This window comes from Bradyrhizobium sp. LB14.3, from assembly GCF_040547985.1.
In the GTDB taxonomy this organism is placed as follows: domain Bacteria; phylum Pseudomonadota; class Alphaproteobacteria; order Rhizobiales; family Xanthobacteraceae; genus Bradyrhizobium.
In genome coordinates, this window is sequence record NZ_JBEPQT010000001.1 from 455,689 (window position 1) to 686,374 (window position 230,686).

Genomic DNA, 230,686 nt, shown 5'->3' on the forward strand with positions numbered 1-230,686 from the left:
TTCCTGCCGGCCCGAGCGCGGCTGCGGGTCGAAGCCCGGGCCGAGCGCGCGGTCGGCAAGTTCGGCGAGCGAGCGCTGGCCGCCAAGAATGGCGCGGCCCTCGGGCCCGGCCCATCCCTCGTAGCGTTTCGCAAGCGGCGCAGTGAGGGCGCCGGCGTCGAGCATGTCCGCGGCAGCGAGGAGGGCGCGCGCGCAGGCATCCATCGAGCCGACATGGGCATGGATCAAATCATCAGGGTCGATCGACTGGCGGCGGATCTTGGCGTCGAAATTCAGGCCCCCCGAGGTGAAGCCGCCACGGTTCAGCAGCTCGTGGAACACCAAAGCGAGCTCCGGCACGTTCATCGCGAACTGGTCAGTGTCCCAGCCGAGCAAATCGTCGCCACGGTTGATGTCGAGCGAGCCGAACACATCCAACGCCTCGGCAAGCGCAACCTCGTGATGGAAGGAGTGGCCGGCGAGGATCGCGTGGTTCTGCTCGATGTTGAGCTTGACGTCCTTCAGCAAATCGTAGCGCGCGAGGAAGCCGTAGCAGGTGGCGACGTCGAAATCATATTGATGCTTGGTCGGCTCCTTCGGCTTCGGCTCGATCAGGATCGGGCCCTTGAAACCGATCTTGTGCTTGTGCTCGACGACGAGGGAAACGAAGCGGCCGAGCTGGTCGAGCTCACGCTTGAGGTCGGTGTTGAGCAGCGTCTCATAGCCCTCGCGCCCGCCCCACAGCACGTAGTTCTGGCCGCCGAGCCGGTGCGTCACCTCCAGCGCGGCGCGGACCTGGCCGGCGGCATAGCTGAATATCTCCGGGTCCGGATTGGTCGCCGCGCCCGCCATGTAGCGGCGATGCGTGAACAAATTGGCGGTGCCCCAGAGCAGGCGCACTTTGCTTGAGGCCATCTTCGCTTCGAACAGGTCGGCGATCGCATTGAGGTTGGCGACGGACTCGCCGAGCGAAGCGCCTTCCGGCGCCGCATCGACGTCGTGGAAGGTGAAAAAGGGCACGTCGAGCAGGCGGAACAGCTCGAAAGCGACGTCGGCCTTGGCGCGCGCCTGCGCCATCGCATCGGTGCCCTGGTGCCAGGGCCGCAGGAACGTCTCGCCGCCAAAGGGATCGCCGCCCGGCCAGCACAACGAGTGCCAGTAGCAGACCGCAAAGCGCAGATGGTCCTCCATCCTGCGGCCATGGACGAGACGGTCCTTGTCGTACCAGCGGAAGGCGGGCGTGTTTCCCGCATCCTTGCCGGCGAAGGCGACAGGCGCGCTTGCATCGAAGAATTTCACTGACGCGTTCACTCAGGCACACTCCTTCAACGCAGGATAAAGCTCGCGCCAGCGGCGATAGGCCTCGTCATAGGCTGCGCTGACGGATGCGCGAGGCGTAAAGCTCGCAAGCCGCCGCGGACGGGTGCAAACCGCAGCAGCATCTTCGCCGGTGGCGGCGAGCCGGCCGAGCCGGGAGGCGCCGAGCGCCGCGCCGACCTCGCCTTCTTCGACGCGGTGGACGGGAATGCCGAGCACATCGGCGCAGATCTGCGCCCACAACGGCGAGCGCGAGCCGCCGCCGACGAGATCGACCTCGGAAAGCGGCCCGCTCGCCGCGCTCAGCGCCGCCAGATTGTCGCGCGCGGCGAAGGCGACGCCTTCGAGCACGGCCTGAACGATCTGGGAGCGGCCGGTCGCACCGCGCAGGCCGACGAAGGCGCCGCTGACGGCGGCATCGTTGTGCGGCGTGCGCTCGCCGTCGAGATAGGGCAGGAATTTGACCGGGCTCGGTCCATCGACGCGCTCGCCGAGCGGCGCCAGCAGCGCAGGCGCAGGCGTCTCCATCACGCCCGCGAGCCAGGCCAGCGACGCCGCAGCCGACAGCATCACGCCCATCTGATGCCAGCGGCCGGGCAGCGCATGACAGAACGCATGCACCGCCGAGGCCGGCGCCGGCGCGAACCGATCGGTAACGCGGAACACCACACCTGAGGTTCCCAGAGACAGAAACGCATCGCCCGGCGCGATTGCGCCGAGCCCGATCGCGCTCGCGGCGTTGTCGCCGGCTCCTCCGGCCACCGCGACATCCCGAGCCATGCCCCAGCGTTGCGCGTAGTCCGGCGCGAGCACCGCGCTGACCTCGCTGCCTTCGACGAGGCGCGGCATGTGGTGCAGATCGAGCCCCGTGGCATGCAGCAGCAGGGCCGACCAGCGGCGCAGACCGACGTCGAGCCACAGCGTGCCAGCCGCGTCCGACATGTCCTCGACCATCTCGCCGGTCAGGCGATAGCGCACATAGGCCTTCGGCAGCAGCACCTTTGCGATCCGCGCGAAGATTTTCGGCTCGTGCCTGGCGACCCAGAGCAGCTTCGGCGCGGTGAAGCCGGGCATGGCAAGATTGCCTGATATCGTGTGCAGCGACGGGCAGCGACGCTCCAGCGCGACGCATTCGGCGTGCGAGCGGCCATCGTTCCAGAGGATCGCGGGACGCAACGGCCGTCCATCCTCATCCAGCAGCGTCGCGCCGTGCATCTGGCCGGATAGCCCGATGCCGCGCACCTGCGCGACCTCACGCGGATGGCGGGCGGCAAGGTCGTCGACCGCGCCGATCGCCGCATCGACCCAGGCATCGGGATCCTGCTCGGACCACAGCGGCGCGGGATGCGACAGCGCCAGCTCGCGCGCCGCCGTCGCGAGAACCGCGCCGGCTTCGCTCACGAGCACCGCTTTCACACCGGATGTGCCGATGTCGATTCCGAGATCCACGCCATCCTCCCTGTCGTCTGTTGCGGTGCGCGAGCTCAGAGTCGCCTTGCCACAACGGGTCGTTTTGAATCCACTTGCCGCTAAGGCAGATTGTCCCGCATCACGATGTCGATCCTGATCTTCTCCTGTTCGCGCAAGATCGGCTCACCACGGGCGAGCGCGAGCAGCACGCGCACGGCGGCGCGCGCTTCGTGTCCGGGGTTTTGCGAGATCGCGGCATCCATCACGCCTTGCAGCAGCAGCCGGCGCGTCAGCGCGGTGACGTCGTGTCCGACGAATACCACCTGCCTGTCGCGACCGGCATCGCTCAGCGCCTTCTCGCTCAACGCGTTGGCCACGCCCTGCGTGCCGGCGCCGACGTTATAAAGGCCGACAATGTCAGCATGCCTGCCCAACAGTCGCGCCAAGACCTGTTCCGAACGCGCGTCCTCGTCGCGCCCTTCCAATACCGGCAGCACGCTGAGCCCGGGGAATTCCGACGCCATCACCTGGATGAAGCCAAAAATGCGCTCGGCATGGTCGCGCAGGCCCTGCGATCCCGCGATGATCGCGACCTTGCCCGACCTTTGTCCGACCAGCCGCCCGACCAGCGCGCCGGCGGTGCGCCCCGCGGCGATGTTGTCGATGCCGATATAATGGTGGCGGCGCGACGACGGCACGTCCGAGACCAGCGTCACGACCTTGGTCCCGGCATCAACGAGATCGTCGATCGCGGCGCGGACGCCGGGATGATCCAGCGCCACCACGGCGATGCCATCATAATCGTCCGAGAGCCCTTCCAGCGAAGCAGCGAGCACCGACGGATCGAACACGTCGGTTGCGACCATCTCGACGCTCAGCCGCCGGGATGAGAGCCAGGCCGACATCTCGCCGAGATAGGCCTCGATCTGCTGCATGAACGGGTTCGGTCCCGACGGAATCACGAAGGCGAAACGGCGGGCGCGGCCGCGGGCGAGCTCGGCCGCGGCGACATGCGGCTGAAAGGCGTTGCGCTCAATCGCTTCCTTGACGCGCCGGACCGTATCCGGCCGCACACCCGGACGATTGTGCAGAACGCGGTCGACCGTCGCGAGGCTGACGCCCGCCTGGCGGGCGATGTCCTTCAGCGTCAGCGCGGTCGTGGTGAGTGTCTCGGCCATGGCTGAAGGCTAGCAGAGGTTTTTTGAGGTACGCAACTCATTTTGAGGGGCAGCAGGCATTTTTCAGTCGCTGTTGCTAGGAACGGCCTCTTCGGTCGGCCGTTGCCGCCGCGTGCATAACGACATCACCCATGATCCCGGCGAGGGATTGAGCCCGACGCTCGAGCGCAACATCCAGGCGTTGGTCGAGCGCCGCCTCCGGGAGCGGCGCGCGGCCAGGGGGCAGGAAAAGCTTGCCGACGCCATCACGGCCTTCACCGGCAGCATGATTTTCGTCTACCTGCATCTCGCGGTGTTCGGCTTCTGGATCATCGCCAATCTGCATTGGCTGCCGGGGATCCCGGCCTGGGACGAGAGCTTCGTGATGCTGGCAATGATTGCTTCGGTCGAGGCGATCTTCCTGTCGACATTCGTGCTGATCTCGCAGAACCGCATGAGCGCAGTAGCGGACAAGCGCGCCGATCTCGATCTCCAGATCAGCCTGCTCGCCGAGCACGAGTTGACCAAGGTCGCCCGCCTCCTCACGCAAATCGCCGAGCGGCTCGATGTCCAGCCCGACTCGAAGCGCGATCTGGAGGAGGCAAGCCGGGACATCGCCCCCGAGCGCGTGCTCGACAGGATCGAGGAGACACGCTCCTGAGCTATCGGCCCGCCGACAGATCCAGGGTCAGGAACAGGCTGTTGGGATCCTCGACATAGCCCTGGAACGGGCCGCAGAGGACAAAGCCATGCGCCCGGTAGAGCGCGAGCGCCGGCTTGAAATAGTCCCACGAGCCGGTCTCGAGGCTGAGCCGCGCCATGCCGCGCGCGCGGGCTTTCGTGATGATGTGGCGAAGCATCTCACCGCCAAAGCCGCGCCGGCGCGTGGTCTGGAGCGTGTGCATCGACTTCACCTCGCCATGCTCGGCCGAGAGCGTCTTCAGCGCACCGACGGCGGCCAGCGTCTCGCCGTCCCAGCCGGTCCAGAACGCGACGTCGGACGCGCGGAGCCCGAAGAGATCGAGCGCATGGGCGCTGCCCGGCGCGGTCTGCGCCCGCGCGGCGGTGACGTGATGATCGAGCAGCGCGATGACGCGCGGATCAAAGGTGTCGCCGGTGCGGATCTGCATTGTCAGGTTCACTCCAGGATTTCATATCGCATCAGCACTTACATCTTCCCGTAGGAAGCGCCGCGGCGCGTGATGATGACGTAGCGATGTGCACGGCGATCGCGCCCTCCAGCATCAGGAGCTGCTGGGTGAAGGCATTGCGGCCCCACGGGCTGTACGGCACCCGCGTGCCGGCCGGCAGGTCGATGGCTGGCTGACGCCGGAGCGCGCCGCGAGTTCATTCAGCGTCATGCCGGCCTGCGTCCGAAGCGTCTTCAAGCGACGACCGATCGCGCGATCGCGCTTTTGCTGGTCCATTTTTTGTGGGTCCTGGCTTTCATCCGAACATGCCCCGGCGCGGTGACCGCAAGCCACCAGGCGAGAGAAGCTTAGCCGAGAGAGCAGCGGGTGCCGGTCACGATGGGCTAATATATTGGAAACTCACGCACTGCGCGATGTGCGCTTGCGCCTGTCAGGTCGATCGGAAGGAAAATCTCAATCGGAGAAGCCTGGAGCGGGCGAAGGGAATCGAACCCTCGTATGCAGCTTGGGAAGCTGCCGTTCTACCATTGAACTACGCCCGCGGACGCGCGGTAACCGACGCCCGCTCTGATTAGCCGAGACGGCGCTTCCCGCCAAGCGCTTTGGCGCGCCCGGCCGGACGCTTGTTAACGTCTCGGTAAGATTTTGGGTGCGCCGGATTGTGGCGGTGTTATGATCGCCTGTCTGGGGAGAGACGTGCACTGAGTGGGGCGTGTGCATGGTGGGGCGTGGCTACGCGATATTCGACACGACCATAGGGCGCTGCGCCATTATCTGGAGCAGCACCGGCGTGGTCGCTGTGCAATTGCCGGAGGCGCGGGAGATCGACACCCGCCGCCGGATTTTCCAGGTCCATCCCGAGGCGCGCGAACAGCGGCCGTCCGCGAACGCCGAGCTTGCGATCGAGGGCATGGTGGGCTTGCTGCAAGGCAACGATCCTGATTTTTCCGAGGTCAGCCTGGATGCGGGCGGCGTGCCCGACTTCAACCGGCGGGTCTACGAGTTCGCCTGCACGATTCCGCGCGGGGAGACGCGCACCTATCACGAGATCGCCAAGGCGCTGGGCGTCTCCGGCGCCGCGCATTCGGTGGCGCAGGCGATCGCGAAAAATCCCTACATGCTGATCGTGCCCTGCCACCGGGTGCTGGAGGCGGGCAATTACACCGACCGGCTCTCGCCCTATGGCGGGGTGATCTCCAAGCGGCGGCTGCTGTCGCTCGAGGGTGCTCATCCGGTCGCCAGCAAGACGCTATTCGAGGTGCTGCTGCCCGTTGCCCCGCCCCGTGCGCCCAGCTAAGGCGCGATTTTGATCGCACCTTAGCTTTGTTTTTGGTCATGATCCTGTCGAAAAACCGCTAACACTTTTCCGGATCATGCCTAGATAGGCGGGATGGATGCGACCACGCTGCTGACGACGCCCTCGATGACGGTCTCCGAGTTTCGCTGCGATGCGGGACCGGACGACGCGTCGTTTGCGGAGTGCCGCACCGGCCATTCCATCGCCTATGTCCGCGCGGGCAGCTTCGGCTGCCACTGCCGCGCCGGCTTCTTCGAGCTGGTGGCGGGCTCGATGCTGGTCGGCGCACCGGGCGAGGAATACACCTGCACGCATGAGCATGTCTCCGGCGACGTCTGCCTGTCCTTTTTCCTGGGCGAGGATCTGGTCGACGCCCTCGGGGGACGTCGCGACATCTGGCAGGTCGGCGCGACGCCGCCGCTGCCCGAGCTGATGGTGCTGGGCGAGCTCGCCCAGACGGCGGCAGATGGCAACAGCGATCTCGGTCTCGACGAGGTCGGTCAAATCCTCGCCGGCCGCTTCATTGACGTCGTCTCGGGCAAGGCGCGCAAGCCGACAACGCCCACTGCGCGCGACCGCCGCCGCGCCGTGGAAGCCGCGCTGTGGATCGACGCCAACTCGCATGCCGAGGTCGACCTCGAACAGGCCGCGCGGCAGGCAGGTCTCAGCCCGTTCCATTTCCTGCGGCTGTTTTCGAGCGTGCTCGGCGTCACCCCCCATCAATATCTGGTGCGCTCAAGGCTGCGGCATGCTGCGCGGCTGCTCGCTGACGACGACATCGCGGTCACCGACATCGCCTATGACGTCGGCTTCGGCGATCTCTCCAACTTCGTCCGCACTTTCCGCCGCGCCGCCGGCGTGTCGCCGACGAAGTTCCGTCAGGCTTCGAGGGGGAAGCGCAAGATTCTCCAAGAGCAGCTCGCCCTCAACTGACTAGGTTCGTCTCCGGCGCGCGCCAGTTGCGGCGCGCTTTGGAAATGGAGACGACCATGTACGATCACATCGGGTTGCGCGTTGCCGACCTCGACGCCGCCACGCGCTTCTACACCGCGGTGCTGGCGCCGCTCGGTTATGTCCTGTGTTCGAGCGGCGACGGTTATGCCGGCTTCGGGCCGAAAGGCGAGCCGGCGCTGTGGCTGCACCTGAACAAGGGACGGAAAGCCGATGGCGCGCATATCGCGTTTCGCGCCGGAGATCATGACGCGGTCAAGGCGTTCCACGGCGAAGGCCTGAAGAGCGGCGGCCGCGACAATGGCGGCGCCGGCCCGCGCAAGGATTACAGCCCGACTTACTACGCGGCATTTTTGATCGATCCCGATGGCAACAATGTCGAGGCGGTTTGCACGTGAGTTCTCTCCGTCGTTGCGAGGAGCTCTTGCGACGAAGCAATCCAGACCGTAGTCGCGGAAGCATTTCTGGATTGCTTCGCTTCCGCCTTCGCTCTGCGAGCTTCGGCGGACAAGCCGCTCGCAATGACGGTGTTTGTGGCGAACGCCTAACATAGTCAAGGACACTTTCATGGCCTCCATCCACAATGACATTCCCCTCCCCGCCTCGGCGCACGACGTCTGGGACGCGGTGCGCGATTTCGGCGCGCTGCATCAGCGGCTGGCGCCGGGCTTCGTCACCGCCTGCACGATCGACGGCGACGCGCGCGTCGTCACCTTTGCCAATGGCTCGGTCGCGCGCGAAGTGCTGGTCGATTGCGACGATGCGCGGCAACGGCTGGTCTACGCCATCAACAGCGAGCGGCTGAAGCATTACAGCGCCTCGGTGCAAGTGATTGCCGAGGGCGATGCGAGATGCCGCCTGGTCTGGATCATCGACATGCTGCCGAACGAGCTTGCAGCTTACGTACAGGGCCAAACCGGGGATGCCGTGATCGCCATCCACAAGGCGTTTCCGGCTTAGTTTACTTATTTGAGCATGATCCTTTCGGAAAACCGCTGCACACTTTTCCGGATCATGCCCGCAGCTGCGTGATCTTTTTCACAGACCCAGCCCTCGTCCGCCGTAACCATGGCGGCGTGCGTCCGGTTGGCTCCGCTCTCCCGGCGGCGCCACGCACGCGAGGAGCAGGCCATGAGAGGTGCGGACAAGGTGATCTGCCAGGCGGCCGCCGTGCTGCTGGTGTTGTCGATTTCGAGCGCCCCCGCGAAGGCGCAATTCCTCGGCGGCGGAGTTGCCGGCGGCGAGGACATGATGACCCGGATGGCGCCGATGCTGGAGATGATGAAGGCGAAGATGGGCAAGCGCCGCTTCGCCATGATGATGCAGACCATGGGCCCGATGATGAGCCGCATGATGGAGAATGGCGGCGGCGGGTTTAGCGGCCTCAACGCCGGTAATCTCGGCGGCGGTTTCGGTGCGCCCAATTACGGCGGCACCATGCCAACCGGAATGGGCGGCATTGGCGGCGGCGATATCATGGGCATGCTCGGTGGCGCTGGCGGCGGCGACATGATGGCGATGATCCCGCAACTGATGCGGCTCGCCAATGTCGGCGGCGGTGGCGGCCATCGCCGCCACAGACATCGCTAGTCCGCCGCGGCCGAAAGAGCGCGCCTGATCGCAGCCTTGCTCTCGCGCGGTCCCCAGCGGGTCAGCACCACGCTGGAGCACGAGAGCAGGCCGAGCACGACCATCGAGCTGGCGGCCAGCCAGAAGAAGTTCTGCGCGGTGGCATCGTGCGTCGACAGCCACCAGCCGACCGCCGCGATGTAGATCAGCCGCGCGGTCTGCGCCAGCACCGGGCCGATCACTTTCGCAGCCCCCTGCGACGAGAAATATATCGTCAAGGCCAGCCCGATCACGTCCAAAGTGTACAACCAAATTTGTGAGCTTGGGCCGCTGGCGAGCTTCAATTCATGCCGGAAAGCCGCCACACATTGTTGAACTATCTGCCTTCCTGTTACGCAGTATGGCAAGGCTTCGCCGATCGCGAGCCAAGCCCACAGGGGTTAGGGACACATGAGGAGCCGGGCGAGCTTTGGCGAGTGAGCCCGATTTTCTCATGAGGATGCGAATCTCTGCACGCCAATTTTTAATTTTCGGGCGCTGGCGCGCTGCGGGCGAGTCAAAAAACTGACTTATCCCACTTATCCAGCTGCGTTGCCCCTTGGATTTCGACTTGATCTGGCTCGAACTAGACTGATTAAGCTACCTTGGCACAACCCTGCCGACCAACGAACCTCACCTCAGCTTCCTCTGCGTCGGTAAGGATGGATAGGTGTATCGGCCGCGTGAGCTGGTCCACGTCTGTACATCGGCGAATTGCGTCTGCCATTTCATCCGTCGCGCACACCACCAGCAAATCAACATCTTCGGCGCTTGAAAACCGCTCCAATGCAGAGCCAAAGAGATACCAGCTCGCGTCGCCTACCTGAGCATTGGTCCTAACAGCGATTTCTTTTATAGCGGATACCAAATCGCTCATACTCATCGCTTGTTGAGCCTTCCCAAAAATTCACCGAATTTGAATGCTTCAGCACCCATTGCCTCTGCCGCTTGTACGGCTGCCGAAGTGACTGCACCATAGCTACTCATCTTCAACGCAGCATCGAAATGACCGTACAAATCACGCGCATTTCGCACGTCCTCGGCCGACATGTCGTAAGCATCAACGAGTACCACCGTGACGTCCGGCATCGCTCCGAAGCGACTGAGTGTGAAGACCTTATCGTATACTCTAGCTACCTCGCGAACTGCAGTGTGCTGATTGAATGCACGCTCGAAGAAGCTGTATTCTTTGTTTCGATATGAACTCACCGGTTCATCGCGGGACCCGCGCATCAACTCGCCAAACGTACCAAAGGCAGCAGGCGCACCATGAATAAAGTCAACTGCTGAACCCGTCCATATGGCCTTTGACGGCACATTCACAACAAACTCGGGTTGCCGGTCTGGACGCAGAAATAGCGGCTCGACGTGAGCTAGAGTTACTACGTCTGCAACGCCAATGGCTACGGCTGTAAATTTCGCGCCCCCTTTCCTCATAACAGAGAGAAAACCCGAACCAATCGGTACCGCGCTAAAATTCTCGTCGCTCTTACTGGCGATCCAACTCGCTATGCGTTCATCCCCACTCACGAATCAATCCTTCAATACAGTCGCCATTTCTGCGGGAAATTGAGCCGCGCCGTCTCTGCAATCCTCGATATGACGAGCCTCGAGATCATCAATATGCTGGCGAAATTTTTCTACAGTAACGTCTTCACCCGCACCTAAGAGGTGCCTGTTGGCATCGAGCTGAGCTAGCACTCTGCGATTGTTCGGAATTATCTTCTCCAGAACCTTGCGCTTCCATCTCTCCGCCGCCCCACTCTCCGGATTTTTTGCGGCATTGATATGAGGTCCATAGTCCTCGAAGATTTGCCGATTTTCCCGGAGCAGCGGTTGTATCGCAGCGAGCGCTTCGCCTCGACTGTTAAACCGCGTCACCCCAAAGAGTGCGCGCAGCCTTTCAGCATGACTTCGCTTCCACCGGAGAATAAGATCGTCAGGATATTCTTGTAGCGCCTTGTCGATGATCGTGTGGCACAACGAGCAAAGAAGGATGAGGTTGTCAAATGCTCCTCGCTCCGCTTTGCTTAGGCTTGCATTCGCCCTAGGACCATCATCGTTTGCGGCGAACACATGCGCCATTTCAGCGACGTGTATTTGCTCTTCTGGATACTCGATAAAGAGCTCTCGCGAGCACGCTGGATTTTGACAGTATCCGCCCGATGCCGCGAATAGCCGCCGCTGTGTGTGAGCGTTTGGGGATGCGGCCCCTCTAGAACAAGCCATTTTGCCACGTATACCGCACATTTGTTCAGGCCGCCAAGGTAGCAAGCAGCATCGACGCAATATAAAATTGTCTATGTTGACTGCCCGCCTAACGTCCCTTCAGCCTTGGTCGGCCTTCATTACTCATCCAGCATCAGGTTGCTCAAACCACAATGGCGGGCGAACGTTCAAACGCATAGTTTGGCCCCCAACGAGTCAAAACGACGCTCGCCAAGGAGAAGCTGGCCAGAACGACCATGGAACTTGCGGCAAGCCAGAAGAAACTTTGGGCGGTGGTGGCATGGATGGATAACCACCAGCCGCCCGCCGCGATAAAAACGAGCCGCACGGTCTGTGCCAGCACAGGGCCCAGTACTTTAGCGGCTCCCTGCGATGCAAAGTATAATACACTCGCGAGGCCAATGAACGCGTAGAACGGCGCCACCGTCGACAAATATTGATGGCTGGTGGCGCGCACGATCTCGCTGTCCGTGAAAATATTGACCCAGAGATCAGGGAAGAGCGCGACAAGGCAAGCAGGTGCGCCGACGGCGACGAAGGCGCTCGCGCCTGCGATCCAGGCGATGCGCCGGGCGCGGGCGATGCGGCCGGCGCCGACCGCCATGCCGATCATCGGCACCGAGGCGATGCCGAACGCGAACGCGATTGAGGTCAGCAAAAATTCCAGCCGCGCACCGATGCCGTAGCCGGCGAGAATCGCGGTGCCGAATTTCGCCAGCATGTGGGTGAAGATCGAGATCGTCAGCACCGATTGCAGCGGCGAGAAGCAGGCAATGGCGCCGACTTTGAGGATGTCGAAGAACATTACCCACTGAATGCGCAGGCCGCGCAGCTTCGGCGTAACGCGGGCGCGGCCGGAAAACAGGTACCAGCCCATCACGCAGATGTTCATGGAATAGGCGATCAGCGCGCCGGCCGCGACGCCGCGCATGCCGAGCTGTGGCACGGGGCCGAGGCCGAGGCCGAGCGTGCCGCCGAGCAATATCTGCCAGACCGCGGAATTGAGGATCAACAGCGACGGCAGCTTCATGTTGCCGGTGCCGCGCAGGACGCCCGCCATGGTGTTGAGCAGCCAGGGCAGCACGGCGCCCCCGAAAAACACCTGGGTGTAGGCAATCGCATGTGTCAGCACATCGCCGCGGCCGCCGAGCATTTCCAGAACGCGCGGCCCGAAGATCAGCATGCCCAGCATGAAGACGAGGCCGAAGCTGATGCCGATCAGCAGCGCATGCGCGGCGAGCGTGCCGGCGCGCTCGCGATCGCCGGCGCCGAGCGCACGCGCGATGGCGGAGGCCACCGCGCCGCCCATCGCGCCGCCCGACATCGTCATGGTCAGGATCACGGTCGGAAACACCAGCGCCATCGCGGCAAGCGCTTCCACACCGAGACGTCCGATATAGGAGGTCTCTGCAATCACGGTGCAGGTGCCGGCGGAGAGCGCGACCACGTTGGGCCAGGCCAGCCCGAGCAGCGTGCGCAGAATCGGGCCATCCAACAGCGCGCTCTTCACGGGGCGTGGAGACGGCGGCAGCGGACGCTCTTGTTCATCGACCGGGATTTCGGCGATGTCGGACATGTCCTCTCCGGGGCACGAGCGCCATTTGCGGCGCAGCAATGAGTAGGTGTGCCAATAAATTTATTCGCGCTCAGGGCGCAACGAGCGGCTTGTTAGCACACCACGCAGCGATTCCTCCTGCGTCAGATGCAGGCGTGCCCTGCGGCGTCGCGTTTCATGGTGGAATTACCCGATGCGCCAGAGCAACGGCGGGCGGCCGCCTGCGGGCGCGCGCAGGTGAACGCCGATGTGCCGCCCGCATCCTGCAGCGAGGCCCTCGAACAATCCCTCCAGCACCTTGGCGCAGGCGGGGTGACAGTCGGTGACGTCGTCCATCAACTTCCAGCTCTGCTGACGGATTTCGAAGGTGCCTTCGGATGGCGTTACCTCGGCCGCATCGCCCTGCGCGGCAAACAGCGCGTTGAGGAACGTCGCGAATTCGCTCGCCCCGCCACGGCCCATCGACAGCGCCGCAGCGACCTCATCGAAATATTGCATCCCTATCAGCTTACCCGCGAGATGCAGGAGATAGCCGGCATCCTCCGGACCGAACAGCTGCACCATCACGGGCGCGGCGGTGCGCACATATTCCATCGCATAGTTGCGGTAGGCTTTTTCGAGCCGCGGCTTTGGCCAACTCGCGACAGGAAGAGCCGGCGCGGACTTCGCATCGAACAATGGCGCTTCGAGATGCCGCGCGAATACGAGCCGCTGGTCGAGCTCGAGCGGTTGGTCGTATTGATGGTAATAGCCTTCGAGCCCATCCTGGCCATCGACGCTCTGCTTGGTGCAGACGAAGCCCAGGCGGAGATCACCGAGCGCGACACCGTTGTTGGCGTGCCAGCCGCGCAGCATCGCGCGCGAAACTTCGCCCGGCACGCCGCAGATCGCGGTGCCCTTCCAGATCCAGCGCGGCGGCGGATAGCGGATCCAGGCCTTGGTGTCGCTCTCATACATGTATTCGACGTGCACGCCGCCGATCCAGTTCGAGAGGTAGTGATATTGCGCAGCGGCGACGGCGGGCGGCAGATGGCTCAGCCCGAGCTTTTCCAGCCCCGGCAGGAAGCGCTCCTGCTGCTGGCGGCGGAACACGCGGAAGACGAACTCCGCCGCATCCGCCGTGCCGCGACGCGTGACGACGGTGAGGATCAGGCCGGTGAAGTAGGCGTGATAGAGATCGGCAACCGCGCGCCAGCGTTTCCATTGAGCTTCCTGCGCGGGGTCTGATGCGGCGGTCATGTTCGCTCCCGATCGTTATTTTGATCGAGTGTGTCACTGCATTGGGTGACGGACAACCTGAACCGCACGCAGGGCGCCCTGCACGGCGGCCCGCCAATTCCGCATCACGAATTTTGAGCGGGCTTAATTTTGCCCAGCCTTAATTCTGCCCAGCCTTGGCGGCGCGCTCGCGCTCGACGCGCTCGGTCACGTCGCGCGCCATGGCGACCGATCCCTGCACCGCGCCGCCGGCGTCCCGCACCAGCGCGAAAGTCATCTCGATGTAGAGCTTGCGGCCGCTCTTGTGCAGCGCGCGGGTCAGTGTCGGCTTGCCCGCAAGCTTCATCGCGCCGCTGGCAAACGCGGCCTCGAAGCCCTTCCAATGCGCGGCGCGCAGATGTTCGGGAATGATCAGGTCGAGATTCTGGCCCAGCGCCTCGTCGGCGGCGAAGCCGAACAGCGCGGCCGATGCACGATTCCAGCGCGTGATCGTGCCCGACGGATCGGAATAGATCAGCGCGTCGGCGACGTCGTTGACAATATGTGCGTCCAGTTGGGATGAATTGGTCATGTCAACACCTTGTGGCCCGGATGATCACTACACCCGAAAGTGCTTGCTCAGCTTCAGGCCCTGTGCCTGGTAGTTCGAGCCGATGCGCTGACCGTACATGGCGTCGGGGCGGGCCAGCATCTTCTCGTAGACGAGCCGGCCCACGATCTGGCCGTGCTCGAGGATGAAAGGCACTTCGCGCGAGCGGACCTCGAGCACGGCGCGCGATCCCAGCCCGCCCGCACCGGCATAGCCGAAGCCGGGATCGAAAAATCCGGCGTAATGCACGCGGAACTCGCCGACGAGCGGATCGAACGGCACCATCTCTGCGGCGTAATCGGGCGGCACCTGCACGGCCTCTTTCGACGCGAGGATGTAGAACTCGCCGGGATCGAGGATCAAATTGCCGTCGGGACGCGCCGCGATCGGCTCCCAGAAATCGTCAACCGCGTAGCCGGCGCGGCGATCGACGTCGATGACGCCGGTGTGGCGCTTGGCGCGGTAGCCGACAAAGCCGCCGCTCTTTTCGCCGGAGAGATCGACAGACACCGCGACGCCGCCGGTGAGATCGGCATCGTCGACGTCGACGAGACGCTCGGTCGCGTGCAGCGCCTCGAGCTCGTCGATGTTGAGGATGGCATCGCCGGTGCGGAAGCGTACTTGCGACAAGCGCGAGCCCTCGCTGACCAGCACCGGGAACGTCTTCGGGCTGATCTCGGCATAGAGCGGACCGTGGTAGCCGGCGCCGATCATGTCGAAGCGGCGGGTGCCGTCGGCGATCACGCGGGTGAAAACGTCGAGCCGGCCGGTCGAGCTCTTCGGGTTGGCGGCCGCGACGATTTCCGGCGGCAGCGCGAGGCTTTCGAGCAGCGGCACAATGTAGACGCAGTTGGTCTCCAGCACCGCGCCGTCGGCAAGGCTGAACTCGTGCAGCTTCAACTCGTCGATGCGCTCGGCGACGGTGGCGCCGGGGCCGGGCAGGAAGCTGGCGCGGACGCGATAGGCGATGTCGCCGAGGCGAAGGTCGAGGCTTGCCGGCTGGATCTGGCTTTCGACGAAGTCGTATGCGGGCAGGATGAGACCGCCCTCCGCCATCGCCGCGATCATGCGGTCGGGCAGGATACCATTGGCGTCGGCGGCAACCGTGAACGTCAACCGAGGGTCCTCATCAGGGGGGCAAATGCATCCCGACATGCGGGAAATACTAGCGTTTTACGGCTATCCGATGGACGTCTTGACGGAAAGGGCATTGCGGAATATGAGCATGACTTATCCCGTGGTGATTTGAGCCGGCCGGCTTGCAGCCACGTTAAACAAGTCGCTAAACAGGCCGGGGACCTCTGTGATCCCGGCCCGTGGAGATATTCCAGGCCGGTTTTTTTGTGACCATTTTCGATGGTCACGCAGAGGAGGTCCTATGTCGAAGTCCCCGGCGCCAACCGCACAATACCGTCCCGAAACCTGTCTGGTCCATTCCGGTACCCTGCGCTCGCAATATGGCGAGACGTCGGAGTCGCTGTTCCTGACCCAGGGCTACGTCTACAACAGCGCCGAGGAGTGCGAGGCGCGGTTCAAGGGCGAGGACCCCGGCTTCATCTATTCACGCTACTCCAATCCGACCATCCAGATGTTCGAGCGGCGCATGATCGAGCTCGAAGGCGCCGAAGCGGCGCGGTCGGCCGCGACCGGCATGGCCGCGGTGACGACCGCGATCCTGGCGCCGCTCAAGGCCGGCGATCACGTGGTGGCCTCGCGCGCGCTGTTCGGCTCGTGTCTCTACGTCGTGCAGGATTTGCTGCCGCGCTATGGCATCGAGACGACGCTGGTCGATGGGCTCGATCTCGACCAGTGGCAGCGCGCGGTGAAGCCGAACACCAAGACGTTCTTCCTGGAGAGCCCGACCAATCCGACGCTCGACGTGCTCGACATTCCCGGGATTGCCGAGATCGCGCACAAGGGCGGCGCGCGGCTCGTCGTCGACAACGTGTTCGCCACGCCGATCTGGCAGAGCCCGCTCGCGCTCGGCGCCGACGTCGTGGTCTATTCCGCGACCAAGCACATCGACGGCCAGGGCCGCTGTCTCGGCGGCATCATCCTGTCCTCGGAAGCGTTCATCGCCGAGCACATCCACAATTTCATGCGCCAGACCGGGCCGTCGATCTCGCCGTTCAACGCCTGGGTCCTGCTCAAGGGCCTGGAGACGCTGGGCGTGCGCGTGCGCGCGCAGACCGAGACGGCGGCGCGCATCGCGGACGTGCTGGCGAGCCATCCGAAGATTTCGCGGCTGGTGTTTCCCGGCCGCGCCGATCATCCGCAGGCGGCGCTGGTGAAGAAGCAGATGCGCGGCGGCTCGACGCTGGTCGGCTTCGAGGTCAAGGGCGGCAAGCAGGGTGCGTTCCGCGTGCTCAACGAGCTCAAGCTGGCGAAGATCTCGAACAATCTCGGCGACGCCAAGAGCCTCGTCACGCATCCCGCCACGACGACGCATCAGCGCCTGAAGCCGGAGGATCGTGCCGCCCTCGGCATCAGCGAGGGTTTTATCCGCTTCTCGGCGGGGCTCGAGCATCCGGATGATCTGATCGAAGATCTGACCGCGGCGCTGGAGAAGGCGTGAGGTGCTGGTCGTCCCGGCCCCCGTGCGCAATTGCGCACTAGGCCGGGACGACAATTACATCGGCCGGTACGTCCGCACGTCCGCCGGCACGTTCACACCGAGCTTGATCTGGCCGACGGAACGGATGATGTCGTCGCCGAGGAGCTGGGCGAAGCAGGCGTAGCCCCAATCGTTCATGTGCAGGCCGTCGGCGATCACAAAACTCTCGACCGGAAGCGATTGCTTTTCGTGCCAGTCGCGCATCACCTCGAAGCGCGGGAAGATGCCGACGTGACGGAGCTCGGCGACCTTGCCGAGCAGCTTCACCATCTTGCCGGCGCTCTCCGCGCGCTGGTTGACGGCGGGCGAATATTGCGGATCGACCAGCACGACGTCGGCATCGCCGGCGGCCTGGATGCGGCCGATGCCGTCCTCGACCATCTTCGCGGTCTCGCCGGGATCGAGATTGCGCAGCACGGCATTGGTGCCGACCTGCCAGATCACCAGATCCGGATGCACGTCGATCACCGCCTTCTGGAGCCGCTTCATCATCTCGGGCGCGTCCTCGCCGCCGACGCCGGCATTGACGACCGTGATGTCGGCGGTCGGATAATGCCGGTGCAGCTGCGCGGCAAGGCGATTGGGATAGTTGAACTCCGGCGAGCTCGCGCCGAATCCTGCGGTCGACGACGAGCCGAACGCGACGATGACGACGGGCTGGCCGGCGACGAGCTTGCCCGCGACATGCGGCAGCGTGCCCATCGCCTTCGCGCCGCCCTTCGGCGACAGGCAGGGGACGCGGCTGAAGATGTCGCCGGCGGATTTCGCGACCTGCTTCACCTTGTCGATGGCGCGCGCCGTGATGCCGCGCTGGTCGGGGGACGTCGCGGCGACGGTGGTCTGGGACGGTGAAGCGGAAGCGGGATTAGCCGATTGCTGCGGGGCCGGCGTTGCCTGCGCGGCCGGCTCCTGCGCGCGCGACTGCGATACAGGCGTTAGCAACAGCAACGCCGCCGCAGCGGGCGCAGCCAGCCATGCCGTCAGGCAAAAAGGGCGGAGAGAACTCATTAACGCTAGACCTCAATTTTGCTGCTGGGCCGGCTCCAGATGGGCAGCGTCGATGACGAACTGTGCCAACGCCCGGCCAAGGCAATCATGGACCTGTTTCGCCAGCTCAAGCCCGCGCGACGGGCTGAACAGGTCGAACTGCCCCTGATCATTCCACTGCCGCATGATCGCGAAACGATCGAACAGCGGGATATCGTGCTCCTGCGCCACCACCCGCATATTGTCGAGGTATGGTGGCACCGAGATCATGGTTTCGGTGCGCGGGCTGTACTGCAAATTCATCAAGACGACGTCAGCCCCTGCCTTTTGCAGCGCAGCAACCCCTTCGGTTACCGCGCCACGAAAATCATCGGGATCGATGGCTCGGATAGCATCGACAGTCCCGGTCTGCCAGATGACCAAAGTAGGCGTTTTTGCTTCCATCAGCTTAACGAAGCTGGCGGCCGCTTCCTCTGCCGTCTTCTTGCTCTGTATTTCTACGGAGACGTGCACGGTCTCGGACGGCGGCAGCTTGTCCTTCAGGATGGCCTGCATCCGCGCCGGATAGGAGGCGTCCTCGGAGGCTGGAATCGTGGTCGAGCGGCTGCCGATCACCAGGATTTCGAGCGGCTTGCCGGCCTTGACGGCATCGGCGACCTTGGGAAGCTGGCTTTCGCTGGTGAGCAGATAGGACGGCAATTCGCAGGCTGGAGGCGCGGCCGAAGCAGCAGGCGCAGCATCGCCCGCGCGCGCCTGAGGCGCGGCGAGACCACCGCACAGCAGGATCAGGCTCAGGAAAACCTTCGCCTTCATCAGCCCCCTCCCGCCATATCGGCGCTGCCGACGGCGCTTTTGGTTTTCGAACCGCTTTTGTCAGCCACGCGCTTGTACCACGAAATCACCCAGGCCATGGCCCACATGATCAGGATTCCCGAGAGACTAATCAGCGCATGCAGGGCTGGGCCGCCCGCGACCTCGGCCAGGATGAAATGGCCGGCAAAGGCAAGGAAGACGCCGAGACAGAATATCTCCAGGGAATGCGAGCCGCACAGGATCAGCGGCCGCAGCCAGCGCGATTTCAGGCCCGGCCAGTCCCGCGGCAGGACGCGCACGGTGATCGCGGCCAGCGCCAGGAAATGCGTGAAGCGCAGCACGTCGAGATCGGCCTTGTCGATCGGATACATCCACTGCTCGAGCAGCTTCGGCATGAATTGGGACAGCTGCGGCACATACCAGGTCAGCGTCACGTAGAATGCCGCGGCCAGATAGGCGATCGAGATCCACATCGTCACCCGCGAAGCCAGAATGCGCGACATGCGTCGCGCGCCCCCGAGCGCACACCAGGCACCGAACACGAACAGCAATTGCCAGGCGAAGGGATTGAACGCCCAGAAGCCGTTCGGATAGGCCGACAGATAGAGGTCGTATTCCCAGGTCACCGCGTAGAGCAGGACCGAGAGGCCGAGCGTCACGTCGGGGCGCCATTTCATCAGCCACAGGATCAACGGCAGCGCCAGCATCAGCACGATGTAGAGCGGCAGCACGTCCATGTTGACGGGACGAAAGCGCAGCAGCAGCGCCTGCACGATCGTGACGTCGGGCTGCTTGAGGAAATCCATGATGCCCATCTCTTCGGTGTAGAGCGGGTTCTCGAACCTGGTCGCGACGTAGGAGATTTCGGCAAGGAAGATCGTGAACAGGAAGACGTGGGCGACATAGATCTGCCAGACGCGCCGCAGGATGCGCGCGGTGGCGACGACGACGCCGGACTCCAGCATCGCCCGGCCGTAGACGAAGGCGGCGGTATAGCCTGAGATGAAGATGAAGATCTCGGTGGCGTCGCTGAAGCCGTAATTGCGGATCGTGAACCAGGTCAGAAGACTCGGCGGCAAATGGTCGATAAAAATCAGCCACAGCGCGAGGCCGCGGAACAGATCGAGTCGGAGCTCGCGCTCGCCGATGGCCGGCAGCGAAATAGCCGGCGAGGCCGTGCGCGGCCTGGCACCTGCAGGGTTGGCCTGCAGAGGCTTGGCGGTTCCCGCGACCGTCGATCCCGTTACTTGGTCGGCAATGGTCATCGGGGCCTAAAAACCCTTCCGCAAAATCGCGACTTGGTAAGGAGTGTACCGGTCCGGCCGTCATCTCGCAAAGCGACCGGATCACATGCAAGTACACTTGCAAATACACCTGGCAAATACACCTGGATGTGTACTTCCTTTCGAATTCTGGCGGGACGATGTCACCAAGGCCGCCTCCGGCGTTTGGTTCCCCGGCGGATTTCGGTATGATGGCAATCATGTACCGCGCCGTGACCCACCAGATCGAAGTGACCGTCGAGCCGAACTTTGTTCCGGAGCAGTCGTCGGCCGACCGCTCCCGCTATTTCTGGTCCTACACCATTGTCATCATCAATTCCGGCGACGAGACCGTGCAGCTCAAGACGCGACACTGGATCATCACCGATGCCACGGGCCGGCAGCAGGAAGTGAAGGGCGAGGGTGTCGTCGGCGAGCAGCCGACGCTCGCCCCCGGCGAACGCTTCGAATACACCTCCGGCGTGCCACTCACGACCGCCTCGGGCTTCATGACCGGCCGTTACCAGATGGTCAGCGCCAGCGGCGAACGCTTCGAGGTCGAGGTGCCGACATTCTCGCTGGACAGCCCGGACAACAAGCGGGTGTTGAACTGAGGTAGGCGGCGGCGCGGCCTTTTGGGGCGCGGCTTCGCCGATGGCGTCATGACTCTCGTGTCCCGGACGCGCTGCAACGCGCGAGCGTTGCTGCGCAGAGCCGGGACCCGGATGGCGACACGGTCCAATGCCTCAAGCGTCTTCCACGCCCGCCTCGGCCGGCGTGAAATCGTACACCGAACTGCAGAACTCGCAGGTCACGACGACCTTGTCGTCCTTGACCATGGCGGCGCGATCGTCGGACGAAAAGCTCTTCAGCATCGATGCGACCGCATCGCGCGAGCAGGAGCATTGTGCCTTCAGGACCAGCGGATTGAACACGCGCACGCCGCGTTCGTGGAACAGGCGGAACAAGAGCCGCTCGCCGGAGAGCTCGGGATCGATCAACTCGACGTCTTCGACGGTTTCGATCAGCGAGCGCGCCTCGACCCAGGCATCGTCTTCAGCGACGCTATGCACCTCGACGCCTTCGGGCGCATCGCCGGGATGCAGATCGGCCTGCCGCGCGCGCTCAGGCGCCTTCGGCAGGAACTGCATCAGCATGCCGCCGGCGCGCCAGCGATGCTTGCCGCCATCGTTCGAACGCCACTCCTCGCCGACGGCGAGACGCACGCGCGTCGGGATCTGCTCGGAGCGCAGGAAATATTCGTGAGCGGCGTCTTCCAGGCTGCCGCCGTCGAGCGCGACCAGGCCCTGGTAGCGGCTCATCTCGGGCCCCTGGTCGACGGTCATGGCGAGATGGCCGTGGCCCAGCAGCGCGCCGGAATCTTTGGCATCGCCGAGACGCGCGGCGTCGAAACGTGCGTAGGCTCGCAGGCGATCCGGCGCCATGTAATCGACGACCAAAAACGACACCGGACCGTCGGTCTGGGCCTGGAGGATGAAGCGGCCTTCAAACTTCAGCGCCGAGCCGAGCAGCGTGGTCAGCACGATGGCCTCGCCGAGCAGCTTGCCGACAGGCGCCGGATAATCGTGCCTGGTCAGGATATCGTCGAGCGCCGGACCAAGCCGCACCAGGCGACCGCGCACGTCGAGCGCGTCGACCTCGTAGGGCAGCACGGCGTCGTCGACCGGAACCGCGGATGGTGCGCGAACCGGGCCTTCGGGCCCGGTTTTCATGTCAGGGGATTGGGAAATCATGGCGCTCTATCTGGGGTCGGAGGGCGGAAATGTAAGGGGGCGCGGGCCGCGTGTTCCGGGCGCAGTTATGGTTACACGCGATACTGCAAGTTCGGTGTCGTCCTGGCGAAAGCCAGGACGGCGAAACAAACCGACTTCGCGTTCACCGCGCCCCGCGCCTACTTCACCGCGTCGAAGCACCAGGCCAGAATGCCCTTCTGCGCGTGCAGGCGGTTTTCGGCCTCGTCGAACACGACGGATTGCGGGCCGTCGATCACCTCGTCGGTGACCTCCTCGCCGCGATGGGCGGGCAGGCAGTGCATGAACAGCGCATCGGGCTTGGCCAGCGACATCAGCTGGGCGTTGACCTGATAAGGCTTGAGCACGTTGTGGCGATGCTCGCCTTCCTTGTCGCCCATCGACACCCAGGTGTCGGTGACGACACAATCGGCGCCGCGCACGGCGGCTTCGGCATCGCTGCCGAGCATGATCGGCGCGCCGGTCGCCTTGATGAAATCGCGCATCGCCTTTTTCGGCGCGAGCTCCGGGGGCGTCGCGACGTTGAGCTGGAACTTGAAGCGTTCGGCGGCGTGCGCCCAGGAGGCGAGCACGTTGTTGTCGTCGCCGGTCCAGGCCACAGTCCTGCCCTCGATCGGGCCGCGATGCTCCTCATAGGTCATGAGATCAGCCATCACCTGGCAGGGATGCGAACGCCGCGTCAGGCCGTTGATGACAGGAACGGTGGCGTTCGCCGCGAGCTCGAGCAGGGCATCGTGATTGAGAATGCGGATCATGATGGCGTCGACATAGCGCGACAGCACGCGCGCGGTGTCGGCGATGGTCTCGCCGCGGCCGAGCTGCATCTCCGCGCCGGTGAGCATGATGGGTTCGCCGCCGAGCTGGCGCATAGCGACATCGAACGACACCCGCGTCCTCGTCGAGGGGCGCTCGAAGATCATCGCCAGCGTCTTGCCTTCAAGCGGCCTGACCGGCTGATGCGCCTTCTGCTTCGCCTTCATCGCGGAGGACGCGGCCAGCATGCTCTTGAGCTCCGACAGCGGCAGCGCGTCGATATCAAGGAAGTGCTTCGGTGCTTTATTGGGCGACTTGCTCATCAGCTTGCCGCCCGCTTGTTGCCGGACAACGCGGTGCAGGCGCGTTCGAGCCGCCCAACGCTGTCCTCGATCTCGGCTTCGGTGACGATCAAAGGCGGCAGGAAACGTACGACATTGTCGCCGGCGCCGACGGTGAGCAGCTTTTCGTCGCGCAAGGCTACAACGAGATCGCCTGAAGGCACCACGGCCTTGATGCCGATCAGCAGGCCCTCGCCGCGCACTTCGCTGACGACATCGCTATGACGGTCGATCACGGAGGCGAGCTTCTGCTTGAGCAGCAGCGACATCCTCTGCACGTGGTCGAAGAAGCCGGGCTTGAGCATGACGTCGAGCACGGCATTCGCAGCCGAAATCGCGAGCGGATTGCCGCCGAAGGTCGAGCCGTGCGAGCCGGGCCCCATGCCGGCCGCCGCATCCGCGGTCGCCAGCACCGCGCCGATCGGAAAGCCGCCGCCGAGCGCCTTCGCCAGCGACATCACATCGGGCGTCACGCCGAGACGGCGGTGTGCGAACAGATCGCCGGTGCGGCCCATGCCGGTCTGCACCTCGTCGAACGCGAGCAGCAAGCCCTTGTCGTCGCAGAGCTGGCGCAGTGCCTTGAGGAAGGCCGGGGTTGCCGAGCGCACGCCGCCCTCGCCCTGGATCGGCTCGATCAGGATGCCGGCGGTCTGCGGACCGATCGCTTTCTTCACGGCCTCGATATCGCCATGCGGGATTTGGTCGAAGCCATCCATCGGCGGACCAAAACCTTCCAGATATTTTGCAGATCCCGTCGCGGCCAGCGTCGCCAGCGTGCGGCCGTGGAACGCGCCTTCGAAGGTGATGATGCGGTAACGTTCCGGATGCCCTTGGGAGAAGTGATGATGGCGGACCAGCTTGATCACGCCCTCCAGCGCCTCGGCGCCGGAATTGCAGAAGAACACGAAGTCCGCAAAACTCTCATGGCAGAGGCGGTTGGCGAGCTTCTCGCCATCCGGGCTCTGGAACAGGTTCGACATGTGCCAGAGCTTCGTGGCCTGCTCCTGCAACGCTTTGACCAGCGCGGGATGGGCATGGCCGAGCGCGTTCACCGCGACACCCGAGGTGAAATCGAGATAGCGCTCGCCATTGGTCGCAATCAGCCAGCAGCCTTCGCCGCGCTCGAAACCGAGGTCGGTTCTGGCGAAAACGGGGAGCAAATGCGGCGCTGCGCTGTTGGTCATGATGTCACTTGGATGTTGCGGACGGTGTGACGCGTGCATTGCGCAACGCACCATTGACCGGCCCGGAAAACGAAACGTGCCGCCTTTTCGGGGCGGCACGTTTCACTATCTTATGCTTGGGAAGACGGGTGTCAATGCCGCCCGGAAAGCCTCGCGAAACGCTGAATCCGTAGTCTTGCGGTGCTGATTTCGCGGATTTCACCACGGAACATGTGGAAGCGAGTCGGCGGACTCTTGCGCGGGAGTCACGCCATATTGTAGCGTTTGGATTGTCAGATACGACATCTCGTGCAGTGGTTCTGATCTCTAAGTCCTTATGTACCGGCGTAAACGTTCGGGCGTTCTAGTCACGCCCGGCGAGCCTTAAGGGATTCTGGCGGCACGGGTTTTTAAAGGCTTAGGCATTCGCTGCGAGGCGCCAGGATGGCAGGCCGGCAGCGAGGGAAAGGGTGCAATGACAGTTTTGACCTGGTCCGATGATCGCGTCGAGCAGCTTAAAAAGCTCTGGGAGGCCGGACTTTCGGCCAGCCAGATCGCGGCTGAGCTCGGTAATGTGACCCGCAATGCCGTGATCGGCAAAGTGCACAGGCTCGGCCTGTCGGGTCGCGCCAAGAGCCCTTCATCGGCAGCGCCCCGGCCGCGCAAGGCGCGCCCCGCGCAGCATATGATGCGGGTGACCCGCCCGATCTCGCGCGGCAACACCGCGCTGGCACAGGCCTTCGAGGTCGAAGTGGAGGCCGAACCGGTCACCTACGACAACGTGGTGCCGATGAGCCAGCGGCTGACGCTGCTCGAGCTGAACGAGGCGACCTGCCACTGGCCGGTCGGCGATCCCTCGACCCCGGACTTCTTCTTCTGCGGCGGCAAGGCGCTGTCCGGCCTGCCCTATTGCGCACAACACTCGCGCGTCGCGTATCAGCCGGCGTCGGATCGGCGCCGCGCACCGGTGAAGCCGAGCCCGCGCTGAGCTAGCGGATTTAGCTGACTGCAAGGGCGGCGCCGTCACACGATGACGCCTCGGCCCACTTGATGTCGTCCCGGACAAGCGTGCCAAAAGCGCGTGTCGATCCGGAACGACGGCGGAGCTTGAAGCGAGTTACGCCTGCTGCTCCGCCTTGGCAAAACGATCATCCAGCGCGTAGCCGGCGCCGCGGACGGTGCGGATCGGGTCCTGCTCGCGGCCGAGATTGAGCAGCTTGCGCAGGCGGCCGATATGCACGTCGACGGTACGCTCGTCGATGTAGATGTCGCGGCCCCAGACGCTGTCGAGCAGTTGCTCGCGCGAGAACACCCGCCCCGGATGCTCCAGGAAGAACTCCAGCAGGCGATATTCGGTCGGGCCGAGATCGATCGGCCGGCCCGAGCGCGCCACGCGGCGCTTGTCGCGGTCGAGCTCGATGTCGCCAAAGGCGAGCACGGTGGCGAGCCGCTCGGGGCTTGCGCGCCGCAGCAGGCCCTTCACGCGCGCCAGGAGCTCCGGCACCGAGAACGGCTTGACGATGTAATCGTCGGCGCCGGTCGCAAGACCCCGCACCCGCTCGCTTTCCTCGCCGCGCGCGGTGAGCATGATGATCGGGAGCTGCTTGGTCTCGGGACGGGTGCGAAGCCGCCGGCACAATTCGATGCCTGACAGGCCCGGCAGCATCCAGTCGAGCACGATCAAATCGGGAATGTGCTCCTTGAGACGGGTGTCGGCGTCGTCGCCGCGCATGACCGTCTCGACGTCATAGCCGTCGCCTTCGAGGTTGTAGCGGAGAAGCTCGGTCAGGGCTTCCTCGTCCTCAACCACCATAATGCGTGCGCCCATCTGGGTCGTTGCTCCCTAGGTGTTCGGTATCGAGGTGGCGAAGGTCGTCATATCGCCCTTCGGCCGCTTGTCGGTGATCGCCTGGCCCTCGATCATGTAGAAGACGGTCTCGGCGATGTTGGTGGCGTGATCGCCGATCCGCTCGATGTTCTTGGCGCAGAACATCAAATGGATGCAGAACGAGATGTTGCGCGGATCCTCCATCATGTAGGTGAGGAGCTCGCGGAACAGCGAAGTGCAGATGGCGTCGACTTCCTCGTCGCCCTTCCACACCGCCATCGCCGCCGGCAAATCATGTGCGGCATAAGCGTCCAGCACCGACTTGACCTGCTGCTGCACGAGGTCGGTCATGTGCTCCAGGCCGCGGAACAGCTTGAGCGGATGGAAATCCGTCTCCAGCGCCGCGACACGCTTGCCCATGTTCTTGGCGAGGTCGCCGATGCGCTCGAGATCGGTCGCGACGCGCATGGCGCCGACGATCTCGCGCAGATCGACCGCCATCGGCTGACGGCGGGCGATAGTGAGCACGGCGCGCTCCTCGATGCGCTTCTGCAGCGCGTCGAGCTCGGTGTCGATGGTGACGACGCGCTGGCCGAGCGGAACGTCACGGCGGATCAGCGCGTCGACGGAATCGACGATCATGCGCTCGGCGATGCCGCCCATCTCGGCAACCAGCCGGGTGAGTTCCTGGAGGTCGGTATCGAAGGCCTTTGCGGTATGTTCAGAACCCATGTCGCGTCTCCTCAGCCGAACCGGCCGGTGATGTAATCCTGCGTGCGCCGGTCGGTCGGCGACGTGAAGATCTTGTTGGTGTCGTCGAACTCGATCAGCTCGCCGAGATACATGAAGGCGGTCTTGTCGGAGACGCGCGCCGCCTGCTGCATGTTGTGGGTGACGATCGCGATCGTGTAATCCTCGGCGAGCTCCTGGATCAGCTCCTCGACCTTGGCGGTCGAGATCGGGTCGAGCGCCGAGCAGGGCTCGTCGAACAGGATCACTTCGGGCCGCACCGCGACGGTGCGGGCGATGCAGAGGCGCTGCTGCTGGCCGCCGGAGAGCGACAGGCCGGAGGCGTTGAGCTTGTCCTTGACCTCGTTCCACAGCGCGCCGCCGCGCAGCGCCTTCTCGACCCGGCCGTCCATCTCGGACTTTGATATCTTCTCGTAGAGACGGATGCCGAACGCGATGTTTTCGTAGATCGTCATCGGGAACGGCGTCGGCTTCTGGAACACCATGCCGACGCGGGCGCGCAGCAAATTGAGGTCCAGCCTGGGGTCGAGGATGTTGGTCTGGTCGAGCATCAGCTGACCGGTGGCGCGCTGGCCCGGATAGAGGTCGTACATCCGGTTGAAGATGCGCAGCAGGGTCGACTTGCCGCAGCCCGACGGGCCGATGAACGCCGTGACGCGGTTGGCGCCGAGCGTCAGGTTGATGTTCTTCAGCGCGTGGTGCTCGCCGTAATAGAAGTTCAGGTTGCGAACGGTCACCTTGGGGGGCGCCTCGGGCAGCACCGGCGCGTGGGACAGTCCGCCGGCCGCGCTCATCGACACGGAAAGATCACTCATTTTGCGGTCCTCTCGGCGCCAAGGATGCGCGCGCCAATATTCAGGGCAAGAACGGTCAGGGTGATGAGCAGCGCGCCGCTCCAGGCCAGCTGCTTCCAATAGGCGTAGGGGCTCTGCACGAAGTTGTTGATGGTGACCGGCAGGTTCGCCATCGTCTTGTTCAGGCCGAGGCTGAAGAACTGGTTCGACAGCGCGGTGAACAGCAGCGGCGCGGTCTCGCCGGCGACGCGGGCAGTCGCAAGCAGCACGCCGGTGATGAGACCCGATCGGGCAGCACGATAAGCGATGCGCTTGATCACCAGCGAGCGCGGCAGGCCAAGCGCCGAGGCCGCCTCGCGCAGCGCGTTCGGCACCAGCAGCAGCATGTCCTCCGTCGTGCGCAGCACCACCGGGATGACGATGACCGCGAGCGCGAGACTGCCGGCGATCGCCGAGAAGCCGCGCATCGGCACCACCACCGCGCCGTAGATGAACAGGCCGATGATGATCGAGGGCGCCGACAGCAGGATGTCGTTGATGAAGCGGATCACCGAGGTCAGCCGGTCGTTGCGGCCGTATTCGGCGAGATAGGTGCCGGCGAACATGCCGAGCGGCGCGCCGATGCCGACGCCGATCACGGTCATGATCAGCGAGCCGACGATTGCGTTGAGCAGGCCGCCCTCGTTCGATCCGGGTGGCGGCGTGTTCTCGGTGAACAGCTGGACATTGAGGCCAGCCAGGCCGTTGTAGAGCAGCGTGATCAGGATCAGCGCAAGCCAGGTGACGCCGAATGCGGTCGCGGCGATGCAGAGCCCGCGGATGACGAAGTCCTTGCGGCGGCGACGTGAATAGATCGGGTTCATGGCGTTAGTTTCCCGCCTTCTTTTCCAAACGCATCAGCATCAGCCGCGCGCCCGCGAGCACGAAGAACGTCAGCACGAACAGCAGCAGGCCGAGCAGGATCAGGCCGGACTGGTGCAGGCCGTCGCTCTCGGCGAACTCGGATGCGATCGCCGCCGAGATCGTGGTGCCCGGCGAAAAGATCGACGTCGAGATGCGGAACGAGTTGCCGATGATGAAGGTCACCGCCATGGTCTCGCCAAGCGCGCGGCCCAGCGCCAGCATGACGCCGCCGATGACGCCGACGCGGGTGTAGGGGATCACCACGCTGCGGACGACTTCCCAGGTGGTGCAGCCGACGCCGTAGGCGGCTTCCTTCAGGACCGGAGGCACCGTCTTGAACACGTCGACCGAGATCGAGGTGATGAAGGGCAGCACCATGATGGCGAGGATCAGCGCGGCATTGAATAGGCTGAGATAGGACGGGGGACCTGCGAAGATCCCGCCCAGCACCGGCACGCCGTCGAAGATCTTGATCATGAAGGGCTGGAACGTGTTGGCGAGGAACGGACCCAACACGAAGAAGCCCCACATGCCGTAGATGATCGAGGGGATGCCGGCGAGCAGCTCGATCGCCATGCCGATCGGGCGGCGCAGCCATTGCGGGCAGAGCTCGGTGAGGAAGATCGCAATGCCGAGACCGACCGGGATGGCGATCAGCATCGCGATGAAGGAGGTGACGAGCGTGCCGTACATCGGCCCGAGCGCGCCGAGCACCGGCGGATCGGCGGACGGCGCCCAGCGCTGCGTCCACAGGAAGGAGAGACCGTATTCCTTCATCGCCGGAAAGGCGCCGACGATCAGCGACAGGATGATGCCGCCGAGGATCAGAAGCACCGAGATCGCGGAGAGCCGCGTGATCCAGTAGAAGGTGACGTCCCCGACTTTGAACGCGCTCAAGGCCTTGGCGCGATCATACGGTCCGGCGTCGTCGATTATATCGCTCTGAACGGCCATCTCTGCCACGCCGATCCCCTGTACCAAATAGTATACGTTTTTTGTTGGTCCGTGCCCCGGATGCGATGCTGATCCGGGGCACAGTTGTGGGTCCCGGCTCTGCGCGGCAGCGTTTCACGCTGCAGGGCGTCCGGGACACGATCATCGCGAGCTTAGCTCTTGATCTCGGCAGCCCAGGTCTTCTCGACCAGGGTCACGACGCCCTCGGGCATCGGGATGTAGTCGAGCTCTTCAGCCGCCTTGCCCCCGTTCTTGAAGGCCCAGCGGAAGAACTTGATGGCTTCCTGCGAGGCCGCCTTGTCGGTGGCGTCCTTGTGCATGAGGATGAAGGTCGCCGCCGTGATCGGCCAGGACTTCTCGCCGGGCTGGTCGGTCAGGATGACGTAGTAGCCGGGAGCCTTGGCCCAGTCGGCGTTGGAGGCGGCCGCTTGGAAGGCTTCGACGGTCGGCTGCACCGGCTTGCCGGCCTTGTTGACGAGACCGGTGTAGGTCAGCTTGTTCTGCTTGGCATAGGCGTACTCGACGTAACCGATCGAGTTCTTGGTCTGGCTGATGTTGCCCGACACGCCTTCGTTGCCCTTGGCGCCGACGCCGACCGGCCACTCGACGGCGGTACCTTCACCGACCTTGCTCTTCCAGTCAGCGCTGGCCTTGGCGAGGTAGTTGGTGAAGTTGAAGGTGGTGCCCGAACCGTCCGAACGGCGGACCACGGTGATCGCCTCCGACGGCAGCTTCAGGTTCGGATTGAGCTTCTTGATCGCGGCGTCGTCCCACTTGGTGATCTTGCCGAGATAGATGCTGGCGAGGGTCTCGCCGTCGAACACCATCTCACCGGGCTTCACGCCCTCGATGTTGACGACGGGAACGATGGCACCCATCACCATCGGCCACTGGACGAGGCCGTCCTTTTCGAGCTGCTCGGCCTTGAGTGGTGCGTCGCTGGCGCCGAAGGTCACGGTCTTGGCCTGGATCTGCTTGATGCCGCCGCCGGAACCGATCGACTGGTAGTTCAGGCCGTTGCCGGTCTCCTTCTTGTAGGTGTCAGCCCATTTCGAATAGATCGGGAACGGGAATGTCGCACCGGCACCGGTGATATCGGCGGCAAAGGCCGCCGTCGTCGATGCGGCGACCAAGCCAGCAGCGACGATCGTTTTGAGGAAATTCATGTTGGTCTCCATGCAGGGGAGCGAAGCGCCATCCGCGCCCGATCGCGCTCCCCGTGCCGCTCCTTTAGGAGCGGACAGCTGAGCTTTTACGAAGCTTTCGTGACAGCTGGATGACGGAGACAAGCAATTGGAATCGCTTGTATTTCAGCTCTGGATCAAGGCCTTCACCTGGGGAAAACAGGCGGTAAAAGTGGCGCCCTGTTTGGGCACGCTTTCGATCAAAAGCCGGCCGCGATGGCGGTTAAGAATATGTTTCACCAGCGATAATCCGAGGCCGGTGCCGCCCTGCGAGCGGCTGTCACCGATATCGACCCGGTAGAAGCGCTCGGTCAGCCGCGGCAAATGCTCCGGCGCGATGCCGGGGCCGAAATCCCGGACCAGAACCCGGATTTCCTGAGTTCCATCAATGGCAGGACTGGACGTCAGCGACACGACGACACGACCACCGGAGGCGCCGTATTTGAGCGCGTTCTCGATCAAATTCTCGAACAGGCGGAGCAGCTCCTCGCGGTCGCCCGCGATCATCACCGGCGTCTCCGGCAGATGGGTCTCGACCTCGACCCGGCGTTCCCGCGCCAGCGGTTCGAGCCCGTCGGCGACCTGGAAGATGATCGGCAGCAGGTCGACCAAGGTGTCGGGCCGCACATGGGCCGACAGTTCCACCCGCGACAGCGACAGCAGATCGTCGATCAGGCGTGCCATACGGGTGGCTTGGTTGTGCATGATGCCGAGGAAGCGCTCGCGCGCCTTGGGATCGTCCTTGGCCTGGCCCTGGAGCGTGTCGATGAAGCCGGACAGTGCGGCCAGCGGCGTGCGCAACTCGTGGCTGGCATTGGCAACGAAATCGGCGCGCATTTCCTCGACCCTGCGCAGCGGCGTCTGGTCGTGGAAGGTCATCAGCATGCATTTGTCGGCGCCGCCGAAGGTGGTCGGCACCGGCACCGGCGTGATGGTCAGCTCCATCCAGCGATCGACCGGGACATGGTCGAGATAGGTCGCGCGCCGCGGCTCGGTAGTCGCGATCGACTCGCGCAGAGCGGTGATGATCTCCGGCGAGCGCAGTGCGAACTGGGCCAGCTCGTTCCGGCGCAGCGCCGGCGCGAGCTGGGCGGCTGCAGCGTTGAGATGGATGACGCGGCCGGCGCGGTCGAGCAGCACCGCAGGATCGGGCATGCCGGCAACGACCGCGGCCACCGCCGCGCTCTCGACGGGGTTGACGCGGCGGGTGTCTTCGCGCGAGGCGGCAGTATCGTGCAGGCGCCACGGGATCAGCGCTGCGGCCGCGATGCAGAGGAACACTGTCGCCGCCCGCATCACCGACAATTCGCCGAGCGAGACCACCACCGACAGCGCCAGCGCCGCGGCGATCAGGATGATGGTCGAGTGCCGCAGCCGGTCGGACCAGGGCCGGGCGGTGGGAGACGATGGGGCGTCGATCGCCATCGGGGCGGGCTTCTCCAAGGGGCTTGCGCCGGTCAGGCGCCGCTGTCGCTGCGCTTTCTCACATAAGCGGCTTCAGGCGCGGGGCCGGGGTCGAGCTTGAGCGCGGCCTGCTGCAAGCGTTTCGATCGTGCGCCGATGATAACCTCGCGAAACGTCAGCAAGACTACAGATATGACGAAGGGGGACAGATAATAGAGCACGCGGAACAGCAGCATGCCGCCCAGCAGTTCCTCGCGGTCCATCTGCCAGAGGCCGACCAGCATGGCGGCGTCGAACACGCCAAGGCCCCCGGGCGAATGGCTGGCAAAGCCGAGCAAGGTGGCCGAGACGAAGATCACCGCGACCACCACGAAGCCGAGATTGGGCTCGTCCGGAACCAGCACGTACATCGCGAGCGCGCAGAAGCCGAGATCGATGATGCCGATCGTGATCTGGAGCAGCGTCAGCGGGCCGCCCGGCAGCATCACGGTCCAGGGTCCGCGACCGACCATCCGCGGCTGGGTCCAGACCCAGACCACATAGGCGACCAGCCCGACGATGATCATCATCGCCAGCGTCCGGTTCAGCCAGGGCGGCAGCTGGTCGATCGCCGCGGCGGCCTCCGGATGATAGGAGATGCCGAGGCCCAGCACGGCGGCATTGCCAAGCCAGAAAGTCAGGCCGGCGAGGAAACAGATTTTTGCGACGTCGATCGCGTTCAGGCCGTAGGCCGAATAGATACGGTAGCGCACCGCGCCGCCGGTGAAGACGCTGGCGCCGACATTGTGGCCGATCGAATAGCTGGTGAAGGCGGCGAGCGCGTTGATGCGATAGGGCACGTGGGCGTGGCCGATCGCGCGCACGGCGAACAAATCGTAGAAAGTCAGGGTGAAATAGCCCGCAGCGACGAACAGCCCCGCCATCGCAATCTGGCTCGGCTCGGTGCTCTTGATCGCTTCAAGGACCTCGTTGACATCGATGCCGCGCAGCATGTGGTAGAGCACGTAGCAAGCGATGCCGATGACCGCGACGCTGATCACAACTCCAAGCTTATGCAGGATTTGCTTCTGGCGCAGAAACGACATCGCTCTGCGTATGGCTTCCAGCATCTAAACCTCGAACAACGCTTCAGCGGCCAGGGAGGCCGGCGAACAGGCGGACGACACGCAGGCGCTCAACGAATCTTCGCCGCCGGCTCCGGCATCGCGCAGGCCCCCTTCCTCTCCCCTAGCGCGTTTTCGGGCGGAGTGGAATTCGGCAATTCGAACAAAAACTCGTGCTTTCAGTATTTTAGGCAGGGTTACGGGCTCCTGGTGCACGGTTTGGCGCTTTCGGCGGTAAGACTGACGCGAATCTCCATGGCGATCCTGCGCAGTCGCCATGAAGTTTTGATGATTTCGACCGCACAATGTTCCGTCACGGCTTAAGCCGACGTCAATCTATGGGCCGCACCCACCTCTTGAAAGAGGGGTGACTTGAGCGCTTGATCGCGGTTTTCCGATGTGCCGAACGGCCGCGCAGCCCGACCCTGACTCCCGTGGTCAAGGGGGCACGGCAACATCACAGAGCGGCCGGCGGCGCGGTGCGCGAGACCACGCGGTCGCGCAGCCAGGCGCCGATGGTGCAGCCGACAAGGTAGCAGGCGAACATGATCAGGGCGAGGTCGAGCCAGTAGCCGAAACGGCCGGGGACCACATGCGCGAACGAGACGGCGACCAGGGCGGCCGCAAGCACGGCGAGCCAGCGCGCGGTCACTTTCGAGGTGCCGTTGCCGCGCTGGACCACCGAGATCCAGCCCATGCAAAAGCCGAGCAGTAGCGAGCCGATCAACCAGCCGAGATGAAACGAGACGAGATAGGGCATCGTTACCTCACCAGAAATTCGATGCGGCGGTTCTGCGCCTTGGCGTCTTCGGTGGCGTTACCGGCGACGGGCTGCGTGCTGCCATAGCCGACCGCGGTGAAGCGGCTGGCGGGCAGCCCGGCCTTGACCAGATAATCGATCACCGCCTGCGCGCGCTTCTGCGAGAGAGCCTGGTTGAAGGCGTCCTCACCGTCGGCATCGGTATGCCCGGCGACCTCGATATTGGTGGTGGGGCATCGCAGCGCCGTCTCGATCAGATGATCGAGAATGCCGGCGGAATCCGGATCGATGTCGGCGCGCTTCGCCCCGAAGCGGATCTTGGCCTTGGCCAGCAGCTCCGAGAACAATTGCTGGCACACGGTGCCGTCGACCGGGCCGGCCGCAGGTTTCACCGTGATTTCCGGCTTGTACTGCCAGTTTTTCGGGAAATCCTTGCCGAGGCCTGCCCGGATGTCGTTGGCGGCCCCTTCATAGAGCGCATCGCCCGACAGCTTTACCTCGCGGTCGGATACGACAAGCGTGCCGGTCGACAGTCGCGACAGCGCGCCGAGCGCTGCGACCACGGCGGAGTTGAAGGCGCCGGGCGCGCCGAGGCTGGCCTTGAGATTGTCGACGACCTTTTCGTTGAAGAATTTCCGCGACGCGCTGGTGACGATTGCCGTGTGGACATTGTTGTCGGGAACATAACCGGTCAGCGTCACCGTCGCGGCCACCGGATCCTTGTAGGCCTGGAAGACGTAGGGCGGCGCCTTGACGTCGTTGGCAGCAATCGAGAAGCCCTCGGGCAGGTTCTTGAGCGCGGCTGCGACCGCTTCGCGGCCGCCGAGGTCGCGCGCCATGCCCGACAGATTGACCTTGGTGTCCGTTATCGTGATCTTGCCGTCCTTGAGCTTGCCGATCTGGTCGAGCAGCAGCGTCGCAGCCGCCTCGAACCGCGGCGGCGCGCCGCGCGCCAGCCCCATTTGATCGGCCACCTCGACGCCGCCGAGCTCCTTGCGGGCCGCCTCGGTCAGACGGCCCTTGATCGACGGCAAGGGCGCGGAGCCTGACAGCGTCACCCGCACCACGTCGCGTTCGGCGTTCCAGACGAAGGGTTTGGCCTCGGGAACGAGGCGGGTCCGGTCGTCGACCAGGCGCACGCCGGGGACTGTCTCGACCGCCACCACGGCGTCGCGCCGCCCCTCCTCGGAAAACGCGTCCGCGGCCAGGCTGACGTCGCGGCCGTCCACCGCGATCCGGGTCTTGTCCAGAACGGTGTCCTTGAGGGCGGCCGAACTCCGGGCGGAAAGGTCCGCCTCGACCGGCAAGGTATTATTCCAGGCCGCAAATCCCCACATGACGGCCAGCGGGATTAACCCCGGCCACCATTTGCTGGCCCACCTGAAAAGCTTCTGCATTCGACGACCCGAACTCTGGAACCGGAGACAAAACAAACCCTTGGCAGGCTGTCAAACCGGAAATGACGCCCTTCCAAAGGCCCTGCATGGACAATTGGAATAACTTTTTCTTCAAGGGTTCTTCCGTAAGTTGAATCCGGAATGCCAGAGTCCGCCCGCCGGTCATGAAACAACTCCGAAACAACGTCATCCGCGCCGGGCTGGGAGCACTCTATTTCAGCGGGGCGCACCATCTGTTGCGCCCGCTTTTATCGGGCGTCGGCGCTATTTTCATGCTGCACCACGTGCGGCCGGGCCGCGACGCCGCCTTCCAGCCGAACCGGCATCTCGAAGTCACCCCCGAATTCCTGCGCGCCACGCTCAGCCATTTGCGCTCGCACGAGATCGACATCGTCAGCATGGACGAGCTGCATGAGCGGCTGGTGCGGGGCCGGTTCGACCGCCGCTTCGCCGCCTTCACGCTCGACGACGGCTATCGCGACAATCTCGACTATGCGCTGCCGGTTCTGCGCGAATTTGACGCGCCTCTGGCGGTCTATGTCGCCAGCGATTTCGCCGAGGGCACGGGGCGGCTGTGGTGGGAGGCGCTGGAAGCCGTGATCGCCAAGACCGAGCAGATCGAGGTCAAAATCGGCAATGCCGCGCTGCGGCTCGATGCGACGACGCCGGCCGCCAAGCAGGCGGCGTTCGACCGCGTGCACGACTGGCTCCGCGCATTGCCGGGCGAGCACGATCTCAAGCGCGAGATCGAAGCGCTCTGCACCAGGTACGGCGTCGATATGACCGCGTTGTGCCGCGGCCTCTGCCTGTCCTGGAACGAGGTGAAGCGATTTGCCGCCGACCCCCTGGTCACGATCGGTGCCCACACCATCAGCCATTGCAATCTCGCCAAGCAAAGCGAAGAGATCGCCACGCAAGAGATAGCCGTGAGCCGCGCGCGGATCGAGCAGGCGCTCGGCCGCAATGTCCAGCATCTTGCCTATCCCTATGGCGACCGCCAAGCCGCAGGCGAGCGTGAATTCGCCCTTGCGGCGACCGCCGGTTTCAAGACCGCGGTGACGACGCGGCCCGGTATGCTGTTCGCCGAGAACGCCGGCCACATGACCGCGCTGCCACGCGTCTCGCTCAACGGCAATTACCAGGACACGCGAATTTTGCCGGTGCTGACCTCAGGCGCCGCGACCGCGATGTGGAATGGCTTTCGAAGGATCGCGGCGGCTTGATCCAACCGCACACTCAGACCTCATCCTGAGGAGCGCTCCGAAGGAGCGCGTCTCGAAGGATGGGCCGCCCGCATCCTTCGAGACGCGCTGGCGCGCTCCTCAGGATGAGGGCGGAGCTGACGACGAGCTGAGTTGACTCCCCTCCCCACCCCGCTCACAACCAGCGCAAACCAAGGGAGGCATCATGTTCAACGATCTGTTCTCGCTCAAAGGCCGCGTCGCGCTGGTGACCGGCGGCTCGCGCGGCATCGGCAAGATGATCGCGGCGGGATTTCTCAGCGCCGGTGCGGCGAAGGTCTACATCACCGCGCGCAAGGCCGGGCCTTGCGAAGCGACCGCGAACGAGCTCACCGCGCAGTATGGCGGCGAGTGCATCGCGCTGCCGATCGACATCTCGACGCTCGCTGGCGCCGAGCTGCTCGCGAGTGAATTTGGGAAGCGCGAGCCAAAACTCGACATCCTCGTCAACAATGCGGGCGCCGCCTGGGGCGCGGAGTTCGACGAGTTTCCCGAGAGCGGCTGGGACAAGGTGATGAACCTCAACCTCAAGGCGCCGTTCTTCCTGACCAAGGCGCTGGCGCCGATGCTGCGCGCGGCGGCCTCGGCAGAGCGGCCAGCAAAGGTGATCAACATCGCCTCGATCGACGGCATTTTCGTTAATCCGGGCGAGACCTATTCCTACGCGGCGAGCAAGGCCGGGCTGATCCATTTGACGCGGCGCATGGCCGTGAAGCTGATCTCCGACCATGTCGTGGTCACCGCGATCGCGCCGGGCCCGTTCAAATCCGACATGAACCGCGCCGCGCGCGACCACAGCGACGAGGTCTCGACCCGCGTGCCCGCGGGGCGCATCGGCACCGACGAGGACATGGCGGGTGCCGCGATCTATCTCGCCTCGCGCGCGGGCGACTATGTGGTGGGCGCAACCATCGCGGTGGATGGTGGAATTGTTTACGCAAACCCGGGGATCAAGGGGAGCGGGTGGGATAGCTGAGGGTTGCCGCGAGGGCGGCATCCCCTCGCCTCATACTCGGTGTCGTGCCCCGCGAAGGCGGGGCATCCAGTACGCTGCGGCCTATCGGTTCTAGCCTCGCTGCCTCTGGAATACTGGATCACCCGCTTTCGCGGGTGATGACACCATTTGTATTGCGAGAGCGACAGACCCTGACCCCTACGACTCGATCTTCACGTACTCGAAATCGCCCGGCTTGTTGTCGATGCCGACCTTCGGCGGCGAGATCCAGGATGCGAACACGCCGGTCTCGGTGACGGGCTGCATCAGCGAGGTAATGAAGTCGCCGTCCGCGGTCGAGGGCAGCCAATCATCCTTGCGCTTGGCCCAATTGGCGTCGTCGATCAGGAGTCCGTCGGGCGTCGCGTGGATGGCCTTGAACTCGCCGATATGGCGGTGGAAAGCGACGTTGGGCAGCTTGAGCTCAAACTGATAGCCCGCGGTCGAGATCACCTTGTTCCAGCGCAGCATGCCCTTGACACAATCCTGGCTGTAATCGTCGCGCAGGCGCATGTTGAGCGCGGTCAGCGCCGGCTCGTCGACCACCTTGATCTCGCCGTCGATGAACTTCAGCACCGGATAGGTCGCGTTCTTAAGCTGGTGATCGTCGTCGATCTGGGTCTCGTGATAGCGACCCTTGATGCCGGTGTTGAAGGCGTTGGCCGCGTTGGTCGAGACTTCCGAGCCGAACAGATCAAGCGATAGCGTATAGTGCAGGTTCAGCTTCTTCTGGATGGTCGGCAGGTCGATCACGCCGAGCGCGCGGACTTTTGCGATGTCGGACGGATCAGTGATGCCGGCTTCGCGCATCGCATCGCAGGTGCGCTGCACGACGCGGGTGATGCCGGTCTCGCCGACGAACATGTGGTGCGCTTCCTCGGTCAGCATGAAGCGGCAGGTGCGCGACAGCGGATCGAAGCCGGACTGCGCCAGCGAGTGCAGCTGCATCTTGCCGTCGCGGTCGGTGAAGTAGGTGAACATGAAGAAGGACAGCCAGTCCGGCGTCGCCTCGTTGAAGGCGCCCAGCATGCGCGGCGAGTCGGCGTCACCCGAGCGGCGGCGCAACAAATCGTCAGCCTCCTCACGTCCGTCGCGACCAAAGTACTTTTGCAGCAGATAGACCATCGCCCAGAGGTGACGGCCTTCCTCGACATTGACCTGGAACAGATTGCGCATGTCGTACAGCGAGGGCGCGGTCTTGCCGAGGTGGCGCTGCTGCTCGACCGAGGCAGGCTCGGTGTCGCCCTGGATCACTATCAGACGGCGCAGCATGGCGCGATACTCGCCCGGGACTTCCTGCCAGGCCGGCTCGCCGAAATGCTCGCCGAACGGCACGACACGGTTCTCTTCCTGGGGCGCCAAAAGAATGCCCCAGCGATAGTCGGGCATCCGCACATAGTCGAACTTGGCCCAGCCCCGCGGATCGACCGAATAAGCAGTACGCAAATACACCAGCGACTCCTGGAAACCTTCCGGCCCCATGTCGCTCCACCAATCCATGTAGCCGGGATGCCAGCCTTCCAGCGCCTTCAGCACCTGGCGGTCTTCGGCGAGATTGACGTTGTTCGGAATCTTGGTCGAGTAGTCGACGTTCATGATGTTCATGCTCATGGCCGTGCTCCTTGCGATCTCTTGTCCCGGATGCAAGTGCGGCGCGAAGTGCTGCACTGCTGAGCCGGGACCTATTGTCCGGTCCGTAATGGGTCCCGGTTCTGCGCAGCGTCACTTCGTGCCGCAGCGCGCCCGGGACACGAAAGTCGTCACACCCGCGTCATATCGAATTTCGGCTTTTGGCCGCTCCCGTAGCGGCGCAGCGCGCCTTCCTCGCCGACCGCGTTCGGGCGCTGGAAGATCCAGTTCTGCCAGGCGGTCAGGCGCGAAAAGATCTTCGACTCCATCGTCTCGGGGCCGACGAAGCGGAGGCTCGCTTCCATGCCGGTGAGACTGTCCGGCGAAAAACTGGCGCGCTCCTCGAGGAACACGCGGACCTCGTCGTCCCAGTCGATGTCGTCGAGCGCGAAGGTGACGAGACCGAGCTCTTCGGCCTGCTCGGCGTCCAGAGCCGTGCCCATCGTGGCTTCCGCGCGTTCCACATCGGACGGATCGGCCTGGAAGCGCGACTGAAGCCGCGTCAGGCCATGGCTCATCGGATACGGGCCAAAATTCATCGCTGACAGTTCGATCGACGGCGGCGGGCGGTTGTCACCCTGGCGCGTGCCGATCAGCATGTAGGAGCGGTCGGCGGCGAAGACGAGCTCGGCGAGCGTGCCGGCAAAGCAGGAGCCGGGCTCGACCAGCGTCACCAGCGTGCGCGAGGTGACGTCGATGCGCTTCAAGACGCGCTTCCAGTAATGCCTGATCTCGTTGACCAGCCAATGCGCCTTGTTGGCTTCGAGGAAGGCATCGCAGGCGAGCACATGGGCGCGATCGCCGTGACTCTTGAACACCAGCATGGCGATCTCGAGCTCATTGATGCGCAGATGCAGGATCGCGTCGTCGATCTCGCGCGCGACCTGGAGCGGCCAGAACGCGACACCCTGCTCCATCATGCCGTCGATGTCGGCGGGCGGCGCGGCTTCAGGCGCCTTGATCGAGATCGTGGCGATGCGCGCGGCGCGGTCGATATCGACGGTGACAAAGCCATAGCGCAGGCTGGTCTCGTCGATGACGCGCTTGAGCGGGGAAAGAGCAATGCCCTTGCCGCTTCCGTTGCGCTTCGACGCAGCCGCAAACTCCCTGGCACGCTCGATGACCCTGCCTTCGAGCTTGCTGTTCGGCGCGATCTCGTCGACCAGCCGCCATTGCACGGCGCGCTTGCCCTTCACGCCTTCTTCGATGGTGCAGAAGAAATCGGCGTGGTCGCGGCGCACCTTGCGCTTGTCGACCACGCGCGTGAGGCCGCCGGTCCCGGGCAGCACCGCGAGCAGCGGCACTTCAGGCAAGGCAACGGCAGACGCGCCGTCATCGGCGAGCATGATGTAGTCGGTGGCGAGCGCAAGCTCATAGCCGCCGCCGGCGGCCGAGCCGTTCACCACGGTGATGAAGCGCTGGCCGGAATTCTCCGACGAGTCTTCCATGCCGTTGCGGGTCTCGTTGGTGAACTTGCAGAAGTTGACCTTGTGAGCGTGAGTCGAGCCCGCGAGCATGCGGATGTTGGCGCCGGCGCAGAACACGCGGTTCTTGGCCGAGCGCATCACCACGACTTTCACCTCGGGATGCTCGAACCGCAGCCGCTGGACCACGTCGGCAAGCTCGATGTCGACGCCGAGATCGTAGGAATTGAGCTTGAGCAGATAGCCCTCGAACAGGCCGCCGTTCTCGTCGACGTCCATGGTCAGGGTGGCGACGTCACCATCGACCGCGAGCTTCCAGTGCCGGTAGCGGAACGGTTCGGTCTGGAAATCGATGAATGTCGCGCCGCCTGCGAGGCGCCGATCTTCCCCGGCCATGGGCCACCCTTGAGCTTGTTTATGCGTTTTGGCTGTCGCGTTAGATGCACAATAATGCATCTTTTAGAGCGCGCCTAGCCCTTAACGGACCAGGCATGCACTTTGTTTCATGACACCCGCTGGGATCACGCGCCGGCGCTGAGCGCGATCCAGTCGGCTTTGGACAGCTGCGGCCTGCCGAGCTTGGCTAGAAGCAGGCAGTCAGCGCCAGGACCGGAAAGCGCTGCGCGAGTTCAGCGCGCGCATTGGATCACTCGCGTTCGAAGGCACATTCATCGATGTGCCTCCGCAACGTCATGCGGCGCGTACCTGGAGTCCCTGATCGTCGCGCAGGGCGGCTTTTGCAAATTGCTCAATAGCGTCAAGCGTCGCCCCCGGCGCTTCACGATGCGGGGAATGTCCCGCGTCTGAAATGACTTTCAAATCTACCGGACAATAACACTCTTCCTGCGCGATTTCGAGCTGACGCAATGTCCCATATTGATCATCCCGGCCTTGCAGGATCAGCAAAGGGACGCGGATGTAGGCGAGAGACTCGGAAATATCCCAGTCGCGGAATTTCGGATCGAGCCAGGCGCCGTTCCAGCCCTGGAAGGCGTTGTGGACGTCCTTGTGCCAGCGCGCGAGTTTTGCCTTCAGGTCGGTGGTCTCAAATGCCGTCTTGATGTCCGCAATCGACTTCACCGAGATGTCCTCAACGATGAAATGCGGCGCGATCAGCACGAGCCCGCTCAGGCGATGATCCTGATGCGCGCCGGCATAGATCGTCGCGATCGAGGCGCCGTCGGAATGGCCGAGCAGGAGGCCACGCTTGAAGCCGATCGCATCGAGCACCTTCGGCAGCACGTCCAGCGCCTCGCGATCCATATAGTCGAGCGGCCGCGGCAGCGCGACCTTGCTCGACTGGCCGTAGCCCGCACGCGAATAGACGAAGATGCCGGCGGAGGTGGCCTGCTGCAGCTTTTCCGGGAAGTCGCCCCAGAGCCCGACCGAGCCGAGGCCTTCATGCAGCATGACGATGGTCGGTGCGTCGGCGGTTTGCGGCGCGAGCCATTTGTATTCGAGGCTGGCGTTGCCGATGCTGAGGAAGCCGGTGGGGGTGAGGTTGGTCATGCGCATTTTCTTCCAGCAATGAGAACGAGACGTCTCCGCGCGCTCAGCTCGCCCCGTCCCGCAGCTTGAACCGCTGGATCTTTCCCGTCGCCGTCTTCGGCAAGGAATCCACCACGTCGATCCAGCGCGGGTATTTCCACGGGCCGATCTTCTGCTTGACGTGGTCCTTGAGCATCTCCTGCAAGTCCGTCGTCGTCGCGCCGGGACGCAGCACGACGAAGGCCTTCGGCTTCAGCAGCCCTTCCGGATCGGCTTCGGGCACGACGGCGGCTTCCAGCACGGCGGGATGCGTGATCAGCGCGCTCTCGACCTCGAACGGCGAGACCCAGATGCCGGAGACCTTGAACATGTCGTCGGCGCGGCCGCAGAAAGTGTAGCGGCCATCAGTGTCGCGAACGTATTTGTCGCCGGTGCGGGTCCAAGGGCCTTCAAATGTGCGGCGGCTCTTGTGGCGCTGGTTCCAGTAGCCCTCGCCGGCGGAGGGGGCATCGACCAGCAGCTCGCCGACCTCGCCGTCGGCGACATCCTGGCCGGCCTCGTTGACGAGCCGCACCGCATAGCCCGGCACCGGCTTGCCGGAGGAGCCGTATTTGATGTCGCCGGGCTCATTCGACAGGAAGATGTGCAACAGCTCGGTCGAGCCGACGCCGTCGAGAATGTCGACGTTGAAGCGCGCCTTCCAGCTGTTGCCGACGGATTCAGGCAGCGCCTCGCCGGCCGAGGTGCAGATGCGCAAAGACTTGCCGCCACGCTCGCTCTTCATCGCCTCGTCGTTGAGCATCGCCGCAAACAATGTCGGCACGCCGTAGAAGATCGAAGGATTGTAGCGGTTCATCAGGTCGAACATGCGCGCCGGCGTCGGCCGTTCGCTGTTGAGCACCACGGTGGCACCGACCGACATCGGAAAGGTCAGCGCATTGCCGAGGCCGTAGGCGAAGAACAGCTTTGCCGCGGAAAGACAAACATCGTTCTCGCGGATGCCAAGCACCTGGTTCGCGTAAGTATCGGCGGTCGCCTGCAGGTTCGAATGGATGTGGCGCACGCCCTTGGGCATGCCGGTCGAACCTGAGGAATAGAGCCAGAACGCCGGCTCGTCGGGATGGGTCGCGGCGGTCGTGAACCGGTCGCTCTCGCCCGCGAGCTCTTCCGCGAGCTGCTTGTGGCCGTTCGTCTTGGCGCCGGACACCACGACATGCTCGAGATCGGGCATGCGGCCGACGACATCCTTGATGACGGGATAGAGGGCCTCGGAGACAAACAGCACGCGCGCGCGGCAGTCGGCGAGGATGTAGGCGTATTGATCTGATGTCAGCAGCGTGTTGAGCGGCACCGGCACGATGCCGGCGCGGATCGCACCCAGAAACACGACGGGGAAATCGACCGTATCCAGCATGATCATGGCCACGCGCTCTTCGCGGCGGACGCCGAGCCGGCGCAGCATGTTGGCGGTGCGGCGGGTCTGGTGCTGGAGCTCGCCATAGGTGAGCCGGGAGACGGTGTCGTCGAACACGGTCTTGTTGCCGCGCCCCTCCTCGACGTTCCGGTCGAGCAGCCAGGTCACCGCGTTATAGGATCCCTCGCTCACGGACTTCTCCCCCGAATTTAGAATTATAATTCATAGAAAGACACTGTGGCGGCTTGCTGTCAATGCCAGCAGGCACTATGTTTCATTAATATGCGCCGCAGGACACCCGCTCAAGAAGGCCCATGATCCGTAGTCCATGACCGACAGTCCCGACGCCGAATCCCGATTTCTCGAACAGCTCGGCCAGCGCGTGCGCACCATGCGCGCGCTGCGCGGCATGTCGCGCAAAGTGCTCGCCAAGGTATCAGGAATTTCGGAGCGCTACATCGCGCAGCTCGAGAGCGGCAAGGGCAACGTCTCCATCGTGCTGCTGCGCCGCGTCTCCGACGCGATGGGCGCGCATCTGGAAGATCTGCTTCCCTCGGCCGATCCGACCCCGGACTGGCAGATGTTTCGCGATCTCTTGCGCAAGGCGACGCCTGCGCAGATCGCGCAAGCCAAGGATTTGCTCGCCGGCGGCAGCGCATCGGCGCCGCGGCGCGCGCCGTTCTGCGGCATCGCGCTGATCGGCCTGCGCGGCGCCGGCAAATCTACGCTCGGCAGGATGCTGGCGAAGAAGGTCGGCTGGAGCTTTGTCGAGCTCAACAAGGAGGTCGAGCAGCAGAACGGCCTCTCGGTGGCCGAGATCATCGCGCTCTACGGCCAGGAAGGTTTTCGTCGCATGGAGCAGGCGGCGCTGCAACAGCTGCTCGCGCGCAACGAGCTGATGGTGCTGGCGACCGGCGGCGGCATCGTCTCGGAGCCTTTGACCTTCGACCAGATCCTGTCGTCGTTCTACACGATCTGGCTGAAGGCCGAGCCCGAGGAGCACATGGCCCGCGTCCGCCGCCAGGGCGATTTGCGGCCGATGGCGGACGACCGCTCCGCCATGGCGGAGCTGCGCAACATCCTCTTGAGCCGCGAGCCGCTGTATGCGCGCGCGACGGCGGTGGTGGACACGGCGGGACTTTCCGTCGATGCCGCCGCGGCCCGTCTGATCGATGCGGTGCGGCCGGTGCTGCAAAACGAAGCGCGCAGCTTTGGGCTGCGCAGCGTGGCGCTGTAGGTCCGAACTCCCATGGCCGAGAGCGACGTCGCAATCTCGATGTTCGAGCGGATCGGCGGCAGCGCCACGATCGAGCGGCTGGTCGATCGCTTCTACGATCGCATGGACACACTGCCGGAGGCGCAGGTCATCCGCGCGATGCACGCCGCCGATCTCGGCGCGATCAGGGACGTGCTGAAGCGCTATCTCGCCGAATGGACCGGCGGCCCAAAACTTTACTCGATCGAGAAGGGCCATCCCCGGCTGCGCCAGCGCCACATCGGCTTCGCCATCGGCGATGCCGAGCGTGATGCGTGGATGCTCTGCATGCGCGGCGCGCTGGAGGAGACGGTCGTCGATGCTGCCGCGCAGCAAGACCTCGACAAGGCGCTGTCCGGCCTCGCCGACTGGATGCGCAACCAGCCGTAAAAGCGTCGATCAAGGCCGACGTGCGGCGTTCCGGGTACCGCTTCGCTGACCCGGACTATGAGACTTGCGACGCGACTAGATCGACCAGTAATTCGGATGCGGGTAAGGCCGCGAGCGGTCACCCCAGTCGAATTCATCGCCATCGACCTCGCAGGGGCCGCTGCTCAGTTGCTCCGGCGTCAGCTCGACCTGGAAGACCTGACGTCCTGGATCATATCTCAGTGCGCTCCACTGCAGAGGATAATGATGGTGGGTGCCGAGCAGCCCGCCGGTCTTGATCACGGCGTAGGCGACCGTTCCACTCACCTTGTCGAGCATCAACCGCTCGATCGTGCCGAGCTTGGTGCCGTCGCGCCCGTAGACAGCGACATGCTCCACGCGATCACTGGGAACCATGGTATGGTGCATGGCGTCCTCCCTGTTCTCTTTTTTGCCGCGCGCATTATAGCCTGCCAGTCAGGACGAGCGAAACCCACCTCTTTGCTCTCTGGGCTTTTTGCTCTCCTGGCCTCAGCTACAACAGCTGCGAACGCACCGACTCCGCACCGTCCCGCAACAGCGGCAGGAAGCGGCCGACCAATTCCTGCGCCGGCACGCGGTCGACATGAGCGCCCATGTTGATGGCAGCGACAATCACGCCGTCATAACGACGCACCGGGACCGAGATCGATCGGAAATGCGGCTCGGCCTCGCGATCGACCAGCGAATAGCCCTGCGCCCGGTCAGCAACGATGCGCGCGAGCAATCCCTTGGGATCGGTCTCCGTCTGCGGCGTCAGCGTCTCGCACTTCATCGCTTTCAGGCGCGCAACAAGCTCGGCATCATCGAGCTGGCCGAGCATGGCGCGGCCGACCGAGGTGCAGAAGGCCGGCAGGCGGTAGCCGATTTCGAGCCCGCCTGAGAACATGCGCGCCGGGCTGCTGCGCGCGATGAACACGACCTCATCGCCGTCGAGCACCGCGAGCGAGCAGATCTCGTTGGCCGCTGTCGCAACGCGGTCGAGCACCGGTTGCAGGACCGTGACGAGCTGGCTGGACCGCAGATACGATGCGGCCAGTGTCAGCACGTGTGGTGTCAGTGAAAACAGCTTGCCGTCGCCGGCGACGAAGCCGCCGCGCTGGAGCGTGAACAGCATGCGCCGCGCGGTGGCGCGCGGCAGATCGGCGGCGCGGGCGAGATCGCTCAGCGTCATCGGGCCGGCCGCGGTGCCAAAGCATTGCAGCAGGCGCAGGCCGCGATCGAGACTCTCGACGAAATCCGTCGCGCGTTCGTCGCTCTCGCTTCGCTTCAGCTTGGGCATGGCGTCGGGACATTCCTGCAAAATAGTGCTTGCTGCCGATCCAAGGCATGTCATAATTCGCCCATTCGTTCAATAGGCGAACAAACGCCACTCCACAAGGATGCACTCGCCATGATGAGCCAGGAGCAGAACGACCTGATCACCCGCACCGGTCCGAAGGACCCTTGCGGAAAGCTGATGCGGAGCTACTGGCAGCCGGCGGCACTGGTGGACGAGCTCGAAGGCCATCGTCCGATCCGTCCCGTCAAGCTGCTCGGCGAAAACCTGGTGCTGTTTCGCGACGAGACCGGACGCTACGGCCTGATCGATCGCCACTGCGCGCATCGCGGCGCCGATCTCGCCTTCGGACGGCTCGAACATGGCGGCCTGCGCTGCGCCTTCCACGGCTGGCTGTTCGACGCCACCGGGCAATGCATCGAGACGCCGGCTGAGCCGAAGGACTCAAAGCTTTGCCAGAACATTCGCCAGCGCTCCTATCCCGTGGTGGAGAAGAGCGGCATCCTCTGGGCCTGGCTCGGCGAAGGTGAGCCGCCGGCCTTTCCCGAACTCGATTGCTTTGTCGCGCCCGGCACGCACACCTTTGCGTTCAAAGGCCATATGGCCTGCAACTGGCTCCAGGCACTCGAAGTCGGCATCGATCCCGCGCACGCGTCCTACCTGCATCGCTTCTTCGAGGACGAGGACACGTCCACGGCGTACGGCAAGCAGTTCCGCGGCGCCTCCGCAGGCAGCGAGTTGCCGATGACCAAGATCCTGCGCGAGTACGACCGCCCGATCATCAATGTCGAGCACACCGAATACGGCCTGCGGCTGATCGCGCTACGCGAGATCGACGAGGAGCGGACGCATGTGCGCGTCACCAACCAGCTCTTCCCGCACGGCTTCGTCATCCCCATGAGCACGGAGATGACGATCACGCAGTGGCACGTGCCGGTCGACGACGAGAACTGCTACTGGTACGCGATCTTCACCAGCTACGCGAACCCGGTCGACAAGCAGAAGATGCGCGACCAGCGGCTCGAGCTTTACGAGCTGCCGGACTACAAATCGCGCAAGAACAGCAACAACGATTACGGCTTCGATCCGCACGAGCAGCAGACGGCGACCTATACCGGCATGGGCACCGACATCAACGTTCACGACCAGTGGGCGGTGGAGTCGATGGGCACGATCCAGGACCGCACCAAGGAGCACCTCGGCACGAGCGACAAGGCGATCGTGCAATACCGCCGCCTGCTGCGGCAGGAGATCGAGAAGGTCGCGGGCGGCGAGAAGCCGATGCTGCATCTCGACGAGAGCACCGCACGCAGCATCCAGGGTCCGGCGACCATGGACGGCATCGGGCCGACACGTGGCTGGGAGACCTACTGGATGGAAGCCGACGTCAAGCGCCGCCGCGGCGCGCCGTGGACGGCACCGGTGCCGAAGGAGACCGCGGACAATGTGCATCGGCTGACGGCGGCGGAGTGAGGCCTGGTGCAGATGTCTCCTTCGTCATTGCGAGCGAAGCGAAGCAATCCAGACTGTCTCCGCGGACGCATTTCTGGATTGCTTCGCTGCGCTCGCAATGACGGAGAATGTGGCAGGCGTCTTGCACCCGTCGTGCATCGGTGACTGAAGGAGCAAACATAGTGAGTTTCGTCGCGCGTCATGCGCTGTGGTCGGATGAGCAGAAGGACGCGGCGACGCGCATGCGCCGTCTCGTCGAGGAGAAAAATCTCGAAGTCATCCGCCTCGCCTTTCCCGATCAGCACGGCATTCTGCGCGGCAAGACCATCATCGCCTCGGAGGCGATTGCCTCGCTGGAAAGCGGCTGTTCGATCACCACGACCATGCTCGCCAAGGACACCTCGCACCGCACGGTGTTTCCGGTGTTCACGTCAGGCGGCGGCTTCGGCATGAAGGAGATGGAGGGCGCGGCCGACGTGCTGATGGTCGCCGATCCCACCACGTTCCGCGTGCTGCCATGGGCGTCGGCGACGGGCTGGGTGCTTTGCGATCTTTATTTCAATGACGGCCGTCCCGTGCCGTTTGCGACGCGCGCGCTTTATCGCAAGGCGCTCGACGAGCTTGGACGCCGCGGCCACGATTTCGTGGCGGGCCTCGAGGTCGAATTCCACATCTTCAAGCTCGACGACGCGCATATGCGCCCGGAGGATGCGGGACAGCCAGGCACGCCGCCCTCGGTGAGCCTGCTCAGCCACGGCTATCAGTACCTCACCGAGCAGCGCTTCGATCAGATGGAGCCGGTGCTGGAGATTTTGCGGCGTGACATCGTCGCGCTCGGGCTGCCCTTGCGTTCGGTCGAGGTCGAGTTCGGGCCAAGTCAGTGCGAATTCACCTTCGCGCCGAAGAAAGGGCTGGAGCCCGCCGACAATATGGTGCTGTTCCGCTCTGCCGTGAAGCAGATCGCGCACCGCCACGGCTATCACGCCACCTTCATGTGCCGGCCGAAGCTGCCGAACCTGTTCGCGAGCGGCTGGCATCTCCACCAATCGGTCGTCTCCCGCACGAGCGGCGACAACCAGTTCATGGCCAAGGAAACGACCAAGGAGGGCGGCGAACCGCTCAGCGCGTTCGGCCGGGCCTGGCTCGCCGGCCTGCTCGACCACGCCCGCGCATCGACAGTGTTCACCACCCCGACCATCAACGGCTACAAGCGCTACCGCTCCTATTCGCTGGCGCCGGACCGCGCGATCTGGGGCCGCGACAATCGCGGCGTGATGATCCGCGTGCTCGGCGCGGCCGGCGATGCCGCCACGCGCCTGGAAAACCGCATCGGCGAGCCCGCCGCCAATCCCTATCTCTACATGGCCTCGCAGATTCTCTCAGGCCTCGACGGCGTCGACCGCAAGCTCGATCCCGGCCCGTCCGCCGATACGCCCTACGAGACCAAGGCGCCGCTCTTGCCGAAGTCCCTGCGCGATGCGGTCAGCGCGCTGAAGGACGATCCGTTCTTCCGCAAAAAACTCGGCGCCGAGTTCGTCAACTATTACACCCACATCAAGAACGCCGAGATCGACCGCTTCCTGTCTGAGGTGACCGACTGGGAGCATCGCGAGTATTTCGAGGTGTTTTGACCTCGGCTTTCTCCCCGTCATTGCTTCGCTACGCACGTAACGACGGGAGAGAGCGGAGGCTCAAATTCCCAGATATCTGTGCTGCAGATCCGGTTCCGCCATCAGCTCTTCGGAGGTGCCGCTCCACACCGTCTTGCCGCGCTCGATGATGGTGTGGCGGTCGCAGATGCGGGCGAGGTGGTCGACGTTCTTGTCGACGACCAGGATCGACTGTCCCCGGCTCTTGAGCAACGACAGGCAGTTCCAGATCTCTTCGCGGATCAGCGGCGCCAGGCCTTCGGTCGCTTCATCCAAAATGAGGAGCTTCGGGTTGGTCATCAGCGCGCGGCCGATGGCGAGCATCTGCTGCTCGCCGCCGGAGAGCTGGTTGCCCATGTTGGAGGCGCGCTCGGCGAGGCGCGGAAACATCACGTAGATCGACGCCAGCGTCCAGGGATTGGCGCTGCCAAAGCGATCGGCGGCGGCCGCGACCAGATTTTCACGCACGGTGAGGTTCGGGAATATCTGACGTCCCTCGGGGACGAGGCCCACACCGAGTTTTGCGATTCGGTAGGACGGTTGCGTTCGCACTTCCGAGCCCGCGAAGCGGATGCTGCCCGCGCGCGCCGGCGTCAGGCCCATGATGGAGCGGATGGTCGTGGTCTTGCCCATGCCGTTGCGGCCCATCAGCGAGACCATCTCGCCTGATTTGATCGACAGCGACAGGCCGAACAGCACCTGGGACAGGCCGTAGCAGGTCTCGATGCCGTCGACCTCGAGCAGCGTATCAGCCGCCACTTTTTCAGACATGGTGCGTCACCACATGCGCCTCGCCGAGATAGGCGCGCTTGACGTCCTCGTTCGCCCGGATCGCGGCCGGATCGCCGGAGGCAATGACGCGGCCATAGACCAGTACCGAGATACGGTCGGCGAGCACGAACACCGCGGGCATGTCGTGCTCGACCAGCACGATCGAGACTTCCTTCCGCAGCTCCTGGAGCAGCTGCACCATGCGCTGGGATTCAGTGACGCCGAGACCCGCCATCGGCTCGTCGAGCAGCAAAAGCTTCGGCTTGCTTGCCAGCGCAACCGCAAGCTCGATCTGGCGACGCTCGCCATGGCTGAGCCTGGACACCAGGACATCGGCACGATGGGCGAGACCGACGCGGTCGAGCGCGGCATGCGCGGCATCGCGCAGGCCTTTTTCCTTGCGCGCATCGGCGAAGAAGCGAAACGAGGTGCCGGCATGCGCTTGCGCCGCGAGCGCGACATTGTCGGCGGCGGTGAAATCGAGCAGCAGCGAGGTGATCTGGAACGAACGCGCCAGGCCCAGCGCGCAGCGGCGATAGGCCGGCAAGTAGGTGATGTCGCGACCGCCGAGCGAGATGCTGCCGGAATGCGGCTCCAGATGCCCGGTGAGCTGGCTGATCAACGTGGTCTTGCCAGCACCGTTCGGGCCGATGATGGCGTGCAGCTCACCTGCCGCGACGTCGAGCGAGACGTTGTCCGTGGCAATGATGCCGCCGAAGCGGCGCACCAGCTTGTCAACGCGGAGCAGCGGTTCAGCCACGGTTGAGCCTCCCGAGCAGGCCCATGATGCCGCCGCGGCCGAACAGCACGACCAGCAGCAACAGCGGGCCCATGATCAGCGCCCAGTATTCGGTGAGCTGCGACAAGAACTCTTCCAGCAGCAAATATACCACCGCGCCGACGACCGGACCGAACAGCGTGCCCATGCCCCCGAGGATCACCATCACCATGAGGTCGCCGGAACGCGTCCAGTACATCACGGCCGGGCTGACGAAATCGGTATTGTTGGCGAGCAGCGCGCCGGCGAGGCCGCACATCGTGCCCGAGATGACGAAGCAGACCAGCTGGTAGCGTTTCGAGGGAAAGCCGATCGCCTGCATGCGCTGCTCGTTGGAGCGCAGGCCCTGCAAGACGAGACCGAAGCGCGAATTGGCGATGCGCCAGATCAGGAAGACCACGCCGAACAGGCAGGCGAGGCAGAGATAGTAGAACTGCGTGCGGTTCGACAGATTGATCAGCCCGGAGAAGTCGCTACGCTTGTAAATGGTGAGGCCGTCATCGCCGCCGTAACGCGCCAGCCCCGAGGCGACGTAATAGGCCATCTGCGCGAAGGCGAGCGTGATCATGATGAAATAGACGCCGCGGGTGCGCAGGGAGAGCGCGCCGATCACCAGCGCGTAGATCGCGGAGGCCGCGATCGCGACTGGAAACTGGATGAAGCCGCTTCCGACGCCTTCCTGCGCCAGCATGCCGACCGCATAGCCGCCGATGCCGAGATAGGCGGCGTGGCCAAAACTCATCATGCCGCCAAAACCCATGATGAGGTTGAGGCTCGCGGCCGCCAGCGCCAGGATGACGATGCGCGTGAACAGCGTCAGGATGAAGATGTTGCCGGAGGCTTGCGAATAGAGCGGCAGCAGCACGAGGCCCGCCAGCATCAGGACCGTGACGGCCTTGCTCACAGTGAATGTCTTCATCGACGGTTGGCCGGAAACAGCCCCTCCGGCCGCACCACCAGCACGATCGCCATCAGCAGATAGATCAGCATGGACGACAGCGCGGGCGCGGCGGTGGAGGCCGCAGCGCCGCTCAGCACCTGCCGCAACAGATTGGGCAGGAAGGCGCGGCCGAGCGTGTCGATCATGCCGACGAAGATCGCGGCCAGGAAGGCGCCGCGGATCGAGCCGATGCCGCCGATCACGATGATGACGAAGGCGAGGATCAAAATGTTCTCGCCCATCCCGATCTGCACGGTGAGGATCGGGGCCTGCATCAATCCGGCAAGGCCGGCGAGCGCGGCACCGAGACCGAACACCAGGGTGTAGAGCAGCTTGATGTTGATGCCGAGCGCGCCGATCATCTCGCGATTGGAGGCGCCGGCACGGATCAGCATGCCGATGCGGGTGCGCATCACGCCGAGATAGAGCAGGAGCGCGACCAGCAGCGCCACCGCGATGATGGCGAGGCGATAGGCGGGATAGTGAATGCCGGGCAGGATCGGCACCGGCACGGTGAGCCAGGCCGGGAGCGGCAGCGCAAGGCCGGCCGGCCCCCAGATCAGCCGCACGGCTTCGTTGAAGAACAGGATCAGGCCGAAGGTCGCGAGCACGTGGTCGAGATGGTCACGTCCGTAGAGATGCCGCAGCGCGCTCATCTCGAGCACGATGCCGAGCACGAGCGTCGCGCCGAGCGCCAGCAGCGCGCCGAGCAGGAAGCTGCCGGTCCAGGCTGCGAAGGTGGCGGCGAAATAGGCGCCCATCATGTAGAGCGAGCCGTGCGCGAGGTTGACGAGATCCATGATCCCGAACACCAGCGTCAGGCCGGCGGCGAGCAGAAACAGCAGCAGGCCGAACTGCAATCCGTTCAAGAACTGTTCGACGACGAGCAGCATCAAAACTCTTTCAGGCGCACGCAGGTTCGCGCCGATGTTCGAACACGGTCGCCATCAGTGAAAGAGTTCCCCCTGCCTGTACAAGGCGGAAAAATGGGTAATGGCAGTATCGTTCCGAGGCAAGAGCGATTTGACACCAAACATGCACTTTGTTGCATGCCGATGCATGCGATCGAGCGCCGCCGTGCAAAGCGCTGTGCACGAAGGCTGCCGCGCGGGATGGGTCAACCTGCCGCACCCAAACGATCACCCTCCCCCGTTGCCGAAGGAAGGGTGTGAAATTCGTCGCAACGTCAGGAAGGATGGCGCCTAGTGCGACGTCATCTGCCGGGGAAGGTCATCCGGTTCAGCGAGCACGCTGTTGGCCGTCGAGGCTTCCAGCGCCGCCATCCGGAACAGATAGGCAAGCGTCCCCAATCCGGTGTCTTCCGCCATCTGCGCCAGTTCGAGCGCCATGTCGGACATGTAGCCGAGATTCTCGTCCTTGGTCTGCGCCATGATCTGGCTGTTCCGCATCATGTTCGACATCTCAGGCGCTCTTTTGTTGCGCGGCGAGGCCGCAGAGGTTGGCACGGGCGACGGCGTCCAGACGCGGGCCGTCCTGTTGCACGATCGAAGGCATGCCGATGCGATCATGCAGGGCATCCAGCGTCTCCCGACGGATGTCGATGGTCGCCGCCATGGTCCATGCGTTCTCCACCAGAGCCGGCAGACCGAGCGGGGTCACGACGAAGCCGGCCTCATGAAAGCGCGGCAACCACCAGGTTTCCATGATCGCGCTGACTTGCGCGATCCCCTGACCGAGGCAGAACTCCTGCACCGCCGTCATCAGTTGCAGGTTGAGCGCGCCGTCGCGGCGATCGCGCACGACAAAGTAGCGCGACCATTCCCAGACCAGCGGATCCGCCGGACAGCCGCGCACCGCCGCCAGATGCGGGAAGACTTCGCTCATCATTGAAGACTTGGTAGTCGGGTAGAGCCGGTGACCGCCGATGACGCGCCGCCCCTCCAGCGCGAGCAGATAGACGGTATCCTCGTCGTCATAGGAATCGATCTCGCGGCAATCAGGTTTGCGAAGTGCCTCCCGGTGGCGCTCTTCGACGAAGATGTCGTGCCGCAGCCGGAAATGCTGCTCGAGCACGTCTTCGTAAAGGTGACGATTTACCGCAGAAATGGCGTGAATCATGAAAGCCCCCATTCGTCCTCAATGGGGAGCAGCGTCTGCGAAAAGAGGCAGGCTCGATATTGGGAAATTTCCCAGTACGTCGGTTAGGGATTGATGATCTTGTTGCGAATCGCCAGTGCAACCGCATGCGTGCGGTTGACGGCACCGAGCTTGCGCGCGGCGGTTGCAAGATGCTCTTCGGCGGTACGCTGCGTGATGTGCAGGATCTCGCCGATTTCCCAGGCCGACTTGCCCTGCGAGGCCCAGGAGATCACTTCGCGCTCGCGCGGGGTGAGGCGTGTCGACGAATACGGCGCCGGATCGAGCAGACGGCGAATGTGGTCGAAGCCGTACATCGCCATCAGGTGCAATGCCGGCTTGCTGCGGGCGTTGAGATCGAGATGGATGCCCCCGAGCGACACGGCGGCCTCATAGCCGGTGAGCCCGTGGATCGGCACGATGAAGCCGCGCGACATGCGGAAATCGCCGGCGCGGTTCATTACCTCCGCCGCGCCCGGATCGAGTTCGGCATCATAGGGCGCTTCCGACCATTCGAACGGGTTGACCGATTGTCGGCACATCCGCACCACCGGGTCGACGCGGTCGTAGTTGTTCTGTGTGTAGAGACTGAACCATTCCGCGGGCCAGCGCTTGGCGAGCACCATCTGTGCGAACCGCTGGTCGGGATTCGGCAACCCTGTCACGATGATGGTTTCGAAGCCGAAGCGCCCGAACGCCCCTTCGAGCGCGTTCATCGCGTCCGGAACCCTACGATAGGCCGCCAAGCCTTCAATGAAGTCGAGCGCTTCCCGGCCATAATCCACGGCGGACATCGGTGCGTTTCCTGACCCTTGTGCTCCGGTATAGCACGTCTTCGCGGGCTGCCTCAATTCACCGTTTCCGTAGTTGTCCGGTATCTCATTGACCTCGAAGCTTTGATCTACTTGTGGAAGACGGGACGTCAAGTTACACCTATGAGGTCTGAAGCGGGAAAACCACGATGGAAGACGAGGACATCGCCCTCAACAGCGTTCTCGGCCTGGAACTCAACCGCGTGTTTTTCGCCGTCCGTGAAACGGCGAACAAGCAGAAGATCATCGAGTTCGCGTGCGAGGTGCTGCAAAGCGAGCGCCCGGAACGACCCGGCAGCGTGTCGCCCGAAGGACCGTCGAGCTAAACGCGGTCACGGCAGCGCGGGCGCGCGCCGCCAATTCACGTTGTCGAACATTTGCCGCTGGATGACCTCGCGGCTCTCGTGAGATGATCGCGACCACGATTATCTTTCGGATGCCCAGGACATGATGACGCTGCGCCAGGTTGAAGTGATCCGTGCCGTGATGGTGACGGGCACCATCGGCGGCGCGGCGAAGCTGCTCAACGTTTCGGCCCCGGGGATCAGCCGCCTCGTCAAATACACCGAACGCTCGCTCGGCATCCGCTTCTTCCAGCGCCAGAACGGCCGCTATTTCCCGACGCCGGAAGCCGAGAACATCTTCGAGCAGATCAACGGCGTCTACAAGAAGGTGGACGACCTCTCCGAGCTCATCTCCAAGATCGGCCGCGGTGGATTGTCGGAGCTGCGCATCGGCTCGGTACCGAGCATCTCGCAGGTGATGGTGCCGCGCGCGATCGAGCGCGTCCGCCGCCGCTATCCCGACCTCGGCATCGACATCAACATCCTCAAGCTCGAGGAAGCCATCGACTATCTCCTGCTCGGCCGCGGCGAGTGCGTCGCGATGAGCTATCGGCTCGACCATTCCGGGCTCGACTTCATGCCGCTCGCCTCCGGCGAGCTCTATTGCATCGTGCCATCAGGCCATGAGCTCGCCGGCCGCAAGCAGGTTTCCGCGGCCGAGATCACCCGCTATCCGCTGATCGGCATCGATCCCAACGACCCTTACGGCCGGATCATGGCCGAGATCTTTGCGCGCAACCGGCTCGACTACAACATCACCATCCGCGCGCGCTTCGGTACCACGGTCTGCGCGCTGGTGAAGGCGGGGCTCGGCATCGCCATCATCGACCAGTTCACGGTCGCCCATGGCGGCTATCCCGGCATCGAGCTCTTGAAGATCACCGAACCGACGCGTTTCGACACCTACATCGCGGTGAAGCGCGGCGCGCCGCTGTCGCTTCACGTCGAGTATTTCATCGAGTCCCTGCGCGCCGAGATGCGCGCGGTGGAGCCGTCCCGCATCAACGGCAAGGCCATCCCTTCGCGCGGGCGCAAGAAATAACATTATGTTAGGTTTGCTAGATAAATGGGTAATTGTGTTAGGCAGGGGAAAGGCTATCGTCGCACTTGGAAGCCCCCTTGGAATTGCGCGGATTTCCCCGCTAATGGCCGGGACCGAACACTCCCAACGAGACGATAGCGAACCATGTCCGAGCGCGGATACGCCGCCAGCAAAAAACTCCTCACCGGCCTGATCGGCGCGCCGATCGCGCATTCCGCATCCCCCGCCATGCATGAGAGCGCCGCCGAGGCTCTGGGCTTGCGCGGCCACTACCAGCTCATCGAGGTCGCCGGCGCCGATGCGGCCGGGCTTCGCATGATGCTCGAGGGCGTGCGGCGGCTCGGCTTTGCCGGCGTCAACGTCACCTACCCCTACAAGGAAGCGGTGGTCCCGCTGCTCGACGAACTGGCGCCGGGCGCTGCCGCGATGGGCGCGGTCAACACCGTCGTCGCCCGGGACGGCCGGCTGACCGGCCACAACACCGACACCACCGGCTTCGCGCGCGCGGTGGCGCCACTGCTGGCGCCGTCCGGCAACGCCGTCGCCGTGATCGGCGCCGGCGGCGTCGGCAAGGCGATCGCGTTTGCGCTGGCGAGCCTGGACGTGACCGACATCCGCATCTTCGACAGCGAGCCGGCGCGCGCCGAGACGCTCGTCTCCCTGCTCGCCGCACAGGGCGTCGCAAGGCTGGCGTCGAGCATCGAGGACGCGCTGCACGGCGCGACCGGCCTCGTCAACGGCACGCCGGTCGGGATGCTGCCGAACCGCGGCATGCCGGTCCCGGCCACGCTGCTGCATGAAAAATTGTGGGTTGCGGATGCCGTCTACTCGCCGCTGATCACGCCGCTGCTCGCGGCCGCCCAAGCCACGAGCGCGCGGATCATGACCGGGCGGGAGCTCGCGATCTACCAGGCCGCCGACGCTTTCGAACTGTTCACGGGCCTTGCCCCATCGACCGAGGTCATGGGAGAGGCATTTGACGAGGTGATGGCGGCACGAAGCTCGGCCTATCACGCAGCGTAACCAAAGCGGCCGGACACAAGGCCGCGAACAACATCAACGAAAAATGGGAGGATAGACCATGAAATCGGCCATTCTGGCGGGCGCCCTGCTTGCCTTCGCGACTGCAACCAGTGTTCACGCCCAGGCGATCAAGCTCGCCGACGTCGCCGAGCTTTCCGGCGGCGGCGCAACCGTCGGCACCAACTGGAAGAACGGCATCGATCTCGCGATCGAAGAGATCAACGCCAAGGGCGGCGTGCTCGGCCGCAAGTTAGAGGTCACCCATGCGGACTCGCAATCCAACCCCGGGGTTGCGCGCGCGCAGGTGCAGAAGGCGCTCGACGCCGAGCCCTATGTGCTGCTCGGGCCCGGCTATTCCGGCTCCGTGAAGGTCACCGCGCCGCTCGCGGCCGAAGCCGGCATCGCGCAGATCATGGGCGGTGAAGCCGCCGAGTTGACGCAGGCCGGAAACAAATTCCTGTTCCGCACCTCGTTCGGCCAGCAATCCTCGATGCCGAAGGTCGCCAAATACATTCACGACGACATGAAGGGGAAGTCGGTCGCGGTGGTCTGGGTCAACAATGATTTCGGCCGCGGCGGTCGCGACGTCGTGGTCAAGGAGCTCGACCGGCTGGGCTCCAAGGTGGTCGCCGATCTCTCCACCGAAGCGGGCCAGGCGGATTTCGCCGCCGACGTCGGCAAGATCAAGGCGGCCAATCCCGACGCCGTGTTCGTCTACCTGAACGAGGAAGAGAGCGCGCGCATCCTGAAGGAGCTGAAGCGCCAGGGCGTCACCGCGCCGCTGATGGGCGAGACCACGCTGATCGGCCAGAAGGTGATCGAGCTCGCGGGCGATGCCGCCAATGGCGCGCGCGGCCATGTCGGCCTGACCACCGACGCGCCGGTCGACCTGATCAAGGCGTTTCGCGACAAGTTCGCGAAGAAGTACAATTACGTGCCCGACCATAACGGCCTGAAGGGCTATCTTGCGGTCTACATGGTGAAAGCCACGACCGAGAAAATGGGCAAAGTCGATTCCAAAGCCTTCGCCGACACGCTGCATGGTCTGACCATCAAGGCCGCGGACGAGCCGGGCATCCTGATGGACGTCACCTTCAGCGACACCGGCGACATCGATCGCCAGAGCTTTCTGGTCGAGGTGGTCGAAGGCAAGCAGGTCGTGAAGCAGGTGCTGCCGAAGGTGAAGTGAGGGCTTCTTTCTTCTCCCTCGCCCCGCTCTTGCGGGGAGAGGGAGTGATAGACATGAACGCGCTTTCACTCGGGCTCTAACGATCAAAGAGAACCCATGTCAAATCTGTTCGATCTTCTGGTCGCGGGACTTGCCACCGGCGCGATCTATGCGCTGGTCGCGGTCGGCTTCACGCTGCTGTGGCAGACCTCGCAGACCATCAATTTCGCGCAAGGCGAGTTCGTGATGCTGCCGGCATTTTTGATGTTGGCAGCAATGCATGCCGGCGCGCCGTTCTGGCTCGCGATCATCCTCGGCATCCTGCTCTCGATGCTGCTGCTGGGCCTCGCCTTCAAGATGCTGCTGGTCGATCCGATGATGCGCCATGGCGTGCTGCCGCTTGCGATCGCGACGATGGCGCTCGCGATCGGCATCAAAGAGGCCGTGAAGCAGTTCTTCAGCGCCGAGGCCTCACCCTTCCCCTCGATCGTACCGACCGGCGACGTCTCCATCCTCGGCCACGCCGTCTCGCTGCAAAGCATCGGCGTCCTCGTCCTCGCCATCCTTGCTGTCTCCGGTCTGACCGCGCTCCTGAACCGAACTTCTCTCGGCCACCAGATGCAGGCGGCGGCGCAGAACCCGACGGTGGCGCGCATCATCGGCGTCCCGGTCGAGCGCATGATCCTCCTGACCTTCCTGATCAATGCGTTTCTGGTCGCGCTCGCCTCGCTGTTGATCACGCCGATCTACCTTGCGAAATTTACATCGGGCGAGGTGCTGGGCCAGGCCGCCTTCATCGCCGCGATCGTCGGCGGGTTCAACCAGGTGCGCGGCGCAATCGCGGGCGGGCTCCTGATCGGCGTGCTCGACAATCTCGCCGCCGCCTACGTCTCGACGCAGTACCGCGCCGCCGTGCCGATGATCATCCTGATTGCCGTCATCCTGTTCCGGCCGCAGGGCTTGCTCGGCCGTGCCGAGGAGCGCACCGTATGAGCGCCTTCGCCAAACCTCTGAAGATCGCGCTCGGCCTCCTCGTCATCGCCGCGCTGATCGTCATCCCCATGAACTTCAACCGCTATGGCCTGTTCATCCTGAGCCAGTGGGCGGTGATGGCGATCGCCGCCATGGGCCTCAACCTCACGCTCGGCTATGCCGGCCAGGTCTCGCTGGCGCAGGGCGCCTTCGTCGGCATCGGCGCTTACGCGGCAGCGATCATGACCACGCATGGCTGGCCGCTGCCGGCGGCGATCGTCGTCGCGATCGCGTTGAGCTTCGCGGTCGGCTGGGTGCTCGGCTACCCCGCGCTGCGGGTGCAGCACCACTACCTCGCCTTCGTCACGCTCGCCTTCTCCACGCTGGCCTTCCTGGTGTTTCGCAACGAGAGCTGGCTCACCGGCGGCATCTACGGCATCTCCAACATTCCGCGCCCGCACATCTTCGGCATCCCAACCAGCAAGCCGCTGCCGTTCTACTATGTCTGCCTCGGCTCGCTCGCGATCGTGTCGCTGGCGGTGTGGTGGCTGATCCGCTCACCCTGGGGCCGCGCGTTCATGGCGCTGCGCGAAAATCCGCTGCGCGCGCAATCGCTCGGCGTCGACACGCGCCGCTATACGCTGATGGCGTTCGCGATCGGCTCGGCGCTCGGCGGCGTGGCCGGCGCGCTCTATGCGCCGCTGACGCAATATATCGATCCCGTGCCGTTCAACCTGTCGCTCTCGCTCGACCTCTTGATGATGGTGATCGTCGGCGGCGCCGGCTTCTTCCTGGGTCCGTTCCTGGGCGCGATGATCGCCGTGCTGCTGCCGGAATGGCTGCGCTTCACCGAGGGCTATTATCTGATGCTCTACGCGATCGCGGTGATGGGGCTGCTGATCTGGTCGCCGACCGGCATTTTGGGAATCCTGGATCGCTATCTGGCCGAACGCCGCACCAAGGCGGCTTCCGCGCTACGCGCCGTCGCAAAATCCCGGCTGGAGACGGTGCAATGAGCGCAGTCCTCGAAGTCACCGACATCAAGAAGAACTTTGGCGGCATCAGTGCCGTCGGCGGCGTCTCTTTCGACGTGCGCGAAGGCGAGATCCTCGGCCTGATCGGCCCGAACGGCTGCGGCAAGTCCACCTTGTTCAACTGCATTCTCGGCCAGCTCACACCATCAGGCGGCGAGGTCAAGCTCGACGGCAAGGTGGTCACCGGCCTGCGCCCCGCCGAGCTCAACAAGCTCGGGGTCAGTCGCACCTTCCAGCTGTTGCAGGTGTTTCCAAAGCTCTCGGTGCGCGAGAACCTGATCCTCGCAGGCCAGGAGCACCAGGGCAGCATGGCCTCGCGCCTGGTCGGCCGCTCCGATGCCGGACTGACGGAGGCCGCCAACCAGATGATCGGCTTTTTCAAGCTCGATCATCTCGCCGACGAGCCGGCCGGCGGAGTCTCCTATGGCCAACAGAAACTACTCGACGCCGCCATGGCCTTCATGGGTGGACCGCGCCTGGTGCTGCTCGACGAGCCCGCCGGCGGCGTCAACCCGTCGATGCTGACGGATTTGAAGGAGCGGCTGGTCGCGATCAACCGCGAGAAGAACGCCACGTTCGTCGTGATCGAGCACAACATGGAATTCGTGATGTCGCTGTGCTCGCGCGTGATGGTGATGGCGGAAGGCAAGGTGCTGGCGATGGGACGACCTGACGAGGTCCGCAAGGATCCCGCCGTGATCGAAGCCTATCTCGGACATTAGGGAGAGCCATCATGAGCGATCCGATCCTCTCGGTTCACAATCTCGTCGGCGGCTACGGCAAGATGACGATTTTGAACGGCACGACCTTCGCCGTGCCGCAGGCCACCATCACCACCATCATCGGCCCGAACGGCGCCGGCAAGTCCACCGTGTTCAAGGCGATCTTCGGCCTGCTCAAGCTGCGCGAGGGCAAGATCAGTTTTGCCGGCCGCGACGTCACCAATTTGAGCCAGCGCGCGCTGCTCAATGCCGGGATCTGCTACGTGCCGCAGGGCCGCAACATCTTTCCCGAGCTATCGGTGCGCCACAACATCGAGCTCGGCGGCGTTTCCGCGGGCAAGGGCATCGACCTGCAGAGCCGGATCGAGGCCGCGCTCGACCTGTTCCCGGCGCTGCGGCGGAAATCGACGCAGCAGGCTTCCACATTGTCCGGCGGCGAGCAGAAGCAACTCGAAATCGCCCGCTCGCTGCTGCTCGAGCCAAAGCTGGTGCTGATCGACGAGCCCTCGATCGGCCTGTCACCGCTGATGGTGCAGCAGACCTTCGACATCCTGAAATCCCTGCGCGATCGCGGCGTCACCATCCTGATGATCGAGCAGAACGCACGCTCGGCGCTGGAGATCTCTGACATCGGCATCGTGCTCGAACTCGGCCAGACCCGCATGATCGACAAGGCCGAGCGCATTTTGAATGATCCCCGCATCGGACAATTATTCCTCGGCGGCGCGATGGAGGACAACGCAGCATGAGTAAACGCTCGATCGCAACGGTCTCCCTCTCCGGCAGCATCGACGAAAAGCTCCGCGCCATCGCATCCGCCGGCTTCGATATGGTCGAGATTTTCGAGAACGATCTGCTGTCGTTCGGCGCAAGCCCGCGCGACATCGCAAAGCTCTGCGGCGACCTCAATCTCGAGATTTGCGCATTTCAGCCGTTCCGCGATTTCGAGGGCATGCCGGAGCCGCAGCGTTCGCGCAACTTTGCCCGCGCCGAACGCAAGTTCGACCTGATGCAGGAGCTCGGTACCGACCTGCTGCTGATCTGCTCCAACGTGTCCCCCAGCTCGCTCGGCGGCATCGACCGCGCCGCGGATGATTTTCGCGAGCTCGGCGAGCGCGCGGCAAAACGGTCCTTGCGCGTCGGCTACGAGGCTTTGGCCTGGGGACGCCACGTCAACGACTACCGCGACGCCTGGGAGATCGTGCGGCGCGCCGATCACCCCGCGATCGGCGTCATCCTGGATAGCTTTCACGCGCTGGCCCCCGGCTTTCCGGTTCGCGCGATGGCCTCGATCCCCGGCGACAAGATCTTTCTGGTCCAGCTTGCGGATGCGCCGAAGCTCGAGCTCGACATCCTGTCGTGGAGCCGGCACTTCCGCTCCTTCCCCGGCCAGGGCGATCTGCCGGTCGGCGAGTTCATGGCGGCGATCGCGGCGACCGGCTATGCGGGGCCGCTGTCGCTGGAGATCTTCAACGACCAGTTCCGCGCCGGCTCGGCCATGCAGACCGCGGTCGACGGCCTGCGCTCGCTGATCCTGCTGGAGGACCAGCTTGCACCGGATTGGCCAAAGTTCATCAGCGAGCCCCTGGCGCCGAAGGCCAAAAGTCGCGGTACGGGATTCATCGAGTTTGCCGTCAACGAGACCAAGGCCGGCGAACTCGCCCACCTGCTTTCGCAGCTCGGCTTCCGCAAGACCGGCAAGCATCGCAGCAAGGCGGTGGAACGCTGGTCGCAAGGCAAGGTCGAGCTCGTCATCAACTCCGAGACCGACGGCTTTGCGCATTCGCACTATGTCACGCACGGTCCCGGCGTCTGCGCCATCGCGCTCGAGGTCGACAATGCGGGCCTTGCCATGCAACGCGCCGAGACACTGAAGGCGCGCACCTTCTACCAGCCGGTCGGGCCGGGCGAACTCGAGATTCCCGCGATCCATGGCGTCGGCGGCAGCCTGCTGTATTTCCTGGATCAGGCCGGCAAGAACTGGGACACGGATTTCGAACCGATTGCGAGCGACGCCGGCGCGGACGCGCTGCTGGCCGTCGATCACATCGCGCAGTCGATGCCCTATGACGAGATGCTGTCCTGGCTGTTGTTCTACACCGGGATCCTCGACCTGACGCGTCTGCCGCAGATGGAGATCGCCGATCCCAGAGGGCTCGTGCAGAGCCAGGCCGTCATCAATGGCGACCAGAGCCTGCGTTTCGTGCTCAACGGCTCATCCGCCAATCGTACACTGCCGGCGCGCTTCATCTCGGAGTTTTTCGGCTCGGGCGTGCAGCACGTCGCGTTCACGTGCCGGGACATTTTTGCGGCGGTCGCGGAAATGCGCAAGCGCGGCGCTGATTTCCTCGATATCCCTGATAATTACTACGACGACATCGAAGCCAAGTACGATCTGGCACCCGAGCTGATGGCGCAGCTGCGCGCCAACCACATCCTCTACGATCGCGAAGGCGACGGAGAATTCTTCCAGGTCTACACCCACATCTTCGACGAGCGGTTCTTTTTCGAGATCGTGGAGCGCCGGGATTATCAGGGCTTTGGCGCGGCCAATGCCGGCATCAGGCTTGCCGCGCAGGCGCGCGAGGTGCGGCCTGCGAGCATGCCGCGGGTGTAGACTCTCTCTACGCCGTCATTGCGAGGAGCCCTTGCGACGAAGCAATCCAGAATCCCTCAGCGGAAAGATTCTGGATTGCTTCGCTGCGCTCGCAATGACGGGGAGAGAGCTGAGAGCCCCTCTCCCCGCGAGCGGGGAGAGGGAAAGCAGAGACCTCACTTCATCGCGCATTTGTCGTGGAAGCGATCCTGGTCGTTCTCGACGATGGTCGCGACCGTCTTCAGCGAGAGCTGCCCTTCGCCGTCCTTGACCACGTCCTGGAGATAGAAGTTCTGCACCGGGATGTGGTTCTTGCCGTACTTGAAGGGGCCGCGCAGCGACTTGAAGTTGGCCTTCTCCATCTCGGCCTTCATCGCGTCCTTCTTGCTGGTGTCGCCCTTGACCGCGACCACCGCGCTGTTGATGAGCTGGGCGGCGTCATAGGCTTGCGCGCCGTAATAGGTCGGGCGCAGGCCGGTGTACTTCTTGCGGTAGTCGGCGACAAAGCGCTTGTTCTGCTCGTTGGGCAAATCATTCACCCATTCCTGCGCGCCGGGCACGCCGAGCGCGTTCTCCTTCTGCAGCGGCAGCGACAGCTCGTCGACGGTGAAAGCCGTATAGAGCGGCATCGTGCTCTTCAGCCCGGCCTGCGCATATTGGTTGAGGAACTGCACGCCGGCCGCACCGGGATAGAACACGAAGATCGACTCGGCGCCCGAGGCGCGCGCCTTGGAGAGCTCGGCAGAGAAGTCGAGCTGGCTCGGCCACACCGTGTATTCCTCGCCCTTGACCTCGCCCTTGAACGTGCTCTTCACGCCCGCGAGCATGTCCTTGCCGGCGGCGTAGTTCGGGCCGATCAGGAAGACGCTCTTGACGCCCTTCTGGTTCATGTAAAGGCCCATGGCGGCCGGCGTCTGGTCGTTCTGCCAGGAGGTCGAGAACACGTAGGGCGAACAAAGATCGCCCGCGAGCTGCGACGGGCCGGCATTGGCCGAGATCAGGAAGGTCTGCGAATCCACCGCGGTCTTGAGCGAGGCCAGCAGCACGTTCGACCAGATGTAGCCGACGATGAAATCGACCTTGTCGGACTGCACCAGCTTCTCGGTCTTCTGCTTGCCGACATCGGGCTTCTGCCCGTCGTCCTCGTAGATCACCTCGACCGGCTTGCCGTCCATCTTGCGGCCAATGTGATCCAGCGCGAGCTCGAAGGAGTTGCGCATGTCGTTGCCGATCACGGCGGTCGGGCCGCTGAAGGTCGAAACGAAGCCGATTTTGATGGTGTCGCCGGCGGATGCCGGGTTTGCCAGCACCAGCGCCGCTGCGCCCGCCAGCCAGAATGCCGTCCTCATAGCCTCTCCCCTCCTTATTATTGAAGCCCGCAAACGGGTGATCGCCGCCCCGGGTCAATCTCTATTGAACGCAAAATCTGTCGAGCCGCCAATGGCTCAGCGCCTGCCCTGCACCATAATTCGCCCTAATCGTGAATGGCAAGAAATATAGTTCTACTCACTTCGGCGAGGGCTGCGGCGCTTTTTCGCGGGATATCGGTACACTCGATACACTTGGCCTATCCGGCGATTGATGACAGCTATTGGACCGCGACGCCCAATTCGCACTTAAATGAAAGAACAGAGCAGCGAGATTCGAGGGCGCATCATGACCACGACACCGCATCGCGTCGTCATCGTCGGAGCCGGCTTCGGCGGACTGGAGACGACCCACCGGCTGGCCGGCAGCCCGGTCGAGATCACGCTGATCGACCGCCGCAACCATCACCTGTTCCAGCCGCTGCTCTATCAGGTCGCGACCGCCTCGCTCGCCACCAGCGAGATCGCCTGGCCGGTCCGGCACCTGATGCGCGACCGGCGCGACGTGACGACGCTGTTTGCGACCGTCAGCGGTGTCGATGCCGACAGGCGCTGCGTGCTGATCGACGACGGCAGCGAGGTGCCTTACGACACGCTGGTGCTCGCCACAGGCGCGCGGCATGCCTATTTCGGCCACGACGAATGGGAGCAGTTCGCGCCGGGTCTCAAAACACTGGAGGACGGGACCACGCTGCGCCGTCACATCCTGGTGGCGTTCGAGCGCGCCGAGCGCGAGACCGATCCGGAAAAGCGCGCGGCGCGGCTGACTTTCGTCATCGTCGGCGCCGGCCCCACCGGGGTCGAGCTTGCCGGCACCATTGCCGAAATGGCGCACCACACCTTGCCCGGCGATTTCCGCAACATCGACACGACGAAAGCGCGCGTGGTGCTGATCGAGGCGGGGCCGCGCGTGCTGGCAGGTTTTGCCGACGACCTCTCGGCCTATGCGCAGGCCTCGCTGGAAAAGATCGGCGTCGAGGTCGTACTTGGCAAGGCCGTCACCGAGATCGACCGCGAAGGCGTGGTTTTCGGCGGCACGCGGCTCGATGCCAAAACCAAGATCTGGGCCGCCGGCGTCCGCGCCTCGCCTGCGGCTGAGTGGCTGGGCGCGCCGGCCGATCGTGCCGGACGCGTGCAAGTGGAGGCCGATCTCACCATCCCCGGTCATCCCGAAATCTTTGCGATCGGCGACACCGTTGTGATCAACGCCTGGGACGGCAAGCCTGTGCCCGGCATCGCGCCGGCCGCCAAGCAGCAGGGCCGTCACGTCGCGGACAGCATCAAGGCCCGGCTGCGCGGAGAGCCGACAGGCCCGTTCCGCTACAAGCACTCCGGCAGCCTTGCGCAGATCGGCAAACGGCTCGCGGTGATCGACTTCGGCAAGGTGAAACTGCGCGGCACCGTCGCGTGGTGGATCTGGGGCATCGCCCACATCTACTTCCTGATCGGCTTGCGCCACCGCCTCAGCGTCGCGCTGAGCTGGCTTTGGATCTACGCCCGCGACCAGCGCGCCGCGCGGCTGATCACGCAGGGAAGCAGCAAGGTGGTGTAGGGATCATCCTCTCGTGTCCCGGACGCGGCGCGGCATGAAATGACGCGACGCAGAGCCGGGGCCCAGACCTGTGGGCCCCGGCTCTGCAGCGCAGCGCTACGCGCCGCACTGCGTCCGGGCACGAGACCCTACTTCACCAGCTCACACCCGCCCTCCGCCAGCGGCCGAAACGCCTGCTCCGCGGGAATCGTCGAGACCAGCTTGTAATAGTCGTACGGATATTTCGACTCCTCCGGCTTCTTCACCTCGAACAGATACATCGGATGCACGACGCGGCCGTCCTGGCGGATCGTGGTGTCGCCGAACAGCTTGTCCTTGCCCTTGAACTTCTTCATCTCGGGCACAGCGTCCTTGGCACTGTCGCTGCCGGTCGCGGCGACCGCATTGAGATAAGCGAGCGTGGACGCATAGACGCCGGCCTGGTTGCCGCTCGGCATCTTGCCGTTCATGCCCGGCCGGGCGGCGAACCGCTTGGCGAAGGCGCGGGTGTCGTCGTTCATGTCCCAATAGAAGGCTTCCATGAGCTGAAGGCCCTGCGCGACCTTGATACCCATGCCATGGACGTCGTTGATGAAGAGCAGGAAGGCGACCAGTTTTTGTCCGCCCTGCTGTATCCCGAACTCGGCGGCCTGCTTCACCGCGTTAATGGTGTCGCCGCCGGCATTGGCGAGCCCGATCACCTCCGCCTTCGAGCCCTGCGCCTGCAACAGGAAGGACGCGAAATCGGAGGTGCCGAGCGGATGCTTGCTGGAGCCCAACACCTTGCCGCCATGCGCCTCGATGTATTTCTGGGCTTCCGCTTCGATGCCCTTGCCAAGCGCGTAATCGACCGTGAGGAAATACCAGTTCTTGCCGCCGCGCGACATCATCGCGGCCGCTGTCGTATTGCCGGTGGCCCAGGCGTCGTTGACCCATTGGATGGTGTTGGGCGAGCAGGCCTTGCCGGTGAGATCGGAGCTCGCGGTGGACGACGCCAGGAACGTCATGCGGCTGTCGCGCAGCAGCGTGTTGATGGAGAGACCAACGGCCGAGTTCGGCACGTCGACGATGGCGTCGACACCCTCGACATCGAGCCATTTGCGCGCGATGGCGTTGCCGACATCGGCCTTGTTCTGGTGATCGGCATAGACGATCTCGACCTTGATGCCTTTGCCGCCGCCGTTGAAATCCTCGGCAGCCATGCGCGCGGCCTCGACCGAACCCATGCCGTTTGTGTCCTGGAAGATGCCGGAGATGTCGTTGAGCACGCCGACGCGCACGACATTGTCCGAGATCTCGGCATTTGCCGCGCCGCCGATCAAGCTCGCAGCCAGCGCAAGTGTCCACTTCAAGTTCTTCATTGTTCCCTCCCCTGTCGTATTTATTGTTTTCGATGCCAGCAGCGTCAGGCCGGCGTGATGGTCACAGGCAGGCTGTCGAGCCCGCGCAGCGTGTTGTTGAAGCGACGTTGTGGAGCGCCGGTGATCTCGATCTTTGCGATCCGGCGGGCCAACGCCGCGAGCATTGTCTCGCCTTCGAGCCGCGCGACCAGCTGGCCGACGCACATGTGAATACCTGAGCCATAACCAACATGGCCGGAGGTGCGGCGGGTGATGTCGTAGCTGTCGGGCTTGTCCCAGCGCCGCGGATCGCGATTGGCGGCAGCCAGGAACATCAACACCTTCTCGCCCTCATCGATGGTCGCGCCTGACAGTTCGACCTCGCGCGTTGTTGTGCGGAAGAAGGTCTGCACCGGGCTTTCAAAACGAATGGCCTCCTCGAAAGCGTTGCGCGCCAGCGTGAAATCGTTGCGCAGGCGCTGCCACTGCTCAGGGAAGCGCGCGAGACAGTAGACCGCTGCCCCGACGGCGTTGACGGTGGTGTCGAGGCCGGCCGACAGCAGCGAACGCACCAGCAGCGGCGCTTCGGTGGCGGTGATGGCACCTTCGTCGACATGGGCGTGGATGCAGGCGCCGATCCCGCCGGGCGTGAGATTGTCGCGCTGGCACTGCTCGGTGACGTAGGCCTGGTGCGGCGCCGAGCGCGCGATCGCCTCCTTGCGCAACTGGTTCGGCGGGCCGAAGGCGTTGAACACCAGGCTCGCATAGGGAATGAGATTCTCGCGGCCCTCAGGCTTCAGCCCGAGCGCATCCGGGAAGATCGACAGCGGATAGGCCTCGGCGAGGTCCGTTATGGCATCGAAGCTGCGCTTCTCCAGCAGCGCGTCCACACGCGCTTCCGCTGCCGCGGCAAAGCGGTCGCGGAGCCCCTTCATCACCGTCGGCGACAGCACCTTTGAGAGCACGGCACGGGTGCGGGTGTGCTCGGGAGGATCGGCCTCGAGGATCAGGCTGGGCGGCCGCCACGGCGTCTCCTTCTTGAAATCGGAGAGACCGACACCGCGGCTGGAGCAGAACGTCGCGGGGTCGTTCAGCACGGCATGAACCTCGGCATAGCGCGCTACGCCGTAGAGTTTCCATTTGTCGAGATAAACGACCGGACCTGTCTCTCGCAGCAATTCATGCGTCGGATAAGGATCGGCGAAAAAATCCATGTCGAAGGGATCGACGTCGAGATGCGGGACGGCCGATGCGGCAGAGCCGGGTGCACTCATTGAAGTCCTCCCTCATTTTGATCTTGTGAAAGGGCCGCGCTTACCTTTAGGTCTCCGGACACGCCGCGAGACAGAATCCCGATATGCCGCCGTCTTCGACCAGAGCCCGCCAAAAACCTGCGCCCGCGGAGACGGGGCCGACGCTCGATCTCGATCGCTACGTCCCGGCGTTCATCACCTTCATCGCCAACAAGCTCTCGAATAGCGCCACCGCGTTCTATCAGCGGCAGTTCGGCGTCAACGTCACGGAATGGCGGATCATGTCGTTGCTGGCGATCGAGCCCGGCATTCCCGCTTCGCGAATCTGCCACGTCATTGGTTTCGACAAGGGCCCGGTGAGCCGGACGCTGGCGGGCCTCGAAAAGCGGGGGCTGGTGTCGATCCGCACCGACCCCAACGACGGGCGCACCCATTCGATCTCGCTGACGGCGAAGGGCCGCGCCGCCCATGACAAGGTGATCGTCGCGGCATTCGAGCGCGAGCGACGCCTGTTGTCTTGTCTGGGCAAGGACGAGCGCGAGGTGCTGATCGACCTGTTGCGCCGCCTGCACGAGAATCTCGGCGCGGTCACCGGCGGCACCGAGACCTGACGCGCCGCGCAGCGGGCGCGGACCCCTGTCACGTCCAGGCATGCGCCGGCACTCGCCCGCGGCACCCTCTCTGCCGAGCATTGCTCCCTCCGAGATCAGACGCGGCGGTTGCTCCAGCCATCATCCTTGTCCGGAACGGTTCGCACAAGTTAGTTGCTTAGGCAACAAAAGAATTCGGCAAAGATATTGCGGCAGAATCGCTGGCGTAATTGGGCTTGCCCAACTCTCGTGTCCCGGACGCGCTGCAGCGTGAAACGCTGCTGCGCAGCGCCGGGATCCATGCGACCGCGCGCACTGAGCGAGATAGGCCCCCGCTCTGCAGCGCACCACTGCGTGCTGCGCTGCGTCCGGGGCACGGGCCCAAACAACCGCTACGGACCAATCCACTCCCCCGGCGCATCGTCGTTCAACCGCGCCAGCGCTTTGGCGCGCAGCGTCAGCACGGCGCGCTGATTGATGTAGCCCTTGTCCGTAATCTCCCCGCCGTCCACCGACGGCGGCTCGGCGAGCAGCAGTGCGCGCGTGGCGTGGCCGGAGGAATTGGCCCCCTGCTGCCTCAGTTTCGCGAGACCCCGCGCGATCGCCGCTCTGACCTTTTCATGCGCGAGCACGTCGTTCGCACCTGCCGTCTCGGGCAAACCCGCGTGAACGCGGCAGGCGGCGATGTTCGGGAACACCAGGAAGCGCACCTCGTCGCCGCCATGACCGGTGACGATGATGTCCTGCGCGAGCGGCGCCAGCGCGGCGATGCCGGCGACGCGCAGCGTGCCGACATTGACCCAGGTGCCGGAATTGAGCTTGAAGTCCTCCGCGACGCGGCCGTCGAAGAACAGGCCGCGCTCGGGCCGCCCGGCGTCGGCGAACTTCACGGCGTCACCGATGAGATAAAAACCCTCTTCGTCGAACGCCTGCCTGGTTAGCTCCGGCGCCTTCCAGTAACCCGGCGTGACGTTGGGGCCGCGCACGCGCACCTCCAGCTTGTCGCCGGAGATAACGAGCTTCAATTCGGTGCCGGGAATCGGCACGCCGATATTGCCCGAGCGCTCCGCGAGGAAATGGCAGTCGGTCGCCAGCGGCGAGGTCTCGGTTGAACCCCACGCCGAGACCATCGGTATCGCGCGGCCAACGGTCTTGACGGAGAGCTCCTCGATCGCGTCCCATAGATTTTGCGGCAGCGCGGCACCGGCGTAAAACGCGAACTTCACCTCGCCGAAGAAGCGGCGGCACAGCGCCTCGTCGCCGCGCAGCGCCGCGATCAGCATGTCGAAGCCGCGCGGCACGTTGAAATAGACCGTCGGCATCACGCTTTTCAAATTGGCGAGTGACGTCGCAAAGAGGCCCGGCGCAGGCTTGCCGCCGTCGATATAGAGCGAGCCGCCATTGCGCAGCACGAGATTGAAATTGTGGTTGGCGCCGAACGTGTGGCTCCAGGGCAGCCAGTCGAGAATGACGAGATCGCTGCCAGCTTGCTCGAGAAAGGTCCAGGTCTGCGCCTTGGCCTGCTGGCTGGAAGTCAGCATGCGCTGGGTGTTGATCACGGCTTTCGGCGCACCGGTCGAGCCCGAGGTGAACAGGAATTTTGCGATCGTATCGGGCGTCACCGCGGCGAAGGCCGTTGCGACCTCGGGGCTCTCGGGCGTTGCCGCGATGGTGCCGAAGGCCAGCGCATCGATATCGTCTGCATTGCCGCTGATGATCTGCGCACGATGCAGGGGCTTGATCGCGGCCATCGCCGCCGCAAACGGCTTCACTGCTGAGACATAGATCGCGGCGGGCTCAAGCAGAGTGATCATGCTCTTGAGCTTGTCAAAGTCCTTTGACATCAGCGAATAGGCTGGCGAGATCGCCGCCGAGGGCACGCCGACATGCTGGGCCGCAAGTGCCAGCAGCGCATGATCGATGCTGTTGTCGGAGAGGATCGCTAGCGGATGCTCTGCGCTGAGCCCCCGCGCCAAAATCCAGGACGCCGCCGCGCGCACCTGGCGCAGCGCCTGCGCATAGGTAACGGTGGTCCATGGCGCCTCGGTGCTGCTGCGCTCCGCGAGGAAAATCGCATCGGGCCTCTGCCGCGCCCATTGCTCCAGCCAGTCGCCGATGCAGCGTGCGCCATCGCGCAAGGGGTCGGGCGAGCGCAGCACGATGCTGCCGTCGGCGCGATGCTCGGCAACGGTTTTGGGCGTCGCGAACAGGCTCGAAGCATCACCGCGTGGGGCGGCTGTCATGGTTTCCTCCTCGCCCGGAAGCCGGGATCGGCCGCAGCCTCGTCGCGGGCCGCGTTGGCCATAATGTTGGGCGTGGCAATTGTTGTCGTCAACAACAATCTTCCGCTGGCACGGCGAAGACGCTACAACAATGGCCCGGCAGGAGACCCGACGTGACAACCACCGCAGCCCAGACTTTCCCACGCAAGCGTGCGGCCAACGGCGCAACGCCGCGGAACGACGCGGACGAAATCGGCCTCGACGCACTGGTCGGCCACGCCGGTTATGCGGTGCGGCGCTTCCAGATCTGGATTTTCCAGGACTTCGTCAAAACGCTCGGCAATGTCGACATCCGGCCGACGCAATATTCGGTGCTGACGGTGATCGGCGCCAATCCCGGCCTGTCGCAGATGGCGGTGGCCAAGCGCCTCGGCATCGAGCGCGCGCGGCTTGTGCATCTGCTCGACAGCCTCGAACAGCGCAGGCTCGTGAAGCGGGTCAGATCGAAGACCGACCGGCGCTCCCATGCCCTGCACCTCACCGCGCAAGGCGAGACGGCGCTCGCGAAATTCAAGCGCCTCGCCGCGGAGCACGAGCGGCATGTCGAGGACAGGATCGGCAAGGAGAACCGGGAACGGCTGCTGCGGATCCTCGCTGACTTCACCTGACCCAGACTGCCCACTATTTATGCAAATGCCCCCGGCAGGGCGCTGGCACGACGGCCACCCGACCCTCGAAATATCCCTCAAGCCACTGATCCCCCGACAATATCCGGAGCACTCGTCCTGCCCGGATCGTGTACACAATGGCACATCGCTTGCTTCGATCCGGGTGAAGAGCCGTAGCCGGAGTTTTGTCGCCATGAGGGCTGGAATGGGTGCTGAGCAGCCTGAAACGATCGCCGCGATTGTGGCTGCGCATCGCGCGGGCACGCTCACGCCGGCGCAGACGGTCGCGCGCACCTATCAGCGCATCCGCGATCACAACGATCCGGCCGTTTTCATCAGCCTGCGCGACGAAAAGGACGCGATCACGGAGGCCGGGAAGCTCGCCACGAAGGATGCCGCCAGCCTGCAGCTCTATGGCGTGCCGGTCGTGGTGAAGGACAATATCGACGCGCTGGGATTTCCGACCACCGCGGCCTGCCCGGCCTTCTCGTATACGCCGACGCATGATTCGACCGCGGTGCAACGGCTGCGCGCCGCCGGCGCCATCATCATCGGCAAGACCAATCTCGACCAGTTCGCGACCGGCCTCGTCGGCGTACGCTCCCCTCATGGCATTCCTCGCAATTCGATCCGCGATGATCTCATTCCCGGCGGATCGAGCTCGGGCTCGGCCACCGCCGTCGGCGCCGGGCTGGTGCCGCTGTCGCTGGGAACTGACACCGCCGGCAGCGGGCGCGTGCCGGCGATGCTCAACAACATCGTCGGGCTGAAGCCGAGCCTCGGCATGATCTCGACCGCTGGCCTGGTGCCGGCCTGCCGGACGCTCGACTGCATCTCGGTGTTCGCACTGACCGTGGACGACGCCGCGTTGGCGCTCTCCGTGATGACTGGCCCCGACCAGGCCGATCCGTTCTCGCGCGATCGGCGGCTGGGCGCGATCACGCCGCTCCCGGCAAACCTGCGTCTCGGCGTGCCGCGCAACGGACAGCTGATCTTTTTCGGCGACAAGAAGGCGGAAGCGGCCTTTAGCGATGCGCTGAAGCGCTGGACCGCGCTTGGCGCAACGCTCGTCGAGTTCGACCTCGAGCCGTTCTACGAGACAGCGCGGCTGCTCTACGAGGGACCGTGGGTTGCCGAGCGCTATCTCGTGATCCGCGACCTGCTGGCGTCCGCGCCGGATGCGATCCATCCGGTGACGCGCGAGATCACCGTGGCCGGCGCGCGGCTGACGGCGGCGGAGACCTTCTCCGCGCTCTACCGCTTGCAGGGCCTGCGCAAGATCGCCGAACGCACGTTTGCAAACGTCGACGCGCTGGTGCTGCCGACGGCACCGACGGTCTATACGACCGCTCAGGTGCTGGCCAATCCGGTCGAGCTCAACAGCCGGCTCGGCACCTACACCAATTTTGTCAATCTGCTCGACCTCTGCGGTCTCGCGGTGCCGGCAGCGATGCGGGACGACGGCATTCCATTCGGCATCACGCTGCTTGCGCCCGCCGGCCACGACGCGTTGCTCGCGAGCATCGGGCGCGTGTTTCATGCGGCTACGGAGCTGACGCTTGGCGCAAGGGGCGTGGCGCAGTCTCCGCTCGCGCCGCTTGCCGCGACCAGCGTCGATGAAATTCCGGTCGCCGTCGTCGGCGCGCATCTGTCAGGCATGGCGCTGAACGGCGAGCTGAAAGCGCTGAACGGCCACCTGATCGAGGCGACTAGGACCGCGGCTGACTACAAGCTCTACGCATTGAAGACCACGCCGCCGAAGCCGGGCATGCTGCGCGTCGAAGCAGGCAAGGGCGCGTCGATCGAGCTGGAGATATGGTCGCTGTCGTCGTCCGCTTTCGGCAAGTTCGTCAACGCGATCCCCGCGCCGATGGCGATCGGCACAGTGCGGCTGGCCGACGGCCGCACCGTGAAGGGGTTTCTCGTCGAGCCGGAAGTGCTGGGCGACGCCCGCGACATTACGGACTATGGCGGTTGGCGAAAGTATATGGCGGAGAAGGCGACGGGATAGGTGCATCTCCTCATGGTGAGGAGGCGCGCAGGCGCCGTCTCGAACCATGAAGGCCACGCGGCTGCATCTCGGCCTTTCATCCTTCGAGACGCGGCCTTCGGCCGCTCCTCAGGATGAGGAGATCACACCGACACCGCGTAGATCTCGTACTCCCCGCGCACCAGCTCGATATGCGCGCGCATCGCGGCGGCGGCGCCCTGCTTGTCGCCGCGCATGATGGCGACGACGACGCGGTCGTGCTCGGCTTGCGATTTGGCGAGACGTCCGAGGTTGCGGAACTGGGCGCGGCGGAACGGCTGAACGCGGGCGCGGGTCGCCAGCGTGATCTCGGCGATATAGCCGTTCTGCGATCCCGCATAGATCGCGTTATGGAAGCGCTCGTTGTCCTCGTGGAAACGATCGGGATTGCCGGTGTAGCTCAAGACCCGCAGCTCTTCGTGGATGGCCTCCAGGCCGTGGCGCTCGACGGCAGACATGCGCTCGGCCGCAAGACCTGCACAGAGCGCCTCCAGCTCCGCCATCGCCTCGAACATGCTTGTCAGCCGTTCGAATGAAGGCTGCGCCACGACCGCGCCGCGATGGGCGCGCGCTTCGACGAGGCCGCTTGCCACGAGCTGGCGCAGTGCTTCCCGCACCGGCGTGCGCGAAACGCTGAAGCGGCGCGCGATGTCGGTTTCGTCAAGCGGCGCGCCGGGGGCAAGGGCTCCGCGCACGATCTCGTCGGCGAGCTGCAGGCGCAGCTCCTCGGCGCGCGTGACCTTCTGCACCGAAGGCGACGCCCGATCGACGCGCGGCACCACCGGCTCGGCCGGCAGTGTTCCCTGCGGAAGGTCGTCAAGCGTCATACGATCAGGTCTCTTTCGACTCGTCGATGATGCTGACATGGGCGGCGACGACGCGCCAGCCCTCCGGGAATTTTACCCAGGTCTGCATCTGCCGGCCGACCTTACCCGGCACCGTGTCGCGATAGAACAGGGTGGAGGCGACCGCGGTGTCGCGGCCATAGCTTGTGATCACGGTTTTCGCAGTGCGGCGGTTGAGGCCGACCGGCGAGCGCCCGGCTCGAAAGCCGGAGATCGCCTCATAGCCGTAGAGGTTCTCGCCGATGCCATAGCGCAGCGTGCGGGGATCGTTGCGAAAGAGCTCGCCGAGCAAGGCGACGTCGTTGGTGATCAGCGCCTGCTCGTAGCGGTCGAACGCGGCTTTGACTTCCGCGATCACGTCGGGGAGATCGATCTCCATCTCAAAATCCTTTTGGGCTGGGCGCGGCGACGACGCCCATCTTCTCCAACGCGTACGCGACACGCAACGCGATGTCCTCGCGCCAGGGCGCGGCGATGATCTGCACGCCGATCGGCAGCGGCTCGAGCGGCACCGGCACGGCGACCACGGGCAGGCCGATAAAGGAGATCGGCTGGGTGTGGATACCGATGTTGGCGCGCACCGGCAGCTCAACGCCGCCAAGGCTGAAATTGACCTGGCCGAGCTTTGGCGCGGTGCAAGGCGTCGCGGGGGCGAGCAACACGTCGACGGACTTGAAGACCTCGGCGAGTTGCGCGCGATACCAGCGACGGAATTTCTGGGCGCGGTCGACCAGCGGCGCCGGCACCATGGCGCCCGCGATCAACCGGTCGCGCACGGCTGGATCGAAATCGTTCGGCCGCTTGCGCAGGCGATCGAGATGCAGCGAGGCGCCTTCGGTGGTGCTGATGACATAGGCCGCGGCACGGGCGCGCGCGGCTTCGGGCACGTCCACCACGCGCGTTGCGCCCAGCGCCTTGGCGACGCGGCCGATAGCCTCGACGGCTTCCGGAAACAGATTCTGCTGGAAGTACCCGCCGGCGATCGCAATGCGCAGGTCCGAAACCGGATTGGCGAGCAGCGGCAGCGTCGGCTCCAACCCGCGCGTCGTGCAGGCGGCATCGTCAGCATCCGGGCCCTGCATCGCGTCATAGGCCAGAGCGAGATCGGTGGCGGAGCGCGCGAACGGGCCGAGATGATCGAGGCTCGCGACGAACGGAAACGACCGCGCGCGCGACAGCCGGCCATAGGTCGGCTTCAAACCAAAGATGCCGCAGAACGAGGACGGCACGCGGATCGAACCGTTGGTATCAGAGCCGAGCGCGATCGGCACCAGCGCGCCGCCGACAGCGCTGCCCGAGCCGCCGGAGGAGCCGCCGCTCATTCGCGTGGTGTCATGCGGATTGCGCGAGGGACCGTCATGGACATTCTCGCCGGTGAAGTCATAGGCGTATTCGCCCATGTTGAGCGCACCGACCAGCACGGCGCCGGCGGCCTCCATGCGCTCGATCAGCGTGGCATCGCGCGTGGCGGGCACGCGGTCTCGGTTGATCTTCGAGCCTGCGCGTGTGGCGAGGCCCGCGACGTCGAACAGGTTCTTCACCGCGAAGGGCACGCCGGCGAGCGGGCCGACGGACTTGCCGGCGGCGATATCGGCGTCGATCGCGCGCGCTTTGGCACGGGCGCGATCGGCGGTGATGTCGGTGAACGCATTGAGGATGGTGTCGTGCTGCTTGATGCGCGCAAGCGCTGCTTCGGTCGCATCGAGCGCCGACATTTTGCGGCCCGCAACCGCGCTCGCGATATCGGAAGCTGTCATCTCTGGCTTTGTCGTCATGGCGGCGTCAGACCGTGAACACGGGCGCCGGCTCGGTCTCGTCCGGCAGCGCGAATTCGTCGACGAGGCGGCCGAGCCGCAACGAGACTTCGAGGTTGGCGCGAATGGCCGGTCGCCAAGCGTCCTCGACCGGCAATGCCAGCGCCTGCGATACGGCGTCGATGTAATCGTCCAGCGGTTCGGCCATCACGCTCCCAAACAATCAGTGCACCGGCGACGGCGGATGCGGGATCGCCGTCAGCAGCTCCTTGGTGTAGTCGTCCTGCGGATCGCTCAAAACTCTGTCGGAAGAGCCTTCCTCGACGATTCGACCCGACCGCATGACAATGACACGATCGCACAACAAGCGCACCACATTCAAATCATGCGAGACGAACAAATAGCTCATACCTAGCCGTGCCTTGAGGTCCTGAAGCAGATTGAGGACCACGGCTTGCACCGAGACGTCGAGCGCCGCGGTCGGCTCGTCCAGAATGACGAGTTTAGGGTGCAGGGCGATGGCGCGGGCAATACCGACACGGGCCTTCTGGCCGCCCGACAATTGATGCGGGAAGCGATCGAGCAGATTGAGCGGCAGGCCCACCATGGTGGCCAGTTCCTCGCAGCGGGTGCGCAGCGCATCGCGCCCCCTGACGTCGCCGAGCTGCATGATGGGGTCGATGATGGCGCGTGCGGCGGTAAAGCGCGAGTTGAGGCTGTCGGTCGGATCCTGGAACACCATCTGGATACGGCTGCGTTGCGGCAGCCGGGCAAATCCCGCCGGCGCAATGCCGCCGATGTCCTCGCCGTCGAACTGGATCAGGCCCGAGGTCTGGTCCAAGAGCCGCATCACCATCATCGACGTGGTCGATTTACCGCAGCCGGACTCGCCGACCAGGCCGACGCTCTCGCCATGACCAATCGAGAAGCTGATGCCGTCGACCGCGCGGAACACATCCGGCTCGACCGGCGGCTTGCGGCCGAACAATTTGCCGAGCGTGGCAGTGGCGCCCTGGCGGGGATATTCCTTGACCAGCTTGTCGATGAGCAGGAGGGGCTGGTCGCTCTTCCTGGCCTCGTCTTGCCACGCCTGGTGGATGGCCGGGTCAGGCGCGGCCAGAACAGCTGAGCCCTCCTCCTCCGGCAACAGATCCCGCAAGCTCACGCCGAGCCGAGGCGTCGCGCGCATCAGCTTCTTCGTGTAGGGGTGCTGCGGGTTGGCGAAGATGTCGGCGGCCTTTGCGGTCTCGACCACCCGGCCCTTCTCCATCACCACGACGCGGTCGCAATAGGCGGCGGCCAAGCCGAGATCGTGGGTGATCAGGATGGTGGACATCGCCTTGCGCTTGGTCAGCTCGACGATCAGGTCCATCACCGCCTTCTGCGTGGTGACGTCCAATCCAGTCGTCGGTTCGTCCGCGATCAAAAGCTGTGGATTGCAGGCGAGCGCGAGCGCGATGACGACGCGCTGGCACATCCCGCCGGACAGCTCGAATGGATAGGCGTGATAGCGCTCGCGCGGGCGGGCGATCTTGACCTGCTCCAGCGCCTCGATCGCCTTTTCTCCGCGGTCCGAAACCATGGCCTGTTGCACATGGGTGCGCAGCACGTCCTCGATCTGGTCGCCCACTTTCCGGATCGGATTGAGCGCGGCGCGCGGGTTCTGGAAGATCATCGAGACTTCGCGGCCGCGCAGGTCGCGCATCTGGTCTTCGGTCGCGGCCTTGACGTCGATCCCGGAGAACATCACCGAGCCCTCGGCGATTCGGCCCGCCCGGTCGAGGATGCGCATCACCGCATACGACGTCACCGATTTGCCGGAGCCGGACTCGCCGACGATGGCAAGCGTCTCGCCCTTGGCGACGGAGATGTTGACGTGCTGCACCGCCTTGACGATGCCGCGGCGGGTGTTGAATTCGACCGTGAGGTCCTGGACGTCGAGCAGGGGCCGGGCGGTCAAGGGTGCCTCCCAAACAAAAACGTCGAAAACAACCCCATGCACAGTAGAATTGGATTGATTTCATTGGAGAATTTTGAGCGGGAATTTGCGCGTACTCCAGCCATCACGTCCTCCGCTGCGGGTCGACGATGTCGCGCAGGCCGTCGCCGAGGAGGTTGAAGCAGAACACGGCGACCATCAGCGCGAGGCCGGGGAACAGCGCGATCCACCATTCGCCGGAGACCATGAAGCCCGCGCCTTCGGCGACCATGATGCCCCATTCCGCCGTCGGCGGACGGACGCCGAGGCCGATGAAGGACAGGCCGGCGGCATTGAGGATGGCGTAGCCCATGGTCAGCGACATCTGCACGATCATGATCGGCATGATGTTGGGCAGAATATGCACGAGAAGAATACGGAATTCGCCGTTGCCGGAGAGGCGCGCCGCCTGAACGAAGCCGGCATTGCGGCGCACATTGGCTTCGGCGCGCGCGACGCGGGCATAGAGCGGGAAGTTCACGATCGCTGTGGCCAGGATGATGTTCTGCACGGTGTTGCCGAGCGCTGCGACGATGCCCATGGCGAGCACGAACAGCGGGAACGCCATGATGGTGTCGGCGATGCGGCCGACAATGCGGTCGGTCCAGCCGCCGAAATGGCCGGCGGCGATGCCGGCGAGCCCGCCCATCAAAAACACCAGCACGACGGAGGCGACCGCGATGAACGCATCGAGCCGCGTCGCCACCACGACCCGGCTGAAGATGTCGCGGCCCAATTGGTCGGTGCCGAACCAGTGCGCGGCCGAGGGCGGCTTCAACGACGCGGCGGTATCGGACGCCAGCGGATCATACGGCACCACATAGGGACCGAAGATCGCAGCAATGAGGATCACGATCAGCAGCGCGAAGGCGAAGCCCGTGACCTTGTTCTCGCCGAGCACGTAGCGGGTCTGCTCGAGCAGCGCGACGAGCCCCGAGGTCCGCGCGGGACCGACGGGTTCAACAGCAGGCGCAACAGAACTCATGAATGCTCCCTACCCTTCCAGCCGCACGCGCGGATCGATCACGCCATAGAGAATGTCGATCACGAGATTGAGCAGCACGTACATGACCGCCATGGTCAGCACAAAACCCTGCACCGGCGCGAAGTCGGACGAGATCAGCGCCTCGACCGCGTAGGAGCCGATGCCGGGCCATGCGAACACTTTTTCGACCAGCACGTTGGCGCCGAGCAGGAACGAGAACACCATGCTGAGCGTGGTGATGACGGGAAGCATCGCGTTCCGAAACGCGTAGGTGACGATGACGGTCGCGGGCGACAGGCCGCTGGCGCGCGCGGTGCGCACGAACTCCGACGACAGCACCGCCAGCATCGAGGCACGCGTCATGCGCGCGATCGGCGCCAGCGAGAAGATCGCAAGCGTCGTCGCCGGCAGGATGAGCTGGCTGCATGCCGAACGGAACGCCTCGAGGTCGCGCGCGATCAGGGTGTCGATCAGGTAGAAGCCGGTTACCGTCGGCGGTGCGCTATAGAACACATCGAGCCGGCCGAGCGGCGCGGGCGACCAGCCGAGCCGGAAATAGAAGACATAGACCAGCACGAGGCCGGTGAAGAACACCGGCAGCGAGACGCCGGCCGTCGTCGTGACGCGACAGAGATGATCGACCCATGAGCCCGGCCGCGTCGCCGCCAGCACGCCGAGCGGGATGGCGATCACGATCGAGACGACGAGGCCGAGCAGCGTCAACTCGGCGGAGGCCGGCAGGCGGTTGCGGATCTCGGCCGCGACCGGCTGGCCCGTCGTGAGCGAATTGCCGAAATCGCCATGGGCGAGGTCGTTGGTGTAGCGGAAGAACTGCTCGATCAGCGGCTTGTCGAGGCCGAGCTTTTTGCGGATCTGCTCGACGGCTTCCTTGGTCGCGGCGGGACCGGCGAAATACGCGGCAGGGTCGCCGGGCAGCGCGCGCGTCAGCAGGAAGGTGACGATGACGACCCCGATCAGCGACGGGATCGCGAACATCAGGCGCTTGCCGATCATGATCAGCATGACCCCTCACTCCTTCGCCATCGCGCGGTAATCCAGACGGCGGTGAAACCAGTATTGGTAGCCGCTGATGTTCTTCTGCATCGCGACGTTGACGAAGGGCTGGTACAGCGGGATGCGCGGGATGTCGCTGTAGGCGAGCTCGACAAAGCCCTTCACGTCGGTGTCGTAGGTCGCCGTGTCGCCGATAGCTGCCGCATTGCGTGCGCCGTCGATGAGCTTGTCCATCTCCGCCGACTTGTAGCTCATGGTGTTGAAGACGGAATTGTTGCCGTGATAGCACCAGTAGAAGAAGTATTCGGGGTAATCGAGCCAGCCCGAGAACACGTTGGTGAAGAGCGGCATCTCCTTCTTGTTCAATTCGGTGCGCCAGTTGGCGCCGGGCACCTTGTTGATGGTGGTCTTGATGCCGATCTGGGCCAGGCTTTCCTGCACCAGCACGCAGAGCGGCTCGTTGACGCCGGCGAAATTCAAATCGAACGAGATCGTGGTCTCGAAGCCGTTGGCGTAGCCCGCCTCGGCCATCAGCGCCTTCGCCTTGTCCATGTCGGTGTTGTATTTGTGCGGCTGCGGCCAGGCGACTTCGGTCGGCTTGTCCTTGGCCGCGCCGAACATCGGGTTCGCGAGCCCGAACATCACCGCGTCCATGATCTTCTGATAGGGAATCGCGTAGGCGACCGCCTGACGTACCTTGGGATTGTCGAACGGCGGCTTGGTGACGTTCATGCCGATATACTGGATGCCGTTGGAGAACGGCAGCGACACCACGTTGAGCTTGCCGCTCGCCTTCATCTCCTGAAAGTCCTTGAACGGCAGCTCGTAGGAGATGTCGGCGTCGCCGCGCTCGAGCAACGCCCGGCGGTTGCCGGCCTGCGGCACCATGCGCCAGATCACGCGCTTGATCTTCGGCAAGGGGCCGCCGACCCAATCCTCGTTGCGCTCCATGACGACTTCGGTGCCGGCGGTCCACTTCGTCACCTTGTAGGCGCCCGAGCCCGCGGTCTGCTGTTTTGTGAATTCGAGACCCCAGGGATCTTTTTCGCTGGCGTTCTTCTTCACCAGTTCGGAATTGATGATGCACGGCACGATCACCGCGAGATCGGGGATCGTCAGCTTGTCCTTCTTCAGGAAGTCGACGCGCACCGTGTAGTCGTCGATCACGACGAACTGCTCGGGTTTCGTCAGCGAGCCCGCGCTCATCTGGAAGGTCGGAAAACCGCCGACGCTCACCGCGCGATCAAGTGACCATTTGACGTCCTTCGCCGTCACAGGCGCGCCGTCGTGGAATTTGGCGTGCTTCTTCAGCTTGAAGGTGACCGACATGTCGTCGATCTTGAAGTCCTCGGCGAGCTCACCCCTAAACTTGTCGCGGTCGTAATAGGGCACGCCGCCGGGGCCGCTCTTCATCTCGTGGCTGATCAGGCGGTCGTAGCAATTCCACGACACCTCATAGCCGGGCACGTTGGTGCCGACGCCGTGGATGTCGAGATTGTTGGGGCCGCCTTCCGAGACGATCAGCAGCGTCTCCGACCGCGCATCGGCCTGGGCGGACGAGATCACCGGCGGCATGGCCGGAAGCGCCGCACCAGCGGCCAATCCGGAAACGGACTTGAGGAAATCGCGGCGCTTCATGAAACGGCTCCAACTCAAAAGTTTTTGGTTGGAACTGGATTCGCAAGGTTCGTGCCAAGGCTTAGCGAGACGTTAATCGAGGAATAAGATATTGTTAGTACGTGATAATATAGCTTTTCGGCCAAGCAGCCGCTCTCAATCAAGGTGCCAAGTCATTGCATACAAAGAAGCGTATTTGCACATAAAATAGACTGCCGTACTCCGCGCTCAACTCGTGGGCGTCATCCCGGCCAGATCAGGTCCTGCAACTCGACAAGATCGTTCGCCTGCTCCTGCCAGCCCTCGATGCAGATGTGGCTGTTGAGGTCGCTGGCGCGGTGGAGGAGCATCAGCGCCATCAGCCGGCGCTTGAGCGCGAAATCGAGCTTTGCATAACCAAAGCCTTCGAGCAGGTTGCGCACCCTCCCCGGCCGGCCTGCCGCCATGAACGCACTGGGGCCGAGCAAATCGTAATCACGCCATCCCGTCAGCACGTCGCCAAAGTCGAACAGGCCGGCGAGCGACCATTGATCGTCGCGGCAAGCGAGCAAGAAGTTCTCTGGAATGTATTCGCCGATCAGGATCACCGGCGGCGCGTCCATCGGAATGAGTTTTGCCGCGTCGCGCAGGAGATCGTCGAGGCCGGCGAGGAATTTCGGCGCAAGGCCCAGACGCGTGTGCCGCGCCTTGCAGCCCAGCATCTGGGCGCGCATGAAGTGGTCCCAGCGCGGCTGGATTTGCGCGAGCGGGCCGAGCGACGCGCGCTGCACGGACGCAATGGTCTCGCCGATCTGACGCAGCACGCGCTCCTTCTGCGCTTCGGCTAATTGCGGCCAGACCTCCGAGCCGAGCCTGCCGACAAGGCGCGTGATGATCAGATAAGGCCAGCCGTCGCGCTCGCCTTCCGCGACGATCTCGGGGATCGGCAAGTCAAGGCGGCCGGCAAGCTGCGTCAGCGAGCCGCGCTCGGAGACGAATTGCGCGCGAAGCAGCGGCGGGAAGATTTTCAGGATCAGCCGGTCACTGAGGCCGACCACGAGATTGGTGCCGGTCGCAAACACCAGCGGCGAGCCACTGTCGAAGCCATGGCTGCGGGCGATGTCGAGCGCGATCGGCAGCCATTGCGAGGAAGTGGAGCGCCAGGCGCGAAAGCTTTCTGCGTCGGCGAAGTGAGGTAGTTGCTCCGATGGACCATTCGTCATCCGCATGCGCTCACGCAGAACAGGCTTGAGTTGATCCGGTGCAGGCGCAGGACGCGGTGCACCTCTCCCGCTTGCGGGAGAGGTCGACGCGCAGCGTCGGGTGAGGGCTTTCCCCTCTTGGGGGTTCTCGATCGCGGAAACACCCTCTCCCCAACCCTCTCCCGCAAGCGGGAGAGGGAGCGCGCCTCCTTCGCGGCTGCCGAAAGGTCCAATCTCAAGACTCTACCGGTCCGGGCTGGCGCGCTCGAACTGGCGCAGCAGCTTGTTGCCGCGTTCGACCGCGGAATCGAGCGCACCTTGCGCGCTCTTGTGGCCGGCAAAGGCCTGCTCCAGCTCGTCCTCGATCGCGCCGCGGATCAGCACGAAGGAGCCGAGCCGGATGCCCTTCGAATTCTCCGTCGGGGGATGCAGCGTGATCTCCTCGAACGAGATCGCCGAGCCCGGATTGCGCTCGTAAAAGCCCTGCGCGCGCGTCAGCTCGAAGGCGGCGCGGGTAACAGGCAGATAGCCGGTGTTCTGGTGCCAGGCGGCCTGAACGCCGGGCTGCGACAGATAGGCGAAGAACCGCGCCACACCCTTGTATTCCTCGCGCGGGCGATCGCGCAGCACCCACAGCGTAGCGCCGCCGATGATCGAGTTCTGCGGCGCGCCCTTCACGTCGGGCCAATACGGCATCATGCCGTAGCCGATGTCGAATTTCGAATTCGCCTTGATGTCGGCCCGCGTCGCCGAGGAGCCGATGAAGATGCCGCATTCGCCGTTCTGGAAGCGCGGCTCGGCCGATTGGCCGCGGCCGCTATAATCGAACAGTTTTGTCTTTTGCCATTCGACAAGTTGGGCAACGTGTTTGACGACGACCGGATTGTTGACGGTCAGCTCGGCATCCAGCGCGGCAAAGCCGTTGGCCCGGGTCGCGAGCGGCAGATTGTGAAACGCCGAAAAGTTCTCGACATGGATCCAGGACGGCCATGACGTCGTGAAGCCACACGCCGCGCCGCGATCGCGCAGGCGTTTTGCAGCAGCGCCGAGCTCCGGCCAGGTTTTCGGCGGCGTCTCCGGATCGAGGCCCGCGTCGCGGAACATGGTCTTGTTGTAATAGAGGATCGGCGTCGACGAATTGAACGGGAAGGACAACAGATTGCCGGCCGCATCGGTGTAGTAGCCGGAGACGGCGGGAAGGTAATCGCCCAGCGAGAACGGCTCGTTCATGTCCCGCATCAGGCTGAACACGGGATAGATCGCACCCTTGGCCGCGGTCATGGTGGCGGTGGCGACCTCGTTGACCTGAACGATCGCGGGCTGGCTGCGCGAGCGGAAGGCGAAGATCGCTGCCGTCACCGTCTCGGTGTAATTGCCCTTGTAAGTTGGCACGACGCGATAATCCGGCTGCGAGGCGTTGAAGTCGGAGGCGAGCTTCTCGAGCTGCCGGCCGAGCTCGCCGGACATGGCGTGCCACCACGCGACGTCGGTGGCGGCACGCACCGGCGCGGCCAATGAGAGAGCCGCAAAGGCGGCGGCGATCTGCAAAAGGCGCGATGCTGAAGTCACGATGGCTCTTCCCGTGCCGCACGACGAAAGGCGGCTGTCCCTGCTTAAGGCGCGGCATTTGCGGTTTCAACCGGGAATGCGCGCCGGCCGCGCCGCACAATCACGCCGCTGCGCCGGGCGGGATGGCCTTCCCCCGACCATCTGCTAGATTGCATTGAACCTTTTCCTCCCGCCATAGACTCCACCACTGAGGGGTTGAGTGTGCCAGTGTTGAACCGTGCCGAACGCTCGCGGACCGGGGTGGTTTTCGTCGCGCTTGTGGTCGCCATCTGCGCGACGAGCGCCGTTGCGCGTGAATTCCGCGCGGCCGACACCCAGACCGAGGATTATCCGACCGTGCAGGCGCTGCGCTACATGGGCGCCCTGATCGCCGAGCGCAGCGGCGGCCGGCACGATATCCTGATCCGGTCCATCGAGCACATGCGGAAGGTGCTGGACGGCCCTATCGGCAGCGAGACTCTCGGCGGTTTCGGGCCCTGCGGCTTGGTCGGCCTCGCCCTCTGCGATTCCGGCGCGCGGTCGATCTACAACGGCCTTCGCCCGGTGAAGAGCGTGGTCTACGCGAGGACCGTCGACGATCCCGCCGCGACCGCGCTGATCGAACGCATTCGCAAGGTGGAGTAAGGCCTCTTGCCTGGGCTTGGACACAGCGAGCACGCAGACAGGCCGCCCGGCCCGATCGGGCGGCTGCGCGCGCGGCTCCTCGGTGCGCTCCGGGCGGTGCCGATCCGCTGGCGCATCCTGTCGATCGCGGCGCTGAATTCCGCCGTGGTGGTGGTGCTGGTCGCGCTGATCTGGAACGGCTCGCAGGTGCTCGGCTCGGCCTGGGACGACGTGCGCCAGGTGCGCGAGTCCGACCGGATTCTGGCGCTGCTCGAAAGCGAGACAGGGCGGCTGCACAATCTGATCCACCGCTACATCAACCAGCCGAGCCCGGATCTGTTCGCCGAGATCCTGCTGCTGCGCGAGGCGGTGCTGGGTACGCTGACCAACCGCGCCGCCAACGACCCGATGCTGTCGGGCTCGGTCGAGGAACTGGAGCGTACCACCGACCGCTTTCTCAATGGCTTTGGCGAACTGCGCAGCGTGCAGGTCACCATCGCCAGGACCTACGAGGATCAGGTGCAGGGACCCGCCAGGGACATGGCGGGCCTCTACTCCATCATCGAAGGCGCGACCGGCCATCGCGACGCGCTGATCTGGCCTTCGCTCGGCAAGTCGCGCGAGGCCTTCACCGCGATGCTGGTCGCGGCCAATTCCTACTATCTGTCGCTGTCACCGGCCGCAGCCGACGAGGCGCGGCGCAACACCGAGACGATCGAGACAACCATCCCGGTCATGATCGATCTCGCCGAAAACGAGCTCCAGCGCATGGCGCTGCAAAAGCTCGGGACCCGCACCGCCGCGCTGCGCGAAGGCTTTGCAAAGCTCTCCGAGCAGCTCACAAGCCGCACCGAGCTGCTGCGCAACACCATCGACGCCAACCAGGCCGAGGCGATCGGCGCCATCGACGACCTCTCCACCAAGATGCGCCAGCGCGAGCAGAAGGCGCAGGAGACGTTCGACCGGACGCTCGCGGACATTTCGCGGCGTGTTCTTTCCATCGCCGTGATCTTCCTCGGCATCATCCTCACCGCCGGCGTGCTGATCGCGCTGTCGATCCGGCTGCCGCTGCAGCAGATCATGGCCGCGATGCGCGCGATTACGCTCGGCGACCTCGGCCGCGAGGTGCAGGGCACACGCGCGCGCGACGAAGTCGGCGCCATGGCGCGCGCGGTGGAAGTGTTCCGCGAAAACGCGATTGCCAAGCGCGAGACCGAGGACGAGTTGCGCGCGTCCAAGGAGAAGGCCGAGAGCGCGCTGCTCGAGCTCAACACCGCGCAGCAGAATCTGATCGATGCCGAGCGGCTCGCAGCCCTCGGCGGCCTCGTCGCCGGCGTCGCCCACGAGGTCAACAACCCCATCGGCATCAGCCTGACGGTCGCGTCCAGCTTTGCCCGGCGCACCGAGATCTTCGAGGCCCAGCTCAAGGGCGAAGGCGGCCTGCGCCGCTCGCAGCTCGAAGAATTCGTGCAGTCCTCGCGCGACGCCTCGCAGCAGCTCGTCGCCAACCTGCAGCGCGCCGGCGAACTGATCCAGTCGTTCAAGCAGGTCGCGGTCGATCGCTCCCATGCCGAGCGGCGGCAATTCTCCTTGAGCGAAGCCACCGACCAGATCATCGCGAGCCTGCGTCCGGTGCTGAAGCGGTCGCCGATCACGCTCCATGTCGACATGCCCGAGGGGCTGCTGCTCGACGGTTATCCCGGCTCCTACGGCCAGATCCTGACCAACCTCTTCCTCAACGCCGCCAACCACGCCTTTGCCGACGGCCGTGCCGGCACGATCACGATCTCGGCGCGGCCCCGTGGGGCCGACGACGTCGAGATCATCTTCACCGATGACGGGGCCGGCATGACCTCCGACGTGCAGCGCCAGGCCTTTGACCCATTTTTTACCACAAGGCGCAATGAAGGTGGCACGGGACTCGGCCTCCATATCGTCTATAACCTCGTCACCCAGCAGCTCGGCGGTCGCATGATGCTGGAATCCAAGCTGGGACAAGGCACTACATTTCGCATTATCATGCCCCGGGTCGCCAGGGGCGGCGCGCAAAGCACAGAGACTGACGGGACTTCTCAATGGCCGAACCGGACGATGTCCTCCACCTGATCGACGACACCGGTACCGCGTCGGAGGATGTTGACGCCCGGAAATGGAAGATCGCCGTCATCGACGACGATCAGGCCGTGCATGACGGCACCCGCTTCGCGCTGTCGGACTACAGTCTCAACGGCCAAGGCCTGGAGATCCTCTCTGCCCATTCCGCGGCGGAAGGTCGCAAGCTGATGGCCGCGCACAGCGACATCGCCGCCGTGCTGCTCGACGTCATCATGGAAACGGACGTCGCCGGCCTCGACCTGGTCGAGTACATCCGCAACGAGCTCAAGAACGAGACCGTGCGCATCATCCTGCGCACCGGGCAGCCCGGCCAGGCGCCCGAGCGGCGCGTGATCGTGCAGTACGACATCAACGACTACAAGGCCAAGACCGAGCTCACCGCCGACAAGCTGTTCACCTCGCTGACCGCGGCGCTGCGCTCCTACCAGCAGCTCGAGCGCATGCTGCAGACCCGGCGCGGGCTCGAGATCATCATCGACGCCGCCTCGACGCTGTACGATTTCAAGTCGATGCAGCGGCTCGCCGAGGGCGTGCTGACCCAGCTCGCCTCGCTGCTCAATGTCGATTGCGCCGGTATACTGGTTTTGCGCGACAATGGCGGCGTCGACCCCAAGCTCTCGGTGCTCGCCGGCAGCGGCTGCTACAGCCGCTTCATCGGCATGACAACGTCGAAGGCGCTCGACCCCGAGCTGCGCCAGATGGTGGAGGACGCGTTCCAGCGCCGCAAGAACGAGTTCGCCGACCACCGCAGCGTGATCTATTTGCGCACCGGAAGCGGCCGCGAGGTCGTTGTGCTGCTCCAGGCCGAGCGCGAACTGTCGGAGACCGACCGCTCGCTGGTCGAGATCTTCTCCAGCCGGCTCTCGATCGCCTTCGACAACGTCATCCTCTACCAGCAGCTCCAGGCCGCCAACACCCAGCTGGAAGACCGCGTCGCCCAGCGCACCCGCGCGCTGATGCAGGCCAACCGCCGCCTCTCGGCGCAATGGCTGCGGCTGCAGCGCGCCAACGGCTTCAAGAACGAGATTCTCGGCACCGTCGCGCATGATCTGAAGAACCCGCTCGGCGTCATCCTCGGCCGTACCGAGATGCTGAAGGAGCTGATCTCGACCGGCGCGTCGTCGAGCGGCGTGGTCGCCCAGGTCGATCACATCCGCGATGCGACGAAGCGCCTGACCACGATGGTCGACCATCTGATCTCGGACGCGATGGCCGATGCCTTCGACATCACCATCCGCCGCGAGCCGGTCGACGTCGCGGCCCTGGTCAAGGAGGTCGCCGAGGCCAACCAGCCGCTCGCGGTCAACAAGCAGCAGGCGATCAGCGTCATCGCGCCAGCCAACATCGTCACCATGTGCGACACCGACCGCATCCGCGAGGCGATCGACAATCTCATCAGCAACGCGATCAAATACTCACCGATCGGCGGCAAGATCGATGTCGCCGTCAGCCATGAGGGCGGCGACACCATCGTCCGCGTCAGCGACGAGGGCGCCGGCCTGTCGCCGGAGGATCTCGGCCGCCTGTTCGGCCGGTTCCAGCGGCTGTCCGCAAAACCGACCGCCGGCGAGAGCTCGACGGGGCTTGGGTTGTCCATCGTCAAGCGTATTATCGACATGCATGGCGGCGAAGTGACCGCCGAGAGCGAGGGCCCCGGCAAGGGCTCGACCTTCACCATCACCCTCCCCGCGACAGAAATCCCGTGATTTCAAGACCATGACCCAAAGCCAGCACATCATGATCGTCGATGACGAGGCCCCGGCCCGGGAGATGGTCGGCGATTACCTCAAGATGCACGGCTTCACCGTGACGCTGTGCGACGGCGGCAAGTCGTTGCGCACCGCGATCGACGGCAGCATGCCCGACCTCGTCGTGCTCGACCTCAACATGCCCGAGGAAGACGGGCTCTCTATCATCCGCGACCTCAAGAGCCGCATCAACGTGCCGGTGATCATGCTCACCGCGACGGCGAGCCCGATCGACCGCGTCGTCGGCCTCGAGCTCGGCGCCGACGATTACGTGGCAAAGCCGTGCGAGCTGCGTGAGCTGATGGCGCGCATCCGCTCGGTGCTGCGCCGGAGCACGCCGGTGAAAGCCGTGGCGGCGGAAGCGGCGGCTGCGAAATCGGACAAGGAGCAATTGGTACGGTTCGGGACAAAGTGGCTCGATCTCGAAGCGCAGGCCTTGCGCGACGACGAGGGCAACGAGCATCCGCTGACCGCATCCGAGTTCGGGCTGTTGAAGGTGTTCGCGGCCAACCCGAAGCGCGTGCTGTCGCGCGAGCGCCTGCTGGAATTGGCCAACGCGCGTGACGCCGAAGCCTTCGACCGCGCCGTCGATCTGCGCATCATGCGCATCCGTCGCAAGATCGAGCCCGATCCGACAAAACCCGCCGTGATCCGCACCATCCGCGGCGGCGGCTATTTGTTCTCGCCGGTCGGGGAGAAGGCTTGAGTGTCGTCCTCGCGAAAGCCAGGACGACATCGGGGTTGAGGCGACAGCGAACGCAAAAGCCCGAAATACGTTCCCGGCGCCGCCGACCCCCCACCCCCGTATTTTCCGTATATTGAAATTCCACGCTTTTTTGCCTCGAATGTTTCGTCGCACCATGCCCGACGAAACAATTTGGCTGCGCACGAAACCATTTTCCTCTTTTCGTGCAGACGTCCCGAAACGTTGGCTCATTAACACTTTGCTCGAAGGAAACGCCGCTCGGTTGCGGCGCTACGGGGAGCCAAGTCAATGCCGAACGTCATCGCTATCAACGCCCAAGCCAGCCAGAGCATCATCGCCGCTCAGGCGACCTCGGACGACATGCTTCTCGAAAGCATTGCCGACGGCAACCGTACGTCCATGCACATCCTTTATTGCCGTCACAGTGTGCGCGTCTACCGCTTCATCCTGCGGATCGTGCGGGACGCCACCACGGCGGAAGACCTCGTCAGCCAGGTGTTTCTGGATGTGTGGCGGACCGCCGGCCAATTCCAGGGCCGCTCGCAGGTCTCGACCTGGCTGCTCTCGATCGCCCGCTTCAAGGCGCTGACCGCGATGCGCCAGCGGCGCTTCGAGGACATCGACCAGGAAGACGTGCGCCAGATCGCCGATGGTTGCGACACGCCCGAGACCTCGCTCGACCGCAGCGATACCAGCGCCATCCTGCGCGCCTGCGTTCAGAAACTGTCACCCGCGCATCGCGAAATCATCAACCTCGTCTACTACCATGAGAAGTCGGTGGAGGAGGTCGGTCAGATCATCGGCATCCCGCAGAGCACGGTGAAGACCCGCATGTTCTACGCCCGCAAGCAACTGGCCGAGTTGCTTAAGGGCGCCGGCGTCGAGCGTTTCGCTGCCTAAAGATGAATTATTTCAAAGAGATAGGGCCTCGCCAATGGCCCTATCCCGGACACGGAAGTGTTACCGCGGACGAAACAATTGAAACAAAGCACAACATCAGGCGGAAAAACTTCCCTCCTATAAAGCTCGCATACGGTTTCGTTAAACCTCCCAAGACCTCTGACGACCCGGACGGGATGCCCCCCTCCGGGTCGTTTTGTATTTGGGGATGGGCTTTCGCCGCGCCCGGCGGGTGAGGGCTGCCTCCTCTTGGGAAGTCCCATTGCGGAAACACCCCCTCCCCAACCCTCCCCCGCAAGCGGGAGAGGGAGTGCACCGTGGTCGTGGCCAGGACCGCCCGTCACGAACGTGTGACGGCGCGTAACGTCTGACACATCCATCCCGAACAGCCCTCGTGACCTCCATCACGAGTGCCCCATGCTCGAACTCACCTTCGCTCTCCTTGCCGGCGTCCTCACCATCGCCGCGCCCTGCACGCTGCCGATGCTGCCGATCCTGCTCGGCGCCTCGATCGGGCGCGCGGGGCACTTGCGGCCGGCGATGATCGCGCTCGGCTTCGTCATCTCGTTCTCGGCGACCGCGCTGCTGCTCGGTGCAATCACGCGGCTGTTCGATTTCGATCCGAACGTGCTGCGCGAGGCGGCATCGATCCTGCTGCTCGGCTTCGGTCTGTTGATGCTGTGGCCGGCGCCGTTCGAATGGCTGTCGATCCGGCTCAATGGCTGGCTCGATCTCGGCAATTCCAGCGCTACGCAGCGCGAGGGCGCGCTCGGCGGGCTCTTGCTCGGCACCACGCTTGGCCTGGTCTGGACGCCCTGCGCGGGCCCGGTGCTCGGCTCGATCCTGACGCTGGTCGCGACCGCGAAGAATTTTGGCTGGGCCGGCACGTTGCTGGTGGCCTACGCGATCGGCGCGGCGATGCCGATGCTGGCGATCGCCTATGGCGGGCAGGCCGCGACCACGCGGGTGCGCAGCCTCGCCCGCATCTCGCCACGGCTTCAGCAGGGCTTTGGCGTCGTGGTGATCGGCTTCGCCCTCGCCGCCTATTTCCAATACGACACGCTGATCGTGGCGTGGCTCACCGGCTTTTATCCCACCGGCCAGATCGGCCTGTGATCATCGCGCATCGCAACCGAAGGACTCATCCATGACTTTCAAACTGCTCGCCGTCTCCGCCGCACTGATCGGCATCGCTGTGACCGGCGCCGTCATCCCCGGCATCTGCGACGAGGCCGCGCGCGCCGCGCCTGTCGTCACCGCTGCCGCCAGCCAGGAGGCCGCGCCCGACTTCGCCGGCATCAACAACTGGTTCAACTCCAAACCGCTGAACATTGCCGATCTCCGCGGCAAGGTCGTGCTGGTGGACTTCTGGACCTATGGCTGCGTCAACTGCGTCAACACGCTGCCGCACGTCACCGAGCTCTATGCGAAATACAAGGACAAGGGCCTCGTCGTGGTCGGCGTGCACACGCCGGAATTCCCGTTCGAGCGCTCGGCCTCGAACGTCCAGTCCGCACTGAAGCGCCACGGCATCACCTATCCGGTGGCGCAGGACAATGATTCCAAGACCTGGAACGCCTACCGCAACCGATATTGGCCGGCGCAGTACATCATCGACCAGAACGGCAAGATCGTGTTCCAGCACGAGGGCGAAGGCCGCTACGACGAGATTGATCGCACCGTGGCAAAGCTGCTGAACGCCAATAGCTGATGCCCGGGCTACGGCGGTCCCGCCCTTGTTGCTTGACTCCACGGACCCGTCCGTGGAGTTTCGCGGCAACGCAATCAGCCGCCCGCGATGGACGACGCCAGCACCAGCACCGACATTCGCCTTCGTGAAGGCGCCTCGATCGCGCAGCGGCTGGTCATGGCCGGCTTTGCGGCCGCCGTTGCGCTGTGCTTCACGCCGGGCCTGTTCACGCACGACACCCTGGAAGTGATCATCTCCGTGGTCGCGCTCCTCGTGGGAGCAGCGTTCGTCGGCGTCATCATGCTGGCGCCGGCGGTGGTGTGGATCATCACGGCGGACGAGATCTTGATCGGAGAACAGCGCCCGTTCGGAAAACTCCGGACGCGGGTCGTCGCCAAAGACGACATCAGGGGATTGCAGGTTCCCGGCAGCAAGAGGGCGAAAGCCCGCTTTCGGCTCGCCTTCACGCTGGCCTCCGGGGAGCGCCTGACATCCCCGCCGATCGCCGATGTCACCCACGTGCACGACACGGTGGCGCGGATCGCCGCACAATTCGACGTTCCCGATGTCGAGTCCCCCGTCAATCCGCTCGATGCCAGCAATCCCGAGATGCGTCTCGGCGACCCCCTCGAGCCGTTTTCCACGAGGGACATAAGGATCGTCGCACTGATCGTCGTCGCGCTATGTACCGTTCCCTACGCCTACAGGCTCTGGCGTGGCCTGTCGCCCGGGCCGGTCGACATGATGCTGCTGCCGGTTGGCGCGATTGCCGCTTTCGCCGTGCACAGATACGCCAATCTCGTGACCGGCGCTTTCTGGATCATCCGCCAAGGCGATATCCGCGTCGAACGCCTGTGGGGCGACGGCACGTTGCGCGCCGACCATATTGAAGGGCGCCAGGTGAAGACGATCACGGTCGAGCGCCGCGGCCGGTCGGAAGACGAGCACTGCATCGTTGTGATCCGGTTGCTCTCAGGACAACGGTTTCGCAGCCCGCGCATCGGTTCGCGGCCTGAGGCCCGGGCCGTAGGCGCCGAGATCGTCCGGCGCCTCGGGATCGCGGCTGAGAGCAATCAGATCCAGTGACAAGGTTGCCCTTCGGCTCACGTGATTTGGCCGCGTGCTCGCTCTAACCTCTCCCGCTTGCGGGAGAGGTCGGCGCAGAGCGCCGGGTGAGGGTTCTCTCCTCTGGGGGAGTCTTCCTGTGGAGACACCCTCTCCCCGACCCTCCCCCGCAAGCGGGGGAGGGAGCACATCGCGCCCAGCTCACTGCTTTTCGCGCCATGCCCCGTTTGTGGCATTGCCCGCGCTCCGTCAAAAAACCAAAGCATTCTCGTGACATACCAGCCGGGCGCAGCATCAACTTGCCATGAAGCTGCCCCTGGGTTCAGATGGTTTCTGATGATTTGCGCTGTGGCAGCGGGGAGAGCTTGAAATGACGGATATTCGTCGCCTGACCGGGATGTTTGTGGCTGCGATCGGCCTGGTCCTGGCCATCCCGCATGCCTACGCCCAGCAGCCCGACCGCGGCGACGAGCCGGGCCTGGTCGCCGACGATGCCTACCAGCTCGATCCGGAATGGCAGAAGCAGGTCGTCTACTTCCGCACCACCGAAGCGCCCGGCACCCTCATCATCTCGACCGCCGAACGGCATCTCTATCTGGTGCAGCCCGGCGGTCGCGCAATCCGCTACGGCATCGGCGTCGGCCGCGATGGTTTTCAGTGGCAGGGGCTAGTGAACATCACCAACAAGAAGGAGTGGCCGGACTGGACGCCACCGCCGGAGATGATCCAGCGCCAGCCCTATCTGCCGCGCTTCATGGCCGGCGGCCCCGGCAATCCGCTCGGTGCGCGCGCCATGTATCTCGGCACCACCGTCTACCGCATCCACGGCACCAATCGGCCCGACACGATCGGCACCAAAGTGTCCTCGGGCTGCTTCCGGCTCGTCAACCACGACGTCGCCGATCTCTACGATCGCGTCCCTGTCGGCACCAGGGTGGTGATCCGGCAGAAGCCCGAACTCTGATCTTCCCGCTTCGTCAAAATTCCTTTTCCCGATATTTTCGAGAGAGCAACATGATGCGCACTTTTCGAGGCGGCCTGCTGATCGGGCTCGCAGTCGCCGTGCTGGTCGCCGTCCTGGCCATCATCTATGAATTCTACGACACCCGCACGCTGAAGCGCACCGTGCGCCGCGGCGAAGTGCTGTGCGGCGTCAACAAGGGCCTGCCGGGGTTTTCGATCCCCGACGACAAGGGCAACTGGACCGGCTTCGACGTCGATTTCTGCCGCGCGGTGGCCTCCGCGATCTTCAACGATCCGAACAAGGCGAAATTCGTCGCGCTCGATGCCAGCGAGCGCTTCAAGGAATTGCAGAGCCGGAAAGTGGACATCCTCTCGCGCAACTCGACCTGGAGCATGGCACGCGAACTCGAATATGACCTCTATTTCCCGGCGGTCGCTTATTACGACGGCGCAGGCTTCATGCTGCCGCGCGCGCGCAACAAGGAGACCGCACTGGACCTGACCGGCAGCAAGGTGTGCGTCCAGACGGGGACCACCACGGCGCTCAACGTCGCGGATTACTTCCGTGCGAACAACATGAAGTACGAAGAGATGAAGTTCGACAAGCTGGACGACGTCGTGAAAGCCTACGATACCGGCAAATGCGACACGCTGAGCGCCGACGTCTCCCAGCTCTACGCGCTGCGGATCAACCTGTCGAAGCCCGGCGACCACATGATCCTGCCGGACATGATCTCCAAGGAGCCGCTCGCCCCCGTCGTGCGCCAGCGCGACGACGACTGGATGATGATCGTGAAGTGGACGCTGTACGCGATGATCAACGCCGAAGAGCTTGGCGTCTCCTCGGAGAACATCGACGAGGCCCTGAAGTCGAAGAAGCCGGAAGTGATGCGGCTGGTCGGCACCGAGGGCAATTACGGCGAGCAGCTCGGCCTCACCAAGGACTGGGTCGTCCGCATCATCCGCAACGTCGGCAATTACGGCGAGATGTACGAGCGCAATATCGGCGAGAAGTCCAAGCTGAAGATCCCGCGCGGGATGAACCAGCTGTGGAATGCCGGTGGCGTGCAGTACGCGCCGCCGGTGAGATAAGGAGCTCTATCCGCCGTCATTGCGAGCGGAGCGGGGCTCGCGCCACATCCTCATTCGTCATGCCCGGGCTTGTCCCGGGCATCTACGTTTGAGGCACATTAAGAACGTAGCTGGCCGGGACAAGCCCGGCCATGACGACCTACGTAACGGGTGGCGCTCTCTCCCCCTCATCCTGAGGAGCGCGGAACGCGCGTCTCGAAGGATGCAGGCCCTAGCCGGGCCTTCATGGTTCGAGACGCCGCGCAAGAGCGCGGCTCCTCACCATGAGGAGATGGAGTTCAATACCCTCTTGCCCTTGCCAACTGCTCGGTGTGGTAATTGGCGTCCCCGAACAATTCCTCGCACACACGCGCGCGCTTCATGAAGAAGCCGATGTCGAACTGGTCGGTCATGCCCATGCCGCCGTGCATCTGGACGCCTTCTTGCACCGCGCGCGCGGCGGTGGTGCCGGCGCGGGCTTTTGCCACTGCTACGGCTGAGGCGGCCTTGGCAACGTCCGTATCCAGCGCCTGAAGCGCCTTCATCGTCGCGGCGCGGGTGATCTCGATGTCGACATAGAGCTCGGCGGCGCGGTGCTGCAGCGCCTGAAATTCGCCGATCAGCTTGCCGAACTGCTTGCGGCTCTTCAGGTACTCGACGGTGCGGTTGAACACCTCTTCGCTCAAGCCCACCATTTCGGAGGCAACTGCGCCGCGGCCGATATCGAGCACGCCGTCGAGCAGCGCGGCACCCTGGTCAACTTCGCCGAGCACGCTGTCGGCATCGACTTCGACATTGGCAAGCTCGATGCGCGCCGCATTGTGCGCGTCGACCATGATGGTGCGCTCGATCGCAACGCCCTTGGCCTTGGGGTTGACCAGGAACAGCGTCAGCCCCTCGCGCTCGCCAGCGGCGCCCGCGGTGCGCGCGGCGACGATGAGGAGGTCGGCGACATGGCCGTCGACGACCAGCGCCTTGGCGCCGGAGAGCCTGAAACCGTTGCCGGCGCGCACCGCCTGCAAGCTGGTTTGAAGCGGGCGGTGCTTTGCGCCCTCGTCGACCGCGAGCGTCGCGAGCAGCGAGCCATTGGAAATCTTCGGCAAATATTCCGACTTCTGCGCGGCATTGCCGCCACGGTTCAGCGCCGAGGCCGCGACCACGCTGGTGGCGAGGAAGGGCGACGGCATCAGCGTGCGGCCGATCTCCTCCATCACCACGCCGGCCTCGACATAGCCGAGGCCGCTGCCGCCGAACTCTTCAGGCACCAGCAAGCCGGCAAAACCCATCTCGGCGAAGGAATGCCAAAACTCCCTGGAGAAGCCGGTGGGGTCTTTGCTGTCACGCAGATGGCGCAGATGCGACACCGGCGCCTTGTCGCTGATCAGCCCGCGCGCGCTGTCGCGGAGCATCGATTGTTCTTCGGTAAGGACGAGGGCCATGGCGGGCTCCAACAAAGTGCGGTTCGGCGGAATTCGGTGGTGACCCTCATGGTGAGGCGACGCGTCAGCGCCGTCTCGAACCGTGCAGGCCATCCTTCGAGACGCGGCCTGACGGCCGCTCCTCAGGATGAGGACTTCGCTTACGCCCCCGGCAGATCGAGGATGCGCTTGGCGACGATGCCGAGCATGACCTCCGTCGTGCCGCCCTCGATCGAGTTGGCCTTGGTACGCAGCCAGGCGCGTGGCCGGGCGCCTTGCTTCGAACGCTCGCTCTCCCATTCCAGCGCATCGACACCGCCGGCCGACATCAGAATTTCGTAACGGCGCTTGTTGAGCTCGGTGCCGTAATATTTCATCGCCGAAGAGAACGCCGGATGCGCCTGACCCGCCTTGGCGAGGTCGACCGCGCGCTCGGCGCAGGCCGCGAGCGCGGCCTCGTCGACGTCGAAGCTGGCGATCCGGCCACGCAGCATGGGATCGTCGAGCCGCCCCAGCGCATCGGTGCCGACGGAATCCGCCGCGATCTGGCCGAGCGGACGACCGACGCCGCGCTCGCCCATGCCTGATATCATCGCGCGCTCATGCTGAAGCAGATATTTTGCGACGTCCCAGCCGCGGTTGACGGTGCCGACCACATGCGATTTCGGCACGCGGACATTGTCGAAGAAGGTCTCGCAGAACGGCGAGTAGCCGGAGATCAGAAGGATGGGCTTGGTCGAGACACCCTTCGAGGTCATGTCGAACAGGATGAAGCTGATGCCGTCGTGTTTCTTTGCCGCGGAATCGGTGCGCACCAGGCAGAAGATCCAGTCGGCATAGTTGGCATAGGACGTCCAGATCTTCTGGCCGGTGATGACGAAATCATCGCCGTCGCTCTCGGCGCGGGTCTGGAGCGAAGCGAGATCGGAGCCGGCGTTCGGCTCGGAATAGCCCTGGCACCAGCGGATCAGGCCCGCGGCGATGTTGGGCAGATGCTCCTTCTTCTGGGCGTCGTTGCCGTATTTCAGAAGCGCCGGCCCGAGCATCCAGATGCCAAAACTCGACAGCGGCGGCCGCGCGCCCAGCTTGGCCATCTCCGCGCGCAGCACCTTGTGTTCGGCAGCGCTGAGGCCACCGCCGCCATATTCCTTCGGCCAGTCCGGCACGGTCCAGCCCTTGTCGCGCATGCGCTCGAACCAGATGCGCTGCGGCTCGGATGCAAACTTTGCGTTACGCCCGCCCCAGAAGACGTCGGTGTCGGAGGTCGCGGGCTTGCGCATTTCCGGCGGACAGTTGGCCTCGAGCCAGGCCCGTGTTTGCTTGCGGAATGTTTCGAGATCGGCGTTTTCAGCATCGCTCATGGGCGTTTCCATCAATCAAAAACGACTTGTTATCGGCGACTCTGGGCCATCGCCTCGTGGAATTCAACCACTTCCGCGTCCCGCATCGGCTATAGTCGCCGCGACGGCGAAGCTTGAAAAGAAAGAGGAAACAACAATGCGCCTGAAGCTTCTTTCGCCTGGCGAAATGAACGAGAGCCAGCGGCAGACCTATGACGAGTCGATTGCCGGCAAACGCGGCAAGCCGCCGGCACCGATGATGGCCTGGCTCAATAGCCCCGACATGGCCCGCCACGCCACGCGACTCGGCGAGGTCCTGCGCTACGACACGATCTTCCCCGCAAAACTTTCGGAGATCGCGATCCTGGTGACAGCGCGGCACTGGACAGCGCATTACGAGTGGTATGCGCACAAGCGCCTGGCGCTTGCAGGCGGCATGAAGCCCGAGATCATCGACGCCATTCGCGACCGCCGCACGCCCGTCTTCGACGATCCCAAGGGCAAGATGATCTACGACGTCGCGAAGTCATTGCACGAGGGCCACGGCGTCGAGAAGGGCCTCTATGACGAGGCGGTGAAGGTGCTCGGCGAGCGCGGCGTCGTCGAGGTCATCGGACTGTGCGGCTATTACACAATGGTGTCGATGACGCTGAACACGTTTGAGTTCGAGTTGCCGGAGGGCGAGGACCAGGAGCTGGCTTGATTGCCGATTCGGAAACGCTGGGTTTCGGGATAGCCCCGTAGCGCTGTGCCGAGGCTCGCCTTATGTGGAATTCACCAATGGAGCAGCCACATGTCGCAAAGCCCAGCCGTCCATGCCGGCACCAGGATCGGCCACGTTCACCTCAAGGTCGCCGATCTCGATCGCGCGCTCGGCTTCTATTGCGGCGTGCTCGGCTTCGAGCTGATGCAGCGGATGGGCTCCGGCGCGGCCTTCATCTCGGCCGGCGGCTATCACCACCACATCGGGCTCAATACCTGGGAGAGCAAGGGCGGCTCGCCGCCGCCTGCGGGCACGACCGGGCTCTATCACACCGCGATCCTCTATCCGACACGGCCCGCGCTGGCGGATGCGCTGCACCGCGTGCTCTCGGCCGGCATTGCGCTGGACGGCGCCAGCGACCATGGCGTCAGCGAGGCACTGTATTTGCGCGATCCCGACCAGAATGGCGTGGAGCTGTATCGGGACCGGCCCAGGGAGCAATGGCCGTTCGGGCCGGACGGAAAGCTTGCGATGGTCACGAAGCGGCTGGATGTCGAGGAGCTGCTGAAGCAGCGCGAGGCTTAAACTCCACTCTCTCCCCGTCATTGCGAGGAGCGAAGCGACGAAGCAATCCAGAATCTTTCGGCAGTGGCAGTCTGGATTGCTTCGCTTCGCTCGCAATGACGGAGTGTGTAGAGACGCTGTCGGGCCCTACGACGTCTTCACATGCGGCCTGCCTCGCACCATGATCAGCGCCGCCGCCACCACTTCCAACACGATGCAGAGATAGAACGGAAGCGCATAGCCGCCCGAAAAGTCGCGCAGGAAGCCGACCACGCCGGGGCCGAACGCATAGGTCACCTGGTTGATCGCGGTGTTGAGGCTGATCAGCACGCCGAACGAGGCGGAGTCGAATTCCTGCTGCACGATCAGCGACGGCAGCGTGATGAGATTGCCGACGGAGAAGCCGAACAATGCGCAGGCGGCGATCAGCACGTAATCATTGTGCAAATTGATAACGACGAGAAGCGCCACGGCCTGGCTCAGGAACGACAGCGCGGAGGCAAGCCGCTGGTTGAGGCGGTCGATCACCAGCGAGAACAGCACCCGGCCAATCACCGCCATCGCCGTCAGCACCGCGACGGCCACAGCGGCGCGCTCGCGTCCGATCACGGGATCGAGGAACGAGATCAGGTGCACGATGAAACCGACCTGCGCAAACAGCACCAAAGCAAAGGCAATGGTCACGGTGAGGAAGCCGACATCGCGCAACGCCCCGGCGCGGATCTGCGCCGAGGATTGCGGCTTTGCTTTCGTCGCGGCACGCCGACCATGGAGATCGGGCGGACGGCCGACGACAATCAGGATCACCGGCAGGAGCAGCGCCAGCATGGCGCCGGCGACGGTAAACATCGCGCTGGCGAAGCCGATATGGCCGATCAAGGTCACCAGCAGCGGCACGCCGACAATGCCGCCGAAGCTTGCGCCGTTCAGCGCCAGGCTGATCGCCATGCCGCGCTTCTGGTCGAACCACAGGCTGATCGTGTTGGTGATCATCGCCAGACTGGTTCCGGCCCAACCGAAGGCGAGCACGGCGTTCGCGAGATAAAGCTGCCACGGCTCGCGCACCGCGCCGATCGCGACCGCTGCGACCGACATCGCCAGCGTGCCCGCGATCAGGCCGAGACGCGGCCCGTACTTGTTGACGGCCTCGCCGACGAAAACGACGAGCAGCGCGCCGAACAGATAGAAGAACGTCGTGCCAGATGAGATCAGCGAGGCCGACCAGCCGTGCGCGCGCTGGAGCTCGGCGACATAGACGCTCTGGCCGTAGAAGCCGAGGCCCCAGCCGAAGGTCGCGAGGAGGAAACAGACCGCGACGATGCGCCAGCCTTCGTAACTGAGAGAGGATTCGTCGATGGATGCATCATGCCGGGGATTGTCGAGCATTTGCGCTTGTCCTTTGTTCCCCCGCGAGCGCCGTGCTTCACGCCCGCCTGTTCATGACGAGCATCATGTAACAACCCAAGCCCCGAAAATCACTTCGACCCGGGTCGAACTATCAACGCTGCTCACAGCCTCCTGCCACCTTAAATCGCATCCGGGAGCTCACCCATGGCCGCGTCCAGCCGCGCCTTGCGGCGGCGGGCAAAGGAGGCGAACGAAAGCACGGCGAGGCCGAGCAGCACCGGCGGAAACACCACCATGTTGACCGCGGACCAGCCGTAATTGGCGAGCAATTGGCCGGACGAGAACGAGCCGATCGCCATCATGCCGAACACCAGAAAATCGTTGAAGGCCTGCACCTTGTTGCGCTCCTGCGGCCGGTGCGTCTCCAGCACCAGCGCGGAGGCACCGATGAAGGAGAAATTCCAACCGATCCCGAGCACGATCAGCGTCGCCCAGAAATGCATTGCGGTGATGCCGGACAGGCCGATGCCGGCCGCACCGGCCTCCAGCAGCAAGCCGGCGGCAACGACCTTCGGCGCGCCGAAGCGCGCGATCAGCGCGCCCGTGAAGAAGCTCGGCCCGTACATGGCGACGATGTGCCATTGAATACCGAAATTGGAATCGGAAAGGCTCAGGCCGCACAACTTCATGGCGAGCGGCGCCGAGGTCATCACCAGATTCATCATGGGGTAGGAGATGACGCCGCACAGCGCTGCCGCGATGAAGCGTGGCTGGGTCACGATGTCGAGCAGCGGCCGCCCGCCGTGCAGATCGGCCGGCGCCGGCTTCGGCATGTCGACCCCGGCGACGATGCCCATCGCGACCAGCGCGACCGCGGCCTGAACCAGGAAGCTGAAGGCGAACAGATAAGGCTGCCAGACGTCCATGGTCCATTGCACGAGCTGCGGACCGAGCACGCCGGCGAACACGCCGCCCGCCATCACCCAGGACACCGCCTTGGGCCGGTACGCCGCGCTGGCGCCGTCGGCGGCGGCGAAGCGATAGGATTGCGCCACCGCGCCGTAGAGACCGCCGAGGAAGGTTGCGACACAGAACAGCGCGAACGAGGCGTGCAGGATCGCGAACGAGCCGAGCAGGCCGGTGAGCGTACCCAGACCCGTGCCGATGATGAACGCCCAGCGGCGACCGAAGCGGCGCGAGATCGCGCCGGTCGGCAAGGTGCCGGCCGCAAGCCCCAGCACATACATCGACAGTGGCACGGTCGCGAGCGACATGTCGGGTGCGAGCGTCGCACCGACGATCGAGCCGGTGGCGAAGATCACCGCCGAATTGGCGCCGGTCAGCGCCTGAGCGGCGGCAAGGCGCACCACATTGGCGCGCACGCGTGCGTCGGCGGCGATCTCATTGGCTGCAGTCACGTCTAACATCAGCATTTCCGCCCCAAGAGGCTTTCACGGGGCTTTCAGGGACCCTGTTGATTCCAGGCACTATGGCGGGGCGCGCGAGGGCGGGCAACCGGCGCAAACGGGCGCAGGCCATGCCTCTGACGCAATCGGGCCGATGATAATGGGCCGCGCTCTTGACGGCTTGCGCTCGATCAAATCCTATCCGCCGCGATCTCAGGAGTTTCGTTCATGTCCGTCGACGACAGGCCTACGCTCAGTGCTCCCGACGACGATCCGTGGCTGTGGCTGGAGGAGATCGAGGGCAAGCTGGCGCTCGATTTCGTCGCGCGGCAGAACAGCCTGACGCTCGACGCGTTTGGCGGAAAGGCTTTTGGGCGCGATCGCGACATCCTCGCGGCGATCTACGATCGTCCCGACAACATCCCCTATGTCAGCCGGCGCGGCGACGACCTGCACAATCTCTGGAAGGACGCGACAAACCCGCGCGGCCTGTGGCGGAAAACTTCGCTTGCGGAGTTTCGCAAACCGCATCCAGCGTGGGAGATCATGCTGGATGTCGACCAGCTCGCCGCGCGTGAAGGCGAGGACTGGCTGCTGAGCGGCATCACCACACAGCCGGGAAACTCGCGGGCGATTTTGAGCCTGTCGCGCGGTGGCAGCGACGCCGTCACCTTGCGCGAATTCGACATCGACACCAAGAGTTTCGTTGAGGACGGATTTGCGCTGCCGGAAGCCAAGGGCGGCGCCGATTGGCTCGATGCCGACACGCTGCTGCTGTCGAGCGCCCATGGCGAAGGCATGGCGACGAGTTCGGGATATTCACGGACGGTTCGCCTGTGGCGGCGCGGCCAGCCTGTCGATCAGGCGCAAATGATGATCGAGACCACGGCCGATCATATGGCCATGTCCGGCATGGCCGACGACACCGCCGCGGTCCCACGCAGCTGGTTCGTCGACCAGATCGACTTCTTCAATCATGCGATCTGGCTGCGCGATGCAGACGGCACGACGACGAAGCTCGACCTGCCGACCGGCATCTGGATGCAGGCACATGGCGACTGGTTCGCGATGAAGCTGCGCGAAGCCTGGTCGATCGAAGGGAGAACCTATGCCGCCGACACCGTGCTCGGCATGTCGCTCTCGGCATTCCTCGCCGGCAGCCGCGATTTCGCGGTCCTGTTCGAGCCGGAGCCACGCCGCGCCCTGCAAGGTCTGTTCTGGGCCGGGGGCAGACTGGTGCTGTCGATCCTCGACGAACTCCAGCCGCAATTCGAGATATGCACGCCGTCCGCCACGAGCTGGAGCCGCGAGTCACTCGGCGGCCTGCCGCAGATCGGCGTCGTCGACATCTGGCCACTGGACCGCCATCCCTCCGAGAGCAATGGCGACCTGCTCGCCAATGTGCAGGATCCGCTGACGCCGCCGTCGCTGCTGCTGATGGAGCGCGGCGCCGCGAGCCCGATTGTGTTGAAGCAGGCGCCGAAGATTTTCACTGCCGACGGCCTCGTGGTGACCCAGCACGAGGCGATCTCGATCGACGGCGAGCGCATTCCCTATGTCCTGACCGGCCCCGCTGGCGAGAGCGGCGATGCGCCGGTCTATATGAGCGCCTATGGCGGCTTCGCCCATTCGGTGAAGCCGTATTACAACGCATCGCTCGGCAAGCTGTGGCTGGAGCGCGGCGGCACGACGGTGCAGGCGAATTTGCGCGGCGGCGGCGAATTCGGCACACGCTGGCACGATGCCGGCCGGCTCGCCGGCAAGAAACTGTCGCACGACGATTTCGCCGCGGTCGCCGCCGATCTCGTCCGCCGTGGCGTGACCAAGGCGAAGCGCATCGCCGCGCAGGGCGGATCGAACGGCGGCATCCTCATCACCAACATGCTGGTGCGATACCCCGAACGTTTCGGCGCGCTGTTCTGCACGATCCCGCTGATCGACATGCGCCGCTACACAAAGCTGCTCGCCGGCGCGAGCTGGATCGCGGAATATGGCGATCCTGACAAGCCGGAGGAGTGGGACTGGCTGAAGACGTATTCCGCCTATCACAACGTCAAAGCCGACCAGCCTTATCCGCCGATCCTGATCGCCACCACGCGGCGCGACGACCGCGTCCATCCCGGGCATGCGCGCAAGATGGCGGCAAAGCTCCAGGCGATGGGTTATGAAGCCTGGTTCTACGAACCGGAAGCAGGCGGCCACGGTTACGGCAAGGACAACAAGGAGCGCGCCGGCTTCGAGGTGCTCGGCTTCCGGTTCTTGAAGAACAAGATCGGGTGGGAGGACGGCGAGGCGTGATCGCCTCTTGCCCGAGTTCAGCGCACGCCGCCCAGCAAGTGGTGCATCTCTCCCGGTTGCGGGAGAGGTCGGCGCGTCCCGGGCGATGCGAAGCATCGTCCCGCGCGCCTGGTGAGGGTTTTATCCTCTAGGAGGTACCCCGTTGCGGAAACACCCTTTCCCCAGCCCTCCCCCGCAGGCATAGGGGAATCGCATATTGCACCGCTGCTGCAGGCGAGGTGGAATAACGACTTCCTCCTCTCCGTCCTCGCCCATATGCGATAGCTCTACCCCGCGCGGCGAGCCGGAGCGGCGGAGAATTTAATTTGATTTGCATTAAAATTATGTGTTATATATTTAATTCAGCTATCTTATTTATTCTATGACATTAATTAATTCGATGAGTACCAAAACCATGCGACCAGGCCGATTAATCACGCCATTGTAGTTGTTATTGAAAGAGGCGTGATGCATGCGCCGCCCAATTGATATTGCGCCGAGGAACGGAGAAGACATCTGGGTGGAAGATGCGGCCGGGGCTGTTGAGGCCGCCCACTGGTCGTGCGAGGAGGGCAAATGGGTTTGGACGGACGGCTCTCCGATCGACATCGCGCCGACCCATTGGTATCCCGCAACCGAGGATGTCGATCCAGAGGATGAGCCGTCAGGCAGTTCGCTCGCGGCGGCTGTGATCTTGATCGTCGCAATCTTCGTGGGAGCAACCCTGCTCGGTGTGTTCGAGCCATTCAACGCGCGAACGGTTCAGGACGCGACGCGCATCGACAGCGAAAGTGTCGTCAGCCTCGGTCGGCAGGCGGAAATCGCGACCAATTCGCAAGCAGCATCTCAGCCAGAAACGATTGGAGCCCCGGTGTTGGCGGTGCCGGCAAGCACGGGCGGGCAGCAGCTCGTCGACGATTCTCCCCGCAGTGATCCACTCGCCAGCGAACTGGCCGGGGCGCGCAAGGAGCTTGACGAGGCGGCCCAGCGCACGCAGGCGGCTGAAATGGCCACGGAGCAGCTGCGGCAATCGCTTCAACAGGAGCAAGCTCACAGCGCCGCGCTCGTGGACGAACTCGCCGGAACCCGCAGCGAGATCGAGACGCGTAAACAACAATCGCGCGACGCGGAGGCTGTCGCTGCGCAGCAGAGAGATGCGGCGGCTCAGGACATCGCAGAACTGCGACGGTCACTGGAGAAGGAGCGGGACAGGAGCGCCGTGCTCGACAAGCAGGTGAACGCCGCGCAAGCAGCGACCGCGACCGCTGTGCAACAACGCCACGAGGCACAGTCACGCGCCGCGGCACTCGCGAGTGAACTTGCCGGAATACCTCGCGGACCGCTCACGCCGGATGGTGCGGCAGCTGAGCAAAGCGATCTAAAGGGACAGGAGATCGCGGAATTACGGCAGTCCCTGCAGCAGGAACGGGAAAGGAGCGCCGTCCTGATCGCAGAGGCCAAAGCGGCGCGAGCGGTAACGGCCGACGCCGAACAACAACGCCGCGCACTCGAAGAAGCCAGAGCGCACGCCGCTGCGCTGGCGAGTAAGCTTACCGAAATGCGCCGTGAAATCGAAAGCCGAAACGTGCATTTGCGTGAGGCGGCCGATGCGGCCTCGCAGCAGGAACAGGCAGCGGGCCGAGAGATCGCCGATTTGCGGCAGTCGCTGCAACAGGAGCGGAGCAGGGCTGACACCAGGGAGAGGGACCTCGCATCGGCGGGGCGCCCCGATGAGCGCGGCCCGGAGCAACCACCTGTAGGCTCAATCTTGCCGACGACGCAGAACGTGAAAGTGACCTCAGCGGAGCCGCTGATAGTTTCAGAGCAAAACGAGGTGGAGGCCAGATTGATCCCGCGCGCCAGGGAATTGCTCGATCAGGGAAATATTGGTGCAGCGCGAATTGTGCTTGAGCTCGCGGTTGAGAAGGACATTGCACGAGCAAGTTTCATGCTCGCGGAGACATATGATCCTGCGGTTTTGTCGGCCTGGGGTACCTATGGAACGCGCAGCGAAGCGATCAAGGCGCGAGAACTCTACGCTAGGGCACAGAGAGGCGGCATTCGCGAGGCCAAGGAGCGGCTGGATGCGTTGCATCCCTGAGTCTTGTTGCAGAACGAAAGGCTGCGATGGTGATCGAGAAAGGAACGACATGAACAAGGTGCCAAGATCACTCTCGCTGCTGCTGGTCACCGCGCTGGTGTCAATGGCCATTCTGCTTCAGCCGGCCTGCCTGAAAGCACAAACTGGGAAAAACTCCACGGGCGATGCACAATTCGTCCGACGGACACTCCCGCAAGTGAACGAAAAAGACCGAATGAACGCCTGGACGGTTGGCCTTGCCGGCGGCCTGCTCGAGGGCGCGCCGATCCGTCTCGCCGCAGAAATGGCCCGGGTCGTTGACGACGGTGCAGACCTGCATCTGCTCCCGATCGTCACCCGAGGCGCCACCGACAATCTTAATGCGCTGCTCTATTTGCGTGGTGTCGATACCGCCATCATCAATTCCGACGCGCTCGATGAATACAAGCTTCAGGTACCGCAGATCCAAAGTCGCATCACTTATCTGCTCAATCTTTTCCCGTCTGAGCTGCACATTTTCGTGCGACCGGAGATCACAAGCCTGCAGGATCTTGCCGGCAAGAAAGTGAACTTCAATACCCAGGGCACTGCAGCCGCCTATTCAGGACCGCTGATCTTTAGCCGTCTCGGCATCGAGATCGACAAGGCGTTCATTCCGCATCAAGTTGCCCTGGAGCAGATGCGCAAAGGAGAGATGTCGGCCGTCGTGTTCATCACATCGAAGCCCGTCGACGCCTTCGTGCGCGGCCGCTGGGAGGCGGGCTTCAAGTTTCTCCCTGTCCATTACGACAGGAAGTTCGAGGACTATTATCTGCCCGCGACCTTGGACGCAAATGAGTACCCCAATCTGATCAAGCAGGGTGAGCGGGTCTCGACCATCGCGGTGCCGACAGCACTTGTTGCGTTCAACTGGCCGCCGCGCTCGAACCGCTATCAACGCGTGGCCCGCCTTGTCGAGTACCTGTTCTCGCGCGTCGATCGCCTGCAGGCGCCGGGCTTTGACCCGAAATGGCGGTCGATCAATCTCGCGGCAACCGTCCCCGGTCTCACCCGCTTCCAAGCCGCGCAGGAATGGCTAGACCGCAAAGCGCGCAGCGCACAGGCGCCGCCATGAAGGCTGCTGCTCCTCCACTCGCCGTCGCCTTCAACATTGCCTGCGGAATCGCGTACGCGCAAAGCACGAGCGATTCCATGGAAACACTTGGGGCATGTTCGGCGACGAAGCGATCAGCGCAGCTGGAGTGTGTGCAAGATTTATCACCTAAGGGCCCACCGCTTGGCCGACGCGGGGCGGATGATAGCTGGCTGGTCAGCGAGACCACATCGCCGGTCGACTATTCACCGATCGTCACCGCCACCATCTCTTCTGTCAGCGGCCCGAACGGCGCCGCGATGCAACTCGCTATCCACTGCCGCAAAGGTCGCACGGAAGTCATGATCGCGGGACCGGCGCTCTCACGCGGCGCCAACGAATATGCTGTCTCTTATCGACTCAATGCGGATCCGCCAATTCAACTTGCGGCCGCCTCGCCGTCGTTCGGGTCTGGAATCGCTTTGGGAGGCGATGCCGTGCAATTGCTGAAGTCATTGCCCGATGACGGTAGCATCATTGTGCGTCTTTCCAGCCGCACCGGCGCAGTGCAAGAGGGACAGTTCCGGCTCGGCGGATTCAAGAACGTGCGTGAAAAAATGGCGGCTGCGTGCAAATGGCCACATAGCGTCGCCAGACCAGGAGGGTGATGGTCATGGAGCGGGGAGAAACAAGATGATCAGTCTGAAGTCGGCAATCGCAGTCATCAGCGGCTTGGCGATGATGTTGCTGGTCGGGCCAAACGTCCAGGCCGAGTCGGACAACCATATGATCCCGCAGGCGAGTGAGAGCGTAGCGAGCAATCAGAAACACCCGAGCGGACACAGGCAGGCGAGAAAGCCGGCGCAGAATCAAACAATTGACCGGGCCCCCGCGAGTGAGACGCGGCTGGCTCAAGCAACAAAACCCGAGATCGCCAATAAGTCGCATCGGCTGATCCTGCAAGTGAATTCCAACGAACCCGCGATGATGAACTTGGTACTCAACAATGCAACCAATGTCGCGCAATACTACCGCGAGCTCGGTGAGGCTGTGTCGATCGAGGTCGTCACCTTTGGCCCCGGCCTTCACATGCTGCGCGATGACACTTCGCCGGTAAAGCCGCGCATCGAGGTGCTCGCGATGAGCCATCCCGAAATTTCTTTCAAGGCCTGCGGAAACACCCAGGAAAATATGCGTAAGGCGGAGAACAAGGACATCAACCTGATTGCTCAGGCGACGGTTGTTAAATCCGGCGTCGTCCGCGTTATGGAGCTGCAGGAGCAGGGCTGGAGCTACATCAAACCGTGAGGTCACGCGAAAACACCAGCGTCAGATTATTCGCCGGCATGTCGATCGTATCGACGAGGCGAAGACCTGCGCCGCGTGCGAGGCTCTCGACGTCGCTGATGTCGCGCACGCCCCAGTCGGGATTGCCTTCACGCAAGGATGTGTCGAACACGGCATTGCTGAGCGCGGTGTGCTTGCCGTCGCGCTTGAAGGGGCCGTAGAGCAACAGCTTGCCGTCGGCCCGCAAATAGCGGCCGGCGCCGGCGAACAGGCCCTCGGCGACCTCCCATGGCGCTATGTGGATGACATTGGCGCAGAACACGGCGGCAAGATTTGTCGGCCCCTGCCCGCCCGTCATCTCCGGACACCAGTCGGGATCCGTGAGATCGATCCGCAAGGGCGAGCGGATGTTTTGCAGGCCGGCATGAACGCGCCAGGCCTCGATGCTCTTGAGGTGGCGCTGGTTGAGATCGCTGGGCCACCAGATCAGGCCGGGCGTGTGGCGCGCGAAGTGGACCACGTGCTGCCCGGTTCCGCTGCCGAGCTCGACCACGTCGCCGGTGCAGCCGGCAAGATGCTTTTCCAGTACCGCCCAGAGCGATTCGTGATTGCGATGAAACGCGGGTGCATCGAGGCGGCCATCCGACTCGACCCGCCCGCCGTCCCTGCCAAATTCGACGACATATTCAGCCAATTGAAGTCCCCGGAAAAGAAGAAGCAGACGAAAACGCGATCAGAGCCAAGCGCCCGAGAAAAAAAGACTGGCCCAAACAGGCCTTACGGACGAACTAGCTCCTTAAGTTGCAATGCAGAAGATATTAACTCCATTTTGCGGCCTGCATAGTCTTGATTGTCAGAACGAGCCGGGTGTGCTTTTGAGCACTATCTTTGGTACACCAGATCATGTTTCGGGACGACGCCTTGACCGCCTTTCCCTGCAAACCCGCCCTGCTCGTTGCGCTGACCGCCTTGGGGCTCTTGGCGGCCGCGACCCCGGTGCGGGCGCAATCCGCCGTGATCGAGGGCCAGAAACTCGCTTTCGACCGCGGCAAGGGCAATTGCCTGACCTGCCACGTCATCAAGGGTGGCGACCTGCCGGGAACGATCGGGCCGGAACTGAAGGACCTCAAGGCCAAGTACCCCGATCGCAACGAGCTGACCGCGATCATCTTCGACGAGACCAAGCGTAATCCGCAGACCATGATGCCGCCGTTCGGCCGGAACCGGATTTTGACCGAACAGGAGATCAGCGCGATCGTTGATTTCCTGCAAACCCTGTGACCGCCGGCACGCCAGGAGACCTGAGATGACCGCACTCACCGGCCCACGCGCGACGCGGCGCCTGATCCTCCAGGGCGCGGCCTCGGTCGCGCTGCTCGGCCTCGGCAATCTGCCGTTCGCTCCCGCGCGCGCCGCGGCCAACGACAAATATCCGGAAGAGGCCTTCAGGCAGAAGAGCGAAGCGGACGCCATCAAGGCGCTCTACGGCAGGACCGCCGAGCCGTCCGACAAGGTCAAGCTCGACGCCCCCGAGATCGCCGAGAACGGCGGCGTCGTGCCGATCTCGGTGACGACGACGCTCGACAAGGTCACCTCGATCTCGTTCTTCGTGGCCGAGAACCCGAGCGCGCTGGCCGCGAGCTACAAGATTCCCGAAGGCACGATCCCTGGTGTCGCCAACCGCCTGAAGATGGCCAAGACCACCAACGTCGTCGGAATCGTGGAGGCCGACGGCAAGCTCTACAGCGCGACCAAGGAAGTCAAAGTCACCGTCGGCGGCTGCGGCGGCTAAGCGAGGAATTTCGACATGGCATCCAGCATTCGCGTCCGCGCTACCGCCAACGGCGACATCACCGAGGTTCAGGCGCTGATCCAGCACCCCATGGATACCGGCTTCGTCAAGGATGCCAAGGGCGAGTTGATCCCCGCGCATTACATCCAGGAGCTGAAGTTCGAATGTAACGGCAAGGACGTCTTCGTCGCCGATTGGGGCACCGCCATTTCCAAGGACCCCTACGTCAAGTTCAGCTTCAAGGGCGCCAAGAAGGGCGACGATCTCAAGATCTCCTGGACCGACAACAAGGGTGGGTCGGACACCACCACCGCGAAGATCGCGTGATGAAGGCCCCCATCTCTCTCCTGCTTGGCTCGTTGAGTGCCGCGCTCGTCGCGTTCGCCCTCGCCTCTCCGCGTGTGGTCGCGGCCGACAAGGTCGATCCCGTTGCCGATGCGAAAACGTTCCAGAACTTCTTCTTCCAGAAGTTTCCGACCGTGAAGCACGAGGATTTCGTCAACGGTCCTTATTCCATGAACGAGGACATGAAGCGGCAGTGGCAGGAGAAGGAGGAATTCCCGCCTTACGAGTTCGCGCTCGACGCCGGCAAGGAAATGTTCGCGACCCCGTTCAAGAACGGCAAGACCTATGCCGATTGCTTCCCGAACGGCGGCATCGGCGTCCGCCAGAACTATCCTTACTTCGACGAGAAGGAAGGCAAGGTCGTCACGCTGGAGCTGGCGCTCAACCGCTGCCGCGAGGCCAATGGCGAGGCGCCCTATTCCTACGTCAAGGACGAGATGGCCTCGCTCACGGCGTACATGGCCTTCACCTCGCGCGGCAAGCCGATGGACATCAAGATTCCCGATGATCCCCGCGCGCTCGCGGCGTTCGAGAACGGCAAGCGGTATTTCTACACCCGCCGCGGCCAGATGAATTTCTCCTGCGCGAGCTGCCATGTGCAGAGCCCGGGCGAGCGCATCCGCGCCGAGATCCTGGCGCCGGCGCTGGGCATCTTGAACGCGATGCCGATCTACCGCTCCGAATGGAGCGGCATGGGCACGACCACCCGCCGCTTCGTCACCTGCAACAGCCAGACCCGCGCGGTTCCACTGGAGCCGCAGGCGGATGAATATCGCGACGTCGAGTATTTCCTGTCCTACGTCGCCAACGGCCTGCCGATATCAGGTCCGGGAGCGCGGCCATGAAGCGGTCACTTCCTCTCGCCATGCTGCTCGCCTTGGGCCTCGCGCCGGCGGCGCGCGCGGCAAATGAGGCGGATTACAAGACGGCCTATTCCGCCGCCGAAGCCGCATCGAAGGAGGCCGCCAGCTTGCGCCACCAATGGACCGTGACCGTCTCGGCGCTGGCCGCCGCGAAGAAAGCGGGCGATGGCGGCGATTTCGACCGCGCCGTCGCCGCAGCCAAGCAGGCCGAGGCGCTGGCGAAGGCGTCGATCTTCCAGGCCATTTCCGAAAAAGAAGCCTGGAAGGCGATGGAAATCCGCTAGACTGTTCGCTCGTGCAACAGCCTTGCGACCATTAGAGGGCGCGGAGAATTTCTGGATGGCGATCCGCCGCCGCGATTTCCTGAAGAATGCTGGCCTCGCCGCCGCATCGCTCAGCCTGCCGCGGCTTGCGCGCGGAGCCGAGGCCGCGAGCATTTACGACCTCGAACGGTTCGGCAATGCGCGCGTCCTTCACCTCACCGACACGCATGCGCAGCTCAATCCGGTCTATTTTCGCGAGCCCAGCGTCAATATCGGCATCGGCGAGATGGCGGGACGGCCGCCGCATCTGGTCGGCCGCGCCTTCCTCGACCATTTCGGCATCCGGCCCGACAGCGCGGATGCCTATGCCTTCAGCTGCTTCGAGTTCGAGAAGTCCGCAGGCCGCTTCGGCAAGCTCGGCGGCTTCGCCCATCTGAAGACGCTGATCGATCGCCTGCGCGGCGATGCCGGCGAAAAGCACTCCGTGCTCGTTGACGGCGGCGATCTCTGGCAAGGCACGGGGCTCACCAACATCATGCAGGGCCGCGACATGGTCGAGGTCGCAAACCTGCTCGGTATCGAGGCGATGACCGGGCATTGGGAATTCACCTATGGCGAGCAGGCGCTGCGCGACAATCTCGGGCGCTTCAAGGGCGAGTTCCTGGCGCAGAACGTTTTTCTCACCGAGGAAGCCGCATTCAACGACGCGCCCGCCTTCGACAAGGCGACGGGGCGCGTGTTCAAGCCCTCGGTGATCAAGGAGCTAGGCGGCCATCGCGTCGCGATCGTCGGCCAGGCCTTTCCATACGTGCCGATCGCGCATCCCAAACGGTTCGCGCCGGACTGGACCTTCGGCATCCGCGAGGAAGAGCTCCAGAAGCATGTCGATGGCTTGCGCGGCACCGACAGGGTCGACGCAGTCATCCTGCTGTCGCACAACGGCATGGACGTCGATCTCAAGCTCGCGAGCCGCGTCACCGGCATCGACGTCATTCTCGGCGGCCACACCCATGATGCGATCCCGCAGCCGATCGCGGTGAAGAACGCGAGCGGCACCACGCTCGTCACCAACGCCGGCTCCAACGGAAAATTTTTGGCCGTGCTCGACCTCGCGCTCGACAAGGGCAAGGTCAGCGATATCAAATATCATTTGCTGCCGGTCTATTCCGAGCTGTTGAAACCCGATCCCGGGATGGCCGAACTGATCGGCCGGTTGCGGGCGCCCTTCGTCACCGACTGGTCGGAGAAGATCGCAACGCCCGACCGCCTGCTGTATCGCCGCGACAATTTCGCCGGCCCGGTCGACGAGCTGATCTGCACCGCGCTGCGCAGCGAGCTCGATGCCGAGGTCGCGCTGTCGCCGGGCTTCCGCTGGGGCGTCACCGCGCTGTCCGGCCAGGCGCTGACCATGGAGGATTTGCTTGCGGAAACCGCGATCAGTTATCCCGAGACCTATGTGCAGGAGATGACCGGCACGCAGATCAAGGACGTGCTGGAAGACATCTGCGACAATCTCTTCAATGCCGATCCCTATTACCAGCAGGGCGGCGACATGGTGCGCGCCGGCGGGCTCAGCTACACCTGCACGCCGACGGCTGCGATCGGCAGCCGCATCTCCGAGCTGAAGCTCAATGGCGGCAAGGCGGTTTCCGCAAACCACCGCTACAAGGTCGCGGGCTGGGCCTCCGTCAACGGCCAGCAAGGCGCGCCGGTGTGGGAGGTCGTCGCCAAATATCTGCGCTCGGGCCGGATGTTACAGGAGCGGCTCGGCTCCGGCGTTACGCTGAAAGGCGTCGAGGGCAATCCAGGTATTGCAGGACAGGGATGATGCGATCGCAGATCTTATCCGCGATGCTGCTGGCGCTGCTCGCCTTCGCTGCCACGCCGCTCGCTTACGCACAGCAGGTGCCACTCCAGGACAAGCCGTTCGCGGAGCACAAGGTCGTGTTGCAGCTCTCCGATGGCGATGCCAAAAAGCAGGCGCTGGTGCTGAGCGTCGCCAACAATTTGCTGAAGGCCTACGACCCCGACAAAATTGCGATCGAGGTGGTGGCGTTCGGTCCCGGCATCGATCTGCTGTTGTCAGGCGGCGAGCGCCGCAAGCAGGTCGAGAGCCTGATCGCGCAAGGCGTACGCTTCGACATCTGCCTCAACACCGTCGACACGATCGAGCGGGAGACGGGCAAGCGGCCGGAGTTCATTCCCGCGGCGACACCGGTGCAAGTCGGGGTCGGGCAGATCCTGTTTCTCAGCGAGAACGGGTATACATTGGTGCGGCCCTGAGCCTTTTGTCGGGGCAAAACGCGCGGCACACTCGGTGTCATCGCCCGCGGTGGGCGATCCAGGACTCCGACACCGCGAGGGGTACGGAAAGGCCGCGGCGCCTTCGCGGGGAATGACAGCGGTGGCTGAGGTGACGCCCACCCGCCTATCGCGGGAATAAAAATCTTCTAAATTACCTTACTTAGACAGTCAATTACTTCTCCTTTTGGCCCGAAGTGTAGTAGAATTTCGAGGTAGTTCACGCCGGGTCTTGCCATGATCTTCCGCCAGCTCTTCGACAGTGTTTCGGGTACCTACAGCTATCTTCTGGCGAGCCGCCCCGGCGGCGAGGCGCTGATCCTCGATCCCGTGCTGGAGAAGGTCGACCGCTACTGCCAGCTGCTGCGCGAGCTCGACCTCAAGCTGGTCAAGGCGGTGGACACGCATCTGCACGCCGACCACGTCACCGGCCTCGGCGAGCTGCGCGACCGCACCCATTGCATGACCGTGATGGGCGACCAGACCAAGGCCGACGTGGTGGCGATGCGGGTTGCCGACGGCGACAAGGTGACGATCGAGGGCCTGTCGCTCGACGTGATGTACACGCCCGGCCACACCGACGATTCCTATTCCTATCTGATGGGCGACCGCGTCTTCACCGGCGACACGCTCCTGATCCGCGGCACCGGCCGCACCGATTTCCAGAACGGATCTTCGCGCGCACAATACGAGTCGATCTTCAATCGGCTGCTGAAGCTGCCGGACGAGACGATGGTGTTCCCGGCGCATGACTACAAGGGCGACACCGTCTCCACCATCGGCGAGGAGAAGCGCTACAATCCGCGGCTTCAGGTGCGCTCGGTCGACGACTATATCGAGCTGATGGCCAATCTGAAGCTGCCCAATCCGAAGATGATGGACGTCGCAGTGCCCGCCAACATGCATGTCGGCCTGCATCAGGAGGAGCTCGAGAAAGAGGGCCGCGCGCTCAGCGCCGTCGAGGCGATCCGCTCGCTCGGCCGGCCCGACATCCTGCTGGTCGATTTGCGCGAGACCAATGAGCGGATGAAGCACGGCATGCTCGAAGGCGCGCTGCATACGCCCTATCCATCCATTGAAGACAGCCTCAAGCCCGGCGGCATGCTGCGCGAGGTCGCGGCCGCCACCGGCCGCCGCGTCGTGTTCTTCTGCGCCTTCGGCGAACGCTCGGCGATGGCTGTGGCCGCCGCCAAGGAGACCGGGCTCACCAACACCGCGCATATCGCCGGGGGGATCGATGCCTGGAAGAAGGCCGGCGGGCCGGTGATGCACTGACGGCGGCCTCGCCGCCATTCTTGAGATAGATCAGGAACCGCCCATATAGTCGGGCTAGGACGGATGCAGCATCACCATCCGGGAGCAGCCATGGCCAAGATCGGCAAGCCGAGCGAGCCGCCAAAGACGAAGACCAAGACGGCCGAGAACAAGGCAAAGCAGCCTCCGCCCCCGCGCGAGATCGACGACGATTACGAAGACGGCGATTTTGCTACACCGAAGCGTGATCGCCATGGGAATGACGATGAGCCGTTGTGAGGGGGTGATGTTCGCCCTACGACCGCTGAATGATCGAGATCGCAGCCAGTCACCTCTGCTACCTGCCATGCGCCTGCGTTCATGGACAAATAACCGCTGTCCCCGATAGTTTGCGCGTCTCCAAGTGACGTGAAACGGAACTGCAATGGTTGACGTTCTTGCCGCACCGCAGCAAGGCAAGGCGGACAGCGCGCTACGCACGCTGACCGGAATTTCGATCGCGCATTGGGTCAGCCATTTCCATCTGCTGGTCCTGCCGATGCTGTTCCCGTTCCTGAAAAGCCAGCTCGGCGTCGGCTATGTCGAGCTCGGCTTCGCGCTTACCGTGTCCGCCGTGGTATCGGGGCTGACGCAGGCGCCGACCGGCTATCTCGTCGACCATTTTGGCGCGCGAAAGATCCTGCTCGGCGGCCTCACCCTCGGCGGGGCCGCGCTGATCCTGCTCGGCCTGCACCTGAGCTACACCTCGCTGATCGCCTGCGCCGTGCTGCTCGGGCTCGCCAACAGCGTCTACCATCCCGCCGATTACGCCATCCTCGCCGAGCACATGGACGAAGCGCGGATGGGCCGTGCGTTCTCGATCCACACTTTTGCCGGCTATTTTGGTGGCGCGGTCGCACCCGCAATCGTTGCTGCGCTCGTCACGGTGTCTGGCGGTGGCGGTGCGCTGATCGCATCGGGCGCGATCGGTGTTCTGGTCGCGCTGTTGCTGGTGACCATGAACATTCCCGATGCCGGCGCGCACAAGTCAAAGCCGGGCAACGAGAACGCACCGAAGCAGGCCGTCATCACGCCGGCGCTGATCACGTTGACGGCGCTGTTCATGCTGCTCAGCCTGTCGGTGGCCGGCATCAACAATTTCGGCGTGGTGGCGCTGATGAGTGGCTATGGCGCGACCTATTCCGCAGCCAATGTCGCGCTCACCGCGTTCCTCGGTGCAAGCGCCGTCGGCGTGCTCGCGGGCGGCTTCCTTGCCGACCACACCGAGCGCCACGGCTATGTCGCCGCCGCCTGCTTCGCTGCGAATGCGCTGATCGTGCTGCTGATCGCGCTGGTGACGCTGCCCGGCTGGATCCTGACGGCCGCGATGATGATGGCGGGCTTCCTCTCCGGCGTGATCGCACCCTCGCGCGATATGCTGGTGCGCAATGCAGCACCTCCCGGCGCGGCAGGCCGCGCCTTCGGCATCGTCTCCACCGGCTTCAATCTCGGCGGCATCGTCAGTCCGCTGTTGTTCGGCTGGATCATGGACCAGAGCGCGCCGCATTGGGTGTTCGGGGCGTCCGTGATCTTCATGCTGGCGACGGTGGTGCTGTCGCCGTTCACGGAGCGGAAGCGAGCCAAGACGTAGCTACAACGCCAGGACGACAAGAAACAACAACAACCGGGAAGAAACACCATGAGCAACCCTGATCTCGTGATCCGCGGCGGCACGGTCGCGGATGGAAGCGGCGGCGAGCTGTTCGAGGCTGACGTCGCCATCACCGGCGGCAGAATCAGCGAGATCGGAAAGGTCGCTTCAAAGGGACGGGACGAGATCGACGCGCGCGGCAAGCTCGTCACGCCGGGCTTCGTTGACGTTCACACCCATTACGACGGCCAGGTCACCTGGAGCCAGGACATGACGCCGTCCTCGCAGAACGGCGTCACCACCGCGATCATGGGCAATTGCGGCGTCGGCTTTGCGCCGTGCAAGCCCGCCGACCACACCCGCCTGATCCAGCTCATGGAAGGCGTCGAGGACATTCCCGAGCCTGTCCTGAGCGCCGGCATCCCCTGGGCATGGGAGAGCTTTCCGGATTACATGGAATGGCTCTCAAAGCGCGATTTCGACATCGATGTCGGCGCGCAGCTGCCGCATGCGGCGCTGCGGGTCTATGTCATGGGCCAGCGCGGGGCGCGCCGCGATCCTTCAACGGCGGAAGACAACGCGGCGATGGCAAAGCTCGCGGGCGAGGCGGTGCGCTCGGGCGCGCTGGGCTTCTCGACCTCTCGCACCCTCAACCACCGCACCTCGACCGGCGATTTCACGCCGACGCTGAAGGCCGGCGAGGACGAGCTCACAGCGATTGCGGGCGCGATGCATCGTGAGGGCCGCAGCGTTCTGCAATTCGTGCTCGATCTCTCCACCATCGACGAAGACTTGCCGATGATGCTGCGGGTGGCTGACACCACGAAGTGCCCGATCTCGTTCTCGATCACGCAGAACGACAAGGCGCCGCAGCGCTGGCGCCAGACGCTGGACGAGATCAATGCGGCAGCGAAGCGTGGCCTCTCGATCACCGCGCAGATCGCCGCGCGGCCCGTCGGCCTCCTGCTCGGGCTCGAGCTGTCGCGAAACCCGTTCCAGACCCATCCGAGCTACAAGGCAATCGCGCATCTGCCGCTGAAGCAGCGGCTGGCGCGGTTGCATCAAAGCGAGGTGCGCGAGGCAATTTTGAGCGAGACGGCGACCGCGACCGACGATCCGCTGTTCTTCCGTCCCAACTACGACAAGATGTTCTTGCTCGGCGATCCCCCCGATTACGAGCAGCCGCCGGAGAACGCGCTGGGCCCGCAGGCGCGCAAGCAGGGCCGGCAGCCGGAGGAGCTCGCCTATGAGGCGATGCTGTCGGACGACGGCCGCGGCATGCTTTACGTGCCGTTCCTCAATTATGCCGACGGCAATCTGGACGCGACGCGCGAGATGCTGATCGATCCGCAATCGGTGCCCGGCCTCTCCGATGGCGGTGCGCATTGCGGCATCATCTGCGACGCGAGCTTTCCGACCTATCTGCTGACGCACTGGACACGTGACCGCAAGCGCGGCGAGAAGCTGACGATCCCGTTCGTGGTCGCCGCGCAATCGCGCAAGACCGCGCTCTCGGTCGGCCTCACCGATCGCGGGCTGATCGCTCCCGGCTATAAAGCCGACGTCAATGTAATCGACTATGACCGGCTGCATTTGCATCCGCCGAAGGTGCATTACGATCTGCCGGTCGGCGGACGGCGGCTGTTGCAGGATGTCGATGGTTATGAGGCGACGATCGTGTCGGGCATGGTGACGCGACGGCAGGGCGAGGCCACGGGAAGACGGCCGGGGAAGTTGATTCGGGGTGCGCAGGGGATGCAGTAGCGCTAAGGCGCGGAGGCGCTGCCTCTATCTCCGGTGTCGTCCCGGCCTAGTGGGCAATTGCGCACGAGGCCGGGACGACAGTGTTGGTTGGAACGAGCAGCGCGCTCCTTACGTCGCCGACACCGCGCTCTTCAGCGGCGCAGCTTGCGGGGCTTCACTACCGGTCAGCCTGGCCCTTTCCGTGTTCGGCCAGAGCAGAAGCAGCCCGAGCAGACCGGAGCCGACCATGACCGCCGCGTTGATGGTGAAGCCGGTCATGTAGCCGTCGAGCATGCTGCCGGAGCGCTGGATCACGGCGCCCATGACGTTCGGCGCGATGATGCCGGAGAGCGTGTAGAGCGCGCCGTAGATCGCGAGGATCGCGCCGCGCTGCGACGTCGGCGTGAACTCGCCGAGCATCGGCGGGCAAACGACATAGATTGCGCCGCACAGGCCCGAGCCGACGACGAGTAGCGCGATCTGCAAGCCAGCGCCCTGCACATGCGGCATCGTCGCCAGGATCAGACCGCCGATGATCAGCGGCACCGAGCCGAGCACGCCGCGCGAAATGCGCGTGGTATAGCCGCGCGCATTCATCACCTGCGAGATCCAGCCCGTGAGAATAACGATTGTGGCGCCGAACACCCAAGGCAGGATCGAGACGAAGCCGGCCTGGCTCTGCGTGAACCCAAGACCCTTGACGATGAATGGCGTGAACCAGGTGAGGCCGAGCGACAGCGCCCAATAGGCGCCGAAGGTCGCGATCACGCAGCCGAGAAAGGTGCGTGAGGTCAGAAGGCGCAAGTAGGGGATTTTCGGTTGGGTCGCTGCCAGAGCCTGCGTATCCTCCAGCGGGCCTTCCTGGCCGAACGCGAGCCAGGCACAAACCCACATCAGGCCGACGACGCCGAGCGCGCCGAAAGCATAGTGCCAGGAATGGTTGACGATGATCCAGTTCAGCGCCGGCACCGCGAGGATTACACCGAAGGCCGAACCTTGCGACAGGATCGCGGTCGGCAGCGTCCGCTTCTCGTCGGGGAACCATTTGTAGATCGCGTGCGCGGCGACCGAGAAGGCGGGGCCTTCGCCGGCGCCCAGCACGATGCGGCAGATCAAGAACGTGGTGAACGAGACGGTGCCGACCATCGGAAACTGCGCCAGCGCCCAGACCACCGCCAGCGCGAGCAACACCCAGCGTGTCGGCACCTTGTTGACGATGAAGCCGACTACGATGGCGGAAATCGAGAACAGGAAGAAGAACGAGGAGCCGAGCAGACCAAACTGCTCCGGCTGGAGATTCAGGTCTGCCATGATCGGCACGCCGGCGAGGCCGACGACGATCTTGTCGGCGAAGTTTACCAGCATGAACAGAAACAGCAGAAAGGTGACCGTCCAGGCTCCCTTTGGCGTCCCCGTCGTCTTGCCCGCCACCGCTGCCGTTCCCTGAGCGCTCATGATTCTCCCCCCGTCGTCTTTTTGGCACTTTTTTGATTTGACCGTCGTGGGAGCTAACAACGGCTTCGAGACCAACGCAACCCGGCATTTCCGGAGCAAGTGTGCTACGCAGCAATTCCGCTAATTCCGTCCGGCGCCATTCATCGTGCTGAGCATTCGAAACCTCTCCAAGACGTTCTCTTCGGCCGGCGAGCCGGTCCATGTGCTGCGCGGCGTCGATCTCGACCTCAAGGCCGGCGAACGGGTCGCGCTGACCGGCGAATCCGGCAGCGGCAAGAGCACGCTGCTGCACCTGATCGCGGGGCTCGATGCCGCCGATGGCGGCACGATCCGGCTGGAAGGCACCGAGGTCACCAAGCTGTCTGATGCGGGGCGTGCAGGCCTGCGGCGCGATCGGATCGGCCTGGTGTTTCAGCAATTCAATCTGATCCCGTCGCTCTCGGTCGCGGACAATCTCGCCTTCCAGGCGCGGATCGCCGGCCGGCATGATGCAGCCTGGTCCAGGGAGCTGATCGAGCGGCTCGGGCTCGACAGCCTGCTCAAGCGTTATCCAGAACAATTATCAGGCGGACAGCAGCAACGGGTCGCGATCGGCCGGGCGCTGGCGACAAAGCCCTCGCTGCTGCTGGCGGACGAGCCGACCGGCAATCTCGACGAGGCCACCGCCGAGGATGTGCTGGCCCTGACGCGCGATCTCGTCACGCGCACCGGCTGTGGCTTCCTGATGGTGACGCACAGCCTGCATCTGGCTGCGACACTCGATCGCCAGGTCATCCTGCATGCAGGCCGGATCGCATGAGGCGCGCGCTCTGGATCCTCGCCGTGCTGCTCAGCCATTGGCGGCGCCACAAGATGCAGTTCGCGACGCTCCTGATCGGGCTGATTTCGGCAACCGCGCTGTGGAGCGGCGTGCAGGCGATCAACCAGCAGGCACGCAACGCCTATGACCGCGCCGCGGCGACCTTCGGCGGCGCGCGCACCGCGATGCTGGTCGCACCTGATGCCGCGACCTTTTCGCAGGAGCTGTTCGTCAAGCTCCGCCGCGCCGGCTGGCCGGTTTCGCCGATGCTGGAGGGACGGGTCCAGGTCAACGGACGCTCGGTGCGATTGCTCGGGATCGAGCCAGTGACGCTGCCGGCGGATGTCGGCAACGCGCCGCGCCTCGGTGCTTCGGATCTCGGCAGCTTCATCGCGCCGCCGGGCCAGACGCTGGTGGCGCGGGAGACGCTGAGCGATGTGCAGGAGCAGGAAGGCGCGGCACCACCGATCAGCAACGGCGCAAAACTGCCGCCGCTGCGCGTGCTGCCGCAGCTCGTGCCCGACGTGCTGGTGGTCGATATCGGCGTGGCGCAGCGGCTGCTGAACAAGCCGGACCAGATCTCGCGACTTCTGATCGGCAAGCCGAAGGGCAAGCCCGCGCCATTGGCGAGCGTCGTCGGCGACCAGTTGCAGCGGGTCGAGCCGAATGCGGAGACCGAGCTGGAGCGCCTCACCGACAGCTTTCATCTCAACCTCACCGCGTTCGGCCTGCTGTCGTTCTTCGTCGGTCTCTTCATCGTCAATTCGGCCGTCGGTCTCGCCTTCGAACAGCGGCTGCCGATGCTGCGCACGCTGCGGGCCTGCGGTGCCTCGGCGCGACTGGTCAACACCGTGCTGGTGGTCGAGCTGGTGGCACTGGCGCTGGTCGCCGGCCTGATCGGGCTGGTGTGCGGCTATTTCATTGCCGCCGCGCTGTTGCCCGACGTCGCGGCGTCGCTGCGCGGGCTCTATGGCGCGCAGATCCCGGGACAGCTCACGCTACGCTCCGAATGGTGGCTCGCGGGTATCGGCATCAGCATTGCCGGCGCGCTGGTCGCGGCCGCGACCAGCCTGATCAAGGCGGTCAGGATGCCGGTGCTGGCGACCGCGCAGCCGCGCGCCTGGCAACAGAGGCAGCGCCGCTGGCTGATCCTGCAGAGCGGGGCTGCGTGCGCCGCGTTCGCGGTCGCGCTGCTGCTGCTCCAGTACGGACAATCGCTGATCGCGGGCTTTGGCGTGCTAGCAGCACTGATGCTCGGCGCGGCGCTGATCCTGCCGGCCTTCCTCGAACTCATCCTGCTCGTCGGTCAGCGTTGCGCGCGAAAACCGCTCGCGCTGTGGTTCTGGGCGGACAGCCGGCAGCAGCTCTCCGGGTTGTCGCTGGCGCTGATGGCGCTGCTGCTCGCGCTCGCCGTCAATGTCGGCGTCTCCACCATGGTGGAAACGTTCAGCCGCACTTTCGTCGGATGGCTCAACGGGCGGCTCGCAGCCGACGTCTACATCAGCGCCTCCGACAATGCGAAAGCCGTCGCGATCCGCAACTGGCTGAAGGAGCGCCGCGATGTCCAGGCGATCCTGTCGGGCGGGCGTGCCGAGACGCAAGTGCAGGGCCAGCCGGTGGAGCTGTTCGGCCTGCCCGACCACGCGCTCTATCGCGAGCGCTGGCCGTTGTTGGAGGCCGCGCCGCGCGCCTGGACCCAGCTCGTGCCCGGCAATGCCGCCTTCATCAGCGAGCAGCTGAGCCGCCGCCTCAACGTCCGCGTCGGCGATGTCTTGGAGGTGCCGGCGCCGGGCGGGACCTGGGAGCTCGACATCGTCGGCATCTATGCCGACTACGGCAACCCCAAGGGCCAGCTGGCGGTGAATGTCGCGGCGCTGATCCGGCAATTTCCGCAGACGCCGCAGACGCGGATCGGCCTCATTGTCGCCAGGGAGAATATCCCCGGCCTGATCGCAGCGCTGCAGAAGCAATTTGCGCTCGACGACCGCAGCGTCGCCGACCAGGCGACGGTGAAAGCGGAATCGATCCGCATCTTCAACCGCACCTTTGCGGTCACTTCCGCCTTGAATGCGTTCACGCTCGGCGTCGCCGGGATCGCGCTTCTGACCAGCTTGCTCACGCTGGCGAACTCGCGCCTGCCGCAACTCGCGCCGCTCTGGGCGATCGGCATCACGCGGCCTCGCCTCGCCGCGATCGAATTGACCAAGACGTTGTCGACCGCGCTGTTCACGTCGCTCTTGGCTGTGCCGCTCGGACTGTTGGTGGCGTGGTGCCTGATCGCGATCGTCAACGTAAAAGCGTTCGGCTGGCGGCTGCCGTTCCACGTGTTTCCGCTGCAATTGGTCGAGCTGGTCGCGGTCGCGCTGCTCGCCGCGTTGCTTGCCGCCCTGCTGCCGATGATCCGACTGGCACGGATGCAGCCGGCGAACCTCGTCAAGGTGTTTGCCAATGAACGCTGACAGGATTTCGCGGCGCACTTTCGCCGGCGGCATCGCCGCGCTCGCGGCTGTTCGCCGCGCCAGCGCGCAAGGTTATGCCGGGCTCGGCGAGACGGCCGACGGCTTTGCGAAGGTAACGCCCGGGAAAACGTTCGCCTTTCCGAACGATCACGGGCCGCACCCGGAGTTTCGTATCGAGTGGTGGTATCTCACGGCGAATCTCGTCGATGCCGGCGGCGCGGCTTGCGGCCTGCAATGGACGCTGTTCCGCCAGGCAGCGCAGCCGGGACCGCAAGGCGAGGGCTGGGCCAATCAGCAAATCTGGATGGCGCATGCCGCGGTGACGCGCGCCGACACCCACCGCTTCAGCGAACTGTTTTCGCGCGGCGGTGTGGGCCAAGCCGGCGTCACGGCAAAGCCGTTTGCGGCCTGGATCGACGATTGGGCGATGAACGGATCCGAGCGCATCGGCGACCGAACCCTGGCGCCGCTGACGCTGAAGGCCTCGGGTGCCGATTTCAGTTACGCGCTGACGTTAGAGGCCGATCGTCCCTTGATATTGCAGGGCGATGGCGGCTATAGCCGCAAGTCGGAGCGCGGGCAGGCCTCCTACTATTACAGCCAGCCGTTCTATCGCGCCCGCGGCACGCTCACCATCGACGAAAAGACGCTCGATGTTTCCGGCCAGGCCTGGATGGACCGCGAATGGAGCAGCCAGCCGCTCGACACCGACCAGACCGGCTGGGACTGGCTGTCGCTGCATCTCGCGTCGGGCGACAAGCTGATGCTGTACCGGCTGCGCCAAAAGAACGGCAAGGATTATCCGTTCGGCAACTGGATCAGCGCCGCCGGCGACTCGCAAATGATCGCGGGCAACGACATCCAGATGAGTCCGAAGGCGACCGCCGAGGTCGCGGGACGCAAGCTGCCGGTGGAATGGCAGATCGCGATCCCCTCGCGATCGTTCTCGATCCTCTGCAAGCCGCTCAATCCAAAAGCCTGGATGGGGACCGGCTTCTCCTATTGGGAAGGGCCGATCAGCTTTGCCGGCACGCATGACGGCGTTGGCTATCTCGAGCTGACCGGGTATTGAACCGGAACCTCTTCAAAGGGATTAGCGATGTATCACCTCACCGGTCTCGTCACGCTGCTGGCGATCCTGTTCTACTTCTTCACAGCCATGAACGTGTCACGCTCGCGCACCAAAACCAGCGTCAAGGTGCCGGCAATGTCGGGCCATCCGGATTTCGAGCGCGCGTTCCGAATCCAGATGAACACACTGGAATGGATGCCGATCTTCCTGCCGGCTCTTTGGCTGTTCGCGATCTATATCGGCGACGCGATCGCAGCGGGAATCGGCGCGGTCTGGATCGCCGGTCGTATCGTCTATTTCATCGGCTATTCGAAGGCCGCCGCAAAACGCGGCCCGGGCTTCATGATCCAGGGCATCGCCGCCATTGCGCTGTGGGCGGGGGCGCTGGGAGCGTTGGTGCTGCGGCTGGTGTAGGGGGCGACAGCGTGAAGTAGCATGGGCCCCGGCTCTGCGGTGCACCGCCGAGAGGCGCTGCACCGCGTCCGGAACACAAGAAGCCTACTTCGTCAGCGGGCAGCCGCTTTCCTTGGCGGTGAAGAACGCCTGATCGCCCGGAACAACCGCGAGCTGCTTGTAATAGTCCCATGGCTTCTTCGACTCCGAGGGCTTCTTGACCTCGAACAGATACATGTCGTGGACCATGCGGCCGTTCTCCAGCACCTTGCCCTTGGCGAAGGCGTCGTCGACCGGCAGCTCCTTCAGCTTCTTGGAAACCGCTTCAGTATCCTTTGTGCCGGCCGCCTTGACCGCCTTGAGATAGCTCAGTGTCGCGGAATAGGTGCCCGCGTGGATCATGCTCGGCATCCGGGCGGTGCGCTTGAAAAAGCGTTCGGAGAAGGCGCGCGTGGTGTCATTCTGATCCCAATAGAAGCCTTCGGTCAGGACCAAGCCTTGTGCCGCCTGCAGGCCTAGACCGTTCACCTCGGCGAGAGTCATCAGGAGACCGGCTAGCTTCTGGCCACCCTGCACGATGCCGAACTCGGCCGCCTGCTTGATCGAGTTGGTCGTATCCTGGCCGGCATTGGCGAGACCGACGATCTTCGCCTTCGAGCTCTGCGCCTGAAGCAGGAAGGAGGAGAAGTCCGAAGAGTTGAGCGGCACGCGCACTGAGCCGACCACCTTGCCGCCATTATGGATGACGATCTCGCTGGTGTCCTTCTCGAGCGCGTAGCCGAACGCATAGTCGGCAGTGAGGAAGAACCAGGTGTCGCCGCCGGCCTTGGTCAGCGCGCCGCCGGTGCCAACCGCAAGCGCATGGGTGTCGAAGGCCCAGTGGAAGCCGTAGGGCGAGCATGCAGCGCCGGTGATGCTCGAGGAAGCCGCACCGACCACGATGTCGATCTTCTTCTTTTCCTTCGACAATTCCTGCACGGCCAGCGCCACCGACGACGTCGTCAGTTCCGTGATCATGTCGACGTTGTCGGTGTCGTACCAGCGCCGCGCGATGGAGGTGGCGAGATCAGGCTTGTTCTGGTGATCAGCGGTGATCATCTCGACCTTCTGGCCGAGCACTTCGCCACCAAAATCTTCGATCGCCATCTTGGCAGCTTCGACCGAGTATTTCCCGCCGTAGTCGGCATAGACGCCGGACTGGTCGTTGAGAATGCCGATCTTGACGCCTTGCGCGAAGGCTGGCGCCGCCAGCAGCAGGGCAGAGGTTGCGACGGCGGCCAAAAGTGCTGATTTCATTCGTTAGCTCCCAGCAGTGTTCTGTTTTGAAATCGCGCAGATATTAGTGAAGAACCCCGCGCCTGCCCATCCATTGCATGTTGGTCGTTAGTATGAAGGGCGGCACCATAATGCGCCGTCATCCAGGCTTTCGCAGGGACGACGCTGTGGGAACATCACGCCACGACCTCGGACTTCTTCTCGTTCTTCCCCTCCGCCAGATTCCTCACCACCACGTAGAAGATCGGCGTGAACAACAGGCCGAACAAGGTGACGCCGATCATGCCGAAGAACACGGCGACGCCGACGGCCTGCCGCATCTCCGAGCCCGAGCCGGACGATATCACCAGCGGCAGCACGCCGAGGATGAAGGCAAAGGACGTCATCAGGATCGGCCGCAGGCGCAATCGACAGGCATCGATCACGGCTTCCAGCCGCGGCTTGCCCTCCTTCTCGATGTCGCGGGCGAACTCGACGATCAGGATCGCGTTCTTTGCCGCCAACCCCACCAGCACGACAAAGCCGATCTGGGTGAGGATGTTGACGTCCTGCCCCATGATGCGCACGCCGATGGTGGCGGCCAGCAGGCACATCGGCACGATCAGGATCACCGCGAACGGCAAGGTCCAGCTGCCATATTGGGCGGCGAGCACGAGATAGACGAACAGCACGCAGATCGGGAACACCAGCAGGCCCGCATTGCCGCCGGTGATTTGCTGGTAGGAGAGGTCGGTCCATTCGAAGGTGAAGCCGCTCGGCAAGGTATCGTCCGCGAGCTTCTTGACGGTGTTGAGCGCGGTGGTCGAGCTCACGCCCGGCGCTGGCTCGCCTTGGAGCTCGGAAGCTGCATAGAGATTGTAGCGAGCGACGCGGTCAGGGCCGGAAACATCCTTGAAGTCGACCACGCTGCCGAGCATCACCATGTCGCCGGAGGCGTTGCGCGTGCGCAGCCGCGCGAGGTCGCTGGGCTCCTTGCGGAACGGGAAATCAGCCTGCGCAGTGACGTGATAGGTGCGGCCGAACAGGTTGAAGTCGTTGACATAGGTCGATCCGAAATAGGTCTGGATCGTGTCATTGATGTTGGCAATGGGAACGCCGAGCTTCTGCGCCTTGGTGCGGTCAATGTCGACGAAGAGCTGCGGCGTGTTGGCTGAGAACGGCGAGAACACCGTCGGAGCGAGCAGCAAGGGCGATTTGCGCGCCGCGGCGACGAGCTCGTCGGTGGCCGCGGCGAGCAGCTCAGGCCCGCGGCCCTGGCGGTCCTGGATGCGGATGGTGAAGCCGCCGCCGGTGCCGATGCCGGGTACGGCCGGCGGCGGAATCACGATGATGAAGGCCCCCTGAATCGTGGCCAGGCGCTTGCGCAGCTCGATCGTGATGGCGTTCGCAGACAATCCCTTCTTCATCCGCGCCTCGGGCTCGTCGAACACCGGGAAGAGCGCCGCCGCGTTGCCGGCCTGCGTGCGCGTGGCGCCGGAGAAGCCGGCGAAGGCGGCGACGCGGACGATGCCGGGCGTATCCAGCGAGATCCGCTCGATCTCGCGCACGACCTCGGTGGTGCGCGCCAGCGAGGCCGCGCCCGGCAATTGCACGGAGATAATGACGTAGCCGCGATCCTGCGCCGGAATGAAGCCCTGTGACGTGGTCGCGATCAGCCAGCCGGCGCTGCCGATCAGTACGACATAGATCAGGATCATCACCACCGAGTGCCGGATCACGAAATTGGCGAGGCCGGCATAGCCATGCGCGAGACGGTCGAACACGCGATTGAAGACGCCCGTGAAAGCGTTCCAGCCACGTGCGAGAAGGTTCCAGCGCGCCGGCGGCCGCTTCTCCTCGTGCGGAACGAGCAGAAGCGAGGCCAGCGCCGGCGACAGCGTCAAGGAGCAGAAGCAGGAGATTGCGGTCGCAACCGCAATGGTGACGGCGAATTGCTGAAAGAATTGTCCGGAAATACCGCCCAGGAACGCGGTCGGGACGAATACCGCGCACAGCACCAGCGCGATCGACACCAGTGCGCCGCCGACCTCCTCCATGGTCTTCAGCGCGGCGTCGCGCCGGCTTATGCCGTGCTCGAGATGTCGCTCGACATTCTCGACCACCACGATGGCGTCGTCGACCACAATGCCGACGGCGAGAACGAGACCGAACAGCGTGAGATTGTTGATGGAGAAGCCGAGCGCCGCCATCACCGCGAAGGTGCCGACCAGCGAGACCGGAATCGCGATGATCGGAATGATCGCGGGTCGCCATCCCTGAAGGAACACCAGCACCACGATCACCACAAGCAGCATGGCCTCGTAGATGGTCTTGATCAGCTCATGGACGGACTGCGCGATGAACTCGGTCGGGTTGTAGCCGATATTGTAGTCGAGGCCTTTCGGAAAGGTCTCCTTCAGCTTCGTCATCGTGTCCGAGATCTTTTTCGCGGTCGCGAGGGCGTTCGATCCGGGCCGCTGCGTCACCAGCATGGCGACCGCCGATTTGCGCAACAGGAAGCTGTTGGTGGAGTACGCCAGCGCACCGAGCTCGATACGCGCGACGTCGCGCAGGCGCACCGTACGGCCGTCGGAGCCGGCCTTGATCAGGATGTCCTCGAACTGCTTCTGGTCTTTCAGGCGCCCGGTGAAGGTGAGGTTCGGCTGGAAGGCGCGGTCGGAAATCGGCGGTTCGGCGATCTGGCCGCCCGCGATCTGCACGTTCTGCGCGCGGATCGCGGCGAGCACTTCGGCTGAGGTCAGGCCGAGATTGGCGATTCGATCCGGGTCGAGCCAAAGCCGCATCGAATAGTCACGCGCACCAAAAATCTGGATGTCGCCGACGCCGTCGATGCGCAGCAGCTGGTCACGGACCTGGAGCAGCGCGTAATTGGAGATGTAGAGCTGGTCGAAGGTATCGTCGGGCGACAGCATGAACACGACCATCAGGATGTCGGGCGAGTTCTTGCGCGTAGTGACGCCGTTGCGCTGCACTTCCTCCGGCAGGCGAGGCTGCGCGATCGCGACGCGGTTCTGCACCAGCACCTGGGCCTTGTCGAGATCGGTACCGAGCTTGAAGGTGACGGTGATGGTGAGCTGGCCGTTCGAGGTCGCCTGGCTGTAGAGATACAGCATGTCCTCGACGCCGTTGATCTCCTGCTCGATGGGAGCTGCGACCGTGTCGGACACGGTCTGCGCGGAGGCGCCGGGATATTGCGTGGTGACGACGACGGTCGGCGGCACCACTTGCGGATATTCGGAGACCGGCAGCGTGGTATAGGCCAGCGCGCCGACGATCAGCAGCACGATCGACAGTACCATCGCGAGGATGGGCTGGTTGATGGAGAGACGGCCGAGATTCATGATTTGTCACCCGGCTTGCCACCGGCCGGCGCAGTCTGCGGCGCGACCTTGGCGCCGACACGGGCGCGCTGGATGCCGTTGACGATGACGCGATCGTCGGGCTTCAGGCCTTCACGGATCACACGCAGGCCTTCATCGAGCGGCCCAAGCGTCACAGGACGTGCCTCGACGGTGTCATCAGACTTCACCACGAATACGATCTTGCGGGACTGGTCGGTCGCGACCGCGACGTCCGGAATCAACAACGCCTCATAGGGCGCGCTGCCGATCAGCCGGACGCGGCCGAACTGGCCGGGCAGGATCGAGAGATCGGTGTTCTTGACCACGGCGCGGCTGCGCAACGTGCCGGTCGAGACATCGAGGCGGTTGTCGAGGAAGTTGATCGAGCCCTCATGCGACGGTTTGGTCTCGCCGGCGAGCGTCACCTGCACGGGGTTCGCAGTATCGCGCGAGCTGGGGCGGCGACCCTCGAACCACAGCTTGCTGTATTTGATGAAGGTCGCCTCATCCATGTCGAAATAGACGTAGATCGGGTCGAGCGTCACGATCGAGGTCAGCAGCGTCGACGAGCCGTTGTCGCTGCCCTGCACGAGATTGCCGGGGCTGACGAGATGGCGGCCGACGCGGCCGGTGAGCGGCGCAGTCACATGCGTGAACTCGATGTTGAGTCGCGCGGCCTTGAGTGCGCCTTCGGCCTGCGATACCGCGGCGTGTGCCCCCTGCAAGGCCTGGCGGCGCTGGTCGACGACCTGCTCGGAAACCGCGCTGGTCTGAACCAGGCTCAAGCCACGGTCGAGCTCGCGCTTGGCAAGCTCCACCTTGGCGCGTGCGTCGGACAGCTGGCCGTCCGCCTGCTCGGCCACCGCCTCGAACGGACGCGGGTCGATGACGTAGAGCAGATCGCCCTGATGCACGATGGCGCCGTCCTGGAACTCGACGGAGTTGACGAAGCCGCCGACGCGGGGGCGCACCTGCACCTCCTCCGTCGCCTCGAAGCGGCCGGTGAATTCGTCCCAATCGGTGACGGTGCGCTTGACCGGCTGGGCGACGGTCACCGGCGCGGGCGGCGGTGCACCCGCCTGCGACGTCGGCTGGCCGCAACCGGCGAGAGCGAGTACCGCAACGAGAAGCCCGGCGATCGCGCGAGGTCGAGGCGAAACGAGATCGTGCGTTTTGACAAACTGCTCGCTTCCGTCCGGTCCACTCATTCCAGGTCCTCGCCTAAAGCCGCGGAAAAGGCAGGGTACGCCTCTACCCGCGGGCGCCACAAGATGGGTCGCAATGATGAACTGTTCAAGACCATCGCACGCGCAATGCTCGGAAGAATGCCCTGGCCGGATGGCGGGTTGACACGGACATAGCGGGCTTCGCACGCGATGATTAGCGGGCGGGATGCGAATGGAGCTATTCGCCGGGCTCATCAATGGCAGGAGGCGGTGCGTCGAAGGTGTCACCCTCCGCTGGAGGTGGGAGCGGGGCCAGCGTCTTCGCACATGACGGCCGGAGCCGGCTCGGCTAGATTACCCCCAGAAAACAAGACGAATTGTCCGGGGAGGACAGGCGTGCACCAGGGACGTGTCGTTTACGGCGCGATCGAGGAGGTTGTGTTCGGCCACCCCGCCGCCGACGCTGTGGTCGCGCAGATGGACCGGCTGGGGACGCGTCGCGCCTTCCTGATGGTGTCGGGCACGCTCAACCGGCAGACCGACGAAATCGCCAAGATCAAACAGGCCCTGGGCACACGCTGCGCGGGCGTCTTCGATGCCATGCCCGCGCACACCCCGCGCGAGGCGGTGATCGCCGCCACCAATGCGGCGCGGGAAGCGGGCACAGACCTGATCGTCACGGTGGGCGGCGGCTCGGTCACCGACGGCGCCAAGGCGGTACAGCTTTGCCTCGCCAACGGCATCGACGATATCGACGGCATCGAGCGTATCCGCGTGCACAAGGGCGTCGCGCCCGAGATGACCGCGCCGACTGTGCGCCAGATCAGCGTACCGACCACGATCGCAGGCGGCGAGTTCAGCTCCATCGCGGGCGTCACCGACCGCACCACGCATGTGAAGCAGATGCTACGGCATCCGCTCGCGGTGCCGCGCGCGACCATCCTCGATCCCGCCATCACCGTGCACACGCCGGAATGGCTGTTTCTTTCGACCGGCATCCGCGCCATCGATCATTGTGTCGAGGCGATCTGCTCGCGCGAGACGCACCCTTATGCCGACGCACAGTCGGTGAAAGGCCTCGCGATGCTCGCCGACGCGCTGCCGCGGGTGAAGGCTGACCCGTCCGACCTCGACGCGCGGATGGATGCGCAGATCGGTACCTGGCTGTCGATGGGCGCGCTCGCCGCCGGCGTGCCGATGGGGGCAAGCCACGGCATCGGCTACGTGCTGGGCGCGACCTTCGACGTGCCGCATGGCTACACCTCCTGCGTCATGCTGCCGGCGGTGATGCGCTGGAATGCGCGCGACAATGCCGAGCGCCAGATGATCGTCGCAGCCGCGATGGGCTTTCCCGGCCGCAAGGCAGCCGATGTGCTCGATGCCTTCATCCGCTCGCTCGGCATGCCGCGCAGCCTCGCTGAGGTTCACGTCTCGCCGGAGCATTTCGACGCCATCGCGGAGGCTGCAATGCGCACGAACTGGATCCCGCGCAACCCGCGCAAGATCGACGGCCCTGCGCAGTTGCGCGAAATCCTGCTTCTTGCCGCATGATCTAAAGCCGGAGGACTGATGTACCCAGGTTACCATGCCCGCCTGCGCCCGCTCCAGCCCGCCTTCATCATGGCGGCGACCGGCGAGGCCGTCACCTATCGCGAGCTCGAAGCGCGCAGCAACCGGCTGGCGCATTTGTTTCGCAAGCACGGCTTGAAGCGGCTCGACCACTACGCGATTTTCATGGAGAACAATTCCCGCTACCTCGAAGCCTGCGGCGCGGGCGAGCGATCCGGGCTGTACTACACCTGCATCAACTCGTTCCTGACGCCGGGCGAGCTCGCTTATCTCCTCGTCAACAGCCAGTCGAAAATCCTGATCACGTCGGTTGCGAAGCTCGATATCGCCCGCGAGGCGATCAACGCCTGCCCCGAGATCAAGCTGTGCGTCGTTGCCGACGGCCCGGGCGAGAGTGAGCGCATCGTCGGCCTCGCGGAGGTGACCGCCGATCAGCCGACGGCGCCGCTCCACGATGAATGGCTCGGTACCGCCATGCTGTATTCATCGGGCACAACGGGGCGGCCGAAGGGCATTATTCGGCCACTGCCGGACGAGCCGCCGAAGCACAATCTGCCGCTGTTCGATTTCCTGACAAAGCTCTGGCAATACCGCGAGGGCATGGTCTACCTCTCGCCGGCGCCGCTCTATCATTCGGCGCCGCAGGCCGCCGTGAACCTCACGATCCGCATGGGCGGGACCGTGATCATCATGGAGACGTTCGATCCCGAGCGCTACCTCCAGCTCATCGAGCAATGGGGCATCACCCACACCCAGCTGGTGCCGACGATGTTCTCGCGCATGCTGAAGCTGCCGGAGGGGGTGCGAAAGCGCTACGACCTCTCCTCGCTCGAGATCGCGATCCACGCCGCCGCGCCCTGCCCGGCCTTGGTCAAGGACGAGATCATCAAATGGTGGGGACCGATCATCCACGAATATTACGGCGCGACCGAAGGCCTCGGCTTCACCGCCTGCGACAGCGCGGAATGGCTCGCCCATCGCGGCACCGTCGGCAAGGTGCTGCTTGGCGACCTCCACATCCTCGACGAGAACATGAAGCCGTGCCCCACCGGCACCCCGGGACAGGTCTGGTTCAGGACGGCCACGCCATTCGAGTATTTCAACGACCCCGAGAAGACCAAGGAGGCGCGCTCGGCCGATGGCAGTATGAGCACGGTGGGTGACGTCGGCTATGTCGACGAGGACCGATTCCTTTATCTAACGGACCGCGCCACCTTCATGATCATCTCCGGCGGCGTGAACATCTATCCGCAGGAATGCGAGAATCTGCTGATCACCCATCCGAAGGTCGCGGACGCCGCGGTGTTCGGCGTGCCCAATCCCGATCTGGGCGAGGAGGTCAAGGCGGTGGTGCAGCCGATGCCCGGCGTCGTGCCGGACCCGGCACTCGCCGAAGAGCTGATCGCCTTCTGCGGGGCGTCGCTGTCGCGGCAAAAGGTGCCGCGCTCGGTCGATTTCGAGAAGGAATTGCCGCGGCTGCCGACAGGGAAGCTGTACAAGCGGCTGCTAAGGGACCGGTATTGGGGGAACAAGGCGTCGAGGATCGTGTGAACCCCGATGTCGTCCCGGCGTTCGCCAACGACGCCGGAGGAACTTCTCTCACATTGTGAGAGGAAATCGCCTGCGGCCTTCCGTCATCCGAATTGTCGAGAGCGTGGGCGGCCTTGCCGGTTGCCTCCCTCCGCGCGCGTCGCTATCGTCCGTTCAAACAGGCCGCGAAAGGCCGAGGTCCAGGGAGGACGAGGATGCGGAGCGTACGAGCGCTCGCCGCAATGGCGGCGCTATCTTTGCTGGCGTTTTCGACGATTGCATTGGCCGGCGAGCCCAAACAGGGCGGGATTTTGCGGATGTACCACCGCGACAGTCCCGGCAATGCCTCGATCCACGAAGGCGCGACCTACTCGCTCAATGTTCCCTTCATGCCGGTGTTCAACAACCTCGTCATCTACAAGCAAGACGTGGCGCAGAACAGCATGGACACCATCGTGCCCGAGCTCGCCGAGAGCTGGGCCTGGGTCAACGACAACAAGACATTGACCTTCAAGCTGCGCGCGGGCGTGAAGTGGCACGACGGCAAGCCGTTCACCTCGGCTGACGTCAAATGCACCTTCGACATGCTGATGGGCAAGTCACAGCAGAAGTTCCGGCAGAATCCGCGCAAGAGTTGGTATGAACAAGTCAACGACGTCTCCACCAACGGCGATCTCGAAGTCTCCTTCAACCTGAAGCGGCCGCAGCCTTCGCTGCTGGCCCTGCTCGCCTCGGGCTACACGCCGGTCTATCCCTGCCACGTCTCGCCCGGCGACATGCGCACCCATCCGATCGGCACGGGGCCGTTCAAGTTCGTCGAGTTCAAGGCCAATGAATCGATCAAGCTGACCCGCAATCCGGACTATTGGCGCAAGGGCCGGCCCTATCTCGACGGCATCGAGTTCACCATCATCCCGAATCGCTCGACCGCCATCCTCGCCTTCGTCGCGGGCAAGTTCGACATGACCTTCCCGACCGAGGTCAGCATTCCGCTGTTGAAGGACGTCAAATCGCAGGCGCCGAACGCGGTCTGCGTGGTCGAGCCCAACAACGTTGCGACCAACATCATCGTCAATTCGTCCGCGCCGCCGTTCGACAACATCGACATCCGTCGCGCCATGGCGCTGTCGCTGGACCGCAAGGCGTTCATCTCGATCATGTTCGAGGGCCAGGGCGACGTCGGGGGCACCATGGAGCCCGCGCCGGCCGGCCTCTGGGCCATGCCGAAGGAGATGCTCGAGAGCATTCCGGGCTACGGCCCCGACATCACCGCCAACCGCGAAGAAGCCAAGAAGCTGATGCAGAAGGCCGGCTACGGCCCCGACAAGCACCTCGCCGTCAAGGTCTCGACCCGCAACATCCCGGTCTACCGCGATCCCGCGGTGATCCTGATCGACCAGCTCAAGAACATCTATATCGACGGCGAGCTCGACGTGGTCGAGACCGCAAACTGGTTCCCGAAGATCGCGCGCAAGGATTACATGCTCGGGCTCAATTTGACCGGCAATGCCGTCGACGATCCCGACCAGTCGTTCTACGAGAACTATTCCTGCGGCTCAGAGCGCAACTACACCAATTACTGCAACAAGGAGATCGAGAAGCTGTTCGACGTGCAGTCGCAGGAGACCGACCTCAACAAGCGCAAGAAGCTGGTGTGGGATATCGACAAGAAGTTGCAGGAGGACGTCGCCCGCCCGATCATCTTCCATGCACGGACCGGCAGCTGCTGGCAGCCTTATGTCAAGGGCGTGACGGTGATGTCGAACAGCTCGTATAATGGATACCGGTACGAGGATGTCTGGATGGACAAGTAGCGCTAGCAGCGGACGGGTTCGACGGGAGGCGATGCATGTTTGCCTATCTGGTGCGGCGCCTGTTCCTGATGCTCGTGACCCTGTTCGGGATCTCGGTCGTCATCTTCTTCCTGCTGCGCATCGTCCCCGGCAACATCGTCGACATCCTGTTTGCCGCGGCCGGCTATGTCGATCCCGCCGACAAGGCCAGTCTGGAGAAGGAGCTCGGCATCGATCAGCCGCTGGTGGTGCAATATTGGCACTGGATCAGCGGTTTTCTGCGCGGCGACTTTGGCTACTCCTATGTTTCCGAGAAGCCGGCGCTTCAGGAGATCCTGCCACGGATTCCGATCACCGCACGGCTCGCCGGGCTGGCGTTGTTGTTCTCGGCGTCGATCGGCATTCCCTTGGGCGTCATCAGCGCGGTGAAGCAGGGAACGAGGCTCGATTACGCGTTGCGTGTGGTGAGCCTCAGCGGATTGTCGCTGCCTTCGTTCTGGCTCGGCCTCTTGATCCTCACCGCGTCGGTGGCGATGTTCGGCCAGATGCCGATCTTCAACCCGAATCCGGCGACATGGCTGGAAGCCTTCGCAACCTATGCCGTGCCCGCCGCCGCCGTCGGCTTCCGCAGCGCGGCACTGACCATGCGCATCACCCGCTCCTCGATGCTGGAGGTGCTGCGGCAGGACTATATTCGCACCGCGCGCGCCAAGGGCGCATCGGATGCCGCCGTGAACTATCAGCATGCGCTCAAGAACGCGATTCTGCCCGTCATCACCGTGATCGGAATCGAGGCGGCGTTTCTGATCGGCGGTCTCATTGTCACGGAGACCGTGTTCAACATCCCCGGCGTCGCCCGCTTCCTGGTCGAGGCGATCCGCTGGCGCGACTATCCGATCGTGCAGAACCTCGTGATGCTGATTGCGATTGTGGTGGTGAGCGCGAATTTCATTGTCGACATGCTCTACGCGGTGTTCGACCCGCGCATCCGATTCACGGATTAGGAGATCAGTTTGGCCGCGATCGACTATGATGTTGAACTGAGGCGCGCTGGCGCCTACGCGCCCGGCGGCTGGCGGCGCGTGCTGTTCCTGGCGCAGCGGCACGTGCTGGGCGCGGCTGGGCTCGTCATCATGACCCTGTTCGTGTTCACCGCGGTCTTCGCCGACTTCATCGCGCGTTATGATCCCCTGACGATCGACGCCGCCCGGGCGCTGGGCCGCCCAAGCCTGTCGCACTGGATGGGGACGGATTCCTTCGGCCGCGACGTCTTCAGCCGAATCATCCATGGCGCGCGAATCTCGCTGGCGGTCGGGATCGGCTCGACTGCGCTCGGCGGCACCATCGGCGTAATCGTCGGGCTGACCTCCGGCTATCTCTCCGGCTGGGTCGATCTGGTATTCCAGCGCGTCTCCGACGTTCTCCAGGCGTTACCGCTGCTGGTCCTGGCCCTGATCATGACCGCCGCGCTGGGTCCCTCCTTGCCGAACGTCATCATTGCGATCGCCATTCCACTGATCCCCACCGTGTCGCGCGTCATCCGTGCCAACACGCTGGCGCTGCGCGAGCTGCCGTTCATCGAGGCCGCCAAGTCGATCGGCATGAGCGAGGTGCGGATCGCGCTGCGCCATGTGCTGCCGAACACGCTGGCGCCGCTGATCGTGCTCGCGACCGCCCAGCTCGGCTCGACCATCCTCACTGAAGCCTCGCTCTCCTTCCTCGGTCTCGGCATTCCCGAGCCTTATCCGTCATGGGGCCGCATGCTCTCTGAATCCGCCGCCGAATACGTCCGCACCGCGCCATGGCTGGTGATCTTCCCGGGCATCGCGATCAGCCTCGCAGTGTTCGGCGCCAATCTGTTCGGTGACGCCTTGCGCGACATCCTCGATCCCCGGCAGCGCGGCTGATGGCGGACAAATCCGATCTCGTGCTCGATGTGAAGAACCTGAAGACGGTGTTCTTCACCAACTCCGGCCTGTTCAAGGCCGTCGATGACGTTTCCTTCACGGTGAGGCGCGGCGAGACGCTCGCGATCGTCGGCGAATCCGGCTGCGGCAAGAGCGTCACGGCCCTCTCCCTGATGCGGCTGGTGCCGGATCCGCCCGGCCGCATCGTCGGCGGCTCCGTCACGCTCGAAGGCACTGATCTTCTGGCGCTGGACGAAGCTGAGATGCGCGCGATCCGCGGAAATCGCATCTCCATGATCTTCCAGGAGCCGATGACCTCGCTCAATCCGGTGATGCGGATCGGCGACCAGATCGTCGAGGCGGTGCGGCTGCACCGGAACATGTCGAGCAAAGAGGCCCGCGACATCGCGATCGAGATGCTGCGCCTGGTGCGCATCCCCGAGCCGGCTCGGCGCGCGCGGGAATATCCGCATCAACTCTCAGGCGGCATGCGCCAGCGCGCCATGATCGCGATGGCGCTGGCGTGCCGGCCGGCGCTGCTGATCGCGGACGAGCCCACCACCGCGCTCGACGTCACCATCCAGGCGCAGATTCTGGCGCTGATCCTGGACCTTCAGAAGGAGCTCGGCACCGGGCTCGTGCTGATCACGCATGATCTCGGTGTCGTCGCGCAGACCGCGCAGCGCGTCATCGTGATGTATGCGGGTCGGAAGGTCGAGGAAGCCAGCGTCGAGGCGCTGTTCGCCGCGCCAAAGCATCCCTACACGCGCGGATTGATGGCCTCGATACCGGCAGTGCCGGCGCCGGGCGTCGCCGCGCAGGCACGGCTGAACGAAATTCCCGGCACGGTTCCGTCGCTGGTGCGACTGCCAAAGGGTTGCGCCTTCGCGCCGCGCTGCACGCTCGCGATCAAGCGCTGCGAGGCCGAATATCCGCCGCTCATCGATTGGGGCGGCGGCCATCTCGCGGCCTGCTGGCGCGCGGCCGAAGTGGCGGAGGTGGCATGACCGAGGCGCTGCTCGAAGTCACTGACCTCAAGAAACACTATCCGGTGCGCGCCGGCGTGTTGCGTCGACAAATCGGCACAGTGCATGCGGTCGACGGCGTCTCATTTTCGGTTGGCACCGGTGAGACGCTCGGCCTTGTCGGCGAATCCGGCTGCGGCAAGTCGACGGTGGCACGCAGTGTGCTGCGGCTGGTCGAGCCGACCTCCGGCCAGATCCGCCTCGACGGCGAGGACATCACTCGCCTCTCCAAGGCTGCGCTGCGGCCGCACCGTCGTTCGATGCAGATCGTGTTCCAGGATCCGTTCGCGTCGCTCAATCCGCGCATGACCGCAGGCGACATCGTCGGCGAGCCGCTGCTCGTGCACGGACTCGCGACCGGCAAGGCACTGGAGGCGCGTACCGCAAAGCTGTTCGAGCAGGTTGGCTTGCGGCCCGACCAGATGCGCAATTTTCCGCACCAATTCTCCGGCGGCCAGCGCCAGCGCATCTGCATCGCGCGGGCGCTCGCGCTGGAGCCGCGGCTGATCGTCTGCGACGAGCCGGTCTCCGCGCTCGACGTCTCGATCCAGGCGCAGGTGATCAACCTGTTGATCGATCTGCAACGCGAGCACGGCTTCTCCTATCTCTTCATCGCGCATGACCTCGCCGTGGTCGCCCATATCAGTCACCGCGTCGCCGTGATGTATCTCGGCCGCATCGTCGAGATTGCCGACAAGGACGAGCTGTTCAGGAACCCGCGCCATCCCTATACGCAGGCCTTGCTCGCCTCCGTGCCGATCGCCAACCCACTCGCCAAAAAGCTCGCGCCGCTGGTCGACGGCGATGTGCCAAGCCCGGTCAATCCGCCGTCCGGATGCGCCTTTCACACCCGCTGCCGGTTTGCGATGGAGCGGTGCAAGACGGAGCGGCCGGCGCTGGTGGGTGCGGGCGACGGGCACCAGGTGGCGTGTTTGCTCAATGAAGGGACGGGGCGGCCGAACGCGATCCCGTAGGGTGGGTCAGCCGAAGGCGTAACCCACCGCTTCTCGTACCGCGATAAAAGTGGTGGGTGACGCTTCGCTGACCCACCCTACGATAACTGCGCTCGCCGCTCGAACTAAATCCCGATCTCCGCCACGATCCTGCCCGTGGTCACCTGCTCGCCCTCGGCGACGTCGATCGCCGCGACCACCCCGTCGATGCCGGCCTTGTGGACGTGCTCCATCTTCATCGCTTCCAGTGTCATCACCGGCTGACCGGCGGTGACGCGCTCACCCGGCTTGACCAGCACGGCAACGACACGGCCGTTCATGGCGGCACGGACTTTTCCGTCGCCGCCATTTGTTGCAGCGGCTTTCGGCGCGGCGAAGGTGAGATCGGTCGCCGCGAGCGGGATGCCGCGGTACTGGAGGTAGAGCCGGTCGCCGTCGCGCAGGAATTTTGCGCTGTCCATCACGCCGTCATGGCGAAAGCGGATCACGTCGAGGTCGAGCTGATCGACCTCGAACTTGTCCTGCCGGCCGTCGATGGCAACGGTGTAGCTGCCATCGCGCTCCCGGGTGACTTCGAGCTCATGCGTCTGGCCGGCGATATCGATCTTTGCCGGTAGCGGAAACGTTGCCGCGAGGCTTCGCCCACTGCGCCACGACGGTGCCTGCGGGCTCGTGACGTAGAGCAGAAGGCCCGCAAGCGCGGCGCTGAATGTGCTACTCGCAACCGGCCCCAGCAATTCGTCGCGATGCGCACCAATGAACGCCGTGGTCGCTTCGCCCTTGGCAAAGCCGGGATGGCGCAGGCATGACATCAGGAACGCCTGATTGGTGGTCACACCGAATCCGGTCAGTTGCTCCAGGCCGACGATCAGCCGCCCCCTCGCCTCCTCGCGTGTCGCCCCATGGCTGATCACCTTGGCGATCATGGAATCGTAGAACGGCGGAATCTCAGAGCCCGATTGCAGCGCATGCTCGACGCGAATGCCATCCGGCACCTGCCAGCGCGCCATGCGCCCGGACTGCGGCATGAAATCATGCGCGGCGTCCTCCGAGCACAGCCGCACCTCGATCGCGTGGCCTGTGAAGCGAATGTCCTGCTGCTTCACCGGCAATTGCTCGCCGCGCGCGACGCGCAGCTGCAGTTCGACGAGATCGAGCCCGGTGATCGCCTCGGTCACGGGATGCTCGACCTGGAGGCGCGTGTTCATTTCCATGAAGTAGAACGCGCCACTCGTATCGAGCAGGAACTCCAGCGTCCCGGCGCCCTCGTAACGCAACGCCTTCACCGCGGCGACCGCGACCTCGCCCATCTTTCCACGCAACTCGGGCGTGACCGCGGGCGACGGCGCCTCCTCGATCAGCTTCTGGTGCCGCCGCTGTACCGAGCAATCGCGCTCGCCGAGATGAATGGCATTGCCGTGGCTGTCGCCGAACACCTGGATCTCGATATGACGGGGATTCTGGATGGCGCGTTCGAGAATGACGGAGGGATCGCCGAACGCCGCCTTTGCCTCGGACCGTGCACTGCGCAGGGCATCGCCGAAGGATGCAGCGTCGGTGACGAGCCGCATGCCGCGGCCGCCACCGCCGGCGACCGCCTTGATCATCACGGGGAAGCCGATCTTTTTGGCTTCCGCCAGCATGACCTCGTCGCCTTGGTCGGCGCCCTGATAGCCGGGCACGCAGGGCACGCCGGCCTTGTTCATGATCTCTTTGGCGCCGGCCTTGTTACCCATCGACTCGATCGCCTGCGGCGAGGGGCCGATGAAGACCAGGCCGGCATCCTTGCAGGCCTGCGCAAAATCCTCGTTTTCGGCGAGGAAGCCATAGCCGGGATGCACTGCATCCGCGCCGCTGGCTTTTGCGGCCGCAATGATCGCGGGGATGTTGAGATAGGACTGCGCCGGCAGGGCTTCGCCGATGTGCACGGCCTGGTCCGCCTGCCGCACATGGAGCGCATCGCGATCCGCATCCGAATAGACCGCGACGACGCCGAGGCCGAGCTTCCGCGCGCTTCGCATCACCCGCAGCGCGATCTCGCCGCGATTGGCGACCAGAACCCGAGAGAACGGCCGGTGCTGCACTGATCCGTTCCTCATGGGCGGGCCACCGAGAATTGCATGCGCTGGGGCGTGCGCGCATCGCCCTCGCGGCAGATCGCGAGCACCTCAGACAGGGCCGCCCGAGTGTCGCGCGGATCGATCACGCCGTCGTCGAGCACGCGCGCGCTGGTCGAGAACACGTCCATCTGGCCGTCGAACACGCCGATGATCTGCGCCTTCATGGCATCGAGCTTTTCTTTCTCGACCGGCTTGCCGCGGCGAGCTGCGGCGGCTTCGGTGACGATCGCCATGGTCTCGGCGGCCTGCTCGCCGCCCATCACGGCAGTCTTGGCGTTGGGCCAGGAGAGGCAGAAGCGCGGATGGAAGCCGCGCCCGCACATGCCGTAATTGCCGGCGCCGAACGAGGCGCCGCAATAGATGGTGATCTGCGGCACCGTCGCCGACGTCACCGCCTGGATCATCTTGGAGCCGTGCTTGATCATGCCGGCTTCTTCGTAGGATTTGCCGACCATGTAGCCGGTGGTGTTGTTCAGATACAGCAATGGCGTGCGGGTCTGGCAGCAAGCCTGGATGAAATGCGTCGCCTTGTTGGCGCCGGCGGGATCGAGTGGGCCGTTGTTGGTGATGATACCGATCGCCTGGCCCTCGATGCGGGCATGGCCGCAGACGGTGGCCGGGCCGTAGTTCGGCGCCATCTCGGTGAAATCGGAATCGTCGACGATGCGCGCGATCACTTGCTTCATGTCCACGGAGCGCTTGTGGTCCATCGGCATGATGCCGAGCAGCTCTTCCTGGTGGTAGCGCGGCGGCTTGAACTGTGCTGCCGCCTTGCCCGGCCGCTCCCACTCCAGCGCCGCCATGATCTCGCGCGCGATGCGCAGGGCGTCGCGGTCATCCTCCGCGAGATAGTCGCCGAGACCGGAAACCTGCGTGTGCATCTCGGCGCCGCCGAGTTCCTCCTCGGTCGCGATCTCGCCAGTTGCAGCCTTCAGCAGCGGCGGACCCGCGAGGAAGGCGCGAGTGCGGCCACGGACCATGACGATGTAATCGGACAGGCCGGTCTGATAGGCGCCACCGGCGGTCGAGGAGCCATGCGTCACGGTGACGACGGGCAGCCCGGCAGCCGAGAGCCGCGCGAGATTGCGAAAGATGTTGCCACCACGGACAAAGTCTTCGACGCGGTAGCGCAGGAGATTGGCACCGGCGCTTTCGACCAGCTGGAGATAAGGCAGCTTGTTCTCCAGCGCGAGCTCCTGCACGCGTATCGTCTTGTCCAGGCCGTAAGGTTGAAGCGCGCCGGCATCGATGCCGGAATCGTTGGCGCTGATCATGCAGCGGATGCCCGAGACGAAGCCGATGCCGGCAATGACGCCGCCGCCGGGCACGCTCTTGCTTGGATCCGGCACGTCGAACATGTAGCCGGCCAGCGTGGACAGCTCGATGAAGGGCGCGCCGGGATCGAGCACCAATGCGACGCGCTCGCGCGGCAGCAGCTGGCCGCGCTTGTGAAAGCGATCTTTCGCCACGGCAGACGCGGCACGCGTGCGCTCTTCCAGCGCTCGCATGCGGTCGATCAGGCCGAGCATGCCGTCGCGGTTGGCGTGATAGGCGGCGCTGCCGAGGGAAACTGTGTTTTCGAGAATGGACATCACTCTATCCTGCTCGTCATTGCGAGGAGCGGAGCGACGAAGCAATCCAGACGGCTTCCGTGGAGAGAATCTGGATTGCTTCGCTGCGCTCGCAATGACGGTTGAGGCGATAACTTACCTGTTCGTCCCAAAAATCTTCCGCGCTTCCGCCGGGCTCGCGATCTCGCGGCCCGCGCGCCGGGCGCAGGCGGCGATGGCTTCGATCAGCTGGCCGTTGGACGTCACCTTCTTGCCGTCGGCGAGATAGAAGGCATCTTCGAGACCGGTGCGCAGATGGCCGCCGAGCTCGGCGCAGCGCTGATGCAGCGGCCAGATCTCTTCGCGGCCGATCGCCGTGACCTGAAAATGCGCCTCGGGACGCTTCAGCTTGATCAGGATCGGCAGCAGATCGGGATCGGACGGCATGCCGGAGGCGACGCCCATCACGAAATTATACTCGAGCGGACCCTTGTACATGCCGACCTGGGTGTACATCCCAACGCAACGCACGATGCCGACGTCGAAGCATTCGAATTCGGGGATGGTACCGACCGCGTTCATGACGTCGAGATAGTCCTTCACCTTCTCGACCGCATTGTCGAACATCATCGGCGGCCAGGCCCAGCTATTGTCGGCTTTCACCTTCAGATAGTTCAGCGAGCCGGCATTGCAGGCGGCGATCTCCGGCCTGGTCTCGCGGATGCAATCCAGCGCTCCACTGTAGTTCGGCCCAGAGACGCCGGAGGTGTGGTTGATGATCACGCCGGGGCAGGCTTCGCGGATCGCCTGCTGGATCTCCTTGCTGACGCTGACCTCCCAGGACGGCAGATGCCCCTTGTCCGGCGCCTGCTGGCGCAGATGGATGTGCATGATGGACGCGCCGGCATCGAACGCAGCCTTGGCCTCGCGCGCCATCTGCTCGGGCGTCACAGGCACGTTGTGCTGCCTGGGGTCAGTGAGCACGCCGTTCAGCGCGCAGGTGATGACGGCCTTGTCGCTCATGCCTTGAATGTCTCGCAGGTTGATAATTCAACGTTTGCGATCATGTGATGGGCGGCATGCGGCTTCTTGCGCGGAGAAGCTAGCTAAACGCTAGCTGTCGTAGGGCGGGCAAAGGCGCCCTGGCGCCTGCCCACCATCTCTCCACACCTCACGAAGGTGGTGGGCACGCTTCGCTTTGCCCACCCTGCAAGAGCGAGCTAGTTCGCCTCCGCCAGCCTCACCGTCTCGCTGCTGCGATAGATCGCTAGATCCCGCGAGCCGACGAAGATCGCGCGCGGCTTCAGGCCGTAGAAGCGGCGGATCGAATGGCTGAAATGGGTGCTGTCGGGATAGCCGATATCCTGCGCGAGATGGGCGAGGTTGAGGTCCTGGTTGGCGAAGTGCAGCAGATGCCGCGCGCGCTTCCAGGCGCGGAAGGAGCGAAACGAGATGCCGGTCTCTTCCTTGAACAGATGCAGGAAACGCGAAGCGGAAAGTCCGGCGTCCGCCGCGCATGTGTCCGCCGTCACGGGCTCGCCCGTGAAGCGGCCGATGCGCGCCACCGCACGCGTCACGCGCGGGTCGAGCACGCGCCGCGGCAGCGCTTCGCCAAAACACATCTCGTCAAATTCGGCGGTGGTGATGTCGCCGTAGCGGCGCTCTCGCAACAACGTGTAGGCGGCGAGAATCTTGCGGGCGTAGACAGCCTGGTCGGGTCCGGTGAGCCGCGCGGCCAAGGCCTCGATCACGCCATCAGGCATGCTCTCCGGCTCCAGCGTCACGCTGATCGCCGTGCGGTAGTCGCTGGCAATGGAATGCCGCTGGTTCGGCAGGGTGACGAACAGCTCGCCGGTGGCGAGGACTTCGTCGAGCGTCAGATGCAGGCTACCCTTGACCGCGACATAGACGTGGCAGCAGCCGGGCGTCCGCTTGCGGGGGCGGCCGAGCAGGCCGGCATAGAATACCCGCTCCGGCGTGATCAGCATCAAATGGTCGGATTCGCGACCGTTATCTTCCATTGGGATCCTCCTCGCGCGGCTCTTTGGCCGCTGCGGACGGAGGTCACCTTAGCGGAAATTTGGGCGCTGTCACGGCGCGGTAGCGCTGTCATGGAGCGTAAAACATCGGCGTTCCCGGACGTCCAGAGGACGAACCCGGAACCGGCAAGCAACAATTTCGTCCAGGCGACGGAGCTACGCCCTCACACGCGCCGCGATGTTCTGTTCGACTCCAGCCTTCTGCTCCGCAGCAACCGCACGTTTGAATCCATCGCGCTGCTGCAAGCACGCCCAATAAGCTGCGACATTTGGCCCAAAGTCCTTGGCGAGCCCGATGTTGCTGGCGAGGCGGAGCGCATAACCAATGACAATGTCAGCGGCGGTGAAGCGACCCGCGCACAATGTTTCGGCATTGGCGGTCGCGGCCTCGACGGCGCGCAGCCGGCCCAGGAACCACTTTGCATAGTCGGTAGCGACCTGCGGATTGCGGCGCTCCTCCGGCTCGAGCTGGGTGTATCGGAGCACCAGCGTCTGCGGGAAGGTTAACGTGGCGTCGCTGAAATACATCCAGTTCAGGAAGGCGCCATAGGCGGGATCTTCCGGCCCGACCATCAGCGGCGTCGGCCCGTGCCTGATACCGAGATAGTGGCAGATGCCGGAGGACTCCGTCATCTTCGTCTCGCCATCGACCATGAAGGGAATCGTGCCCAGCGGGTTGAGCGCGAGATACTCCTTGGCGAAGACCCGCGGCGGGAACGGCAGCATCTTCACTTCGTAGGGAAGTCCCATCTCCTCCAGCATCCAGAGTGGACGGAAAGAGCGCGCTGCGTCGCAGTGATAGAGCGTGATCATCAAGAGCTTCCTTTGCTGCCGGGCAGCGTGCCCATCATCTTGCACAGGACCATCAGCATGACCTCGTCCGCGCCGCCGCCGATCGAAGTCAGGCGGCTGTCGCGATAGGCACGGCTGACCGGCGTCTCGTTGGTAAAGCCCATTCCGCCCCAATATTGCAAGCAGGCGTCGGTAAGTTCGCGGCCGAGCCGCCCGGCCTTCAGCTTGGCCATGGTCGCAAGTTTTGTGACATCCTCGCCCGCCACCAGCGCCTCGCCAGCGCGGTAGATCAGCGCGCGCAGCAGCTCGACCTCGGTCTGCATCTCCGCCAGCTTGAAGTGAACGACCTGGTTGTCGAGGATGGACTTGCCGAAGGCCTTTCGGTTGCGGGTGTATTCGATGGTCTCGTTGATGATGTATTCGTGCGCCTTCAGGCAGGCCGCCGCACCCCAGAGGCGCTCCTCCTGGAACTGGATCATCTGGTAGGTGAAGCCCTTGCCCTCCTCGCCGATCCGGTTGCGCCTGGGCACGCGGACATTGTCGAAGAAGATTTGCGCGGTGTCGGAGGAGCGCATGCCCATCTTGTCGAGTTTTCGCGCGACAGTGACGCCCTTGGTCTTCATGGGCACGCAGATCAGCGACTTGTTGCGGTGGACGGGCCCGTCGCCGGTGTTGGCGAGCAGGCAGATCCAATCGGCCTGGGTGCCGTTTGTGATCCACATCTTGCCGCCATCGATGACGTAGTCGTCGCCGTCGGTGCGCGCATTGGTCTTGATCGAGGCCACGTCCGAGCCCGCGCCGGGCTCTGAGACGCCGATGCAGGCTACATAGTCACCGGAGATCGAGGGTACCAGGAATTCGCGCCGCACCTCGTCCGAGCCGAACCGCGCCAGCGCCGGCGTTGCCATGTCGGTCTGCACGCCGATCGCCATCGGCACGCCGCCACAGGTGATGGCGCCGAGTTCCTCCGCCATCAACAGCGCATAGGAATAGTCGAGGCCGGAGCCGCCGAATTCGACCGGCTTGTTCAGCCCGAGAAAGCCGAGGCTGCCCATCTTCTTGAACAGCTCGTGCGCCGGGAAGATGTCGGCCTTCTCCCATTCATCGACATGAGGATTGATCTCATTGGCAATGAATTTTTGTAAGGAACGGCGGATCTCGTCGTGGTCGGCGGTAAACAGCATTTTTGTCAGCTCAGCTCTCGGTATCTCTGATGTGCTCGTCATGGCCAGCTTGTCCCGGCCATGACGGAGGAGACATTCACAACCCCATTTGCCGGCTGGCGAGATCCTTCATGATCTCCTCGGTGCCGCCGCCGATGGCGTTGACCTTGACCTCGCGGTAGATGCGCTCGGCCTTGATACCGCGCATGAAGCCGGCGCCGCCGAAGATCTGCACGGCTTCAGAGGCGCAGAACGCCATGGTCTGCGTCGCCTGGTTCTTCATCATACAGATTTCGGCGACCGGGCTTTCACCCTGCTCCAGCCGCCAAGCCAGCATCTCCAGCATCGCCTGGGAGGCCGCGACCTTCTGCGCCATGTCGACGATTTTGTGGCGGATCACCTGATGCTGCGCGAGCGGCTTTCCAAAAGTCTTGCGCTCCTTGGCGTAGGCAATCGCTTCGTCGAGGCACACGCGCGCGAAGGCGGTGCAGCCCGCCGCCATACCCATGCGCTCGCCGTTGAAATTATGCATGATGATCTTGAAGCCCTGGCCTTCCTCCCCGATCAGGTTTTCCGCCGGTACGCGGCACGCGTCGAAATGCAGGGTTGCGGTGTCGGAGGCCCACCAGCCCATCTTCTTCAGCTTTGTCCGCGCCAGGCCGGGCGTATCCCCCTCGATCAGGAGCAGGCTGACGCCGCCGGCACCCTCGCCGCCGGTGCGCACCGCAACGGTCAGATAGTCGGCGCGCATCCCGGAGGTGATGAAGGTCTTCTCGCCGCTCACGACGTAGTGATCGCCATCGCGCCGCGCCTTGGTCCGGAGGCCCGCAACGTCAGAGCCGCCGCCTGACTCGGTGATCGCGAGCGCGGAGATTTTCTCACCCGCGAGCACCCGAGGCAGCACACGCGCCCTAACCTCAGGGCGCGCCGCGCGCGCGATCGGCGGCGCACCGATGGTGTGGCTCATCAGGCTGGCGCTGATCCCGCCGGCGCCCGCCCGCGCCAGCTCCTGGCTGGCGACGATCTTCATGAACTGGTCGGCGGCGATCCCGCCATATTCCTCGGGGAATCCGAGCCCCAACAGCCCGATCCCGGCCGCCTTGCGATAGAGCGCGCGGGGGAATTCGCCGGCCTCGTCCCACTCGTGGGCGAACGGCGCGATCTCCTTGTCGACGAAGCGGCGCATCATCTCGCGAAAGGCATCATGCTCGGCGGTATAGAACGGGCTTTTCATCGCACTCTCGCCTTGCTGGCGGATTCGTCTCGTCCACCATGGCCGGAACCCTGGCGGCTCACTTGCGCGGAGTGGCTGACGGGGGCCGCCCCTTTGAGGAGGGTCTGCCTCTAGCAACTCAACGCAAGACGATTTTCACCGCTCGCGCGCCAACTCCTGATCAAAAAAAGCGTGATGCACAAACTCCGGCTGGCCCTAGGGCCACGCCGGGCATGGTGCAGAGCAATAGGGACGCAGGCGGCACCAGACCGCCGAGGGAGGAATTTTTGGCCGTTCGTTACTACGACTGGATCGTCCATCATGGCCGCCGTACGCCGAACAAGGTTGCGGTGATTGATCTCGCGAGCGAGCGGCGCTTCACCTATGCGCAGCTGGATGCGCGTATTTCTCGTCTCGCTTCATTTTTGCGTCATACGCTGAAGGTCTCGCGCGGCGATCGCGTCGCGGTGTTGGCGCTGAACACGACCGATACGCTGGAGGTGCAGTTTGCCTGCGGCCGGCTCGGCGCGATCTTCGTGCCCCTGAACACCCGCCTCACCGTTCCCGAGCTTCAGTTCATTACCGGCGACTGTGCGCCGAAGGTGATGATCCACGATACCGATCTGGCCGAGACGGCGCTCGCAGTGGCGAGACTGTGCGGCGTCACCAGCAGCCTGCTGCTCGGGCCCGGCGGCTCTTACGAGGCCGGCATCGCGGCGGCAAAGCCGCTCGAGGCAATCGAGGAGGTCACGCTCGATGATGTTTCGACCATCATGTACACGTCGGGCACCACGGGACATCCCAAGGGCGCGACCATCACCCATGGCATGACCTTCTGGAATTGCGTCAATCTCGGCGGCCCTGCCTGCATCGGGCCGTCCTCGGTGCTGCTCACCGTGCTGCCGCTGTTCCACACCGGCGGCCTGAATTGCTACACCAATCCGGTGCTGCATGCCGGCGGTGCCGTGATGATCATGCGCGCCTTCGATCCCGGCACGGCGCTCGGCCTGATCAACGATCCCGCGCGGGGCATCAACGTGTTCTTCGGCGTGCCCGCGATCTACCAGTTCATGGCGCAGCATCCGGCGTTCGCGACCACCGATCTCGGCCGGCTGATCGTCGGCGGTGTCGGCGGCGCTCCGATGCCGGTACCTCTGCTCAAGGTGTGGGAGGCGCGCGGCGTCGCGCTCCAGCAGGGCTACGGCATGACCGAGACCTCGCCGGCCGTGCTCGTGCTCGATCGCGAGGATGCGGCACGGAAGGCCGGCTCCGCCGGCAAGCCGGTGCTGCACACGGAAGTGCGCATCGTGCGTCCTGATGGCAGCGACGCCGATGTCGGCGAACTCGGTGAACTCTGGGTCAAGGGACCGAACATCACGCCCGGCTACTGGAACAAGCCGGAGGCGAACAAAACGTCGTTCACCGACGGATGGCTGCACACGGGCGACGCGACGCGCGTCGATGAAGAAGGCTTCTACTATATCGTCGACCGCTGGAAGGACATGTACATCTCCGGCGGCGAGAACGTCTATCCGGCCGAGGTCGAGAACGTCCTGCATCAGCTCACGGCCATCGCGGAAGCCGCCGTGATCGGCGTGACCGATGCGCAATGGGGCGAGGTCGGCCTCGCCATCGTCGCGGTCAAGCCTGGCCAAAAGCTGACCGAGGCCGATGTATTCGCGCATTGTGCGGCGAATCTGGCGCGTTTCAAATGCCCGCGACAGGTTCACTTCGTCGACGCGCTGCCTCGCAACGCCACCGGAAAGATCCACAAGCCGACGTTGCGCAAGGAGTTTTCGGTGGCCTCGGAGGTCGACAAGAAAGCCGCCAATGCCTGATCAAAGCGCCCTCTCACGGGCGCTTTTCTTTTTCGACGTGCCTGCTCCAACCCAGAAGAAACCCCAAGGGATTTTAAGGAATTTTCATGAACAAGAAACTCTCCCTGCTTGCCGCAACAACAGCGTTGGCGCTACTCACAACCCAAACCGCGTATGCGCAAAAAGCGTACGACACCGGTGTCACCGACACCGAGATCAAGATCGGCAATGTCGAGGCCTATTCCGGCCCGGCTTCCGCCTACGGCGTCATCGGCAAGACTGAGGAAGCCTATTTCAAGATGATCAACGATCAGGGCGGCATCAATGGCCGCAAGATCAACTGGATCTCCTACGATGACGGCTACTCGCCGCCGAAGACCGTTGAGCAGATCCGCAAGCTGATCGAGAGCGACGAGGTCTTCCTAGTGTTCAACGCGCTGGGCACGCCGACCCAGACCGCCGTGCAGAAATATCACAATTCCAAGAAGGTGCCGCAGCTGTTCCTAGCCACAGGCGCCAGCAAGTGGAACGATCCGAAGAGCTTTCCCTGGACCATGGGCTTCCAGCCCAGCTACCGCGTCGAGGCACAGATCTTCGCCAAGTATATTTTGAAGGAGAAGCCGGACGCGAAGGTCGCGATCTTCTATGCCAATGACGATTTCGGCAAAGACTACCTCGCCGGCATCAAGGACGTGTTCGGCGACAAGGCATCGAAAATGATCGTGGCGGAAGAGAGCTACGAGACATCGGAGCCTTCGATCGATGCCCATATCGTCAAGCTCAAGGGCACCGGCGCCGATGTCTTCGTCAACATCGCGACCCCGAAGTTTGCGGCACAGGCGATCAAGAAGATCGCGGAACTGGAGTGGAAGCCGATGCATCTGATGACCGACGTCTCCGTGTCAATCGGCGCGGTGATGAAGCCGGCCGGCCTCGATGCATCCGAAGGAGTATTGTCGGCCGGCTATCTGAAGGACGCGTCGGATCCGCAGTGGAAGGACGATGAGGGCATGAAGAAGTTCATGGTCTTCGTCGACAAATACATGCCCGGTGCAAACATTTCGGACGCTAATCTGGTGTACGCCTATGCCGCGGCCCAGACCATGGTGCAGGTGCTGAAGCAGTCGGGCGACAATCTGACCCGTGAGAACGTGATGAAGCAGGCCGCGAGCCTCAAGGACTTCGTCCCCGACACGCTGATCCCGGGCATCAAGATCAACACCTCGTCCACAGACTTCGCGCCGATCGAGCAGCTCAAGATGTGGCGGTTCAAGAAGGGCCAGTGGGAGCTGTTCGGCGATATCATCAGCGCCGAGACGGGGGGCTAGTTCAGCCTCCCCTGGTACGAAGCTATCGAATAGCGGCCGAAGGGCCGCTATTCTTTTTCGGCGAACGGCGATGCACTTCCAGAGCTTTCGACCTCGAGCACGTCCTGGCCGACATCGATCGCCACGATGGACAGGCCAAGGCGACGCGAATCTCCGACACCCCTGAGCACGGGGCATGACCACGCGAGGGTAGCTATGCCGGTCGGCGGAAAATCGACACTCAGCGTGTAGCTGTCGCTGCCGGTCACGACCGCTTCGGGATCCACTGGGGCTCCGTCGAGATAGAAATGCGTTCCGATCCTGTCCAGCGGCGCACGAAGCGCAGGGCTCCGAAGGCGGACGGTGTTGTGGCCCGGCTCTCCCTTGATCCGCACGGCAGCCTGCGGCTCGCTCCAGCGGAATGTGTGACCGGCGGAAAACTCCTCGGCATGGAATCCGATCTGCGCGAGAACGTGCTGCCCTACGGGTCCGGCGACGGGTCCGGCCTGCCGGCGCATGCGATGAATGCAATCGAGTCTCTGAACTCGTATCAGTGCGGCGATGTAGCGCTTCATCCACCGGCCGATCGCTTCACTGGACCCGACGCGCTTCAGCGCGGTCAAGACCGCGCGCGCGTGTGCGGCCACGAGACGCGCTGCTGTGCGCGCGCCGAGATCGCCGAACAGAGCCGACGCGGCCCAGCGCCAAAAGGCGCGCAGTTTCTCATCGGGCCGCTTCCAGCCCCGTCCCCCGAGGCTGTCGCGCACAAGCGCGTTCAATGCATTGCGGGCGAGCGCGGCATCGGCCTCGCCCTGACTGGTCCATTCGATTGGAACCTCGAGCAGCTCGCTGCCGGGATCGTTGCGCGCCTCGCTGAGATAGCGGATCTCGCCTTGCACGAAATCAAGTGTGAACGTCTTCAGTTCCCCGATCTCACCGATATAGTAGTGGTGGAAGCGCGCCTCCTCGAGATAGCCGATGGCGTACCCCCTCGCATGATACGCGGCGGCGAGCACCCATTCGGCGAAATGGCCGAGCTCCTCGCGCAGGCCACCGCACTCCCGGTAGACGTCGCGTCGCGTTACGAAGCACTGATCCAGCACCTTGCGCCAGGGATGTTGCTTCATGCCGAACTCGATATCGGCCTGGTACATGGCGGCCTCTGCCACGGATAAGCGGTTATGGCAGATCGGGATCGAACGGCAGGAAAAGCCGGCCCAGTCGGGATGAGCATCGATGGCGCGAATGCAGAGTTCGATCACGTCGGGCTCGGGCCGGCAGTGCGATTCCGTGAAGAACAGATAGCTGCCGCGCGCCTTCGTCGCGCCGAATGCGCAGAGCCCGATGTCGTGTTCGGAATCGGTGAATTCGAAACAGGCCTTGCCGCCGGCCAACGCCTTCAACTCATCGAGGGCCGTGAAATCCGGCGGCACGACCAGGATGATCTCGAAGAGTGATTTGTCGGCGGTCTGCGACGTCCAGCCGAGCCAGGACAGCTCCCACTGCCCGCGATGATATTCGAGCGGGATGATGACGGAGAACAGCGGCGATTCACCGCCGTATGGTGCGGGCACGTCCTGCATGCCTTCCTTCATAGACGCTTGCAATGCCATTCCGGACTATTTCTCGCGAACTATACCGACAGGAACAGCGCGAACGATTCTTCCACTGTTCGGCGCAGATGCTTTTGGTACAGTTCATGATTGGCATCGCCGGGCGCGACCCGTCCCAGCGAGGGCTTTGCGAAGTTCCGGAGCGGCACGTAGGCGATCGGCGCTGCGATCGGCGTCAGCTGCGAGCCGGGGTCGGCGCGGAGCGTCGATATGATTCCGTACATCTCACCCGCAACAGTCGGCCGCGACACCGTGATCACGCGATGCTGGCCGTGCTTGATAATGACGAGATAGATGAAGCCGGACTGATGCGGCACCGCGACCTCGCCGGTGTGCTCATAGGCGGCATCGGTCCGCTCACCCTCGCGGAATACCAGTGAAGAGACCTTCGGCTCCCAGGCGATCTCGGTGTGGTAGGCGAAGATTGCGTCCTTGTCGCCGAACGACGGGCGCAGCGTGATGTAGACGTCCTCGATCCAGGTCACCGCGCGATGCGCATAGGAGCCGAGGCTGTCGGGTGCGACATCGCTTGCGGCCGGAGGCGTCACCGCGACGGGGCTCTTGCGCAAGGAGACGCCCAGCGCCTGCTCCAGCCGAACCGTAGTCGCCAGCGTGAACGGCCGCCGACCGCCGAGTACCTTCTCCAACGTCGACAGGCTGAGCTTGGCCTGCTCGGCCAGCGCCTGCCGCGAGATCCGGCGTCTGGCGAGCTCCTCGCGAATGGTCTCCGCAATCTCGCGGCTCTGCTCGTCCGAAAGCTGCTTGTCGGCGAATTTGTCTTGCGTCTGCATCGTGGCCCCGCTCCAGGACGGCCATTCTAGCAGGGCGGACAAACCAGCACAAAACCACACTTGGCTGCCGCAGAGGCGGCCAATGCGGGCCAGCCGCGGCGGAACATTGCCGATCATTCTGCTCGCGAAATCGGGCCGTCCCGGCGGATGCTGAGAACCAGCAAACATGCTCCGGGAGCAGGCCAAATGGACACCTACGACACGACGGACAGCGACGAACACCCTATGCTGGGGCGGCTGATCAAGCTCGGACTGTTTCTTCTGGTGCAGGGCATCGCGGTGGCGCTGGTCGCCTTCGTGGCGCTGCTGGTGAGCTTCGAGCCGGGCTGGTCGGCGACGACGGAGCAGGCCAGCCTGCTCCAGCCCGGCAACGCCAAATCCGGGTCTCTGCTCCTGAAGGAGGACGGCGCCTACTCGGAAGCGATCCGCCTCGGCATCGACGTCGACATCACGGTATCGGGCCCGACGCTGCGCGCTCGCGTCACCCAGGTTTTCCGCAACCCGACCAAGGACTGGGTCGAGGCGACCTATGTCTATCCGCTCCCCACCGGCGGTGCCGTCGATACGCTGAAGATGGTGGTCGGCGACCGCGTCATCATCGGCGACATCAAGGAGCGGCAGCAGGCGCGCGTGATCTATGAAGAGGCGCGCCGCGCCGGCCGGAAGGCCGCGCTCACCGAACAGGAGCGGCCGAACATCTTCACCAACTCGGTCGCCAATATCGGCCCCGGCGAAACCGTGCTGGTGCAGATCGAATATCAGGAGCCGGTGCACCAATCCGGCAACGAATATTCGCTGCGCCTGCCGCTGGTGGTCGGACCACGCTACAATCCGACGCCGATCGTCCAGAGCGTCGACTTCCGCAACGACGGCTCCGGTTGGGGCGCGACGAATTCGGACCCGGTGCCGGACCGCGACCGTATCTCCCCGCCCGTGCTGGATCCCGCCAGGAATGCGCCGGTCAATCCGACCAGCATCAGGGTGCGCCTGAATGCCGGCTTTGCGCTCGGCGAGGTCAAGAGCCCGCACCATAACGTCAAGGTCGCGAATCCGGACGACACGACGCGAATCGTTACGCTTGCCGACGGTGCCGTGCCTGCCGACCGCGATTTCGAACTGACCTGGAAGCCGGCCGCTGTAAAGGCGCCGTCGGTCGGTCTGTTCCGCGAACGCGTCGGCGACGCCGATTATTTACTCGCCTTCGTCACTCCGCCCACCGCCGAGCAGGCAACGCAGAAGCCACTGCCGCGCGAAGTGGTCTTCGTGATCGACAATTCCGGCTCGATGGGCGGCACGTCGATCGTCCAGGCCAAGGCGAGCCTCACCTACGCGCTCTCCCGTCTCCAGCCGACCGACCGTTTCAACGTCATCCGTTTCGACGACACCATGGACGTGCTGTTTCCGGCCTCCGTGCCGGCGGATGCCGCGCGCGTCGGTGAAGCCACCTCGTTCGTCAGCGCGCTGCAGGCGCGTGGCGGCACCGAGATGGTGCCGGCGATGCGGGCCGCACTGACCGACAAGCTCGGCGATACCAGCATGGTTCGCCAAATCGTGTTCTTGACCGACGGCGCGATCGGCAACGAGCAGCAATTGTTCGAAACGATTACGGCGATGCGCGGCCGCTCGCGCGTGTTCATGGTCGGCATCGGGTCCGCGCCCAACACCTATCTGATGACGCGCGCCGCCGAGCTCGGTCGCGGTGCCTTCACTCATATCGGCTCCGTCGAGCAGGTCGAGGAGCGCATGCGCGGCCTGTTCGCCAAGCTCGAGAATCCGGCCGTGACCGGCCTCAGCGCAAAGTTCTCCGAAGCAAAGGCCGACGTCACACCGGCGATCATTCCCGACGTCTATCGCGACGAGCCGCTGGTGCTGGCGGCAAAGCTCGACAAGCTCGCAGGCTCGGTCGAGATTAGGGGCCGCGTCGGCGACCGTCCATGGTCGGTGACGCTGCCACTGCAAAATGCAGCCGAAGGCAAAGGCCTGTCGAAGCTCTGGGCCAAGCGCAAGATCGACGACGCCGAAGTGGCGCGCACCCTGCGCGAGATGACTCCCGAAGACTCCGACAAGGCGATCCTGGCGCTGGCGCTCGACCATCAGATCGTCACGCGGCTCACCAGCCTCGTCGCGGTGGACAAAACGCCGAGCCGTCCCGAAGGCGAGCCGCTCAAGCTCAGCGAATTGCCGATCAACCTGCCGGCCGGCTGGGATTTCGCGAAGGTCTTTGGCGAACGACCGCAGGTCCCGACGCAGCTCCGCGAACGTCACGCCGATGCGCGCAACCAGACGGGCACGAGGCGGCCGACGCCCTCCGCACCGGATGCGATCCGCCTGCCCAAGACCGCAACCTCGGCCGAGTTGACGATGATCGCAGGCCTGATGCTGGTCGTGCTCGCCCTGATCCTGTTCGTGTTCAACCGACGTCAGACCTTGCTCACTGACGTCGCTTGAGAGAGGAGCCCCCCGATCTCCTCTGTTAGCGCGCGCGGCTGCCCGTCCCACACCAACGGCCGCGCGCGCCTTTTTTGAACACGCCGCCTCAACCGAATTCGTCATTGCGAGCGAAGCGAAGCAATCCAGAAATCCCTCCAGGGACGCAGTCCGGATTGCTTCGTCGCTTCACTCATCGCAATGACGGGAAAATTTGCCATGCCTCGCTTCATCTCTCCCCTGGTTCTCGCGCTGATCGGCGTCATCCTGTTCGGCGACGGCGCCTATATCCATGCCAAAGCGTGGCTCGCGCAGGTGCTGCTGGAGCACGCGTTCGACCGGAGCGTTGCGACCGGCGAGGTGGTCAAGCCATGGTCATGGGCCGATACCTGGCCGGTCGCGCGGATCGAGGTGAGGCGGATCGGCGCCAGCGCGATTGTGCTGGAAGGTATCAGCGGCCAGGCGCTTGCTTTTGGGCCCGGCCATATCCGCCAAACGGCTGACGCGGGCGAGCGTGGTGTTGCCGTATATGCAGCGCACCGCGACACTCATTTCCGTTTCCTGCGGAATGTCACCATTGGTGATGTGATCGATGTCACACGCAGTGACGGTAAACGCTTTCGCTATCGCGCGGATTCCTCCGCTGTGGTTCGCTTCGATGCCTCGGGCATCGATCCTGCGGCACGGGATGCCGAACTCGTGCTCGCCACCTGTTGGCCGTTCGACGCCGTCACGTCCGGTCCGGAGCGCTACATCCTTCATGCCACCTTGATCGGAGCTGCCGCCCCATGACGGGCAAGGCGTTGCGATATGCCGAATACATTCCGCAAGAGAAGATGTTCTGGCGCAAACGCGTGTGGGACAGGATCGGGCCCATCGACGAGAGCTTACACTACGCGATGGATTGGGACTTCATCCTGCGGGCGCAAGCCGCGGGATTCAAATTCGTACGCCTGCCGCGCTTTCTCGCCTGCTTCCGAATCCATGATGCACAAAAGACGGCATCCACCTATGCGGTCGGCGTCAGGGAGATGGGCATCCTGCGGCGGCGCGTTCTCGGCTTCGATCCGACACAGATGCAGATCCGGCGCGCCATCGCTCCCTATCTCGCGATAGCAGCTGGCCTCTCACTACGCCTGCAAGCTCGCGATACTGAAATACTGAACGACAACGCGGATCGCGTTCCGAGCGCGTCGATCACCGACGCTTGATGCATCGCTCATTCCATCGCGCGGCATTAACACGCTTACGGTTGCCACTCCGAACAACTCCCCATAGAACAGCGTGACGCGCCGCCAAGAACAACAACAGGTGAGGTCACGCCATGGAAGCCCCGGTGTCTGCTGCGTCCGTTTCTCCGCGCCCGTGGTCTCCACCGCCCGATGCGAACGACATCGTCAAGGGCATCCACGCCATGCTGCACCCGCACAACATCGTGCTGGTGGGCGCGACCGACAAGCCCGGCAACTATGCCGAGCGCATCTGGAACAATCTGGTCAAATACGGCTACGAGGGCGGGCTCTATCCGGTCAACACCAAACGCGACAGCATCTGGGGCGTCCCCTGCTACAAGGACTTTGCCAGCCTCCCGGAAAAGCCCGATCACGTGCTGGTGCTGGTCCCGGCGCGCTTTGCCGTGCAGGTGATCCGCGACGCCGCCGCGGCCGGCGCGCGTTCGGCCACCATCGTCACCTCGGGTTTCAGCGAGTTGCAGGATGAGGGGAGCCAGAAGCTCGCCGCTGAACTGCAAGCGGCCGTGCGCGAGACGGGATTGGCGGTCACCGGCCCGAACTGCCTCGGCAATTTGAGCGCCGGCGAAAAGCTCTTCACCAATATCGACGACCGTATCGTCACCATGGAACAGGGCGCGGTGGCGATTGCCGGACAATCGGGCGCCATCGTCATGGCGATCCGCCAGGCACTGGAAGATCGCGGCGTCGGGGTCGGCTACATGGTGACGACCGGCAACGAGGCCGGGCTCGAGACGCCGGACCTGATGCGTTATTTCGCCGAGGATCCGAGCATCAAGGTGATCGTGGTCTACCTCGAAGGCGTGCGCAACACCAAGGCATTCCGGGACGCCTGCAAGGCGGCGCGCGCCGCGAGCAAACCGGTGATCGCGCTCAAGCTCGGGGCGTCCGAGGGTGGCCGCGCGGCGGCGATGGCGCACACCGGCGCGCTCGCGGGCTCGATCGAGACGTTCGACGCCATCGCAACGCGCGAAGGAGTCATCAGGGTCGGCGGGCTCGACGAGTTGATCGAGACCACGGAATGCTTCGTCCATGCCGCGGTGCCCGAAGGCGACCGGCTTGCCGCAGTGACGCTATCCGGCGGTAAGCGTGGCATGCTGCTCGACGCCTTCTATGCCGCAGGCCTGAATTTTGCGCCGCTAAGTCCGCACGTCGGCTCCGAGCTGGCAAAAATGCTCGGCCCAGGCTCGATCGTCGGCAATCCGCTCGACGCCGGCTTTGCGGCGGTGGTCGATCCCTCCGTCTACATGAAATCGATCGAGCTGATGATCGAAGACCCCGATATCGATATCGTCATCGTCGATGCGGAGCTGCCAAAGGCGCCGCACGAGCTGCGCGAACGCAATCTGCGCATCGTCAACGAAATGGCGAGCCGGGCCGGCAAGCCGGTGATCTATATCAGCGCGATGTCGATCGGCTTCACCGAGTTCACCAAGACCCTGCGCAAATCGCTGCCGCATCTCGCTGTCATGCAGGGCATGGATCGCGCGGTGACCGCGATCAAGTCGCTGCTCGACTACGCCAAGCTTCGCAAGGAAGTGCCCGATATCGTCTCGAGCTCGAAGCCTGCCGCGCGTGCCATGCTGGAGAAGGCGCTGAAATCGGCAACCGGCGCCGCGCTCGACGAGGTCGCTTCCAAGAAGCTCCTGAAGGCCTATGGCATCCCGATCTCGAAGGAGGCAATCGCACAGACGGCAGCCGAGGCCGTGAAGATCGCCAAGCAGATCGGCTTCCCTGTCGTGGCCAAACTCGTCAGCGCCGAGATTCTGCACAAATCAGACATCGGCGGCGTGGTGCTGAATCTCAACAACGCGGCCGAGGTCAAAAAGGCGTTCGCCGACATCACCGCGCGGGTGAACAAGCTGAAGGGCAAACCGAAGCTTGACGGCATTCTGATCGCGCAACAGGTCAAGGCCGATCTCGAGCTCGTGGTCGGGGCCTCGCTCGATGCCGAAATGGGTCCGGTCGTGCTGTTCGGCACCGGCGGCATCGACATCGAGCTGATGAAGGACGTGGCGCTCGCCGGTGCGCCACTGGACGAGGCCGAGGCGCGGCTTCTGATCGGCCGCACCAAGGCCGGCATCAAGATGCGTGGGTATCGCGGCAAGCCGGCCTTGCACGAGGCCTCCGCGGTGAAAGCGCTGGTCGGCCTGTCCAATCTGATCGCGGACGCCGGCGACCGGATCGCCTCGATCGACGTCAATCCGTTCCTGATCAATGCCAAAACAGGCGTCGCCGTCGATGCCCTGATCGTGCTGAACAATGCTGCGGCCAAACGCGCCACCGGGCATTGATGTCGCGTAGGGCGGATTAGCGCAGCGTAATCCGCCAATACTTGCGACAAACGCGAGAGGAAGTGGCGGGTTACGCTTCCCTAACCCGTCCCACTTAGGATTACGGCCGCAGCATCATCCTTCCAACTTCCCCGCTTTGGCCGTAAAATCACCCTGCATGGCACGCGCGAGCAATCTGGTGATCGGAACGGCGACGCTGGCGGTGATCGCCGTGGCGTTCGGCGGCCTGCTTGGCGTGCAGAAATGGCGCACCGCCCAGAGCCGCAGCCAGTTGCGCGTGGTGTTCGAGGGCGGTTCGGCCAGCGGACTGCGCCGCGGCGGGCCGGTCAATTTCGACGGTGTTCCCGCCGGCCAGATCCTGTCGATCAAGCTCGACAATCCCCGCAAGGTCGTGGCGCTCGTGTCGCTCGATAATGCAGCGCCGATCCGCAAGGACACTGTGGCCGGCATCGAGTTCCAAGGCCTTACCGGCGTCGCCGCGGTGTCGCTGATCGGCGGCGCCCCCTCCGCTCCGCCGGTGCCGCTCGACGCCGACGGCATCCCCGTGCTGACCGCCGATCTCAGCGACGCCGAATCCATCGTCAACACCCTGCATAGTGTCGATCGCACCATCGTCAGCAACGCCCCGGCGATCAAGGAGGGCCTGCGCACGTTCGAGAACTACACCGCCGATCTCAGGAGCAAGGGCGGCGAAATCGATTCCGTCATGGCCAAGGTCGACAGCGCTTTCGCGGGCTTCGACAAGGCGGTCACAAAGATCGAGGGCGTAGTGCCCGGCTTCGCCGATGGCAAGGCGGATGAGCTGTTCGAAAAGATACAGGGATTGCACGAGCTCGCCGACACCATGAGAAAGAAATCGGCGAATTTCCTCGAGGACATCCGTCGCTCGCTGCTCGACGTCAGCGAGGCCGCCAACAAGATGAGCGGGACGTCCGCCCCCGCCGCCGCCCCGCGCCCGCCGCGCAAGCCTACGCAGCAGAAGCGGTAAAGCCTACCAGGCGTAGCGAACGACACCTTTGCCGGCGTAGGAGCGGGTGACGTTCGAGAACTCGCCCTCGAAGGTCGCCGACGCAGACCAGCCGTTCATCCAGCTCATCTGCACCGCCGCTGTGGTCAGCGCGGAATCGTGCGCCTGAGCGGCGCCGTTCACCACGAATGCCGATCCCGGCAACGTCTGGAAGACCGCACCGACGGTGCGATCCGGATTGTAGTCATGCGCCCAGGCGACGCGGCCGCGCAGAGTCATCAGGCCGCCGGCCGCGGCGAATGACTTGTCCGCGCGCAGGCCGAGCTCGGTGCGGGTGCTGGTCACGTCGTTGGCGGCATAATTCAGCGCGAAGACGTTGCTGCCGACCACCGCGAACTCTGAATAGCTCGGAAGGCTGAACACGGTGGCCTGGAGCGCCGCATAGGGCGTGAGGCCGATCCACTGCGAGGCATGGCGATAGCCGCCCTCGATACGGCCCGAGAGCGCGTTGGCGTTGAACTGCGCACGCAACTGATCGACACCCGCGGCGGTGACGATGCGGTTGGTCGTGACGTCCTGCCAGCCATAGGCCAGCGCGGCCGTGATATAGGCTGGTCCGGCGGTATGACGCACGAAGACGCCGGCCTGGAACAGATCGGAGCGGCCCCAGCCGAGCCCGTTGACGTTGAAGCCGGTCGCCCCGCCCGCAAGCGGCAAAGCCGGCGATCGTCGACGGCGAGAAGCGGTAGTCGAGGCCGACGGCGGTCCCGTAGACGCTGCTGCTGGTGTTGTTTGAGCCGAGGCCGGCATTGCCGTCGCTGGTCTGCGAGCCACCATAGCCGGCAGCCCACACGTCCCAACGTTGTTCGAAATTCGCCGGCGGCGCCTTGCGATAGATCGAGGCAAGGGCGTCGCGTGCGCTCTTGCCGGTCGCGGCATACGCGTTCGCGCTCGTCTCGTCGGCGAAGGGCGTCGCACCCGGCGTCCCGCTACGCCCCGAGCCAAACACGTCGGTGAGCAGGCCGAGGAACAGGTTCATCGCGCTGAAGGTCGCCTGCTGCGAACCCGTCGCCGGCTCGCCGGAGGCCTGTGTCAGGCCGGCCGGGCCGAGGCCCGCGAATTCCGCTTGCAGAAAGCCGTTCGCGTTGAAGAAATTCTGAAGCGTGGTGGCGACGTTCTTCTGATTGACGTTGAGGGCGTATTTCGCGCCATAGTCCAGTGTGAAATTGAGATAGACAGTGCCGGCAGGATCTACGGTCGTCGTACCAATCAGGCCGCCGGGAGCGGCGACACCGGCAAAGTTATCGGTGGCAGCGCCGGAAAACTGCATGATCTTGTATTGCGGCAAGATGGTGCTGCCAGCGTACAGCGAGACGCCGACGGTGCCATTCAGGCCGGCGTTGCCGAAAACATTGGCAAAGCTGGCGGTGGTTCCGCTACCGACCTGCACGAGGTAGAGCGCGCCAGACTGGAACGCGAGGTCACCGAGAACCGCCATGCTCGAGCCCGGCCCGCCGTCGCCGGGCGCATAGATGCCGCCGGCAGCAATGGTGGTGTTACCGACGATCCCGGCGCCGAACAGTGCGCCGCCCGCCTTCACGGTGGTCAGGCTCGATTGGGAGATGTCACCATCGACTCGCAGGATGCCGCCATTCACCGTCGTGGTACCGGTGTAGGTATTGGTGCCGGAGAGGATCAGCGTTCCGCTGCCTACTTTTTCAAGAGAGCCGGAGCCGATGAAACCGCACCCGCAGGGATCGTAGTCGCCGATGACCCCGTCGACCAGCATCGAGCGATTATTGCTACCGACGGCGAGCGTGTTGCCACCGCCGATATAGTAGGTGCCATTGCCTTCGATCGAACCGGCCGTGATGCGTCCGTCACCATGCGGGCCGAGGCTGATCCCAAAGTCAACGATGCCTGTGCCGGTGGTGATGAAGCGCGCGTTGCCGCCTGTGGAATTGTCGTAGAACTTGGTCGCGCCGCCATCCTTAGTGATGATGGTGGCATTGCCGGCCGTCGACAATGCGCCGAAAGCGGTCTGGCCGTCGACATCGTTTATGATTGTTGCGTTGTCGGCGGTCGCGGTGCTTCCCGGCACGGCGCCGAAGCTCGTGCCGCCAAGGTCCTTGTTCACGATGGTCGCCGAGCCCGCCGAGGCTTGATCGATGAATGCGGTGATGCCGCCACTCTGGTTGGTGATGCTGGCCGAACCTGCATTGGTCCGGCCAAAGAAGCCGATCGAGCCATCATTGGTGATGGTCGCCCGGCCGGCCGTGGCGGTGTCGATTCCGGTCCCGAACGGATCGCCAAAGTACAGCCGGCCGTTGTTGGTGATGATCATAGAGCTGGCGGAGGTCGCGTTGAGGAACATCGTCACGCCAGACAATCCGTTCAGGAGCGACGTGATGCCCGACGTGTCGGCATTGACGACATTGAAGAGACCGTCGTTGACGACGGCACCGATGATGCTCGCGGTGTGGGTCGCGTCGCCAAGCTGCAACGCCGCGCAAGAGCAGATGAAAGTGTCGCCGGCATAGGTGTTGGCGCCGAGCAGCGCCAGGATCCCGGGCCCTTGGACGTTGATCCCGCCGCTACCGGTGATGCGCGAGGCGAGCACGGCCGACGGATCCGCCGTGCCGGTGACATCGTTGGTGAAAATCATGGTGCCGCCCGAGGCCAGCCGGAGGTCGCCGCCCTGGATGGTGTAGACCGAATTGTCGGCGGTGAGGTCGAAACCCACGAGACCAGTGAGCTGGACGCCACTTGGCGCGACCGTCACGGTGCCGGCCGTGGCCGGTGTCGAGACTCCCGAGTAGCCGAATATCGTGCCGGCTGACGCAGGATCGTAGGCGCTGCTGGTCGAACCGAAGGCGTCGCTCCAATTCGTGATGGTCGTGTCCCACACCCCGCCGCCGCCGTTGATGGCACCGTTCGGAGTGGTCTGCGATCCGTTGAAGACCTGCTGCGCGCCGGCGGGGTGCATCGACAAGCAGAGGCCGAACAGAACCGCAACGACGGACGACCCGGCAGCACCCATGCGCAGCCGGTTCTGTCCGCCCGACTGCGATCGAAACTCCACCTCAGCGCCCTCGTTAGCGGCGCCTCAGCCGCGCCGCCGGCAAACTAAGCGACTAGTTCCCTCCATCAAACTACGGAATCCGCGGAATAGCTGTCCGAGGTACAATTTGGGTTGATTCAGCAGATGATGTTGCAACCGCGCCACGGTTTTGCACCATAAATTCGCATTCCACACGCGTGGTCCTGCGTCAGAATGTCTACGCGCGTGTACGGCCGTTCACATTGATGGTTGGCAGCCCAGAGCGACGTTCGTCGCCAGCCATGACGTCTTCAACTTCAATCGGCATAGAGGCGCGGAGATGGTATCTCCGCGTCCCTGCCACACCACCCGGCATGCGGGTCCGCACCGGGCGGTTCGATGGGCTTAGGTCAACTGGCAAGTTTGGGGACTCCCAGCCGTTTGAAGTGGTTGTTCGGCAGCGCGGTTTGCACACCTGCGCGAGGCTTCGTCCGGCACTGCGCCGGGTCAGCTCGCGCACGCGCTGTTTCATGCGCGCGATGGCCTATGGCGCCAATGGTGACGTCGAGATAGTGCTGCTTGCCGGCACCAGCGAGCTCGGCCTCACCACCCGCGAAGGCGAGGTGCTGGCCTGGCTCAGCAAAGGCAAAACCAACCGCGACATCGCGCAGATTCTGGGCTTGAGCCCGCGCACGGTCGACAAGCATCTGAAGCAGATCTACGCCAAGCTCGGCGTGGAGAACCGCACCGCCGCGGCGGCGATTGCGACCAATGCGACGCGGCGGAATTCGTAGTCTTGCTACGAATGAGGTGAGACGTTGCTAGTCGAATAAATGGCGTCGTCCGCCGCTAGCACAAGCTATCCTCACCCATACACAAACGCCGCGTCATCCAGATCCGTCTTCGGGATTTCGTCCTTCTCGGTCCAGTAGTCCTGGCTGTGCTGCCATTCCGGCTTGTCGCCGCGCTTCGGCAGCAGGTCCATGTTGCGCATCATGTAGCCCGGGTTGAAGTTTTCCGGATCGATCCAGGGCAGGATCGGCATGTTGTGGTCCTCAGGGCGCAAGCTCACCTCGACCTTCTTCGCGCCCTTCCCCTTCATGTGTCCGAGCAGGCGACAGACGAAGTCGGCGACGAGATCGACGCGCAGCGTCCAACTGGCGCGGAAATAGCCGAACACCCAAACCAGGTTCGGCACGCCCGTAAACATCATGCCGCGATAGGTCACGGTGTCGCCGAAGGCAAGCGGCTTGCCGTCGATCTCGAAGGCAATGTCGCCGAGCGCTGCGAGATGGAAGCCGGTCGCGGTGACGATGATGTCCGCTTCCAGCACTTTGCCCGATTTGAGCTGGATGCCGTTCTCGACGAAGCACTCGATCTCGTCGGTGACGACGGACGCCTTGCCGCTGGCGATGCCCTTGAACAGATCGGCATCGGGCACGAAGGCGATGCGCTGCCGCCACGGCCGGTAGCTCGGCGTGAAATGTGTGTCGACATCGTAGTCCGGACCGAGCACCGCGCTGATCTGGCCGATCAGCTCCTGCTTCACCTGCTCTGGTTTTGACAGGCAAAGCTTGGTGAACGCGTCCTGCTCGAACAGGATTTTGCGCCGGACGATCTCGTGGATCCATTCCTCGTCGACCTGAAGCCTGCGCAGCTCCTCCGCAATCTCGATTGCGTTGCGGCCGAGACGAAAATAGGTCGGCGACCGCTGCAGCATGGTGACATGCGCGCATTTGTCCGCGATATTCGGAACCAGCGTTGCGGCCGTCGCTCCCGAGCCGATCACGACGACCTTCTTGTTCGTGAGGTCGATATCTTCAGGCCAGGTCTGCGGATGAACGATGCGGCCCTTGAAGCGGTCCGTGCCCTTCCATTCCGGCGTGTAGCCTTCCGAATGGCGGTAATAGCCCTGGCACATCCAGAGGAAGTTCGCCGTGAAAGTTTTCGATTCGCCGGTGTCGGTCGTCACCGCCTCGATGGTCCAGAGATTCTGCTCGCTCGACCAGCTCGCCGAAATGATCTTGTGCTTATAGCGGATGTGGCGGGCGATATCGTTGTCGTCGATCACCTCGTTCATGTAGGTGAGGATTTCCTCGGCGGTTGCGATGGGCGGTCCGACCCAGGGCTTGAAGCTATAACCGAAGGTGTGGAGATCGCTGTCCGAGCGGATGCCGGGATAGCGATGCGTGGTCCAGGTGCCGCCGAACGTCGCCTGCGTTTCCAGGATGACGAAGCTCGCGCCCGGAAGCTGCTTTGTCATGTGATAGGCGCTGCCGATGCCAGAGATGCCGGCGCCGACGATCAGCACATCGAAATGTTCAGAAGCTTGTTTGGTCGTGGCGTGACTGCGAACAGCGACATTCATTGTTGCTACTTGCCTTGCTTGTTTTTGTGGCCGCCCTTGACCAGACGGCGCGTTTCCTCCGCGACGGGCGTGGTCGCCCATCGCGCTTCCGCTTTAAAATGACATAGATCAAATCGCGGTCAAATCACAGCGCCGCACCCCAGCCCCGCGCGGTCTGCAATATCCAGTCGCGATAGAGCGTGAGCGGCGTGACCCCGGTCAATCCGCCGCAGCCGGCGGCGCCGTTCGGCCCGGTGGACCAACTGATGACGCCGACAAGCACAGGCCCGTTCGGCTTGTCCTCGAACACCGGGCCGCCGGAATCGCCGGTGCAGGCGCCAATTCCGTCGCGAACACCGTTAGTTACCGGATCGACCAGCCGGATCTGGAGCGTGCCGGGCTGCCCTGTGGCAACGAGACCGGCGACACGCGTCACACCGCCACTCTTGCCATCGCCGCGCACGGTGACGCCGATGCCGGCGACGACGAAGCGGCTGCCGACCTGGATCGGAATAGTCGGCGCGCCGACCGGCACCGTCGATTTTCCCTTGAGTGGAATTTCCAGTTGCAGCAATGCCACGTCCGCGGTGGCGCGGTGCGCCTGCATCGCCTGCATGTTGAAGTTCGGATGGATCGCAACGGTGCGCACATTCAGTAATTGCGGCTGACCGTCGGCACCGCGATCGACAATCTTGTAGTCCGCGCCGGACTGCACGCAGTGGGCGACCGTCAGCACCAGCTTTGGCGCGATCAGGCTGCCCGTGCAGAAATTACCGCGCGAGCCGACGATGGTGACGACTGCGCGCGCGGCACCATCGGTCTGCGGCGTGCCGCCACCCACGATGGCATAAGCGGGCGTGGCGAGCAGCAGAGCGGCTGTGATGAGGGTTGCAAGCTTCTTCATGGGAACACGCTTTGGCGTCGGTGAATGCGGAGGATCGCTTCGGACTGGTCCTTGCCGATAGCGCATGCTAGCGCTCTTGGAAAGGAATTGACGAGGGCAGGGCAGTGACGATCGAGGCTGTGATCTTTGATTTTGGCGGTGTGCTGACGAGTTCGCCATTCGAAGCGTTCGCGCGGTACGAGGCGGAACGCGGCCTGCCCATCGACATCATCCGGCGGACCAACGCCGCCAATCATCTGGAAAACGCCTGGGCCAAGTTCGAGCGCGCCGAAGTCGATATCGACACATTCGACAAGCTGTTCGCGACGGAGTCACTGGCGCTCGGCGCGGAAGTGCGCGGGCGTGACGTGCTGCCGCTGCTGCAGGGCGATCTGCGCCCCGAGATGGTCGAGGCGCTGAAGCGCATCAAGGCGCAATTCAAGACCGGCTGCATTACCAACAATCTGCCGGCCAATGCGATCGGCAGCATGACCGGGCGCTCACTCTATGTCGCCGAGGTGATGGTGCTGTTCAACCATGTCATCGAGTCCGCCAAGATCGGCCTGCGCAAGCCCGACCCGCGCATTTATCAGCTGATGGTCGAGACGCTGAAGGTTGATCCGAACAACTGCGTCTATCTCGACGATCTCGGCGTCAATCTGAAGCCCGCGCGCGAGATGGGCATGACCACGATCAAGGTCACCAGCGGCGCCCAGGCGATCGCCGAACTGGAAGCCGCGACGGGATTAAGGCTGAGCTAGCGACGCTTACAAACCCTCATCCTGAGGAGCGCGCCCTTGCGCGCGTCTCGAAGGATGAAGGCTCCGCTCGTGCCCCTCGCCCTTCGAGACGCCACGCAAGAGCGGCTCCTCAGGGTGAGGGATTACACATCCTAATCAGCCGCCGCCGCAGCGATCCGCTCCGGAAACGCCGCGGCGAGCGACGCACGATCCGGCTTCAGCACGCCCCGCTCGGTGATGAGGCCGGTGACGAGCCGCGCCGGGGTCACGTCGAACGCGTAGTTCGCGACCGGCGAGCCCTCCGGCACGATCCGCACCGTCTCCAGCCGTCCATCCGCGGTGCGGCCGGTCATGTCGGTGACCTCCGTGCCGCTGCGCTGCTCGATCGGGATGTCGCGGATGCCGTCATCAACCGCGAAATCGATCGTCGGCGATGGCAGCGCGACATAGAACGGCACGTTATTGTCGTGCGCGGCGAGCGCCTTCAGATAAGTGCCGATCTTGTTGCAGACATCGCCATTGGCGGCAACGCGATCGGTGCCCACGATGGCGAGATCGACCATGCCATGCTGCATCAGATGCCCGCCGGTGTTGTCGGCAATCACCGTATGCGGCACGCCGTGATGGCCGAGCTCCCAGGCCGTGAGCGAGGCACCCTGGTTGCGCGGGCGCGTCTCGTCGACCCAGACATGGACCTTGATGCCGCGCTCATGCGCCAGATAGATCGGCGCTGTTGCCGTGCCCCAGTCGACGGTGGCAAGCCAGCCGGCATTGCAATGCGTCAGCAAATTGACGGTCTCGCCCGGCTTCTTCCTTGCGACGATCGCCTCGATGAGTTTCAGGCCATTGAGGGCGATGCCCCGGTTGATCTCGACGTCCTGCTCGACGATCTCGTCGGCGCGCGCATAGGCGGCCTCCGCGCGTTCGAGCGGATCAACCGGCGCGAGCGTCGCGCGCATCTCGTCCAGCGCCCATTTCAGATTGATCGCGGTCGGCCGCGCCATCACGAGCGTATCGTAAGCGCGCTGCAGACCGGCGTCCGAGGCACCCTCGCGCATCGCGAGCGCCATGCCGTAAGCTGCGGTCGCGCCGATCAGCGGCGCACCGCGCACCAGCATGTCGCGGATGGCGAGGGCCGCGTCCTCGCAAGAGACCAGCTTTGCAACGATGAACTCATGTGGCAGCCGGCGCTGGTCTATCGCGCCGACCGACCAGCCGTCGCGCTCACGCCAGATGCTGCGGAAATGCTTGCCGTCGACCTTCATGGCATTCTGCCTTTCGTATCACGCGCGCAGGATGCGGCCGGCCACCGCATCGAGCTTCTTCAAAAGTTCGGGATCGCGCGCCTCGGGCGCGGTGATGAGCGCGGCGTCGAGCGCACGGTCCGAACCGATCGGACACGGCTCATGCTCGCGCGGGAAATCCTTGGCCAGCCGCGCCACCAGCGCCTTCGCCTTGTCGGCGTTCGAGCTGAGCACGCGGATGATGTCCTGCACGGTGACGGCGTCATGATCGGGATGCCAGCAGTCGAAATCCGTCACCATCGCGACGGTGGCGTAGCAAAGCTCGGCCTCTCGCGCGAGTTTCGCTTCTGGCATATTGGTCATGCCGATCACGGAATAGCCCAGTGTCTTGTAGGTCATGCTTTCCGCATAGGTGGAGAATTGCGGTCCCTCCATGCAGACATAGGTGCCGCCGCGCGCAAACGCGATGCCCTCGGCTTCAGCGGCCACGGCAAGATGAATACGCAAGCGCGGCGAGACCGGGTGCGCCATCGACACATGCGCGACGCAGCCCCGGCCGAAGAACGAGCTCTCGCGCTTGTGGGTGCGATCAACGAACTGGTCGACGAGAACAAAGGTGCCGGGCGGCAGTTCCTCCCTGAATGAGCCGCAGGCCGACAGCGAGATCAGGTCGGTGACGCCGGCGCGCTTCAGGACGTCGATATTGGCGCGATAGTTGATGTCGGAAGGCGACAGCCGGTGGCCTTTGTCATGGCGCGGCAGGAACACGATCGGCAGGCCGGCCATGGAGCCGCGCCGCAAGGACGCCGACGGCTCACCCCAGGGGCTCTTGATCACCTCTTCGCGAGCGTCCTCGAGTCCCGGCAGATCGTAGATGCCGGAACCTCCTATGATGCCCAGTACCGCCTGCGTCATGCCTGCTCCACCCCGTTCGCGCCATCGCGATCCCGTGGAGAAGCTATGCCAGTTTTGCGACGCTTTTGGAACGGGGGTGGTGGGCGGGATGTCGATGCTGTGAGGAGCGACGCCGCATATTCCGTGTCGCCCCCGGAGGGGCTGACTAGGCCGCGGTCGCCGGCTGCAGCTGGGTCGCGACCATTCGCTCCAGCGTCTCGATGGACTGGAAGTTCTCCGGTGTGATCTCGGACTGGGGAATCGTGAAGTCGAACTCGGCTTCGACGCCGAGCATCAGATTGACCATGTCCATCGAGGTCAGGCCGACGTCGACGAGCTTGGCCTGCGGCGTGACGTCAGCGGCAAGCGAATTCTGTGCGAGAATGCCCTTCACCAGCTTGATGACGCGATTGCGCAATTCGGTATCGAAGCCTTGCATCGGCAAATTCCCATCTGTCTGTTAAAGGTCGGACCGGTTGCCGGCTACGATGGGCACGGCGGGCCGATCCCGCAATGGACGCCACCATTACTTCGCGTTTCTTAGTAAACGATGACTCAGATTGTCTGGAATTCTGTCCTCTTACAGATCCCTAACGCGATCGCGGAAATCCGGGCGGTGCAAACAACCCGACCTTAACTGCTTGTTCGGAATTGGACTTTGTTTACCCTCTATTTCATCGACGAATTTGAATTAAATCCGTAGCCTCATCTCATAAGCAAAGATGGTCGGAGGATCGCTCAAGCGGCATCGCGAATGATGCCGGCGATCCCGAACGGCAAACCGGAGGCGGACGAGTATGAACGTGCGTGAAGCAGTCCTCACTGTCGACGAGACGCAGACGAGCTATCTCGAGCAGGGTCCTTCCCTCGTCGAGCGCGCCGCCCGGACCGCCACCGCGGCGGCAGCCGACGCAGACGGGGTCGATCGCGACGCCCGCTTCCCCCACAAGGCTTTCGAGGTCGCGCGCGAGCAGAAGCTGCTCGGCGTCATGATCCCGGTCGAGTTCGGCGGCTTCGGCGCCTCGATCCACGACGTCACCGATATCTGCTACGCGCTCGGACGCGCCTGCGCCTCCACGGCGATGGTCTACGCGATGCACACGACAAAGGTCGCCTGCGTCGTCAGGCACGGTCACGGCATTCCCTGGATGGAAACCATGATGCGCCGGGTCGCGCGCGACCAGTGGCTGCTGGCCTCCTCCACCACCGAAGGGCAGAACGGCGGCAATATCCGCGCCAGCGCGGCTGCGGTCGACCACGCCGGCGATACCGTCTCGCTCGTGCGAGACGCCACCGTGATCTCCTACGGCGCCGAGGCCGACGGCCTCGTCACCATCGCCCGCCGCGCCACCAATGCTTCTGCGTCCGACCAGGTGCTGCTGGCGCTCGCCCGGGACGATTATTCGCTGAAGCGGACGCTGGGCTGGGAAACGCTCGGCATGCGCGGCACCTGTTCGACCGGTTTCGAGTTGAAGGTCGACTGCCCCGCCGACCGCGTCTTCCCGGAATCCTATGACAAGATCCACGCCCAGACCATGACGCCGTTCGCGCATCTGTGCTGGTCCTCGGCCTGGGCTGGTATCGCTGCAGCCGCAGTTACCCGTGCGCAGGCCTTTGTCCGCAAGGCGGCCCGCACCTCGGGTGGTCAGATGCCGCCGGCGGCCGCGCATTTCACCGCCGCCAAGATGTCGCTCGCCAAGCTGCGTGCACTGATATCAGCCAATATCGACACCTTCGCCCGTGCCGAACACGACGAACGCGCGCTCGGCTCGCTCGACTTCCAGTCTTCGATCACGCTTCTGAAGGTGCAGGCCTCGGAGCTCGCGGTCGAGACCGTGATGCATGCGATGCGCACCGCAGGCCTTTCCGGTTACCGCAACGACGGTGAGTTCACCATGGGCCGTCACCTGCGCGACGTGCTGTCGTCGCCAATTATGATCAACAACGACCGCATTCTGGCCAATGCCGCGACATCGACCCTGATGAGCGGCGTGCCGACCAGCCTTCATGACTGACGTGCCTCTTCGTGCCTGACGTGCCTTGGCGTGACTGACGTACCTTGGCGACTAAACCAACAAGAACAATTTTGAGATAGCAGGACATCGAACCATGAACATTGCCGTCCTCCCCAATTCGCCCGAGACCGCGCCGCAAATGGCCGATCCGCTCGATCATCTCGCCGACAAGCTGTTCCACTCCATGGGCTCGGACGGCGTCTACGCCCGCACCGCGCTCTATGAGGGAATCGTCGAGCGGCTCGCCGCACTGATCACGAGCCATCGCGAGGCCGGCACCGAGGTGATGCGCTTCCCGCCGGTGATGAGCCGTTCACAGCTCGAGAAGTCCGGCTATCTCAAGAGCTTTCCGAACCTGCTCGGCTGCGTCTGTGGCCTGCACGGCACCGAGCGCGAGATCAACGCCGCGGTAAGCCGCTTCGATGCCGGCGGCGACTGGACCAGCTCGCTCTCGCCGGCAGACCTCGTGCTGTCGCCGGCGGCCTGCTATCCCGTCTATCCGATCGCGGCGAGCCGCGGCCCGCTGCCGAAGGGTGGCCTGCGTTTCGACGTCGCCGCCGACTGCTTCCGCCGTGAGCCGTCAAAGCATCTCGACCGGCTGCAATCGTTCCGGATGCGGGAATATGTCTGCATCGGCAGCCCCGATGACGTCGCCGATTTCCGCGAGCGCTGGATGGTGCGCGCGCAGGCGATCGCGACCGATCTCGGTCTCACCTTCCGCGTCGACTATGCCAGCGACCCCTTCTTCGGTCGCGTCGGCCAGATGAAGGCGGTGAGCCAGAAGCAGCAGCAGCTCAAGTTCGAGCTGCTGATCCCGCTGCGCTCGGAAGAGCAGCCGACCGCCTGCATGAGCTTCAACTATCACCGCGAGCATTTCGGCACGACCTGGGACATCCAGGACGCCAATGGCCAGCCGGCCCACACGGGCTGCGTCGCCTTCGGCATGGACCGCCTGGCCGTCGCCATGTTCCACACCCACGGCACCGATCTTTCCGCCTGGCCCGCCAAGGTGCGGGAGATCATGGGCCTGCAGTCGCGGGCCGCAGCCGATGCCCATGGCGAAGGCTGGCGCTAACGGAACGAGGCCGGTCATTTCCACGGGAAAAACCAGCGTGATCCACACCAAGGTCCGATGCCGCGAGATCACCGAGTCCGACGTCGAGGCAGTCGCGGACGTGCTGACACGCGGCTTCGTGGGCCGCTCGCGCAACTACTGGATCCAGGGCCTGCGCCGGCAGGCCTTCCGGCCCGTGCCGGAAGGTTACCCGCGCTTCGGCTACATGCTCGACAATGACGGCACGCCGGTCGGCGTGCTGCTGCTGATCTACACGGCGCAGAAGGACGGCGGCGAGACCGCCGTCCAGTGCAATTTGTCGAGCTGGTACGTCGATCCGGCCTACCGCAACTACGCCCCGCTCCTGACCAAGATCGCGCAGCGGCACAAGGACGTTACCTATCTCAACATCAGCCCGGCGCGGTGGACCTGGCCGATCATCGAGACGCAGGGCTTTCGCGCCTATTGCCGCGGCATATTCTTCTCGGTACCTGCGTTGGCGCGCGCGCCGCGCTGGAGCAAGATCGAGGTCATCTCGCAGCACGCCAAGATGATCGATGGACTTTCCGAACCCGAGACCGAGCTCTTGACGCGGCACGCGCGCTACAATTGCCTCAGCCTCGTGTGCCGCACGCCGAAGGGAACGTTCCCTTTCATCCTGCAACCGGTGCGCATCCGCCGCGGCTTCATTGCGCCTCCCGCGATGAAGCTGATCTACTGTCGCAACGCCGCCGAATACACCGAATGCGCGGGCCGCATCGGCCGGCTGCTGCTGCGGCTCGGCAAGATCTCGGTTGCCATCGATTCCAATGGCCCGGTTCCCGGCCTCGTCGGCATCTACACCGAGCGGCGTGGCCGCAAATATTTCAAGGGCCCGCACCGGCCACAGCTCGCCGACCTCACTGATACGGAGCTCGTCCTGTACGGGCCGTAGAGCGGTACGGAGACTGCGCTCTGGCCCCGTCATCCTGAGGTGCTCGCCGTGCGCAGCGCGGCGAACCTCGAAGGATGGACGGCCGGGATGCAGCCGGGCCGTCGCCCTTCGAGGCCTCCGCTTCGCTCCGGCACCTCAGGATGACGGCGATAAGGTCCGGGCTGGTGGTAAGACCTCACCATTCAGATGTCGGCATACACGCTCTCTGCACCGCCGGTCATCCTCCGTAAACTACGGCGCGTAAGGGAATTTTCCCGCCTCTTCGCTACCCTCAGCGACTGAATTACGCTGCGTTAAGTCTATTGCCCGCCGAGACCCCGCCGCCCCATGACGTCGATCCGCGCCAACGAGCTTGATGCACGCCGCGAAGAGGGCCCGGAGGCCCTCGTCGGACTGAGCCAGCTTGCGCTCGACCACATGGAGCAAGGCGTCTGCGTCTACGATGCCGCCAACCGGATCGTGCTGGTCAATCAGCGCTACCTCACGCTGTTCAACATGTCGGCCGAGATCGTGCGGATCGGCACGAGCTATCGCGACGTGCTCGCTCATAGCGCTGAGCTCGGCAACTTCCCGGCGAACGACCTCGATGCGCTCTATGCCAGGCGCATGAAGCAGATCGCGGACGGTCAACCGTTCCGAACGGAGCAGCATCTGGCAAGCGGCCTCGTCATGGCACTCGAGCTGAAGCCGCTCCCCGGCGGCGGCTGGATGACGATCTGCGACGACGTCAGCCGCCTCGCCCGGCTCGAGGCGGAGCTGCACGTGCAGACCGAGCGCAGCCAGCACGCACTCGCGAACATGTCGCACGGGCTCATCATGTATGATTCCGACAGCCGCGTCGTCGTCTGCAACGAACGTTTCCTGAACCTCTACAACCTCGACCCGGAAATCGTTAAGCCGGGCGTCACGCACGGCAAGGCCATCGATCACTGGCTTTCGCGCGGCAACCTGCCAGGGATGTCGGCCGAGGAATTCCACGACACCAGGCTGAAGGACGTGTGCGCCAGGAAGGCAAAAACCCTGCTGGTGATGCGCTACGACGGACGGATGGTGCAGGCGGTCTCCCGTTTCCTGCCCGACGGCGGCTGGGTGACGGTGCACGAAGACGTCACCGAGCGGCTGCAATACGAGGAGACGCTGAGGCAGCAGAACTTCATCCTCGATGCCGCGCTGGAGAACATGGCGCACGGGCTCGCCTTCTACGACAGCGACATGCGCCTGCGCGTCTGCAATATCACCTACCGGAAAATCTATCGGCTGTCGCCGGAGGAGACCAAACCCGGCACGCATCTCGGCGAGCTGATCGAGCGCTCGATGACGAACGGCGCGTTCTCATCCGAATATAGTCCGCAGCAGCTCCTGGAAGCCGCCAGCGCGAGGATCGCCGACCGTGACTCCTCGCCGACGCGCCGGCGCATGTCGAACGACACCATGATCTCGGTGCGCTATTGCGCGCTGGCCGAGGGCGGCTTCGTTGCCACCTATGAGGACATCACAGAGCGCGAGCAGGCGGTCGAGGAGTTGAGCGAGCAGTATCGGCGCTTCGACGCGGCTCTGAACAACATGAGCCAGGGCCTGTGCATGCTCGATCCGAGCCTGCGCGTGATCGTCTGCAACCGCCGCTATATCGAGATGTACGGACTGTCGCCCGAATTGGTGAAGCCGGGCGTCTCGATGCGCGAGATCATGGAGCACAGCTGCGACCTCGGCATCCATCCGAATACCACCGCCGCGCGGCTCTATGCCGACTATGTCGAGAGGCTGCGCGAGGGCGAGCACACGCTGCACCACCATCTGAGCGACGGCCGCATCATCAAGCTCAATCACAAGCGAATGGAGCAAGGCGGCTGGGTCGTCACCTATGAGGACGTCACCGAGCGCCACAAGGCGCAGGCCCGCGTGGCGCACATGGCCCTGCACGATTCGCTCACTGACCTGCCCAACCGCACGCTGTTCCGCGAGAAGATGGGCGAGGGGCTGAACCAGGTCGCGATCGCCGGCGGCGCGATGGCGGTGCTGTGCTTCGACCTCGACAATTTCAAGACCGTCAACGACCGCCTCGGCCACGCGGCCGGCGACCGGCTGTTGCGCTGGGTCGCGGCGCGGCTGAAAGAGAATGTCGGCGAGCACGACACCGTCGCGCGGCTCGGCGGCGACGAATTCGCCGTTCTCCAGCGCGGACCGCAGCCGCAATCGGCGGAAAAGCTCGCACGCCGCCTGGTTGAGGTCATCGGTCACCCGCCGCCGCTGGAGAACCAGTCGATCCATGTCGGCGTCTCCGTCGGCATCGCAATCGCGCCCGAGCACGGGCTCGATGCCGACGAGCTGATGAAATGCGCCGACCTCGCGCTGTACCAGGCCAAGGCCAAGGGGCGCGGCGCCTATCAACTGTTCGAGCCAGAGATGGAGCAAGAGGCCCGGAGCCGGCACGCGCTGGAGCACGACCTGCACGGCGCGCTGGAGGCACGGGAATTCCACCTGGTGTTCCAGCCGCAGGTGCGGCTCGACTCGACCGAGCTCACCGGCTTCGAAGCGCTGCTGCGCTGGAAACATCCGTCGCGCGGCGTCGTCTCGCCGGCCGAATTCATCCCGATCGCGGAAGAGAACGGGTTGATCGTTCCGATCGGCGAATGGGTGCTGCGCACGGCGTGCGCGACTGCCGTGTCCTGGCCCGATCTCACCGTCGCGGTGAACCTGTCGCCGGTGCAGTTCCGCGCGCGCGCGGGCTGGTGGCGATGGTCACGAGCGCGCTTGCGGAGGCCGGCCTGCCGCCGCACCGGCTCGAGCTCGAGGTCACCGAGACGGCGCTGCTCGACGACAGCGAGGCGACGATCGAGATCCTGCACCAGCTCCGCGCGTTAGGGGTGCGTGTCAGTCTCGACGATTTCGGCGTCGGCTATTCCTCGCTGAGCTATCTGCGCAAATTCCCGTTCGACCGCATCAAGATCGACCGCTCCTTCGTCGGCACCCTCGGCGAAAGCCCGGAGAGCGTGGCGATCGTCCGCACCATCGCCAGCCTTGGCTCGGTGCTCGGCGTCGAGACCACGGCGGAAGGTGTGGAGACGGCGGAGCAACTCGATTTCGTGCGCGAATGCGGCTGCACCGACGTGCAGGGATATTATTTCGGCAAGCCCTGCCCGGCCGCCGAAGTCGAGCGCATGATCGAGACGCTGAACGCAGTCCGCCGCGTGGCGTAAAGGCTCCGCCGACGGCAAATTCCGTATCTCGGCACGCTTCCAAACGACCAATTGTCGCACGTGCGTTTTTCGCCGGAATCACCGTCTCGCCCCCGTGGAGCCGCCGCGCAACGCGCTTTTCTTCTCCCATGATTTCGAGGACAATCCCGTCATAAAAATGAGGAGCGGCGGCCCGAACGAGGCCACTGCGAGGGAGGAATTTCGATGTCGCGATACGGGCTGAAGACTATCGCGTTTGCCGCCATGCATACCGTCGTGAGCGCGTTGCTCGCAACCGCCGCCGGTGCGCAGGACTATCCCACCAAACCGGTGACGCTGATCGTGCCATGGCCGGCCGGCGGATCGACCGACATCTCGATGCGCGCGATCGCCGACAGCGCCTCCAAGGTCCTGGGGCAGCCGATCGTGATCGACAACAAGGCGGGCGGCGGCGGCACGGTCGGACCTGCCACCATGGCCGCGGCCGCGAAGCCGGACGGCTACACCATCTCACAGCTTCCGATCACCGTCTTCCGCCTGCCCCTGATGCAGGAGGTGTCGTGGGATCCGGCAAAAGATTTTACCTACATCATTCATCTCACCGGCTACACCTTCGGCGTAACCACCAGCGCGGAGTCGCAGTTCAAGTCCTGGAAAGACGTGGTTGCGTTCGCGAAGGCAAATCCGGGCAAGGTGACCTACGCGACGCCGGGCACCGGCACCTCGCTTCATATCGGCATGGAGCAGATCGCCGCGATGTCCGGCATCAAGCTCACGCAGGTGCCGTTCAAGGGCGGGGCAGAGACCAACGCCGCGGTACTCGGCCAACACACCATGCTGCAAGCCGACTCCACCGGTTGGCGGCCCTTGGTCGACGCCGGCAAGCTGAAGCTTCTCATGGTGTGGACCGGCGCGCGGTCGCCGAACTATCCTGACGTGCCGACGCTGAAGGAGCTCGGCTATCCCATGGTCTTTGATTCCCCGTTCGGCATCGCAGGACCCAAGGGCATGGATCCCAAGATCGTCGCCAAGCTGCACGACGCCTTCAAGAAGGCGGTCGAGGACCCCGCGGTGATCGCCACGCTCGCCAAATACGACATGGTGCCGAGCTACAAGAATACCGAGGACTACAGGAAGTTCGTCGTCGAGGTCACGGAGTCAGAGCGCAAGGTGATCGACACGCTCGGGCTTGCGAAGAAGTAGGATTGAGCCACTTTTATGTCTCGGACGCCGTGCAGCGCTTCTCCAGCGCTGCGTCGCGTCCGGGATCTACATTTGCCACGCATCTATGGACCCCGGATCTGCGGCGCAGCGCTTCGCGCTGCGCCGCAGATGCGGGGAACGGCCGAGAGGGTGTCTATGAACGACAAAGCCAACGTCAAACTCCGCCTCAACAACTCCGAACTCTGGGGCGGGTTGATCGGGCTCGCGCTGGGCGGCTTCGTGATCTGGCAGGGCGTTAAGCTCAAGCTCGGCACCATCAACGACCCCGGCTCCGGCTACGTGCTGTTCTACACGGGCATCTTGATGTGCGTTTTCGCGGTCAGCATCATCATTTCGGCCATCACGGAGGGCGGCCCGACGCTGGCCTCACGCTGGGATCATGTGAGCTGGGGCAAACCACTCCTCGTCATCGCCTGCCTCACCGCATTCTCCTTTGCCCTGGAGCCGCTGGGATTCCTGTTATCGTCGATCCCGTTGATGCTGCTCTTGTTACGGTTGATCGATCCCGTGCGCTGGACACTGGCGATCCCGGTCGCGGTGCTGGTGCCGCTCGGGATGTGGTGGGTGCTCGAGCGGGTGCTGCTGATCCAGTTGCCCTCGGGCCTGTTCGGGATGGGTTAGCCGCATGGACACGCTCGTCAACGTCGCGCACGGGTTTGGCGTCGCGCTGCTACCGATCAACCTGCTCTATTGCTTCATTGGCGTCTTCATCGGCACGCTGGTCGGCGTACTGCCGGGCATCGGACCGATCTCGGCGATGTCGCTGTTGCTTCCGGTGACGCTGTCGGGAACGCCGGAGTCCGGCATCATCATGATGGCGGGCATCTATTACGGCTCGATGTATGGCGGCTCGACCACCTCGATCCTGGTCAACATCCCCGGCGAAGCAGCTTCCGTCGTCACCTGTATCGACGGCCACCAGATGGCGAAGCAGGGCCGAGCTGGCCCTGCGCTAGGCATCTCTGCCTTCGGTTCCTTCATCGCCGGCACGTTTTCGCTGGTCGCGCTGATGCTGGTGGCGCCTCGGCTTGCGGGCATTGCGATCGCGTTTGGCCCGGCCGAGTATTTCAGCCTGATGGTGCTGGGCCTCGTGGTGCTCACCTTCCTCACCCAGGGCTCGATGCCGAAGGCGCTGTTGATGGCATGCACCGGTGTCGTGCTCGGACTGATCGGGCTCGACAGCATCACGGCGCAGCCGCGGCTGACATTCGGCCGCATGGAGCTGATCGACGGTATCGGACTCGTCCCCGTCGTGATGGGCCTGTTCGGGGTCGCCGAGGTGCTGCTCAACATCGAGCAGGCGATCAAGCGCGACATCATCAACGCCAGGATTACGCAACTCCTGCCCACCAAGGCCGATTGGCAGGCGAGCGCCGGCCCGGTCGCGCGCGGCACCTTGCTCGGCTTCCTGCTCGGCATCCTGCCGGGCGGTGGCGCGGTGGTGGCCTCGTTCGCGTCCTATGCGCTGGAGAAGCGGCTGTCGAAAACGCCGGAGCGTTTTGGCCATGGCGCGATCGAAGGCGTCGCAGGCCCAGAATCCGCCAACAACGCGGCAGCCGGCGGCGCGTTCATCCCACTGATGACGCTGGGCATCCCGCCAAACGTGGTGATGGCGCTACTGCTCGGCGCTTTCGTCATCCACGGCCTTCAGCCGGGACCGCTGCTGATCACGCAAAACCCCGGCCTGTTCTGGGGCATCGTCGCCAGCATGTATATCGGCAACGTGATGTTGCTGATCCTCAATCTGCCGATGATCGGCATGTGGGTGCAGCTGCTCAAGCTGCCCTACAACATTCTCTTCCCCCTGATCATCCTGTTCACGATCATCGGCGTGTACTGCTCGAGCAACAACGTGTTCGACGTCTATGTGATGATCGCGTTCGGTATCATCGGCTATTTCATGCGCAAGCTCGGCTATGAGCCGGCCCCGCTGGTGCTCGCCTTCGTGCTCGGACCGATGCTGGAGAACAATCTGCGCAAGTCGCTGATCCTGTCGCAGGGCGACCTCTGGACCTTTGTGCAGCGTCCGATCTCGGCGGCGTGTCTCGTACTGGCGCTGGTGCTGCTGGTGGCGCCGCTGTTGCCGGCGCTGCGCAAAAAGCGCGAGCTGGTGGCGCTGGATGAAGGGGCGTGAGGGTTTTGTCTCAGCCTGCCGCAGGCAGCACGTTATCCGGCGACGCGCTCCACGGACGGTCGGCCGACGCGAGCCCGATCAGACGGCCCTGGATGTAATCGCAGCCCCAGTCGCGCAGCATGTTTGCGGCCTCTTCGTCCTGCACCCATTCGGCCACCGTCTTGATGTCGAGGCGGCGGGCGAGGTCGATCAGGGTCTGCACGAAGGCGCGGTCGTCGGCGGAATGGGTGATGTTCTGCACGAAGGCGCCGTCGATCTTCACGATATCCACGCCGAGCTTGCGCAGATTGCGGAACGAGGTGTAGCCGGCGCCGAAATCGTCGATGGCGATGCGGCTGCCGAAATTCTTCAGCCGCGTGACGAAGCCGCGTACGTCGTCGATGTCCTGGATCGCGACCGTCTCGGTGATCTCCACGATCAGACGCTCGGCAACACCGGGATGCGCGCGCATCAGCGATTCGATGCTGGCCCACCAGTCCGGATCCATCGTCGTGTCTGGCGAGATGTTGAGGCTGAGGCAGATGTCGGGCGCGGCGGCGAGCTCGGTGACCACGAGCTCGAGCACGCGGTGATCGACCAGGCGGATCAGGCCGAGCCGTTCGGCGACCGGCACGATGTCGGGCGCGAGCAGCACCTGGCCGCCGCCCTGGTCCATCCGCACCAGGCATTCGTGGAACGCGCGCTCGCGCGAGGCGGCCGAGACCACCGGCTCATAGGCGAGCTTGATACGGCGCTCGTTCAGCGCGGTGACGATCTCGTCGGTAACGCGGATGTTGACGCGGCGCTGCGCGTCACGCGCGGCATCGGGACGCCAGGTCGCGAACGAACCCACGCGGCGTTGTTTTGCGGCGTCCAGCGTCTCGTGGGCGCGATTGACGGCCTCGTCGGTGTTGCGGGCATAGCGCGGCACGCTGACCGCGCCGATCGAAGCAGTGACCGACACCGGGCCGGATTTGGTCGGCACCACCTCGTCGCGGATGCCGGCGAGGAAGCGCTCGGCGGCGACGTTCATGTCGTCAACTGTGCAGTTCTTCAGGATTAGGCCGAACTTGTTGCCGGAGAAGCGGCCGAGCACATCGCCCCCGCGCAAGCGCGCACGGATGCGCTTGGCGACGTCGAGGATCACGGCATCGGCAACGTCGAAACCGAAGGCATCGTTGACGCGCGCGAGATGATCGATGCCGACCAGCATGAAGGCCGCGGTCGACCGGAAACGGGTCGTCTCCTCGATCGCCTCGGCCAGCGCCGCGATCAGATGCGAGCGATTGAGCTCGCCGGTCAGCGGATCGAGCCGGGCCAGCTTCGTCAGTTCCTCGTCGCGGGCGTGGCGCTCATTGTTGATGCGGACGGAGCCGATCGCGCGCACCGGCCGACCATCGGGTCCCGAGAACCAGCGGCCGGTCTCTTCGATCCAGACCACGGGATCGGCAGCGCTCATGCGCACACCGTACTCGACCCGGTAGGGCGTGCCGTCGGCGCCGTGCACGGCGGAGGTCTGCGCCAGCGCAGCGGTCCGCAGCGATTGTGCGGGCTCGATCAGCTTGGCGAATTCGGTGCCGGTGGCCAGCCGCTCGGCGGGAATTCCGGGGAAGATGGCGCTGACCTGCTCACCCCAGACCATTGCATCGCTGGCGATGTCCCAGGCGAACACGGCTTGGCCAAGGGCGGCCAGGATGTCGGAGGCTTGCGGCAATGCGGGGGTCAAAATCGCCTCGTTTCGGGACAGCGGGGAGTCCTGAGTCGGCACAGGATAAAGCCAGATTCGCCATTGACCCTAGGCAAAGTTGATAAACAATTTGGAAACCACGTTTCCTCACGCCGCAGGAACCAAACCGGCCCGTCCGGCATAGGCCTTGCGAGTACATGACACGCACCGGCGCCAGCGTCCCGAAACGCGACAGGCTTGCCGGATCAACGGTGATAGCGATGTTGAGTACGAACCGATCGGACCAGGCGGACAACGGCACGGGCACGGCCCTGGTGCCGCAGCTGCCGATTTTGCAGTGGGTCCACAAGGCGCCGCTGCCGCGCCCCGATCCCAGCTTCGTCACCCAGCTCATTGCCAATGCCGAGAACCTGCCCCAGACGAGCCGGCTCCGCCGTGCGTCTTCCGAGGATGCGCAGGTAGCCTATGGCAGCAAGCATCCGCTTCCGAGCGTCACCGCGCGCACGCGGCAGGTGGCTTGAAGTAGATCAGCGCGGCGCGTCGGGAGACGACGGCGTGCCGTTGCCGGGCTGAAGATGCGGCGAGGGGATTTCCGGCGAGGACGTGCTCTGAGCCGGCTTCGGCGCGGGGTGATCGATCAGCACGGATTCGGCGACCGACTGCGCGGAGGGTGCGGATGCGGGCGGCACCGCCGGCGCAGAGACGGGCTCGAACTTGGACTCGACCACCGCTTCATCGGCTGCCACTTCAGCCTGGCGCCTGGCCTTGCGCGATGCCGGCACAGTCTCGGCGACATAGGCGCCGTGGCGGCGCGTGCGCTGGGCGATGCCGCCGAGGAAGTCGGCCATCGCGAGCAGCACCAAAAGGAAATAGGTGGAGTTGCCGAATTTCGGCCACATCACGAATTCGGCCGCAGCCGCGCCGAACACGATCAGCGACAGCAAATGATCCATCAGGAATTTCGAGCCGGGCCGCGCGCCCTTGACCACCTCGAGCAGCAACAGCACGACGCCAAGCGCGAGCATCACGTCGGCGAGTGTGACCGGCCAGGCCTCGCCCGTGATCATCGGAACCTTGAACAGCACGTCCGTAAAGGACACGCTCGGCATCAGGAAGGCGATGATGTTGTAGACCGCGAGCGGGATCAGAAGCAGCGGGAAACCGACCATCGGCGAATGCCTTCTCGATCAAGATATCCAGACAGGACAATGCGGCGGCGAAGCATTCGCTCCGCCGCCGTCACTGTCATATCTCATGGGTTGGCCGAAATCAGGCAGGCGAAATCATCCTGCCTGGGGAAAGGTCCTGAATTCAGGACTCTTTCTTCTTCAGGACCTGACGGCCCTTGTACATGCCGGTCTTGAGGTCGAGATGATGCGGACGACGGAGCTCGCCAGAGTCCTTGTCTTCCACATAGGTCGGCTTTTTGATGGCGTCTGCCGAGCGGCGCATGCCACGACGCGACGGCGAGGTTTTTCTTCTCGGAACGGCCATTTCAATATCCTCTAGGGATTGGTGTTTCGGGGCATCGTCCGCGAGGGGACGGCTCAGCACCCGCAAACCGAGGCGAGCTGAATGCCGGTCAAGGCCGGGCTTATAGAGGAAGGCTGGCCTTAAATCTAGGGTTCTGGGACGGAAAATGCGCCCGAAAAGGACCCGAAATCAGCGATTTTCCCGCCAGCAGGTCGAAAGCGAGCTGGCCTGCGCCCGCGCAACATAGGTCCCGGCCAGCCGCCGGACGCCCGGTCCCGGCGTCCTGGCGCTACGTTTGACCGGATTCGGCAGGGTTGAGGCCAAAAGGGCGGCCTCCCTGGGAGAAAGACTGGCGGCTGACTTGCCGAAGGCATAGGCGCTGGCCGCCTCCACCCCAAACTGGCCCTGCGGTCCCAGTTCGGCGATGTTGAGGTAGATCTCCAGGATCCGCGCCTTGGGCAGGACCAAGTCGATCCACAGCGCCAGCGGGAATTCCAGCGCCTTGCGGATAAAATCGCGCCCCTGCCAGAGGAACAGGTTTTTCGCCAGCTGCTGGGTGATGGTGGAAGCGCCCCGGAACGGGGTGCCGTCCTCCTGCGCGTCGTCGATGGCCTCACGCAGCGCGCCCCAGTCGATGCCGTGATGCTTGCAGAAATGGGCGTCCTCGGCCGCCACCACCGAGCGCGGCAGTGAGGGCGACATCGCCGCCAGATCGATCCACTCCCGCTGCATCGGCGCGGCCCGGAGCGAGCGCCATGCCATCAGCGTCGAAACGGGATGGCCAATGCGGTAGAACGGCGCGATCACATAGGGCGCGAGAGCCGCGACCACGAGCACCAGGAGAACGGTTTTGACGACGCGCAAATCAACCTTTCCGGCGCAGAACGTAACGCGGCCACGGGCCCGGCATTAAGTCTGTGATAGTTCGGGCGTTTTCCAGCACTTTTTAGGCCTTCCAAACGATTGACTGAGGCGGGCGCATAAAGGATTGTCCCGCCGAATTTTAGTTCTGGAGCCCTTCTTGATGACCGGCACGTCCCCGTCCGATTTCGCCAAACGTCTGGACAAGACCGCTGATGACACCGAGGCGCTGCTCGGGCGCCTGTTGGCGGACGATATCCTGCCCGATGAGATCGCCCGGCCCAAGCGACTGATGGACGCAATGCGCTATTCGAGCCTCAACGGCGGCAAGCGCCTGCGGCCGTTCCTGGTGGTCGAGAGCGCCGCCGTGTTCGGCGTGCCCCGCGAAGCCGCGCTGCTCGCTGGTGCGGCGCTCGAATGCATCCACTGCTACTCGCTGATCCATGACGATCTTCCGGCAATGGACAATTCGGACCTGCGCCGCGGCCGCCCGACCCTGCACAAGAAGACCGACGACGCCACCGCGATCCTCGCCGGCGACGGCCTCCTGACGCTCGCCTTCGACATCATCACCCGCGACGAGATTCATCCCGATGCCAATGTGCGGCTCCTGCTGACGCGCGCGCTGGCGCGCTGCGCCGGCATCGGCGGCATGGTCGGCGGCCAGATCCTCGATCTCGCCGGCGAAGGCCGCTTTGGCGACCGCGAGCCGGTGGACGTGGCGCGTCTTCAGCAGATGAAGACCGGTGCGCTGCTGCGTTACGGCTGCATCGCCGGGGCGATCCTCGGCCAGGCCTCGCAAAAGGAATATCAGGCGCTCGACGATTACGGTCGCGCACTCGGCGAAGCCTTCCAGATCGCCGACGATCTGCTCGACGTCGAAGGCGATGCGGCTGCGCTCGGCAAGCCCTCGGGCCAGGACGCAGCGATGGGCAAGACCACCTTCGTCACGCAGCTCGGCCTCGAAGGCGCCAAGCAGCGCGTCCGCGACCTGCTCGCGCGGGCCGACAGCGCCGTGTCGATCTTCGGCGATCGGGCCGCCGTGCTGCAAGCGGCTGCGCGGTTCGTCGCCGAACGGAAGAGCTGATAGCGCTATGGCGAGCGGCAGCAAGGAAGATCTTGCCCTCGCTCGCTTCCGCAAGATGTCGAGGCCGGTGCGCCTGGTGTATGCGCGGCCGCGAACGTTCATATCGCTTGCCGTCGGTATCCTCGTCTGCCTGCTCATACCGGGTTCGTACCGGCTGACGACGCGGCTTGTGCTTGGGTGGGATGCACTGATCGCGGTCTATCTGGTGCTGGTCTACGCGATGATGCTGTACAACGACCACCAGCACATCCGCCGCGCCGCTGCGATGCAGGACGACGGCCGCTTCGTGATCCTGCTGGTGACGGCGACCGGTGCCTTCGCCAGCATCGCCGCCATTGTCGCCGAACTCGGCGTCCACCGCGGCGCCGCGGAGCTGACCATCGCGATCACCACCATCGCGCTGTCCTGGGCCGCCGTGCACACGACTTTCGCGTTGCATTACGCGCATGATTATTATCGTCACCCAACGCCGGGCGGCCTTCAGTTTCCCAGCGGCGACAAGGAAGACCACGCTGACTATTGGGACTTCGTCTATTTCTCGTTCGTGATCGGCATGACCGCGCAGGTCTCCGACGTCGGCATCACCGACAAGACCATCCGCCGCACCGCCACCGCGCATGGCATCGTGTCATTCATCTACAACACGGCATTGCTGGCGCTGACGGTGAACATCGCGGCGAGCGCGATCTCGACTTGATCCGTCGTCCCGGCGAAAGCCCGGACGACCCGGTAGTGTCAGTTACACACCTCGACATTTGCATCGTTGCCGGGGCCGCCGCCGCCGCGATATTCGAGATGGCAGCCGCGGTTGACCGCACGACAGCCGCCGTTATTGCAGAATAGCTGTCCGCCACCTGCGGCGCGGCCGGCGCCGGCCGCAGCCGCAATGCCGGCAGCGCCACCAAAGCCGCCCGCCGCACCGGCACCTGCGCCGCCGGTTTGACGACGCTGCCGTGTGGGACGCTCGTCCCCATCGTCACGCTTTGCAGTCGCAGGCTTGGCGGGCTTGGCGGCACGCTGCTTCTCGCACTCGTTGTCGTCGTTGAGCGCATAACCGTCACGGCAGACGATCCTGGTGCACTTGTCGCCGTCGGCCTTGAAGCCGTGCTCGCAAACCATCGGACAGACGCGCGACTGTTTTGACTTGACCGTGTCGAGTGCATCGATGCTCGCCACCTTCACGTCGAGCTTGGTGCCGGCATAGCGGTTGAACTGCGATAACGACCGCTGCGCGGACGTCGTCCAGTTGCCGTCGGCAGCACCGGAGAAGCAGCCAACGCGACCGAGCTCGGCCTGCACCGAGCGGCTGAGATCGGCCGGCGCAGTGGCCGGCGTCAGCGATGCGACGTTGGTGCCGGCAGGGCTCGCCGTGCTGGCGGGCGCAGCACTTGGCGCCGTGGCGGCGAGATTGACGCGTTGCTGCTCGGCAGCGGCCGCCTGCTGCTGCGCCTGCTCCTTGGCCTTCTGCGCGGAAAGCTGCACTTGCTCCGCGGCCTTCGCGTCGGCGGCTGCCTTGGCCTGCGCATCCTTCTGCGCACCGACAGCAGCAAGGCGATCGCGCTCGGCCTCGGCCTGCTTCGCCTTCTCGGTGGCCGCCGCATGAGCCTGCTCGGCGCCGATTTTTTCGAGCTGAAGCTTGGCGAGGCTCGAATAGAAACCATCGGGGTGCTGGGCGAGGAAGGCATCCCACGCCGGCCTGTTGCCGACCTGCAGCGCGAGCTCGTAATCGCGGCGGATGTCGGCCTGCGGATTCAGCGCAGGCGCAGCCGGAGCCGCAGCGGCGACCTTGACCGGCACCAGCGGCACGTCCTCGCCGCCGAGCGAGCCATAGACGAACGGCTCTTGCTTGTTGCCGGTCGACTTGAGCACGTCGTCACGCACGAAGCCGAAGGCGCGGCGAATGTCGAGGCCCGGTGTCGTCAGATGCTTCGACAGCGCCATGGTAAAGGGGCTGTTGGCGCCGTCGCCGTCCTGCGCCGTGAAGCCGGCCTTGGCCGAATAGGCGATCAGTGTGTTGGGGCTGGTCGGCTCGACCTGGACGAGGCCGCGGCCGATGCCGCGCGAGGCGACCGTGCGCTTCATGGTCTTGCCGAACGGATTGTCACGGCAGGCGTCCAGGATCACCAGTCGAAGCTGCTTGGCCGGTTCGACCGCGACCAGGACGCGGTCGAGGGAGAGCGCCTCGTCAAAGATGTCGGTGTCACGCTCCAGCTTGGCATCGACAGGGATCAGATAGTTCGAGCCTTCGACTTCGATGCCGTGGCCGGCATAGTAGACCACGGCGATGTCGGCATCGCGGGTCCCGTCGGCGAATTCGCGCAGCACGCGCCGGGTCTCCAGCGCCGTCAGATCGTGCCGGGAATCGACGATGTCGAAGCCAGCCTCTTTCAGTGTCCTGGCCATCACCGAACCGTCATTGACAGGGTTCGTAAGCGACGGCGCGTGCTGATAGGCCGAGTTGGCGATCACCAGCGCGACGCGCTTCCCGGCCAAAGCGGGCCCGGCGCCGAATAGCAGCGCGACCGCGAGGAGAAGTAGGCAAAGTCTGAGCGATTTGCGCATGACACGACTTCCGGGTTCAGGGCAGTTCGAGCCCCTTTGGGATGGCTTTAGCAGGGTCCGCCGCGGGCGATTGAGGTCACGAAGGTGGCACCGGCCGCAGGCCGAAAAACCCCATTTGTTTGTCGCGCCAGTCCGGTCGCGGTTCGCCGAGAAATACGCGCGCAGCAGGTTCCCTCAGGCATCCCCCACGTGGCCCTGATATTGCGGCAGATTGTCCGTAATCTCGTGCCAGGGCGCTTTCGAGCCCACGAAAATGTGGACGCTCGGTCGGATCGAGGGGGCATCGACCAGGGTTCCCATGGCGACATGGACCCATTTTCCCTCGCGCACCCGGGAATAAAGCAGCGAGCCACAGCGGGCGCAGTGGGCGTCATGGGTGGTCTCGTCGCCGAAGATAAGGCGCTGATCTTCACCATGGGCGATGCGCAGCTTGTCCTGGGTTATTCCGGCAAACGGCTTGAAGGCGGCGCCGGTGGTGCGGCGGCAATTCGAGCAGTGGCAGTTCATCGCATAGGAGAATGCGTCCGCCACCTCATAGCGCACGGCGCGGCAGTGGCATTCGCCGATCAGGATACGAGCGTTCGAATTCTCTGATCCGGTCATCACAGTGTCCTCGCGCAAATGGTACGCACTCCCATAGCGCATTTTGATGAGTACGACTAAGTTCGCCCCGAGCCACCATTCAAAGGGATACCCATGAGCCAGAACCGCGCGAGCGTCGAAGCCGTCGTGCAATCCTATTTCGATGGACTTTACGAGGGCGATGCCGAAAAACTCGGCGCCATCTTCCACCCATCCGCCGATTTGCGCTGGGTCGAGAAGGGCGAACTGCAGGTGCTGACCGTGCCGGACTGGCTCGACCGCGTGCGCAAGCGCCCCTCCGGCAAGGCCGAAGGCAAGCCGCGCGAGGATTTCATCGTCACCATCGACCGTTCGGACGACAAGACCGCCTTCATCAAGGTCCGGTGCCAGTTGCCGCCGCGTTTTTTCACCGACTATCTGGTGGCGATGAAGCTCGCCGACGGCTGGCAGATCGTGTCGAAGTCGTATCGGTATGACCTGCGGGAGTGAGGGGCTTCCCTCCGGCTCGCCGCTGCCTCCTCCGTCTCGCCTGAAAGTCCCCGATGCTTCTCGACCGCCGTTCGCTGCTCGCCTCGCTGTGCTGGATGGCCACATTTCCCGCGCTCGCCGCGGACGCGCAGCCTGAGCTCGAAACGTATGAGCGCGAGAGTGGCGGCCGGATCGGGGTCTATGCGGAGAACCTCGCGACCGGCGCAAAGCTCGCCTGGCGGGCCGACGAACGGTTCGTCATGTGCTCGACATTCAAGGCTTCGCTCGCGGCTTGCGTACTGGCGCGGGTCGATCGTGGCGAGGAGCAGCTTGCGGCCATGATTCCGTACGACAAGGCCGACCTGCTGGAGTACGCACCGGTCGCCAGGCAAAACCTTGCCGCCGGCGCAATGTCGGTCACCGAGATGTGCAAGGCGATCGTCGAGCTCAGCGACAACACCTGCGCCAATTTGCTGCTGGCGCGGATCGGCGGTCCCGCCGCGCTCACCGTCTTCTGGCGGTCGCTCGGCGATAGCACCTCGCGACTGGACCACAACGAGCCCGAGCTCAACCGCTCACCGCCCGGCGATCCCCGCGACACCACGACCCCGGCGGCGATGGCGGGCAATCTGCGGCGGCTGGTGACGGGCGCGGCGCTGTCGCCGGCCTCGCGTGCTCAACTCATGGAATGGATGGTGGGCTGCAAGACCGGCGCGAACCGGCTGCGCGGCGGGCTCCCCGCAAACTGGAAGATCGGCGACAAGACCGGCAACAACGGCAAGGACGCCTCTGGCGATATCGCGGTGGTCTGGCCCAAGCCCGATACGAAGCCCGATACGAAGCCGGATGCACCGATCCTGATCGCGGCCTATACCCAGGGGGGCACGCCCAACGCTGCGCAGTTCGAAGCCGTGTTCGCACGCATCGGCCGCATGGTGGCTGAGCGGCTGGCCTGAGCCGCGCCGCATTGACCTTGCGGTTGCTTCCGGCCAAGACAGGCCATGATCGAAGCGAAATTTCAGACCTTTCTCATCCTGCTTGCCGTGTTGGCGGGCACTGCGCTTGTCGCGCGCCGCTTCAACATCGCGCCTGCCATTCTGCTGATGCTCTCCGGTATCGGCCTCGCCTTCGTACCGGGCATGCCGCCGGTCGAACTGCCGCCGGAACTGGTACTGCTGATGGTGCTGCCGCCGCTGATCTACTCGGCCAGCGTCGCCATGAGCTGGCGCGAGTTCAGGAACAATTTACGCCCAATCGTGCTGCTCGCGGTCGGCGCGGTGATCTTCACCGCGGCGCTGGTGGCGGCCGCCACGCATTATGTGATTGGCCTGCCCTGGGCTATCGGCTTCCTGCTCGGCGCCATTGTCGCGCCGCCCGACGTGGTGGCACCGCTCGCGATCGCGCGCCGGCTGCACATGCCGCGCCGGCTCCTGGTCATCCTCGAAGGCGAGGGGCTCGCCAACGACGCTACCGCGCTGACCCTCTATCGTTTCGCGCTCGCCGCGATCATGGTCGGGCATTTCTCGCTGCCTCTGGCAGCCGGCGAGTTCTTGCTCATCGTCGCCAGCGAGATCGCCTTCGGCATCGGCGTCGGCTGGCTGTCCCTGCGCTTGCGCAAATGGTCCATGGATCCGCAGGTCGAGCTGACGCTGTCGCTAATCACGCCCTTCGTCTCCTATTGGCTGCCCGAGCACGTCGGCGGCTCCGGCGTGATCGCCACCGTCGCCTGCGGCCTCTATGTGAGCTGGAACGGGCCGCTGCTGATCTCGGCATCGACGCGTCTGCAAGGCATCTTCTTCTGGGATCTCGTGATCTATTTGATCGAGGGCTTGCTGTTCCTGCTCACCGGATTCCAGATGCGCGCGCTCTATGAGAAATCCAAGGCGTTTCCGCTCGACGACATCATGATCGCAACCGCCGTGGTCCTGGTGGTCGTCGTGGGCGCGCGCTTCGCCTGGCTCTATCCCGCGACCTATCTGCCGCGGATGTTCAGCAAGTCGCTGCGCGCCCGCGATCCCTCACCGCCATGGCAATGGCCGTTCGTGCTCGCGTTCACCGGCGTGCGCGGCGCCGTGTCGCTGGCGGCTGCGCTGGCGCTGCCTTTCACGTTGCCGGGCGGCGAGGCCTTTCCGTATCGCGACCTGATCCTGTTCGTCGCCTTCGCCGTCATTTTCGTCACGCTGATCGGAGTCGGCCTCACACTGCCACCGGTGGTGCGCTGGCTCGGCGTCGCGGAAGCCGGTCGCAACGAGCATGTCGCCGAGCACGAGGCCGAGATCGCGGCACGCCGCCAGGCTCTCGATGCCGCCCTGAAGTCGCTCGACGTGCTGACCGAGGAGAAGGAAGTCACGGACGAGGTGATGCGGCTGCTGCGCGCACGCCACGAGATTCGCGTCAACCAGCTACCGGACTCGCTCGATCCCACCCACCACGACGTTTCGACCGCCGGCACCGCCCTGACGCGTGACCTGATCGAGGCCGAGCGGAAATTCATCCACGACCTGCTGCGCGACGGCCAGATCACCGACGAGACGCGCCGGCGGATCGAGCGGGATCTGGATCTGGAGGAGGCGAGTTTGGCGAACCGGGAGTATCGGGGAGGGCCGCTATAGATTCTCGTCATTGCGCGAGCAATCACCGCCTCTCGCAGAACTCCCTGATCGCCACCGCCACGGCGCCCGCAATCATCTCCTGCCGCCCCGGCGAATTCATCGCCATTTCCTCGTCGCGGTTGATGATCGAGCCAGCCTCGAGCAGCACGGCGGCGCTGCGGGTTTGCGAGAGCACGACGAGCCCGTCATAGCGGTAGACGCCGACATCCTTGTCGAGCAATTGGCGCCGGTAGCGGCCCATCACCGGCAGAGTGTATTGGCTGGCATAGTGCAGGTCCTGCTCCTTCAGCTGCCTGCCGATCATCCGGGCCAGCATCAGGCTGGCGGCGAAGTGCGGGTTCCGCTGCGACACGAATAGAGAGTGGCCCGAAAAACGATCGCTGAAATAGCTGTGCGCGCCGTCGAACTCCCAACTCTCGAGCAGCTTGTCCGGCACCGAATCGTGATGGATCGACAGGAAGAGATCGGCCCGACCGTCATTCGCGGCACTGACCCGCTTGAACAGGCTCGGCCGTGCCTTGCCGTCCGTGATGAGCAGGCGGGCTGCGGCGAAGCCTCCAGACTTGAGCTTCGCCGTGATGAGCCTCGCAAGCCGGAAGTTGAAGCCGAACTCCGGATCATTGCGCGCGCTCAACGCGCCGTAGGAGTCCGGCGTGTGCCCGACATCCACGACGATCCTGAATTTCGGCACCTCGCATTTGGCCGGTGATTGCGGCGGCTTGGGCTTCGCATTTTTTCTCATGATAGCAGCATGACCGGCGTCAGCAGGCGCCAACGATAGCAAGATCGACGCGACGAGCGGCAAGACGAGACGTGCGATGATGCTGCGCGAATGCCTCAAGCCCTACTCCGCTGCCGCAATCCTGGGACGGCCGACGAATCCCGCGACGTCACCAAAGCGTTCCAGCATCACGGCGGGCAAGTCCTTGGCCTTGCTGGTAACGCAGGCGCCCGAGCGCACGGCGTAGCGATCCTGATGCGTGGCCTGCGATGGCGGCTCGCCCTGCTGAAGCGCCCGCGCCAGCTCCATCACGACTTTCCGGAAATGCATGATACCGAGATCGGTCGGGCCGAGATGCTCGCGGGTGCGGTCGGCGATCGGGCCCTGGCTGTCCTGCACGGCGGCGTCCTGTTCGGAGACGCCCTTGATGCCAGTGTAGCTCCTGGTCTTCTGGAGTTTGCGGTCGATCAAATAGTCGTTGCCCTTGTGGCGCAACGGCACGTAATTGTCGTCGACCTCCGCGATCACGCCATTGCCGCGGTCGAAGGCATCACGCTCGGCTTGCGTCAGCGGCCGCTCCGGATTCCAGGCATAGGTGTAGATCCAGCAATTGGTGTCGGTGACGGGCACAAAGGTCTGGCCAAAAATGTTCTCGCCCGGCATCGCACTCGGCGCATAGGCGTGGAACGGCATCAGGAATTGCGCGATGCGCCAGTAGATACTGTCGCCGCCGGTGAGACGCCCACCGGCAATCGTCAGCCCCGCGTCGTGCGGTTGGATCTTGATCACAGGGCGCGGATCCTCCGCGATCCAACGCATGTGGTCGCTCGACATCCGCGCGATCGGATTCACAAAATGCTTCTTGATGTCCAGAATCTCGTTCTCCTCCTTGTCGAAGGAGAGATGGGCGAAGGTGAAATGCGCGGTGTCGATCGAGCCTTCCAGCGCCTGCACCCAGTTGCAGTCCTGCCATTTCTTGCCGACATAGCGGTGCGAGGCCGGCAGCAGCGCCATTTCGAGATCTGGCAATTCGGGCATGACCTCGGCCGGGCCCATATAGGCCCAGATCATTTCGCCCCATTCGCGCACCGGATAGGATTTGATCCAGATGAGGTCTTTGGCGTTGATGTCGGGATAGGAGGTCGGCATGTCGACGCATCGGCCGTCCGTGTCGAACTTCCAGCCGTGATAGACGCAGCGAATGCCGCATTCCTCATTGCGCCCAAGCCAGAGATTGGCGCCGCGATGCGGACAATACTGATCGATGATTCCGACAACGCCGCACGAGTCACGGAACGCGAGCAACTCTTCGCCGAGCACGATGATCTTCTTCGGCTCGCCGTCCGGCTCGGAAAGCTCTTCGGAGAGAGCCACGGGAATCCAGAACCGGCGCAACAGCTCGCCCATTCCCGTGCCGGGGCCCGACTCGGTCAGGAATTTGTTGTCCTCGGCGCGGAGCATGGCTGATCCTCCCGACGTCTTTGTTTTCGGCAAGATTGGCGCGGACGCGGGAAGACGTCAACGCGGAACGCGGTGCGCAGGCGGATTAAACCGGCCGCTCGCCCTTCACCGTCACGCGCGTGCCGGAGCGTGTGTGCGGCCAGTAGTCCCACATCGCGCGGTGCTGGGCGCAACGGTTGTCCCAGAACGCGATAGCGTTCTCGGTCCAGCGGAAGCGGCACTGGAACAGCGGGTTTTCGGCGTGCTGGTAGAGATAGGCGAGTATCGCGTCGCTCTCGTCGCGCGGAATGCCGTTGATGTGGCGGGTGAAGCCGCGGTTGACGTAGAGCGCCTTCCTGCCCGTGACCGGATGCGTGCGCAGCACAGGGTGCTCGGCGTTCGGATAGGACGGACGGTCAGCCACGCCGTAATTGGCGTAGAGCCCACGATAGATCGGCTCGCCGTCATGCAGCGCTGTCAGGCCGTCGAGATAGGACTTCATGCGGTCCGAGAGCGCCTCGTAGGCCGCATACATGTTGGCGAACAGCGTGTCGCCGCCGCGCGGCGGGCACTGCTTGATGTAGAGGATCGAGCCCATCGGGGGTTCGAGGTCGCAGGAGACGTCGGAATGCCAGCCTTCGCCGTTGGCGCGCGGCGAGTTCGCATCCGCGTAGATCTTCATCAGCGCCGGGTCTTCATCCTCATGCGGCGCGGCGGGATGGAAATGCAGCTCGCCGAACTTGCGGCCGAAGGCGAGATGCTGCTGCGGCGTGATGCGCTGGTCGCGGAAGAAGATGACGAGGTTTTCGGCGAGCGCGCGGTGAATCTCGTCCATCTGCCGGTTGGAGCGGGCATCGTCCGAGACCAGCTTGCCGATGTCGACGCCGGATATTTCCGCACCGATGATCGGGGTGAGCTTTTCGACCGCGATGGTCTCATAGGGCGCGCCGTCGTCCGCCGTATGGCGATAGCGCGGGCCCTGCTTGCCGGCGAGTGAGCTCATGGTGTGCCTCCCGATCATTCTTGATTGGGAACATCGTAGCAATGTAGGGCGGGTTAGCGAAGCGTAACCCGCCAATTCGCACCCACAAAAAGTAAGGCGGGTTACGCATTGCTAACCCGCCCTACGATTCCAACTTTGGAAAGACGCCTACTCCGCCGCGGTCACCGGCACCTTGGCGCCCTGGCCGTAGCGCTGCTCGATGTAGTCGATCACGAGCGCCTTGAAGTCGGTGGAGATGGTCGGGCCGCGCAGGGTCCGGAACTTCTTGCCGTCGACGAACACGGGGGCAGCCGGCGCTTCGCCCGTGCCCGGCAGCGAGATGCCGATATTGGCGTGCTTGGATTCGCCGGGGCCGTTGACGATGCAGCCCATCACCGCGACGTTGAGCTCTTCCACGCCGGGATATTTGGTTTTCCAGGTCGGCATCTCGTCGCGGATGAAACCCTGGATCGAGCTGGCCAGTTCCTGGAACGTGGTCGAGGTGGTGCGGCCGCAGCCGGGGCATGCCGCAACCAGCGGCACGAAGGTGCGGAAGCCCATGGTCTGCAACAGCTCCTGGCCGACCTGCACCTCACGGGTGCGGTCGCCGCCGGGCTCCGGTGTCAGCGAGATACGGATGGTATCGCCGATGCCCTGCTGAAGCAGGATGCCGAGCGCGGCGGATGAGGCGACAATGCCCTTGGTGCCCATGCCGGCCTCGGTCAGGCCGAGATGGATGGCGTAATCGGAGCGGCTGGCGAGAACCTCGTAGACCGCGATCAGATCCTGCACCGCCGAGACCTTGGCCGACAGGATGATGCGGTCCTTGGGCATGCCGAGTTCTTCGGCGCGCGCCGCCGAGAGCAGCGCCGACTGCACCATGGCTTCGCGCATCACCGCGCGCGCATCGCGCGGATTGGCCGAGGCGGTGTTCTCGTCCATCAGCTTGGTCAGAAGCTCCTGGTCGAGCGAGCCCCAATTGGCGCCGATGCGGACCGGTTTGCTGTTCTTGTTGGCGATCTCGATGATGTCGGCGAACTGCGTGTCGCGCTTGTCCTTGAAGCCGACATTGCCGGGATTGATGCGATATTTGGCGAGCGCCTCGGCGCAGGCCGGATAGGCCGCGAGCAGCTTGTGGCCGATATAATGAAAGTCGCCGATCAAGGGCGTGGTGATGCCGCGCTTGAGCAGGCCGTCGCGGATATGCGGGACGGCGGCAGCGGCTTCCTCGCGGTCCACGGTGATGCGGACCATTTCGGAGCCCGCGCGCGCGAGCGCTGCGACCTGGGCGATGGTGCCGTCGATATCGGCGGTGTCGGTGTTGGTCATCGACTGCACGACGATCGGCGCACCGCCGCCGACGGCAACGTCGCCGACCTTGACCTGGGTGGTGTGATGGCGCGGCGCAGGCCCCGCGATGTCGGAATCGATGGTGGTTTCGAGCTTGTTCATGGGGTCCAAATATCAGGTTTTGGTGACGTTCAGCAATGCATCGCGCGGCGCCGCAGCGGATTGGCTGGGACGGTTAACCAGAAAAAGCCCAGCAATTACAAGGACCGCTGCCGCCCCAAATGTCAGGTTCAGGGTGTCGTGCATGATGAAATAGCTACCCACCACGCCAAACAAAGGGGTGATGAAGGTAAAAGCCGACAATTTGCTGGCCGAATAGGTCTTCACCAGCGCGAACCAAAGCGTGAACGTGGTTCCCACCACCCAGATCGCCTGGAAGGCCATCAGGCCCAGCGACAGCGTCGACGGGGTGTGGGGGATGGTCTCCCCGAACAGCCAGGCGGCCGTGCCGAGGATCGGGATCGAGGTCGCGACTTGATAGCCGAGTGCCTTTTCAGGCGCCGCGAAGCGCAGCCGGGTGCCCTTGGCAACCAGCGTGGTCGCCGCCCACAGCGCGGCGCCACCGACGATCATGAGGTCGCCGAGCAGAACATGCGAATCGACGTTGGGCTGCGGTACGCCGATCGCGAGTGCGACACCGGCAAAACTGACGGCCAGCCCCAGCCATTGCGTACCACCAAGTCGCTCGCCAAGCACCTGGTAGGAGCCGAGCGCGACGAAGAACGGCGCGGTGTAGAGGAACACGACCGCCCGCGACGCCGGTGTGAAGCGCAGGCCCTGGAAGATCAGAACGAACTCGATGCCGAACATCAGTCCGGCGATCACGCCGGGCTTCCAGGTGCCGTCGCGTTCGAAGAATTTAACGCCGCGCAAGCTGCCGATGATGAACAGCACCGGCAGCGCGCCCATCGAGCGGAACGTGGCCTGAAGCATCGGCGGGATGTCCGGCAGCACCAGCTTCACCGCGATCTGGTTGAACCCCCAGGTCAGGCACAGCATGAGCATCAGAGCGATGGCGCCGGCACTGAGGGGACGACCGGCGGACGATAGGGCTTGTGGTGAGGACATGTCTTCCTGAAAAACCGGCGTTGCGCCGTTGTTGCTTTATGCAGCTTTCTGACAATGCGCACAGACGCCCGTGATTTCCACCACGGACAGTTTGGGAGCGAAGCCTGAACTGCGCGCGGCGGCGGTGAGGTCCTTGGCGAACGACGCCGACGGAATCTCACCGACCAGACCACAGCGCTCGCAGATCAGGAACGTCACCGCCGAGGTCGCGTCATGGTCGTGGGCGGCGCAGGCGAGATAGGCGTTGCGGCTTTCGATGCGGTGCACGAGGCCGTTCGTCATCAAGAAATCCAGAGCACGATAGACCGTGATCGGCGCCGGCCGCGGCATCGATTTCGCCAGCTTGTCGATCACTTCATAGGCTCCCAGCGGCCGGTGGCTCGAGAGCAGCGCCCCCAGCACATGGCGGCGGATCGGCGTGAATTTCTGCGTACGCTGCTCGCAGACGGCTTCGGCATGCGCCAGCGCATCCGCGGTGCAACGGCCGTGATCGTGATCGGGCGCGGGAAAAACCGGCTTTGCGAAGGTCATGGGACCGGTGTTCTAGCATTTCGAAAGGGGAACCCAAAGCAGGACCGGCGGTGCGGCGATCAGCCATGCTCTTGCTGCGGGACAGCATCCCGCTATCCCGCCATGAAATAATCATAAGCTTGCTTATTATATTCCAAGCTTATTGGAGACCAAGCTCATGAGCCGCGGGCCCGTGGACCAGAACTTCCTGTTTACGCTTGCCGAGCTCTATCGCCTGCTCCGCGTCTATGCCGACAAGGAAGCCTCGCGCTTCGGCATCACCCGCGCGCAATGGGCGGTGCTGGCCAAGGTCGAGCGCAGCGAAGGCATGAAGCAGTCGGAACTCGCGGAGCTTCTCGAGGTGCAGCCGATCACGCTGACACGCCTGATCGACAAGCTCTGCGACAGTGACTGGATCGAACGCCGCAACGATCCTTCGGACCGCCGCGTCAAGCGGCTGCACCTGAAGAAGGCGGGGCGGCAATTGCTCGGACGGATGAGCGGGCTGAAGTCCGAGCTCACGGCCAACGCGCTCGAGGGCATCACTCCGGCGGACGCCCATCGCCTCCTCACCCAGCTCGAAACAATCAAGGAAAACGTGCGTACCGCGATCCAGACATCGGTAGCGGAACAAGCGCGTAAGGAGCAGCGCTATGGCTGATCAGGTTCTCAAATTCCAACCCGAGCAGAAAATCGACAGCGGCAAGCCCACCAAGAAAGCCGGCACCAATCCGCGTCGCCGCCTGATCGCCGGCCTGCGCCGTTATCGCCGCGTCCTGCTTCTGGTCGTGCTGCCGGCCGTCGTCGCCATTGCCGGCCTGACCTTCTATCTCAATGGCGGCCGCTATGTCGGCACCGACGACGCCTATGTCGGTGCCCAGAAGGTGCTGGTGACGCCCGACATTTCCGGCAAGATCGAGAAGGTCATCGTGAAAGAGGGCCAGGTCGTCAAGCAGGGCGACGAGCTGTTCGAGATCGACCCCGTGCCGTTCCGCCTCGCGGTCGATCAGGCAAAGGCCGCGCTCGACCAGTCTCGCACGACCTATGACAATCTCATCGCGAACATCAAGATATACGCACAGATGCTCGATTTGGCGCAGCGGGGCGTCGACCTGAAGCAGCGCGACGTCGAGCGCAAGCAGTCACTGGTAAAGAGCAATTTCGGCTCGCAGCTCGACCTGGACAACGCTGCCAATGCGCTGGTCACCGCTGGCGCCCAGACGCAGTTCGTCAAGCAGCAGTTGTCCAATGCGAAGACCCAGCTGCTCGGCAATCCCGACCTGCCGCTCGAGCAATTCCCGCCCTACGCCCAGGCCAAGGCCAAGCTCGACGACGCCCAGCGCAATCTCGACCACGCCGTCGTGCGGGCCCCGATGAGCGGCGTAGCGACGCAGGTCGAGCAGATCCAGCTCGGCCGCTACGTCACCGCCGGCACGCCGGTGTTCTCCATCATCGACGTCGCCCATCCCTGGGTCGACGCCAATCCGAAAGAAAGCGACCTCACCTACGTCACCGAAGGGCAACCGGTCACGCTCGAGGTCGACGCGTTCCCGAACCATGTCTTCAAGGGCAAGATCGGCTCGCTCTCGCCCGGCACCGGCGCGCAGTTCGCGATCCTGCCGCCGCAAAACGCCACCGGCAATTTCGTCAAGGTCGTGCAACGCGTGCCGATCCGCGTCTATTTCGACGAGACCGACAAATACGTACGGAAGCTGAAGGCGGGCATGAGCGTCTACGCCACCATCGACACCGGCCATCAGCGCTCGCTCGCCGGCCTGCTCGGCCTGGCGGCGACCGCAGGCCACGAAAACGACTGAGACAAGGACCGATCCGATGTCCGGCCCCCATGCGAGCCTGATGGTCCCCGGCATGCGCCGGAACATGGTGACGATCTGCGCCATGACGGCGACCATCATGCAGGCGCTGGACACCACCATCGCCAATGTCGCCCTGCCCTACATGCAGGGCACGCTGTCGGCCTCGCAGGACCAGATCAACTGGGTGCTGACGTCCTACATCGTCGCCGCTGCGATCATGACGGCGCCGGTGGGCTGGATCTCCAACCGCTTTGGCCGCAAGCGCATCTTCATCGCCTGCGCGGCCGGCTTCACCTTCGCCTCCGTGCTGTGCGGCCTCGCACAGGACATCAACCAGATGGTGCTGTTCCGCCTGCTGCAGGGCGTATTCGGCGCAGCGCTGGTGCCGCTGTCGCAGTCAGTGATGCTCGACTATTACACGCTTCAGGAACGCGCCACGGCGATGTCGATCTGGGGCATGGGCGTGATGATGGGCCCGATCATGGGCCCGTCGCTGGGCGCCTGGCTGACCGAGAGCTATTCCTGGCACTGGGTGTTCTTCGTCAACCTGCCGTTCGGCGCGATCACCGTGCTCGGGCTCGCCGTCTTCATGGACGAGACCGATAAGAATCTCAGCCTGAAGTTCGACTGGTTCGGCTTTGCCGCGCTGGCGATCGGGATCGGCGCACTCCAGCTCGCGCTCGATCGCGGCGAGCAGCTCGACTGGTTCGAGTCGGTCGAGATCGTGACCGAGTTCGCCGTCTCCGGCGTCGCCTTCTATTACTTCTTCGCCCACTCCTTCACGACCTCGCGTCCCTTCATTCAGTTCGCGCTGTTCAGGGATCGCAACTTCCTCACCGGCTGCATCTTCATGACGGTGATGGGCCTCGTGCTGTACTCGACCATGGCGCTGGCTTCGCCCTACCTGCAGAACGTGATCGGTTATCCCATCATGACCGCAGGCGGCCTGCTCGCAAGCCGCGGCTTCGGCACTTTCTTCGCCATGATGATGGTCGGCCGCATCATGCGCTGGATCGAGGCGCGCACGCTGATCATCTGCGGCCTGACGCTGACGGCGGCCTCGCTGTTCCAGATGACGGGCTGGACCGACCAGACCCAGGTGCCGGAAATCGTGGTCGTCAGCGTGATCCAGGGCTTTGGCTTCGGCCTCGTCTTCGTGCCGCTCTCGACGGTGGCGTTCCTGACGCTGCCGAACCACTTGCGCACCGACGGCACCTCGATGCTGACGCTGCTGCGCAACGTCGCGAGCTCGGTCGGCATTTCCATCGTCGTCGCCGAGCTGACGCAGGGCACGCGCAAGACCTATGCGATCCTGTCCGAGAACATCAACCCGTTCAACCACGCGCTCCAGATGCCCAACGTCAGCGGCATGATCAATCTCTCCACCGACGCCGGCCGCGCCATGGCCGACAGGATGGTCAGCGTGCAGGCGCAGATCATCGCCTTCGCGCACGACTACATGTTGGTGATGATCTTCATCCTCTGCACCATCCCACTCGCCCTGATGATCGGCTCGTCCAAGGCCACGCTGCGCAAGCAGTCGGCCGGGCCGGAACATGCGGTGATGGAGTAGGGTGCGTCACAACTTGGACGACGGCGAGCGTGCAGCGCCAACTACCCCAAAAACTCCTCGCACCCTAAATCCTCGACCGCCAGCATCACCCGCTCCAGATTGTTCCACCAGATCACCGGCGGGATGTTGATGCTCCATTGCCAGACCGGCGTGGTGATGTGCCAGAGCACCGACCAACGGTAATCCTGATCGAGCGCGCCGCGCGTATAGCCGCTGACGCCGTGCGCGATCAGCGTCTCGTAGTAACGGTTGAGCAGCGCCCGCTCGAGCGTCTGACGGCGTTCCGGATACCATTGCATCGCCATCATGTAGGCGAGGTCGTTGGTCGGCACGTTGATGTTCCACAGGTCGAAGTCGAATATCCGCACGGTATCGGCGACGCCGGCGCGCGGCAGCAGGAAATTCCAGATGTGGGCATCGCCATGGGTGATGCTGGCATGACGTCGCAAATGATAGCGCTGGGATAGCCGGGCCGACTGATTGATCAGGCGGCGGTAGAAGATGCGGCGCTCTTCGCTGAGGCGATCGCCGAGCAGGTCCGCGAAGCGATCGTAATGGCCGGCGAAGGTCTCCATGTGGGTTGCACTGTCCTCCTCGCTCGCCCAGGTGCCGACGGTCTCGCCGAGACCGGGATGGTCCCACCAGGCCGCGTGCCATCGCGCGAGCGTCGTGACGATCGCCATCGCCTGATCGCGCGACGGTGGCAGCGGCCATTGCGTCGCAATCTCATGGCTGTCGGTGAGGTCTTCGAGCAGAAGATGTGAGGTCTCGCTCTCCTCGTCGAAATGCCCGTCGAAGCAGCGCGGCACAAGCCCCGCCGGCGCTGTTGGCGCGAGCTGCGTATAGAAGGCCACTTCGTGCCGGCCGCCATTTGCAAGCGTCTTTGCGAAGTCGGAATGCGCGGTCTTCAGGATCAGCGATTGCGGGGCGCCGGCGGATTCCCCCACATAGCGCAGGCCAAGGCGGATAATGTGCGACACGACGGTGTCGCGCTGATGCAGCACTTTCACCTCGCGGACTGCGCCGGCGTCCAGCACGCCACTCCTGCGGAGCGCTGCCGTCAGTCGGGCGGGCTCAACGACCGCCGGCAATTGTGGAGGTGTCATAGCCACGATGCCCTTGTCCCATGTCATACTGCACGATCACGCCCCACGCACCAGCGGCCGACCTGATGCCGGCCTACGCCGCAGCGGTCGAGTCGCGCACGGTCCTGACCACGACCGACCGGAGCTGTTCGAGATTGGCCGCCATGCCGGCGATCGCCTGTCTGACCTCGGCGGCGCGCTCGTTCACGGAGGCGGCGTCACGGCTGACGTCGCCGATCTTGGCCGAGACCTCCTTCGCCGCGGAAGCCGATTCGGAGATCGAGCGCGTGATCTCACGCGTCGCGGCGTCCTGCTCTTCCATCGCGGCGGCAACCGAGGTCGCAACTCCGTCGATTTCGAGGATGTGGCCCCCCATGGTTTCGACGGCATCGACCGCGGCCTGCGTCGAGGCCTGGATCTCGGCAATCAGCCGCGTGATCTCCTCGGTGGATTTGGCGGTCTGGTCGGACAGGGATTTCACTTCGGCGGCGACCACCGCGAAACCGCGGCCGGCTTCGCCGGCACGCGCGGCCTCGATCGTGGCGTTGAGTGCCAGGAGGTTGGTCTGACCGGCGATGCCGCCGATGAGATCGGAGACCTCGGCGATTTTCTTGACCGAACCGGCCAGCGCCTGGATGGTCGAACGCGCCTGTTCACGACCGGCGACCGCCGATTTTGTGACCGTGCTGGTCCGCGCGACCTGGGTCGCGATCTCACGGATCGAAGCACTCAGTTCTTCCGCCGCGGCTGAAACGGTTTGCGAACTGCTCAGGGCCTGGGTGGACGCCGAGGCAACCGCCTGCGACTCCGTGGACAACGACCGCGCGATCTCGGACAGGCTGGAGGCCGCCCGTTCCACGCCTTGGGTCGCAGCGCTTGCGGTATCGACCGAGCGGCCGGTTTCCCGCTCAACCGTATCGGCCATCTGTTGCAGGGCACCACGCTTGGCCAGCGCCGCCTCCTGCTCCTGCTGCAGCTGTTCTTCGCGCAGCCGGGCATTGTCGACTGCCGCCTGCTTGAACACCAGCAGGGCGCCCGCCATCGACCCGACCTCGTCCTGACGGTGTGCGAAGGGGATGTCGGCGGCGAGATCGCCGGTCGCGAGCTTTTGCATCGTGCCTGTCATGCGCACGATCGGGCGCACCACGCCGAGCGCGACGCCGAGCAGGCCCGCGGCAATGAATGCCAGAACGGCGGCGGAAACGCCCATGAGGATATAAAGCATGGAGCTGTCGCGGTCCGCGGCCAGCTTCTCCATTTCGGCATTCTGCTTGTTGGCGCTCTCGACAATGCTGTCGATGACGGCGCGATGCGCGGTGTAGGCATCCTTGAGCTGCGCGTAGGCGCGCTCGGAGGCGGCCGTGTCCTTGGCCTTGAGGGCCGGCAGGAGCTGGTCGGACAACAGCTTCCAGAACTTCTGCACCTCGGCGTCGGATTTCGACACCAGCGCGGTCTTCAGGTCGGCCGAGAGGCTGGAGGTAACCCAGAAAGCCTTGCGCTCGTCGTAATCCTTGCGGAGCTGGACCAGGCGGTCGCCGTGCGCCGCCAGCCGGTCCGGCTCGCGCATGGCGAGGGTAGCCTCGAGATAGGGCTCGATCACATATTCCGGCGGGGGCAGGATGTCCGCGATGAGGTCATTGCCGAGCTTGATGTCGGTATAGAGCGGGCCGCCGACCTTGAGCTCGTGCAGGGCGTAGAGGCTGGTGGAGACCACGGCGGTAAAGCCGATGGCGAGGACGATGCCGAAAGCAATGATTGCGGAAGAAAGCGAAAGGCGAATTTTCATGAAACAATCCGATGGGCCGCGCCAAATCCAACGGATCCTAGAGGATTACGGTAAACACGGGATTGCTTCGCGCGGAATTTGAATCGCGCGGACTCCGGAGAACTACGGGAAAACGGCGTCAGCGAGCGGTTTCGGGCAGCGAAAGTTGGGCCCGGTCCTCCGCCATCGTCCCGGATAGGCGCAAGCGCAGATCCGGGACGCCACCTCAGTCACACGTCGAAAAACACAGTTTCGTTGTCGCCCTGCAATCGCAGGTCGAGCCGGTACACTGGCTTGCCGGCCTCGCGTACGGCGGTCAACGTGGCGCGGCGGTCGGCCGGCACCAGCGCCAGCACGGGGTCGGCGGCGTTGCCGGCCTCGTCGCCGAAATAGATGCGGGTATAGAGATGCCGCAGCATGCCGCGGCCAAACACCGCAAGCAGGATATGCGGCGCCTGCGGCTTGCCGTCGGGATCGGGCACCGCGCCTGGCTTGATGGTTTCGAAGGCGTAGTTGCCATCCTTGTCGGTGCCGCAGCGGGCAAAGCCGCGGAAGCTCGCATTTGGCAGCGCGCGCTTGTCCTGCGGATCGGCAAAGCGCCCCTGCGCATCGGCCTGCCAGATCTCCAGCATGGCATCAGGCACAACGACTCCATCGCCGTCGAACACACGGCCCTCGATGCGGACGCGATCGCCGGTGACGTCGGGAGTCAGCGTCGAGTTCGTGAACGCATCGTTCCAGGCGTAGTCGCCGTTCGGCGTCAGGCCATATTTGAAGAACGGGCCAACCGTCTGCGATGGCGTGATCCCATTATCCTGCACTTAATGGTTCTCCATAGGCGTGGCGTTCTTGCCGCGCAGCACGATGTCAAAGCGGTAGCACAGCGCCCATTCGGGCTGGGTATTCTCTAAGTCGAACGACGACACCATCCGCGCCCGCGCCTTCTCGTCCGGCACCGAATTGAAGATCGGATCGAACGGGAACAGCGGATCGGCAGGGAAGTACATCTGCGTCACCAGACGCGTGACGAAGGAATGGCCGAACACCGAGAGATGGATGTGCGCGGGACGCCAAGCGTTGTGGTGGTTGCCCCAGGGATACGCGCCAGGCTTGATCGTGACAAAACGATAATAACCGGAGGCATCGCTCACGGTGCGGCCGGCGCCCGTAAAATTCGGATCGAGCGGGGCCGGATGCTGGTCGCGGACGTGAACGTAGCGGCCGCAGGAATTGGCCTGCCAGATCTCGACCAGTGAGTTCGGAACGCCGCGGCCGTCCTCGTCGCGCACATGGCCGTGCACGATGATGCGCTCTCCGAGCGGCTCGCCGGTGTGCTGGGTGGTGAGGTCGCTGTCTCCCTCGCGCACAGTCTCATGGCCGTAGACCGGACCGGTCAGCTCGGACAACGTATGGCGCATCGGGATCAAGGGCTTGTTCGGCGCGCGCTTGATCGAGCTCTTGTATTCGGGCGACAGCGGCAGCGGATGCGCCTGGTTGCTGTCGACGGGATAGATGAATGTCATTGGCGAACTCCTCCCCGGCCCTTTTCGGTCCGACCGGTCAACACTTCCGCCAATCATTATAGGATATAACTAATTGGGGGAAGCGGCTTTGAGCCTTATTTGATCGGCGGACGCGGCAGCACGGCCTCGCCGGCTTTGAGCCGGTAGACATGATCGAGCGAATACCAGGGCGTCGCGACATCGCGCTCTGTCGGGTGTGGCGCGTCATGACGCAGGAACTTGCCTATCAGCGCCTTCGTCACGCCGAACTGCACGTCGCTGTCGATATGCGGATCGGCGGGATCGTAGACCTGCGAGATCAGCACCTTGAAGCCGGGCTTGAAGACCAGGGCATGCAGGTGCGCGGGACGATAGGGATGCCGGCTCTGCGCCTCCAGGAGACGGCCGACCACGCCATCGGTCGGAATGGGATAGCCGACCATCATCACGGAGCGGAAAGAGAAGCCTCCGTCCTGGTCGGTCGTAAACTTGCCCCGCAGATTCATGTCGGCCTGCTCCGGGTCCTGGTTCTCATAGAGACCGACAGGCGACGCGTGCCAGACGTCGACCTCGGCGCCGGCGACGGGGCGGCCGTCCCTGTCCACGACGTGACCGTTGACGAACAGCGGCGCGCCCGGCGTCTTGGAGCGCACGATCGATCCGCCATTCTCCATCCGCGGCGAGTTCAACCGCCAGAACGGTCCGAGCAGCGACTGGTCGGTTTCCGTGTTGCCCTGATCGCCATTGTTCAGCAGGCACACCAGCGGCGAGACGCCGAGCGAGCCCGCCATCAGCACGACCTCATTATGCGTGTCGGTCGAGAGCTTGCCGAGCTCGGCGATAACAGCCGTGGCGTCGCGGAATTCCTTCTCGGTCAGACGAACGTCGCGGACGAAGCCGTGCAAATGCTTGACCAGGGAGACCATGATCTGGCGCAGCCGCGGATCGGACGTCCGCTCCATCACCGCCAGGGCCGCGGCCGTGACGTCCTGCTCGCCCGCAATGATCATGGAAGCGGATCCCTAAAATTTCTCTCTCCCGCAAGCAGGGAGAGAGAAGAGAGCCTAGTTCAGCTTCTCGATCGCGACAGCCACGCCCTGGCCGACGCCGACGCACATGGTGGCAAGCGCGAGCTTGCCGCCGCGCTTTTCCATGCCGTGCACGGCGGTGAGCGCAAGGCGCGCGCCGCTCATGCCGAGGGGATGGCCGAGCGCAATCGCGCCGCCATGCGGATTGACGAAATCGGCATCGTCGGCAACGCCGAGCTGGCGCATGCAGGCGATGCCCTGCGAGGCGAAGGCTTCGTTGAGCTCGATCAGATCGAAATCACTGATCTTCTTGCCGAGACGCTCCATCAGCTTGCGGGTCGCGGGCACAGGGCCGATGCCCATGATGCGCGGCGGCACGCCGGCCGACGCAAGCCCGAGGATGCGGGCACGCGGCGTCAGGCCATGCTTTTTCACGGCGGCTTCGGACGCCAGGATCATCGCGGCGGCGCCGTCATTGACGCCGGAGGCATTGCCCGCGGTTACCGTGCCGGGATTGCGTACGATCGGCCTCAGCTTGGCGAGGGCTTCGAGCGTGGTCTCGGGGCGCGGATGCTCGTCCTTGTCGACGATAACGGGGCCGGCCTTGCCGCCAGGAATGGTGATCGGAGTGATTTCTTCGGCGAAATAGCCGGCCGCAATCGCCGCACCGGCGCGTTGCTGCGAGCGGATCGCGAAAGCATCCTGATCGGCACGCGACACCTGGAACTCTTCCGCAACGTTCTCGCCGGTCTCCGGCATGGCATCGACGCCATACAGCGCCTTCAGCAGCGGATTGATGAAGCGCCAGCCGATCGTGGTGTCGAAGATATCGGCAGAGCGCGAGAAGGCTTCCTGCGCCTTGCCCATCACGAAGGGCGCGCGCGTCATGGATTCGACGCCGCCGGCAATCGCGAACTCGATCTCGCCGGAACGGATGGCGCGGCCGGCGGCACCGACCGCATCGAGGCCGGAGGCACAGAGCCGGTTCAGGGTTTGGCCGGGAACTGAATCCGGCAGGCCCGCAAGCAGGAGCGCCATGCGTGCAACGTTGCGGTTGTCCTCGCCGGCCTGGTTGGCGCAGCCGAAGAAGACCTCGTCAACCTGTGCCCAGTCGAGATTGGGGTGCTTGGCCATCAGCGCCTTGATCGGGGCAGCCGCAAGGTCGTCGGCACGCACTTTGGCGAGGGAGCCGCCGAAACGGCCGATCGGGGTCCGCACGGCATCGCAGATAAAGACGTCACGCATCGTTGTTCTCCCTGAATGCCGCGATCGGGCCTAAATTCTTCAATGTCGACGGAGTTTTAGGAGGGCGCCCGCGGCAGGTCAATTGACTGATACGCGCGTGTTCCGAGGGGTGCGCACGCCAGCAGCGCATGCCGCGGTGCGGACAACGTGGAAAACCTCCCCGCCCCGGCCAAAGCGATAGGAGCGCGGGGCGAAATTTTGTAGGTTGCGCCGCCCATGACAATGCAACAACCGATCCCTGTACCGCCCCCCGACGAAGCGACCACGCCGCAGGCGGAAGCTGCCGCGCGCGTCACGCCGATGATGGAACAGTACCTTGAAATCAAGGCGGCCCATCAGGGCTTGCTGCTGTTCTACCGGATGGGCGACTTTTACGAGCTGTTCTTCCAGGACGCCGAGATCGCCTCCAGGACACTCGGCATCGTGCTGACCAAGCGCGGCAAGCATCAGGGCGCCGATATCCCGATGTGCGGCGTGCCGGTCGAGCGCTCCGAGGATTATCTGCACCGGCTGATCATCGCGGGGCACCGGGTGGCGGTGTGCGAACAGACCGAGGATCCCGCCGCCGCCAAGGCGCGCGGCAACAAGAGCGTCGTGCGCCGCGGCGTGGTGCGCCTGGTCACGCCGGGCACGCTGACCGAGGACACGCTGCTCGACGCGCGCGCCAACAACTATCTGATGGCGCTCGCGCGCGCCCGCTCATCGGCGGGCGGTGACCGCTTTGGCCTCGCCTGGATCGACATCTCGACCGCCGAATTCATGGTGACGGAGTGTTCGGGCGGAGAGCTCACCGCGACACTGGCGCGCATCAATCCGAACGAGGTGATCGTCACCGACGCGCTCTACAACGACAGCGAGCTCGGACAGACCCTGCGCGAGCTGCCGGCGGTGACGCCGCTGACCCGTGACGTCTTCGACGGCGCCACCGCCGAGAAACGGCTGTGCGATTATTTTGCCGTCGCGACCATGGACGGACTGGCGCAGCTCTCGCGTCTCGAAGCCACCGCCGCGGCCGCGGCCGTCACCTATGTCGACCGCACCCAGGTCGGCAAGCACCCCCCGCTGTCGCCGCCCGCGCGCGAGGCCTCGGGTGCGACGATGGCGATCGATCCGGCGACGCGCGCCAATCTCGAACTGACGCGGACGCTGGCGGGCGAACGCCGCGGCTCGCTGCTCGACGCGATCGACTGCACGGTGACCTCGGCGGGGTCGCGACTGTTGGCGCAGCGGCTGGCCGCGCCGCTGACCGATGCGGCGGCGATCGCGCGGCGGCTCGATGCGGTCGGCAGCTTCGTTGCAGACTCTGCCGCGCGCGAGGACATCCGCAGCATCCTGCGCGGTGCGCCCGACATGTCGCGGGCGCTGGCCCGTCTGTCGGTCGGCCGCGGCGGCCCGCGTGACCTCGCCGGTCTGCGCGACGGCGTCATCGCCGCCGACCAGGTGCTGACGCGGCTCGACGAACTCGACCAACCGCCGCAGGAGATCGCCGCGGTGATGGCAGCGCTGCAAAGACCATCGCGCGAGCTCGCAGCGGAATTCGCCGGGGCGCTCGGCGATCAACTGCCGCTGATCAAGCGCGACGGCGGCTTCGTTCGCCAGGGCTACGAGCCTGCGCTGGACGAAACGCGAAACCTGCGCGACGCCTCGCGCCTGGTGGTGGCTTCGATGCAGGCGCGCTACGCCGACAACACCGGCGTCAAGGGCCTGAAGATCCGGCACAACAACGTGCTCGGCTATTTCGTCGAGGTGACCGCGCAGCACGGCGACAAGCTGATGTCGCCGCCGCTGAACGCGACCTTCATCCACCGCCAGACACTGGCGGGCCAGGTGCGCTTCACCACCTCCGAATTGGGGGAGATCGAAGCCAAGATCGCCAATGCCGGCGATCGTGCGCTCGGCCTCGAGCTAGAGATTTTCGAACAGCTCTGCGCCAAGGCGCTCGACATCAGCGAGGAACTGCGTGCCGCCGCTCACGGCTTTGCGCTGCTCGACGTCGCGACGTCGCTGGCCGAGCTGGCGATCGACGAGAACTATGTGCGGCCCGAGGTGGACTCGTCTCTCGGCTTTGCGATCGAGGCCGGCCGTCATCCCGTGGTCGAGCAGGCCCTGAAGCGCAATGGCGAGCCGTTCATCGCAAATGCCTGCGACCTGTCGCCGGGACCTGCGCAAAAGTCCGGCCAGCTCTGGTTGCTCACCGGTCCCAACATGGCCGGCAAGTCGACCTTCCTGCGCCAGAACGCGTTGATTGCTCTTCTTGCTCAAATCGGAAGTTTCGTGCCGGCGAGGCGCGCGCGGATCGGCATTATCGACCGCCTGTTCTCCCGCGTCGGAGCCGCCGACGATCTCGCCCGCGGCCGTTCCACCTTCATGGTGGAGATGGTCGAGACCGCTGCGATCCTGAACCAGGCCGGCGAGCGCGCGCTCGTGATCCTCGACGAGATCGGCCGCGGTACAGCGACCTTCGACGGTCTCTCGATCGCCTGGGCCGCGATCGAGCATCTGCACGAGAGCAACCGCTGCCGCACGCTGTTCGCCACGCATTATCACGAGCTGACCGCGCTATCGGCAAGACTGCCGCGCATGTTCAACGCCACCGTGCGCGTGAAGGAGTGGCAGGGCAATGTCGTGTTCCTGCACGAGGTGCTGCCGGGCTCGGCCGATCGCTCCTACGGCATCCAGGTGGCGAAGCTGGCTGGCCTGCCGCCGGCCGTGATCACGCGCGCGAAATCGGTGCTGGCAAAGCTGGAAGCCCAGGACCGCGGCCAGACCGCACGCGCGCTCGCCGACGATTTGCCGCTATTCGCAGTGCCCTCGCGCGCCGCGGCGGAAGCTGCGCCGCCGAGCGAAGCCGATCTGCTGATAGACGCCGTGAAGGCCCTGCACCCGGACGAGATGTCGCCGCGCGAAGCGCTCGATGCGCTGTATGCGTTGAAAGCGAAACTGCCGAAGTAGCGAACGGTCCTTCCGCAACCTTCATTGCAAGCGGAGCGAAGCAATCCAGAATCTCTCTGTGCCGGCAGTCTGGATTGCTTCATCGCTTCGCTCCTCGCAATGACGAGGCTAGTGCGCCAATCGCTTCCTTCGCCCGTTCCACCACAGCGTCAGATTCCAAACGACGCAGGTGGAGAGCCCCATGCTAAGGCCGATCGCGGAGCCGAAATTGGCGGCGCCGACGTGCAGCACGGCGATCGCCATGCCGAATCCGAGCAAGCCCCAGGCGGAGTTGGCGAGCACGGCGGCGGTCGGCGGTCCCCCGATGCGCGGATGCAGGATCACCATGATGCTGGAGAACACGACCGGGTACAGCGCGATGATGCCGCTGATCCTGGGGCCGACCCAGCCCGACGTCGAGACCACGATGGCGACGAGGGTCGCAACCAGCAAAGCGCGCATCGGCACGTCATACCAGCGGCGCGTCACCAGCGGCATTTTCACATGGCGATAGCCCGCGAGTAGCGGAATGCAGATGCTGAACGCGATCAGATTGGCGACGAGCCCGGCGGCGAGCGGCCAGTCGAACTGGCGGATGATCGAGGCCAGCACGATCCAGACCGCGACAGCGCTTCCGCAACTCACCAAAAGACTGTGCCGTTGCGACAGCACGACATAAATGAGGCACATGAAGATCGTGGCAGCATTGACCGGCAGGCTCGACAGCGCGCCCTGCGCGATGAAGGCGGCATCGTGGTCGAGCGCGAGGTAGACGTAGGAGGGACCGGCCGAGATCGGCAGGGTCGCCACCAGCGCTCCGATCACCGGGCCCGAGCGCTCGGTGATAACGGAGGCCGTCACGACGAACGCCGCCGCGATCGCCATGCGCAGGAGAAGGAAGAGAATGAAGTGGAGGTCGGGGGACATTTTTTTCTGTCATTCCGTCCTTGTGCGCAATTGCGCACAAGGCCAGGACGACACTTGTTGATTACATTCGCTGCATCGACACCGAGACTTTCGGGCCGTTCTTGATGGTCTGATAGACCACGCAATAGCGCTCGGTGAGCTTGAGCAGCAGGTCGAGCTTGTCCTGCGGCGCATCGGTGTCGACCTCGAAGCGCAGGCGTATCTCGGCGAAGCCGACCGGAGTCTCCTTGTCGACGCCGAGCGTGCCGCGGAAATCGAGATCGCCCTCGGCGTAAACGTCGCCGGTCTTCAAGGGCACCTCGATCGCGGTCGCGACCGACTTCAGGGTGACGCCGGCACAGGCGACCAGCGCCTCGAGCAGCATGTCGCCGGAGCAGAGCTCCAGGCCGGAGCCGCCGGTCGCGGGATGCAGGCCGGCCATTGCGATGGCGCGACCGGTCTCGACCTTGCAGGCGATGCCGTCGCTATCCGTCGAGCCCTTGGCCTTCAACGTGATCATCGCGGTCTTGGGATCGGTCTTGTAGCGTTCCTTGATCGGGGCCTGCATCTGGCGCAGTTCTGCGGCGTCCATTGTTCTCTCCCGGAAAATACGCCTGCCGATGTACCGGCTCGGAGGCGAATTGTCACCACCACATGGCCTGACCGGGACCCAGCATTGCGTCACGGTCGGGCACACTCCGGTCGAGCGAACGGTCGAGTGACGTCAGCACACTTCGCTTGAAATTCTCGAACAGCGGCGAATTGCGGTCGCGCGGCCGGCCCAGATTGATCTCGATCTGGTCGAACAGCCGGCCCGGCCGCGGCCGCATCACCAGCACGCGGTCAGCCAGCACCACGGCCTCGTCGACGTCATGCGTGACGAGGATGAGCGTCGGCCGCGTATCGGCCCAAAGATCGAGCAGATGATCCTGGAGATCCCTGCGGGTGAAGGCGTCGAGCGCCGAGAACGGCTCGTCGAGCAAGAGCACCTCGGGCTGAGGCACCAGCGCGCGTGCGATCGCGACACGCTGTGCCTGCCCGCCCGAAAGCTCGCGCGGCCAGGCCTGCGCCTTGTCGGCGAGCCCGACACGCTCGAGCGCGCGCGCCACCTTTTCACGCCGCTCAGTCGCGGGCGCATCGGCAAGACCAAAGCCGATATTGTCGGCGACACTGAGCCAGGGCAGCAGCCGCGGCTCCTGGAAGATGATGCCGATCTTGGCATGCGGCGAGGCGATCGCCTCGCTGTCGAGCGTCACGGTACCGGAACTCGTGCGGTCGAGGCCGGCGATGGCGCGCAGCAGCGTGGACTTGCCGCAACCCGAGCCGCCGATGATGGCGACGATCTCGCCTTGCTTGATTTCCGCCGAAAAGCGCGCCAGCGCCTGCACGCCGTTGGGATAGGTCTTGCTGACCCGTTCGAGCGCCAGCATCGCGTTACGCTCCCTTCGTGCGGCCGAAGGCATCCTGCCAGCGCAGGAAGGGCGCGGCCGCGACCTCGATCAGCCAATCCGTGAGCTTGCCGAGGATCGCGAAGATCACGATGGCGGCGAGGATCTGCGCGGGCTTGCCAAGCTGCTGGCCGTCGAGCAGGAGATAGCCGAGGCCTTCGGAGGCGCCGATCAACTCGGCCGCCACCACGAACATCCAGCCCAGGCCGAGACCGACGCGCAAGGACACGATATAGGCCGGCAGCACCGCGGGCAGCAGAATGCGGCGGATCATGGCGGGGCCGGAGAGACGGAAGGTGCGGCCGACCTCGACGATTTTTCGATCGACGATGAGGATCGCGCCCATCACGCCGAGATAGACCGGGAAGAACACGCCGACCGCGATCAGCACGATCTTCGAAGTCTCGAAGATGCCGAGCCAAAGGATGAACAGCGGCACCCAGGCCAGCGAGGGGATCGCGCGCAGCGCCTGAACGGTCGGATCGAGCAGCCGGCGCGCCAGCGACCAATACCCGGAGATAGCCCCGAGCAGCGTGCCCGCGACCACGCCGAACGCAAAGCCAAGACCGACGCGCCACAGCGTCGCGGCGATGTGACGGATCAGCTCGCCGGAGCGGGCGAGATCAGCGATGGTGGCAAAGACGCGCGAGGGGGGCGGCACCAGCCGGCCGTTGGACCAGCCAAACCAGACCACAAGTTCCCAGCCGAGCGCGAGGATCAGCGGCAACAACACACCCAGCATCGGCCGTGCATAACGCAAGATGCGCGACGGCGCGGCGGCGCTCTCGGCCGGTTCCGAGGTTTGTTGCAGGGCTGGCGCGTCGGAGATCATGGCCGTAGGAAGCGCGTCTGGTCGGGGAAAGCAACACTACTATTGCCGCGCCCTCCGCTGCTTTTCCCTTCTCTCCTTGCCGGAGAAGGTGGCGCGAAGTGCCGGACGAGCGGTTCTTTCCGCTCGCAACACTGATCGTGAGGAAGGAGACCCTCACCCGCCTCGCTTCGCGAGGCACCCTCCCCACAAGGGGGAGGGAAAGAGCATCTCAATTCGTCGGCAGCGGGATCTGGTCGTCGATCAGCGCGTCCAGCGTCGCCTTCACGTCGACCTTGGAGTCGACGACGCCGGCCTGTTGCAGGGCGAGGCCCGCGGCGAGGATCGACTCGCGCTGCGGCGCGCCGATGCGGCTGTGGGTGAGCTCGGTGCGCTCCTTGAGCTGCTTGTCGACGACAGGCTCCGGCAGCTTGGTCACGGCGATGAAGGTCTTCTTCAGCTCGTCGTAATTGGCCAGCGAATATTTGCGCGCCTCTTCGTACACCGCGAGCACGCGGCGGGCGGCATCCGGATAGTCCTTCAAGAACTGCTCGCGCACATTGAGGATGCCCCAGGTATTGGCGTCGGCGTTGCGGTAGAACAGTTTTGCGCCCTCCTCGACTTCGGCCTGCGCCATCATCGGATCGAGCCCGGCCCACGCATCGACGTCGCCGCGGATCAGCGCGGTCTTGCCGTCAGCATGCTGGAGCAGCACCGGCGTGATGTCTTTTTCGGTGAGGCCTGCGCCAAGCAGCGCGCGCACCAGGAAGATGTGCGGATCTGTACCGCGCGTCACCGCGACACGTTTGCCCTTGAGGTCCGTAACGGTTGCTATCTTGGAATCCTTTGATGTCACCAGCGCCGTCCATTCGGGACGCGAATAGACGTAGATCGATTTGATCGGGTTGCCGTTGATGCGGGCGACCAGCGCCGCCGAGCCGGCGGTCGAGCCGAAATCGATCGAGCCGGCATTGAGGAATTCGAGCGCCTTGTTCGAGCCCGCCGACTGCACCCAGGTGACGGTGATGCCGTCCTTGGCGAACTCCTTCTCCAGGAGGCCCTTCTGCTTCAGGACCATCGACACGGGATTATAGGTCGCCCAGTCGATACGGATTTCCTTGAGCGGATCCGCCGCCCGCGCCGCGGGGCTCACAGCAAGAGCCACCGCTCCGGCCAACAGTATGCGTCGTGTAATCCCAGTCATGCCCAGCCTCCTCCAAAACTTCATTGTTTTTCAATGAGTTATATCTAGAGGTCAACGAGAAAATCCGCCCCTTGAAAGTGCGCCGGCCGAGAACAGTTTTGCCCAAAGTCGTACCTTTCCAGCATGGAACGACTATTGCCAGAGAATGGCGGGTGACAGCGCCTGCGGCCTCTTATATCCGGTGAGACATGGACAGCGTCGCAACTGAGCACAAGGCCGAGGTGGACGATCGCTTCGACACCGCGCGGATCACCGCCGCGGTCGATGCGCTCGCCGAGAGACACCAGGGACGTGAGGACGCATTCCGCACGGCCATGGCGCAACTGCTCAAGGCCGAGCTGATCTCGGCGCGCGCCGCGGCACAAACGATCTTGCTGAAGGACCGGCACGGCCGGCGCTGCGCCGAGCGGCTGTGCCACGTGCAGGACGAGATCATCCGCATCCTGTATTCGGCCGCGACCCGCCACCTCTACCGCTCGCCGATCCCAAGCGGCGCCGAGCGCATGGCAGTGGTGGCGACCGGGGGCTATGGCCGCGGCCTGATGGCCCCCGAGTCCGACATCGATCTCTTGTTCATCCTGCCCTACAAGCAGACAGCCTGGGGCGAGCAGGTCGCCGAAGCCATCCTCTACTGCCTGTGGGACATGGGGCTGAAGGTCGGTCACGCCACGCGCTCGGTCGACGAGTCGATCCGGCAGGCGCGTGGCGACATGACCATCCGCACCGCGATCCTGGAGACGCGCTTCCTGACCGGCGACAAGCCGCTCTATGAAGAACTGGTCGCCCGCTTCGACAAGGAAGTCGTTCAAGGCACCGCGTCCGAATTCGTCACCGCAAAGCTCGCCGAGCGCGAGGAGCGGCATCGCCGCGGCGGCCAGTCGCGCTATCTGGTCGAGCCCAACGTCAAGGACGGCAAGGGCGCACTCCGCGACCTGCACACGCTGTTCTGGATCGCCAAATACGTCTACCGCGTGCGCGACACCAACGAGCTGGTCGAGCGCGGCGTATTCGACGCGCAGGAATACCGCACCTTCCGCCGCTGCGCCGACTTCCTCTGGTCGGTACGCTGCAACCTGCATTTCTATTCGGGACGGCCAGAGGAGCGGCTGTCGTTCGATCTCCAGCGCGAGATCGCGGTCCGGCTCGGCTATACCTCGCATCCCGGCATGCAGGATGTCGAACGCTTCATGAAGCACTACTTCCTGGTCGCCAAGGAAGTCGGCAATCTCACCGCCATCCTCTGCGCCAAGCTCGAGGACCAGCAGGCCAAGCCCGCGCCGGTGCTGAGCCGGATGATGGCGCGGCTGCGCCCCACTCCGGTGAAGCGGCGCGTGCCTGACAGCGACGACTTCATCGTCGACAACAACCGCATCAACGTTGCCGCGCCCGACGTGTTCAAGCACGATCCGGTCAATTTGATCCGCATCTTCCGCCTGGCGCAGAAGAACAACCTCGCCTTCCATCCGGACGCGATGCGCGACGTGACGCGCTCGCTCGGCCTGATCAACGCGCAGATGCGCGAGAATCCCGAAGCCAACCGGCTGTTCATGGAGATCCTGACGTCCGACAACGCGGAGATCGTGCTGCGGCGGATGAACGAGACCGGCGTGCTCGGCCATTTCATCCGCGCCTTCGGTAAGATCGTCTCGATGATGCAGTTCAACATGTATCATCACTACACCGTCGATGAACATCTGATCCGCTGCGTCGGCTTCCTCCAGGACATCGAGCGCGGCGGCCTCGACGAATTCACGCTTGCAAGCGACCTGATGCGCAAGATCCGGCCTGAGCACCGGGCCGTGATCTATATCGTGACGCTGCTGCACGACATCGCCAAGGGCCGGCCCGAGGATCACTCGATCGCCGGCGCCAAGGTGGCGCGACGGCTGTGCCCGCGGCTCGGCTTCAGCGCGGCCGACACCGAGCTGGTGGCCTGGCTGATCGAGGAGCATCTGACGATGTCGACGGTCGCGCAGTCGCGCGACCTCTCCGACCGCAAGACCATCGAGAATTTCGCCGCCGTGGTGCAGTCGGTCGAGCAGATGAAGCTGCTGACGATCCTGACCACCGCCGATATCCGCGGCGTCGGTCCGGGCGTGTGGAACGGCTGGAAGGCGCAGCTGCTGCGCTCGCTATACTACGAGACCGAGCCGGTGCTGACCGGCGGCTTCTCGGAAGTCGACCGGGGAAAACGCCTCTCGGCCGCCTACGCCGAATTCCGCATGGCCTTTGCCGAGTGGCCGGCGGAGGAGCTCGATGCCTATATCGGCCGGCACTATCCAGCCTATTGGCTCAAGGTCGAGCTGCCGCGAAAAATCCGCCACGCCCGCTTCGTCCGCTCTAGCGAGCAGGCCGGCCACAAGCTCGCGATCAATGTCGGCTTTGACGAGGTGCGCGGCGTCACAGAGCTGACGATCTTCGCCGCCGACCATCCCTGGCTGCTCTCGATCATCGCCGGCGCGTGCGCCTCGGCCGGCGCCAACATCGTCGATGCCCAGATCTACACCACGACCGACGGCCGCGCGCTCGATACCATCTCGATCTCGCGGGAATACGACCGCGACGAGGACGAGGGGCGCCGCGCGACCCGCATCGGCGAGATGATCGAGGACGTGCTGGAAGGCAAGCTGCGCCTGCCGGAAGTGGTGGCGCGGCGCACCGTGCGCAGCAAGGCGCGCCCATTCGTGGTCGAGCCGGAAGTGACCATCAACAACCAATGGTCCGACCGCTACACGGTGATCGAGATGTCAGGCCTCGACCGTCCCGGCCTGCTCTATGAGCTGACCACCGCGATCTCGAAGCTCAATCTCAACATTGCGTCTGCCCATGTCGCGACCTTCGGCGAGCGTGCCCGCGACGTGTTCTACGTCACCGACCTCCTGGGCGCACAGATCAGCGCGCCGACACGCCAGGCCGCGATCAAGAGCGCGCTGATCCACGTGATGGCCGGCGACAAGGCGGCTCAGCCCGCGGCTTGACTTTCCCAAACGGACTCTGAGCCTTTCCATCATCGCGCCGCCTTTTGTTCAGAGAGTCGTAGCGCGTTCACCAGTGCAGACAGCGCGACTGGTTGATGCTGACGACTGGGGTAATACATGAAGAAGCCGGGAATTGGCGGCGTCCAATCCTCCAGCACGCGAACAAGGCGGCGCTTCGCAACATACTCGGCGACCTGATCTTCATAGGCGAGCCCGACACCAACTCCAGCGAGCGCCGCCTGAATCACCAGATGAGTATCGTCAATGATGAGCGGGCCGCTGACGTTGATCGTGACCGACTTTCGTCCCTGCTCAAACTCCCATCGATACGGACCGCCCGCAAGACGCAGGGTAATGCACCGATGATCGTTGAGATCCTTTGGCTTTTTGGGGATGTGTCGTGAAGCGAAATAGCGTGGCGACCCGACTACCGCCAATCGCAGTTCGGGCGTGACACGAACCGCGATCATGTCCTTTTGAATGTACTCGCCAAGCTGAATACCGGCATCGAACTCGCCTGCAACAAGGTCCACGGGGCCAGTGACGGTGACAACGTCCAGAACGATGTCAGGGTAGGCCTCAGCGAAAGCTCTGAGCCGCGGTAACAATACCATCACGGCAGCTGATCGTGACATTACGATTCGAAGGCGACCTTCGGGTCGGCGCCGAACGCTTCGGGCTTTGTCGAGGGCATGACGAATTTGCTCAAGTGCCGGAGACAAGCCTTCCAGAAGAGCCGCCCCCGCAGCGGTTGGTGCAACGCTCTTGGTTGTTCGAGCGAGCAGCTGCAGCTCAAGCCGCTGCTCAAGCCTCCTTATTGTGTGGCTCAAGGCAGACTGAGACACACCTAGCTTTATCGCAGCGCGTGTGAAGCTTCGTTCACCGGCCACGATTGCAAACGCAGCGAGTTCGTTCATTTCGTTGGTCATCACTTATGAATATCGCTCACAAGCCCATGCCGTACAAGGCATCTAGTCTCATAAGCTACCCTGCCGTAGCTTGAGCGAGCAAGAAGACGAACTGCAGTACTTTTCCGCACATGAGGGTTGGTTGACGCTCGGCGCAGTTGGCCGAGCCGCACGAATGAGTTCGGTGTAAAAGCCTTGAGGATGACAAATGGATATGGACGTTCCCGCCCTGCGCTCCCTTGCGCAGACCTATTTCGATGCTGCCTATGAAATGGATGCCGAGAAATTTGCATCCATATTTCACCCCTCGAGTTCAGTGACGAAGGTCGCCGAGGACGGCAACGTGGGCGTGACACCGATTGCGACCTGGCTGGCAGCGGTTCGCAACATGAAAGCTCCGAAGCAACAGGGCTTCGAGCGAGATGATCAGATCCTGTCAATCGATGTTGAAAGGGAGCTCGCGCTCTTGAAGGTGAAATTTCAGATTCCGCCGCGTTCCTTCACGGACCTGTTGTCATGCTTAAAGGTGAACGGCACCTGGAAAATCGCGCAGAAAGTGATGACGTCGAAAATCTGATGGATTTGGTTGCACTCTCAGACCTCCACCCCCTCGTGCCGCAGCAGCCAGCGCTTGCGCTCGAGGCCGCCGCCATACTTCACCAGCGAACCATTTGCGCCGATCAGGCGATGACACGGCAGCACAACGCTGATCGGGTTGGAGCCGTTGGCATGGCCGACGGCGCGAATGGCTTTGGGCATGTCGATCCCGGCGGCGAGCGCGCCGTAACTCATCGTGGTGCCGGCAGGAATGTTCGCAAGCGCGTTCCAGACCTTCTGCTGGAACGGCGTGCCGGCGACGCGCCATGCGATGCCTGAGAGCTGGCCGAAATCGCCTTCGAAATAGCCCGTCAGTGCAGTCCGCATCTCCGGCGGCGCAGGCTGGTCACTCAGCTCCACCGCACCGTAATGCAGGCGCAACAGGTCGCGCATGCGGTGCTCGTAGTCTTCCCAGTCGAGCGCGCGCAAGGCGCCCGCGGCGTCGGTGACCAGCAGGGCGATCCCGATCGGCGTCGCCAGACGATCGAGGCCGAAGCTTACAGACAGTGTGGTCGGTCGCGCGGGCATTTGCGGCACCATTGCATCGAAACACGCCATCGCACTTGCCACGCCGGCCGTGCTAACGTCCACCCGAAAGCTGACGCTTGGGGGAGCTCAACTTGATCCTGATCGCGAATATTCTGGTGGCGCTGGTTGCCGCACTGCACGCTTACTTCCTGATTTTGGAGATGTTTCTCTGGGACAAGCCGCAAGGCTTGAAGGTCTTCCGCAACACGCCGGAGAAGGCAGCGATCACAAAGGTGCTGGCTGCGAACCAGGGGCTCTATAACGGTTTCCTGGCCGCCGGCCTGGTCTGGGGTCTGGTGCACGGCAATTCGGCTTTCGCGTTCCAGATCAAGGCGTTCTTCCTGCTCTGCGTGATCCTGGCCGGCGCTTATGGCGCGGCGACCGTCAGCACGCGCATCCTCATGGTGCAGGCGCTGCCGGCCGCGATCGCGCTGGTGGCGCTGTTCCTCGCCTAAAGCCCGCTGGCCTGAGACGCTTCGGCACAGCGCCGCGATCCTTGCGCGGCGGCGAACGTTCCTCCACAATCTTCGGCAGCGATGGCGACCGTTGCAATCAACGGAAAAAGACCATCGGCCGAAAATTCCGTCAGGAGGAACGACCCGATATGACCAATCGCAGAGCCCTCATAACGACCACGGCCGCGCTCGCCTTCGCGTTCTCCGTCAGCCAGGCCTTCGTAAGTCAGGCCCACGCCCAGAAGAAATACGACACGGGCGCGACCGATACCGAAATCAAGATCGGCCAGACCGTGCCGTTCTCCGGCGCCTATTCCGTCTACGCCAATATCGGCAAGACCCAGGCCGCCTATTTCAAGATGATCAACGATCAGGGCGGCATCAACGGCCGCAAGATTAATCTGATCCAGTATGACGACGCCTATTCGCCGCCGAAGACCGTCGAGCAGGTGCGCAAGCTCGTCGAAGGCGACGAGGTGCTCTTTACCTTCCAGATCATCGGCACCGCGGCGAACGCCGCCGTGCAAAAATATCTCAACGGCAAGAAGATCCCGCAGCTGCTGGCCTCCACCGGCGCCGCGCGCTTCAACGATCCCCAGAACTATCCCTGGACCATCGCCTACAATCCCAACTACGTGTCCGAGGGACGCATCTACGCAAAGTACATTCTCAAGGAGCATCCGAATGCCAAGATCGGCGTGCTCTACCAGAACGACGACATGGGCCGCGACTATCTTGCGGGCCTGAAGAGCGGGCTCGGCGACAAGGCCGCCGGCATGATCATCGGCGAGGTGTCCTACGAGGTAACCGACCCGACCGTGGACTCCCAAGTGGTCAAGCTGAAATCGCTGGGCGCCGACCTCTTGTACGATGCCTCGACACCGAAGTTCGCGGCGCAGGCCATCAAGAAGGTCGCCGAGCTTGGCTGGACGCCGGTGCATATTCTCGACATCAACGCGAGCCCGATCTCGGCGACGTTGAAGCCGGCCGGCCTCGACATCTCGAAGGGCATCATCTCGACCCAATACGGCAAGGAGCCCAGCGATCCGCAGTGGAAGGACGATCCGGGCGTGAAGGCATTCTTCGCCTTCATGGACAAGTATTTCCCTGAAGGCGACAAGCTCAACACCGTCAACACCTACGCCTATTCGGTGGCCGAACTGCTGACGCAAGTGCTGAAGCAGTGCGGCGACGACCTGTCACGCGAGAACGTCATGAGGCAGGTCGCCAACATCAAGGACTTCACGCCCAGCTTCGCGCTGCCCGGCATCAAGATCAACACCGGGCCGAACGACTACCGCGTCAACAAGCAGATGCAGATGATGAAGTTCAACGGCGAACGCTGGGAGCTGTTCGGACCGATCATCGAGGACAACGGCACGGCGGGTTAGATCGACTCGTCGCTTAGGCGACAGCACACGCTCTCTCGCTCCCTCCCCCCTTGCGGCGCCCCGCAAGGGGAGGGAGCGCTGCGGAGTGCGCAGATAAATTGGTGCGCATACTTTAGCGCCCCTACGAACTGCTGGCGCGGCCCACCTTGCGTTGCAGCAACGCCTCATCCACACTCGCCCTCAGCGGTGACATCCAGCAGGATCGATCACCTGCAATAACAAACCGAGGAAATTGCGAATGAGGAACGGAATTCTGCATCTGGCCACAGCAACGGCGCTGACTTTGGCGCTGTCGGTCTCTGGGGCCAATGCCCAGAAAAAATATGATCCGGGCGCCAGTGACACCGAGATCAAGGTGGGCCAGACGATGCCGTTTTCGGGACCGGCGTCGGCCTATTCGTCGATCGGCAAGACCCAGGCTGCCTATTTCAAGATGATCAACGACCAGGGCGGCATCAACGGCCGCAAGATCAATCTGATCCAGTATGACGACGCCTATTCGCCGCCGAAAGCCGTGGAGCAGATTCGCAAGCTCGTCGAAAGCGACGAGGTGCTCCTGACCTTCCAGATCATCGGCACGCCCGTGAACGCAGCCGTGCAGAAATATCTCAATTCCAAGAAGGTGCCGCAACTGTTCGCGGCGACCGGCGCCTCGAGGTTCACCGATCCGAAGAACTTTCCCTGGACGATGGGCTACAATCCAAACTACTTCGTCGAAGGCCGCATTTACGGACAGTACATCCTGAAGGAATATCCGAACGCCAAGATCGGCGTGCTCTATCAGAACGACGACCTCGGCAAGGACTATCTGAACGGCATCAAGGCCGGCCTTGGCGACAAGGCCGCCAAGATGATTGTGACCGAAGCGTCCTACGAAGTTTCCGATCCCACGGTCGACTCGCAGGTCCTCAAGATCAAGGACGCCGGCGCCGACCTGTTCTTCAGCGCCACCACGCCCAAGCAGGCGGCGCAGGCGATCAAGAAGATCGCCGAGATGGGCTGGCATCCGGTGCAGATCGTTGACATCAACGCCACTTCGGTCGGCGCGGTGCTGAAGCCGGCCGGCCTCGATGCCGCCAAGGGCCTGATCAGCGTCAACTACGGCAAGGAACCGCTCGACCCGAAATGGAAGGACGATTCCGGCATGAAGAAGTATTTCGACTTCATGGCCAAGTACTATCCGGACGGCGACAAGGACTCGAACTTCAATACCTACGGCTACGGCACCGCTCAGCTGCTGGTCCATGTGCTGAAGCAGTGCGGTGACGATCTGACGCGCGAGAACGTCATGAAGCAAGCCGCTTCACTGAAGGACGTCACCAGCGACATCGCGCTGCCGGGCATCAAGGCCAACACCTCGGCCACCGACTACCGCGTCAACAAGCAGCTTCAGATGATGAAGTTCAACGGCGAGCGCTGGGAACTGTTCGGACCGATCCTGGAGGATGCGGGTCCGGCGGGTTAGTTCTCGGCTGGAATTGCTTCAACCTCCCGGCCATCCACCTTCTTGGAGCAAGCAGGTAAGGCGTGGATGGCCGGGCCAAGCCCGGCCACGACGCTGGGGAAGGAAGTCCGCCCACGCCACTCAGGTCGGTATCTCGCCAAAATTCTTTCCCACCGGAAGCACCGCGTGCCGAATGAGCCGTGAATCCTCCACCGCGGCCTGCCTGTGCTTCACCGCTTCGCGATAGACGGGATCGCGGATCATCTCGACGAAGGCTGAGACGCTCGGATACTCCGCGATGAAGCAATGGTCCCAGCGCTCGGCCTCGGGGCCGATCAGCATCAGTTCGAATTTGCCCTGCCAGATAATGCGGCCACCGAGGCGCTCGAACACCGGGCCGCTTTCGCGGCCATAGGCCGCATAGGCTTCCGCGCCGCTCGCTTTGCGGGCATCCGGATAGGCCGCCTCTTTGCGCAAGCGCACCAGGTTCAGCATGTGGATCGGGCCGGGGCGGTCATTGTCCCGGAATTGCGCGAAAATCTCCTTGGTTGGATCGATGTGGCCCATCTGAGCTCCCTCTTGTTTCAAGCCGACGATCCTAGCTCTGCCGCCCAACCAGCGGAACTGCGGCCAGCGAATGCCGCACCTCCTAATCACGCGTTAACGTCCGGGTAACCGGGCCTTAAACAGCGGCCGCTAGCGTGCGGCGGGGCGGGCTGACCGGGCGTTTTGCGTATGGGGTTGGGAAAGAAAAAGGGTGGGCGGAAGGAGCCGTTGTTCGGCTTGCCCGCGGCGCTCGCCGACCTGCGCCTGACCGCAGCGGACCGCGTCCCCGGCGGCGATGACAAGTCGAAGAGATCAACGAAATCATCCGCCAAGCGCAAGAGCGACGATACCGGCGACGAGTCGCCGCGCGAGCGGAAGGCCCCGGCCGGCCGCGGCAGTGCCAAGCGGCGATCGAAGTCGCGCATCGGCGCTGGTCTCGGCCGCCTGGTCTATTGGGGCGCGGTGCTGGGCCTGTGGGGCGCGATCGCCGTGGTCGGCGTCGTGATCTATGTCGGCGCCCATCTGCCGCCGATCCAGTCGCTGGAAATCCCCAAGCGGCCGCCGACGATCCAGATCGTCGGCATCGACGGCAGCATGCTGGCGCAGCGCGGCGAGATGGCCGGTGCCAACGTCTCGCTGAAGGATCTGCCGCAATATCTGCCCAAGGCGTTCATCGCCATCGAGGACCGCCGCTTCTACTCGCATTTCGGCATTGATCCCGTAGGCATCCTGCGCGCGCTCGTCACCAACGTCATGCATCGCGGCGTGTCGCAGGGCGGCTCGACGCTGACGCAGCAACTGGCGAAAAACCTGTTCCTGACCCAGGAGCGCACCATGCAGCGCAAACTGCAGGAAGCGGAGCTCGCGATCTGGCTGGAGCGCAAGCATTCCAAGAACGAGATCTTGGAGCTCTATCTCAACCGCGTCTATTTCGGCTCCGGCGCCTATGGCGTCGAGGCCGCCGCGCAGCGATATTTCGGCAAGTCGGCCAAGAACGTCACCGTCGCGGAAGCCGCGATGCTGGCAGGCCTCGTCAAATCGCCATCGCGGCTCGCGCCGAACCGCAACCCCGAGGGCGCGGAAGCGCGCGCGAAAATCGTGCTCACGGCGATGGCGGATGCCAAATTCATCACCGATGCGCAGGCGCAGGCTTCGATCGGCCATCCCTCCTACAATGTGAAGCCGGTCGGCGCCGGCACGGTCAATTACGTCGCCGACTGGATCGGCGAGGTGCTGGACGATCTGGTCGGCCAGATCGACGAGAGCATCAAGGTCGAGACCACGATCGACCCAAAGCTTCAGAGCGTGGCCGAAGCCGCCATCATCGACGAGCTCGCGGCCAAGAGCGTGAAGTTCAATGTCAGCCAGGGCGCGCTGGTGGCGATGACGCCTGACGGCGCCGTGCGCGCCATGGTTGGCGGGCGGAACTATTCCGAGAGCCAGTACAACCGCGCGGTCACCGCCAAGCGGCAGCCGGGCTCCTCGTTCAAGCCGTTCGTGTACCTCACCGCGCTCGAGCAGGGGCTGACGCCCGACACGGTCCGCCAGGACGCACCGATCGAGGTCAAGGGCTGGAGACCTGAGAACTACACGCATGAATATTTCGGCGCGGTGACGCTGACGCAGGCGCTCGCGATGTCACTCAACACGGTCGCCATCCGCCTCGGCCTCGAGGTCGGGCCGAAGAACGTGGTGCGCACCGCGCACCGGCTCGGCATCTCCTCGAAACTTGAGCCCAACGCCTCGATCGCACTCGGCACCTCCGAGGTCTCGGTGGTCGAGCTGGTCGGCGCCTATGCGCCATTCGCCAATGGCGGCCTGGCGGTGACGCCGCATGTCGTCACGCGGATCAGGACGCTCGGTGGCAAGCTGCTCTACATGCGCCAGACGGACGAGCGTAGTCAGGTCATCGACCCCCGCTATGTCGGCATGATGAACTCGATGATGCGGGAAACGCTGATCAGCGGCACCGCCAAGAAAGCAGAAATCCCGGGCTGGCCGGCAGCAGGCAAGACCGGCACCAGCCAGGATTACCGCGACGCCTGGTTCATCGGCTACACCGCCAACCTCGTCACCGGCGTATGGCTGGGCAATGACGACAACTCGCCGACCAAGAAGGCGACCGGCGGCGGCCTGCCGGTGGAAGTCTGGTCGCGCTTCATGAAGACGGCGCATGAGGGCGTGCCGGTGGCAGCCTTGCCGAATTCGCAAGCGACCTGGGGCTTGTCGAACCTCGCGCAGGCGACGTCGCAGGTGTCGCCGCCAACAGCGGCAGCGCCCGCACCGGCACAGGCCAGCAACGGCAGCTATCGCCCGCCCCCCACACGCGCCAATGCGCGGCCGGAAGCAGCCGCAGGGCTCGACGGCTGGCTGATGGACCGATTGTTCGGCGGCAATCGGTAGCCTCGGCCTGAGGTCCTTGTGACCTCAAAACAAAAACTGCGAAAACAACCCCATGCACAGTAGCCGGCCATGTCCGGCGCGATGGGCGGTGGATGATGCGAAGGCTTTGATGCGGCGGGGAAAATCGAGCGCGCGGCGCGCGCCGTCGCTGCGTGGGGCGAGAGTCGCTTAAAACGCGCTGAGATCATCGCATTCTCAACTGTCATTCCCCGCGAAGGCGGGGAATCCAGTGCGCCACGGCTTCTCTATTCGATAACAACTTTCTCGGAGTAATGGGTCGCCCGGTCAAGCCACAGCGTGCCCTCAATCCTCGACCCCATACCGATGCAGATCATTGCCGTACGTATCGAGCCACTTCTTGGCGCGCTCCATCGACGGGCAAGCCTTTCCGCAGACGCGCCAGAATCGCGCCGAGTGGTTCATCTCGACGAGATGGGCGACCTCGTGGGCGGCGAGATAGTCGAGCACGTAGGGCGGCGCCAGGATCAGGCGCCAGGAGAACGACAGCGAGCCGGCCGAGGTGCAGGAACCCCAGCGACTCGATTGATCGCGGATCGAGAGCCGCTTCACCTTGACGCCGAGCTCGACGGCATAGGCTTCCGACGAGCGCTGAAGATCGCGGCGCGCCTCCCGCTTGAGGAAGTCGCTGACGCGGCGATCGGCATGCTCGGCGCCACCGGCGACGCAGAGAATGCGTTCACCGCTATCGCGCACTTCTGCCCACACCGTACCGCGCGTGCCGGCGCGATGAACGATGCGGTGGGGCACGCCCCGAAGCGGTATCACTGTGCCAGGCTGGAACGGCGCGGCCTTCGGCAAACGGCCGAGACGTGCCGCGATCCACGCGCCGTGCCGCTGCGCAAAGTCTTTTGCTTCGGCGAGCGTGCCACGCGGCGGCATGGTGAGGATGGCTTCGCGATCGCTCGGATGAATTCTGAGCGTGTAACGGCGCGCGCGGCGGTGCCGTCGCAGCCGAATCGCAAAAAATTGCGACCCATGGGTGATCAGGAGGGTCTTCGGTTCGTGGGGCCGCCGATAGAGGAGTGCGCGAGTGGCCATGTCTGTCAGTCCGGGGGGCAGGAGGGCGCCCGGATTCTGCCATAACCGCCGCCAGGGAAAGCGCTCGGCGCAAAAACAAATCATTTGCCCAATATACAGCGGTCTGGCGTCCGGGAGACCCTACAGACTGGGGTTGGAACCGGCTTTTTTCGCCCCCGCTGGACGCATGCGGCACCCCCAAGGGGTGAGGTTGGACTCACTCCTAGAAAGCTACCTGAATACCGCGAATCTGGAGGTTGCCTGCCCCCGTCGGAACCTCCGACAGGGCCTGAATTTTCGACGGGAAAGCCGAAAAACGCGTTTATTCGGCCGCGAGAGCCTGCAACGAGCTCGGATTCGCCGCCGACACCATGAAGTCATGGATGCGCGGCACGATTTCCGACTTGAAGCGCGAGCCGTTGAACACGCCGTAATGTCCGACGCCCTTCTGGACGTAATGAACGCGGCGATCATCGGGGATCGAGCTGCACAATGTGTGCGTTGCTTCGGTCTGACCGATCCCGGAGATGTCGTCGTTCTCACCTTCGACCGTCATCAACGCGACGCGCGTGACCTTGGAGGGATCGACGCGTGTTCCACGATGGGTCATCTCGCCTTTCGGCAGCGAGTGCTTCACGAACACGGTATCGACGGTCTGCAGGTAATACTCGGCGGAGAGGTCCATCACCGCGAGATATTCGTCGTAGAAATCGCGATGCTTGTCGACGAGGTCGCCGTCGCCCTTCACCAGATTGGCGAACAAGCGCTTGTGGGCGTCCATGTGCCGGTCGAGGTTCATGCTGATGAAGCCGTTGAGCTGCAGGAAGCCCGGATAGACGTCGCGCATCATGCCCGGATGGGGGAACGGCACCTTGGTGATGACGGTGTTGCGGAACCAGTCGATGCCGCGCTCCTGGGCGAGATTGTTCACGCCGGTCGGATTGCGGCGGGTGTCGATCGGGCCGCCCATCAGCGTCATGGACGTCGGCACGAAAGGATCGCGCCGTGCTTCCATGATCGAGACTGCGGCGACGACGGGAACGGAAGGCTGGCACACGGCCAGCACATGCGTGTTGCCGCCGAGGACATGCAGCATCTCGATGACGTAATCGATGTAGTCGTCAAGATCGAAGCGGCCGTCGCTGAGCGGCACCATGCGGGCGTCGGCCCAGTCGGTGATGTAGACCTCATGCGCCGGCAGGAACGCCTCGACCGTGCCGCGCAAGAGCGTCGCATAGTGGCCGGACATCGGCGCTACGATCAGCACGCGCGGCTGCGGGCTGCGCAAGGGACGCGCGAACTTGCGATCGAAGTAGAGCAGGCGGCAGAACGGCTTTTCCCAGACCGGGCGGACCTCGACGGGGACACGGATGCCGTTGACCTCGGTGTCGTCGAGACCCCATTCCGGCTTGCCGTAGCGGCGCGTGGTGCGTTCGAACAATTCGCAGGCCGCGGCAACCGACTTGCCGACCTCGGTGCGCGCCCATGGATTGAGGGGATTCTGAAACAGCAGCTTGGTCGCGTCGGTGACCGCACGCGCCGGATTGAGAGAGGCCTGCGCCATCTCGTACATCCAGTACATCGGCGTCGTCAGGACCGGACTGCCTTCGGCCGCCAAGGGCGGCGCGCCGCCAAACTCACCAATAGGCATCGCTATATTCCTCTTCGCATCGCA

General features: G+C 64.2%; 201 protein-coding genes, 1 tRNA gene, 5 pseudogenes and 1 riboswitch (1 of these 208 cut by a window edge). Of the genes and pseudogenes, 100 read left to right on the plus strand and 107 right to left on the minus strand.

All coding sequences use genetic code 11. The annotated features are described in order from the left end of the window. The 3 genes from xylA to ABIB00_RS02115 all read right to left on the minus strand — a co-directional run. Positions 1-1,290, minus strand: the 5' portion of a protein-coding gene (gene xylA / locus ABIB00_RS02105; protein ID WP_354103207.1) for a xylose isomerase. Its footprint begins 33 nt before the window's first position; the window shows 1,290 of its 1,323 coding nt (coding positions 1-1,290); it begins with the start codon at positions 1,288-1,290; its stop codon lies beyond the left edge, outside the window. Further along, positions 1,291-2,745, minus strand: coding sequence for a xylulokinase (gene xylB / locus ABIB00_RS02110; RefSeq protein ID WP_354103208.1), 1,455 nt, complete (start codon positions 2,743-2,745; stop codon positions 1,291-1,293). It lies immediately after the preceding gene. An 80-nt stretch (positions 2,746-2,825) separates the two neighbouring features. Beyond that, the gene (locus ABIB00_RS02115) at positions 2,826-3,884 is read right to left on the minus strand and encodes a LacI family DNA-binding transcriptional regulator (RefSeq protein WP_354103209.1); all 1,059 of its coding nucleotides are present in this window, start codon (positions 3,882-3,884) and stop codon (positions 2,826-2,828) included. 112 nt (positions 3,885-3,996) lie between these two features. Between ABIB00_RS02115 and ABIB00_RS02120 the strand changes: the two genes are divergently transcribed. Continuing rightward, entirely contained in the window at positions 3,997-4,524 is a 528-nt protein-coding gene (locus ABIB00_RS02120; RefSeq protein WP_354103210.1) for a DUF1003 domain-containing protein, read from the plus strand. Between the two features lies 1 nt (position 4,525). Here the strand turns inward: ABIB00_RS02120 and ABIB00_RS02125 are convergent, their stop codons facing one another. Together ABIB00_RS02125 and ABIB00_RS02135 are read right to left on the minus strand one after the other, a co-directional pair. Further along, complete coding sequence (locus ABIB00_RS02125; RefSeq protein WP_354103405.1) at positions 4,526-4,993, minus strand: GNAT family N-acetyltransferase; 468 nt, start codon at positions 4,991-4,993, stop codon at positions 4,526-4,528. Positions 4,994-5,482: 489 nt separating this feature from the next. Next, positions 5,483-5,556: transfer RNA gene (locus ABIB00_RS02135), tRNA-Gly, on the minus strand. 176 nt (positions 5,557-5,732) lie between these two features. Here ABIB00_RS02135 and ABIB00_RS02140 point away from each other — a divergent pair. The 5 genes from ABIB00_RS02140 (at position 5,733) to ABIB00_RS02160 (ending at position 8,852) form a co-directional block, all read left to right on the plus strand. Further along, positions 5,733-6,311 (plus strand): methylated-DNA--[protein]-cysteine S-methyltransferase, encoded by a 579-nt coding sequence (locus tag ABIB00_RS02140; RefSeq protein WP_354103212.1) that lies wholly within the window; start codon positions 5,733-5,735, stop codon positions 6,309-6,311. Between the two features lie 93 nt (positions 6,312-6,404). Continuing rightward, complete coding sequence (locus ABIB00_RS02145) at positions 6,405-7,244, plus strand: helix-turn-helix transcriptional regulator (protein WP_354103213.1); 840 nt, start codon at positions 6,405-6,407, stop codon at positions 7,242-7,244. A gap of 56 nt (positions 7,245-7,300) precedes the next feature. After that, positions 7,301-7,660: a VOC family protein gene (locus ABIB00_RS02150; RefSeq protein ID WP_247443532.1), complete on the plus strand. Its 360-nt coding sequence runs from the start codon at positions 7,301-7,303 to the stop codon at positions 7,658-7,660. Positions 7,661-7,829: 169 nt separating this feature from the next. Then, positions 7,830-8,222, plus strand: a complete 393-nt coding sequence (locus tag ABIB00_RS02155; protein WP_247338680.1) for an SRPBCC family protein — start codon at positions 7,830-7,832, stop codon at positions 8,220-8,222. A gap of 171 nt (positions 8,223-8,393) precedes the next feature. After that, on the plus strand, positions 8,394-8,852 hold the full coding sequence (locus ABIB00_RS02160) for a hypothetical protein (protein ID WP_354103214.1): 459 nt from the start codon (positions 8,394-8,396) through the stop codon (positions 8,850-8,852). Here the strand turns inward: ABIB00_RS02160 and ABIB00_RS02165 are convergent. The 7 genes and pseudogenes from ABIB00_RS02165 to ABIB00_RS02195 form a co-directional block, all read right to left on the minus strand. Continuing rightward, positions 8,849-9,121, minus strand: a pseudogene (locus tag ABIB00_RS02165) (MATE family efflux transporter); the annotation flags it as partial. The gene ABIB00_RS02160 and the pseudogene ABIB00_RS02165 overlap by 4 nt on opposite strands. A 628-nt stretch (positions 9,122-9,749) precedes the next feature. Beyond that, positions 9,750-10,400, minus strand: coding sequence for a hypothetical protein (locus tag ABIB00_RS02170; protein WP_354103215.1), 651 nt, complete (start codon positions 10,398-10,400; stop codon positions 9,750-9,752). Between the two features lie 3 nt (positions 10,401-10,403). Beyond that, positions 10,404-10,955, minus strand: coding sequence for a hypothetical protein (locus tag ABIB00_RS02175; RefSeq protein WP_354103216.1), 552 nt, complete (start codon positions 10,953-10,955; stop codon positions 10,404-10,406). Positions 10,956-11,241: 286 nt separating this feature from the next. Further along, entirely contained in the window at positions 11,242-12,675 is a 1,434-nt protein-coding gene (locus ABIB00_RS02180; RefSeq protein ID WP_354103217.1) for an MATE family efflux transporter, read from the minus strand. Between the two features lie 165 nt (positions 12,676-12,840). After that, positions 12,841-13,893: a hypothetical protein gene (locus tag ABIB00_RS02185; RefSeq protein WP_354103218.1), complete on the minus strand. Its 1,053-nt coding sequence runs from the start codon at positions 13,891-13,893 to the stop codon at positions 12,841-12,843. Between the two features lie 139 nt (positions 13,894-14,032). Further along, a complete protein-coding gene (locus ABIB00_RS02190) occupies positions 14,033-14,443 on the minus strand; it encodes a PAS domain-containing protein (protein WP_354103219.1) in 411 nt (136 codons plus the stop codon). A gap of 27 nt (positions 14,444-14,470) precedes the next feature. After that, on the minus strand, positions 14,471-15,616 hold the full coding sequence (locus tag ABIB00_RS02195; protein WP_456651781.1) for a 2'-deoxycytidine 5'-triphosphate deaminase: 1,146 nt from the start codon (positions 15,614-15,616) through the stop codon (positions 14,471-14,473). A 72-nt stretch (positions 15,617-15,688) separates the two neighbouring features. Further along, positions 15,689-15,768, plus strand: a riboswitch (SAM riboswitch). A gap of 71 nt (positions 15,769-15,839) precedes the next feature. Between ABIB00_RS02195 and ABIB00_RS02200 the strand changes: the two genes are divergently transcribed. Continuing rightward, the gene (locus ABIB00_RS02200) at positions 15,840-17,036 is read left to right on the plus strand and encodes an O-succinylhomoserine sulfhydrylase (protein ID WP_354103220.1); all 1,197 of its coding nucleotides are present in this window, start codon (positions 15,840-15,842) and stop codon (positions 17,034-17,036) included. Positions 17,037-17,090: 54 nt separating this feature from the next. On the opposite strand, the gene ABIB00_RS02205 is transcribed toward ABIB00_RS02200, so the two are convergent. From ABIB00_RS02205 to ABIB00_RS02215, 3 genes are read right to left on the minus strand one after another with little or no spacing between them, the layout of a single operon-like run. Further along, a complete protein-coding gene (locus tag ABIB00_RS02205) occupies positions 17,091-18,083 on the minus strand; it encodes an SGNH/GDSL hydrolase family protein (protein ID WP_247338691.1) in 993 nt (330 codons plus the stop codon). Between the two features lie 12 nt (positions 18,084-18,095). Continuing rightward, entirely contained in the window at positions 18,096-18,875 is a 780-nt protein-coding gene (locus ABIB00_RS02210; protein WP_354103221.1) for an SGNH/GDSL hydrolase family protein, read from the minus strand. Continuing rightward, positions 18,875-20,140 (minus strand): OpgC domain-containing protein, encoded by a 1,266-nt coding sequence (locus ABIB00_RS02215; protein ID WP_354103222.1) that lies wholly within the window; start codon positions 20,138-20,140, stop codon positions 18,875-18,877. Before ABIB00_RS02215 ends, ABIB00_RS02210 begins: the two co-directional genes overlap by 1 nt. Before the next feature lie 206 nt (positions 20,141-20,346). Between ABIB00_RS02215 and apaG the strand changes: the two genes are divergently transcribed. Beyond that, positions 20,347-20,751 (plus strand): Co2+/Mg2+ efflux facilitator ApaG/CorD, encoded by a 405-nt coding sequence (gene apaG, locus ABIB00_RS02220; RefSeq protein ID WP_247338696.1) that lies wholly within the window; start codon positions 20,347-20,349, stop codon positions 20,749-20,751. A 132-nt stretch (positions 20,752-20,883) separates the two neighbouring features. Here apaG and ABIB00_RS02225 read toward each other — a convergent pair whose 3' ends face one another. The 3 genes from ABIB00_RS02225 to ABIB00_RS02235 all read right to left on the minus strand — a co-directional run bounded on the left by ABIB00_RS02225 (position 20,884) and on the right by ABIB00_RS02235 (position 24,187). Next, positions 20,884-21,891, minus strand: coding sequence for an Hsp33 family molecular chaperone (locus ABIB00_RS02225; RefSeq protein WP_354103223.1), 1,008 nt, complete (start codon positions 21,889-21,891; stop codon positions 20,884-20,886). 158 nt (positions 21,892-22,049) lie between these two features. Further along, a complete protein-coding gene (gene argF / locus ABIB00_RS02230) occupies positions 22,050-22,985 on the minus strand; it encodes an ornithine carbamoyltransferase (protein WP_247338700.1) in 936 nt (311 codons plus the stop codon). Then, a complete protein-coding gene (locus ABIB00_RS02235; RefSeq protein ID WP_354103224.1) occupies positions 22,985-24,187 on the minus strand; it encodes an aspartate aminotransferase family protein in 1,203 nt (400 codons plus the stop codon). The genes argF and ABIB00_RS02235 overlap by 1 nt, the downstream gene beginning before the upstream one ends. 454 nt (positions 24,188-24,641) lie before the next feature. Between ABIB00_RS02235 and ABIB00_RS02240 the strand changes: the two genes are divergently transcribed. Next, positions 24,642-25,154, plus strand: coding sequence for a GcrA family cell cycle regulator (locus tag ABIB00_RS02240; protein WP_247443547.1), 513 nt, complete (start codon positions 24,642-24,644; stop codon positions 25,152-25,154). 129 nt (positions 25,155-25,283) lie between these two features. On the opposite strand, the gene phoB is transcribed toward ABIB00_RS02240, so the two are convergent. The 10 genes from phoB to ABIB00_RS02290 all read right to left on the minus strand — a co-directional run bounded on the left by phoB (position 25,284) and on the right by ABIB00_RS02290 (position 35,243). Further along, positions 25,284-25,994, minus strand: coding sequence for a phosphate regulon transcriptional regulator PhoB (gene phoB, locus ABIB00_RS02245; RefSeq protein WP_247443548.1), 711 nt, complete (start codon positions 25,992-25,994; stop codon positions 25,284-25,286). Between the two features lie 15 nt (positions 25,995-26,009). Further along, positions 26,010-26,726 carry a phosphate signaling complex protein PhoU gene (gene phoU, locus ABIB00_RS02250; RefSeq protein WP_247443549.1) on the minus strand — a complete coding sequence of 239 codons (717 nt, stop codon included), beginning with the start codon at positions 26,724-26,726 and terminating at the stop codon, positions 26,010-26,012. 11 nt (positions 26,727-26,737) lie between these two features. Beyond that, entirely contained in the window at positions 26,738-27,559 is an 822-nt protein-coding gene (pstB, locus tag ABIB00_RS02255) for a phosphate ABC transporter ATP-binding protein PstB (RefSeq protein ID WP_354103225.1), read from the minus strand. Further along, positions 27,556-28,401: a phosphate ABC transporter permease PstA gene (gene pstA, locus ABIB00_RS02260; protein ID WP_247338711.1), complete on the minus strand. Its 846-nt coding sequence runs from the start codon at positions 28,399-28,401 to the stop codon at positions 27,556-27,558. The genes pstB and pstA overlap by 4 nt, the downstream gene beginning before the upstream one ends. Before the next feature lie 4 nt (positions 28,402-28,405). Further along, entirely contained in the window at positions 28,406-29,395 is a 990-nt protein-coding gene (pstC, locus tag ABIB00_RS02265) for a phosphate ABC transporter permease subunit PstC (protein ID WP_354103406.1), read from the minus strand. 152 nt (positions 29,396-29,547) lie between these two features. Beyond that, complete coding sequence (gene pstS, locus ABIB00_RS02270) at positions 29,548-30,561, minus strand: phosphate ABC transporter substrate-binding protein PstS (RefSeq protein WP_354103226.1); 1,014 nt, start codon at positions 30,559-30,561, stop codon at positions 29,548-29,550. Positions 30,562-30,705: 144 nt separating this feature from the next. Continuing rightward, complete coding sequence (locus ABIB00_RS02275) at positions 30,706-32,004, minus strand: ATP-binding protein (protein ID WP_247443554.1); 1,299 nt, start codon at positions 32,002-32,004, stop codon at positions 30,706-30,708. A 32-nt stretch (positions 32,005-32,036) separates the two neighbouring features. Then, a complete protein-coding gene (locus ABIB00_RS02280) occupies positions 32,037-33,092 on the minus strand; it encodes a putative bifunctional lysylphosphatidylglycerol flippase/synthetase (RefSeq protein ID WP_247338717.1) in 1,056 nt (351 codons plus the stop codon). 451 nt (positions 33,093-33,543) lie between these two features. Beyond that, complete coding sequence (locus ABIB00_RS02285; protein WP_247338718.1) at positions 33,544-33,846, minus strand: hypothetical protein; 303 nt, start codon at positions 33,844-33,846, stop codon at positions 33,544-33,546. A 2-nt stretch (positions 33,847-33,848) separates the two neighbouring features. Beyond that, a complete protein-coding gene (locus ABIB00_RS02290; protein WP_354103227.1) occupies positions 33,849-35,243 on the minus strand; it encodes an OmpA family protein in 1,395 nt (464 codons plus the stop codon). Between the two features lie 164 nt (positions 35,244-35,407). Between ABIB00_RS02290 and ABIB00_RS02295 the strand changes: the two genes are divergently transcribed. Continuing rightward, positions 35,408-36,466: a polysaccharide deacetylase family protein gene (locus tag ABIB00_RS02295; protein WP_354103228.1), complete on the plus strand. Its 1,059-nt coding sequence runs from the start codon at positions 35,408-35,410 to the stop codon at positions 36,464-36,466. A 184-nt stretch (positions 36,467-36,650) separates the two neighbouring features. Then, positions 36,651-37,460, plus strand: a complete 810-nt coding sequence (locus ABIB00_RS02300) for an SDR family oxidoreductase (RefSeq protein WP_354103229.1) — start codon at positions 36,651-36,653, stop codon at positions 37,458-37,460. A 177-nt stretch (positions 37,461-37,637) separates the two neighbouring features. Here ABIB00_RS02300 and boxB read toward each other — a convergent pair whose 3' ends face one another. The 4 genes from boxB to ABIB00_RS02320 all read right to left on the minus strand — a co-directional run bounded on the left by boxB (position 37,638) and on the right by ABIB00_RS02320 (position 43,625). Further along, positions 37,638-39,089 (minus strand): benzoyl-CoA 2,3-epoxidase subunit BoxB, encoded by a 1,452-nt coding sequence (boxB, locus tag ABIB00_RS02305; RefSeq protein WP_354103230.1) that lies wholly within the window; start codon positions 39,087-39,089, stop codon positions 37,638-37,640. A 149-nt stretch (positions 39,090-39,238) separates the two neighbouring features. Further along, positions 39,239-40,927, minus strand: a complete 1,689-nt coding sequence (boxC, locus tag ABIB00_RS02310) for a 2,3-epoxybenzoyl-CoA dihydrolase (RefSeq protein WP_354103231.1) — start codon at positions 40,925-40,927, stop codon at positions 39,239-39,241. A 294-nt stretch (positions 40,928-41,221) separates the two neighbouring features. Continuing rightward, the gene (locus ABIB00_RS02315; protein WP_354103232.1) at positions 41,222-42,040 is read right to left on the minus strand and encodes an alpha/beta fold hydrolase; all 819 of its coding nucleotides are present in this window, start codon (positions 42,038-42,040) and stop codon (positions 41,222-41,224) included. A gap of 43 nt (positions 42,041-42,083) precedes the next feature. Next, positions 42,084-43,625: a benzoate-CoA ligase family protein gene (locus tag ABIB00_RS02320; RefSeq protein ID WP_354103233.1), complete on the minus strand. Its 1,542-nt coding sequence runs from the start codon at positions 43,623-43,625 to the stop codon at positions 42,084-42,086. A gap of 136 nt (positions 43,626-43,761) precedes the next feature. On the opposite strand from ABIB00_RS02320, the gene ABIB00_RS02325 reads away from it, so the two are divergent. Beyond that, positions 43,762-44,670 carry a helix-turn-helix transcriptional regulator gene (locus ABIB00_RS02325; RefSeq protein ID WP_247443563.1) on the plus strand — a complete coding sequence of 303 codons (909 nt, stop codon included), beginning with the start codon at positions 43,762-43,764 and terminating at the stop codon, positions 44,668-44,670. 12 nt (positions 44,671-44,682) lie between these two features. Then, a complete protein-coding gene (locus ABIB00_RS02330) occupies positions 44,683-45,078 on the plus strand; it encodes a group II truncated hemoglobin (RefSeq protein ID WP_354103234.1) in 396 nt (131 codons plus the stop codon). A 75-nt stretch (positions 45,079-45,153) separates the two neighbouring features. Here ABIB00_RS02330 and ABIB00_RS02335 read toward each other — a convergent pair whose 3' ends face one another. Then, positions 45,154-45,486, minus strand: coding sequence for a PRC-barrel domain-containing protein (locus ABIB00_RS02335; RefSeq protein WP_247338730.1), 333 nt, complete (start codon positions 45,484-45,486; stop codon positions 45,154-45,156). 106 nt (positions 45,487-45,592) lie between these two features. Beyond that, positions 45,593-46,378, minus strand: coding sequence for an IclR family transcriptional regulator domain-containing protein (locus ABIB00_RS02340; protein ID WP_354103235.1), 786 nt, complete (start codon positions 46,376-46,378; stop codon positions 45,593-45,595). Positions 46,379-46,489: 111 nt separating this feature from the next. On the opposite strand from ABIB00_RS02340, the gene ABIB00_RS02345 reads away from it, so the two are divergent. Together ABIB00_RS02345 and ABIB00_RS02350 are read left to right on the plus strand one after the other, a co-directional pair. Further along, the gene (locus tag ABIB00_RS02345) at positions 46,490-47,848 is read left to right on the plus strand and encodes an aromatic ring-hydroxylating dioxygenase subunit alpha (RefSeq protein WP_354103236.1); all 1,359 of its coding nucleotides are present in this window, start codon (positions 46,490-46,492) and stop codon (positions 47,846-47,848) included. Positions 47,849-48,009: 161 nt separating this feature from the next. After that, positions 48,010-49,458, plus strand: a complete 1,449-nt coding sequence (locus tag ABIB00_RS02350) for a glutamine synthetase family protein (protein WP_354103237.1) — start codon at positions 48,010-48,012, stop codon at positions 49,456-49,458. 60 nt (positions 49,459-49,518) lie between these two features. Here the strand turns inward: ABIB00_RS02350 and ABIB00_RS02355 are convergent, their stop codons facing one another. The 7 genes from ABIB00_RS02355 to ABIB00_RS02385 form a co-directional block, all read right to left on the minus strand. Continuing rightward, positions 49,519-50,247 carry an ABC transporter ATP-binding protein gene (locus ABIB00_RS02355; RefSeq protein ID WP_354103238.1) on the minus strand — a complete coding sequence of 243 codons (729 nt, stop codon included), beginning with the start codon at positions 50,245-50,247 and terminating at the stop codon, positions 49,519-49,521. Beyond that, positions 50,240-51,007, minus strand: a complete 768-nt coding sequence (locus tag ABIB00_RS02360; protein ID WP_354103239.1) for an ABC transporter ATP-binding protein — start codon at positions 51,005-51,007, stop codon at positions 50,240-50,242. The genes ABIB00_RS02355 and ABIB00_RS02360 overlap by 8 nt, the downstream gene beginning before the upstream one ends. Continuing rightward, positions 51,000-51,944, minus strand: coding sequence for a branched-chain amino acid ABC transporter permease (locus tag ABIB00_RS02365; RefSeq protein WP_354103240.1), 945 nt, complete (start codon positions 51,942-51,944; stop codon positions 51,000-51,002). The genes ABIB00_RS02360 and ABIB00_RS02365 overlap by 8 nt, the downstream gene beginning before the upstream one ends. After that, the gene (locus ABIB00_RS02370) at positions 51,941-52,858 is read right to left on the minus strand and encodes a branched-chain amino acid ABC transporter permease (protein ID WP_247324607.1); all 918 of its coding nucleotides are present in this window, start codon (positions 52,856-52,858) and stop codon (positions 51,941-51,943) included. The genes ABIB00_RS02365 and ABIB00_RS02370 overlap by 4 nt, the downstream gene beginning before the upstream one ends. Positions 52,859-53,167: 309 nt before the next feature. Then, on the minus strand, positions 53,168-53,386 hold the full coding sequence (locus ABIB00_RS02375; protein ID WP_247443574.1) for a hypothetical protein: 219 nt from the start codon (positions 53,384-53,386) through the stop codon (positions 53,168-53,170). 1 nt (position 53,387) lies between these two features. Beyond that, positions 53,388-54,044, minus strand: a complete 657-nt coding sequence (locus ABIB00_RS02380; protein WP_354103241.1) for an acyl-homoserine-lactone synthase — start codon at positions 54,042-54,044, stop codon at positions 53,388-53,390. Between the two features lie 83 nt (positions 54,045-54,127). Further along, positions 54,128-54,856 carry a helix-turn-helix transcriptional regulator gene (locus tag ABIB00_RS02385; protein WP_354103242.1) on the minus strand — a complete coding sequence of 243 codons (729 nt, stop codon included), beginning with the start codon at positions 54,854-54,856 and terminating at the stop codon, positions 54,128-54,130. Positions 54,857-55,023: 167 nt separating this feature from the next. Here ABIB00_RS02385 and ABIB00_RS02390 point away from each other — a divergent pair, with 167 nt between their 5' ends. The 9 genes from ABIB00_RS02390 to ABIB00_RS02430 all read left to right on the plus strand — a co-directional run bounded on the left by ABIB00_RS02390 (position 55,024) and on the right by ABIB00_RS02430 (position 63,796). Continuing rightward, entirely contained in the window at positions 55,024-55,200 is a 177-nt protein-coding gene (locus tag ABIB00_RS02390; protein WP_354103243.1) for a hypothetical protein, read from the plus strand. 121 nt (positions 55,201-55,321) lie between these two features. Next, complete coding sequence (locus ABIB00_RS02395) at positions 55,322-56,260, plus strand: LysR family transcriptional regulator (RefSeq protein ID WP_247443577.1); 939 nt, start codon at positions 55,322-55,324, stop codon at positions 56,258-56,260. A 144-nt stretch (positions 56,261-56,404) separates the two neighbouring features. Then, positions 56,405-57,283, plus strand: a complete 879-nt coding sequence (locus ABIB00_RS02400; RefSeq protein WP_354103244.1) for a shikimate dehydrogenase — start codon at positions 56,405-56,407, stop codon at positions 57,281-57,283. A gap of 58 nt (positions 57,284-57,341) precedes the next feature. Beyond that, a complete protein-coding gene (locus ABIB00_RS02405) occupies positions 57,342-58,472 on the plus strand; it encodes an ABC transporter substrate-binding protein (RefSeq protein WP_247443580.1) in 1,131 nt (376 codons plus the stop codon). Positions 58,473-58,568: 96 nt separating this feature from the next. Further along, positions 58,569-59,444 carry a branched-chain amino acid ABC transporter permease gene (locus ABIB00_RS02410; RefSeq protein ID WP_247338755.1) on the plus strand — a complete coding sequence of 292 codons (876 nt, stop codon included), beginning with the start codon at positions 58,569-58,571 and terminating at the stop codon, positions 59,442-59,444. Then, on the plus strand, positions 59,441-60,439 hold the full coding sequence (locus ABIB00_RS02415; RefSeq protein WP_354103245.1) for a branched-chain amino acid ABC transporter permease: 999 nt from the start codon (positions 59,441-59,443) through the stop codon (positions 60,437-60,439). The genes ABIB00_RS02410 and ABIB00_RS02415 overlap by 4 nt, the downstream gene beginning before the upstream one ends. Further along, positions 60,436-61,179: an ABC transporter ATP-binding protein gene (locus ABIB00_RS02420; RefSeq protein WP_354103246.1), complete on the plus strand. Its 744-nt coding sequence runs from the start codon at positions 60,436-60,438 to the stop codon at positions 61,177-61,179. The genes ABIB00_RS02415 and ABIB00_RS02420 overlap by 4 nt, the downstream gene beginning before the upstream one ends. An 11-nt stretch (positions 61,180-61,190) precedes the next feature. Further along, entirely contained in the window at positions 61,191-61,928 is a 738-nt protein-coding gene (locus ABIB00_RS02425; protein ID WP_354103247.1) for an ABC transporter ATP-binding protein, read from the plus strand. Further along, positions 61,925-63,796 (plus strand): bifunctional sugar phosphate isomerase/epimerase/4-hydroxyphenylpyruvate dioxygenase family protein, encoded by a 1,872-nt coding sequence (locus ABIB00_RS02430; protein WP_354103248.1) that lies wholly within the window; start codon positions 61,925-61,927, stop codon positions 63,794-63,796. The genes ABIB00_RS02425 and ABIB00_RS02430 overlap by 4 nt, the downstream gene beginning before the upstream one ends. 155 nt (positions 63,797-63,951) lie before the next feature. On the opposite strand, the gene ABIB00_RS02435 is transcribed toward ABIB00_RS02430, so the two are convergent. Further along, a complete protein-coding gene (locus ABIB00_RS02435; protein WP_354103249.1) occupies positions 63,952-65,124 on the minus strand; it encodes an ABC transporter substrate-binding protein in 1,173 nt (390 codons plus the stop codon). 307 nt (positions 65,125-65,431) lie between these two features. Here ABIB00_RS02435 and ABIB00_RS02440 point away from each other — a divergent pair, with 307 nt between their 5' ends. Beyond that, on the plus strand, positions 65,432-66,694 hold the full coding sequence (locus ABIB00_RS02440; protein ID WP_354103250.1) for an NAD(P)/FAD-dependent oxidoreductase: 1,263 nt from the start codon (positions 65,432-65,434) through the stop codon (positions 66,692-66,694). A gap of 128 nt (positions 66,695-66,822) precedes the next feature. Here ABIB00_RS02440 and ABIB00_RS02445 read toward each other — a convergent pair whose 3' ends face one another. Then, positions 66,823-68,034, minus strand: a complete 1,212-nt coding sequence (locus ABIB00_RS02445) for an ABC transporter substrate-binding protein (RefSeq protein WP_354103251.1) — start codon at positions 68,032-68,034, stop codon at positions 66,823-66,825. Positions 68,035-68,078: 44 nt separating this feature from the next. Beyond that, on the minus strand, positions 68,079-69,287 hold the full coding sequence (locus ABIB00_RS02450) for a cytochrome P450 (protein ID WP_354103252.1): 1,209 nt from the start codon (positions 69,285-69,287) through the stop codon (positions 68,079-68,081). A gap of 83 nt (positions 69,288-69,370) precedes the next feature. Between ABIB00_RS02450 and ABIB00_RS02455 the strand changes: the two genes are divergently transcribed. Continuing rightward, positions 69,371-69,877, plus strand: coding sequence for a MarR family winged helix-turn-helix transcriptional regulator (locus ABIB00_RS02455; protein ID WP_354103253.1), 507 nt, complete (start codon positions 69,371-69,373; stop codon positions 69,875-69,877). Between the two features lie 371 nt (positions 69,878-70,248). Here ABIB00_RS02455 and ABIB00_RS02460 read toward each other — a convergent pair whose 3' ends face one another. Next, entirely contained in the window at positions 70,249-72,099 is a 1,851-nt protein-coding gene (locus tag ABIB00_RS02460) for a feruloyl-CoA synthase (RefSeq protein WP_354103254.1), read from the minus strand. 152 nt (positions 72,100-72,251) lie between these two features. On the opposite strand from ABIB00_RS02460, the gene ABIB00_RS02465 reads away from it, so the two are divergent. Then, complete coding sequence (locus ABIB00_RS02465) at positions 72,252-72,746, plus strand: MarR family winged helix-turn-helix transcriptional regulator (RefSeq protein WP_354048258.1); 495 nt, start codon at positions 72,252-72,254, stop codon at positions 72,744-72,746. Positions 72,747-72,951: 205 nt separating this feature from the next. Then, positions 72,952-74,757 (plus strand): allophanate hydrolase, encoded by a 1,806-nt coding sequence (atzF, locus tag ABIB00_RS02470; RefSeq protein ID WP_354103255.1) that lies wholly within the window; start codon positions 72,952-72,954, stop codon positions 74,755-74,757. Positions 74,758-74,879: 122 nt separating this feature from the next. On the opposite strand, the gene ABIB00_RS02475 is transcribed toward atzF, so the two are convergent. From ABIB00_RS02475 to ugpB, 10 genes are all read right to left on the minus strand, one after another. Continuing rightward, the gene (locus tag ABIB00_RS02475) at positions 74,880-75,602 is read right to left on the minus strand and encodes a GntR family transcriptional regulator (RefSeq protein ID WP_354103256.1); all 723 of its coding nucleotides are present in this window, start codon (positions 75,600-75,602) and stop codon (positions 74,880-74,882) included. Between the two features lie 4 nt (positions 75,603-75,606). Further along, positions 75,607-75,999, minus strand: coding sequence for an oxalurate catabolism protein HpxZ (gene hpxZ / locus ABIB00_RS02480; protein WP_354103257.1), 393 nt, complete (start codon positions 75,997-75,999; stop codon positions 75,607-75,609). Position 76,000: 1 nt separating this feature from the next. Next, positions 76,001-77,395, minus strand: a complete 1,395-nt coding sequence (locus ABIB00_RS02485) for an AtzE family amidohydrolase (protein WP_354103258.1) — start codon at positions 77,393-77,395, stop codon at positions 76,001-76,003. A 7-nt stretch (positions 77,396-77,402) separates the two neighbouring features. Next, positions 77,403-77,582, minus strand: a complete 180-nt coding sequence (locus ABIB00_RS02490; RefSeq protein ID WP_247339199.1) for a DUF4089 domain-containing protein — start codon at positions 77,580-77,582, stop codon at positions 77,403-77,405. A gap of 15 nt (positions 77,583-77,597) precedes the next feature. Next, complete coding sequence (locus tag ABIB00_RS02495) at positions 77,598-79,334, minus strand: dipeptide ABC transporter ATP-binding protein (RefSeq protein ID WP_354103259.1); 1,737 nt, start codon at positions 79,332-79,334, stop codon at positions 77,598-77,600. A gap of 103 nt (positions 79,335-79,437) precedes the next feature. Further along, the gene (locus tag ABIB00_RS02500) at positions 79,438-80,337 is read right to left on the minus strand and encodes an ABC transporter permease (RefSeq protein WP_354103260.1); all 900 of its coding nucleotides are present in this window, start codon (positions 80,335-80,337) and stop codon (positions 79,438-79,440) included. A 9-nt stretch (positions 80,338-80,346) separates the two neighbouring features. Continuing rightward, positions 80,347-81,360: an ABC transporter permease gene (locus ABIB00_RS02505; RefSeq protein ID WP_354103261.1), complete on the minus strand. Its 1,014-nt coding sequence runs from the start codon at positions 81,358-81,360 to the stop codon at positions 80,347-80,349. 6 nt (positions 81,361-81,366) lie between these two features. After that, a complete protein-coding gene (locus ABIB00_RS02510; protein WP_354103262.1) occupies positions 81,367-82,989 on the minus strand; it encodes an ABC transporter substrate-binding protein in 1,623 nt (540 codons plus the stop codon). Positions 82,990-83,210: 221 nt separating this feature from the next. Then, positions 83,211-84,170 (minus strand): aminoglycoside phosphotransferase family protein, encoded by a 960-nt coding sequence (locus tag ABIB00_RS02515; RefSeq protein ID WP_354103263.1) that lies wholly within the window; start codon positions 84,168-84,170, stop codon positions 83,211-83,213. 222 nt (positions 84,171-84,392) lie between these two features. Then, positions 84,393-85,718, minus strand: a complete 1,326-nt coding sequence (ugpB, locus tag ABIB00_RS02520) for a sn-glycerol-3-phosphate ABC transporter substrate-binding protein UgpB (protein ID WP_502917784.1) — start codon at positions 85,716-85,718, stop codon at positions 84,393-84,395. Positions 85,719-85,919: 201 nt separating this feature from the next. On the opposite strand from ugpB, the pseudogene ABIB00_RS02525 reads away from it, so the two are divergent. The 10 genes and pseudogenes from ABIB00_RS02525 to ABIB00_RS02570 form a co-directional block, all read left to right on the plus strand. Continuing rightward, a pseudogene (locus ABIB00_RS02525) lies at positions 85,920-86,285 on the plus strand (TRAP transporter substrate-binding protein); the annotation flags it as partial. A gap of 111 nt (positions 86,286-86,396) precedes the next feature. Next, positions 86,397-88,427, plus strand: a complete 2,031-nt coding sequence (locus ABIB00_RS02530; protein WP_354103408.1) for a sensor histidine kinase — start codon at positions 86,397-86,399, stop codon at positions 88,425-88,427. Beyond that, the gene (locus ABIB00_RS02535; protein ID WP_354103264.1) at positions 88,397-90,142 is read left to right on the plus strand and encodes an ATP-binding response regulator; all 1,746 of its coding nucleotides are present in this window, start codon (positions 88,397-88,399) and stop codon (positions 90,140-90,142) included. The genes ABIB00_RS02530 and ABIB00_RS02535 overlap by 31 nt, the downstream gene beginning before the upstream one ends. A gap of 10 nt (positions 90,143-90,152) precedes the next feature. Then, positions 90,153-90,890, plus strand: a complete 738-nt coding sequence (locus ABIB00_RS02540) for a response regulator (RefSeq protein WP_247351854.1) — start codon at positions 90,153-90,155, stop codon at positions 90,888-90,890. A gap of 288 nt (positions 90,891-91,178) precedes the next feature. Further along, the gene (locus ABIB00_RS02545; RefSeq protein ID WP_247351852.1) at positions 91,179-91,790 is read left to right on the plus strand and encodes a sigma-70 family RNA polymerase sigma factor; all 612 of its coding nucleotides are present in this window, start codon (positions 91,179-91,181) and stop codon (positions 91,788-91,790) included. Positions 91,791-92,207: 417 nt separating this feature from the next. Further along, positions 92,208-92,906: a cytochrome c biogenesis CcdA family protein gene (locus ABIB00_RS02550; protein WP_354103265.1), complete on the plus strand. Its 699-nt coding sequence runs from the start codon at positions 92,208-92,210 to the stop codon at positions 92,904-92,906. A gap of 31 nt (positions 92,907-92,937) precedes the next feature. Further along, positions 92,938-93,501: a thioredoxin family protein gene (locus tag ABIB00_RS02555; RefSeq protein WP_354103266.1), complete on the plus strand. Its 564-nt coding sequence runs from the start codon at positions 92,938-92,940 to the stop codon at positions 93,499-93,501. Between the two features lie 87 nt (positions 93,502-93,588). Further along, a complete protein-coding gene (locus ABIB00_RS02560) occupies positions 93,589-94,566 on the plus strand; it encodes a hypothetical protein (protein ID WP_247351847.1) in 978 nt (325 codons plus the stop codon). A 349-nt stretch (positions 94,567-94,915) separates the two neighbouring features. Further along, positions 94,916-95,509 carry a L,D-transpeptidase gene (locus ABIB00_RS02565; RefSeq protein ID WP_247351845.1) on the plus strand — a complete coding sequence of 198 codons (594 nt, stop codon included), beginning with the start codon at positions 94,916-94,918 and terminating at the stop codon, positions 95,507-95,509. Positions 95,510-95,562: 53 nt separating this feature from the next. Then, positions 95,563-96,600, plus strand: coding sequence for an amino acid ABC transporter substrate-binding protein (locus ABIB00_RS02570; RefSeq protein ID WP_247351867.1), 1,038 nt, complete (start codon positions 95,563-95,565; stop codon positions 96,598-96,600). A gap of 278 nt (positions 96,601-96,878) precedes the next feature. Here ABIB00_RS02570 and ABIB00_RS02575 read toward each other — a convergent pair whose 3' ends face one another. Together ABIB00_RS02575 and ABIB00_RS02580 are read right to left on the minus strand one after the other, a co-directional pair. Further along, entirely contained in the window at positions 96,879-98,018 is a 1,140-nt protein-coding gene (locus tag ABIB00_RS02575) for an acyl-CoA dehydrogenase family protein (protein ID WP_354103267.1), read from the minus strand. A gap of 140 nt (positions 98,019-98,158) precedes the next feature. Further along, positions 98,159-99,358 (minus strand): acyl-CoA dehydrogenase family protein, encoded by a 1,200-nt coding sequence (locus ABIB00_RS02580; protein ID WP_354103268.1) that lies wholly within the window; start codon positions 99,356-99,358, stop codon positions 98,159-98,161. A 136-nt stretch (positions 99,359-99,494) separates the two neighbouring features. Here ABIB00_RS02580 and ABIB00_RS02585 point away from each other — a divergent pair, with 136 nt between their 5' ends. Together ABIB00_RS02585 and ABIB00_RS02590 are read left to right on the plus strand one after the other, a co-directional pair. Next, positions 99,495-100,040, plus strand: coding sequence for a carboxymuconolactone decarboxylase family protein (locus tag ABIB00_RS02585; protein WP_247443617.1), 546 nt, complete (start codon positions 99,495-99,497; stop codon positions 100,038-100,040). Positions 100,041-100,130: 90 nt separating this feature from the next. Next, complete coding sequence (locus ABIB00_RS02590; protein ID WP_354103269.1) at positions 100,131-100,625, plus strand: VOC family protein; 495 nt, start codon at positions 100,131-100,133, stop codon at positions 100,623-100,625. Positions 100,626-100,751: 126 nt separating this feature from the next. Here ABIB00_RS02590 and ABIB00_RS02595 read toward each other — a convergent pair whose 3' ends face one another. Then, positions 100,752-101,990, minus strand: coding sequence for an MFS transporter (locus ABIB00_RS02595; RefSeq protein WP_354103270.1), 1,239 nt, complete (start codon positions 101,988-101,990; stop codon positions 100,752-100,754). Positions 101,991-102,130: 140 nt separating this feature from the next. After that, positions 102,131-103,378, minus strand: coding sequence for an MFS transporter (locus ABIB00_RS02600; protein ID WP_354103271.1), 1,248 nt, complete (start codon positions 103,376-103,378; stop codon positions 102,131-102,133). A gap of 207 nt (positions 103,379-103,585) precedes the next feature. Here ABIB00_RS02600 and ABIB00_RS02605 point away from each other — a divergent pair, with 207 nt between their 5' ends. From ABIB00_RS02605 to ABIB00_RS02625, 5 genes are all read left to right on the plus strand, one after another. After that, a complete protein-coding gene (locus tag ABIB00_RS02605) occupies positions 103,586-105,655 on the plus strand; it encodes a prolyl oligopeptidase family serine peptidase (RefSeq protein ID WP_354103272.1) in 2,070 nt (689 codons plus the stop codon). 451 nt (positions 105,656-106,106) lie between these two features. Continuing rightward, on the plus strand, positions 106,107-107,735 hold the full coding sequence (locus tag ABIB00_RS02610; RefSeq protein ID WP_354103273.1) for a coiled-coil domain-containing protein: 1,629 nt from the start codon (positions 106,107-106,109) through the stop codon (positions 107,733-107,735). A 49-nt stretch (positions 107,736-107,784) separates the two neighbouring features. After that, positions 107,785-108,828 (plus strand): TAXI family TRAP transporter solute-binding subunit, encoded by a 1,044-nt coding sequence (locus tag ABIB00_RS02615; protein WP_354103274.1) that lies wholly within the window; start codon positions 107,785-107,787, stop codon positions 108,826-108,828. Continuing rightward, entirely contained in the window at positions 108,825-109,454 is a 630-nt protein-coding gene (locus ABIB00_RS02620; RefSeq protein ID WP_354103275.1) for a hypothetical protein, read from the plus strand. Before ABIB00_RS02615 ends, ABIB00_RS02620 begins: the two co-directional genes overlap by 4 nt. 25 nt (positions 109,455-109,479) lie before the next feature. Continuing rightward, complete coding sequence (locus ABIB00_RS02625) at positions 109,480-110,094, plus strand: DsrE family protein (RefSeq protein ID WP_354103276.1); 615 nt, start codon at positions 109,480-109,482, stop codon at positions 110,092-110,094. Here the strand turns inward: ABIB00_RS02625 and ABIB00_RS02630 are convergent. Beyond that, the gene (locus tag ABIB00_RS02630) at positions 110,084-110,767 is read right to left on the minus strand and encodes a DUF938 domain-containing protein (RefSeq protein ID WP_247442185.1); all 684 of its coding nucleotides are present in this window, start codon (positions 110,765-110,767) and stop codon (positions 110,084-110,086) included. The two genes, ABIB00_RS02625 and ABIB00_RS02630, sit on opposite strands and share 11 nt — an antisense overlap. A gap of 227 nt (positions 110,768-110,994) precedes the next feature. On the opposite strand from ABIB00_RS02630, the gene soxX reads away from it, so the two are divergent. From soxX to ABIB00_RS02685, 11 genes are all read left to right on the plus strand, one after another. After that, positions 110,995-111,354, plus strand: coding sequence for a sulfur oxidation c-type cytochrome SoxX (soxX, locus tag ABIB00_RS02635; protein WP_354103277.1), 360 nt, complete (start codon positions 110,995-110,997; stop codon positions 111,352-111,354). 25 nt (positions 111,355-111,379) lie between these two features. Then, complete coding sequence (gene soxY, locus ABIB00_RS02640; protein ID WP_354103278.1) at positions 111,380-111,865, plus strand: thiosulfate oxidation carrier protein SoxY; 486 nt, start codon at positions 111,380-111,382, stop codon at positions 111,863-111,865. A gap of 15 nt (positions 111,866-111,880) precedes the next feature. Beyond that, entirely contained in the window at positions 111,881-112,192 is a 312-nt protein-coding gene (gene soxZ / locus ABIB00_RS02645; protein ID WP_247442181.1) for a thiosulfate oxidation carrier complex protein SoxZ, read from the plus strand. After that, positions 112,192-113,055 (plus strand): sulfur oxidation c-type cytochrome SoxA, encoded by an 864-nt coding sequence (soxA, locus tag ABIB00_RS02650; protein WP_354103279.1) that lies wholly within the window; start codon positions 112,192-112,194, stop codon positions 113,053-113,055. The genes soxZ and soxA overlap by 1 nt, the downstream gene beginning before the upstream one ends. Next, a complete protein-coding gene (locus ABIB00_RS02655) occupies positions 113,052-113,357 on the plus strand; it encodes a hypothetical protein (protein WP_247442178.1) in 306 nt (101 codons plus the stop codon). The genes soxA and ABIB00_RS02655 overlap by 4 nt, the downstream gene beginning before the upstream one ends. Positions 113,358-113,412: 55 nt before the next feature. Further along, entirely contained in the window at positions 113,413-115,164 is a 1,752-nt protein-coding gene (soxB, locus tag ABIB00_RS02660; RefSeq protein WP_354103280.1) for a thiosulfohydrolase SoxB, read from the plus strand. Next, positions 115,161-115,619, plus strand: a complete 459-nt coding sequence (locus tag ABIB00_RS02665) for a DsrE family protein (protein ID WP_354103281.1) — start codon at positions 115,161-115,163, stop codon at positions 115,617-115,619. The genes soxB and ABIB00_RS02665 overlap by 4 nt, the downstream gene beginning before the upstream one ends. 255 nt (positions 115,620-115,874) lie before the next feature. Then, positions 115,875-116,912, plus strand: coding sequence for an MBL fold metallo-hydrolase (locus ABIB00_RS02670; protein WP_354103282.1), 1,038 nt, complete (start codon positions 115,875-115,877; stop codon positions 116,910-116,912). Positions 116,913-117,002: 90 nt separating this feature from the next. Further along, positions 117,003-117,170 carry a hypothetical protein gene (locus tag ABIB00_RS02675; protein WP_247351809.1) on the plus strand — a complete coding sequence of 56 codons (168 nt, stop codon included), beginning with the start codon at positions 117,003-117,005 and terminating at the stop codon, positions 117,168-117,170. A 145-nt stretch (positions 117,171-117,315) separates the two neighbouring features. Then, on the plus strand, positions 117,316-118,521 hold the full coding sequence (locus tag ABIB00_RS02680; RefSeq protein ID WP_354103283.1) for an MFS transporter: 1,206 nt from the start codon (positions 117,316-117,318) through the stop codon (positions 118,519-118,521). Positions 118,522-118,569: 48 nt separating this feature from the next. After that, a complete protein-coding gene (locus ABIB00_RS02685) occupies positions 118,570-120,285 on the plus strand; it encodes an N-acyl-D-amino-acid deacylase family protein (RefSeq protein ID WP_354103284.1) in 1,716 nt (571 codons plus the stop codon). 108 nt (positions 120,286-120,393) lie between these two features. Here the strand turns inward: ABIB00_RS02685 and ABIB00_RS02690 are convergent, their stop codons facing one another. Then, the gene (locus ABIB00_RS02690) at positions 120,394-121,719 is read right to left on the minus strand and encodes an MFS transporter (protein WP_354103285.1); all 1,326 of its coding nucleotides are present in this window, start codon (positions 121,717-121,719) and stop codon (positions 120,394-120,396) included. A gap of 145 nt (positions 121,720-121,864) precedes the next feature. Between ABIB00_RS02690 and ABIB00_RS02695 the strand changes: the two genes are divergently transcribed. The 4 genes from ABIB00_RS02695 to ABIB00_RS02710 are packed head-to-tail and all read left to right on the plus strand — an operon-like array spanning position 121,865 to position 126,463. Continuing rightward, positions 121,865-122,518, plus strand: a complete 654-nt coding sequence (locus ABIB00_RS02695; protein ID WP_247442166.1) for an ABC transporter ATP-binding protein — start codon at positions 121,865-121,867, stop codon at positions 122,516-122,518. Next, positions 122,515-124,977, plus strand: coding sequence for an ABC transporter permease (locus ABIB00_RS02700; protein ID WP_354103286.1), 2,463 nt, complete (start codon positions 122,515-122,517; stop codon positions 124,975-124,977). The genes ABIB00_RS02695 and ABIB00_RS02700 overlap by 4 nt, the downstream gene beginning before the upstream one ends. Further along, on the plus strand, positions 124,967-126,049 hold the full coding sequence (locus ABIB00_RS02705; RefSeq protein WP_354103287.1) for a lipocalin-like domain-containing protein: 1,083 nt from the start codon (positions 124,967-124,969) through the stop codon (positions 126,047-126,049). The genes ABIB00_RS02700 and ABIB00_RS02705 overlap by 11 nt, the downstream gene beginning before the upstream one ends. A gap of 27 nt (positions 126,050-126,076) precedes the next feature. Continuing rightward, positions 126,077-126,463 (plus strand): MAPEG family protein, encoded by a 387-nt coding sequence (locus tag ABIB00_RS02710; RefSeq protein WP_354103288.1) that lies wholly within the window; start codon positions 126,077-126,079, stop codon positions 126,461-126,463. Between the two features lie 84 nt (positions 126,464-126,547). On the opposite strand, the gene ABIB00_RS02715 is transcribed toward ABIB00_RS02710, so the two are convergent. From ABIB00_RS02715 to ABIB00_RS02725, 3 genes are all read right to left on the minus strand, one after another. Continuing rightward, positions 126,548-127,738, minus strand: a complete 1,191-nt coding sequence (locus tag ABIB00_RS02715; RefSeq protein WP_354103289.1) for an ABC transporter substrate-binding protein — start codon at positions 127,736-127,738, stop codon at positions 126,548-126,550. A gap of 155 nt (positions 127,739-127,893) precedes the next feature. Beyond that, positions 127,894-131,058, minus strand: coding sequence for an efflux RND transporter permease subunit (locus ABIB00_RS02720; protein WP_354103290.1), 3,165 nt, complete (start codon positions 131,056-131,058; stop codon positions 127,894-127,896). Continuing rightward, the gene (locus tag ABIB00_RS02725) at positions 131,055-132,266 is read right to left on the minus strand and encodes an efflux RND transporter periplasmic adaptor subunit (RefSeq protein ID WP_354103291.1); all 1,212 of its coding nucleotides are present in this window, start codon (positions 132,264-132,266) and stop codon (positions 131,055-131,057) included. The genes ABIB00_RS02720 and ABIB00_RS02725 overlap by 4 nt, the downstream gene beginning before the upstream one ends. Positions 132,267-132,620: 354 nt before the next feature. Between ABIB00_RS02725 and ABIB00_RS02730 the strand changes: the two genes are divergently transcribed. From ABIB00_RS02730 to ABIB00_RS02760, 7 genes are all read left to right on the plus strand, one after another. After that, positions 132,621-133,775, plus strand: a complete 1,155-nt coding sequence (locus ABIB00_RS02730; RefSeq protein ID WP_354103292.1) for an iron-containing alcohol dehydrogenase — start codon at positions 132,621-132,623, stop codon at positions 133,773-133,775. 18 nt (positions 133,776-133,793) lie between these two features. Next, positions 133,794-135,344, plus strand: coding sequence for an AMP-binding protein (locus ABIB00_RS02735; protein WP_354103293.1), 1,551 nt, complete (start codon positions 133,794-133,796; stop codon positions 135,342-135,344). A 194-nt stretch (positions 135,345-135,538) separates the two neighbouring features. Continuing rightward, complete coding sequence (locus tag ABIB00_RS02740) at positions 135,539-137,137, plus strand: ABC transporter substrate-binding protein (RefSeq protein WP_354103294.1); 1,599 nt, start codon at positions 135,539-135,541, stop codon at positions 137,135-137,137. Positions 137,138-137,172: 35 nt separating this feature from the next. Beyond that, complete coding sequence (locus ABIB00_RS02745; RefSeq protein WP_247351782.1) at positions 137,173-138,120, plus strand: ABC transporter permease; 948 nt, start codon at positions 137,173-137,175, stop codon at positions 138,118-138,120. A gap of 9 nt (positions 138,121-138,129) precedes the next feature. Further along, positions 138,130-139,023, plus strand: a complete 894-nt coding sequence (locus ABIB00_RS02750; RefSeq protein WP_354048175.1) for an ABC transporter permease — start codon at positions 138,130-138,132, stop codon at positions 139,021-139,023. Further along, complete coding sequence (locus ABIB00_RS02755) at positions 139,023-140,030, plus strand: ABC transporter ATP-binding protein (protein WP_247351779.1); 1,008 nt, start codon at positions 139,023-139,025, stop codon at positions 140,028-140,030. The genes ABIB00_RS02750 and ABIB00_RS02755 overlap by 1 nt, the downstream gene beginning before the upstream one ends. Continuing rightward, the gene (locus tag ABIB00_RS02760; protein WP_354103295.1) at positions 140,027-141,022 is read left to right on the plus strand and encodes an ABC transporter ATP-binding protein; all 996 of its coding nucleotides are present in this window, start codon (positions 140,027-140,029) and stop codon (positions 141,020-141,022) included. The genes ABIB00_RS02755 and ABIB00_RS02760 overlap by 4 nt, the downstream gene beginning before the upstream one ends. A 104-nt stretch (positions 141,023-141,126) precedes the next feature. On the opposite strand, the gene ABIB00_RS02765 is transcribed toward ABIB00_RS02760, so the two are convergent. From ABIB00_RS02765 to ABIB00_RS02795, 7 genes are all read right to left on the minus strand, one after another. Next, a complete protein-coding gene (locus ABIB00_RS02765; RefSeq protein WP_354103296.1) occupies positions 141,127-143,100 on the minus strand; it encodes an acetyl-CoA carboxylase biotin carboxylase subunit in 1,974 nt (657 codons plus the stop codon). Beyond that, the gene (locus tag ABIB00_RS02770) at positions 143,097-144,713 is read right to left on the minus strand and encodes an acyl-CoA carboxylase subunit beta (RefSeq protein ID WP_354103297.1); all 1,617 of its coding nucleotides are present in this window, start codon (positions 144,711-144,713) and stop codon (positions 143,097-143,099) included. The genes ABIB00_RS02765 and ABIB00_RS02770 overlap by 4 nt, the downstream gene beginning before the upstream one ends. Before the next feature lie 114 nt (positions 144,714-144,827). Beyond that, positions 144,828-145,694 carry a beta-keto acid cleavage family enzyme gene (locus ABIB00_RS02775; RefSeq protein ID WP_247351771.1) on the minus strand — a complete coding sequence of 289 codons (867 nt, stop codon included), beginning with the start codon at positions 145,692-145,694 and terminating at the stop codon, positions 144,828-144,830. Between the two features lie 197 nt (positions 145,695-145,891). Further along, the gene (locus tag ABIB00_RS02780) at positions 145,892-146,692 is read right to left on the minus strand and encodes a helix-turn-helix domain-containing protein (protein ID WP_354103298.1); all 801 of its coding nucleotides are present in this window, start codon (positions 146,690-146,692) and stop codon (positions 145,892-145,894) included. Positions 146,693-146,866: 174 nt separating this feature from the next. Next, a complete protein-coding gene (locus ABIB00_RS02785; RefSeq protein ID WP_354103299.1) occupies positions 146,867-147,523 on the minus strand; it encodes a glutathione S-transferase family protein in 657 nt (218 codons plus the stop codon). Next, the gene (locus tag ABIB00_RS02790) at positions 147,523-148,686 is read right to left on the minus strand and encodes an acyl-CoA dehydrogenase family protein (protein WP_354103409.1); all 1,164 of its coding nucleotides are present in this window, start codon (positions 148,684-148,686) and stop codon (positions 147,523-147,525) included. Before ABIB00_RS02790 ends, ABIB00_RS02785 begins: the two co-directional genes overlap by 1 nt. 76 nt (positions 148,687-148,762) lie before the next feature. After that, positions 148,763-149,899 (minus strand): acyl-CoA dehydrogenase family protein, encoded by a 1,137-nt coding sequence (locus tag ABIB00_RS02795; protein WP_354103300.1) that lies wholly within the window; start codon positions 149,897-149,899, stop codon positions 148,763-148,765. 266 nt (positions 149,900-150,165) lie between these two features. On the opposite strand from ABIB00_RS02795, the gene ABIB00_RS02800 reads away from it, so the two are divergent. Together ABIB00_RS02800 and ABIB00_RS02805 are read left to right on the plus strand one after the other, a co-directional pair. Beyond that, a complete protein-coding gene (locus ABIB00_RS02800) occupies positions 150,166-151,716 on the plus strand; it encodes an acyl-CoA synthetase (protein WP_354103301.1) in 1,551 nt (516 codons plus the stop codon). An 86-nt stretch (positions 151,717-151,802) separates the two neighbouring features. Further along, complete coding sequence (locus ABIB00_RS02805) at positions 151,803-153,023, plus strand: ABC transporter substrate-binding protein (RefSeq protein ID WP_354103302.1); 1,221 nt, start codon at positions 151,803-151,805, stop codon at positions 153,021-153,023. Positions 153,024-153,070: 47 nt separating this feature from the next. Here ABIB00_RS02805 and ABIB00_RS02810 read toward each other — a convergent pair whose 3' ends face one another. After that, a complete protein-coding gene (locus tag ABIB00_RS02810; protein ID WP_354103303.1) occupies positions 153,071-154,585 on the minus strand; it encodes a glycosyltransferase family 2 protein in 1,515 nt (504 codons plus the stop codon). Positions 154,586-154,635: 50 nt separating this feature from the next. Continuing rightward, positions 154,636-155,406 carry a helix-turn-helix transcriptional regulator gene (locus ABIB00_RS02815; RefSeq protein WP_354103304.1) on the minus strand — a complete coding sequence of 257 codons (771 nt, stop codon included), beginning with the start codon at positions 155,404-155,406 and terminating at the stop codon, positions 154,636-154,638. 186 nt (positions 155,407-155,592) lie between these two features. Here ABIB00_RS02815 and ABIB00_RS02820 point away from each other — a divergent pair, with 186 nt between their 5' ends. From ABIB00_RS02820 to ABIB00_RS02840, 5 genes and pseudogenes are all read left to right on the plus strand, one after another. Then, the gene (locus ABIB00_RS02820; protein ID WP_354103305.1) at positions 155,593-157,854 is read left to right on the plus strand and encodes a marine proteobacterial sortase target protein; all 2,262 of its coding nucleotides are present in this window, start codon (positions 155,593-155,595) and stop codon (positions 157,852-157,854) included. Between the two features lie 198 nt (positions 157,855-158,052). Next, complete coding sequence (locus ABIB00_RS02825) at positions 158,053-158,625, plus strand: class GN sortase (protein ID WP_354103306.1); 573 nt, start codon at positions 158,053-158,055, stop codon at positions 158,623-158,625. Beyond that, a pseudogene (locus ABIB00_RS02830) lies at positions 158,612-158,997 on the plus strand (glycosyltransferase family protein); the annotation flags it as partial. The gene ABIB00_RS02825 and the pseudogene ABIB00_RS02830, both read left to right, overlap by 14 nt. Positions 158,998-159,157: 160 nt before the next feature. Beyond that, positions 159,158-161,377, plus strand: coding sequence for an acetate--CoA ligase family protein (locus ABIB00_RS02835; protein ID WP_354103307.1), 2,220 nt, complete (start codon positions 159,158-159,160; stop codon positions 161,375-161,377). 157 nt (positions 161,378-161,534) lie between these two features. Next, positions 161,535-162,365: an MlaD family protein gene (locus ABIB00_RS02840; RefSeq protein ID WP_354103308.1), complete on the plus strand. Its 831-nt coding sequence runs from the start codon at positions 161,535-161,537 to the stop codon at positions 162,363-162,365. Positions 162,366-162,368: 3 nt separating this feature from the next. On the opposite strand, the pseudogene ABIB00_RS39050 reads toward ABIB00_RS02840, so the two are convergent. Next, a pseudogene (locus ABIB00_RS39050) lies at positions 162,369-165,384 on the minus strand (autotransporter outer membrane beta-barrel domain-containing protein). A gap of 587 nt (positions 165,385-165,971) precedes the next feature. On the opposite strand from ABIB00_RS39050, the pseudogene ABIB00_RS02855 reads away from it, so the two are divergent. Next, positions 165,972-166,178: pseudogene (locus tag ABIB00_RS02855) on the plus strand (response regulator transcription factor); the annotation flags it as partial. A gap of 71 nt (positions 166,179-166,249) precedes the next feature. Here the strand turns inward: ABIB00_RS02855 and ABIB00_RS02860 are convergent. After that, positions 166,250-167,752 carry a flavin-containing monooxygenase gene (locus ABIB00_RS02860; RefSeq protein ID WP_354103309.1) on the minus strand — a complete coding sequence of 501 codons (1,503 nt, stop codon included), beginning with the start codon at positions 167,750-167,752 and terminating at the stop codon, positions 166,250-166,252. 124 nt (positions 167,753-167,876) lie between these two features. Further along, the gene (locus ABIB00_RS02865; protein ID WP_354103310.1) at positions 167,877-168,635 is read right to left on the minus strand and encodes a S1 family peptidase; all 759 of its coding nucleotides are present in this window, start codon (positions 168,633-168,635) and stop codon (positions 167,877-167,879) included. A gap of 104 nt (positions 168,636-168,739) precedes the next feature. On the opposite strand from ABIB00_RS02865, the gene ABIB00_RS02870 reads away from it, so the two are divergent. Then, on the plus strand, positions 168,740-169,375 hold the full coding sequence (locus ABIB00_RS02870) for an HAD-IA family hydrolase (protein WP_354103311.1): 636 nt from the start codon (positions 168,740-168,742) through the stop codon (positions 169,373-169,375). A 131-nt stretch (positions 169,376-169,506) separates the two neighbouring features. On the opposite strand, the gene mtnA is transcribed toward ABIB00_RS02870, so the two are convergent. The 3 genes from mtnA to ABIB00_RS02885 all read right to left on the minus strand — a co-directional run bounded on the left by mtnA (position 169,507) and on the right by ABIB00_RS02885 (position 171,931). Then, positions 169,507-170,619, minus strand: coding sequence for an S-methyl-5-thioribose-1-phosphate isomerase (mtnA, locus tag ABIB00_RS02875; RefSeq protein WP_354103312.1), 1,113 nt, complete (start codon positions 170,617-170,619; stop codon positions 169,507-169,509). A gap of 18 nt (positions 170,620-170,637) precedes the next feature. Next, entirely contained in the window at positions 170,638-171,513 is an 876-nt protein-coding gene (locus tag ABIB00_RS02880) for an S-methyl-5'-thioadenosine phosphorylase (RefSeq protein WP_247442138.1), read from the minus strand. 145 nt (positions 171,514-171,658) lie between these two features. Further along, positions 171,659-171,931, minus strand: a complete 273-nt coding sequence (locus ABIB00_RS02885) for a phosphopantetheine-binding protein (protein WP_247351734.1) — start codon at positions 171,929-171,931, stop codon at positions 171,659-171,661. Positions 171,932-172,289: 358 nt separating this feature from the next. Here ABIB00_RS02885 and ABIB00_RS02890 point away from each other — a divergent pair, with 358 nt between their 5' ends. From ABIB00_RS02890 to ABIB00_RS02925, 8 genes are all read left to right on the plus strand, one after another. Continuing rightward, positions 172,290-173,507, plus strand: coding sequence for an acyl-CoA dehydrogenase family protein (locus ABIB00_RS02890; RefSeq protein WP_354103313.1), 1,218 nt, complete (start codon positions 172,290-172,292; stop codon positions 173,505-173,507). Positions 173,508-173,601: 94 nt separating this feature from the next. Next, positions 173,602-174,582, plus strand: coding sequence for an amino acid--[acyl-carrier-protein] ligase (locus ABIB00_RS02895; RefSeq protein WP_354103314.1), 981 nt, complete (start codon positions 173,602-173,604; stop codon positions 174,580-174,582). A 37-nt stretch (positions 174,583-174,619) separates the two neighbouring features. After that, on the plus strand, positions 174,620-175,495 hold the full coding sequence (locus ABIB00_RS02900) for an acyl-CoA acyltransferase (RefSeq protein ID WP_354103315.1): 876 nt from the start codon (positions 174,620-174,622) through the stop codon (positions 175,493-175,495). 327 nt (positions 175,496-175,822) lie between these two features. Beyond that, the gene (locus tag ABIB00_RS02905) at positions 175,823-178,357 is read left to right on the plus strand and encodes a PAS-domain containing protein (protein WP_354103316.1); all 2,535 of its coding nucleotides are present in this window, start codon (positions 175,823-175,825) and stop codon (positions 178,355-178,357) included. Beyond that, entirely contained in the window at positions 178,261-178,692 is a 432-nt protein-coding gene (locus ABIB00_RS02910) for an EAL domain-containing protein (RefSeq protein ID WP_354103411.1), read from the plus strand. Before ABIB00_RS02905 ends, ABIB00_RS02910 begins: the two co-directional genes overlap by 97 nt. A 204-nt stretch (positions 178,693-178,896) precedes the next feature. Beyond that, a complete protein-coding gene (locus tag ABIB00_RS02915) occupies positions 178,897-179,874 on the plus strand; it encodes a tripartite tricarboxylate transporter substrate binding protein (protein WP_354103317.1) in 978 nt (325 codons plus the stop codon). Positions 179,875-180,030: 156 nt separating this feature from the next. Continuing rightward, entirely contained in the window at positions 180,031-180,516 is a 486-nt protein-coding gene (locus ABIB00_RS02920) for a tripartite tricarboxylate transporter TctB family protein (protein WP_354103318.1), read from the plus strand. Between the two features lie 4 nt (positions 180,517-180,520). Continuing rightward, positions 180,521-182,029 (plus strand): tripartite tricarboxylate transporter permease, encoded by a 1,509-nt coding sequence (locus ABIB00_RS02925; RefSeq protein WP_354048114.1) that lies wholly within the window; start codon positions 180,521-180,523, stop codon positions 182,027-182,029. Positions 182,030-182,039: 10 nt separating this feature from the next. Here ABIB00_RS02925 and ABIB00_RS02930 read toward each other — a convergent pair whose 3' ends face one another. Continuing rightward, complete coding sequence (locus ABIB00_RS02930; protein WP_354103319.1) at positions 182,040-183,734, minus strand: putative bifunctional diguanylate cyclase/phosphodiesterase; 1,695 nt, start codon at positions 183,732-183,734, stop codon at positions 182,040-182,042. 221 nt (positions 183,735-183,955) lie between these two features. Between ABIB00_RS02930 and ABIB00_RS02935 the strand changes: the two genes are divergently transcribed. Then, positions 183,956-184,216: a hypothetical protein gene (locus ABIB00_RS02935; protein WP_247351715.1), complete on the plus strand. Its 261-nt coding sequence runs from the start codon at positions 183,956-183,958 to the stop codon at positions 184,214-184,216. Between the two features lie 6 nt (positions 184,217-184,222). On the opposite strand, the gene ABIB00_RS02940 is transcribed toward ABIB00_RS02935, so the two are convergent. The 3 genes from ABIB00_RS02940 to mtgA all read right to left on the minus strand — a co-directional run bounded on the left by ABIB00_RS02940 (position 184,223) and on the right by mtgA (position 186,032). Continuing rightward, a complete protein-coding gene (locus tag ABIB00_RS02940; RefSeq protein ID WP_354103320.1) occupies positions 184,223-184,864 on the minus strand; it encodes a hypothetical protein in 642 nt (213 codons plus the stop codon). Positions 184,865-185,006: 142 nt separating this feature from the next. Next, positions 185,007-185,189: a 50S ribosomal protein L32 gene (gene rpmF / locus ABIB00_RS02945; protein WP_007598106.1), complete on the minus strand. Its 183-nt coding sequence runs from the start codon at positions 185,187-185,189 to the stop codon at positions 185,007-185,009. A gap of 168 nt (positions 185,190-185,357) precedes the next feature. Continuing rightward, entirely contained in the window at positions 185,358-186,032 is a 675-nt protein-coding gene (gene mtgA, locus ABIB00_RS02950; RefSeq protein WP_354103321.1) for a monofunctional biosynthetic peptidoglycan transglycosylase, read from the minus strand. Between the two features lie 160 nt (positions 186,033-186,192). Between mtgA and ABIB00_RS02955 the strand changes: the two genes are divergently transcribed. Both ABIB00_RS02955 and ABIB00_RS02960 read left to right on the plus strand, forming a co-directional pair. Continuing rightward, positions 186,193-187,116 carry a polyprenyl synthetase family protein gene (locus tag ABIB00_RS02955; protein ID WP_354103322.1) on the plus strand — a complete coding sequence of 308 codons (924 nt, stop codon included), beginning with the start codon at positions 186,193-186,195 and terminating at the stop codon, positions 187,114-187,116. A 7-nt stretch (positions 187,117-187,123) separates the two neighbouring features. After that, positions 187,124-187,813: a DUF1345 domain-containing protein gene (locus tag ABIB00_RS02960; RefSeq protein ID WP_354103323.1), complete on the plus strand. Its 690-nt coding sequence runs from the start codon at positions 187,124-187,126 to the stop codon at positions 187,811-187,813. A gap of 38 nt (positions 187,814-187,851) precedes the next feature. Here ABIB00_RS02960 and ABIB00_RS02965 read toward each other — a convergent pair whose 3' ends face one another. Beyond that, complete coding sequence (locus ABIB00_RS02965) at positions 187,852-189,678, minus strand: caspase family protein (RefSeq protein WP_354103324.1); 1,827 nt, start codon at positions 189,676-189,678, stop codon at positions 187,852-187,854. Between the two features lie 174 nt (positions 189,679-189,852). Next, complete coding sequence (locus ABIB00_RS02970) at positions 189,853-190,281, minus strand: GFA family protein (RefSeq protein WP_354103325.1); 429 nt, start codon at positions 190,279-190,281, stop codon at positions 189,853-189,855. 93 nt (positions 190,282-190,374) lie between these two features. On the opposite strand from ABIB00_RS02970, the gene ABIB00_RS02975 reads away from it, so the two are divergent. The 3 genes from ABIB00_RS02975 to ABIB00_RS02985 are packed head-to-tail and all read left to right on the plus strand — an operon-like array spanning position 190,375 to position 193,340. Beyond that, positions 190,375-190,749 (plus strand): nuclear transport factor 2 family protein, encoded by a 375-nt coding sequence (locus ABIB00_RS02975; protein WP_247351703.1) that lies wholly within the window; start codon positions 190,375-190,377, stop codon positions 190,747-190,749. A 53-nt stretch (positions 190,750-190,802) separates the two neighbouring features. Continuing rightward, a complete protein-coding gene (gene bla / locus ABIB00_RS02980; RefSeq protein ID WP_354103326.1) occupies positions 190,803-191,684 on the plus strand; it encodes a class A beta-lactamase in 882 nt (293 codons plus the stop codon). Between the two features lie 45 nt (positions 191,685-191,729). Next, entirely contained in the window at positions 191,730-193,340 is a 1,611-nt protein-coding gene (locus ABIB00_RS02985) for a Na+/H+ antiporter (RefSeq protein ID WP_354103327.1), read from the plus strand. A 22-nt stretch (positions 193,341-193,362) separates the two neighbouring features. Here ABIB00_RS02985 and ABIB00_RS02990 read toward each other — a convergent pair whose 3' ends face one another. The 6 genes from ABIB00_RS02990 to ABIB00_RS03015 all read right to left on the minus strand — a co-directional run bounded on the left by ABIB00_RS02990 (position 193,363) and on the right by ABIB00_RS03015 (position 199,432). After that, entirely contained in the window at positions 193,363-194,181 is an 819-nt protein-coding gene (locus tag ABIB00_RS02990; RefSeq protein ID WP_354103328.1) for an N-acetylmuramoyl-L-alanine amidase, read from the minus strand. Between the two features lie 3 nt (positions 194,182-194,184). Further along, positions 194,185-195,522: a Rieske 2Fe-2S domain-containing protein gene (locus ABIB00_RS02995; protein ID WP_354103329.1), complete on the minus strand. Its 1,338-nt coding sequence runs from the start codon at positions 195,520-195,522 to the stop codon at positions 194,185-194,187. Positions 195,523-195,607: 85 nt separating this feature from the next. Then, on the minus strand, positions 195,608-196,504 hold the full coding sequence (locus ABIB00_RS03000; RefSeq protein ID WP_354103330.1) for a TauD/TfdA dioxygenase family protein: 897 nt from the start codon (positions 196,502-196,504) through the stop codon (positions 195,608-195,610). A gap of 147 nt (positions 196,505-196,651) precedes the next feature. Next, entirely contained in the window at positions 196,652-197,935 is a 1,284-nt protein-coding gene (gene ispG, locus ABIB00_RS03005) for a flavodoxin-dependent (E)-4-hydroxy-3-methylbut-2-enyl-diphosphate synthase (protein ID WP_354048088.1), read from the minus strand. Between the two features lie 12 nt (positions 197,936-197,947). Continuing rightward, complete coding sequence (locus tag ABIB00_RS03010; RefSeq protein WP_354048087.1) at positions 197,948-198,901, minus strand: DMT family transporter; 954 nt, start codon at positions 198,899-198,901, stop codon at positions 197,948-197,950. Positions 198,902-198,937: 36 nt separating this feature from the next. Next, on the minus strand, positions 198,938-199,432 hold the full coding sequence (locus tag ABIB00_RS03015) for a Fur family transcriptional regulator (protein WP_354103331.1): 495 nt from the start codon (positions 199,430-199,432) through the stop codon (positions 198,938-198,940). 157 nt (positions 199,433-199,589) lie between these two features. Here ABIB00_RS03015 and ABIB00_RS03020 point away from each other — a divergent pair, with 157 nt between their 5' ends. From ABIB00_RS03020 to ABIB00_RS03030, 3 genes are read left to right on the plus strand one after another with little or no spacing between them, the layout of a single operon-like run. After that, on the plus strand, positions 199,590-200,072 hold the full coding sequence (locus ABIB00_RS03020) for a MarR family winged helix-turn-helix transcriptional regulator (protein ID WP_247351687.1): 483 nt from the start codon (positions 199,590-199,592) through the stop codon (positions 200,070-200,072). Further along, positions 200,065-201,228, plus strand: a complete 1,164-nt coding sequence (locus ABIB00_RS03025) for an HlyD family secretion protein (protein WP_247351685.1) — start codon at positions 200,065-200,067, stop codon at positions 201,226-201,228. The genes ABIB00_RS03020 and ABIB00_RS03025 overlap by 8 nt, the downstream gene beginning before the upstream one ends. Positions 201,229-201,244: 16 nt before the next feature. Continuing rightward, positions 201,245-202,801 carry an MDR family MFS transporter gene (locus ABIB00_RS03030; protein WP_247351683.1) on the plus strand — a complete coding sequence of 519 codons (1,557 nt, stop codon included), beginning with the start codon at positions 201,245-201,247 and terminating at the stop codon, positions 202,799-202,801. 41 nt (positions 202,802-202,842) lie between these two features. Here the strand turns inward: ABIB00_RS03030 and ABIB00_RS03035 are convergent, their stop codons facing one another. The 6 genes from ABIB00_RS03035 to pcaF all read right to left on the minus strand — a co-directional run bounded on the left by ABIB00_RS03035 (position 202,843) and on the right by pcaF (position 209,426). Further along, positions 202,843-203,934, minus strand: coding sequence for a phosphotransferase (locus tag ABIB00_RS03035; RefSeq protein WP_354103332.1), 1,092 nt, complete (start codon positions 203,932-203,934; stop codon positions 202,843-202,845). Between the two features lie 46 nt (positions 203,935-203,980). Then, positions 203,981-205,672, minus strand: a complete 1,692-nt coding sequence (locus tag ABIB00_RS03040; RefSeq protein ID WP_354103333.1) for a methyl-accepting chemotaxis protein — start codon at positions 205,670-205,672, stop codon at positions 203,981-203,983. A gap of 209 nt (positions 205,673-205,881) precedes the next feature. Next, positions 205,882-206,472 (minus strand): protocatechuate 3,4-dioxygenase subunit alpha, encoded by a 591-nt coding sequence (gene pcaG / locus ABIB00_RS03045; protein ID WP_247442103.1) that lies wholly within the window; start codon positions 206,470-206,472, stop codon positions 205,882-205,884. Next, a complete protein-coding gene (gene pcaH / locus ABIB00_RS03050; protein WP_247442101.1) occupies positions 206,473-207,174 on the minus strand; it encodes a protocatechuate 3,4-dioxygenase subunit beta in 702 nt (233 codons plus the stop codon). It lies immediately after the preceding gene. Positions 207,175-207,269: 95 nt separating this feature from the next. Continuing rightward, positions 207,270-208,163, minus strand: coding sequence for a dioxygenase family protein (locus tag ABIB00_RS03055; protein ID WP_354103334.1), 894 nt, complete (start codon positions 208,161-208,163; stop codon positions 207,270-207,272). Between the two features lie 54 nt (positions 208,164-208,217). Then, positions 208,218-209,426, minus strand: a complete 1,209-nt coding sequence (pcaF, locus tag ABIB00_RS03060; protein ID WP_354103335.1) for a 3-oxoadipyl-CoA thiolase — start codon at positions 209,424-209,426, stop codon at positions 208,218-208,220. A 216-nt stretch (positions 209,427-209,642) separates the two neighbouring features. Here pcaF and mutS point away from each other — a divergent pair, with 216 nt between their 5' ends. Then, positions 209,643-212,378 (plus strand): DNA mismatch repair protein MutS, encoded by a 2,736-nt coding sequence (gene mutS, locus ABIB00_RS03065; protein ID WP_354103336.1) that lies wholly within the window; start codon positions 209,643-209,645, stop codon positions 212,376-212,378. Positions 212,379-212,486: 108 nt separating this feature from the next. Here mutS and ABIB00_RS03070 read toward each other — a convergent pair whose 3' ends face one another. The 5 genes from ABIB00_RS03070 to ABIB00_RS03090 form a co-directional block, all read right to left on the minus strand. Then, entirely contained in the window at positions 212,487-213,284 is a 798-nt protein-coding gene (locus ABIB00_RS03070) for a hypothetical protein (RefSeq protein ID WP_354103337.1), read from the minus strand. Positions 213,285-213,345: 61 nt separating this feature from the next. After that, positions 213,346-213,855: an OsmC family protein gene (locus ABIB00_RS03075; RefSeq protein WP_354048069.1), complete on the minus strand. Its 510-nt coding sequence runs from the start codon at positions 213,853-213,855 to the stop codon at positions 213,346-213,348. Positions 213,856-213,907: 52 nt separating this feature from the next. Continuing rightward, a complete protein-coding gene (locus ABIB00_RS03080) occupies positions 213,908-214,693 on the minus strand; it encodes an ABC transporter ATP-binding protein (RefSeq protein WP_354103338.1) in 786 nt (261 codons plus the stop codon). Positions 214,694-214,697: 4 nt separating this feature from the next. After that, positions 214,698-215,543 carry an ABC transporter permease gene (locus ABIB00_RS03085; RefSeq protein ID WP_247351664.1) on the minus strand — a complete coding sequence of 282 codons (846 nt, stop codon included), beginning with the start codon at positions 215,541-215,543 and terminating at the stop codon, positions 214,698-214,700. Between the two features lie 208 nt (positions 215,544-215,751). Then, complete coding sequence (locus tag ABIB00_RS03090) at positions 215,752-216,723, minus strand: aliphatic sulfonate ABC transporter substrate-binding protein (protein WP_247442088.1); 972 nt, start codon at positions 216,721-216,723, stop codon at positions 215,752-215,754. A 188-nt stretch (positions 216,724-216,911) separates the two neighbouring features. Between ABIB00_RS03090 and ABIB00_RS03095 the strand changes: the two genes are divergently transcribed. After that, on the plus strand, positions 216,912-219,701 hold the full coding sequence (locus tag ABIB00_RS03095) for a [protein-PII] uridylyltransferase (protein WP_247351662.1): 2,790 nt from the start codon (positions 216,912-216,914) through the stop codon (positions 219,699-219,701). A 29-nt stretch (positions 219,702-219,730) separates the two neighbouring features. On the opposite strand, the gene ABIB00_RS03100 is transcribed toward ABIB00_RS03095, so the two are convergent. Continuing rightward, complete coding sequence (locus ABIB00_RS03100; protein WP_354103339.1) at positions 219,731-220,630, minus strand: LysR substrate-binding domain-containing protein; 900 nt, start codon at positions 220,628-220,630, stop codon at positions 219,731-219,733. Positions 220,631-220,817: 187 nt separating this feature from the next. Here ABIB00_RS03100 and ABIB00_RS03105 point away from each other — a divergent pair, with 187 nt between their 5' ends. Further along, positions 220,818-221,186, plus strand: a complete 369-nt coding sequence (locus ABIB00_RS03105) for a nuclear transport factor 2 family protein (RefSeq protein ID WP_247351659.1) — start codon at positions 220,818-220,820, stop codon at positions 221,184-221,186. Between the two features lie 17 nt (positions 221,187-221,203). Here the strand turns inward: ABIB00_RS03105 and ABIB00_RS03110 are convergent, their stop codons facing one another. Then, a complete protein-coding gene (locus ABIB00_RS03110; RefSeq protein WP_247351658.1) occupies positions 221,204-221,734 on the minus strand; it encodes a methylated-DNA--[protein]-cysteine S-methyltransferase in 531 nt (176 codons plus the stop codon). Positions 221,735-221,832: 98 nt separating this feature from the next. Here ABIB00_RS03110 and ABIB00_RS03115 point away from each other — a divergent pair, with 98 nt between their 5' ends. From ABIB00_RS03115 to ABIB00_RS03125, 3 genes are all read left to right on the plus strand, one after another. Next, positions 221,833-222,189, plus strand: a complete 357-nt coding sequence (locus tag ABIB00_RS03115; protein ID WP_354103412.1) for a DUF1304 domain-containing protein — start codon at positions 221,833-221,835, stop codon at positions 222,187-222,189. Positions 222,190-222,338: 149 nt separating this feature from the next. Then, on the plus strand, positions 222,339-223,580 hold the full coding sequence (locus tag ABIB00_RS03120; protein WP_247351656.1) for an ABC transporter substrate-binding protein: 1,242 nt from the start codon (positions 222,339-222,341) through the stop codon (positions 223,578-223,580). Between the two features lie 238 nt (positions 223,581-223,818). Then, on the plus strand, positions 223,819-225,045 hold the full coding sequence (locus ABIB00_RS03125; RefSeq protein ID WP_354103340.1) for an ABC transporter substrate-binding protein: 1,227 nt from the start codon (positions 223,819-223,821) through the stop codon (positions 225,043-225,045). 120 nt (positions 225,046-225,165) lie between these two features. Here ABIB00_RS03125 and ABIB00_RS03130 read toward each other — a convergent pair whose 3' ends face one another. Further along, entirely contained in the window at positions 225,166-225,591 is a 426-nt protein-coding gene (locus tag ABIB00_RS03130; protein WP_354053382.1) for a DUF1330 domain-containing protein, read from the minus strand. A gap of 168 nt (positions 225,592-225,759) precedes the next feature. Here ABIB00_RS03130 and ABIB00_RS03135 point away from each other — a divergent pair, with 168 nt between their 5' ends. Further along, complete coding sequence (locus ABIB00_RS03135) at positions 225,760-227,973, plus strand: transglycosylase domain-containing protein (RefSeq protein ID WP_354103341.1); 2,214 nt, start codon at positions 225,760-225,762, stop codon at positions 227,971-227,973. A gap of 303 nt (positions 227,974-228,276) precedes the next feature. On the opposite strand, the gene ABIB00_RS03140 is transcribed toward ABIB00_RS03135, so the two are convergent. Then, positions 228,277-229,116 (minus strand): M48 family metallopeptidase, encoded by an 840-nt coding sequence (locus ABIB00_RS03140; RefSeq protein WP_247442073.1) that lies wholly within the window; start codon positions 229,114-229,116, stop codon positions 228,277-228,279. A 217-nt stretch (positions 229,117-229,333) separates the two neighbouring features. After that, positions 229,334-230,662, minus strand: a complete 1,329-nt coding sequence (locus ABIB00_RS03145) for a polyhydroxyalkanoate depolymerase (protein WP_247351646.1) — start codon at positions 230,660-230,662, stop codon at positions 229,334-229,336. Positions 230,663-230,686: the final 24 nt, after the last annotated feature.

Coding starts and splice junctions, on each gene's coding strand:
- ABIB00_RS02445 (WP_354103251.1), bottom strand. CDS start 68,034: ATGAAGAACTTGAAGTGGACACTTGCGCTGGCTGCGAGCTTGATCGGC.
- ABIB00_RS02200 (WP_354103220.1), top strand. CDS start 15,840: ATGTCGAAGTCCCCGGCGCCAACCGCACAATACCGTCCCGAAACCTGT.
- pstC (WP_354103406.1), bottom strand. CDS start 29,395: ATGGCCGTTCAGAGCGATATAATCGACGACGCCGGACCGTATGATCGC.
- ABIB00_RS02725 (WP_354103291.1), bottom strand. CDS start 132,266: ATGAGTGGACCGGACGGAAGCGAGCAGTTTGTCAAAACGCACGATCTC.
- ABIB00_RS02185 (WP_354103218.1), bottom strand. CDS start 13,893: ATGACCGCCGCATCAGACCCCGCGCAGGAAGCTCAATGGAAACGCTGG.
- ABIB00_RS02795 (WP_354103300.1), bottom strand. CDS start 149,899: ATGAAAAGCCCGTTCTATACCGCCGAGCATGATGCCTTTCGCGAGATG.
- ABIB00_RS02935 (WP_247351715.1), top strand. CDS start 183,956: ATGTTGAGTACGAACCGATCGGACCAGGCGGACAACGGCACGGGCACG.
- ABIB00_RS02585 (WP_247443617.1), top strand. CDS start 99,495: ATGCGCCTGAAGCTTCTTTCGCCTGGCGAAATGAACGAGAGCCAGCGG.
- ABIB00_RS02175 (WP_354103216.1), bottom strand. CDS start 10,955: ATGGCGCATGTGTTCGCCGCAAACGATGATGGTCCTAGGGCGAATGCA.
- boxB (WP_354103230.1), bottom strand. CDS start 39,089: ATGAGCATGAACATCATGAACGTCGACTACTCGACCAAGATTCCGAAC.
- ABIB00_RS02625 (WP_354103276.1), top strand. CDS start 109,480: ATGATCAGTCTGAAGTCGGCAATCGCAGTCATCAGCGGCTTGGCGATG.
- ABIB00_RS02565 (WP_247351845.1), top strand. CDS start 94,916: ATGACGGATATTCGTCGCCTGACCGGGATGTTTGTGGCTGCGATCGGC.
- ABIB00_RS02925 (WP_354048114.1), top strand. CDS start 180,521: ATGGACACGCTCGTCAACGTCGCGCACGGGTTTGGCGTCGCGCTGCTA.
- ABIB00_RS02835 (WP_354103307.1), top strand. CDS start 159,158: ATGGAAGCCCCGGTGTCTGCTGCGTCCGTTTCTCCGCGCCCGTGGTCT.
- ABIB00_RS02700 (WP_354103286.1), top strand. CDS start 122,515: ATGAGGCGCGCGCTCTGGATCCTCGCCGTGCTGCTCAGCCATTGGCGG.
- ABIB00_RS02595 (WP_354103270.1), bottom strand. CDS start 101,990: ATGCTCGACAATCCCCGGCATGATGCATCCATCGACGAATCCTCTCTC.
- ABIB00_RS02425 (WP_354103247.1), top strand. CDS start 61,191: ATGAGCGATCCGATCCTCTCGGTTCACAATCTCGTCGGCGGCTACGGC.
- ABIB00_RS02125 (WP_354103405.1), bottom strand. CDS start 4,993: ATGCAGATCCGCACCGGCGACACCTTTGATCCGCGCGTCATCGCGCTG.
- ABIB00_RS02955 (WP_354103322.1), top strand. CDS start 186,193: ATGACCGGCACGTCCCCGTCCGATTTCGCCAAACGTCTGGACAAGACC.
- ABIB00_RS03125 (WP_354103340.1), top strand. CDS start 223,819: ATGAGGAACGGAATTCTGCATCTGGCCACAGCAACGGCGCTGACTTTG.
- ABIB00_RS02960 (WP_354103323.1), top strand. CDS start 187,124: ATGGCGAGCGGCAGCAAGGAAGATCTTGCCCTCGCTCGCTTCCGCAAG.
- ABIB00_RS02215 (WP_354103222.1), bottom strand. CDS start 20,140: ATGACCATTGCCGACCAAGTAACGGGATCGACGGTCGCGGGAACCGCC.
- boxC (WP_354103231.1), bottom strand. CDS start 40,927: ATGGCCGGGGAAGATCGGCGCCTCGCAGGCGGCGCGACATTCATCGAT.
- ABIB00_RS02505 (WP_354103261.1), bottom strand. CDS start 81,360: ATGCTGATCATGATCGGCAAGCGCCTGATGTTCGCGATCCCGTCGCTG.
- ABIB00_RS02285 (WP_247338718.1), bottom strand. CDS start 33,846: ATGCCCTATCTCGTCTCGTTTCATCTCGGCTGGTTGATCGGCTCGCTA.
- ABIB00_RS02390 (WP_354103243.1), top strand. CDS start 55,024: ATGGAAGACGAGGACATCGCCCTCAACAGCGTTCTCGGCCTGGAACTC.
- ABIB00_RS02535 (WP_354103264.1), top strand. CDS start 88,397: ATGGCCGAACCGGACGATGTCCTCCACCTGATCGACGACACCGGTACC.
- ABIB00_RS02555 (WP_354103266.1), top strand. CDS start 92,938: ATGACTTTCAAACTGCTCGCCGTCTCCGCCGCACTGATCGGCATCGCT.
- ABIB00_RS03145 (WP_247351646.1), bottom strand. CDS start 230,662: ATGCCTATTGGTGAGTTTGGCGGCGCGCCGCCCTTGGCGGCCGAAGGC.
- ABIB00_RS02405 (WP_247443580.1), top strand. CDS start 57,342: ATGAAATCGGCCATTCTGGCGGGCGCCCTGCTTGCCTTCGCGACTGCA.
- atzF (WP_354103255.1), top strand. CDS start 72,952: ATGGGTGCTGAGCAGCCTGAAACGATCGCCGCGATTGTGGCTGCGCAT.
- ABIB00_RS02915 (WP_354103317.1), top strand. CDS start 178,897: ATGTCGCGATACGGGCTGAAGACTATCGCGTTTGCCGCCATGCATACC.
- soxB (WP_354103280.1), top strand. CDS start 113,413: ATGGCGATCCGCCGCCGCGATTTCCTGAAGAATGCTGGCCTCGCCGCC.
- ABIB00_RS02580 (WP_354103268.1), bottom strand. CDS start 99,358: ATGAGCGATGCTGAAAACGCCGATCTCGAAACATTCCGCAAGCAAACA.
- ABIB00_RS02455 (WP_354103253.1), top strand. CDS start 69,371: ATGCCGCCGTCTTCGACCAGAGCCCGCCAAAAACCTGCGCCCGCGGAG.
- pcaH (WP_247442101.1), bottom strand. CDS start 207,174: ATGACATTCATCTATCCCGTCGACAGCAACCAGGCGCATCCGCTGCCG.
- ABIB00_RS02280 (WP_247338717.1), bottom strand. CDS start 33,092: ATGCTGGAAGCCATACGCAGAGCGATGTCGTTTCTGCGCCAGAAGCAA.
- ABIB00_RS03030 (WP_247351683.1), top strand. CDS start 201,245: ATGTCCGGCCCCCATGCGAGCCTGATGGTCCCCGGCATGCGCCGGAAC.
- soxZ (WP_247442181.1), top strand. CDS start 111,881: ATGGCATCCAGCATTCGCGTCCGCGCTACCGCCAACGGCGACATCACC.
- ABIB00_RS02710 (WP_354103288.1), top strand. CDS start 126,077: ATGTATCACCTCACCGGTCTCGTCACGCTGCTGGCGATCCTGTTCTAC.
- ABIB00_RS02965 (WP_354103324.1), bottom strand. CDS start 189,678: ATGCGCAAATCGCTCAGACTTTGCCTACTTCTCCTCGCGGTCGCGCTG.
- ABIB00_RS03075 (WP_354048069.1), bottom strand. CDS start 213,855: ATGGACGCCGCAGAACTGCGCCAGATGCAGGCCCCGATCAAGGAACGC.
- ABIB00_RS03105 (WP_247351659.1), top strand. CDS start 220,818: ATGGATATGGACGTTCCCGCCCTGCGCTCCCTTGCGCAGACCTATTTC.
- ABIB00_RS02315 (WP_354103232.1), bottom strand. CDS start 42,040: ATGACCAACCTCACCCCCACCGGCTTCCTCAGCATCGGCAACGCCAGC.
- ABIB00_RS02570 (WP_247351867.1), top strand. CDS start 95,563: ATGCGCACTTTTCGAGGCGGCCTGCTGATCGGGCTCGCAGTCGCCGTG.
- pcaF (WP_354103335.1), bottom strand. CDS start 209,426: ATGCGTGACGTCTTTATCTGCGATGCCGTGCGGACCCCGATCGGCCGT.
- ABIB00_RS02575 (WP_354103267.1), bottom strand. CDS start 98,018: ATGGCCCTCGTCCTTACCGAAGAACAATCGATGCTCCGCGACAGCGCG.
- ABIB00_RS02905 (WP_354103316.1), top strand. CDS start 175,823: ATGACGTCGATCCGCGCCAACGAGCTTGATGCACGCCGCGAAGAGGGC.
- ABIB00_RS02890 (WP_354103313.1), top strand. CDS start 172,290: ATGAACGTGCGTGAAGCAGTCCTCACTGTCGACGAGACGCAGACGAGC.
- pstA (WP_247338711.1), bottom strand. CDS start 28,401: ATGAACCCGATCTATTCACGTCGCCGCCGCAAGGACTTCGTCATCCGC.
- ABIB00_RS03100 (WP_354103339.1), bottom strand. CDS start 220,630: ATGACCAACGAAATGAACGAACTCGCTGCGTTTGCAATCGTGGCCGGT.
- ABIB00_RS02290 (WP_354103227.1), bottom strand. CDS start 35,243: ATGCAGAAGCTTTTCAGGTGGGCCAGCAAATGGTGGCCGGGGTTAATC.
- ABIB00_RS02295 (WP_354103228.1), top strand. CDS start 35,408: ATGAAACAACTCCGAAACAACGTCATCCGCGCCGGGCTGGGAGCACTC.
- ABIB00_RS02330 (WP_354103234.1), top strand. CDS start 44,683: ATGGCCGAGAGCGACGTCGCAATCTCGATGTTCGAGCGGATCGGCGGC.
- ABIB00_RS02760 (WP_354103295.1), top strand. CDS start 140,027: ATGACCGAGGCGCTGCTCGAAGTCACTGACCTCAAGAAACACTATCCG.
- ABIB00_RS02485 (WP_354103258.1), bottom strand. CDS start 77,395: ATGACGACAAAGCCAGAGATGACAGCTTCCGATATCGCGAGCGCGGTT.
- soxY (WP_354103278.1), top strand. CDS start 111,380: ATGACCGCACTCACCGGCCCACGCGCGACGCGGCGCCTGATCCTCCAG.
- ABIB00_RS02985 (WP_354103327.1), top strand. CDS start 191,730: ATGATCGAAGCGAAATTTCAGACCTTTCTCATCCTGCTTGCCGTGTTG.
- ABIB00_RS02150 (WP_247443532.1), top strand. CDS start 7,301: ATGTACGATCACATCGGGTTGCGCGTTGCCGACCTCGACGCCGCCACG.
- ABIB00_RS03140 (WP_247442073.1), bottom strand. CDS start 229,116: ATGATTTGTTTTTGCGCCGAGCGCTTTCCCTGGCGGCGGTTATGGCAG.
- ABIB00_RS02970 (WP_354103325.1), bottom strand. CDS start 190,281: ATGACCGGATCAGAGAATTCGAACGCTCGTATCCTGATCGGCGAATGC.
- ABIB00_RS03015 (WP_354103331.1), bottom strand. CDS start 199,432: ATGACCTTCGCAAAGCCGGTTTTTCCCGCGCCCGATCACGATCACGGC.
- ABIB00_RS02665 (WP_354103281.1), top strand. CDS start 115,161: ATGATGCGATCGCAGATCTTATCCGCGATGCTGCTGGCGCTGCTCGCC.
- ABIB00_RS02205 (WP_247338691.1), bottom strand. CDS start 18,083: ATGAGTTCTCTCCGCCCTTTTTGCCTGACGGCATGGCTGGCTGCGCCC.
- ABIB00_RS02685 (WP_354103284.1), top strand. CDS start 118,570: ATGAGCAACCCTGATCTCGTGATCCGCGGCGGCACGGTCGCGGATGGA.
- ABIB00_RS02365 (WP_354103240.1), bottom strand. CDS start 51,944: ATGAAGACATTCACTGTGAGCAAGGCCGTCACGGTCCTGATGCTGGCG.
- pstS (WP_354103226.1), bottom strand. CDS start 30,561: ATGAATTTCCTCAAAACGATCGTCGCTGCTGGCTTGGTCGCCGCATCG.
- ABIB00_RS02240 (WP_247443547.1), top strand. CDS start 24,642: ATGACAGTTTTGACCTGGTCCGATGATCGCGTCGAGCAGCTTAAAAAG.
- ABIB00_RS03000 (WP_354103330.1), bottom strand. CDS start 196,504: ATGAGCTCACTCGCCGGCAAGCAGGGCCCGCGCTATCGCCATACGGCG.
- ABIB00_RS02620 (WP_354103275.1), top strand. CDS start 108,825: ATGAAGGCTGCTGCTCCTCCACTCGCCGTCGCCTTCAACATTGCCTGC.
- ABIB00_RS02235 (WP_354103224.1), bottom strand. CDS start 24,187: ATGACCAACAGCGCAGCGCCGCATTTGCTCCCCGTTTTCGCCAGAACC.
- ABIB00_RS03095 (WP_247351662.1), top strand. CDS start 216,912: ATGGACAGCGTCGCAACTGAGCACAAGGCCGAGGTGGACGATCGCTTC.
- ABIB00_RS02395 (WP_247443577.1), top strand. CDS start 55,322: ATGATGACGCTGCGCCAGGTTGAAGTGATCCGTGCCGTGATGGTGACG.
- apaG (WP_247338696.1), top strand. CDS start 20,347: ATGATGGCAATCATGTACCGCGCCGTGACCCACCAGATCGAAGTGACC.
- ABIB00_RS02895 (WP_354103314.1), top strand. CDS start 173,602: ATGAACATTGCCGTCCTCCCCAATTCGCCCGAGACCGCGCCGCAAATG.
- ABIB00_RS02810 (WP_354103303.1), bottom strand. CDS start 154,585: ATGCAGGACGTGCCCGCACCATACGGCGGTGAATCGCCGCTGTTCTCC.
- ABIB00_RS02475 (WP_354103256.1), bottom strand. CDS start 75,602: ATGACGCTTGACGACCTTCCGCAGGGAACACTGCCGGCCGAGCCGGTG.
- mtnA (WP_354103312.1), bottom strand. CDS start 170,619: ATGAAGGTCGACGGCAAGCATTTCCGCAGCATCTGGCGTGAGCGCGAC.
- ABIB00_RS03010 (WP_354048087.1), bottom strand. CDS start 198,901: ATGTCCTCACCACAAGCCCTATCGTCCGCCGGTCGTCCCCTCAGTGCC.
- ABIB00_RS02510 (WP_354103262.1), bottom strand. CDS start 82,989: ATGAAGCGCCGCGATTTCCTCAAGTCCGTTTCCGGATTGGCCGCTGGT.
- ABIB00_RS02415 (WP_354103245.1), top strand. CDS start 59,441: ATGAGCGCCTTCGCCAAACCTCTGAAGATCGCGCTCGGCCTCCTCGTC.
- phoU (WP_247443549.1), bottom strand. CDS start 26,726: ATGGGTTCTGAACATACCGCAAAGGCCTTCGATACCGACCTCCAGGAA.
- ABIB00_RS02190 (WP_354103219.1), bottom strand. CDS start 14,443: ATGACCAATTCATCCCAACTGGACGCACATATTGTCAACGACGTCGCC.
- ABIB00_RS02740 (WP_354103294.1), top strand. CDS start 135,539: ATGCGGAGCGTACGAGCGCTCGCCGCAATGGCGGCGCTATCTTTGCTG.
- ispG (WP_354048088.1), bottom strand. CDS start 197,935: ATGAACAAGCTCGAAACCACCATCGATTCCGACATCGCGGGGCCTGCG.
- ABIB00_RS02590 (WP_354103269.1), top strand. CDS start 100,131: ATGTCGCAAAGCCCAGCCGTCCATGCCGGCACCAGGATCGGCCACGTT.
- ABIB00_RS02765 (WP_354103296.1), bottom strand. CDS start 143,100: ATGAGGAACGGATCAGTGCAGCACCGGCCGTTCTCTCGGGTTCTGGTC.
- ABIB00_RS02460 (WP_354103254.1), bottom strand. CDS start 72,099: ATGACAGCCGCCCCACGCGGTGATGCTTCGAGCCTGTTCGCGACGCCC.
- mutS (WP_354103336.1), top strand. CDS start 209,643: ATGACAATGCAACAACCGATCCCTGTACCGCCCCCCGACGAAGCGACC.
- ABIB00_RS03120 (WP_247351656.1), top strand. CDS start 222,339: ATGACCAATCGCAGAGCCCTCATAACGACCACGGCCGCGCTCGCCTTC.
- ABIB00_RS02420 (WP_354103246.1), top strand. CDS start 60,436: ATGAGCGCAGTCCTCGAAGTCACCGACATCAAGAAGAACTTTGGCGGC.
- hpxZ (WP_354103257.1), bottom strand. CDS start 75,999: ATGGAGATCGATCTCCCCGACGTGATCGCGGAAGTCAAAGCCGCGTTC.
- ABIB00_RS03070 (WP_354103337.1), bottom strand. CDS start 213,284: ATGTCCCCCGACCTCCACTTCATTCTCTTCCTTCTCCTGCGCATGGCG.
- ABIB00_RS02545 (WP_247351852.1), top strand. CDS start 91,179: ATGCCGAACGTCATCGCTATCAACGCCCAAGCCAGCCAGAGCATCATC.
- ABIB00_RS03135 (WP_354103341.1), top strand. CDS start 225,760: ATGGGGTTGGGAAAGAAAAAGGGTGGGCGGAAGGAGCCGTTGTTCGGC.
- ABIB00_RS02805 (WP_354103302.1), top strand. CDS start 151,803: ATGAACAAGAAACTCTCCCTGCTTGCCGCAACAACAGCGTTGGCGCTA.
- ABIB00_RS02655 (WP_247442178.1), top strand. CDS start 113,052: ATGAAGCGGTCACTTCCTCTCGCCATGCTGCTCGCCTTGGGCCTCGCG.
- ABIB00_RS02195 (WP_456651781.1), bottom strand. CDS start 15,616: ATGTCGGGATGCATTTGCCCCCCTGATGAGGACCCTCGGTTGACGTTC.
- ABIB00_RS02670 (WP_354103282.1), top strand. CDS start 115,875: ATGATCTTCCGCCAGCTCTTCGACAGTGTTTCGGGTACCTACAGCTAT.
- ABIB00_RS02720 (WP_354103290.1), bottom strand. CDS start 131,058: ATGAATCTCGGCCGTCTCTCCATCAACCAGCCCATCCTCGCGATGGTA.
- ABIB00_RS02145 (WP_354103213.1), top strand. CDS start 6,405: ATGGATGCGACCACGCTGCTGACGACGCCCTCGATGACGGTCTCCGAG.
- ABIB00_RS02825 (WP_354103306.1), top strand. CDS start 158,053: ATGCCTCGCTTCATCTCTCCCCTGGTTCTCGCGCTGATCGGCGTCATC.
- ABIB00_RS02160 (WP_354103214.1), top strand. CDS start 8,394: ATGAGAGGTGCGGACAAGGTGATCTGCCAGGCGGCCGCCGTGCTGCTG.
- ABIB00_RS02275 (WP_247443554.1), bottom strand. CDS start 32,004: ATGGCGATCGACGCCCCATCGTCTCCCACCGCCCGGCCCTGGTCCGAC.
- ABIB00_RS02155 (WP_247338680.1), top strand. CDS start 7,830: ATGGCCTCCATCCACAATGACATTCCCCTCCCCGCCTCGGCGCACGAC.
- ABIB00_RS02705 (WP_354103287.1), top strand. CDS start 124,967: ATGAACGCTGACAGGATTTCGCGGCGCACTTTCGCCGGCGGCATCGCC.
- ABIB00_RS02335 (WP_247338730.1), bottom strand. CDS start 45,486: ATGCACCATACCATGGTTCCCAGTGATCGCGTGGAGCATGTCGCTGTC.
- ABIB00_RS02115 (WP_354103209.1), bottom strand. CDS start 3,884: ATGGCCGAGACACTCACCACGACCGCGCTGACGCTGAAGGACATCGCC.
- ABIB00_RS02745 (WP_247351782.1), top strand. CDS start 137,173: ATGTTTGCCTATCTGGTGCGGCGCCTGTTCCTGATGCTCGTGACCCTG.
- ABIB00_RS02880 (WP_247442138.1), bottom strand. CDS start 171,513: ATGACGCAGGCGGTACTGGGCATCATAGGAGGTTCCGGCATCTACGAT.
- ABIB00_RS03080 (WP_354103338.1), bottom strand. CDS start 214,693: ATGCTGGCGCTCGAACGGGTCAGCAAGACCTATCCCAACGGCGTGCAG.
- ABIB00_RS02770 (WP_354103297.1), bottom strand. CDS start 144,713: ATGTCCATTCTCGAAAACACAGTTTCCCTCGGCAGCGCCGCCTATCAC.
- ABIB00_RS02715 (WP_354103289.1), bottom strand. CDS start 127,738: ATGAAATCAGCACTTTTGGCCGCCGTCGCAACCTCTGCCCTGCTGCTG.
- ABIB00_RS03035 (WP_354103332.1), bottom strand. CDS start 203,934: ATGACATGGGACAAGGGCATCGTGGCTATGACACCTCCACAATTGCCG.
- ABIB00_RS02140 (WP_354103212.1), top strand. CDS start 5,733: ATGGTGGGGCGTGGCTACGCGATATTCGACACGACCATAGGGCGCTGC.
- ABIB00_RS02755 (WP_247351779.1), top strand. CDS start 139,023: ATGGCGGACAAATCCGATCTCGTGCTCGATGTGAAGAACCTGAAGACG.
- ABIB00_RS02615 (WP_354103274.1), top strand. CDS start 107,785: ATGAACAAGGTGCCAAGATCACTCTCGCTGCTGCTGGTCACCGCGCTG.
- ABIB00_RS02355 (WP_354103238.1), bottom strand. CDS start 50,247: ATGTCTGAAAAAGTGGCGGCTGATACGCTGCTCGAGGTCGACGGCATC.
- ABIB00_RS02790 (WP_354103409.1), bottom strand. CDS start 148,686: ATGCTGTTTACCGCCGACCACGACGAGATCCGCCGTTCCTTACAAAAA.
- ABIB00_RS02780 (WP_354103298.1), bottom strand. CDS start 146,692: ATGGAAGATAACGGTCGCGAATCCGACCATTTGATGCTGATCACGCCG.
- ABIB00_RS03020 (WP_247351687.1), top strand. CDS start 199,590: ATGAGCCGCGGGCCCGTGGACCAGAACTTCCTGTTTACGCTTGCCGAG.
- ABIB00_RS02775 (WP_247351771.1), bottom strand. CDS start 145,694: ATGAGCGACAAGGCCGTCATCACCTGCGCGCTGAACGGCGTGCTCACT.
- ABIB00_RS02840 (WP_354103308.1), top strand. CDS start 161,535: ATGGCACGCGCGAGCAATCTGGTGATCGGAACGGCGACGCTGGCGGTG.
- ABIB00_RS02440 (WP_354103250.1), top strand. CDS start 65,432: ATGACCACGACACCGCATCGCGTCGTCATCGTCGGAGCCGGCTTCGGC.
- ABIB00_RS02345 (WP_354103236.1), top strand. CDS start 46,490: ATGATGAGCCAGGAGCAGAACGACCTGATCACCCGCACCGGTCCGAAG.
- ABIB00_RS02385 (WP_354103242.1), bottom strand. CDS start 54,856: ATGTCCGCCGTGGATTATGGCCGGGAAGCGCTCGACTTCATTGAAGGC.
- ABIB00_RS03085 (WP_247351664.1), bottom strand. CDS start 215,543: ATGATCTCCGACGCGCCAGCCCTGCAACAAACCTCGGAACCGGCCGAG.
- ABIB00_RS02995 (WP_354103329.1), bottom strand. CDS start 195,522: ATGCTCCGCGCCGAGGACAACAAATTCCTGACCGAGTCGGGCCCCGGC.
- ABIB00_RS02540 (WP_247351854.1), top strand. CDS start 90,153: ATGACCCAAAGCCAGCACATCATGATCGTCGATGACGAGGCCCCGGCC.
- ABIB00_RS02865 (WP_354103310.1), bottom strand. CDS start 168,635: ATGAAGAAGCTTGCAACCCTCATCACAGCCGCTCTGCTGCTCGCCACG.
- ABIB00_RS02690 (WP_354103285.1), bottom strand. CDS start 121,719: ATGAGCGCTCAGGGAACGGCAGCGGTGGCGGGCAAGACGACGGGGACG.
- ABIB00_RS02490 (WP_247339199.1), bottom strand. CDS start 77,582: ATGGCCGAACCGCTGGACGATTACATCGACGCCGTATCGCAGGCGCTG.
- ABIB00_RS02410 (WP_247338755.1), top strand. CDS start 58,569: ATGTCAAATCTGTTCGATCTTCTGGTCGCGGGACTTGCCACCGGCGCG.
- ABIB00_RS02820 (WP_354103305.1), top strand. CDS start 155,593: ATGGACACCTACGACACGACGGACAGCGACGAACACCCTATGCTGGGG.
- ABIB00_RS02380 (WP_354103241.1), bottom strand. CDS start 54,044: ATGATTCACGCCATTTCTGCGGTAAATCGTCACCTTTACGAAGACGTG.
- ABIB00_RS02430 (WP_354103248.1), top strand. CDS start 61,925: ATGAGTAAACGCTCGATCGCAACGGTCTCCCTCTCCGGCAGCATCGAC.
- ABIB00_RS03025 (WP_247351685.1), top strand. CDS start 200,065: ATGGCTGATCAGGTTCTCAAATTCCAACCCGAGCAGAAAATCGACAGC.
- ABIB00_RS02815 (WP_354103304.1), bottom strand. CDS start 155,406: ATGCAGACGCAAGACAAATTCGCCGACAAGCAGCTTTCGGACGAGCAG.
- ABIB00_RS02370 (WP_247324607.1), bottom strand. CDS start 52,858: ATGCTGCTCGTCGTCGAACAGTTCTTGAACGGATTGCAGTTCGGCCTG.
- ABIB00_RS02515 (WP_354103263.1), bottom strand. CDS start 84,170: ATGACGAATGGTCCATCGGAGCAACTACCTCACTTCGCCGACGCAGAA.
- ABIB00_RS02435 (WP_354103249.1), bottom strand. CDS start 65,124: ATGAGGACGGCATTCTGGCTGGCGGGCGCAGCGGCGCTGGTGCTGGCA.
- argF (WP_247338700.1), bottom strand. CDS start 22,985: ATGAGCAAGTCGCCCAATAAAGCACCGAAGCACTTCCTTGATATCGAC.
- ABIB00_RS03040 (WP_354103333.1), bottom strand. CDS start 205,672: ATGAAAATTCGCCTTTCGCTTTCTTCCGCAATCATTGCTTTCGGCATC.
- ABIB00_RS02860 (WP_354103309.1), bottom strand. CDS start 167,752: ATGAATGTCGCTGTTCGCAGTCACGCCACGACCAAACAAGCTTCTGAA.
- ABIB00_RS02610 (WP_354103273.1), top strand. CDS start 106,107: ATGCGCCGCCCAATTGATATTGCGCCGAGGAACGGAGAAGACATCTGG.
- ABIB00_RS02940 (WP_354103320.1), bottom strand. CDS start 184,864: ATGGTCGGTTTCCCGCTGCTTCTGATCCCGCTCGCGGTCTACAACATC.
- ABIB00_RS02300 (WP_354103229.1), top strand. CDS start 36,651: ATGTTCAACGATCTGTTCTCGCTCAAAGGCCGCGTCGCGCTGGTGACC.
- ABIB00_RS02450 (WP_354103252.1), bottom strand. CDS start 69,287: ATGAGTGCACCCGGCTCTGCCGCATCGGCCGTCCCGCATCTCGACGTC.
- ABIB00_RS02735 (WP_354103293.1), top strand. CDS start 133,794: ATGTACCCAGGTTACCATGCCCGCCTGCGCCCGCTCCAGCCCGCCTTC.
- soxA (WP_354103279.1), top strand. CDS start 112,192: ATGAAGGCCCCCATCTCTCTCCTGCTTGGCTCGTTGAGTGCCGCGCTC.
- ABIB00_RS03055 (WP_354103334.1), bottom strand. CDS start 208,163: ATGATCATTGCGGGCGAGCAGGACGTCACGGCCGCGGCCCTGGCGGTG.
- ABIB00_RS02400 (WP_354103244.1), top strand. CDS start 56,405: ATGTCCGAGCGCGGATACGCCGCCAGCAAAAAACTCCTCACCGGCCTG.
- ABIB00_RS02605 (WP_354103272.1), top strand. CDS start 103,586: ATGTCCGTCGACGACAGGCCTACGCTCAGTGCTCCCGACGACGATCCG.
- ABIB00_RS02975 (WP_247351703.1), top strand. CDS start 190,375: ATGAGCCAGAACCGCGCGAGCGTCGAAGCCGTCGTGCAATCCTATTTC.
- ABIB00_RS03090 (WP_247442088.1), bottom strand. CDS start 216,723: ATGACTGGGATTACACGACGCATACTGTTGGCCGGAGCGGTGGCTCTT.
- ABIB00_RS02550 (WP_354103265.1), top strand. CDS start 92,208: ATGCTCGAACTCACCTTCGCTCTCCTTGCCGGCGTCCTCACCATCGCC.
- pstB (WP_354103225.1), bottom strand. CDS start 27,559: ATGAGTGATCTTTCCGTGTCGATGAGCGCGGCCGGCGGACTGTCCCAC.
- bla (WP_354103326.1), top strand. CDS start 190,803: ATGCTTCTCGACCGCCGTTCGCTGCTCGCCTCGCTGTGCTGGATGGCC.
- ABIB00_RS02885 (WP_247351734.1), bottom strand. CDS start 171,931: ATGCAAGGCTTCGATACCGAATTGCGCAATCGCGTCATCAAGCTGGTG.
- ABIB00_RS02600 (WP_354103271.1), bottom strand. CDS start 103,378: ATGTTAGACGTGACTGCAGCCAATGAGATCGCCGCCGACGCACGCGTG.
- rpmF (WP_007598106.1), bottom strand. CDS start 185,189: ATGGCCGTTCCGAGAAGAAAAACCTCGCCGTCGCGTCGTGGCATGCGC.
- ABIB00_RS02785 (WP_354103299.1), bottom strand. CDS start 147,523: ATGATCACGCTCTATCACTGCGACGCAGCGCGCTCTTTCCGTCCACTC.
- ABIB00_RS02325 (WP_247443563.1), top strand. CDS start 43,762: ATGACCGACAGTCCCGACGCCGAATCCCGATTTCTCGAACAGCTCGGC.
- ABIB00_RS02225 (WP_354103223.1), bottom strand. CDS start 21,891: ATGATTTCCCAATCCCCTGACATGAAAACCGGGCCCGAAGGCCCGGTT.
- ABIB00_RS02560 (WP_247351847.1), top strand. CDS start 93,589: ATGGACGACGCCAGCACCAGCACCGACATTCGCCTTCGTGAAGGCGCC.
- ABIB00_RS02920 (WP_354103318.1), top strand. CDS start 180,031: ATGAACGACAAAGCCAACGTCAAACTCCGCCTCAACAACTCCGAACTC.
- ABIB00_RS02375 (WP_247443574.1), bottom strand. CDS start 53,386: ATGTCGAACATGATGCGGAACAGCCAGATCATGGCGCAGACCAAGGAC.
- phoB (WP_247443548.1), bottom strand. CDS start 25,994: ATGGGCGCACGCATTATGGTGGTTGAGGACGAGGAAGCCCTGACCGAG.
- ABIB00_RS02210 (WP_354103221.1), bottom strand. CDS start 18,875: ATGAAGGCGAAGGTTTTCCTGAGCCTGATCCTGCTGTGCGGTGGTCTC.
- ABIB00_RS02340 (WP_354103235.1), bottom strand. CDS start 46,378: ATGCCCAAGCTGAAGCGAAGCGAGAGCGACGAACGCGCGACGGATTTC.
- ABIB00_RS02500 (WP_354103260.1), bottom strand. CDS start 80,337: ATGAGTTCTGTTGCGCCTGCTGTTGAACCCGTCGGTCCCGCGCGGACC.
- ABIB00_RS02675 (WP_247351809.1), top strand. CDS start 117,003: ATGGCCAAGATCGGCAAGCCGAGCGAGCCGCCAAAGACGAAGACCAAG.
- ABIB00_RS02180 (WP_354103217.1), bottom strand. CDS start 12,675: ATGTCCGACATCGCCGAAATCCCGGTCGATGAACAAGAGCGTCCGCTG.
- ABIB00_RS02680 (WP_354103283.1), top strand. CDS start 117,316: ATGGTTGACGTTCTTGCCGCACCGCAGCAAGGCAAGGCGGACAGCGCG.
- ABIB00_RS03130 (WP_354053382.1), bottom strand. CDS start 225,591: ATGGGCCACATCGATCCAACCAAGGAGATTTTCGCGCAATTCCGGGAC.
- ABIB00_RS03110 (WP_247351658.1), bottom strand. CDS start 221,734: ATGCCCGCGCGACCGACCACACTGTCTGTAAGCTTCGGCCTCGATCGT.